The sequence below is a fragment of the Wolbachia endosymbiont of Menacanthus eurysternus genome, assembly GCA_029715105.1.
GTDB lineage: Bacteria > Pseudomonadota > Alphaproteobacteria > Rickettsiales > Anaplasmataceae > Wolbachia.
Genome location: CP085695.1, coordinates 173,015 through 403,700, shown reverse-complemented (window position 1 = coordinate 403,700; position 230,686 = coordinate 173,015). Strand labels below are relative to the sequence as shown.

At 27.4% G+C, this 230,686-nt stretch carries 166 protein-coding genes, 9 tRNA genes, 2 other RNA genes and 1 pseudogene (1 of these 178 only partly in view); 82 read left to right on the top strand and 96 right to left on the bottom strand.

What is annotated here, in order from left to right:
- Nucleotides 1-488, bottom strand: the 5' portion of a protein-coding gene (gatA, locus tag LJI21_01610) for an Asp-tRNA(Asn)/Glu-tRNA(Gln) amidotransferase subunit GatA (GenBank protein ID WFW29476.1). The gene continues 982 nt to the left of window position 1, outside the view; only the first 488 of its 1,470 coding nucleotides appear in the window; it begins with the start codon at nt 486-488; the stop codon falls past the left edge of the window.
- Between the two features lie 407 nt (nt 489-895).
- On the opposite strand from gatA, the gene LJI21_01605 reads away from it, so the two are divergent.
- The 5 genes from LJI21_01605 (at nt 896) to LJI21_01585 (ending at nt 7,454) form a co-directional block, all read left to right on the top strand.
- The gene (locus LJI21_01605) at nt 896-2,011 is read left to right on the top strand and encodes a D-alanyl-D-alanine carboxypeptidase (protein WFW29475.1); all 1,116 of its coding nucleotides are present in this window, start codon (nt 896-898) and stop codon (nt 2,009-2,011) included.
- Between the two features lie 800 nt (nt 2,012-2,811).
- Nucleotides 2,812-4,308, top strand: coding sequence for a cation:proton antiporter (locus LJI21_01600; GenBank protein WFW29958.1), 1,497 nt, complete (start codon nt 2,812-2,814; stop codon nt 4,306-4,308).
- A gap of 325 nt (nt 4,309-4,633) precedes the next feature.
- Nucleotides 4,634-4,992, top strand: an RNA gene (gene rnpB / locus LJI21_01595) — RNase P RNA component class A.
- A gap of 964 nt (nt 4,993-5,956) precedes the next feature.
- Complete coding sequence (locus tag LJI21_01590) at nt 5,957-6,934, top strand: NAD(P)H-dependent glycerol-3-phosphate dehydrogenase (GenBank protein WFW29474.1); 978 nt, start codon at nt 5,957-5,959, stop codon at nt 6,932-6,934.
- A gap of 31 nt (nt 6,935-6,965) precedes the next feature.
- Nucleotides 6,966-7,454 (top strand): phosphatidylglycerophosphatase A, encoded by a 489-nt coding sequence (locus LJI21_01585; protein ID WFW29473.1) that lies wholly within the window; start codon nt 6,966-6,968, stop codon nt 7,452-7,454.
- Between the two features lie 302 nt (nt 7,455-7,756).
- On the opposite strand, the gene LJI21_01580 is transcribed toward LJI21_01585, so the two are convergent.
- The 3 genes from LJI21_01580 to ftsZ form a co-directional block, all read right to left on the bottom strand.
- A complete protein-coding gene (locus LJI21_01580; protein WFW29472.1) occupies nt 7,757-8,548 on the bottom strand; it encodes a succinate dehydrogenase iron-sulfur subunit in 792 nt (263 codons plus the stop codon).
- 101 nt (nt 8,549-8,649) lie between these two features.
- Nucleotides 8,650-9,099 carry an rRNA maturation RNase YbeY gene (ybeY, locus tag LJI21_01575; protein WFW29471.1) on the bottom strand — a complete coding sequence of 150 codons (450 nt, stop codon included), beginning with the start codon at nt 9,097-9,099 and terminating at the stop codon, nt 8,650-8,652.
- Nucleotides 9,100-9,145: 46 nt separating this feature from the next.
- A complete protein-coding gene (gene ftsZ, locus LJI21_01570) occupies nt 9,146-10,330 on the bottom strand; it encodes a cell division protein FtsZ (GenBank protein ID WFW29470.1) in 1,185 nt (394 codons plus the stop codon).
- A 692-nt stretch (nt 10,331-11,022) separates the two neighbouring features.
- Between ftsZ and LJI21_01565 the strand changes: the two genes are divergently transcribed.
- Nucleotides 11,023-12,351 (top strand): alanine:cation symporter family protein, encoded by a 1,329-nt coding sequence (locus tag LJI21_01565; protein WFW29469.1) that lies wholly within the window; start codon nt 11,023-11,025, stop codon nt 12,349-12,351.
- Nucleotides 12,352-12,778: 427 nt separating this feature from the next.
- Here the strand turns inward: LJI21_01565 and LJI21_01560 are convergent, their stop codons facing one another.
- The 7 genes from LJI21_01560 to prfB form a co-directional block, all read right to left on the bottom strand.
- Entirely contained in the window at nt 12,779-13,378 is a 600-nt protein-coding gene (locus LJI21_01560) for a Maf family nucleotide pyrophosphatase (GenBank protein WFW29957.1), read from the bottom strand.
- On the bottom strand, nt 13,356-13,622 hold the full coding sequence (infA, locus tag LJI21_01555; GenBank protein ID WFW29468.1) for a translation initiation factor IF-1: 267 nt from the start codon (nt 13,620-13,622) through the stop codon (nt 13,356-13,358). Before infA ends, LJI21_01560 begins: the two co-directional genes overlap by 23 nt.
- A gap of 145 nt (nt 13,623-13,767) precedes the next feature.
- Complete coding sequence (gene nusB / locus LJI21_01550) at nt 13,768-14,259, bottom strand: transcription antitermination factor NusB (GenBank protein ID WFW29467.1); 492 nt, start codon at nt 14,257-14,259, stop codon at nt 13,768-13,770.
- Nucleotides 14,252-14,689 carry a 6,7-dimethyl-8-ribityllumazine synthase gene (locus tag LJI21_01545; protein WFW29466.1) on the bottom strand — a complete coding sequence of 146 codons (438 nt, stop codon included), beginning with the start codon at nt 14,687-14,689 and terminating at the stop codon, nt 14,252-14,254. Before LJI21_01545 ends, nusB begins: the two co-directional genes overlap by 8 nt.
- A complete protein-coding gene (gene yidC, locus LJI21_01540) occupies nt 14,674-16,386 on the bottom strand; it encodes a membrane protein insertase YidC (GenBank protein ID WFW29465.1) in 1,713 nt (570 codons plus the stop codon). Before yidC ends, LJI21_01545 begins: the two co-directional genes overlap by 16 nt.
- Before the next feature lie 322 nt (nt 16,387-16,708).
- A complete protein-coding gene (gene xth / locus LJI21_01535) occupies nt 16,709-17,497 on the bottom strand; it encodes an exodeoxyribonuclease III (GenBank protein WFW29464.1) in 789 nt (262 codons plus the stop codon).
- A 787-nt stretch (nt 17,498-18,284) separates the two neighbouring features.
- Nucleotides 18,285-19,391 carry a peptide chain release factor 2 gene (gene prfB, locus LJI21_01530; GenBank protein WFW29463.1) on the bottom strand — a complete coding sequence of 369 codons (1,107 nt, stop codon included), beginning with the start codon at nt 19,389-19,391 and terminating at the stop codon, nt 18,285-18,287.
- A gap of 151 nt (nt 19,392-19,542) precedes the next feature.
- Between prfB and mgtE the strand changes: the two genes are divergently transcribed.
- Complete coding sequence (mgtE, locus tag LJI21_01525; protein ID WFW29462.1) at nt 19,543-20,913, top strand: magnesium transporter; 1,371 nt, start codon at nt 19,543-19,545, stop codon at nt 20,911-20,913.
- Here the strand turns inward: mgtE and LJI21_01520 are convergent.
- The 15 genes from LJI21_01520 to LJI21_01450 form a co-directional block, all read right to left on the bottom strand.
- Nucleotides 20,910-21,911, bottom strand: coding sequence for a pyruvate dehydrogenase complex E1 component subunit beta (locus LJI21_01520; GenBank protein WFW29461.1), 1,002 nt, complete (start codon nt 21,909-21,911; stop codon nt 20,910-20,912). The genes mgtE and LJI21_01520 overlap by 4 nt on opposite strands.
- A 522-nt stretch (nt 21,912-22,433) precedes the next feature.
- The gene (gene rplI, locus LJI21_01515) at nt 22,434-22,904 is read right to left on the bottom strand and encodes a 50S ribosomal protein L9 (GenBank protein WFW29460.1); all 471 of its coding nucleotides are present in this window, start codon (nt 22,902-22,904) and stop codon (nt 22,434-22,436) included.
- Between the two features lie 7 nt (nt 22,905-22,911).
- On the bottom strand, nt 22,912-23,187 hold the full coding sequence (gene rpsR / locus LJI21_01510) for a 30S ribosomal protein S18 (GenBank protein ID WFW29459.1): 276 nt from the start codon (nt 23,185-23,187) through the stop codon (nt 22,912-22,914).
- Nucleotides 23,187-23,987, bottom strand: a complete 801-nt coding sequence (rpsF, locus tag LJI21_01505; protein ID WFW29458.1) for a 30S ribosomal protein S6 — start codon at nt 23,985-23,987, stop codon at nt 23,187-23,189. Before rpsF ends, rpsR begins: the two co-directional genes overlap by 1 nt.
- A 45-nt stretch (nt 23,988-24,032) precedes the next feature.
- A complete protein-coding gene (gene dnaE, locus LJI21_01500) occupies nt 24,033-27,371 on the bottom strand; it encodes a DNA polymerase III subunit alpha (GenBank protein ID WFW29457.1) in 3,339 nt (1,112 codons plus the stop codon).
- Between the two features lie 238 nt (nt 27,372-27,609).
- Nucleotides 27,610-28,011 carry a cytochrome c maturation protein CcmE gene (ccmE, locus tag LJI21_01495; GenBank protein WFW29456.1) on the bottom strand — a complete coding sequence of 134 codons (402 nt, stop codon included), beginning with the start codon at nt 28,009-28,011 and terminating at the stop codon, nt 27,610-27,612.
- 117 nt (nt 28,012-28,128) lie between these two features.
- On the bottom strand, nt 28,129-28,932 hold the full coding sequence (locus tag LJI21_01490; protein WFW29455.1) for a biotin--[acetyl-CoA-carboxylase] ligase: 804 nt from the start codon (nt 28,930-28,932) through the stop codon (nt 28,129-28,131).
- A gap of 1 nt (nt 28,933) precedes the next feature.
- Complete coding sequence (locus LJI21_01485; GenBank protein WFW29454.1) at nt 28,934-30,334, bottom strand: NADH-quinone oxidoreductase subunit N; 1,401 nt, start codon at nt 30,332-30,334, stop codon at nt 28,934-28,936.
- On the bottom strand, nt 30,331-31,782 hold the full coding sequence (locus tag LJI21_01480; protein WFW29453.1) for an NADH-quinone oxidoreductase subunit M: 1,452 nt from the start codon (nt 31,780-31,782) through the stop codon (nt 30,331-30,333). The genes LJI21_01485 and LJI21_01480 overlap by 4 nt, the downstream gene beginning before the upstream one ends.
- Nucleotides 31,773-33,653 carry an NADH-quinone oxidoreductase subunit L gene (nuoL, locus tag LJI21_01475; GenBank protein WFW29452.1) on the bottom strand — a complete coding sequence of 627 codons (1,881 nt, stop codon included), beginning with the start codon at nt 33,651-33,653 and terminating at the stop codon, nt 31,773-31,775. Before nuoL ends, LJI21_01480 begins: the two co-directional genes overlap by 10 nt.
- A gap of 3 nt (nt 33,654-33,656) precedes the next feature.
- Nucleotides 33,657-33,965, bottom strand: coding sequence for an NADH-quinone oxidoreductase subunit NuoK (gene nuoK / locus LJI21_01470; protein ID WFW29451.1), 309 nt, complete (start codon nt 33,963-33,965; stop codon nt 33,657-33,659).
- Nucleotides 33,956-34,552, bottom strand: coding sequence for an NADH-quinone oxidoreductase subunit J (locus tag LJI21_01465; protein ID WFW29450.1), 597 nt, complete (start codon nt 34,550-34,552; stop codon nt 33,956-33,958). The genes nuoK and LJI21_01465 overlap by 10 nt, the downstream gene beginning before the upstream one ends.
- A 474-nt stretch (nt 34,553-35,026) precedes the next feature.
- Nucleotides 35,027-37,603: a leucine--tRNA ligase gene (leuS, locus tag LJI21_01460; protein ID WFW29955.1), complete on the bottom strand. Its 2,577-nt coding sequence runs from the start codon at nt 37,601-37,603 to the stop codon at nt 35,027-35,029.
- A 10-nt stretch (nt 37,604-37,613) separates the two neighbouring features.
- Nucleotides 37,614-38,201, bottom strand: coding sequence for a M23 family metallopeptidase (locus LJI21_01455; protein ID WFW29954.1), 588 nt, complete (start codon nt 38,199-38,201; stop codon nt 37,614-37,616).
- Between the two features lie 632 nt (nt 38,202-38,833).
- On the bottom strand, nt 38,834-39,208 hold the full coding sequence (locus LJI21_01450; GenBank protein WFW29953.1) for a ferredoxin family protein: 375 nt from the start codon (nt 39,206-39,208) through the stop codon (nt 38,834-38,836).
- A 331-nt stretch (nt 39,209-39,539) separates the two neighbouring features.
- Here LJI21_01450 and dapE point away from each other — a divergent pair, with 331 nt between their 5' ends.
- Entirely contained in the window at nt 39,540-40,697 is a 1,158-nt protein-coding gene (dapE, locus tag LJI21_01445) for a succinyl-diaminopimelate desuccinylase (GenBank protein ID WFW29952.1), read from the top strand.
- A gap of 759 nt (nt 40,698-41,456) precedes the next feature.
- On the opposite strand, the gene LJI21_01440 is transcribed toward dapE, so the two are convergent.
- Entirely contained in the window at nt 41,457-42,254 is a 798-nt protein-coding gene (locus LJI21_01440) for an NAD kinase (protein ID WFW29951.1), read from the bottom strand.
- A gap of 20 nt (nt 42,255-42,274) precedes the next feature.
- Nucleotides 42,275-42,487 (bottom strand): 50S ribosomal protein L31, encoded by a 213-nt coding sequence (gene rpmE / locus LJI21_01435; GenBank protein ID WFW29950.1) that lies wholly within the window; start codon nt 42,485-42,487, stop codon nt 42,275-42,277.
- A gap of 154 nt (nt 42,488-42,641) precedes the next feature.
- Here rpmE and LJI21_01430 point away from each other — a divergent pair, with 154 nt between their 5' ends.
- Nucleotides 42,642-43,595, top strand: a complete 954-nt coding sequence (locus LJI21_01430) for an ACP S-malonyltransferase (GenBank protein WFW29949.1) — start codon at nt 42,642-42,644, stop codon at nt 43,593-43,595.
- A gap of 71 nt (nt 43,596-43,666) precedes the next feature.
- Here LJI21_01430 and gpmI read toward each other — a convergent pair whose 3' ends face one another.
- From gpmI to LJI21_01395, 7 genes are all read right to left on the bottom strand, one after another.
- Nucleotides 43,667-45,175: a 2,3-bisphosphoglycerate-independent phosphoglycerate mutase gene (gene gpmI / locus LJI21_01425; GenBank protein ID WFW29948.1), complete on the bottom strand. Its 1,509-nt coding sequence runs from the start codon at nt 45,173-45,175 to the stop codon at nt 43,667-43,669.
- Between the two features lie 677 nt (nt 45,176-45,852).
- Entirely contained in the window at nt 45,853-47,220 is a 1,368-nt protein-coding gene (locus tag LJI21_01420; GenBank protein ID WFW29947.1) for a DNA recombination protein RmuC, read from the bottom strand.
- Nucleotides 47,221-48,012: 792 nt separating this feature from the next.
- Nucleotides 48,013-48,531 (bottom strand): NADH-quinone oxidoreductase subunit NuoE, encoded by a 519-nt coding sequence (gene nuoE, locus LJI21_01415; protein ID WFW29946.1) that lies wholly within the window; start codon nt 48,529-48,531, stop codon nt 48,013-48,015.
- 435 nt (nt 48,532-48,966) lie between these two features.
- Nucleotides 48,967-49,221, bottom strand: a complete 255-nt coding sequence (locus tag LJI21_01410) for a cold shock domain-containing protein (protein WFW29945.1) — start codon at nt 49,219-49,221, stop codon at nt 48,967-48,969.
- A gap of 155 nt (nt 49,222-49,376) precedes the next feature.
- Nucleotides 49,377-50,717, bottom strand: a complete 1,341-nt coding sequence (locus tag LJI21_01405; protein WFW29944.1) for a TldD/PmbA family protein — start codon at nt 50,715-50,717, stop codon at nt 49,377-49,379.
- A 19-nt stretch (nt 50,718-50,736) separates the two neighbouring features.
- Nucleotides 50,737-51,606 carry a F0F1 ATP synthase subunit gamma gene (locus tag LJI21_01400; GenBank protein ID WFW29943.1) on the bottom strand — a complete coding sequence of 290 codons (870 nt, stop codon included), beginning with the start codon at nt 51,604-51,606 and terminating at the stop codon, nt 50,737-50,739.
- Nucleotides 51,607-51,995: 389 nt separating this feature from the next.
- Nucleotides 51,996-52,068, bottom strand: a tRNA-Gly gene (locus LJI21_01395).
- 207 nt (nt 52,069-52,275) lie between these two features.
- Here LJI21_01395 and LJI21_01390 point away from each other — a divergent pair.
- The 5 genes from LJI21_01390 to LJI21_01370 all read left to right on the top strand — a co-directional run bounded on the left by LJI21_01390 (nt 52,276) and on the right by LJI21_01370 (nt 57,029).
- A complete protein-coding gene (locus LJI21_01390; GenBank protein ID WFW29942.1) occupies nt 52,276-52,896 on the top strand; it encodes a ribonuclease H-like domain-containing protein in 621 nt (206 codons plus the stop codon).
- A 227-nt stretch (nt 52,897-53,123) separates the two neighbouring features.
- A complete protein-coding gene (gene trxA / locus LJI21_01385; GenBank protein WFW29941.1) occupies nt 53,124-53,450 on the top strand; it encodes a thioredoxin in 327 nt (108 codons plus the stop codon).
- Nucleotides 53,451-53,508: 58 nt separating this feature from the next.
- Nucleotides 53,509-53,582, top strand: a tRNA-Ile gene (locus LJI21_01380).
- 482 nt (nt 53,583-54,064) lie between these two features.
- Nucleotides 54,065-55,300: a 2-C-methyl-D-erythritol 2,4-cyclodiphosphate synthase gene (gene ispF / locus LJI21_01375; protein WFW29956.1), complete on the top strand. Its 1,236-nt coding sequence runs from the start codon at nt 54,065-54,067 to the stop codon at nt 55,298-55,300.
- 628 nt (nt 55,301-55,928) lie between these two features.
- Nucleotides 55,929-57,029: a phosphomannomutase/phosphoglucomutase gene (locus LJI21_01370; GenBank protein WFW29940.1), complete on the top strand. Its 1,101-nt coding sequence runs from the start codon at nt 55,929-55,931 to the stop codon at nt 57,027-57,029.
- Between the two features lie 327 nt (nt 57,030-57,356).
- Here the strand turns inward: LJI21_01370 and LJI21_01365 are convergent, their stop codons facing one another.
- Together LJI21_01365 and tsaD are read right to left on the bottom strand one after the other, a co-directional pair.
- Nucleotides 57,357-59,063, bottom strand: coding sequence for a type I secretion system permease/ATPase (locus tag LJI21_01365; GenBank protein WFW29939.1), 1,707 nt, complete (start codon nt 59,061-59,063; stop codon nt 57,357-57,359).
- 74 nt (nt 59,064-59,137) lie between these two features.
- The gene (gene tsaD / locus LJI21_01360; protein ID WFW29938.1) at nt 59,138-60,163 is read right to left on the bottom strand and encodes a tRNA (adenosine(37)-N6)-threonylcarbamoyltransferase complex transferase subunit TsaD; all 1,026 of its coding nucleotides are present in this window, start codon (nt 60,161-60,163) and stop codon (nt 59,138-59,140) included.
- A gap of 860 nt (nt 60,164-61,023) precedes the next feature.
- Between tsaD and uvrA the strand changes: the two genes are divergently transcribed.
- Complete coding sequence (gene uvrA, locus LJI21_01355; protein WFW29937.1) at nt 61,024-63,825, top strand: excinuclease ABC subunit UvrA; 2,802 nt, start codon at nt 61,024-61,026, stop codon at nt 63,823-63,825.
- 255 nt (nt 63,826-64,080) lie between these two features.
- Here the strand turns inward: uvrA and prmC are convergent, their stop codons facing one another.
- Together prmC and LJI21_01345 are read right to left on the bottom strand one after the other, a co-directional pair.
- Entirely contained in the window at nt 64,081-64,923 is an 843-nt protein-coding gene (prmC, locus tag LJI21_01350) for a peptide chain release factor N(5)-glutamine methyltransferase (protein WFW29936.1), read from the bottom strand.
- Nucleotides 64,924-65,064: 141 nt separating this feature from the next.
- Nucleotides 65,065-65,223, bottom strand: coding sequence for a hypothetical protein (locus tag LJI21_01345; protein ID WFW29935.1), 159 nt, complete (start codon nt 65,221-65,223; stop codon nt 65,065-65,067).
- On the opposite strand from LJI21_01345, the gene LJI21_01340 reads away from it, so the two are divergent.
- Both LJI21_01340 and rho read left to right on the top strand, forming a co-directional pair.
- The gene (locus LJI21_01340) at nt 65,216-67,123 is read left to right on the top strand and encodes a heme lyase CcmF/NrfE family subunit (GenBank protein ID WFW29934.1); all 1,908 of its coding nucleotides are present in this window, start codon (nt 65,216-65,218) and stop codon (nt 67,121-67,123) included. The genes LJI21_01345 and LJI21_01340 overlap by 8 nt on opposite strands.
- 788 nt (nt 67,124-67,911) lie before the next feature.
- Complete coding sequence (rho, locus tag LJI21_01335) at nt 67,912-69,330, top strand: transcription termination factor Rho (protein ID WFW29933.1); 1,419 nt, start codon at nt 67,912-67,914, stop codon at nt 69,328-69,330.
- Between the two features lie 45 nt (nt 69,331-69,375).
- Here the strand turns inward: rho and gatB are convergent, their stop codons facing one another.
- From gatB to LJI21_01305, 6 genes are all read right to left on the bottom strand, one after another.
- Nucleotides 69,376-70,803: an Asp-tRNA(Asn)/Glu-tRNA(Gln) amidotransferase subunit GatB gene (gene gatB / locus LJI21_01330; protein ID WFW29932.1), complete on the bottom strand. Its 1,428-nt coding sequence runs from the start codon at nt 70,801-70,803 to the stop codon at nt 69,376-69,378.
- Nucleotides 70,804-71,356: 553 nt separating this feature from the next.
- Nucleotides 71,357-72,631 carry a flavodoxin-dependent (E)-4-hydroxy-3-methylbut-2-enyl-diphosphate synthase gene (gene ispG / locus LJI21_01325; GenBank protein WFW29931.1) on the bottom strand — a complete coding sequence of 425 codons (1,275 nt, stop codon included), beginning with the start codon at nt 72,629-72,631 and terminating at the stop codon, nt 71,357-71,359.
- 111 nt (nt 72,632-72,742) lie between these two features.
- Nucleotides 72,743-73,222 carry a TRP75-related protein gene (locus LJI21_01320; GenBank protein ID WFW29930.1) on the bottom strand — a complete coding sequence of 160 codons (480 nt, stop codon included), beginning with the start codon at nt 73,220-73,222 and terminating at the stop codon, nt 72,743-72,745.
- 325 nt (nt 73,223-73,547) lie between these two features.
- Nucleotides 73,548-74,432: a UDP-N-acetylmuramate dehydrogenase gene (gene murB, locus LJI21_01315; protein WFW29929.1), complete on the bottom strand. Its 885-nt coding sequence runs from the start codon at nt 74,430-74,432 to the stop codon at nt 73,548-73,550.
- 883 nt (nt 74,433-75,315) lie between these two features.
- Nucleotides 75,316-76,182: an FAD-dependent thymidylate synthase gene (thyX, locus tag LJI21_01310; GenBank protein WFW29928.1), complete on the bottom strand. Its 867-nt coding sequence runs from the start codon at nt 76,180-76,182 to the stop codon at nt 75,316-75,318.
- Between the two features lie 18 nt (nt 76,183-76,200).
- Nucleotides 76,201-77,577, bottom strand: a complete 1,377-nt coding sequence (locus LJI21_01305; protein ID WFW29927.1) for a UDP-N-acetylglucosamine 1-carboxyvinyltransferase — start codon at nt 77,575-77,577, stop codon at nt 76,201-76,203.
- 357 nt (nt 77,578-77,934) lie between these two features.
- Here LJI21_01305 and miaB point away from each other — a divergent pair, with 357 nt between their 5' ends.
- Both miaB and ileS read left to right on the top strand, forming a co-directional pair.
- Nucleotides 77,935-79,260, top strand: a complete 1,326-nt coding sequence (miaB, locus tag LJI21_01300) for a tRNA (N6-isopentenyl adenosine(37)-C2)-methylthiotransferase MiaB (GenBank protein WFW29926.1) — start codon at nt 77,935-77,937, stop codon at nt 79,258-79,260.
- Between the two features lie 64 nt (nt 79,261-79,324).
- Nucleotides 79,325-82,564 (top strand): isoleucine--tRNA ligase, encoded by a 3,240-nt coding sequence (ileS, locus tag LJI21_01295; GenBank protein ID WFW29925.1) that lies wholly within the window; start codon nt 79,325-79,327, stop codon nt 82,562-82,564.
- Nucleotides 82,565-82,800: 236 nt separating this feature from the next.
- Here ileS and alaS read toward each other — a convergent pair whose 3' ends face one another.
- The 6 genes from alaS to LJI21_01265 form a co-directional block, all read right to left on the bottom strand.
- Nucleotides 82,801-85,425: an alanine--tRNA ligase gene (gene alaS / locus LJI21_01290; protein WFW29924.1), complete on the bottom strand. Its 2,625-nt coding sequence runs from the start codon at nt 85,423-85,425 to the stop codon at nt 82,801-82,803.
- A 221-nt stretch (nt 85,426-85,646) separates the two neighbouring features.
- Nucleotides 85,647-87,710 (bottom strand): DNA translocase FtsK 4TM domain-containing protein, encoded by a 2,064-nt coding sequence (locus LJI21_01285; GenBank protein ID WFW29923.1) that lies wholly within the window; start codon nt 87,708-87,710, stop codon nt 85,647-85,649.
- Entirely contained in the window at nt 87,711-87,995 is a 285-nt protein-coding gene (locus LJI21_01280) for a YggT family protein (GenBank protein ID WFW29922.1), read from the bottom strand.
- 124 nt (nt 87,996-88,119) lie between these two features.
- Entirely contained in the window at nt 88,120-88,551 is a 432-nt protein-coding gene (locus tag LJI21_01275) for a ClpXP protease specificity-enhancing factor SspB (protein WFW29921.1), read from the bottom strand.
- A 21-nt stretch (nt 88,552-88,572) separates the two neighbouring features.
- Nucleotides 88,573-88,904: a transfer-messenger RNA gene (gene ssrA, locus LJI21_01270) on the bottom strand.
- 883 nt (nt 88,905-89,787) lie between these two features.
- Nucleotides 89,788-90,126: an outer membrane protein assembly factor BamE gene (locus LJI21_01265; protein WFW29920.1), complete on the bottom strand. Its 339-nt coding sequence runs from the start codon at nt 90,124-90,126 to the stop codon at nt 89,788-89,790.
- 144 nt (nt 90,127-90,270) lie between these two features.
- Between LJI21_01265 and LJI21_01260 the strand changes: the two genes are divergently transcribed.
- From LJI21_01260 to gmk, 7 genes are all read left to right on the top strand, one after another.
- Nucleotides 90,271-91,248, top strand: a complete 978-nt coding sequence (locus LJI21_01260; GenBank protein ID WFW29919.1) for a ribonucleotide-diphosphate reductase subunit beta — start codon at nt 90,271-90,273, stop codon at nt 91,246-91,248.
- 207 nt (nt 91,249-91,455) lie between these two features.
- Complete coding sequence (locus LJI21_01255) at nt 91,456-91,944, top strand: disulfide bond formation protein B (protein ID WFW29918.1); 489 nt, start codon at nt 91,456-91,458, stop codon at nt 91,942-91,944.
- Nucleotides 91,922-92,482 (top strand): demethoxyubiquinone hydroxylase family protein, encoded by a 561-nt coding sequence (locus LJI21_01250; protein WFW29917.1) that lies wholly within the window; start codon nt 91,922-91,924, stop codon nt 92,480-92,482. The genes LJI21_01255 and LJI21_01250 overlap by 23 nt, the downstream gene beginning before the upstream one ends.
- 101 nt (nt 92,483-92,583) lie before the next feature.
- A complete protein-coding gene (ppa, locus tag LJI21_01245; GenBank protein ID WFW29916.1) occupies nt 92,584-93,105 on the top strand; it encodes an inorganic diphosphatase in 522 nt (173 codons plus the stop codon).
- A 195-nt stretch (nt 93,106-93,300) separates the two neighbouring features.
- Nucleotides 93,301-93,393: transfer RNA gene (locus tag LJI21_01240), tRNA-Ser, on the top strand.
- 813 nt (nt 93,394-94,206) lie between these two features.
- Nucleotides 94,207-96,012, top strand: coding sequence for a pentapeptide repeat-containing protein (locus LJI21_01235; GenBank protein WFW29915.1), 1,806 nt, complete (start codon nt 94,207-94,209; stop codon nt 96,010-96,012).
- 34 nt (nt 96,013-96,046) lie between these two features.
- The gene (gene gmk / locus LJI21_01230; protein ID WFW29914.1) at nt 96,047-96,643 is read left to right on the top strand and encodes a guanylate kinase; all 597 of its coding nucleotides are present in this window, start codon (nt 96,047-96,049) and stop codon (nt 96,641-96,643) included.
- A gap of 58 nt (nt 96,644-96,701) precedes the next feature.
- Here gmk and rodA read toward each other — a convergent pair whose 3' ends face one another.
- Nucleotides 96,702-97,832: a rod shape-determining protein RodA gene (gene rodA, locus LJI21_01225; GenBank protein ID WFW29913.1), complete on the bottom strand. Its 1,131-nt coding sequence runs from the start codon at nt 97,830-97,832 to the stop codon at nt 96,702-96,704.
- A 22-nt stretch (nt 97,833-97,854) separates the two neighbouring features.
- Nucleotides 97,855-99,336, bottom strand: a complete 1,482-nt coding sequence (locus tag LJI21_01220; protein ID WFW29912.1) for a cation:proton antiporter — start codon at nt 99,334-99,336, stop codon at nt 97,855-97,857.
- A gap of 82 nt (nt 99,337-99,418) precedes the next feature.
- Between LJI21_01220 and LJI21_01215 the strand changes: the two genes are divergently transcribed.
- The 3 genes from LJI21_01215 to lgt all read left to right on the top strand — a co-directional run bounded on the left by LJI21_01215 (nt 99,419) and on the right by lgt (nt 101,344).
- Entirely contained in the window at nt 99,419-99,736 is a 318-nt protein-coding gene (locus LJI21_01215) for a complex I NDUFA12 subunit family protein (protein ID WFW29911.1), read from the top strand.
- A 353-nt stretch (nt 99,737-100,089) separates the two neighbouring features.
- A complete protein-coding gene (gene smpB / locus LJI21_01210) occupies nt 100,090-100,554 on the top strand; it encodes an SsrA-binding protein SmpB (GenBank protein ID WFW29910.1) in 465 nt (154 codons plus the stop codon).
- Nucleotide 100,555: 1 nt separating this feature from the next.
- Nucleotides 100,556-101,344: a prolipoprotein diacylglyceryl transferase gene (lgt, locus tag LJI21_01205; protein ID WFW29909.1), complete on the top strand. Its 789-nt coding sequence runs from the start codon at nt 100,556-100,558 to the stop codon at nt 101,342-101,344.
- A gap of 358 nt (nt 101,345-101,702) precedes the next feature.
- Here lgt and LJI21_01200 read toward each other — a convergent pair whose 3' ends face one another.
- The gene (locus LJI21_01200) at nt 101,703-103,190 is read right to left on the bottom strand and encodes a leucyl aminopeptidase (protein WFW29908.1); all 1,488 of its coding nucleotides are present in this window, start codon (nt 103,188-103,190) and stop codon (nt 101,703-101,705) included.
- A 284-nt stretch (nt 103,191-103,474) separates the two neighbouring features.
- Nucleotides 103,475-103,603, bottom strand: coding sequence for a 50S ribosomal protein L36 (rpmJ, locus tag LJI21_01195; GenBank protein WFW29907.1), 129 nt, complete (start codon nt 103,601-103,603; stop codon nt 103,475-103,477).
- A gap of 1,158 nt (nt 103,604-104,761) precedes the next feature.
- On the opposite strand from rpmJ, the gene truA reads away from it, so the two are divergent.
- Complete coding sequence (gene truA / locus LJI21_01190) at nt 104,762-105,499, top strand: tRNA pseudouridine(38-40) synthase TruA (GenBank protein ID WFW29906.1); 738 nt, start codon at nt 104,762-104,764, stop codon at nt 105,497-105,499.
- Between the two features lie 5 nt (nt 105,500-105,504).
- Here truA and dnaN read toward each other — a convergent pair whose 3' ends face one another.
- The 10 genes and pseudogenes from dnaN to LJI21_01140 form a co-directional block, all read right to left on the bottom strand.
- Nucleotides 105,505-106,662 (bottom strand): DNA polymerase III subunit beta, encoded by a 1,158-nt coding sequence (gene dnaN, locus LJI21_01185; protein WFW29905.1) that lies wholly within the window; start codon nt 106,660-106,662, stop codon nt 105,505-105,507.
- A 492-nt stretch (nt 106,663-107,154) separates the two neighbouring features.
- Nucleotides 107,155-107,226 (bottom strand) — tRNA-Asn (locus LJI21_01180).
- 126 nt (nt 107,227-107,352) lie between these two features.
- A complete protein-coding gene (gene purH / locus LJI21_01175) occupies nt 107,353-108,882 on the bottom strand; it encodes a bifunctional phosphoribosylaminoimidazolecarboxamide formyltransferase/IMP cyclohydrolase (protein ID WFW30004.1) in 1,530 nt (509 codons plus the stop codon).
- Between the two features lie 138 nt (nt 108,883-109,020).
- Nucleotides 109,021-110,325, bottom strand: a complete 1,305-nt coding sequence (locus LJI21_01170; protein WFW29904.1) for an amino acid permease — start codon at nt 110,323-110,325, stop codon at nt 109,021-109,023.
- Nucleotides 110,326-110,444: 119 nt separating this feature from the next.
- Nucleotides 110,445-110,837, bottom strand: a complete 393-nt coding sequence (locus LJI21_01165) for an amino acid permease (protein ID WFW30003.1) — start codon at nt 110,835-110,837, stop codon at nt 110,445-110,447.
- A gap of 597 nt (nt 110,838-111,434) precedes the next feature.
- On the bottom strand, nt 111,435-113,069 hold the full coding sequence (locus LJI21_01160; protein ID WFW29903.1) for a ribonuclease J: 1,635 nt from the start codon (nt 113,067-113,069) through the stop codon (nt 111,435-111,437).
- A 900-nt stretch (nt 113,070-113,969) separates the two neighbouring features.
- A complete protein-coding gene (locus tag LJI21_01155) occupies nt 113,970-114,389 on the bottom strand; it encodes a DedA family protein (protein WFW29902.1) in 420 nt (139 codons plus the stop codon).
- Between the two features lie 7 nt (nt 114,390-114,396).
- Nucleotides 114,397-115,769 (bottom strand): annotated as a pseudogene (gene cysS, locus LJI21_01150) (cysteine--tRNA ligase).
- Nucleotides 115,762-116,400 (bottom strand): exopolysaccharide biosynthesis protein, encoded by a 639-nt coding sequence (locus tag LJI21_01145; GenBank protein ID WFW30002.1) that lies wholly within the window; start codon nt 116,398-116,400, stop codon nt 115,762-115,764. Before LJI21_01145 ends, cysS begins: the two are co-directional and overlap by 8 nt.
- Before the next feature lie 141 nt (nt 116,401-116,541).
- Entirely contained in the window at nt 116,542-116,709 is a 168-nt protein-coding gene (locus LJI21_01140) for a twin-arginine translocase TatA/TatE family subunit (protein WFW29901.1), read from the bottom strand.
- A 607-nt stretch (nt 116,710-117,316) separates the two neighbouring features.
- Here LJI21_01140 and LJI21_01135 point away from each other — a divergent pair.
- Nucleotides 117,317-117,390, top strand: a tRNA-Arg gene (locus LJI21_01135).
- A gap of 443 nt (nt 117,391-117,833) precedes the next feature.
- On the opposite strand, the gene LJI21_01130 is transcribed toward LJI21_01135, so the two are convergent.
- From LJI21_01130 to LJI21_01120, 3 genes are all read right to left on the bottom strand, one after another.
- Complete coding sequence (locus tag LJI21_01130) at nt 117,834-118,646, bottom strand: 3'-5' exonuclease (protein ID WFW29900.1); 813 nt, start codon at nt 118,644-118,646, stop codon at nt 117,834-117,836.
- Entirely contained in the window at nt 118,639-119,526 is an 888-nt protein-coding gene (gene era, locus LJI21_01125) for a GTPase Era (GenBank protein WFW29899.1), read from the bottom strand. Before era ends, LJI21_01130 begins: the two co-directional genes overlap by 8 nt.
- 496 nt (nt 119,527-120,022) lie before the next feature.
- On the bottom strand, nt 120,023-122,695 hold the full coding sequence (locus LJI21_01120; protein ID WFW29898.1) for a 2-oxoglutarate dehydrogenase E1 component: 2,673 nt from the start codon (nt 122,693-122,695) through the stop codon (nt 120,023-120,025).
- A 634-nt stretch (nt 122,696-123,329) separates the two neighbouring features.
- Between LJI21_01120 and LJI21_01115 the strand changes: the two genes are divergently transcribed.
- From LJI21_01115 to LJI21_01105, 3 genes are all read left to right on the top strand, one after another.
- Nucleotides 123,330-124,901, top strand: a complete 1,572-nt coding sequence (locus tag LJI21_01115) for a penicillin-binding protein (GenBank protein WFW29897.1) — start codon at nt 123,330-123,332, stop codon at nt 124,899-124,901.
- A 107-nt stretch (nt 124,902-125,008) separates the two neighbouring features.
- Nucleotides 125,009-126,286, top strand: coding sequence for a proline--tRNA ligase (locus LJI21_01110; protein ID WFW29896.1), 1,278 nt, complete (start codon nt 125,009-125,011; stop codon nt 126,284-126,286).
- Nucleotides 126,283-126,666, top strand: coding sequence for a holo-[acyl-carrier-protein] synthase (locus LJI21_01105; GenBank protein ID WFW29895.1), 384 nt, complete (start codon nt 126,283-126,285; stop codon nt 126,664-126,666). Before LJI21_01110 ends, LJI21_01105 begins: the two co-directional genes overlap by 4 nt.
- Nucleotides 126,667-127,341: 675 nt before the next feature.
- Here the strand turns inward: LJI21_01105 and pheT are convergent.
- Nucleotides 127,342-129,681: a phenylalanine--tRNA ligase subunit beta gene (pheT, locus tag LJI21_01100; GenBank protein WFW29894.1), complete on the bottom strand. Its 2,340-nt coding sequence runs from the start codon at nt 129,679-129,681 to the stop codon at nt 127,342-127,344.
- 838 nt (nt 129,682-130,519) lie between these two features.
- On the opposite strand from pheT, the gene gap reads away from it, so the two are divergent.
- Both gap and tatC read left to right on the top strand, forming a co-directional pair.
- Complete coding sequence (gap, locus tag LJI21_01095) at nt 130,520-131,512, top strand: type I glyceraldehyde-3-phosphate dehydrogenase (GenBank protein ID WFW29893.1); 993 nt, start codon at nt 130,520-130,522, stop codon at nt 131,510-131,512.
- Nucleotides 131,513-131,519: 7 nt separating this feature from the next.
- Complete coding sequence (gene tatC, locus LJI21_01090) at nt 131,520-132,287, top strand: twin-arginine translocase subunit TatC (protein ID WFW30001.1); 768 nt, start codon at nt 131,520-131,522, stop codon at nt 132,285-132,287.
- 489 nt (nt 132,288-132,776) lie between these two features.
- On the opposite strand, the gene LJI21_01085 is transcribed toward tatC, so the two are convergent.
- Both LJI21_01085 and LJI21_01080 read right to left on the bottom strand, forming a co-directional pair.
- Nucleotides 132,777-133,478: a triosephosphate isomerase gene (locus tag LJI21_01085; protein ID WFW29892.1), complete on the bottom strand. Its 702-nt coding sequence runs from the start codon at nt 133,476-133,478 to the stop codon at nt 132,777-132,779.
- Nucleotides 133,479-133,499: 21 nt separating this feature from the next.
- A tRNA-Thr gene (locus LJI21_01080) sits at nt 133,500-133,572 on the bottom strand.
- A gap of 129 nt (nt 133,573-133,701) precedes the next feature.
- On the opposite strand from LJI21_01080, the gene rsmA reads away from it, so the two are divergent.
- The 6 genes from rsmA (at nt 133,702) to LJI21_01050 (ending at nt 138,562) form a co-directional block, all read left to right on the top strand.
- Nucleotides 133,702-134,544: a 16S rRNA (adenine(1518)-N(6)/adenine(1519)-N(6))-dimethyltransferase RsmA gene (gene rsmA / locus LJI21_01075; GenBank protein ID WFW29891.1), complete on the top strand. Its 843-nt coding sequence runs from the start codon at nt 133,702-133,704 to the stop codon at nt 134,542-134,544.
- Between the two features lie 618 nt (nt 134,545-135,162).
- The gene (locus LJI21_01070; GenBank protein ID WFW29890.1) at nt 135,163-135,894 is read left to right on the top strand and encodes a F0F1 ATP synthase subunit A; all 732 of its coding nucleotides are present in this window, start codon (nt 135,163-135,165) and stop codon (nt 135,892-135,894) included.
- Nucleotides 135,895-135,956: 62 nt separating this feature from the next.
- Nucleotides 135,957-136,184 (top strand): F0F1 ATP synthase subunit C, encoded by a 228-nt coding sequence (locus tag LJI21_01065; GenBank protein ID WFW29889.1) that lies wholly within the window; start codon nt 135,957-135,959, stop codon nt 136,182-136,184.
- Nucleotides 136,185-136,199: 15 nt separating this feature from the next.
- Nucleotides 136,200-136,679 (top strand): hypothetical protein, encoded by a 480-nt coding sequence (locus tag LJI21_01060; protein ID WFW29888.1) that lies wholly within the window; start codon nt 136,200-136,202, stop codon nt 136,677-136,679.
- Between the two features lie 11 nt (nt 136,680-136,690).
- On the top strand, nt 136,691-137,170 hold the full coding sequence (locus tag LJI21_01055; protein WFW29887.1) for a hypothetical protein: 480 nt from the start codon (nt 136,691-136,693) through the stop codon (nt 137,168-137,170).
- 390 nt (nt 137,171-137,560) lie between these two features.
- Complete coding sequence (locus LJI21_01050; GenBank protein ID WFW29886.1) at nt 137,561-138,562, top strand: COX15/CtaA family protein; 1,002 nt, start codon at nt 137,561-137,563, stop codon at nt 138,560-138,562.
- Here LJI21_01050 and LJI21_01045 read toward each other — a convergent pair.
- Nucleotides 138,551-140,545 carry an ATP-grasp domain-containing protein gene (locus LJI21_01045; GenBank protein ID WFW29885.1) on the bottom strand — a complete coding sequence of 665 codons (1,995 nt, stop codon included), beginning with the start codon at nt 140,543-140,545 and terminating at the stop codon, nt 138,551-138,553. The genes LJI21_01050 and LJI21_01045 overlap by 12 nt on opposite strands.
- A gap of 613 nt (nt 140,546-141,158) precedes the next feature.
- Here LJI21_01045 and gltX point away from each other — a divergent pair.
- Complete coding sequence (gene gltX, locus LJI21_01040; GenBank protein ID WFW29884.1) at nt 141,159-142,574, top strand: glutamate--tRNA ligase; 1,416 nt, start codon at nt 141,159-141,161, stop codon at nt 142,572-142,574.
- A 481-nt stretch (nt 142,575-143,055) separates the two neighbouring features.
- On the opposite strand, the gene tmk is transcribed toward gltX, so the two are convergent.
- The gene (gene tmk, locus LJI21_01035; GenBank protein WFW29883.1) at nt 143,056-143,673 is read right to left on the bottom strand and encodes a dTMP kinase; all 618 of its coding nucleotides are present in this window, start codon (nt 143,671-143,673) and stop codon (nt 143,056-143,058) included.
- Between the two features lie 135 nt (nt 143,674-143,808).
- Here tmk and LJI21_01030 point away from each other — a divergent pair, with 135 nt between their 5' ends.
- Nucleotides 143,809-144,393, top strand: a complete 585-nt coding sequence (locus LJI21_01030; protein WFW29882.1) for a thioredoxin family protein — start codon at nt 143,809-143,811, stop codon at nt 144,391-144,393.
- Between the two features lie 2 nt (nt 144,394-144,395).
- Nucleotides 144,396-146,111, top strand: a complete 1,716-nt coding sequence (locus LJI21_01025; GenBank protein ID WFW30000.1) for a cation:proton antiporter — start codon at nt 144,396-144,398, stop codon at nt 146,109-146,111.
- A gap of 64 nt (nt 146,112-146,175) precedes the next feature.
- Here the strand turns inward: LJI21_01025 and LJI21_01020 are convergent, their stop codons facing one another.
- Together LJI21_01020 and bfr are read right to left on the bottom strand one after the other, a co-directional pair.
- Nucleotides 146,176-146,802: an SURF1 family protein gene (locus tag LJI21_01020; GenBank protein WFW29881.1), complete on the bottom strand. Its 627-nt coding sequence runs from the start codon at nt 146,800-146,802 to the stop codon at nt 146,176-146,178.
- 1 nt (nt 146,803) lies between these two features.
- Entirely contained in the window at nt 146,804-147,283 is a 480-nt protein-coding gene (bfr, locus tag LJI21_01015) for a bacterioferritin (GenBank protein ID WFW29880.1), read from the bottom strand.
- Between the two features lie 707 nt (nt 147,284-147,990).
- On the opposite strand from bfr, the gene thrS reads away from it, so the two are divergent.
- Together thrS and infC are read left to right on the top strand one after the other, a co-directional pair.
- Nucleotides 147,991-149,904: a threonine--tRNA ligase gene (thrS, locus tag LJI21_01010; protein WFW29879.1), complete on the top strand. Its 1,914-nt coding sequence runs from the start codon at nt 147,991-147,993 to the stop codon at nt 149,902-149,904.
- A gap of 3 nt (nt 149,905-149,907) precedes the next feature.
- Complete coding sequence (gene infC, locus LJI21_01005) at nt 149,908-150,417, top strand: translation initiation factor IF-3 (GenBank protein ID WFW29878.1); 510 nt, start codon at nt 149,908-149,910, stop codon at nt 150,415-150,417.
- 1,379 nt (nt 150,418-151,796) lie between these two features.
- Here infC and aspS read toward each other — a convergent pair.
- Entirely contained in the window at nt 151,797-153,599 is a 1,803-nt protein-coding gene (gene aspS, locus LJI21_01000; protein ID WFW29877.1) for an aspartate--tRNA ligase, read from the bottom strand.
- Between the two features lie 568 nt (nt 153,600-154,167).
- Here aspS and ccmA point away from each other — a divergent pair.
- The 3 genes from ccmA to LJI21_00985 all read left to right on the top strand — a co-directional run bounded on the left by ccmA (nt 154,168) and on the right by LJI21_00985 (nt 158,655).
- On the top strand, nt 154,168-154,785 hold the full coding sequence (gene ccmA / locus LJI21_00995) for a heme ABC exporter ATP-binding protein CcmA (GenBank protein WFW29876.1): 618 nt from the start codon (nt 154,168-154,170) through the stop codon (nt 154,783-154,785).
- A 537-nt stretch (nt 154,786-155,322) separates the two neighbouring features.
- Nucleotides 155,323-156,528 carry a ribonuclease D gene (locus LJI21_00990; GenBank protein ID WFW29999.1) on the top strand — a complete coding sequence of 402 codons (1,206 nt, stop codon included), beginning with the start codon at nt 155,323-155,325 and terminating at the stop codon, nt 156,526-156,528.
- Between the two features lie 720 nt (nt 156,529-157,248).
- Nucleotides 157,249-158,655: a nitronate monooxygenase gene (locus LJI21_00985; GenBank protein WFW29875.1), complete on the top strand. Its 1,407-nt coding sequence runs from the start codon at nt 157,249-157,251 to the stop codon at nt 158,653-158,655.
- A 1,140-nt stretch (nt 158,656-159,795) separates the two neighbouring features.
- Here the strand turns inward: LJI21_00985 and ffh are convergent.
- Both ffh and LJI21_00975 read right to left on the bottom strand, forming a co-directional pair.
- Complete coding sequence (ffh, locus tag LJI21_00980; protein ID WFW29874.1) at nt 159,796-161,139, bottom strand: signal recognition particle protein; 1,344 nt, start codon at nt 161,137-161,139, stop codon at nt 159,796-159,798.
- The gene (locus tag LJI21_00975; protein WFW29873.1) at nt 161,124-162,710 is read right to left on the bottom strand and encodes a cation:proton antiporter; all 1,587 of its coding nucleotides are present in this window, start codon (nt 162,708-162,710) and stop codon (nt 161,124-161,126) included. The genes ffh and LJI21_00975 overlap by 16 nt, the downstream gene beginning before the upstream one ends.
- A 325-nt stretch (nt 162,711-163,035) precedes the next feature.
- On the opposite strand from LJI21_00975, the gene LJI21_00970 reads away from it, so the two are divergent.
- The 6 genes from LJI21_00970 (at nt 163,036) to ribB (ending at nt 168,165) form a co-directional block, all read left to right on the top strand.
- Nucleotides 163,036-163,110, top strand: a tRNA-Arg gene (locus tag LJI21_00970).
- A gap of 124 nt (nt 163,111-163,234) precedes the next feature.
- Entirely contained in the window at nt 163,235-164,350 is a 1,116-nt protein-coding gene (gene dnaJ / locus LJI21_00965) for a molecular chaperone DnaJ (GenBank protein WFW29872.1), read from the top strand.
- A gap of 527 nt (nt 164,351-164,877) precedes the next feature.
- Nucleotides 164,878-165,435, top strand: coding sequence for an ATP synthase F1 subunit delta (gene atpH / locus LJI21_00960; GenBank protein WFW29871.1), 558 nt, complete (start codon nt 164,878-164,880; stop codon nt 165,433-165,435).
- Entirely contained in the window at nt 165,432-166,976 is a 1,545-nt protein-coding gene (gene atpA, locus LJI21_00955; protein WFW29870.1) for a F0F1 ATP synthase subunit alpha, read from the top strand. The genes atpH and atpA overlap by 4 nt, the downstream gene beginning before the upstream one ends.
- A gap of 10 nt (nt 166,977-166,986) precedes the next feature.
- Complete coding sequence (greA, locus tag LJI21_00950) at nt 166,987-167,481, top strand: transcription elongation factor GreA (GenBank protein WFW29869.1); 495 nt, start codon at nt 166,987-166,989, stop codon at nt 167,479-167,481.
- Nucleotides 167,482-167,499: 18 nt separating this feature from the next.
- Nucleotides 167,500-168,165, top strand: a complete 666-nt coding sequence (gene ribB / locus LJI21_00945; GenBank protein ID WFW29868.1) for a 3,4-dihydroxy-2-butanone-4-phosphate synthase — start codon at nt 167,500-167,502, stop codon at nt 168,163-168,165.
- A 702-nt stretch (nt 168,166-168,867) separates the two neighbouring features.
- Here ribB and LJI21_00940 read toward each other — a convergent pair.
- Nucleotides 168,868-169,206 (bottom strand): TrbC/VirB2 family protein, encoded by a 339-nt coding sequence (locus tag LJI21_00940; protein ID WFW29867.1) that lies wholly within the window; start codon nt 169,204-169,206, stop codon nt 168,868-168,870.
- A gap of 126 nt (nt 169,207-169,332) precedes the next feature.
- The gene (gene fabG, locus LJI21_00935; GenBank protein ID WFW29866.1) at nt 169,333-170,070 is read right to left on the bottom strand and encodes a 3-oxoacyl-[acyl-carrier-protein] reductase; all 738 of its coding nucleotides are present in this window, start codon (nt 170,068-170,070) and stop codon (nt 169,333-169,335) included.
- A gap of 329 nt (nt 170,071-170,399) precedes the next feature.
- Here fabG and LJI21_00930 point away from each other — a divergent pair, with 329 nt between their 5' ends.
- The 6 genes from LJI21_00930 to dcd all read left to right on the top strand — a co-directional run bounded on the left by LJI21_00930 (nt 170,400) and on the right by dcd (nt 176,942).
- Entirely contained in the window at nt 170,400-171,794 is a 1,395-nt protein-coding gene (locus tag LJI21_00930; GenBank protein ID WFW29865.1) for an HlyD family type I secretion periplasmic adaptor subunit, read from the top strand.
- A 546-nt stretch (nt 171,795-172,340) separates the two neighbouring features.
- Nucleotides 172,341-173,108, top strand: a complete 768-nt coding sequence (gene coxB, locus LJI21_00925; GenBank protein WFW29864.1) for a cytochrome c oxidase subunit II — start codon at nt 172,341-172,343, stop codon at nt 173,106-173,108.
- 30 nt (nt 173,109-173,138) lie between these two features.
- Nucleotides 173,139-174,683 (top strand): cytochrome c oxidase subunit I, encoded by a 1,545-nt coding sequence (ctaD, locus tag LJI21_00920; protein ID WFW29998.1) that lies wholly within the window; start codon nt 173,139-173,141, stop codon nt 174,681-174,683.
- A 17-nt stretch (nt 174,684-174,700) separates the two neighbouring features.
- Nucleotides 174,701-175,588 (top strand): heme o synthase, encoded by an 888-nt coding sequence (gene cyoE, locus LJI21_00915; GenBank protein ID WFW29863.1) that lies wholly within the window; start codon nt 174,701-174,703, stop codon nt 175,586-175,588.
- Nucleotides 175,589-175,767: 179 nt separating this feature from the next.
- Entirely contained in the window at nt 175,768-176,223 is a 456-nt protein-coding gene (gene rnhA / locus LJI21_00910) for a ribonuclease HI (GenBank protein WFW29862.1), read from the top strand.
- Nucleotides 176,224-176,384: 161 nt separating this feature from the next.
- Nucleotides 176,385-176,942 (top strand): dCTP deaminase, encoded by a 558-nt coding sequence (dcd, locus tag LJI21_00905; protein ID WFW29861.1) that lies wholly within the window; start codon nt 176,385-176,387, stop codon nt 176,940-176,942.
- 823 nt (nt 176,943-177,765) lie between these two features.
- On the opposite strand, the gene LJI21_00900 is transcribed toward dcd, so the two are convergent.
- The 10 genes from LJI21_00900 to LJI21_00855 form a co-directional block, all read right to left on the bottom strand.
- Nucleotides 177,766-178,434 (bottom strand): conjugal transfer protein TraJ, encoded by a 669-nt coding sequence (locus LJI21_00900; protein WFW29860.1) that lies wholly within the window; start codon nt 178,432-178,434, stop codon nt 177,766-177,768.
- A gap of 445 nt (nt 178,435-178,879) precedes the next feature.
- Entirely contained in the window at nt 178,880-179,701 is an 822-nt protein-coding gene (locus LJI21_00895; GenBank protein ID WFW29859.1) for a DNA polymerase III subunit delta', read from the bottom strand.
- Between the two features lie 3 nt (nt 179,702-179,704).
- On the bottom strand, nt 179,705-180,301 hold the full coding sequence (locus LJI21_00890) for a threonylcarbamoyl-AMP synthase (protein WFW29997.1): 597 nt from the start codon (nt 180,299-180,301) through the stop codon (nt 179,705-179,707).
- A 434-nt stretch (nt 180,302-180,735) separates the two neighbouring features.
- A complete protein-coding gene (gene map, locus LJI21_00885; protein ID WFW29858.1) occupies nt 180,736-181,521 on the bottom strand; it encodes a type I methionyl aminopeptidase in 786 nt (261 codons plus the stop codon).
- Nucleotides 181,522-181,799: 278 nt separating this feature from the next.
- On the bottom strand, nt 181,800-182,657 hold the full coding sequence (ubiA, locus tag LJI21_00880) for a 4-hydroxybenzoate octaprenyltransferase (protein WFW29857.1): 858 nt from the start codon (nt 182,655-182,657) through the stop codon (nt 181,800-181,802).
- A gap of 4 nt (nt 182,658-182,661) precedes the next feature.
- On the bottom strand, nt 182,662-183,006 hold the full coding sequence (locus tag LJI21_00875; protein ID WFW29856.1) for a ribosome-binding factor A: 345 nt from the start codon (nt 183,004-183,006) through the stop codon (nt 182,662-182,664).
- Nucleotides 182,990-185,332 carry a translation initiation factor IF-2 gene (gene infB, locus LJI21_00870; protein ID WFW29855.1) on the bottom strand — a complete coding sequence of 781 codons (2,343 nt, stop codon included), beginning with the start codon at nt 185,330-185,332 and terminating at the stop codon, nt 182,990-182,992. Before infB ends, LJI21_00875 begins: the two co-directional genes overlap by 17 nt.
- Nucleotides 185,333-185,336: 4 nt before the next feature.
- A complete protein-coding gene (nusA, locus tag LJI21_00865) occupies nt 185,337-186,902 on the bottom strand; it encodes a transcription termination factor NusA (GenBank protein WFW29854.1) in 1,566 nt (521 codons plus the stop codon).
- Between the two features lie 386 nt (nt 186,903-187,288).
- Nucleotides 187,289-188,191, bottom strand: a complete 903-nt coding sequence (locus LJI21_00860; GenBank protein ID WFW29853.1) for a cation diffusion facilitator family transporter — start codon at nt 188,189-188,191, stop codon at nt 187,289-187,291.
- Nucleotides 188,192-188,258: 67 nt separating this feature from the next.
- Nucleotides 188,259-188,332 (bottom strand) — tRNA-Val (locus tag LJI21_00855).
- A 571-nt stretch (nt 188,333-188,903) separates the two neighbouring features.
- On the opposite strand from LJI21_00855, the gene elbB reads away from it, so the two are divergent.
- Nucleotides 188,904-189,608 carry an isoprenoid biosynthesis glyoxalase ElbB gene (elbB, locus tag LJI21_00850; protein WFW29852.1) on the top strand — a complete coding sequence of 235 codons (705 nt, stop codon included), beginning with the start codon at nt 188,904-188,906 and terminating at the stop codon, nt 189,606-189,608.
- Between the two features lie 491 nt (nt 189,609-190,099).
- Nucleotides 190,100-190,654 carry a 16S rRNA (guanine(966)-N(2))-methyltransferase RsmD gene (rsmD, locus tag LJI21_00845; GenBank protein ID WFW29851.1) on the top strand — a complete coding sequence of 185 codons (555 nt, stop codon included), beginning with the start codon at nt 190,100-190,102 and terminating at the stop codon, nt 190,652-190,654.
- Nucleotides 190,655-192,014: 1,360 nt separating this feature from the next.
- On the opposite strand, the gene murD is transcribed toward rsmD, so the two are convergent.
- Nucleotides 192,015-193,370 carry a UDP-N-acetylmuramoyl-L-alanine--D-glutamate ligase gene (gene murD, locus LJI21_00840; GenBank protein ID WFW29850.1) on the bottom strand — a complete coding sequence of 452 codons (1,356 nt, stop codon included), beginning with the start codon at nt 193,368-193,370 and terminating at the stop codon, nt 192,015-192,017.
- A 128-nt stretch (nt 193,371-193,498) separates the two neighbouring features.
- Between murD and LJI21_00835 the strand changes: the two genes are divergently transcribed.
- The gene (locus LJI21_00835) at nt 193,499-193,867 is read left to right on the top strand and encodes a 2Fe-2S iron-sulfur cluster binding domain-containing protein (GenBank protein ID WFW29849.1); all 369 of its coding nucleotides are present in this window, start codon (nt 193,499-193,501) and stop codon (nt 193,865-193,867) included.
- Nucleotides 193,860-194,954, top strand: coding sequence for a hypothetical protein (locus LJI21_00830; protein ID WFW29848.1), 1,095 nt, complete (start codon nt 193,860-193,862; stop codon nt 194,952-194,954). The genes LJI21_00835 and LJI21_00830 overlap by 8 nt, the downstream gene beginning before the upstream one ends.
- 291 nt (nt 194,955-195,245) lie before the next feature.
- Here the strand turns inward: LJI21_00830 and LJI21_00825 are convergent.
- Both LJI21_00825 and LJI21_00820 read right to left on the bottom strand, forming a co-directional pair.
- Nucleotides 195,246-195,317 (bottom strand) — tRNA-Glu (locus LJI21_00825).
- A gap of 290 nt (nt 195,318-195,607) precedes the next feature.
- A complete protein-coding gene (locus LJI21_00820; GenBank protein ID WFW29847.1) occupies nt 195,608-197,155 on the bottom strand; it encodes a lysine--tRNA ligase in 1,548 nt (515 codons plus the stop codon).
- A gap of 292 nt (nt 197,156-197,447) precedes the next feature.
- On the opposite strand from LJI21_00820, the gene LJI21_00815 reads away from it, so the two are divergent.
- The 14 genes from LJI21_00815 (at nt 197,448) to odhB (ending at nt 223,637) form a co-directional block, all read left to right on the top strand.
- A complete protein-coding gene (locus LJI21_00815) occupies nt 197,448-197,765 on the top strand; it encodes a VirB3 family type IV secretion system protein (protein WFW29846.1) in 318 nt (105 codons plus the stop codon).
- A 24-nt stretch (nt 197,766-197,789) separates the two neighbouring features.
- A complete protein-coding gene (locus LJI21_00810; protein ID WFW29845.1) occupies nt 197,790-200,189 on the top strand; it encodes a VirB4 family type IV secretion/conjugal transfer ATPase in 2,400 nt (799 codons plus the stop codon).
- Nucleotides 200,182-202,689, top strand: a complete 2,508-nt coding sequence (locus tag LJI21_00805) for a type IV secretion system protein (GenBank protein ID WFW29844.1) — start codon at nt 200,182-200,184, stop codon at nt 202,687-202,689. The genes LJI21_00810 and LJI21_00805 overlap by 8 nt, the downstream gene beginning before the upstream one ends.
- Before the next feature lie 149 nt (nt 202,690-202,838).
- The gene (locus LJI21_00800; protein WFW29843.1) at nt 202,839-205,223 is read left to right on the top strand and encodes a type IV secretion system protein; all 2,385 of its coding nucleotides are present in this window, start codon (nt 202,839-202,841) and stop codon (nt 205,221-205,223) included.
- A gap of 15 nt (nt 205,224-205,238) precedes the next feature.
- Nucleotides 205,239-208,169, top strand: a complete 2,931-nt coding sequence (locus LJI21_00795; protein ID WFW29842.1) for a type IV secretion system protein — start codon at nt 205,239-205,241, stop codon at nt 208,167-208,169.
- A 225-nt stretch (nt 208,170-208,394) separates the two neighbouring features.
- Complete coding sequence (locus LJI21_00790) at nt 208,395-211,526, top strand: type IV secretion system protein (protein WFW29841.1); 3,132 nt, start codon at nt 208,395-208,397, stop codon at nt 211,524-211,526.
- Nucleotides 211,527-211,582: 56 nt separating this feature from the next.
- Entirely contained in the window at nt 211,583-212,119 is a 537-nt protein-coding gene (locus LJI21_00785; protein ID WFW29840.1) for a hypothetical protein, read from the top strand.
- Nucleotides 212,120-213,004: 885 nt separating this feature from the next.
- The gene (gene panB / locus LJI21_00780; GenBank protein ID WFW29839.1) at nt 213,005-213,793 is read left to right on the top strand and encodes a 3-methyl-2-oxobutanoate hydroxymethyltransferase; all 789 of its coding nucleotides are present in this window, start codon (nt 213,005-213,007) and stop codon (nt 213,791-213,793) included.
- Nucleotides 213,794-213,992: 199 nt separating this feature from the next.
- Entirely contained in the window at nt 213,993-214,868 is an 876-nt protein-coding gene (locus LJI21_00775; GenBank protein ID WFW29838.1) for a DUF2520 domain-containing protein, read from the top strand.
- A gap of 69 nt (nt 214,869-214,937) precedes the next feature.
- The gene (panC, locus tag LJI21_00770; GenBank protein WFW29837.1) at nt 214,938-215,702 is read left to right on the top strand and encodes a pantoate--beta-alanine ligase; all 765 of its coding nucleotides are present in this window, start codon (nt 214,938-214,940) and stop codon (nt 215,700-215,702) included.
- Between the two features lie 482 nt (nt 215,703-216,184).
- Nucleotides 216,185-218,554, top strand: coding sequence for a porin (locus tag LJI21_00765; GenBank protein ID WFW29836.1), 2,370 nt, complete (start codon nt 216,185-216,187; stop codon nt 218,552-218,554).
- A gap of 526 nt (nt 218,555-219,080) precedes the next feature.
- A complete protein-coding gene (argS, locus tag LJI21_00760) occupies nt 219,081-220,793 on the top strand; it encodes an arginine--tRNA ligase (protein ID WFW29835.1) in 1,713 nt (570 codons plus the stop codon).
- Nucleotides 220,794-221,255: 462 nt separating this feature from the next.
- A complete protein-coding gene (locus LJI21_00755) occupies nt 221,256-222,206 on the top strand; it encodes an RluA family pseudouridine synthase (GenBank protein ID WFW29834.1) in 951 nt (316 codons plus the stop codon).
- Nucleotides 222,207-222,443: 237 nt separating this feature from the next.
- Nucleotides 222,444-223,637 carry a 2-oxoglutarate dehydrogenase complex dihydrolipoyllysine-residue succinyltransferase gene (odhB, locus tag LJI21_00750; GenBank protein ID WFW29833.1) on the top strand — a complete coding sequence of 398 codons (1,194 nt, stop codon included), beginning with the start codon at nt 222,444-222,446 and terminating at the stop codon, nt 223,635-223,637.
- A 428-nt stretch (nt 223,638-224,065) separates the two neighbouring features.
- On the opposite strand, the gene fumC is transcribed toward odhB, so the two are convergent.
- From fumC to LJI21_00735, 3 genes are all read right to left on the bottom strand, one after another.
- Entirely contained in the window at nt 224,066-225,457 is a 1,392-nt protein-coding gene (gene fumC, locus LJI21_00745; protein WFW29996.1) for a class II fumarate hydratase, read from the bottom strand.
- Nucleotides 225,458-225,689: 232 nt separating this feature from the next.
- Nucleotides 225,690-226,430 carry an alpha/beta hydrolase gene (locus tag LJI21_00740; GenBank protein WFW29995.1) on the bottom strand — a complete coding sequence of 247 codons (741 nt, stop codon included), beginning with the start codon at nt 226,428-226,430 and terminating at the stop codon, nt 225,690-225,692.
- A 23-nt stretch (nt 226,431-226,453) separates the two neighbouring features.
- Entirely contained in the window at nt 226,454-226,984 is a 531-nt protein-coding gene (locus LJI21_00735) for a cytochrome c family protein (protein ID WFW29832.1), read from the bottom strand.
- Between the two features lie 164 nt (nt 226,985-227,148).
- Between LJI21_00735 and recJ the strand changes: the two genes are divergently transcribed.
- Nucleotides 227,149-228,885: a single-stranded-DNA-specific exonuclease RecJ gene (gene recJ, locus LJI21_00730; protein WFW29831.1), complete on the top strand. Its 1,737-nt coding sequence runs from the start codon at nt 227,149-227,151 to the stop codon at nt 228,883-228,885.
- Between the two features lie 577 nt (nt 228,886-229,462).
- Nucleotides 229,463-230,266, top strand: a complete 804-nt coding sequence (locus LJI21_00725; GenBank protein WFW29830.1) for a cytochrome c oxidase subunit 3 — start codon at nt 229,463-229,465, stop codon at nt 230,264-230,266.
- The last annotated feature ends 420 nt before the right edge of the window (nt 230,267-230,686 follow it).

The window sequence follows — 230,686 nt, the reverse complement described above, 5'->3', positions numbered from 1 at the left end:
GCGGATCCACCAGACGATCCGCCAGGTACGACTTTTTTTCCATCACTTTTTCTAATCCATACATTTTCAACAGGACCAAAATAGCTATTTGTATTTGCAGAACCCATAGCAAACTCATCCATATTAAGTTTACCTAATATAGCTGCTCCACTTTTTAGAAGTAACTCAGATACTGTTGATTCATAAGTAGGAATAAAATTCTCCAGCATTTTTGAACATGCAGTTGTTTTTATTCCCTTTGTGCAAAATAAATCTTTTATGCCAAATGGAATACCCATAAATGGCATATTACAATTCTTTTTTAAAAAATACTCATCTGCTGCTTTTGCAGCTTTTATTGCTATTTCTGGAGTTTTTGTTACAAATGCATTTAGCTTTTCATTTTCAACTGCATCAATATGTGCTTTTACAAGTTCAACAGCAGAAAAATCTTTACGTTTAAGTCCGCTGTGCATCTCTGTAATACTTAATTTCCTTAATTCATTCATTTAAAAATTTATATATTAAAATGAGCGTTAATTATAATTAATTATAACAACAAGGAGATAAAGATCTATATCTTTATTTTACTAGATTTTTTAATATTATTATATGTGTGTTTTTTAATTTGTACTTATAACTTGATTCTGTAGTATAGAATTTTTAATTTTAATTAAATATTTTGATATTGATAACATCATAAACTCAATTTAGCATTTCGTTGAGTGTAATATTTTATTATTACATAATAATACTGCTTTATAAGCATTAAAGTAAATCAATAAATTGATAATTTTATTTAATTTTTAGTCTTGTGAGGATCACAATAATAAAAGACATTTATTTGAAACATATTTAATTAAGAGCTATACCATAATTATTTTGTGGTCATTAGTATGGTTATTGGTTATTAAAAATGAATACATTGAAAAAACTTATAATTTTACTGTTAGCTTTTTTAAATTCGTTTTCTTCAAATTCATATCAATTTAAAACTATAGCAAATCAAGCAGTAGTTTTGGATTTACCTTCAGATTCTTTTATCTTTGAACATAATTCAAATGAAAGAATGGCTCCATCTTCAATGAGCAAGTTAATGACTCTATATGTTGCTTTTGATTATATAAAAAATGGTGTAATTAATATGGAAGATAAGTTTAGAGTAAGTAGAAAGGCTTGGGAAAGAAAAGGCTCTTCTATGTTTTTAAAAGAAGGTCAATTTGTTACTGTGAAAGAGCTGTTGGAGGGGATTATAATAGTTTCTGGTAATGATGCTTGTATTGCGTTAGCCGAAGGGATCGCAGGATCAGAGGAGAATTTTGTAATGGAAATGAATGAATTCGCATACAATTTAAATTTAGATAATAGTCATTTTGTTAATTCAAGCGGTTGGCCGGATAGAGATCATTTTATGAGTGCAAAAGATTTAGCAATATTAGCAAAGAGAATTTTTACTGATTTTCCAGAATATTATAACTTGTTTTCTGAACAATACCTGAAATATAATAATATTATACAAAAAAATAAAAATCTTTTACTTTTTTATGATATTGGAGTTGATGGTTTAAAGACTGGATATACAGATGCTGGTGGATATGGTATTGCAGTATCTGCGAAACGAAATGATAGAAGAATCTTTGTTGTTATAAATGGACTGAGTAACGAAATAGAACGAGTAGAAGAAGCAAAAAGATTAATACAATATTCATTAAACAATTTTAATACTAGAAAAATATTTACTAAGGACGATATAGTCGAAGAAATAAATGTTTTGTATGGAAAAGATAGGAAAGTTCCTATTAAGGTTGCAAACGATGTTGTTATAACATATAATCGTCATTTACATAATAAGATTAAGGTATATCTTAAGTATGAAGATATGATACCAGCTCCGATTGAGAAAGGACAAGAGGTAGGCAAGGTTTTTATAGAAATACCTGGTGTTGAGCGACAGACAATACCGCTCTATACAGTGAATGGTGTGCAAGAATTGAATTATGTAAGAAAAGTTTTTAGGATGTTATTAAAATAAACTATAAGAATTTTTAAATATATTTAATATCTAAAATTAGAATTATTGATGATAGCATTCTATATATAATGAAGTTATATTACATCCATAAGGGTTTTCATAAAGAATTAAGAATTGAATTATTCAAATGCTTATTTTACAAATTTATTGCAATAACTTAATAAAAAATTTTACTTTCAATTAAAGTAGGGCAAAAAGATGTTTTAAATTTTAAATTTACTGTTATTTCAACCCGTTATTATTACCGCCTACAACAACCAATCCTTAGAAGGTTGTTTCCCATATTAAAATAAACGGATATTTTCCTTTTATAACCTTATTTAAATAATTGCATATAAAAATAACAGATTTTATTTAGGTGTCTTTGTGTTTTTAACACTAATTTAAATTTATAATAAAACTATAAAATTATAATGAAGTAGATACTTAAAATATAAATATTATTTTAATTATGTAATTCTATATAAGTCAAGAATATAAGATATTAAAAATTCTTATTAAAAAACCTAGACAAGACATAAAAATATTATAGAATAATAAAATTATTGAATATTTTCATATTTTATGAAAGGCTTATATTATGCATATTGTTATCAATAAGCTAATTATAAAAGTTATAAGGATAAGTCTCTATAAGGGTTTCTGTATGCATTAAGAAATACAGACCTCGTTAAGTATATATTTTAAAATATCCAAGAAATATGTCATACCTACTTAAGGCTCATTTGTCAATAAGTAGCGGTTTTTTTATAACCTGAATATAATCCAAATTTTATTCAAGTAAAATGAATTATTTATTAATAGAGTATATTCTAACATTTTTTTCTATGCCATTTTTTATTACCGAAAATTACCTATTAATTACTGCGTTAATTCCAGCTTTTAGCGCTACAATTATTTTTTTTGTTAGAAAATACTCTAGACTGACTAGCATAATAACTATTATTTCTTCTATACTTTTATTTATATATGTTTGTTTCTGCACTTTATGTTGGACATATAGTGACTATTCTCAATTCATCCTTATAGATTTCGGAAATAATTTACATATTAGTTTAAAACTAGAATTTATTGGAGTCATATTTAGTTTATTAATATCGTTTTTATGGACATTAACTAGTATATATACAGTGTTTTACATGAAAAAAAATTATTCGAGTAATAATTATTCAAATTTTCTATGTTTTATTTTAGCAACAATTAGTTGTGTCATATTTATTGCCTTTTCTGGTGATTTATTTACTACGTTTATTTTCTATGAGCTTTTAACTATAACTACCTATCCTCTTGTTACATACAATGCAACAAACGAATCAATGATAGCTGGACGTTATTATTTTGGTACATTATTTTTTTCTTCTTTAACATTATTTTTTCCTCTCCTTGGATTTTTATATAGTGAATTTCATACTCTAGATTTTATAAGTAATGGAATATTTAAATATAATACTTCGCTCATTTTTACTTCGATATGTTTTATTATGTTAATTTATGGAGTAGGTAAGACTGCTTTAATGCCAATACATTTTTGGTTGCCAAAAGTAATGATCGCACCAACTCCAGTAAGTGCTTTATTGCATGCTGTTGCTGTCGTAAAATCTGGGGTTTTTATCATTATAAAAGCTATATTGTATATTTTCGGAACCAATAATTTACAGTGCCTTGTACAGCAAAGTTGGCTTCCTGGAGGATGGCTTCCATATCTTACGGGATTTACTGTCATTATTGCTTCACTTATTGCGCTTGGGCAAAAAGAATTAAAGAAATTGTTAGCTTATTCTACTATTTCTCAATTATCATATATTATACTATTTGCTTCAATTTTTAGTGATCTTAGTATAAAGGTTGCGGTTTTTCAATTGGTCTGTCACTCATTTGAAAAAATAACCTTGTTTTTTGTTGCGGGTAATATAATAACAAAAACAGGTGAAAAATATGTAAATAGAATTCATGGTATAGGACGTAGTATGCCAGTTACTATGTTTGCATTTACCATAGGTGCACTATCCATGATAGGAATCCCACCTGCTCCAACTTTCTGGGGAAAGTTTTTTATTTTTCAAGCTGTTTTTAATACTGGAAATATAATACTTTTCGTATTTATTGCTTTTATATTAATAATAAATACTATATTAAATGCTATGTGTTTTTTGCCAATAATTTATGTTGCTTTTTTTTCGAAACCTTCTAGGAATTTTCCTTTTAATAAGAGGATATCAATTTTCTTAGTTTTACCACTAGTTGTTACTACAATATGTACTTTTATATTATTTTTTTTGGCTATCAAATTATTTTAGTTGTTTGTATCTATTTTGTAATAATAATTACAAGCGAAATCTTAAATAACTTGAAAGTTAAATCTATAATTTTTAATTACTTTATTGGTACTATTTTTAGTTGTCAAAGAAATTTATATTGAACAAAAATTTTATAAACTCAATATCTGAATGTAAGTAAATTAATATAAAACTACTTTAACATATTCATAAATTTGCAATTTGGCTAATTTGATAATTACCGTTTAGTGGTATTAGGATCTAAGATATTTTATTTTAATATTTATAATATTTAATAATTTACTTTTTACAGTTTTTATGTTACAAAGTATAAGGAGGTCTCTCTTAGGTGAAGTAAGTAGCTGCTGTTTAATAAATAAAAAGATTTATAACAGAGGAAAGTCCGGGCTCCAAGGAAAGATAGTGACGGGTAACACCCGCCGAGGGTAACTTTAGTTATAGGGCTACAGAAAATTACCGCCTAAAAGTTTTTAGGTAAGGGTGAAAAGGTGTGGTAAAAGCATACCGTGGCAATGGTAACATTGGCAGTCGAGTAACCAACACTAGGAGCAAGATTGAATAAGAATAGATTTTATGTTTTCCTCATAGTTCTCTATTCGGGTAAATCGCAAGCAGTAAATATGTAATGTTTACTCTAGATAAATAGCTACATAAACAGAACCCGGCTTATACTTCACCTCACAGTGGTTCATAAGACAATCAGATTGTGATTTTATCTTAATTAAATATTTACAAAGTATTTTTATATATATAGGTTTTACACCATTAATGTTAAATTAGAAAATTAAAATATTTTGCTGTGTTTCTTTTCTCTTTAAGAGAGAATCATCTATTCCAACAAGATTTTGTATATGATTATATATATACAAATTTTACATATAAAGGCATTAACTATTTTAGTTTTCCTGTAATTTGAATCGTTATAGTAACGTTTAAAAGAGAGGGGGAGATGATTGGATTATTATTTCTTTTTATCCCTCCTTGGAAGAACTAATAATTATACTTATTAGTATATTTTCTTTCTTGTCTAAGTAGACACATAGTTTATTTTGTAATTCCTCACAATCAATTTTTATTATTTCTAACTATTAGTGCGAATATTTATACTTTTTACTGAAGAAAATAACTTAATATCTTGAACTGATTTAGTTAGTAATCATGTTTAATTTTTTAATTTTGATAATTATTTTGATATGCATTGAAGCATAGTCAAAATTAAGAACTTTTAATTTTATATGCTTTCTAAATTTTTAACAAAAATTATTCTAATAATATGCCTTGATTAAAATCATATTATGATTTGGGAAATTTTTACAGAAGTTATAATATTACGAATCAAAATAGGGATGTTTATTATATTTATTCGATCATGCTCTAAGTTAAAAGCACAAGGTAAAAGTAGCCATGTTGCAACTATATTAATATTATATAATAATGGTATTTTTAAAATTCTAAAATTTATTATAGAAAATAATCATAAAAATATATAAATCTCATATTTGACATTATTTTTATAAATGTTATTTATCATTTTATGAGTATTTTATTAAAATAAATCTTGAAATATATTTAAAATATATATGTTAAATTTTATTTTTATTTATCTTTTTGTTTTAAAGTATAAAAATATTATTTATAGGGATATTTCGTGAATATATCAATATTAGGTGCTGGTGCATGGGGTACAGCAATTGCAATTTCATTAAGCAATAAACAAAATATAGTTTTATGGACTCGTAATAAAACTACTTTTGAATCAATTAACAGAATAAGAGAAAGTGATAAATTACTTGGTTATAAAATTCCAGATAACGTGTTAGTGAAATTAGCCCTTGAAGAAGCAATTAATACTTCTGCAATAATCCTTGCAATTCCTACTCAATCTATAAGGGAGGTATGTTATAAATTACGTAGTTGTAATTTAAAAAAAGAAATTGTAATAATTTTAGCTTGTAAGGGAATAGAGAAATTTACTCTAAAATTACCTAGCGAAATAGTAAACGAAATTTTACCTAATAATCAAGTTGCTATTTTCTCAGGTCCAAGTTTTGCCATAGAAGTTGCAAAAAAGTTACCATATTCGATGCTTCTTGCATGCCAAGATAATATGTTAGGTTTAAGACTTATATCAGAGCTTCAGCAGAAAAATGTTAAATTATATTTAAGTATTGATATTATGATGGTGCAAATTTGTGCAGCATTAAAGAATGTTTTTGCTATAGCATGTGGAATCATTTTAAGTAAAAAACTTGGATGTAGTGCTCATGCAGCGTTAATAGCAAATGGCATGAATGAAATAAAAGCCTTATATTTAGCAAAAACTGGTAACTTCAATATAAATACAGATACACTCCTTGGACCAGCATGTTTGGGTGATCTTGTCATGACATGTACATCTTTGAATTCGAGAAATTTATCTTTTGGATTTAAAATAGGTGATAATAATTCTAATATTGAGCAAATTTTATCAAAAAGTAGATCAGTTACTGAAGGTTTTACTACTACTCAATCCATATTCGCTTTAGCAAAAGAATTAAATATAAAAATGCCTATATGTGAAGCAATGTATAAGTTATTATATAAGCGTGCATCCATAGATGATACTATTTCTTCTCTTATAAATTAAGGATTTATAGTTTTTAGAGTGATAATTTATTATGAAATTTTTATATAAATTAATATCCACATGGTGGGCATTTGGTTTAATAAAAAAAATACCAGGTACTGTAGGTAGTTTAGCTGCTTATCCAATTGTTCCTTTAATATTATATAATAAGGTTTTAGGTGCGATAATTATATTATTTTTACTTTTACTAGGACTTTGGTCTACAAATAATTATATAAAATATTATCAAACTTTGTCCGATCCAAAAGAAGTAGTAATTGACGAAGTCGTTGGCCAATTATTGACAATATTTTTAATATCAGATTTTTTAGGTCAAACAGTAGATTATCCTTTATTAGTATTATGTTTTTTTTCTTTTAGGTTTTTTGATGTAGTTAAAATTTGGCCTGTAAATTTGATCAATAAAAATATCGGTGGTTCTCTTGGTATTATGTTAGATGATATCGTGGCTGCTGTTTTAGCCTGCACATTTATAAGAACGTTTTATTATTTACTATCATCCTCTGTATTCATAAAGTAATAATTATTTATTAATTCAAGTTTGTACCAAATTTTGAATAAGAGGGATAACAATAATTAAATTAATAACGATATTATTCTCATTATATAAAAATTGATTAATACGAAAGTCAATAGGAGATATTTCAAAATAAAAATCTTGAATAAAAATCTATTAATGTCTCGAAAGGCTTACTAATTTAATTAGTATATTAAATTTTACTAGAATCTAGTCTTAATGATAGAGCATAAGTATACATTTTAAGAGTTGGATTTATATTATTGTTACTTTTTATAATTTTTTATAAAAAATTCAGGGATAGTTTAAAAAAAATTCCCTTTACTTATCATAAGTTGCTTTAGTTTTATTATTGCTTTTGCTGGATTGAGTCCTTTAGGACAAGTTTTTGTACAATTCATTATTGAATGACAACGATATAATTTAAATGCATCGTTTAATGCATCAAGTCTTTCATTTGTTTTTTTATCGCGACTATCAACAATCCATCTGTAAACTTGCAGAAGTATTGCTGGTCCTAAAAATTTATCACTATTCCACCAATAACTCGGACAACCAGCCGAACAACAAGCACATAATATACAATCAAAAAGTCCATTTAATTTCTTTCTATCATCACAAGATTGTAAATATTCTCGATTAGGCAAATTAGGTTTATCTGCCTGTAGCCAGGGATTAATTGATTTGTATTGTTCATAAAATTTACTTAGATCTGAAACTAAATCTTTTATCACATACATATGCGGTAATGGATATATTTTTATATTGTCGTTTATATCTGATATAGGTTTAATACAAGCAAGAGTATTGGTTCCATTAATATTCATAGCACAAGATCCACATACTCCTTCTCTACAAGAACGCCTAAAAGTTAGAGTTGAATCTATTTCATCTTTGATTTTTATTAATGCATCAAGTACCATGGGACCACAATTATCTATATCAATAAAAAATATATCTATTCTAGGATTTTTTTTATTATCAATAGACCAACGATAAATTTCAAATCTTTTAATATTTTTTGCTTTAATAGGAGCGGGATAAATCTTGCCTTTCTTATTAACTTTAGAATTTTTTGGTAAAAAAAACTGCACCATTATTACACTCTTATCTTTAATATTACAACGCAATTAAAAGTATTTCTGTATTGGAGATGATTTCCACTTATAATTAACATTTTATTATATTTTATTTATATTTATTGTATAGCATATTCACTAAGTGAAGCTAAAATTTTTATTTCTAAATTTTTCATTATGATCTCTTCTTTTTTGTTCTGATGGTTATAACCAAGTAAATGCAATAATCCGTGCACCAACATGTGCATAACATGAGTTAAGATAGGCAAGTTATACATATTTGACTCTTTTTGTATTGTATCTATCGACACTGCTATATCCCCTAAATCGCATTTGTTTGATAATTGTTCGCACTGAAATGATAATACATTAGTAGGTTTACTTATATTTCTAAATCTTAAATTAAGCCTATATAATAAATCATCATCTGCGAGAGCTATTGATATGTTTGGTTCATAATGTTCTATCTTTAATTCTTTTAGGGCATTATATATAATAGACAATACAAAGCTATTTGGATCCTTTATGATATTAAACCATCTCTTATCTAAAATATTCATTTCTAACATGGAATTCGTTCATTTTATTTTTCGGTTTTAAATAATTAAAATTTTGTTATTTTTTTCTCCTTAAATAGGCTGGTATATCATAAATATTATTGCTGCGCTTAACCATTTTATTCACTTGCTCAATTTGTTTTGTTTCTAATGTAGAAGTTTGCCAATTATAAGGCCACTTAAAATTCTTTTTTAAAGTATCACCTTTAACAGAAGTTTCTGATTTGTTACTACAAATAGTATTACTATCAATACCAGTTGCGAGAACAGAAACCCTGACTTTTCCTTCCATTGCTAAATCAAAGGTGGCACCGAATATTATATTCGCGTTTTCATCTACTTCTTCGCGTACTCTATTAGCTGCAGCATCGACTTCAAATAGAGTCATATCTCCTCCACCCGTAATATTAATTAATATTCCTTGAGCGCCTTTCATCGATACATTATCTAATAATGGATTAGATATTGCACTTTCTGCAGCACTGATTGCCCTGTCTTCTCCTTCTGCTTCTCCAGTACCAATCATTGCTTTACCCATTTCGCTCATTACTGTTTCTATATCAGCAAAATCAAGATTAATAAGTCCAGGCATAACCATTAAATCAGTTACTCCTCTAATGCCTATATACAGAACATTGTCAGCAAGTTTAAATGCATCAGAAAATGTGGTTTTTTCATTTGCAATTCTAAATAAGTTTTGATTTGGAATAACAATAAGGGTATCAACATACTTTTGTAATTCTTCAAGTCCAAGTTCTGCAATGCGCATGCGATGTATGCCTTCAAAAGTAAATGGTTTAGTTACAACTCCAACAGTCAATATTTTTTTTTCTTTTAGAGATTTATCTTTTACTGCAGCTCTTGCTTCTCTTGCTGCCTTTGCAATTACTGGAGCTGCGCCAGTACCAGTTCCACCACCCATTCCCGCCGTGATAAAAAGCATATGACTATTTTTTATATGTTCCATAATTTCATCAATTGATTCTTCTGCCGCACCTTTACCAACATCAGGTAAAGCGCCAGCTCCAAGTCCTCTAGTTAAATTGATACCTAATTGTATTTTTTTATCGCATAAAGATCTTTCTAAAGCCTGAGCATCAGTATTTGCTACAATAAAATCTACTCCTTGCAGATTGGATTGAATCATGTTGTTTACAGCATTTCCACCAGCACCACCTACTCCAATAACTGTAATTTTCGGATGTAATATAGGTAACTCTAATGGACTAGAATCAATCGACATTCAAATTTCAAATTAGTGAATTTACTTGATAATAAGTTACTGCTTTTTTAACAACATGCAAACAATTTTCATTTGTACAAACTTACTTTATAACTTATTACATTTAATAAAAATGTAAATATTTTTGTTTATAAAACAAGATAGAAACTCTGAGTTTATTTCTGTTACGTTTTATGGTGGTATATTCCGTTTGTTTTAGAATATATATGACATATATAATTGTATTTACTTTTATTTTTAAAAAAATTTAAATAAAATTTACACAAATACTTTCACAACAATTAATATATATGTTTAAAAATTTTCAATTTTTTTATATAAAATTTTATATATTTTGTATGGATTTTAAATAGTAAAATTACTATAATACGAATTTATAAAATAGTAATTATAATCGTGATTTATTAATTCTATTAATAAGGCTTTAAATTTTACCTAAAAATAAAATATTAGAAAATCATAATAATGAAAGAAATGTGGAGCTTTTTCTATATATAATTTTCTTGCTTATTGCACTCTTTTCCTTAATGGGGTGTTATGTGCATATTTTAATAATAAACACAAGTTACGTTCTCTTTATAATTATTAGAAAATTTTTCAGTATTTTATTTTAAAAAATTTTAATATAGTAATATAATATTTTATGCATATATAATTATAGTTTTAGATAAGAGTCTTACCTATCATTTTAGATGAGCGCGGTAAAATTTGTTTTGCTATTACCAACAATATTGTTAATATTAATTGTTAGCATTTATTTGTCAATAAAATTGAAATGGTTACAAATATTTAGATTTCCATATGCTATTTCGCTTATTAGAAACAAAAAAAAAGAAAATAAACTTTCTTCTATAACTGCACTATTTATAATTCTAGGTGGAAATTTAGGAGTAGGAAATATTTCTGGAACTGCTGTTGCTCTGAAAGCCGGAGAACCTGGTTCCATTTTATGGATGGCAATAATTGTTATTATTACTTCCATAATAAAATATGTTACTTGTTATCTAAGTATAAAAAATATAAAGAAAAAAAATAAAAAATTCATAGGTGGTCCAATAACTTATATGGCTGATGCATTTAACTCTAGAGGAGCAACAATTATATTTTTAATTATTATGGTAATAGTTTCGATAACTGTTGGTAATCTTGTTCAAATTAATTCACTATCAATACCACTTAATATGATAGATGTTCCTGTGATTATAGGTGGAATCGTAATGTCTATAATATTCTTTGTTGTTGCAGCACTTAGTTTAAAAAAAGTTAAAATCTTTATATCTACTATGATACCCATAATGACGATAAGTTACTTGATACTTTGTAGTATTATATTGCTTAAATATAGTGAAAATATTCTTCCCTCTTTAAAGTTAATAATAGGTAGTTTTATTACAACTGATGGTTTTAATTTTGGTTTATCTCTAGGATCCATTACTGAGATATTGACTATTGTCCAAGTAGGAACATTACGAGGCATATTCGCAACAGATATAGGACTTGGACTTGAAGGTATAGTATATTCTTCAATTTCCTTTAAGAGGAATAATAAATTTGTTATTGAACAAAGTTTAATTACAATTTTATCACCTTTTATAGTTGTATTTGTAGTGTTTATTACAACAATGGTACTACTTGTTACAGATTCATGGATTACTGACTTGGAAAGCACCAATATGTGTATTTTTGCTTTTAGAAAGGGTATAAACTGGCACTATATTGATTATGTAATCATGATTATGATGTTTTGCTTTGCTTTTACTACTATTTTTACTTGGTTTTTTTGTTCGAAACAAACAATACGTTATATATCTATGGATGATAGATATACTAAAATCTGGATTATAGTTTTTACTATGACCATTCCATTTGGTGCAATAGGTAAAATTCAGTTATTATGGGATATCGCTGATATTTCAATTGCTGTTTTATTATTTATTAATATATTCGCTATACTCAAGTTAACTTACCGAAACTCGGAAATTTTTACTATTAGTAGCAAATATTTAAAATTAGGTAATTAATAAATTGTTAAATCAATTGATTTGAATGCAAATTCAACAATATAATATCTGTAATTAAAAAAATTTTCATGAATTTTTACAAGCTTATTTTGTGTTTTATCAAAAATTTTACTATTAAGATGAAACTAAAAGTTTACAGTGCTATAAATTGTAAATTTATATTAAATAGTTTTGAGTGCACAAAATAAAATAAAAAGATTCAAAATACATCATAATTTTTTAAATAAAAGGAAACTCTTCTAAGGTTTTAAAATGATAAGCAATGAAATTGATCTAATAGTCAAATATTTTATAAATAAATTAGATTAAAAAGAGTTGTTCAAATATAAATCTGAAAAATTTTTGTTTTCTTTGATAAATCTATCAAACGCAGAAACGAAGGTCTTAAAAGTTGAATCTCTATAAATAAATAGAGAGAAACAAACATTTATTTAATCAAAATTAAATTGAAATAGTTATTCAATAAACAATGGGTTTCGTGTAATGGCAATCCTATAATGGAGGAATAAGAACCACGTATAAATAGTATAAACATTCCAGCAAGATCTTGTACATTATAACCTCCTACTTTATTTTTCCATTTTTCTGATGCTAAATAATACTTAATTTCCTGTTCACTAAGACGTTTAAATTTTACTATTGTAACTACAGTTCTGATATGTTGTTTTAATCGATTAGGAGTTATTAGATATATACTAGTATATACTCTATGTCTTCTTCCAGATAATAAACGAATATATTTTTCTGCTTGCTCAATATTTGTGGCCTTGAGTAATATTCTTCTACCACAGGCGACAACTGTATCAGCACTAAGAATAAAATAACTATGATAATAATTTTGTATTTTTTCGGCTTTATTTTTTGCCATACGGATTGAATAATCTTTTGGAAGTTCTCCTTCAAAGGGAATTTCATTTATATTTGCAGGTAAAATTAAACCTGGTTTGATATTTATTTGCTTTAATAAGGCTATACGTCTTTCTGATGATGAAGCAAGGATAAGATTATTTAGAGATTGTTGTTCTATCACTTATGTTTTTAAGCCTCCTGATTATTCTACCCCTTTTTACATTCCTATCGTAAATGCTCATTTCCACTAAGACTCTATCTCCGATAACAATACGTATCTTGCTTCTTCTAAGTTTTCCAGACACATGACAAATTATTTCATATTCATTATGTAATCTTACTCTAAATTCTGCTGCTGGCAATAAAGTTGTAACTACTCCTTCCATCTCAAAAATTGTTTTTGACTTTTCATTTTTTATCATATTATTTTAAATAAATTCCACTAATTATACTAATTTGAATAAATACGAAAACACCTCTCTGTGCTAATCCTTTCATTGTTTTTACTTTTCCTTCAATAAGAGTTATAGTTTAGTTATATAACATAGACACCAAATAGAACAACTATCAAGTACTTTTATTTTTATTACTTAATTCAACCGCATCTTTTGCTTTATCTAATAGTCCGTTAATAAAACCAATCTCACTAGATTTGTTAAGTAAATCGGATGCAATATTAGTATACTCGCTAATAACAACTGGAACTGGTGTATCATAATTATCTAATTCACATATTGCAACACGAAAAATTGATAAACTTAGAAGATTCAATCGCGAAATAGACCAATTTGGATGTAAATAACGCTCTATTATTTTGTCATAATTCTCGCTCTTTTTTATAACTTTACATAATAATTCTTCCAAGAAAAGATAATCAAATTCTTTGTATTCAAATATATCTGCTAATTCAGTAACATAACTTTTAAATAACTCATGATTCTTTAGTTCAAAAATGCTTCTATCGTAACTTATAAAAATATTTGAATAAGCAAATTGCACAGTGAGAAATCTTGCTATGCTTCTTTTTACGTACCATACCTTATTAGTAGAATTATTCATTTCTATCAAAGTTTTTGTATAAATTTATCATATGTAAAACAACTGAAGCTGCATGACCACCAACATTTCTTTTATTTTTATCAGCTCTTATTAAAGCTTTACTTTTGCTGTTAGTAGTAATAATGCCCATGCCAACAGGTACTATATAACGTGTAATAATTTTATTTAAACCTTCAATTACTCCCTTACAAACATATTGATAATGATCAGTTTCACCACGAATTATACAACCAAGAGTTAAATAACCATCATAATTGACAGATTTATTTTTAATTGCAAAGAGAATTGCAGCTGGTATTTCAAATGCACCAGGAACTTCAATTACGTCAAAATCTACACTAAATGGTTTCAATTTGTTAATTGCACCATCAAGTAAAAGATTTGCTATTTCGGAATAATAAATCGAATTAACTATTAATATTTTTGGCATTTATTTTCTCTTTTTATTATAAATAATTTTATCAATGATTGTTGAATTAATGTTATAATATTACTAAATATCCAATATATTATCAAACCAGCAGAAAAAGAAGAAAAAACAAAAATAGAAATATAAGGTAAAAATTTCATAATGTTTGCCTGAATATCATCATCTTTATTAATTTGATCTTTCTCGTTCATTTTTTGTTGGATTATCATAGTAATGCCTAAAATTATAGGTAAAACACCTATAGAAATAGGAAACTTGTAATTAAATAATCCAAATAAAGTGAAGATGTTCGTTGGATCAGGAGCTGAAAGATCTTTTATCCATAGATAAAAGGGGGCATATCTCATTTCTATAGTAACAAATAACACTTTATATAAAGCGAAAAATATAGGTATTTGTATTATCATAGGAAGAATACCGGCAACTGGATTTATATTATTTTTTTTGTATAACGCAATTATTTTTTCGTGTTGTTTTAAACTATCATCTTTATATAATTTTTTTATACGCATAACTTCAGGTTGTAAATTTTTTATTTTAAACATCGAAACATATGACCTGTTAGATAAAGGGAGCATTAAAAGTTTAATTACTAAAGTTAATAACAATATTGCTAAACCAAAATTTTTTAAAATAATATCAAAATACTCAAGAAGTAAAAATACTGGTTTAGTTATGAAATAGAGAATACCAAAATCTACAGCTTTGTCAAATAATGGTATATTTAAAGTACTTTTATAGTAATCTAGTAAATTTAACTTTTTTGCTCCAGTAAAAAGATAATTTATGCTAGAAATGCTAGTACCGGAAGGTATTCTCTTATAAGAAGAGATAAAGTCTACCTGAAACTTATCAATATTGCTAATATTAGTATGCTTAACACTTACATTGATTTTATCAGATCTTTCAGGTATAATAGCGGTAAGCCAGTATTTATCAGCAAAACCAAACCAACTTTTTTCGCTTGTATCTATTTTTATTGATTGTTTTTTAGCTACATCTTTATATTTCCATTCCTTTAATTCATTATTAAATACACCTATTACCCCTTCATGAGATATCCAATAAGACTCATTTATATTATCACGTTTGCGATTAATTTTTCCATAAGGAATTAAGGATATATCATCATTTGTATTGTTTTCAACAATTTGTTCGACTTTGAACATATAATTATTATCAAGACTGATTTTTATTTTAAATAGAATTCCACGTTCATTATTCCAAAATAAATTTATCATTTTATGATTAGTAAGCTCAATTTCATTTGTTTCCCATATTGTTTTAGAATTTGGAATTCTAATTTTTCCACTCGGATCCAACCATCCAAATTCTACAAAATACACATCTTCCGATTCTATAGGTGAAAGCAACACAACTTGCGGGGAAGAAGAATTTGGTTTTAAGTAATAATTAGTCAAAATAAGATCGTCAAATCTTGCACCTTTTAAAAAAACTGATCCCTTAACCATATTATTCATTAAATTAATTCTTTGCTTTCTAGTAGAATTAATAATTTCAGAGCGGTTTTGATGTACTATTGGAATAAAATCATTAAAAGACTTTATATGTTCAATATCTTCAATTGTATAATTCTTTTGATTTATGTCAAAATAGTTATCATAAATAATACGCCAAGATAATATGATTAACATGGAAATGAAAACTGCTAAAATCAAATTTTTTGCTTCTGACATAGGAATTCAAGCCAATTCATTTCATTAAAGTATTATAACAAATATTGTGTTAAAATAATACAATTTACTTATTGTTGCAAACTTTTACATTTTGTTTTATATATAAAAGTTACATAGAGACATTATTTTATTAATTGACGATAAATGTGGTAATGTTTTTATTGAAATTTTTGACTGAGTAGAATTAGAGAAATACCTCTAGCATACTTTATGTCCATAAAATTTGATTCTTAAGACCTTTTTGCAAATTCAATGTGAGATAAAAGTTTATTTTGAGTACAAATATTTTAGCTTCCAATATCTTCATATTATCATAAAATTTTTATAAATTTTGATTTATAACACATACAACTGGTGCATGATCAGACGGGTTTTTTGACTTACGGGGTCCACTATCTATATAGCATGTTTTTAACATATTAACAATTTGTGGTGATATCAATATGTGATCTATTCGCATTCCCCGATTCATTTTCAACGAATTGCCCTGATAATTCCACCAAGTAAATTGTTGTAAATCCGAATTAGATATTCTAAACGCATCTTTAAATCCAAGATCCAGAATTGCATTTAGTTTTTTGCGTTCTTTTATATGAAAACATATTTGACCATTTAACAAAATTGGATCAAAGACGTCAATTTCATTTGGTGCAACATTATAATCACCAGCTATAATAACAGTTTTATTTTTTTTTAATAAAAATGCCATTCTTTTATATAGATTATCAAAAAATTTAAGTTTATATTCAAATGCACTGGAATCTGGATTATGACCGTTTGGAATATATATACTTCCCACTATTATCTCTTGATTATTAAATTTTACTTTGCACTCTATGTAGCGAGAGTCTCGATATTCTTCTACAAAATTAATTTTTGATGTTTTAAATATTTGATATCTAGATAAAATACAAACACCATTTCTTGCAATTTGTCCGTAAACAGCACATTCATATTTCAACTTTTTTATTTCTGCATAAGGAAACTGTTCTTCTGTACATCTTATTTCTTGCAGTAGAATTATATCTATTTGGTTATTAATTATAAAACTACAAACTTGTTCAATTCTTTTACGTATAGAGTTAACATTCCAAGTAGCGATTTTTAACATAACAAAAACCATTACTAATTGTATTCTAGTTTAAGATATAGTAGAGAAATTTAAATTAATTCTCATCTATAAAATTTTATAATTTTATATATTTTTCTTTGAACTCCCTTAAAAGGATATGACAATGTCATTTATATAATTTCAAGTTTTTACATTAGAAAAAAATTTCAATATTGACCTTTTTGCATTATATAATATGTTAGCAGAATCATAAAAACTTTATTATACATATTTATTATTTGATAGCTGATCTCAATTAATAATATAATCATATTAATAAAAAGAAAACTTTAAAATCTTTTGATTTTATGCCAAACCCCGAATTTGTATTCGAACAATGTGAAACTAAAATTTGTAATTAAATTACAGGTATCTTTTAATTTTTAAGTTGAGTTTTTCCTAAATTTTATAAATACTTTTAAGTAAATTTAACTAAATGTGCATTAAATGGTCAATATGGGTTAATGGTTTTACTTATGAATACCAATTAGGTAAATACGCGCGCAATTCTTTAATAGTTAAAATTTTAAAATAAAATATTTCAAAAAAAATTGAAAGCACAAAATAAATTTGTACAAAGACAAAACAATTTTGTTTTAAACATTATTCTTTGAATAAGTTAAAATATATTATAATAATTTATTGTTTCTTAATGAATATGTTTATTAGTTTTAAAATAAAACATTCTTTAGAATCTATAAGTTCAAATAAGAATTTACTTTTTTAAAAATAAAGTGTAATTACACATTTATAGTTCCTAACTGTATGCTATAAAATTAATTTATACTTAATTTTTATTATTAATTAAAACGCTGATTATAAAGCAATCTATGTTACCATCAAAAACAGAAGTTACGTTATTTACTTCATATCCTGTTCTTAAATCTTTTACCATTTGATACGGATGCACAACATACGATCTAATTTGATTACCCCAACTCATATTACATTTTTTTCCGTACTCTTCAGCCATTTTTTTTTCTTTTTTTTCTAATTCAATTTGATATAAACGCCCCTTAAGCAATTCTAATGCTTCATGTCTATTTTGGTGCTGAGAGCGACTATTTTGACAACGAACCGTTATATTTGTTGGAATATGCGTGATACTCACTGCACTTTCAGTTTTATTTACATGCTGACCACCTGCACCTGAAGCGCGATAAGTACTGATTTTTAAATCTTTTTCATTTATAATAATGTTAATTGAATTTTTTACTACGGGTATCACAACCACACTTGCAAAAGTAGTATGGCGTTTATTATTTTCATCAAATGGTGATATTCTAACTAATCTATGGATGCCGTTTTCGCTTTTTGCCCATCCATATGCTTTCTTTCCAAAAATTTTTATGGTTACAGATTTTATCCCGACTGATTCTCCATTTAATTTTTCTACAATTTCAATTTTAAAGTTATGATAAATTTCTGCCCATCTCATATACATACGCATAAGTATCTCAGCCCAATCATTACTTTCCGTCCCTCCGGCTCCTGAATGAATCTCTAAAAAGCAATTATTATTATCAGCTTCATCAGTAAATAAGAATTCTTCTTCTTTACGTTTGACTAATTTCTCTAATTTTAATAATTCATTCTTTATTTCATAAAAAAATTTTTCATCATTCTCATCGATAGCTAATTTCATCAAATGAATAGCATCATTATAATCATTTTCTAATCTCAAAAAGAGTTCTATGTCACCTTTAAGTTTAGAACGCTCTTTTAGGATTTCTTGCGCTTTTTGCTTATCTTGCCATATGACGTCGCTCGCAGCTTGTGATTCCAATTCCGCAAGACGAAACTTTAATTTTTGTATGTTAAAAACTTTTTTAACAAGAGAGATATTTTTATTCAAATTTTGAAAACGTTCAAAAACCTCTAAATAAGCTCTCACTATGCCCTAGATTTTAATATATTTATTATCAATAGTAATAACAGTACACAAAATAGAAATTTAACCATATAGTAGTTAACTTAAAACGTTCTTATTGTACTCTAACGTTTAGAGAAAGTCAAATTATATGTATTTTAAAAAAGGTGAAGATATGAATATTGAAATAAATTCTCATTATGGCTTAAATAACAAAATTATTGACGATCTAATTGAATCTCTTGATAAGGAAGAGATAGAGAATGTTCGTAATATTGTAGAAACCATAGATAGCGTTCAATTGGCTTATTTTTTATCTACTTCAATTAGTGATCATAGAGAAAAATTAGTCAATATTCTAGATAAAAATCTGTTAAGTGATGCTTTAATACATGTAATACCAGGCTTACAGATGGAAATTATAGAAATGTTAGGAATAGAAGACACTGCAAAATTACTTACTTCGCTTAAAATAGAAGATACAGCAACAATAGTAAAAGACTTAGATAAAAAATCTATAGAGAGTATACTTCGCTATTTACCAAATACAACTCAGAAGTTAATAGAAGAATTATTATCATATCCAGAAGAAAGTGCAGGAAGACTAATACACAAAAACATGGTTATAGCTCCATATTATTGGACGATAAATCAATTAATAGAATTTTTGCGTAACTATAGAAAAATACCAAAGGTATTTCATCAGATTTTTGTTATTAACTCAAAATTAGAACCTATAGGTAGTATTAGTTTAAATGAAGTAATATTTAGTCCAGGAGAAACAATAATAAAAGAAATAATGAGTCAAGAAATAAAAATTATTAAGACTGGAGTTGATCAAGAAGAAGTTGCTAGAATATTCAAAGATTACTCTTTATTGTCAGCTCCAGTAGTAAATAAACGTGGTAAAATTATTGGTGTTATCCTAATTGAAGATGTAATAAAAGTTGTTCAACAAGAGACGGAAGAAGATGTTTTAAAAATAAGTGGTGTATCATCTAAGGCTGATATAAACGCTCCTATACATAAAACTATAATTCAAAGATTACCTTGGTTATTATTTAATCTTTTAGCTGCAACAATTTGTTCTATAGTAGTTGGTTTATTTGATAATGTAATAGAGAGCTTTATAGTGTTACCGATAGTCATGCCAATAATCACGTCAATGAGTGGAAATGCAGGATCTCAAACAGTAACACTCACAATTAGAGCAATTGCAACAAAATATTTGACCGATCAAAATGTAAACAGAATATTAATAAAAGAATTTTTAATAGGTCTTATAAATGGGATAATTCTATCCATTATTTCACTAATAGTATTAATTATAAGATTTCATAGTTTTAAAGTAGAAATTATTTTTGTAGTTTCTATGATCATGATGTCGATTATTGCAACATTTATTGGAACTTTTATTCCTATAGTATTGCATCGCTTAAAGTCTGATCCTGCAGTTTCTTCTTCAATCCTTACATCAGCAACAACAGATATTTTTTCTGCTTTTATATTTCTGGGCCTAGCCACGCTTTTTCTTCTAGGTAGCTAAGAAATTTTTCTAAAACAAACTAAATTGACAGCTCTAACTATATCTTCTATTTGCGGTAATGCCTCTTTTTCTAAATTTGCAGCATATGGTATAGGAACATCTTTACTTGTTACGCGCGCGACCGGAGCATCAAGATAATCAAACCCTTGCTCCATAACTGCAGCTGAAAGTTCCGCACCTATCCCAGCAAATGGCCACCCTCCTTCTACACTAACTAACCTATTAGTTTTTTTAATAGAATTAATAATAGTTTCAATATCAAGTGGTCTTAATGATTTTAAATCAATAACCTCAGCTTCTATACCATTTTTAGAAAGTAATTCTGCTGCATTTAAAGCATCCATTAATTGCAATGAGAAAGCTGTTATAGTTACGTCATTTCCTTTACGTATAACGGTAGCTTTACCTATTTCAAGTAGATAGTCTTTATCCGATAATTCGGAATCGGAAACTTCGTGTTTATGTCCGTAAGAAATTTCATTTTCTAAAAATATCACTGGATTTGGGTCTCGAATTGCAGCTTTAAGAAGACCTCTACAATCAGAGGCAAAGTATGGAGCTATTACTTTTAATCCTGGTATGTGCGAATACCAAGATGCAAAGCACTGAGAATGCTGCGCAGCAACTCTAGATGCAGCACCGTTTGGTCCCCGAAATACTATAGGACATCCAAGTTGCCCACCAGACATGTAATTTGTTTTTGCTGCAGAGTTCACTATTTGATCAATAGCTTGCATAGAAAAATTAAAAGTCATAAATTCTACAATTGGTTTAAGTCCAGCAAATGCTGCTCCAATAGCAAGGCCGGTAAATCCATGCTCAGTAATAGGAGTATCAATTACTCTATTCTCTCCAAATTCTTTTAATAACCCTTTTGTTACCTTATAGGCACCATTGTATTCTGCAACTTCTTCGCCAATTATAAACACGTTGGGATCACTACGCATTTCTTCCCTAATTGCTATACATAAAGCTTCCCTCACGCTTAAAGTTACCACTATAAAATTTTTAAAAATAATAAAGGTTAGATTATAACAAAATTATGCGTAATTAGTAAAGCAGATATTAGCATAAGTTGAAATTAAAATTTATCCTCGTAGTATATATAATATTTCTCTTGTACCCTTTATTATACTATTACAAAATTTAAATTGTTACCATGTGTAATATTATCAATTAATATCTCAAATTATATTGTAGATACAGATTGTAGAAATGATCTAATAATAGAAGGATGTATAAAATTCCAATTCACTTTTTAAAGTAAAATACTTTCTATTAAAACTTTATTAATACTATAAGCTATGCTTGAATATACCTTAAATTATATATTGTAAATTATTTTGGAATATTTATCATACGACTAAATATCAGCTAGACTACGGTTACCTCAACACTGAAAATTAAAAGTAGAATATACCCTCTCCTAAAGAGAGATAAACCCATACTATGTTTAACTTCTCCTACTTTAGGATTTAAAATTTACTATTATATACTATTTTTATTTTGCAATTTTATAATTATCGATTATGTACATCTGCCTCTGATCTTACAACATAAATTATCATTGGTACAATCACCTCATTATGAAGTTCTATATTTACTCGATATTTACCCAAACTTCTTATTTTTATTCCATTAAAAGATATTTTACGGTGATCAATTTTACAAGCATAAGTTTTTAGTAAAAACTTCGCAATTTCTCTTGTTGTTATAGAGCCAAAAATCTTACCTTCTTCAGAGGCTTGTTTTATAAGTATTATAAACTTATTAATAAGAGAAGCTGCTATTTCCTTTGCTAAATTCAACTTTTTTATATTCTCCTCTTCTAAGGAAAAACGTTGTTTTTCTAATTTTGCCATATTTTCTTTAGTAGCTTTAATAGCTTTTTTCTGTGGAAAAAGAAAATTTCGTGCATAACCAGGTTTTACTTTTACGATTCCACCCAACTTACCAAGAGTTCTTATGTTTTCTTTTAAAATTACTAACATAAATTATTTAAGTTTTTTTGGTGCAGTAAGGGATAAGTGATAGAAAACGAGCTTTTATAATTTCTGAACGCAATTTTCTATGTTTTTTCGCACATACACCAGTCAATCTTCTAGGTAATATTCTACCATAATCAGAAATATATTTAGATAATAAATCTATATTTTTAAAGTTTATTTTTCCATCTTCTAACTCAGCAAGAGGACAAACTCTAGAACGCTTTAAATAAGCTCTGTTATTTGCAGATACATGAAAATTATTTAAATTACCTCGTTTTCTCGTCATTATGCACTTTGTTCACCAATATTCCTATTCATCATGCAAGATTCACCTTCAAAAAATTCTCGGACTCGAATAGACAGATAGCGAATTATATTTTCATTAAGCTTTACTTTACGAATAAACTCGTTCATGATACTGGGAGTAGAACTTATACACATTACACAATAATGACCACTTTTCATCTTATTTATTGGATATGCAAAATCTAACAGACCCCAATATTCATACTTTATGAACCCTGAAGCTGTAATATTGCCTAAAATTTTTTCTAATTCTCTATTTAATTGGTTATCAAAATACACAGTTATTTTTGTTTCATCATGTTTTAAAATTTTAGAAAAAAGTTTTATCAAATGTTTTGAAATATTTTCCATCAAATGATTTGTCATATTGTAAATAAATGTTCTTTTAGAAACTTGTTTACTATCTTTTAAGAATTCGTTTACAAAACTTTGTATTTCTTCTAAACTTCCTAAGTTAATATGCTTTAACTCATCATCAATCCTTGACTTTACTTCTTTTAAATTTAAAAGATCTTTTTTTAATTCAATCCATAAGATCCTCGTAACTACTTCCAAAAAATTAGAATAGATAATTACATTTTCTTGAATTTCTTTAACAAGAACTTTTAACTCTTGCTCCGCAATCTTATCTTTTCTTTCTTTTGTAAAATCTTCAATTTGCTGAAATATGATATCAATCTTTATGTTTTTTAATAAAGCACACAATTCATGTAATATTTCCTCTACTTCTTGTTGCAAGAGGCTTTGTTGCGCTATAAAAACAAACTCATAAAGATTCACTTAAATATTCTCTAATATCAACTAGCTCCAGTATACTTAAATCTTTTATATAAGCAAGCTATTTGTATTAATTTTTATATCTTTAATCCAATTTAAATTAGATATTTTATAAAGAATCTGAGGAGTAATTAAATATGTATCAGGTAATAGTATATTTACTATTTTCCTATTCTCAAGAGAGAGTTCTAGTATGATTTTAGTTGTACCATTACTTTTCAGTATTGAGTGTAGTTCCATAATCGCTATTTGTGAATTTATACGTCCAATTAATAATACTAATTCTTTAATTATAGAAGCAATTTTTTCTGTAAATTCAGATATATTTTTTCCTATTAATCTTGTTATGTTATCTGAAACTTCAAGATCAATTATTACAAATGTCCCTTGCGAAAATAAATTTCTCTTTTTTTCTATAATTTTATTATTGTAAAGTGTTATTTCAAAGATATTATGAGGAGTAGAGAGCGTAAGTATGACAAATCTTCCATGCCCTGAAGTCCTCATACGGACACTTACTATCACACCAGCAATTTTTGTCGTTCCATTTTCTTTAATAAATCCAATGTTCAACTTTTTTAAGATTACCCTAAATTTTTCAAGCGGATGATTTGTCAAATAAAATCCTAAAGAAAATAACTCATGTTCTAATTTTTCTTCTTCATTAAAGTCCTTTTTACTCTCAATTTTAGGCTTGAGATCATAAAAATTATCGAATAAAACAGTTTGATTAGATTCTCTGTAATATCTATTTTTATTTGCAAAATAAATCAACGCATCTACTGATTCATATAACTCTTTCCTATTTTGATATATACTATCAAATATTCCTGACTTAATTAAGCTTTCTAACGCTTTTTTATTTATCAAACCAGAGCTTTGAATAAATTCCCATATATCATTATAGACATTAAGGCGCGTGTTTATTATCTCTTCTGCAACAGAGAAACCAACATTACGTAAAGCAGCAATTCCATAACGGATATGTCCGTTTTCTATTAAAAATTGAGCTTTAGATTTATTTATGTCAGGTGGAAGAATAGAGATTCCATTAGATTTTGCAGCATGATAAAATAAATTTAATTTATCTTTATCATCAATACTTAAGTTCATTAAAGCTGTAAAAAATTCTAGTGGATAATTAGCCTTGAGATAAGCTGTTTGATAAGATAGCACTGCATAAGCTGCTGCATGAGATTTATTAAATCCATAACCAGCAAATTTTGCAACAAGATTAAAAATATGTTTTGCCATATCATAATCAATTCTGTTTTTCATTGCTCCTTGTATGAAAAGTTCACGTTGTTTATCCATTTCTTTTTTAATTTTTTTACCCATAGCACGTCTTAATAAATCTGCTTCAGCTAAACCATATCCAGAAAGAACGCGCGCTATTTCTATTACTTGTTCTTGGTAAATTATTACTCCAAATGTTTCTTTTAATACTTTTTCAAGTAATGGATGAATATAATCTATCTTTTCAAGACCATGTTTTCTTGAAATATAAGTTGAAATATTATCCATGGGTCCTGGACGATAAAGAGAAATTAAAGCGATAATGTCCTCAATACAATCTGGTTTTAATTTTACTAATACCTCTCTCATTCCAGAACTTTCAAGTTGAAATACTCCAATTGAATCACCCATTGAAAGCATTTCATAAGTTTTTTGGTCACTTAATGAAATAGAAGAAATATCAATTTTTTTTTCATTGCGATTAATCAAACTACAAATATGATCTATTAGAGTAAGTGTGCCAAGTCCCAAGAAGTCAAACTTTATTAATCCTACTTTTTCAACATATTTCATATTATATTGAGTAATTGGTAAAGCTGAACTTGAATCGTAATAAATTGGAACAAAATTTTCCAGCTTTTGATCACATATCACAATTCCAGCTGCGTGAGTTGAAATATGACGATATATTCCTTCAAGTCTAAGAGAAATATCTAAAAGTTTTGCAATTATTTCATCGCTGTCTCTTTCTTTTTGCAAATTTTGATCAAATTTTATCGCTTGTGATAAAGTTACAGGGTTCACAGGATTAAACGGAACCATTTTAGATATTTTATCAACACGAGAATAAGGAATCTGTAATACTCTTCCAACATTACGTAACACTGCTCTTGCCTGTAATTTTCCGAAAGTGATTATTTGAGCAACATAACCATATTTTTTTCTAACATAGTCAATAACTAAATCCCTTTTTTTTTGACAAAAGTCTATATCAAAGTCAGGCATTGATATACGATCAGGATTTAAAAACCTTTCAAAAATTAAACCAAATTTTATCGGATTAAGATCTGTAATTTGCAATGCCCAAGCAACAATTGACCCGGCGCCAGAGCCTCTCCCTGGACCGACTGGAATACCATTTGTTTTACTCCAACGAATAAAATCAGAAACTATTAAAAAGTAACCAGCATAGTTCATCGATATTATTATATTTAATTCATGATTTAATCGATCGTAATATCTTTTTATATTTATACTTTTTTCTTTTGTAATACGAAGTTTTAATCCTGCAACTGCTTGTTCTGTAAGTTCTTCATTTTCAGTTTTATTTTTTTGGCAAGGAAACTTAGGTAAAATAGGTTTCCTACTTTTCATTATATAAGAGCATCTTTTTGCTATTACTAAAGTATTATGAATTGCTTCAGGAATATTACTAAATATTTCTTCCATTTCTATTGCAGATTTGAAATAGTGCTCAATAGTTACCTTCTTTCTGCTCTTTTTAAGAACATAGTTTCCATCTGGCATACACGTTAATACATTATAAGCTTCATAATCGGATTTATGAAGAAAAAATACATCGTTAGTAGCAACTAACGGTATATTGTATTGATAAGCGAAATTTATCAAGCTTTCTTCAAGTTCTAGCTCTTTATTAAGGCCATGACGTTGCAGTTCAATATATAAATGATTATTGAATGCTAAAAGCAATTTTTTTATTATTTCTTTATCTTGCATCGATAAGAGTTGAGCTAATATACCATCATAACCTCCAGTTAAGGCTATTAGACCTGAATTTAAATTCACTAATTCGTTAAAGTTAACGTAAGGAATATCGCTATTGTTTTCACGTTTTTTAAATGATTCACTAACTAAAATAACTAGATTATCATATCCTTGCTTATTTTTAGCAAGCAGTAATATAGATAGATACTGCTCCAAGTGTCGAACCATAATATTACATCCTATTATTGGTTGTATTCCCTTGCTCATTATACATTCTGTAAATTCAAATGAACCAAATAAGTTACCTGAATCAGTTATAGCAACTGCTGGCATTTTATTTTGTAGGCAAATATCGCTTAACTCTTCAATTTTAACTGAACTTTCAAGTAATGAATAAATACTATGAACACGTAAATGTACAAACATAAAAATTTAAGATTTTTATATATAAAGATATGTAAAATTTTATTTCTACTTTAATTATTTATCTATAGTTTAATATATAAATTATTCAAAATATAAATGTATTTCTCAAATATATTAATAAAATTAATGAATAAATTAACTGTAAAATGGATGTCAAATTTAATTTTGGAACTTTGTTTAAGTAAAATAAGCGAGAATAAAGTCCAGTATTGTAATTTTAAGTAAAAAACTTATATTACTACTTTTTTTTACGCATATAGTTTTCATCGTGTTTTGCAAGTACTGTATTTGCTAAAAATATACCGTTTTTAAGTATCTGGCCTTGTACAACAACTCCACTTTTTTCCGAAAACATTGGTGGTAATATTCCATAATATTTCACTTTAATACTTTTATTAAAATCTGTTATTTGAAAAATTATTTCGTTATCATTATGTATTACACTATTCTCGATAACCATTCCACCAATACGAATAACAGATTTTTGTTTATTTTGATTATTTAGCAAAATCATCGCTTCACTTACTGTATAAAAAAACGAAATATTCTCTTTAAGAGTTGTTAAAACAAAAAAAATTGCACAATTAAAAAAAAAGAAAATTCCTAAAATCAAAAATAACCTTTTATATTTTTTTTTCATTGTTATTTTTAAGATCTTTCAAAATTTTTTCACTCTTAATATAATAAAAAATAGTAAAAAATAGTTTTCCAATAATTAATAAAAAACAAATAAAGTAAGTAAAAACTACATATATATTCACAATATACCATTAATAAATAACTCTATAGAACCAGAACAAACCAAAACTTTGCCTTTTTGGCGTAACATTAGTTTACCATATTTATCTATGCCAATGAAAATACCTTTATATGATTTTTTATCAGATAATCTGATACTAACTTGTTGATTTATTTTAAATGCTTTTTTCATCCACATTTCTCTTATAATATAAAATCCCTCGCATATCCACTGCTTTCTTAATTTATTAAAGTTTAATATTAACTCTTTTAATAAATTTAAATTAGATATAGATTTACCATAATTACTAATGCATGTTGACCCTAAAAGGGGTGTACAATTGATATTAATCCCGATTCCTATAACTAGCCAATTTGAATTGGATTTTTTTTCAATTAAAATTCCACTTATTTTTTTACCATCTACCAAAATATCATTTGGCCATTTATAACTAATATAACTTGTTTTTATGAACAAAGATAATGTATCGCCAACAGCAATAGCTACAACAAAAACTAATTCTGTTAACTTATGCAAAATTTGTTCATCAGTATTCCACCAACAAGCAATTCCAGAACTAAATACTGAAATTATATTAAAACGATTATTTAATAAGTCTATAATAAAACTTGCATAAAAATTTCCTTTTGGAGAAATCCATTTTTTTTTTATACGACCTCTACCGTTTGTTTGTTCATCAGAAATAATAACCGTTTCATTTGAAATTATTCCTTCGTTGATTAAATCAAGTGCTTTTTTATTAGTACTAGAAACTTTTCTATAGTAATGAATATGAAATCCATCAAATTTTTTAAAAATCATTTTATAATCCCTTAGTTACTAAATGAATTAGTGAATATAAATCCTCTATATATATGAAAAAAGTAATATTAATTAAAGAAATCATTGAAGTAATAATAAATAAAAAATTATCAGGATGAACAATTTTATTGTTACTACTGATTTCATCAAGGTACATAGCTTTTATAATATTTAGATAATAAAAGCATGATATAACACTTGCTATTATGAGGATTATGGATATAGTAATAAAGCCTGAATTTATTAAACTTCTAAATATAAGCAATTTAGTAAAAAAGCCAGCATATGGAGGTATTCCAGCCATAGAAAGCAATAATGTAGAAAGATGAAATGCTAAAACTGGGTATTTTTTTCCTATACCAGATAAATTTATGATTTTACAGTCATCGTCATCTATTTGTATAAAATAAGAAAATAATCCTACATTTGTTAGGATATAAACTATTAAATATATTAAAGAACTATTTGCTCCAATTTTAGTAAAAACAGAAAATGAAACAAATATAAAACCAATATGACTTATTGAACTATAGGCAAATAACCTTTTTAAATTTTTTTGTTGTAAAGCTCCAAAAGCTGAAACAAGTATAGATAATGTTGAAATATATAAAAAAATAGGTTGAATATGGTTTTTAATACTTGCTAATTCAGTATTTATTAACCTAATTAAAAATGTTATGAACGTAGTTTTTGGAGCAATAGCAAAAAATACAGTTACTATAGTAGGAGCACCTTGATAAACATCTGGAGCCCACATATGAAAAGGAACAATGGCAAGCTTGAAATATAAACCAACAAGAATAAATGCAAATCCAAAAATTATTCCATAAGTTATTTGATAATTCTGTACAAAAAAATTCAACTGAGCAAAATTTATTTGTCCTGTATATCCATACAGCAAAGATATTCCATATAACATAATGCATGAAGATAATGCACTAAGCGTAAAATATTTTACTCCAGCTTCACATGAATAAATTGAATTTTTATTAAAGCTTGCAAGAATATATAAAGGTATATTCATTAGTTCAAAAGCTAAATAAAAAGAAATCAAATTATTTACTGAAACTAATGTCATCATACCAAATAATGCAAAAAGAATTAATATTGAAAACTCATATTTATATTTATATTTTGATAAATTTAATAGTAAAAATATTAAAATGCCTACAAGGAGGATTAATCCCTGTGCGAATCTAATGTATAAGTTAAACTTCAATAATGAACTGAATAAAAAAGTTTCATTATTTTCTGTTAAAAAAATCAAAAATATTAAGGTGCTTATTAGGCAACATAACGCCAGTAAATTAATAATACGACGATTAAGCACAATTCCAAGTAATAGCAATGTTAATGAAAAAATAACAAAAAATGTCTCTGGCAGTATTTGCATGTAATTCATATAACTTTATAGTTGTTACTCAATAAATCCATTATACATGGCCTTAAATAATTTATTGCAAGAGTTGGATAAAATCCAAGTAATACAATAAGTATCATAAATAAAATTAAAACATAAAATTCTATATTACTCAGACAACTATCAACTACTAATTTAGAATAATTACATCCCCATATTATTTGTTTACATAAATTCAACATGTAAACAGCATTCAAAATGAAACCAGAGGCAATAAATCCTGTAGTAAAAAATCCTCTTTTAAATACTCCTACCATAGCCAAAAACTCACTTATAAATCCAGAAGTTCCAGGTAATCCGATTGAGGCCAATGAAAACAAAACAAACATAAAACTAAATTTTGGCATAATGTTCACTATTCCAAAACATTCTATAATTTCTAAAGTTCTAGTTCTAGCGTAGAGAATACCAGTACAAAAAAATAAAGCAGCAGAAATGAGACCATGACTAATCATTTGGAATGTAGCACCAATCATACCCTCTTCACAAAATGAAAAGAGTCCAGCAGTCACAATTCCCATATGTGATATTGAGGAATAAGCTATTGATTTTTTTATATCATTTTGAGCAAATGCTACTAATGAAGTATATATTACAGCAATCGCACTTAGTATAACAACGAAATTTGAAAAATAAAAGTTCACTTTAGGTAACATTGGAATAGAAAATCTTAAAAAACCATATCCTCCCATTTTAATAAGCAATCCAGCTAAAATTACCGATCCAGTAGTCGGAGACTGCACATGAGCATCAGGAAGCCATGTATGAAATGGGAACATCGGAATTTTTATTGCAAAAGAAATAAAAAATGCAACCCACAGCAATAATTGCGCAAAAAAATCAAGATTTGGTATTAATATGATTAGTTTTCGTATATCAAATGTTCCAAACATGTTATACATATATATCAATCCAAGTAAAAAAAATAATGAACCTGTAAGTGTATAAAGAAACAACTTAAATGCTGCATATACCCTTTGTTTTCCTCCCCAAATACCGATAATAAAAAATGTAGGTACTAGAGTTGCTTCAAAAAAAATGTAAAAGCTAATAGCATTCAGTGAAATAAAAAAACCTATTATGAAATTTTCGAGTAATAAAAATAATATCATATAAGCTTTAAAAGCTATATAGCTTACTGTATTATTATACAGTACACAAATAAGAAATAGAAAAGTTGTAAGTAAAAGAAAAAGTAACGATATACCATCTATACCTATGCCAATATTTTTAATTGGATAGCTAACTAGCTGGAAATCTGCTTTACTATAATCAAATTTAGTACATACAATAATATTAAACAAAAACGGCAGTATAGTAAAAAACAAAGAGATAAATTTCACTAAATGTATTGACTTATGACTGACCTTAATTTGAGTTAATATTAATGCTCCTATTAATGGAAATAAAAATATACTAATTAGTAACACTTTAATTGTTTAACTCCAATGATATATAAAGTACCAATTATTAAGGTAATAAACATAATAAACGCATAATCAAATACATAACCTGTTTGTAGTTTTGTAGAAAATTTTGAACATTTATTAACTAAATAAACTATACCATTTGGTCCAAATGAATCAATTACCTCAACATCAAATCTCCACAAAAATTTAGATATAAACCTCATCGGTACAACTATGATAAAATCATATATTTCGTCAATATATAATTTATTTTGCAAAAATTTAAATAGAAATTTGCTTTTAATTTGTTGAAATCTTTTATAAAAATAAATTGAGTATGCTAGTATTATTCCACTTAAACTCATTACATTTGGTAATATCTTTATAAGAAGATGCGTTTTATACTGTTCATCAGTAATTACTAAACTTGATTTCCAAAATGTGTTACTAGTTATATATAAAATATTATTCCCCCATATTCCAGAATACATAGACCCAAAAACAAGTATTAATAGAGGTATAATCATAATCTTTGGTACTTCATATATATCAATTTCATTTTGTTTTTGATCATAATTTTGATTATGAAATATAAGTAATAGAAATCTCCAAGAATAAAATGCAGTAAAAAACGCAATAATTAAGCTTATTATAAAAATAAAACCACTAGTATTATAAGCATATTCAATTATTAAGTCTTTTGAATAAAAACCAGCAAATGGAAATATCCCAGAAAGCGCAAGAGATCCAATCCAAATAAAAGTATAGGTACACGGGAGTTTTTTCCAGCAGTTTTTCATTTTCTTAATATTTTGCGAATGCATTGTATGAATTACATTACCTGCACTAAGAAATAACAAAGCCTTATAAAAGGCATGTGTCATTAAGTGAAAAATAGCGATATTGTAAGCAGAAAAGCCACATGCCATAAACATATGACCAAGTTGACTACAAGTCGAATAAGCAATTATTTTTTTTATATCGTTTTGAATAGTTGCAACAACAGCCGCAAAAAATGCAGTAAATGTTCCAATAATTATCATTAATTCTTTCGTTAAACTTGATAATTCAAATAACGGAGAACACCTTGCTATTAAAAATATACCTGCCACTACCATAGTAGCTGCATGAATAAGTGCGGAAGCTGGAGTCGGTCCTTCCATAGCATCTGGAAGCCAAACGTGCAAACCAAACTGAGCAGATTTTCCCATACAACCAATAAAAAGTAATATACACATTATATGAATCATTCTTAACTTATGATACACTGTTTCAGTACACTGTTTAAAATGATTAATTTCATCAAAAATCTCGATAAATTTTAAAGTATGAAATACATGGTAAACTAAAAAAATTCCAATTAATAATGCTAAATCTGCTACCCTGTTTACAATAAATGCTTTAAACGCTGCATTATTTGCAGAGTGTTTTTGAAACCAAAATCCTATAAGTAAGTAAGAGCATAATCCAACCCCTTCCCAGCCAAAAAAAAGTTGTATAAAATTATCGCTCACAACTAATATAATCATACAAAACGTAAACAATGATAAATAAGAAAAAAATCTAGATTTTCCTTTATCATATTTCATATAACCAATAGAATAGATATGAACTACTAAAGAAATAGTAGTAATTACAATTAGCATTAAAGATGAAAGAGTATCAATTTTAATTGCCCAATCGACTTTTAAAACGCTTAAAGAAAACAAAGAAAATAAAATTAAGTGATAATTTTGAGAAAGAGCAAAAAAAACGTACCATGATAAAACAGTAGATATCCCAATTCCTACAATGGCTATTAATTGATTAAGAATATTTTTTCTAGGAAAGAAAGCAGAAGATAATGAACTAAAAAGCGGTAAAAACACTATTAATTTTAATATATCAGCCATATTTTACTTTTTCATTAGGCTAACTTGTTCAATATCTATATTGCTTCGACTCCTATAATACACTACCAATATTGCGAGTCCTGTTGCTGACTCAGCTGCTGCAACAGTCAATACAAACATAACAAAGACTTGTCCAATTATGTTATCGTTAAAAGCAGAAAAAGCAACTAAATTTATATTAACTGCCAACAACAATATTTCTATTGATAATAGAATATTAATTATACTTTTACGATTAATAAAAATGCCACTCACTCCTATAGTAAATAAAATAGCAGCAACTATTAAAAAATGATTTAATCCTATTTCCATTCCAATCCCTTTCTAAATTCGGGTTTAACTAATTTTACGGACGAAGATTGTGTCAATTGTTTTAATACGCTTTGTCTTTTAATTTTATTTTTTTTCTTATCATGTAAGGTGAGAATAATTACACCAATACTCGTAACAAGCAATAAAATGCCAGAAAGATAAAAAGCGTATGCATAATCAGTGTATAAAAAATTACCGATAGATTTCACATTATCAATACGGCTTATAGCAGCATTATTATTATTTATACCAGATTCTGAATTATAGATTGCAAAACTAATAATGAATAAGAATACGACACACAATACGAAACCAATAGTTAAATACTTTACAAAACCCTGATGTAATTTTATATAATCTGTATCAAGCATCATGACCACAAATATAAATAATACTATAACTGCTCCAACATGCACTATTAGTATTATCATAGCAATAAATTCAGCTTTAAGAAGGATAAAAAGAGCTGCAGAATTTATAAAAGTTAAAATTAAAAACAACACTGCATACATAGTGTTGTTAACACTAATCACGCAAATAGCAGATAAAATGTTAAAAATTGCAAAAAGATAAAAGAAAAAGATCACAATAATTAATATTTTATTACAGTAAACTACTACTTTAAGGTAACCATTGTTATAAAGTCAATAAGCTTAGTTCGTATTTTTATGAAAAATCATTTGATAGAGACTCAACAATACCCAATCCTTTAGGGATTTTTATTATTTTCCTCTATATATTTTTATTAATTGGATATTTTGATTATAAAACTTATAATTAGTATTTCTACAGTGTTTTTAATATCAATAGAAAACTAGGTTCAATTATATTGAGATATAAAAACAAATAATCAAATTATTAATTTTACGAATTAAAATACAAGTTAAAATAAATGGACAGTGTCCCGTTTCATGTAAGTAAAATAATACAGATGATGATAAATATGTCATATTACTTTATCAAAAAATCACAATTTAAATATTTAAAATATCTTTTAAGTAGAAAAGTTTATAAAAAAATTGAATAAAATTATTACAAATAAAATGTTGTACTATCTATTTTTAAACAATTATATTTACTATCTTATTTTGTATAAGATATACAGAACGAATTTTGTTTCTGTTAATCCTATTAGAAACTGAATTTATTGCCATTTTTTTTAGTTCTTCTTTATCTAAATTATTAGCTGCTACTCTAATCGTTTTGCGAAATTTTCCATTGATCTGAATTGCTATAGTTAGCATGTCATCAATTAGCAAAGATTTGATAGCTTGTGGCCAAGGTTTTAAACATAGAGTTGTGCTACTATTACCCCCTATTTCTCGCCATAAATTTCCAGCTAGATGGGGAATAAATGGCTCGATTACTCTAATTAGTATACATATACCCTCATCAATAAGAGATCTTCCGTTTTTTACATCTATTTCAGCTATTAAATTTGTCATTTTACGAAATTTTGCTATTACACAATTCAATTTACAGTTTTCTAAGTCATTTGTAAGTTCATATAAAAGCTTATGAATTTTTTTTCTATATTCGAGAAGTTGACCAGTAATATTTTCATTATTAAATTTTATATTAATAGGTTTCAATTGTATTACCATTCGCCACAATTTATTTATATAGCGAAAACAGCTTTCTATACCGTCATCAGACCATTCCATATCTTTTTCAGGTGGAGTATCAGATAATACAAATAAACGAGCGGTATCAGCACCGTATTTTTCTATAATAATATTCGGATCAATTATATTTTTCTTTGACTTACTCATTTTTTCAACTTTTCCAATTTGGACTTTGATACCCTTTATCATTAATTCTTTTGCTTCTTCTGGAAAGAGCCATTTTCCATTTTTATCCTTGTAAGTTACATGACAAACCACTCCTTGAGTAATTAGAGTAGAAAATGGCTCTTCAATATCAAGGTAGCCGCATTTTTTTAAAGCACGACAAAAAAACCTCGAATAAAGTAAATGTAAAACTGCATGTTCTATTCCACCTATATAATAATTTACAGGCATGAAATGATTACATGCATTTTTATTGATAGATTTATTTTCGCTACAAAACGCAGCAAAATACCAAGAGGATTCGAAAAAAGTATCAAATGTATCAGTCTCACGCTCTCCTGGCCTTCCACATTTCGGACAATCAACGAATTTCCAGGTTGGATGCTTGTCTAGAGGATTGCCACTTTTTTTGAAGTCCACATCTATTGGAAGAATTATTGGAAGATCTTTTTCTGGCACTGGTACAGTACCGCAAGCTTTACAATATATAATTGGTATAGGACATCCCCAGTAACGTTGCCTTGAAATTCCCCAGTCATGTAAACGATAACTTATAGTTTTTTTACCTATTCTTTTTTCTTCGAGTTTTTTAATAATCACTTCTTTTGCTATATTAATAGTTAATCCGTTTAAGAATTCAGAATTAATCATTACTTCACTATTAGTAGTAGTGCTTTCTTTTTCTTTTATTATCACGGGATACAAAGTTTCAATATTAACTGAATTTACTGAAGAAATAACGGGAATAATCGGTAGATTGTACTTTTGCGCAAATTCAAAATCACACTTATTATGTGCTGGACATCCAAAAATTGCACCCCCCCCATGTTCCATTAATACAAAATTAACAATATAAAGTGGCAATTCTTTATCAAGAAATGGGTGTTTAGCATTTAATCCAGTGTAAATTCCATATTTTTCATTATCATTTATTATTCTTCTTTTTATTCTTATATCATCTCCGCCATAATACGGCGAAATCAATTTATTTTTTTCTTGAACATAAATATCCCAATATTTGGATGATAAAACTTTAAAAGTATCTAAAGTCATGATATCATGTATAATAGGGTGTTCTACTGCTATCGCTAGAAAAGAAGCTCCAAATAAAGTGTGAGGAGAAGTTGTAAAAACTTTTAGTTTTTTATTTATACCAACTATTTCAAATTCTATAACAACACCTTCAGATTTTCCTATCCAACGCTCCTGCATTACTCTGACTTTTTCTGGCCAATCTTTTAAAGATTGTAAACATTTTAATAAATCTTCAGCAAAATCAGTAATTTTTAAAAACCATTGAAATAATTTACGTTTTTCAATGAGCGCACCTGAACGCCACCCTTTTCCGTTAATTATTTGCTCGTTCGCAAGTACCGTTTTATCAACTGGATCCCAATTAACCCATGACTCTTTTCGATATACAAGTCCAAATTTTAAAAAATCTAGAAAAAACTTTTGTTCGTGTTTGTAATAATATGGCTCGCATGTAGAAAGTTCACGTTCCCAATTATAGGAAAGACCCACAGATTTAAGTTGTGTACGCATACTATTTATATTTTTTTTTGTCCATGTTTCGGGATCAATATTATTATCCCTAGCTGCGTTTTCAGCTGGCAATCCAAACGCATCCCAACCAATTGGATGTAAAACTTCAAATCCACAACCTCTTTTATAACGTGCTATTACATCCCCTATTACATAGTTACGCAAATGCCCCATGTGAATCTTACCAGATGGATATGGAAACATTTCCAACACATAACATTTTTTTTGTTTATTATCTTTTTTTATAGAAAAATTCCACTTATCTTGATAAAACTTCTCAACTTTCTTAAAATCATATTTCATATATTAAAATTTAATCATAGCTTATATATTTTAAAGGATCAACTATTTGACCGCTATGTCGTATCGTAAAACACATTTGTAGATTTTTGTCTTGTATACCTAATTTACCCGCAGATCCGATTACTTGACCTTGCTTTACTTCATCACCAATTTTAACATATATTTTTCTTAAATAAGAATACATAGTTATATAGCTTTCTTTATGTTCTACTATAATTAAATTTCCATACCATCTTATTCCTTCACCTACATATATTACTTTACCATGCGCAGAAGAAATTACACTTGTTTCTTTTTGAGCAATAATTCTTACTCCGTCACTACATATTTCATCAGAAGGAGCAGTCAAAATAATAGTACCTTTAATTGGCATCACAAATTTATAACTTATTTCGTTAATTTCAATATTTTGCATTTTACTATTATTCCTATTAGGATTAAGAAAATTATTTGTAGATCCTCTATTTTTTTCTTTTGTTGAAAGGTCAATATTTTCTCTAAAAAGGTGATATTCTCTTATAGATTCTAAATCTCTTTTACCATAAAATTCTTCACCTTTAAATAATACGGGAGCTGGTTTTTGTAAATTACAACCCATTAATATGTTTAATAGTATTAAAAGTAAAATTATATACATTGTACAAATTTATTTTATGTAATAACTCTAATTTTAACTTTGTAGGAGAAAGCTCTTCCTTTATAAGATGTTTAAATTTTAGTTCTTTTTAGAATCTATATATTTCTATGTAAAAATGGAGATACAATTTGTATATGTATTTTACTGTATCTATTTTACTTCAAAATAAAATTTAAAAGGGTACTGATTTGTAACTTACAAGTTAAAACTTTAAAAAATAGAACAAATAAAGCAAAAATAAATATTAAGTTTTATTCTGTAATAATCACCCGAACTCAGTTTTATATAAAAAAATTAAACGTATGCAAATTATTTATATATTTATATAAAATAATACCAATTACGTACTTCACTTTCAAGGAAAAGGGGGGTTATATCAAAAAATTTATTTTAAAAACTCTAGAAACAGACCACTTACTATTACATTATATATTAGTAATATACAGTTGTACTGTAATAAAATTACAACAACATGACGGAAAATCGATTAAAGCGCAATAACAATACGATTTAAATGTATTATAAATTCCAAAGCTTATAATTAAATAGCTCCCCCCCTCTTTGTATTTTTATATATTTTATCAGTCTATACTCTATTTTAGATTTTCATAAAAAAAACCATGTTTATCTTTTTTTTCTTTGTACTCTTCTGCTTTATCCATGGGCTGCTTTTTAGATGTAATATTTGGCCACTTTTGTGAATACTCAACATTTATATTATAAAACAACTTAAACATTTTTTGTTCATCACTTAATAAGTCTGAATCTAATTCCAAAATATCTTTTATAGAATCATCGGTTACAATCGCATCTACTGGACATTCTGGTATACATACTCCGCAATCAATACACTCATCTGGATTAATTACAAGCATATTTTTGCCCTCATAAAAACAATCAACAGGACATACTTCTACGCAATCTGTATACTTGCATTTAATACATTTATCTGTAATGAAATGCGTCATAAATAATCTCCCCCCATTTTTAATATAATTAAACTATACTTTTCTAATAAAAAATTCAAATTTTATGTAGAAAGGCTTTGTATTATTATGATAATGTATATTATTTTTATAATGAAATTCAACTTATTAAATTAACTACTTCCGTATTATAATTTTTATTACCGTTATACTAACGTATGATTCATTTTTAAGAACTTTTATATTATTTTGTTATTACCTATGAATAAATAAAACTCTAATTTGATTGGAATTCTTGATCTAATAATAGAAATATTTAGTTAGGAATAAAACTATATTAAAATGGCTTAAACATTTATATTTTAAAGATTATATGAAAATTAATCCAGTAGAATTAACTAAGAAATTGATTTCTTTCAAAAGCATAAGTCCAAAAGATGACGGCGCAATAGAATATATTGCTACCCTCCTTAAGGAGAATGGATTTAATTGTAAGATTTTAGAGTTTGGTAATCATAGTAATGAAACCAGAGTTAAAAATCTTTATGCAAAATATATAAATGGAACGCCAAATTTGTGTTTTGCTGGTCATATTGATGTCGTATCACCAGGTCAATTAAAAAATTGGAAATTTAATCCATTTAAACCTGAAATCAGAGATGCAATGTTATACGGAAGAGGAGCATCTGATATGAAAAGTGGAGTAGCCGCATTTATTACTGCCGTAGTAAATTTAATTGAAGAAAAATTTCAATTTGATGGTTCAATAAGTATGTTAATTACAAGTGCCGAAGAGAGTGAAGAAGAACACGGAACAAAAGCAGTTTTAGAATGGATGAAAAATAAAAAAAAGAGAGTAGATTTTTGTATAGTTGCTGAACCTACTAGCAATGAAAAATTAGGCGATACTATAAAAATAGGCAGAAGAGGATCAGTATCATTTAAATTAATTTGTCATGGAAAACAAGGACATGTTGCTTATCCTAATTTGGCTGATAACCCAATATATAAAATGATATCAATATTAAATAAGATTAAAAACACTATCTTTGATAGTGGCAATAGATATTTTCAACCTTCAAATTGTGAAATTACTAATATTGAAACTGGAAATAATATTGACAATCTAATACCAGGCTCGATAACTGCAAATTTTAATATCCGGTATAATAATATGCAAACACCTAAAAATTTATATAAATTAATCAGTGAAATATGTTCGAGTATAACTAGTAATTATAAACTTTTTATGTATAAAAATAGGGATCCTTTTTTTTCCATTCCAGATAAAAACATTGATATTATGCTAAGTGCAATAAATAAAGTTGCCAACATTGATACTATATTAAATACAAGTGGTGGAACATCCGATGCTGCATTTATTAAAGATATTTGTTCAGTAATTGAATTTGGCATGATAAATAAAACTGCACATCAAGTAAATGAATGTATACCAGTAAATGATATATATAAATTAACTTCTATATATAAAGAATTTACAAAGAACTATTTTCTTTCTTTAAAAGAATAGAAAATAATAACGTAACAAAATCAAACTAATAAAACTAAGTTTTTATGATAAAATGAACTAGATTCTGTAATTTTGATTATAAAATTTAAGTTATAAGAACAAAGATTCTTAAAAGTTTCGTTTTCTTGTGATAAAGAAAACTCATACTTTACGCCCCTATAAAACACCCCTATAAAACATACCAAATTCATTCTATATTCATTTCTTAAATAATAAAAAACAAAAGCTATGTGTAAAAAATACTTAACACCTTTTCCTCTATCACTAAGCTCGTAATTATTAAGTATATACGCAACTTTAGCTATATAAAATGTGACAAATTTCGTGTAATTACAAGATTTTTTTATTTTATAAATAAAGCAATAACAATATCTACATCAAGGTAAAAAATCTTTTTTATTATTTTAATATCAAAATACGATTATCATGAAAATTAAAAATTTTAAAACTTATTTTGTACTCTATATTAAGGATTTTTCTATATTGAAAGTATTTACACTTTCTGATATTTTAATATCATCTACAATATTCAAAAATTCACAAATATGATATTAAAAAAATCTTTATTTCTTTTTCCATACCGTCCTACCCAATTATTTCTTCTGTATAGAAGTACATTACTTTTAAAGAAGTTTCATAAAATAATAAATTACAGATTTCTAGTTTCTGATTTTAACTTTATCATTTACGTGACCATTCTTTGTATATTATTCATGTAGTAGATAGCATTTTAAAAGTCCAAACTAGATATAGATAAAATTAATGCAAAAATTGTTTATCAAAAATTCTTTCATCTAAAGATGAATTCCTATCAAAAAGTAAAGTAACTGTATTTTCATAGTCTTTCCGCATTCTTATTTGCAGAATATCGTGGAGTTCCTTATAATCTGAAACTACAAGTGCTGGCCTATTTCTTACATCATTAATATCAATTTGTACCACTGTATCGCTCAAAATTAATGCTCCATTCCAATGCCTAGGATGATAACTATTAATTGAAGTTAATGCAAACAAATTTGAATTTAATGGCAAAATTGGCCCTCCTGCAGAAAAATTATATGCAGCACTTCCGGTAGGAGTGGATAATATCACCCCATCTCCCCTGAATTTTTTTATTTTTGGTTTTCCATTAATGATAATATTCATTTCTACTATTTGATTTGTTTTTCTAAAAACATACACTTCATTTAATGCTATATAATGATGTTTTTTGCCACCTATGTTTATAACTTCTACTTTTAGTAAAGTGAGCTGCGTTGGAGTTGCGCACTCTATACTATCAACTAAATCATTACTACAATTAAAATATTTGTTCATTAAAAATCCAACATTACCAGTATTTACTCCGTATACGTGTATATTTTTGTTTCCTATTACATAATTATGTAATGCACGCAGCATAAAACCATCGCCACCTACAACTATAAGTAAATCAACTTCTGATTTATTTTTTTCTGTTATCTTAATGAAATCAAGTTTCTTCAACAACTTTGGTATTTCTTGCGATTTCGGCGAATCGGAAACAGCATAAGCTATATTTTTATATTTGCTGTACATGATTTTTTAAAAAGTAGAATTTAAAATATTCCTCCATATTTGTCATTAAATCTAGCTATTTTACTGGCTTTTCTTGTTGATCCACTTGTTAAACTCTTAGTCCATGCAGGATGTGTAAGAGGATCTATGTCAAGTTTTATCCTGTCACCATTCTTTCCATATGTGGAACGAGTCTCAAACTCTTGACCATCAGTCATAACTATAATTATCTTATGGTAATCAATTCTTGTCATCTAAATACCTAAATTTATACCTATTCCGATAGGAAATTCTATTCAATCTAATTTATTAAGTCAATTCTTTTTCCAGGGAATTGACAATAATAAATAGATATAAGATAAAGTGTTAGAATGATAAAATGTCAAACTGAAAAATAATATTTATTATATGATTTTTGCTTTTCCAGGTCAAGGCTCTCAATTCGTTGGAATGGGAAAAAACTTATATAGTGAATTTTTTGTTGCAAGACAAGTATTTAACGAAATAGATGATATTTTAAACAAAAAATTATCTAGTTTAATTTTTGATGGCTGTATTGAAGAATTAACCATTACAGAAAATGCTCAACCGGCTATAATGGCAGTATCAATTGCAATTCTACGTGTTATGGAGTATATATATGGTAAATCTCTTTTTTCTAGTTGTAATAATAATATTAAATATGTTTGTGGACATTCAGTTGGTGAATACACAGCATTATGCGCTACAAAAGCTTTAACTCTTAAATCTGCAGTCCAATTATTAAAAATTCGTAGTAAGGCAATGCGTGAAGCTTCTTTGAAATATAAAGGTGGAATGGTCGCATTACTAGGAGCAGATATAAGTGAAGTAGAGAATATATTGAAATCATCTCAAATTAAAGGTATTTGTGAAATTGCAAATGATAATGGAGGATTACAGGTAGTAGTAAGCGGAACTAATGAAACTCTCAAAATGCTACCTAATTTATTTAAGAATTCAAACGTTAAAAAATTAATTAGACTACAAGTTGATGGACCATTTCATTCATCTCTTATGGAATCTTCTAATAAAAAAATTTTAGAGTTTTTAAAAAAAATTACAATAACTCGACCCTTGGTTCCATTTATATCAAACGTTACAGCTATTGAAGAAAATAATCCGATTATAATAAAAAACTTACTTGCTAAACAAATTATAAGTAAAGTAAGATGGAGGGAGATGGTTTTGTATATGAGAAATCACAATGTTAATAAATTTGTAGAAATCGGACCTAATAAAATTTTATCTAATCTAGTTAAAAGAATTGATCAATCTATAAGCACAAAAAATATTAACAATGTCTATGATATAGATAGTTTTTTTAGTGAGTCAACATTATAGACAAAAATTAAAAGTGGTAATAAATATTTTTAATGTATCGCAATAAGAGATACATTTTGCGATAAAATACTTTATACCAATAGACTGTTACCTGTCATTTCATTTGGTTTCTCAATTCCAAGTAGCTGTAGAATGGTAGGGGCAATATCGGATAATTTTCCATTTCTTAGTTTAAAATTATTATAAGAACTAGAATATAAAACGAATGGAACTGCATTTAAAGTGTGCGATGTATGAGGTGTATTATTTTTCTCATCAAATATATACTCAATATTTCCGTGATCTGCAGTAATACTGAGTACAGTATTGCCAACCTTCTTAATAACATTAAGTATCCTTGCAAGACAAATATCTACAATTAATACAGCTTTTTGAGCTGCTCTTATATTACCAGTATGACCTACCATATCAGCATTAGCATAATTTACAACTATCAATGCAAATTCTTGAGAAAAAATTTTCTCTATAAGTTTCTCTGTAATCTTAAAAGCTGACATTTCAGGACACAAATCATAAGTTTTAATTTTGGGAGAAGGGATTAAAATCCTTTCTTCTCTTGGAAAAGGTTCCTCTTTTCCACAATTAAAGAAAAAAGTTACATGAGCATACTTTTCAGTTTCAGCAATGCGCAACTGTCGTAATTTATTATCAGATACTACACATCCTAAAGTATTCGTAAGAGATATAGGAGGAAAAAGGTATGGAATTTTTAAATGTTCATTATATTGCACCATACTTAAAATTGAAGAAAGTTTTACTATTTTAGTGTAGTTGGTTTTACCAAGTAAAATATTTGTTAATTGTAACATACGATCTGCGCGAAAATTAGCTAATAATACCCCATCTTCCCGCTTCATACCATGATAATTACATATTATCGCAGGCTTAATAAATTCATCAGTTATACTATTTTGATAACTATTATCAATTAACGATGTAGCACTGCGATAATAAGGTGCATTTGCAAATGCTATGGCTTTATAAGCTTTAATTGTTCTTTCCCACCTATTATCTCTATCCATAGCATAGTAACGCCCAGAAATAGTAGCAATTTTTATATTATCATTGCCTTTTATACCTTTTTCGAATTCATAAATACATTTTTTTCCAGAATTCGGTAACGTATCTCTTCCATCTAAAAATGCATGTATCATTACCCTAATTCCATATTGTGATATTTTATTTGCTAGAAATAAAATGTGTTTTTGATGCGAATGAACACCACCATTTGATACTAATCCAAGTATATGACAAACACCACCGCTACCTTTCAATACATTAATAAAATTTTGTAAATTTACATTATTTTCTATTGTTTCTATTTCTTGATTAATGCGTTGTAAATTTTGCATTATTATTCTTCCACTTCCGATATTCATGTGTCCAACTTCTGAACTTCCTACTTGATCATCTGGTAACCCAACGTCGACCCCACAGGCTGATAAATTACATCTTGGATAATTAGAACTAATATATTTCCAACATGGTGGATCAGCGCTACTAATAGCATTATACCTACTATTTTCTATTCCGTTTCCCCAACCATCCAATATACACAAAACAACTGATTTAAAATTCATATAATATTAAAATTCAATAACAAATAAAAAATATTAACTCTATTATATGCCATATATATAATATAGCACAAAACAAACCCTTCCATTATTTTGTAATTATGTTACATGTATATGAAATTTTATAAAATTGTTATATAAATGTAAATTTAATGTGAACTATATTTTTTTATTTTTTGGTGTATCTCTTTATTAATCCTGCAATTTTTAAGCTATTTAAAGTACATTATTTTGCACCTAGTGAAAGTCGATTTTAATATAAGTTTGTAATTATAAAACTTTATTACAACTTCATCAAAAAATTCATAAATACGAAACTGATGTTCCTTAAATCAAGAGATTCTTTAATTGAAAATTCTTGAAACTAATTTCGAAATTTTATTCTTCTTTAATTTTAATAAAATTTTTTAACACTATAGAAAATTAAAATTATGTATATTTTATATATATATATCATATATACTCCCTAGTCAATTTTTAATAAAATTTTTAATAAATCTACAAATTTCATCAAAAATAATAGCTCTTCTTTGCAGACTTAATATTTTAAATAAACTAAAAACTGTTTATGTTCTTATAGTTAGAATAAGATTAAGGAATCAAAATTTATAGATGGAAATTTAAATAAAAATAACAGAATACGCAAAACATTTAATATTCTTTTTACTAAATTATAAAACTTAATCTGTTTTGAACTCTTTAACATGTAAATTACGTGGTAAAGACTCTAATTTTTTAGCAGAATTTAACTCTTTACTCTTTGTGTGTATACCAAGTTTATTAAATTTTCGTGCAGCTGGAAATACTCTTGCTTCAAAAGAAGCTATAGTATCGTTGTAGTGACGGACAGTACTCTTTAAACTTTTATGTAAATTGTCAAAATTTTTGCTAATTATACATATACGATTATATAAAATACTACCAAGTTCACTAATTTTTTTTGCGTTTTCAGTTATTATCTCCTGTTTCCATCCATATGCTACCGTTCTGAGCAGGGCTATCAAAGTAATTGGTGTTGCAATAATCACTTTTTTTTTTACTCCTATCTCTATTAAAGACGGTTCGTATTCTAATGCTGCACTAAAAACTCCTTCTCCAGTGAGGAAAAGTACTACAAATTCTGGAGTGTTTTCAAATTGACTCCAATACTCTTTTTTGCTCAAATCATTTATATGTTTCTTTATTATTAAAGAATGATTTTTTAATTTTTCTTTTTGTATTTGTAAATCATTTTGCGATATAGCATCAAGATAAGAATCAAGAGGTACTTTAGCATCTATTATTATTTGTTTTCCGGATGGCATTTTAATTATCAAATCAGGACGCAGTAAATTATCTTCACTTTTATTAACTGCTGAAGGTTGAACAAAAAAATCACAATATTCAACCATACCTGCTATTTCTACTACTCTTTTTAACTGCATCTCTCCCCATCTTCCTTTTACATGAGGTTTCCTTAAGGCGTTTGCAAGGCTAGAAGTTTGGTTCATCAACATATTAATTTGTTCTTTTAGACCTTCATAAGCTCCTACTCTTTCTTTTTCTAATTTACGTATTTCATTATCAAATTTCTCTAATTTTTCTTTAATTGGAGTTATGATTCCATCAATAGTTGCCTCTCTTTTCTGAAAACTATTTTCTGTTTCTTTTAATTTACTATCAATTACTTCTCTCGCAAGATTTAAAAAATTATTGTTATTTACATGCAAAGCGTCAAGAGAAAGTATCTTAAATGCACTTATAAGTCTTTTTTCAGCTTTTGTTAATAATTCTATTTCCTTTTTCTTTTCTTCGCGTTCTTTTTGTAGAGTTACTATTACCTCTGTATTTTTAACTTTTAAGTTTGTTATTTCTTGCTCTTTTTTAATTAAAGTCTGCCTTGCTTCCTGAAGATTATGTTCTAATTTGCGTAAGTTATCTCTAAAATTTACAGACCTTATTATTTCTTCGTTTAATTTTTTATTTTTTATAAAAATATAAAAAAAAAATAATAAGAAAAAAGAATATAATCCAAAAAAACCAAGAAAAAATGTAAATTTCAAAAGCATTAAACTCAAAATTAATTTCTTAATTTATAGAATAAAATTAGGTTTATTTTTAATAAATATTAAAAATTAATTTTGTAATTACATTGTTAACACAGCCTCGCTTCGCGTAACTCTAACTCACATTATGTAATTATTATATAATCCCTCTAAAAATTTTTATTCCGTTTCTTTTATTAGAAGATAATTTCAATTATATATGTATTTAATTTAATAACAAACTAATTTTATCACGTAGAATAAGAATATATAACGAGTTATATAACTCTCAAGACACACATCTTATTATATTTTGTTTAAAACTTCAACCTTTAAGAATTCACTAATACATTAGTGTAATCAACTATAAAAGTTAAACTTTAACTAATTATGTAATTTTTAATTTTTTATACCTTATTAATAGCGCAAGTTTTGTTTAAATATTTTTAGAAAAATTCTTTTTAAAAGATATATTAAAATCTTGACTAGGAATTTATACATTAAAAAAACTTTTTTTAAAGTTAACAATTAGCTTTTTTACAAGCCTTTAAGGTACATATATAACAGATAATATGTAAAATTATATATTTTTCTAATGATAGAAAACGTTTAAAATTAAATTTATCATTGAGTTTTTGTAAAAAATCCAACACTTTCAAAGTGAAAAACTAAAAAGTGCCCAGGTCTTTGTGATAGAGATCAACTATTCTATATGTAAAAATGTAAATAAGGCAAATACCTTTATATAAGGCCTATGAATCGCATTCCTTAAAAAAAAGTATTTGAAGTAATTTGACACTCTTTAATTAAAAGAAATTATAAAAATTTCTTTTCTTTGCTATCCATTTTCTGTAACCTTACTAAAATATCTCCTACTCTTTCGGAAGTAAGATTTTCATAATAACTATCATTAATTTGTACAACTGGAGCATTAACGCATGCACCAAGACATTCAACTTCTTTTAGAGAAAACATATTATCTTTAGTAGATTCACCTATATTAATTCCAAGCTTTTTTTTAAAAGCGTTTAATACATCTTCGCTATTACATAACCAACATGGGGTTGTTCTACAAACCTGTATAAGATACTTACCAACTGGTTTTAAATTATACATTGTATAAAAGCTTGCTACTTCATACACATAAATATGTGGAATATGTAGCATATCGGCAACATATTGCATAGCAGATTCAGAAACCCATCCACATTGTTCTTGAACCAAATATAATAAAGGCATAATGGCACTTTTACCATTTGGATACATTTTTATAAATTTCTTTACTTTCTTAAGATTTTCTAACGTAAAACTAAATTTCTTCCTTTTTGCTTTCATTTTAAAAAACTTTATATAAAAATACTTTTAATAAATAATAGATATTTAATATAATTAGCATATTTTTAATACGTTTTATATAAAAATTAATAATTTCAATAATTAGAACTCTCATAGTTTTATGAATATACTTAGAATGCTAATCAAAAAGTAAAAGTTTTAAAACATTGATATAATGTAATTAAACACATTCAAATATTGAGACAATAAACGCGAGATTTTATATAAAATATAACTTTTTATTTTATTAAATCTTTTTGAGATGCCTTAGGGTATCACAGTATAATTACTGTTTAAAACTAAAACGTTTACAGGAATATTTTGATAACAATACTAGACCAACTAACCATTACTTAAATAAGACAAAATCTCCAACTTCATACAATGGTCATACTACACAAACTGAAATCACAAAATCTTTTGTTAGGTACAGTGTTAATCTTCAAGTAATTTCAAATTTACTGCAAACTTTTTCTCCTTTCCATTCCTATCTCGTTCTTCTTTGAGCTCATAACTCACCCTTTCACCTTTCATTCCCTTCTCTCTATTTTCCCCCTTAAGAAGATCTGGTTTTATTCCAGAGCGCTCTAAAGTACTAATATGTACAAAAACATCACTTCCTTCAGTTTCAGGTTTGATAAAGCCATAACCCTTCTCAGTATTAAACCATTTTATATTACCAAATTCCATTTAAACAACCTCTAAACTATTAGCCAACTTTACCAAAGAAGATGAAATCTCCAAGCCAAACCGAATATCCAGAATATCGGATAAATCTCATATCAATGGTTTCTCTCGATTATATGAATATTATAATATTGTTATTATATAAATGCAATAAGTTTCTAACTTCCGAGCGAACCTGAGACTGTCATTTCATTAACTTTAATTGTTGGTGAATTAAATTGTCCACAAAAAGTTAAGTCATTTGCAACAATTAAATCACAAAACATATTTCTCAAGTTATTAGCAACAGTAATTTCATGTATTGGATACGTTATCTTTCCGTTTTCTATAAAAAATCCTGATGCACCCTGGCTATAATTACCGTTAACCAAATTAATACCAAAACCAAATAAATCTGTTATATATATTCCTTCTTTCACTTCACCAATAAGTTCCTCAAATGAAACACTACCATTTTCAATATAAAAATTACTAGCCATTGGATAAATTGACGCATTATGTGCACGAATAGCATTTCCTGTAGTTTTTAAATTCAATTTTTTAGAAGAATATAAGTCCAAAATCCAATTTTGTAACACTCCATCTTCTACAAGTATATTTTTTTTACTAATTATCCCCTCTCCATCAAACGGTCTTGATTCTATTCCCTTTAACAACGAAGGATCATCAATAATATTAATTTTATTATTAAAAATTTTAGTATTTAAATACTTTCCTAAAAAAGAGCTATTACTTATGATATTAGTGCCATTTATAGCAGAAGCAAAACTCTTAACTATTTCTTTTGCTGCCCTTTTCTCAAAAATAACAGGAAATTTACCAGTTTTAATTGTACGAGAATTTAATTGATTAATTGCCTTTCTCGCTGCTTCTCCTCCTGTTAATTCCGGTGATTTTAAATCATTAAAATTACACGCTAAATCATAATCATAACCAACCTTCATTTCATTTTTTTCTCTAGCAACAACAGAAACTTGGTTAATAAAAATTGATTTACTAAACGAACCAATAAAGCCAGAAACAGTAGATAATGCTGTATTCATTAAAATATATGAAGAAGAAGCCCCTTCAGAGTTAACAATATATTTATATGAAAGAGCGGAATTTTCTGTAGCTTTAGCGATATCTTTTAAATTATCAACAGTTATAATGCTTTTGTCCAAAATACCTAAACTTTCTGAAAAAACAGAATCATCTTTTTCATTTATTGCAAAATTAATGTAAGGATCTTCTGGAGCAGATTTTGCCATTTCTATTACCATTTTAACTAGCTCACTAAGATTATTTAAATTATTTGTAGAAACATATGCGACCTTAGTTTTATTCACTATAATTCTAATTCCTAAAGTACAATTTTTAGATTGCAATACTTGTTCAATTTTTGATAATCGTTGAGAAACCAAAACTTTAATAGTTTCATATACTATAACTTCTGCATCATCTTGACACTGGCTCTTTATTAATTTGATAACATCTATTACTATGTTTAGTATATTCACTTTTATACTTCCTCAAATTTTACAAAGATTCAGCAGCACTTACTATCTCAATTAAGTCAGTAGTAATCCTCGCTTGACGAGAACAATTATAAAGAAGTGTTAATTTATCTAGTATTTCTCCAGAATTTTTATTTGCTAACTCCATTACAATCATTCTAGCTCCATTCTCACTTGTTATACTTTCATGTAAAGCAGAATAAATAGAAGCTATAACATAATTATTAATCAAAAATCGTAAAATAAACTTAATATTTTGTGGTTCATACTCGTAGCTATTTATTACTAAATTAACTAATGAGCTACAAATTAAAGATGAATCTTTATTCCATGGCTTTACCAATTCTAAAGTTGGTTTGCGTATAAAAGTATTACAAAATTTGTTATAAACAATTTCTATTCTACTATACTTATCGATATTGATATCATCAATTAGTGATTCTATGCGTTCTAACATAACTCCATTGCTATTTTCAATTTTTAAGATTCTTTTAGAAAGAAATTCATCTCTTTCCATATCAAAAGCTTTTTTGCCATAAAATACAATATCTACCTTTTTGCCATCTGTAGCTAACCTATTTACATGTCTCTTACTAAATTTCATAATAGAAGAATTGAAATTACCACATAAGCCGCGATCAGATACAATGATAAATACAAGACAAAGATCATCTTCACCAGTGTTTAAAATTTTCACCAATGCACCTTGATCAATCGTAGATATCAATGAAAAAATGATACCATATAATTCGGATATATATAATCTTGAATTTAATAATCTTTTTTGACTCTGTAATAATTTTACTGCAGAAACCATATGCATTATCTTCGTGGTCTTTTGTATAGATCTAATATTATTAATCCTTAAGGATAACTCCTTTAAATTTTTCATCTATATAAACATCTAACTTATCAAAATAATATAACTAAATTATATTAAAAATGCAAGTTTAATGAAATCACAAATAATAATTTGTAGTTTTTACCTAAAGTTAAAATAAAAATCATTGCGAATCTTTACTCTCTTTAATTTTAAAACACAATTAAATTTCTCTTTGTTTTATACTATGAGTAAACAATAAAACCAATTGGAACAACACATTTGCAATATATAGCCTTTAAATAAAACTCAAATACTATCTAAATATTCTGTTACAATCTCTTCATAAAATGAACAAACAGTATAATACTTTTACTTTTTGAATTCTTTTAAGTTTATAAATTGTATTTTTAACTATATAACAAAACCCACCCTCCTAGAGGGAAACATAATTTTGAAAGAGCGGAAGAAGGGATTCGAACCCTCGACTTCAACCTTGGCAAGGTTGCGTTCTACCAACTGAACTACTCCCGCATAACATTTTGTTTCCTAGGAACATATAAAAATATGCCGACTTTGATAGATACAAAATATCACTAACCGTTATATTTAAAAATTAAAATACTCAAACTTTTATCATTTTATAAAGATTAATTGTGTACTAAATGTATACTTAAAGCTTATTTTTAGTTATTAATATTTATTATATCGTATAAGTTGATATTGTGCAAAATTTTTACTATGAAAATATTCGTATATAAAGATGATTTACCAAACGATTTGGTACCAAATAACATAGCGTCTATAGCTGTTGATACAGAAGCTATGGGACTATTCCACTCCAGAGATAGATTATGTCTCATACAGCTCTCTTTTAGAGAAGGAGAAGCTCATTTAGTTCAATTAAAAAATTATCATGTAGCTAAAAACTTGAGAAAAATATTGAAAAATAAAAATATAATTAAAATATATCATTTTGCACGATTTGATGTTAGTATAATACGATATTATTTAAAAATTTGGGCACTTCCATGCTATTGTACAAAAATAGCCTCACGTTTAGTTCGCACTTACACAGCTAATCATAGTTTAAAAGAGTTATGTTCAGAATTACTTAATACTAAATTAAACAAACAGTATCAGTCTTCTGACTGGGGAAATGAAAATTTAACAGATAAACAAAAAAAATATGCTGCATCTGATGTTTTATATCTTCATAAAATAAAAGAAAAACTAGATTCTATGCTAGAACGTGAAAAAAGAAAAGAATTAGCTCAAAAATGTTTTAAATTTCTCCCTATTCGTGTTAAATTAGATTTAATGGGATGGGAAAGTGTAGATATTTTTAGTCATCATATATAAAGTTTTTGTATATCCTTATAAGTAAAATATAGGAGCATAGTATAAATGTGATAACGTCTACTTTAGTATATAAATATAAAATGATAGGTAAACATCTGCTTCAATCATAAATGTTATATGAATTTCTCATAGGATACTTTATATGATGCAATTAAAAAATTATTAATTGATTATATCAATGCATGCATTAATATATTATCAATGTATATTTATAGGTTGGTGATTCTATGACAGACAATATTATACTCGTGAACGACTTTAATTTTAAATCTGAAGTTACTGACTATCAAGGATTTACATTAGTGGATTTTTGGGCTGAATGGTGTAAACCATGTAAAAGCTTAATACCATATATTGAACAGTTAGCTAGAGATAAGAAAAATAAAATCAAGGTATGCAAGTTTAACATAGATGAAGGATCTGAGATGTTGAGCAAATATGGAATACAATCCATACCAACTTTAATTATATTTCAAAATGGTAAAGAAATTGCACGTAAAATTGGTATAATAAATGATCTATCAAATTGGATTGATAGTAAAATAAATCAATGATAGGTTTTTGTGTTTTCACATGTTTCATATACTATAATGGTCTTTATATTAAAAAGGGGGGATTGTAGCTCAGTAGGTTAGAGCAGTTCGCTCATAACGAATTGGTCGTAGGTTCGAGTCCTACCAATCCCATATCTAAACAACACTTTACATAGAATGTTAATGTTGCTGTGGAATTTAGAAAATAATGTTAATCTAGCTAAATTTTGAAGACGGACTAAATAAAACCTTATCATATTTATTTCTTTCATTTTACTTATTAACTTATCATATCACTTCTTTCATTCTACATTATTAAAATAAATGTGTCTCTATAAGTTTAATTAACATTAAATATTATACATAACAATAATCTCTTTAATTTTAATTATGAAGATTACTAATATGTATCATAAAAAATTATGATAACTTTTATTAATAATCTTCTTTTTTTTAATAAAAACCCATAAGGAAACAAACACTTTTATAAAAATCCTCATTTTATTTTGGCATCTAATATTTAAATAAATTTCATTCAAGTAGTTATAATTAATATTAGTTTTATTATCTTTTAAAAAAAAAAATGCATGCTATAATAAGGCTTTTATTAGGTGATAACAAAAAATAAAAGAAAAGTGTACGCTAATGAATCTAAACAACACAAAATAGCAGCTTTAATAGCTGCTGCGGGAATAGGAAGTAGATTTAATAATAATGCATTTCCAAAGCAATATATAAAATTAGCAGGTAAGCCTGTTCTATTTTATACAATCAAAAAGCTTTTAATAAATCAATATATAGATTGCATAAGAGTAATAATTAATAAAAATCACGAAAATTTTTATAAATCAGTATTAAATACATTATGGATAACAAAAAAGAACATAGACAACAAATTGTTAAATCCAGTTTATGGAGGAAAAAGTAGACAAAATTCAATCAAATTAGGACTCGAAAGTTTACAAAAAATTAATCCGGATTTTGTAATCATACATGATGGCTGTAGGCCCTTCGTATCAAATGCTTTAATAAATAATTTAATTAATAAAATTGGAGTTAATTTTCAATACACAGGAGTGATACCAATAATAGAAATCGAAGATACCATATTACTACTAAATGACAATAATTCAATCAAATCTATAATTTCAAGAAAAAAACTTAAAGCTATACAAACTCCCCAAATCTTTAATTTTAAAGAATTATTGTTATGTCATCAATCAAATAAAGAGTTCACTGACGATTCATCGTTGATGATTGAAAACAAAAAATGTATTTCAACTATTAGAGGTGAGAAGAGTAATTTCAAATTAACTACAAAAGAGGATATCAGTATGACAAAAATTCTTTTCGAAGAACCAAAATATCGTGTTGGTACAGGTTATGACATACACAAATTCATTAAGATTCAAAATAATGTTGAAAATTTTATAAGAATTTGTGGTGTGAAAATTAAGCACAATATGGCAATAGAAGCACACTCCGATGGGGATGTTGCGATACATGCGATTGTTGATGCTATACTTGGAGCACTTGGATACGGAGATATAGGGGAGCATTTCCCATCTAATCTTTCTAAATGGAAAAATCAAGATTCATTTTACTTTTTAAATTTTGCTAACAATAAAGCAAAGAAAGAAGGATATCGTGTGTCTAATCTAGATGTTACTATAATCTGTGAAAAACCCAAAATATCGCCCTATAAAACAAAAATGGAAGAGTCCATATCGAAAACATTAGAAATTGATAGCAAATTTGTAAATATTAAAGCAACAACTGTAAAAAAAATAGGCCCTATTGGGAGAAATGAAGGAATAGCAGCATATGCCTCTATATTACTGCATAGGTATCAAATACCAGATTTTTGCTAGACTTTACAATCTGTTTTAGATGTCATCAATCCTATAAGATTGATTTAAAAATATCTTACGAAAAATAAAAATTTACTAATAGCAATTATTAAAGTTCCTATATTTTCTCCTCTAAGTTTATGAAAAATTTTCATCCCTAAATGGCGATACTACAAACTTTAATAAAATTGAACTTTATAATAAAATTAGTCTCTCTATAATACTAGGGATTTTATTTCTTTATATTTTTAATACTTCAACAAATATTTTGTAATTAATTTACAACTTTTTAACAGTGTAAATATTAATGATTTTATACCATATATAATCCTGAATTCTCTCAAAGAGTTATTTCAATAAACTTATCAATAGATATTTCTACTATGTAGAACTTAATAACCCAGCAATTATAATGAAATATAATTAAAAGAGTGTAGAGCTCCCCTTATTAACCCTTTCCGACTTAATTTTTTCCTTGATCACCATTTGTTTTAATCATTTAAAAGTAATCTTCAAAAATTTCTAAAAATTTAATTTTAATTAGTTAAAATACTATTTTAACTATTTTTATGAACGTATTTTCTTTTCTCATATTATCTTTATAATTATAAATTTAACCATATAAAATATCAATTCCCAAAAGAATATAATGGATAATACAATTATAAAAAAATACGATATTAAGGGCATAGTAGGTAAAGATTTACAAATTAGAGATGGATATGAAATAGGCAGAAAGTTTGGCCAAATTATAAATAATGTTTGTGTAGGATACGATAACAGAATAACTTCACCAAAAATAGAAAAAGAATTGATCAAAGGTTTAACCTTATCTGGAGCGAACGTTACGCGAATAGGACTATGTTCTTTACCCATGCTATACATCGCAACACAAATTGTAAATGCAGATCTTGGTATTATGATTACTGCCTTACATAATCCAAATGAATACAACGGTTTTAATTTTTTTTTTAATTGCAAAAAAACTTATTCAAATCAAAAAATAAAAGAAATTATAAATACACCTATTAAAATAGGTACGAAAATTGGTAATACTATTAACATTAATATATATAGTGAATATATTAATGTATTAAAAAGTGCACTTAAAAACAACTCTACACGTAAATTAAAAATAGCTTGGGATTCTAAAAATAGTTCAGTAAATGGAATTATGAGATATCTAGAGAAGATTTTACCAGATCACATACATATTGTAATTAACAATAATTCTATAGATAGAACATTTCCATGCAATGAGCCAAATTCAATAAAGGAAAAAAATTTAACTCAACTAATCAACATCATAAAAAAAAATAAATGTGACTTTGGTATCGCTTTTAATGGTGATGGTAATAAAATATGTTTAATTGATAATAAAGGTAATATTATTTCTAACGACCATCTATTTATGATTTTTGTACGTGAAATACTAGAGGAATATCCTGGATGCAAAATCATCGCTAATATAAAAATGAATATAAAAGTATATAACTTTGTTAAAAAATTAGGAGGAAAAATAATTACATCTTCTACTGAAGATTCGCTAATTATGAAAAAAATAATAGAAGAAAATGCAAAATTTGCTGGTGAGCCGAACGGACACTTTTTTTTTCTTGAACTAGGCTTTGATGACGGATTATATTCCGCTATCAAATTTGTTGATATTTTACTTAAAAAAAATCTAAGTTTATCTGAAATAATTAAAGATTTACCAAAATTAAGTACTGCTGCTAACTATAAAGTGTGAAGTTATAATTAAAACAAATTACCAAATAAATAAGAACAAAACATAAATAATTTTAAAAGTATATTTTCCAATAAATTACAAAACTACCAGTAAAAATTTTATGAGTAGTTCAATATGTTTAAAAACAAATAAAACTATTCTAGTAAAACTACCACGCAAATATACAAAAATTCAAACTTGATTAAAGAGGTTTTTATTAACATTTTAATATCATACTCATATAATTCTATTATTTTCATCTTATGAAGATATAATGAGTAAAATAACAAATTTCTTATCTTTGATAAATTATTGATACAACAAAAATATCATTTTTCATAATTAGTCTCAATGAAAACAACCAACCAATTTATTTAAGATTTCATCTTTTGAACCTATAGAACGAACAATTCCATCCGATACAAGAATCACTTTATCAACTATAGATAACAACGATAACTTATGAGTTATAATAAGTGTCGTTATACTTTGTTCCTTTGCAATACTAATTGAATTAATTAAACATGTTTCTCCATTATTATCCAAACTAGCATTTGGCTCATCAAGTACTAAAAGCTTTATATTTCCATAAAAAGCTCTTGCAAGTCCAAGAAGTTGCTTCTGTCCACCAGAAAGTATCACTCCATCTCCTCCTATTATAGTATCATAACCATTTGGTAAATTTAATATTAACTCATGTATTCCTACAATCTTTGCTGCTTTTATTATTTCCTTGGGATCTGGATTTGGACTCATACGAGAAATATTTGCTTTAACACTAGTATTGAATAATTCAATATCCTGAGGTAAATAACCAATATATTTACCAAAATCTCTCCTATTCCAGGTATATACATCAGCACCATCCAATCTAACTACTCCAGATACTGGTTTCCATATACCAACAGATAACTTTGCAATAGTTGATTTACCAGAAGAACTTGCACCAATAATACCTACTATATCTCCCGGCTCTATAACAAATGATATCCCCCTTACTGTTGATTTACTACTTCTATAGGGAGTAAAAAATACTCTATCAAATTCTAGCTTCCCCTTGGGTTCTGGTAAGGTCATAGTTTGTTTTCTTTTTGGAGACATAAGTATAAGCTTTTGTAACCTTCTATACGACATTCTAGCGTGGTTTAAAAATTTCCAAGTATGAATTGCGGCATCAAAAGGCGCTAATGCCCTCCCCATTAAGATTGAGGCAGCAATAATACTACCAGCAGTTTTATGAGATGTAATCGCAAGTAATGCACCAGTTCCAATTACAGATATTTGTAGTGTTAAACGTAGAAATTTAGTAATTCCAATAATTATACTAGAGCGATTTTGTGCCTTAATTTGCATTGCACGGTTTTCATCGTTTTGTTTACACCAATCAGAAATAATAAATTCCGACATACCCATAGCTTCAACTACTTCTGCATTTCTTGTTGCAATATCTATTGCATTAATATTTCGTGTAATTTCTTCATTTACTTCTTGTAAAATATGTTTAGTAGCGAATTCATTCCATATTGCAATAGATACCAACATAATAACTCCAATCATAGCTATAAACCATGTAAATATATGTATTGTAAAAATCACAAAAAGATAAATTAGTGACCATGGAGTATCAAATAATGAAAAAATACTGTTTCCAGTAATAAAATTTTTTATTACTCTAAGATCGCGTAACGCTTCACCGCTAGAAGTTGAACTCTGTACTGATATTAATCTGATAGATCTTATTATCAAATCTGGAGTTACAGTTTTATCTATCCAATCACCAATCTTTGCCATAGCAATATATCTACAAGTTTCTAATATCGCAGAACATCCAAAAGCAGACAAAGTAATAATCGTTAACATAATCAATGTTGATATACTTCCACTCGATATTACCCTATCTAGCACCTGAGAAGTATAAAGTGGTAAAAACAGCATTAAAAAATTAATTCCCGAACTAAACCAGAAAATAAACCAAAATGCACTCTTACACTTCTTTAAGCATGCATATAGTATGCTCTGCTTTAACTCCTTTTTTATTGATGATGCTATTTCCACGTTATCTAAAATTCAATTCACTACACATTAAAAATATCAATATATCAATAACAACTATTAACCATAAATAACATTCAATACAATTCTTTTTTTACACAAATACCTAACTCCCATTTTGGTTTAGGCATAAAATTTAACGGATCTATATGACCTTTCTGTAATTTTTCAATGCCTGTCCATCCAACCATTATTGCATTATCTGTACATAAATTTTTTGGAGGAAAAAATACGTTTAAATTTATATGTCTTTTTAAACTTTTTCTTAAATACTTATTTGCTGCAACTCCACCAGTAACTACAAAATCATTAATCTTAATATTTAAAGATGTGGCAATAATAATTGCATTTTTCACTCTATCAAGTAGTATATCACTAATACATTTTTGAAATGAAGCACACATATCTTGTATATCTTGTTCATTCATTTTAAAACTCTGTACCAAAGTTTTTACTGCTGTTTTTATTCCAGAGAATGAAAAATTACATCCAAGGTGATTTTTCATTGCTCTTGGAAGTTTAAACTTTGTATCATCACCTCTCTTAGCTAATTTTTCGATTATTGGCCCCCCAGGATAACCCAAACCAAGCATTCTGGCAATTTTATCAAATGTCTCACCAAGAGAATCATCCAATGATTCTCCAATTTTAATATGTTTACCAACATCTTGTGTAATTAAAAATTGACAATGACCCCCTGATATTAGTAAAACCAAGAATGGAAATTTAATTTTATATATTAACCTAATAACTAATATATGTGCTTCTAAATGATTGATTGCAATAAACGGTTTTTGTATTACATGTGCAATTGCTTTTGCCGTCATCGTTCCAACTATTAGTCCACCTATAAGTCCTGGTCCTGATGTTGATGCGATCGCGTCCATGTCGCAAAAATCAAGATTAGACTTCCTCATAGAGCTTTTTATTAAATTACTTAAATATTCCATATGAGCACGTGATGCTATTTCAGGAACTACTCCACCATACTTTTTATGTTCTACTTGAGAAATAACTTCATGAGCAAGGATCTGCTTATTGCTATTTACAATAGCTGTAGCAGTTTCATCGCAACTTGTTTCAATAGCTAAAACAGTTTTCACTGTACGAAAACGTATAATTATTTACTCTAATTATTATTAGAGAGTTTTTATATAAAAGCAAATATTTACTCAATAATATATTTGCTTTATTTATTTTAATATTTAACTTAATACCCAAAATTTTTCTAAAAGTTATATAGAAAAGAAGATATCAAACTACATTAAAATTTCTTATTTAGTTTTTATTATTTATCATTTATGTTCTTTCCTATTTTATCATTTAAATGATATATTCTCTTCTCTACTTATATTGTTTGCATACTACATCTATTAACCTAAATAAAAATTTTCTCATATATAAAGTATATTTTTATGAATTTAAATGAATTAGAAGCCTTTGTTTTCTTTGAAATATTTTTCTATTTGATTTATCTCATTTGACATCTAAAGTTTACTCTTTCTAAATACTGACAGATATATAATAGTACTAACACCTACTATTTATTTCACTTCTTCACATATAAATACATATAAATAATATAATGAAATAATTATATTTGTAGAACTCGTTAATTCTCTAAAATAATTAACCTTTATTTTTGCGTTATTATTATCATTTTTGTAAATTACAACTCATTTTAATTTTTTATATCCATTTTCGATTTGTTTAATCGAAATCTCTCACATTTTCTTTTACACTAAATCATGCTTTATAAAGCATTCTTATTTTTCAGTACTTACTGTATTTCTCTAATTTCATATTTAAGATTTTTTTTAATAAATTCATATTGCTGAATGTACTAATTATTGAATATTAATATAATTTATTTAATTAATTAGAATTCTTCTTCTCATAGCAAAATTACTATGAATTAATATAGTTATGGGCTATAATTTTAATGTCTAAAATGCCGTGATATATGGATAATTTTATTGGAATTAAGGGCGCAAGAGAGAATAATTTAAAAAACATAAATATCAACATACCCAAAAATAAGCTAGTTATCATAACTGGACTTAGCGGTTCTGGTAAATCTAGTCTTGCATTTAATACGATTTATGCAGAAGGTCAACGTAGGTATGTAGAAAGTCTTTCTGCCTATGCACGTCAATTTCTCAATATTCAAGATAAACCAGATGTAGATTCTATTACTGGTCTTTCTCCCGCAATATCTATTGATCAAAAATCTATTTCAAAAAATCCAAGATCCACAGTTGGAACTATTACTGAAATTTATGACTATCTACGCTTGATATATGCACGTATAGGAATTCCATATTCACCTGTCACTAAACTACCAATAACAAAACAAACTGTATCTCAAATTGTAGATATTGTAATGTCACTACCGCCAAAAACTAAAATATATATACTTGCTCCAATAATTCGTGGCAAGAAAGGTGAACATATTAAAGAAATAATAGAAATTAAAAAACAAGGTTATATAAGATTAAAGATAAATGATAGAGTATATGATGTAAATACTTTACCTAAATTAGATAAAAATAAAAAGCATGATATTTTTGTAATTATAGATAGAATGTCGATATCAAATAATATAGGAAATAGATTACCAAGTAGCATAGAATTAGCACTAAAATTGAGTCAAGGATTAGTATATGTAGATATAATAGACTTACCTAGTGATCATAATTCTAGATACAAAAGAGATCAAACTTTGGTTTTTTCAGAAAATTTTGCATGTCCAAAGTCTGGTTTTACTATTGAAAAAATAGAACCAAGATTCTTCTCTTTTAACAGTCCATACGGGGCGTGTCGTTCATGTAACGGACTTGGAAAGAAATTAACTATTAATATAAATTTAATAATACCTAACGAAACACTCTCAATATCTAATGGTGCTTTAAAAAAGGTGGAATCAATACTCTACCAAATAGATATAAATTATGAACTTCTAAAGAGAATAATTTTTTCACTGACTAAAAGTTATAAACTTAATCTTGATATTCCATGGAAAAATATAAATCAAGAAATAAAAGATATAATACTTTTTGGTTCTAAAGAAATGAAATTTAATGGTCTAGTCAATATACTAGAAAGTCAAATTAACAACTATAATAAAACATTTATCGATCAATATTGTTCTATTATTAATTGTAAAGAATGCAGTGGCTATAGACTAAAAAAAGAAGTACTCACGGTAAAAATCGATAGTAAACATATAGGTGAAGTATCTGAACTCAGTATCGATGAATCTCTTGAATGGTTTAAAACATTACCGAAAAAACTTACAGAACAACAAAAACAAATTTCAAATAAAATATTAAGTGAAATAATTAAAAGATTAACATTTTTGAAAAATGTAGGATTAAATTACTTAACACTAGGACGTGAGTCAAGCACCCTCTCTGGTGGTGAAAGTCAAAGAATCAGACTTGCTTCACAAATTGGCTCTGGTTTAACAGGAGTGCTGTACGTACTTGATGAACCCTCAATAGGTCTTCATCAATGTGATAACGAGCGATTAATTGCTACTCTCATGGATCTAAGAAATATAGGAAATACTGTAATTGTTATTGAGCATGATGAAGATACAATAATGTCTGCTGATTATGTAATCGATATTGGACCTGGAGCTGGTATAAATGGTGGTAGAATAATTTCCGAAGGAACACCAAGTCAAATACAAAAAGACTTAAAAAGTATAACAGGACAATATTTAAGTAAAAAGAAAATAATTTCAATTCCTAAAAAAAGAAAACAAGCAACTCAATTTATAAAAGTAATTAATGCATATGAAAATAATTTAAAAAATATAAATGTTGAATTTCCAATAGGTAATTTTATTTGTGTTACTGGAATATCTGGAGGAGGAAAATCAAGTTTAGTCATAGAAACATTATACAAATATTCAGCACACAAAATGTATCATTCATCTATAAAATATGGCAAATGTGATAAAGTAGACGGTCTTGAGTATATAGATAAAATTATAGAAATAGATCAGTCGCCGATTGGCAGAACTCCTGCCTCAAATCCTGCAACATATGTTGGTGTATTTACTCATATAAGAAATTGGTTTGCATGTCTTCCAGAATCAAAAGCACGAGGTTACAATGTAAGTAGATTTTCATTTAATACTAAGGGTGGAAGATGTGAAGCATGCAAAGGCGATGGATATCTAAAAATAGAAATGCATTTTCTACCTGATGTCTATGTTAAATGTGAAGAATGTAAAGGTAAACGATATAATCGAGAAACTTTAGAAATTACCTTTAACAATAAATCAATCTCCGATGTGCTTGATATGACAATAGATCAAGCTTGTATTTTTTTTAAAAATCTTCCGATAATAAGAGAAAAGTTAATTTCTTTACAAAAAATAGGACTTGGTTATATAACACTTGGACAATCCTCAGTAACGTTATCTGGAGGAGAGGCGCAACGAATAAAATTATCTAGAGAATTATCAAAACGATTTACTGGAAAAACGTTGTACATTCTTGATGAACCAACAACAGGGTTACATTTTGAAGATGTGAATAATTTGTTAAAAATTCTTCATAAATTAGTTGATTTAGGAAATACAGTTATAGTTATAGAACATAATCTACATGTTATAAAAACTGCAGATTATATAATAGATATTGGCCCAGAAGGCGGAATGAAAGGCGGAGAAATAGTGGCTATAGGAACCCCAGAAGAAGTAGCAAACACTTCGAAAAGTATTACAGGTAAATATCTTAAGCAATATTTATAAAATACGATGAAACTACACTAGTCATCAAATATTTAAATAATGTAGCTCTATATTTCGAATTCTATGTTAATTAATAACACATTAATAATACAAATGACAAGCAATTCTATTTTAAAAACTTATATTATAAGAAACTCACCTATCTCAAACAAGTCTACAACAAAACTATATGAGAAGAACTTATTTTTAATAAAAAAAACCATCAATAATCTTATTGTAATTGTAATAATAAATCCAAAAGAAGAACTAAATTATTTAATTAACTTGTTTAAGAACGATACATCTTTTCATTCCAGCGAAATCATATATATATTCTTGAAAAAATAATCCATATGAAGAAACTATTTTATCAATATCATTTTGATCCTCTCCCACCTCAAGGAAAGCTGCTCCATTTTTTTTTAGGCATTTTTTCAAAATTGGAAAAATACTTAAATAACAGTTTAACCCAGTAATACCACCGTCAAGAGCCATTTTAGGTTCTTTTTGTACCTCTATTTGTAAATTTTTTAACCTACTACTTTTAATATATGGAGGATTGCTAATTATGAGGTCAAATAAACCCCTACAATTTGTCCATGAACTTAAAAGTATTTTAGCCCTTTTAGACATATTATGTCTTTTTACATTCTGACAAGCAACTCTATATGCTTCTAAACTTTTTTCAAAGCCAACACCAACAGCATATTTATACTCATCAAGTATAGATATCAATAAACAACCTGTACCTGTACCCAAATCTGCAATTTTTAATTTTTGCCTCTTGTCTTGATAATACTTTAGTACTGCTAAAATTAGTGTTTCACTATCTGGTCTTGGATCTAAAACATGATTATTAACTATGAAATTTCCATTCCAGAATTCACGATTGCCTATTAATTGTGATATCGGATACCTTTTTGCTCTCTTTTTTATCAATTTCCAAAATAACTTTTCCCTTTCCATAGGTACTTGATTAGTATAGTTCATAACTATAAATGCTCTTTCTACGCCAAAAACATATTGCATAATAATCTCACAATCCAAACGTGGCGATTGCACTTTATAGCGCAATAACAATTCCGATCCTTCCTGAATTAAATCTCTAATAGTTTTCATATTTTCAAAATAACTTTTTGCAAAATATAAATTTCTATCTTTATACCCTTTTAACTATTATAAAATACCATAAGTAGAAAATTACAAAACATTTACTACTTTTTTATTAAAACTTTAATTCCTATCTTATTAAGAATAGTGTTATTCTAAATAACTTATATAAAATTTTATGCTCGAACCTGGAAACATACTATTACTAATAGCTTGTTTATTATCTATAATACATCTACTATTTCCAGATAATTTCCATAAATTTACTACCGTTGGTATATTTTTTTGTACATTAGCTTCAATGTGCATTTTGATATATTATCATATTACAGATAATTTTACATTTAAAAATGTATATTTTTATTCTCATACAACAAAACCTTTAATCTATAAAATCTGCAGTGTCTGGGGAAATGAAGAAGGGTCTATGTTACTTTGGACACTAGTGCTTACATTTTACTTATTTTTAATGAATATCTTTATTAATAACAACGAATTAAAAAAAATATCCTTGATTATTCAAAATTTGATTTGCTTCTGTTTTTTACTATTTACTTTATTTGAATCTAATCCTTTTATTAGAATGCCAAAAATTGAAACAGATGGTCTTGGTTTTAATCCAATATTACAAGATATTGCTCTTATTATTCATCCACCAATATTATATTTAGGATACCTAGGATCTAGTATTCCTTTTTCACTATCTATAACTAAACTTATTACAGGTACTAATGAAAAAATTTGGATTAAAACTATTAAATCTTGGATACTTATTTCTTGGTCACTACTCACCTTAGGAATTAGCCTTGGAAGTTGGTGGGCATATCGAGAATTAGGCTGGGGTGGATTTTGGTTTTGGGATCCAGTAGAAAATATTTCTCTCATGCCATGGCTACTTGAGGCCATACTTGTACATCTATTACCTATAGTGCATAATTTCAATGTTTTAAAAAACTTCGCTATTTTTCTTATACTCATAACTTTTATACTAAGCATAACTGGAACATTTCTAATTCGTTCCGGAATAATTATCTCGGTACATGCATTTGCCGATAATCCAAAATATGGATTATATATACTAATTTTACTTGGTATAATTTTAATTAGTAGTCTATTTATATTTATAGTAACTATAAAAAAGAAATGTTTATCTTTGATAAAGATTCGGTTTTTACTATCATTAGTATTAAAGTATAAAAAAAAAACAAACAACCAAAATATACAACAAATAGTAAAAAACAGAAAATTCCTTCCGCATTTTACATTAATTTTAATAAACAATTTACTATTTATAACTGCTTTTTTTATTGTACTTATTGGTACCTCATACCCCCTAATAGTTAAATATTTAACTGGTGAAATAGTATCAGTTGAAGCAACATATTATAATACTTTATTTAATCCTATTGCGCTAACTATCTTAGTTTTTGCAATAATCGGCCAATATTATTGGCATGAAAACAGTACTAATAACTCATTATTAATATTCTATAAATATAAACTGTCATTTTGTAGTGCTATAGCTATTTTACCATTCATACTTCATATGAATCTGATGATTATATTATCAATTATCATTTCAACTACACTACTGATCTCTCTTTTAGAGGGATTTTGTAAAAAAATTCTCTTATCAAATATAAAATTTAATAAATCAATTTCATTAGCAAAAAAAAAATCAAAATCTTATTATGCAATGATATTAGCTCATGCTGGAATAGCAATTTTAACACTTGGTATAGCAATTTTAACTGGTTGGCAAGAAGAAAAAGAAAATTATCTAAAAATAGGTGATAGTATTATAATTAACAAATTCAAAGTCACTTTACGAAACGTTGAATTAATAAAAAAGAAAAACTTCCACGCAATAAGAGGAACAATGGATATTAAAAATATATCGAAAAATAAAATTCTTGATATAGTAACTCCTGAATATAGATTTTATTTTGTAGAAGGCCAAAAAAACACTGAATGTAGTATTTATCACAATTTATTTTATGATATCTATGTTATAATAGGTGAAATAGATAAAAGCAAAAACAAAATTTTTGTTAAAATATACTATAAACCAGGAATGCCGATAATTTGGCTTGGATCGTTCTTTATCTTTTTTGGCATTCTGCTTGCTGCCTTACCTATATCGCAAAAAAATTTGACAAAATACTATTTTATATTTACTGTATATTTACATTATTTTGTGATAATTTAATAACTTGTATACTACATTAAATCATTTATATTCCGTAATGAAGATGAAAGTTTATATTTAGTTCTTCTAGAATTTTATCTATTAATTAAAAATAGTTTCTATAAAATAATTTAACTTTTCGTCGTTTCATTTTACTATTTTAAGTACTACCGGATCTCTTAACTTATAAAAAATTATTTAAAATTAAAATAGTAACAAAACAATACAAGATGAAGCTATTTTAATGTTTGGAAACCTAACACGAAAGATTACCTATAAATAATGAAATTTCAAAACTAGAAAGGTTTAAATAAAAAATAACAAAAGATTAAGCTAACAAAACCTTTTTATTTGTAAAAAATTGAAACAAAATATTCTAAATGGATAGAAGTACTGAATACAATTTACTTTTTAATTAATGATTTTGTTTAACCAAAATTTATTACTATAACTAATCAATACATTAGCAATAAAACGAATAGCAGAAAATAAAATGGCTCAGCAATAAAATTGCTATATCAGAAATTAAAACCTTTTACTAATGCTGATTATATAGTTAGAAATTTCTAAATAGGAAAACAAAACCCATGTAGCTGTTACGCTCTACGCTATCCATTTTAGCTCGTTTATCATCTTACTTTTATATATATATTATATAAATTAACTTGACTCGTCAACTATTATACTGATATAATAGCGCATAAAGTGTTTTAGCTTAAATTGATTTAATACTCCGAAGATCTGGGTTTCGGTTATTGTCTTTTGGACACATTTTATCTTATAAGTATCATTTAAAATGATGGAGGATTATGATAACAATCAACGAAGATATCTTAGTAAAAGAAAAAGAGAAGGTTACAACCACTAGATTGGAATTAGAAAAAACAAGTGAACAAATTAATAGTATTGCTAAACAAACAGTGAATGAGCGTGTAAAAGAAAATAGAAAGACGCTGGATTTAAGTGAACTAAGAAAGAAAACAGCAGATGAGTTGTTAGACTTAGCTGAAGAAAAAAAAATTTTAACAAACGGTAGGGGTAATGGCAGAATGCTAAAGCAGGAAATGATATTTAGTTTAATGAAAAAAATGAGCGAAGAAGGTGGAATTACTACAGGAAGCGGAGTAGTGGAAATATTACCTGACGGTTTTGGTTTTTTACGCTCAGCAAGTGCTAATTATGCACCTAGCACTGATGATGTATATATTTCTAATGGACAAATAAAGAAATTCAATTTACGTACTGGAGATATGGTATGCGGAGAAATTAGACCGCCTAGTGATAAAGAAAGATATTTTACTTTAACTAAAGCTCAAAGTATAAATTCTACTGAAGTTGGTGAGCTAAGAAAATACGTTCACTTTGATAATTTACTACCTCTCTATCCGGAAGAAAGATTAATTCTTGAAAAAAGCAACTGTTTAGACAATAAGAAAGATATAAGTATGCGAGCTACTGATATAGTTGCACCACTCGGAAAGGGACAAAGAGCATTGATAGTTGCTCCACCTCGCACGGGAAAAACAATGCTATTGCAACAAATGGCTCATTCCATAGCTGTAAATCATCCAGAAATAGAATTAATGGTATTACTTATAGATGAAAGACCTGAAGAAGTTACAGATATGATTCGTTCTGTAAAAGGTGAGGTAGTTAGTTCTACATTTGATGAACCAGCTTATCGTCATGTACAGCTTGCTGAAATAGTAATAGAAAAGGCTAAAAGAATGGTTGAACATAAAAAAGATGTTGTAATTTTACTGGATTCTATAACCCGTCTTGCACGCGCTTATAATGCTGTTATCCCTTCATCTGGAAAAGTTCTGACTGGTGGTGTAGACTCAAATGCGTTACAAAGACCAAAACGCTTCTTTGGAGCAGCACGTAACATTGAAAATGGCGGCTCTTTAACAATAATTGCCACTGCTCTTATAGAAACTGGTTCTAAAATGGATGAAGTTATTTTTGAAGAGTTTAAAGGCACCGGGAATGCTGAAGTAATTCTTGATAGAAAACTTGCTGATAAGCGAATATTTCCAGCTATTGATATTACTAAATCTGGAACTAGGAAAGAGGAGTTATTGATTAATAAAGCTATCTTGAATAAGATATGGGTGTTACGTAGAGTTCTTAATCACATGGGGTCTATTGAAGCGATGGAATTTCTACGTGATAAATTGCTTTTGACAAAAAATAACGCTGATTTTTTTAACTCTATGAATAACTAGATATCAACTTAAAATTTTCACAGTATCATTTTATACCCGTGAAAGTTAGGAATTCGCCATTAACTTTTTGCTTAAAATTTGATCCATAATGCTGGGACTAATTCTTCCTCCTGTAAGTTTCATAATTTTACCGACAAAGAATCTATACAATTTCACTTTACCATTTCTATATTCTTGAACCTTATCTTGATTTTCATAAATAATTTTATCTATGATTTTAGATATTTCCTCTACATTAGTTATTTGTTTTAAATTACTTTCTCTTATAATAGAGGACGCTGATTTATTAGTTTCAAACATAATATCAAAAACTTGCTTACCAAGTTTAGTAGAAATCGTTCCATCAGAAATAAAATCTAAAAGCTCAGATAAGGCATTTGCCTTAACTGGAGAATTCTCGATATCAAGACCTGCTTTATTTAAGCGACCAAAAAGTTCTACAGTAATCCAGGTAACAGCAAGTCTTGAATCATGTCTTTTTATCAATTCTTCAAAATAATCAGCAATCGCTTTATCAGAAGTAATTATATCTGCATCGTATTCACTAATACCTAACTCTTTAATATATCGCAATTTTTTTTGATCTGGTAACTCAGGTAAAGATGATTTAATAAAATTAATCTTATCCTGACTTACTTCGACAGGTAGTAAATCAGGTTCAGGAAAATATCTATAATCATTTGCATTTTCTTTATTTCTCACTATTTTTGTTTCCCCTAAAACAACATCAAATAGTAAAGTATCCCGACTTACTTTTCTTCCACTTTCTAAAATTTTAATCTGTCTTTGTATTTCATAATCTATAGCCTGTGCTATATAACGCATTGAATTTAAATTTTTTATTTCGCATCGAGTACCAAATGTAACACTACCCTTTTGATGCACAGAAACATTTGCATCACAACGAAGTGATCCCATCTCCATATTACCATCACAAGAACCAATATAACGTAAAATTTGTCTAAGTTTCTTTACAAATTCTACAGCTTCTGCTGATGAACAAAGGTCAGGCTTAGAAACAATCTCCATTAAAGCAATTCCTGCACGGTTCAGATCTACATAAGTTTTATTCTCCCCATGAATACTCTTCCCCGCGTCCTGTTCTAAGTGGATTCTAGCAATTCTTATTTCTTTTTTATTTTTAATAAAAATCCTACCATTTTTAACTATAGGATTAAAATATTGAGTTATTTGATAGCCTTGTGGCAAATCAGGATAAAAATAATTTTTTCTATCGAAATGAGAACACTTATTAATTTCCGCAGAAAGAGCAAGGCCTGTACGTACTACTTGTTCTACTAAATAATAATTTAATATTGGTAATGTACCCGGCATCGCTGCATCAATTAAAGAAACCTGAGTATTATGTTCAGCACCAAACTCAGTTGATGAGTCAGAAAATAATTTTGCCTTAGAAGAAATTTGAGCATGCACCTCAAGTCCAATTACCGCCTCCCAATTTTCTTTTATCACACTTGCAATCCAAAAACTAATTTATTCCAATAATTTGTAAATTAACATAAAAGTTAAAATAAAACTCGTATTTTATAATTTATACACATATAATATACTATAATTCCACATATAAAATTAGCAAAGATAAGTCTATGACAAAATTATCTGTATTTGAATTCTCTTTTAATTTATCTACCCTTAAGGGCTGTTATAAGGTTTATAATTTTAAATTTGTAATAAAAGTCAAATAATAAATCTATAAAATAAACAACTAACTTTTCATTCATTTCTCTACTTATCATATAAAGTAATTTAGTATTTTTTAAAACTTTTATTTCAAAATAAACAACTTATAAGGTTAACTTATAAATTAAAAATAATGTTACAAAATTGTAGTTTAACATCCACAAACACCAAAATGAGTAACAAAATAAAAATCCTAATGCAAATTTTAATAAAGGTAAAGCGATTAGACCCTCTAATAAAAATTTTTTTTACTATAAGAATCTAAAATAATTTAGATAGCAATTTGTTTCCTTGCTTTAACAATAGCAATATTTTTAAAATTAAACTAAGTAAAATTTTCCTCTACATAATTATCAATTATTGTTTTAAATTCTCCAAAAATGTCACTAGTTCGCAAAGTTTTAAAAAATTTACCATCCTTATAAACTGCTGAAACTGATTTTTCTCCATACCCTGACAAGCTAATTCCTAAATTTGCATGTTTACTTTCTCCTGGACCATTTACTATACAACCCATAACAGCAATACTCATACGTTCAACACCTGGATTTTGTTTCCTCCAAGTTAACATGCGAACTTTTATATAATCATTTATTTTCTCTGTTAATATCCGAAAGCGATCACTATTTGTGCGTCCACATCCTGGACAGGAATTAACCTGAGGATTAAAATAACGTAAACCTATAGATTGTAATATTTCCTGACATACTATTACTTCATTAATTCTTGACTCATTAGAGTGTTGAGTTAAAGAAGCACGTATAGTATTTCCAATGCCATTTTGTAATAAATAAGTAAGCCCTGCAGTAGTATTTATCACACCTTTATTACCCATGCCAGCTTCAGTTAAACCTAAATGCAAAGCATAATTAGAATGTCTCGCAAGCATTGTATAAACTGAAATCAAGTCTTTTACTCTACTAACTTTACATGAAATAACTATTTTGTTTGCGCTAAGACCAATTTTTTCTGCCTTTTGTGCACTATTTAATGCCGACATTACAAGAACTTTCCGCAATAAAACGTCAGAAGATTTCAAATGATCGAACAAGAAATTTCTATCCATAATTTTTTGTAAAAGATATTTATCAAGACTTCCCCAATTTACTCCGATTCTAATTGGAATATCATATTTTATTGCATATTCTATAACTCTTTCAAATTTTTTATCACGTTCCTCACCAAAACCTATATTACCTGGATTTACTCTAATTTTGCCAAGCATGCTAATATTATTTGGATAACTTCTAACTAATCTATCTAATTCATATTGTCCACAACCTACTAACATTTTAGCGTCAAAACCCTTTTTATTTATTTCTTCTACTATAAAAGGTATCGCTTTCACTACTTCTTCTGAATTTAAAGCTATTCTTACTAACTCAGAACCTGCACATGCAAGCTCTATTATTTCTTTTGCATACCGTTTAGCACCACCCTTTATATCATTAGCATCTATATATGTACCAAGTGCCATAGATTGAACAACTACAGGATTATTTCCTCCTATTTTCACATGTCCAACGTTTACAGTATGAGTATCATGTCTAGAAATAGATTCATCATTAAAACAATAATCTGCAAAATCTCCATCTAACACAAATAACTCCTCAAACCTAGAACCTTCCTGACTTATATTTTAGGCAATTTAAACCATTTTATAAATCAATAATAGTAAATCACGTACTCTCAAAAATCCTTAAAATACCTTCTAAGACACCTCCTCTATCATTGGATTAACTCTCTCTTCTATTTTGTCTTCAAATTTTTCGCTCTCATGCTGAATCTGATGGTCTATAAATACTGCTCCTTTCAAGCACGCAATATTAATACCATATTGGTTTATCATTACATTATTATCATTACCATTTTCACTTGCACAAACTACCACATTATCTAATTTGTCAAGAATAGTAACTTTTCTCTTCTTTAATTCTTTGATCAAGTTCTCTCTATTTATGCTAGCATTAATAACTTTAGCTTGCAATTTCTTTTTCTTCATAAGTTCTCTACGTTTCTCATACAATATATATGACTTGACAAAGTCTTCATCTTCATAAAAATGTGCACCACCAGGATTGCCTTGTGGTATATATTTTTTACTAAATCCCACTTTAGATTTAGCTCCAACACTATATGAAATAAAAATACTAAAACAAAAAATCAATATACAAAAATTCTGAACATACATATGAAATGTATCAAACACTCTCATTTAAAATATATAAAACGACAAACAAATTTTAAATAGATTAAGGCCCTTACCAGACAACTTTATAAAAAGACTCCCCTTAATTTTCTTTTATTTTATCCCTATCCTATTTCTATTCTAGAATACTTAGTACAAAATAACAATAAATAACAACAAAATAATAAATCAAAAACTAAATATGGATTAGCATTATAAGCTAAATTAATAAATCTGCAAACACTTTCAGAAACTAAAAAGATTTTAACTTTCAAAATCTCGAAAAATCTCGAAAACTATAAATATATATATTTCTAAAATAGAAACTTTATAAGTTACCCAAAACTCTTATTTCCCACTCAAGTTCAATATTAAACTTATCTCTTACTATATTTCTTACATTATTACCAAGACTCTCTAAATCACACGCAGTTGCATTACAATAATTCAGTAAAAAATTACAATGTTTACTAGAAACCTTAGCTTTTCCATTATTTAATCCACGACAACCAGATTTATCAATTAACCTCCATGCTTTCTCACTCTTTGGATTTTTAAACATACAACCTGCAGTCTTTTCTCTTATCGGCTGACTTTTATTTTTCTTATCAAGAATATCTTTAATCTTGTGAAATATAATTTCATACTCCGAATTTACTCCCGTAAATTCGGCTTCAATAAAAATCCACCGCCCCGTCAAATTATGTCCGCGATAAAAATAACCCATTTCACTACTAGAAAATTCATATAAATTACCATCCTCTAGACTCACAGCTTTTATAGATTTTACAATACCTGCAATATCACCTCCATATGAGCCTGCATTCATTTCCAATCCACCACCAACTGTACCTGGAATTCCAACTAAAAACTCAAATCCACTAATTTGTTGCTCCATTGCAGAATAAGCTAGATTAGTAAGCAAAGCTCCACCGCCAGCAATAATAGAATTATTATTCTTATATTTAATATATGCAAATTCCTTACCTAATTTTACAGTTATACCTCGAATCCCGTTATCTCGTACTATTATATTAGACGTTGCACCAATAATATTAATTGTCAGCTCAGTACTTTTAATTAAATACATTAAACTTTGAATATCACGTGGTTTGAACAAAACATCGACCTTTCCTCCAACTCTTAACCACGTTACATTAGACATCAAAACATTATAGCGACAAATGCCAGATACTTTAGGTAAATTTAACATCTTAAATTGTATTTTATTGAAACAATTATTTTGTTGACTATCTTGTTTAATACCTCAATAAGGTTTCATTATTAAACCATACTTTATAATCTAAATATTATCAATAATTTAAATTTCAGTTTATCTAACATAAACAAAACCCGTTATTTAACTTAATTAAGTTTAAAAGAAAATTAATAAATATCTTAAACACACTAACAGAAATTATACTTTTAAACTATGCTTTAAAAAATGGCTCAGATTAATTTCCTCCATTAAATTTATTACACTACTTTTCTTTTTCTCTCATATCTAAACTTGATAAATGTATTTGATTGTGGATATTACAAATTATATATTCATAATACCCTTTCATAAAACCAATATTAATCCATATTTTCAAAATTCAAAATAACCAAACATTTATAAATTAATCTAGATAGAAATCATATAAGCATAATGTTGTAAAATTTCCCAACTGTAATATTACAATATTTATAAATAATACAACAATAAAAGCATACTTAATTAGTATTAATAATCTATTGAATTAAAAAATTCAACGATCAATCTAAATTGGAGCGAAGCTGCTATTTTACTGTTAACACTATATAATAGTGATCAAAAACCAAATAAAAACTTTAAATATCTTCAATTATCATATCAAATTCCCCATTAAAAAGAATAAAGAGAGCGATAATATAAATCTATTAAGATTAAATTCACAATCTATTAGTTCTAATTTAGAATTTTTCAACATAACTTTACTAGAAAGTATCACTAAAAACATATCTTATACAAATATTTTACATAAAACAAACCAAATAAAACTTAAAATTACCTTATACATAAATGTTTTGGTAAAATTTGAATTACCCTCTATATAAATAACACACATATATTTTTAAAATTTTTTATCAAGTATTGACATCAATTCATCCCATTCTCTATCACTAACAACTCCATCTTCTTTAGTAACATTTTCTCGTCTGATTAATTTTCGTATTATACCTAAACCAGCTTTTGAAATATGAATAGATTCCAAGCAATATTCAACAAAGGCTTTATACGTTATTGGAACCCATTTTTTTACTATATCTAACATAACTTCTGCATATACTCTAATCTCATACTGAGCATGCTTATTAACTCTAAGCTTTAAAAAATGAAGAAGATTATGTAAATCTATTTTCCAATAAAATTGGGTATAATAATTAAGCATTAGATTAGTTCTTGAAATTTCTTTTGCAAGTTTTTGCTGAATAAATCTTTTGTAATGAGAATACACTAAATTAGAGTCTTTTATTAATGAATTTATTATTTCTTTTGAAAAAGATAAGTCAAAAACTTCGCCGCTACCCTGTTTATTACTATCAGACTGCTTTGCAATGCGCTCTGGCTTTGGTATATAAAACTCGTTATCCAGTATTGAATATCTTGTTGAATATTCATTTACATTTGCAGTTCTATGCCTTATCCATTGTCTTGCAATAAAAATAGGAAGTTTTACATGAAATTTAATTTCACACATCTCAAATGGAGTTGTATGATTGTGTCTCATTAAATACCTTATAAGTGCTTCATCTTGACTAATTTGTTTTGTACCTTTTCCATAGGAAACACGAGCAGCTTGAACTATAGCGTTATCAGATCCCATATAATCTATTATTCGAATAAATCCATGATCTAATACTTTATATTTCTCATAAAGAATTTTATCTATTTCTTTTACTGTAGTTCTCTTGGTTAAATAACTCTTTCCATCGCCCATAAAATACTACCTTATCCTTTAAGATAAAATAGAGATATCAGCTCCACATGAATTCAATTTTTCACACATTGCTTCGTATCCCCTACATAAATGATACGAATTACTTATTGTAGTTTCTCCATTTGCTACTAAAGAAGCAAGTATTAAAGCTGCATTTGATCTTAAGTCTGTAGCATATAAATTAGCTCCATATAAACTTCTCACTCCATTTATAATGGCTTTACTTTTCTTAATACTAATATTAGCACCTAATTTTTTTAATTCACCCACGTGCATAAACCTTTTTTCAAAAATATTTTCTTCTATCACAGATACTCCATTAGCAATACACATCGTAGATATCAATTGTGGTTGCATATCGCTAGGAAAATCAGGATACGAGCCTGTTGAAACATTAATAGACTTAATAAAATTATTTTTTCTAGAAACAAAAATACCATTATCATTTAATTCAATTGATGCTCCTATAGATCTTAATTCGTTTATAATACATTCTATATTAGATATTCCTTCTAACATTAATTTACCACCAGTTATTACAGCAGCTAATGCATATGTACCCGCCTCTATACGATCTGACATTATCTTATAAGAACATCCATTTAATACCTTAACTCCCCTTATTGTTATAACCCCTTTTATAATTTTTCTTGTCGCTATATGACCACCCAAAAGAGATTTATTGTAACTCCTCTTATAATTGCGCGCTGAAATAATATTAGAAAAATCTACTTCATCACTATTAATACTAATATCAGCACCCATTTTTTTTAATAACCCTATCAAATCCAAAACTTCTGGTTCTATTGCAGCATTGTTTATTACCGTTATCCCTTCCGCAAGCGTTGCTGCCATTATTATATTCTCCGTTGCACCAACACTTATTTTTTCAAAAGTAATTTTTTTTCCTTGTAATTTTCCTCTTACAGTTGCAATTATATTGCAACCATCAATCTCAATTTTAGCACCCATTTTTTCTAATGCTCTAACATGCATATCAATTGGACGTTTTCCAATATTACATCCACCAGGAAATACCGTTCTTACTTTCCCAAACCTACTAAGCATCGGACCCATTATCAAAAATGATGCTCTAAATTTATTTGCAGTCTCACAAGGTATTACGTAATTTCTAATATTACTACAATCAATTTCTAAAATATGATTTGCTTTATAAAATTTGTTATATATAAAATTTACTTTTGCTCCAAGAGCTCTTAATAACTTAGACATTAAATGTATATCAATTAAATTAGGTACATTATATATAGTTATTGAAAAATTACTCAGCAAACTTGCCGCTACTATTGGTAATACAGCATTTTTTGACCCATTAATTTTAATTTTTCCAACTAAAGGTCTTAGGTTATTCCTTATTAATATTTTACTATACATTCATTTAAATAAAATAATAGATTTAACAATCTCTTAAAAAGATTTATTAAATAAAACATTGGCAACTTTCATACAAATTTAAACATAAAATTTTCTTTTATAATTTATTGTTCTCACATATTTATAATTTTAAATAATTTTTTATAAAATGCAATTTTATCAAAATATCAAAAACTCCTTTAACTTGTTCACAACTGATCAAACAGTTGATATTTATAATAAAATAACATAAAATACTAATAACTATTATCATAAATAATACTAAATTTTAGTTTAATAGTTATCTTAAATGATAGAATATAACTTCTAGCTTTAATTAGTTGTACCGAATTAATTTTATATAATTTTTAATAGAAAATGAAAAATTTATACATCAAAACTTACGGATGTCAGATGAATATTTATGAGTCTGTTTTGATAGAAAATATAATTAAACCTCTTGGATTTAATGTTGTTAATAATATAAAAGAAGCTGATTTAGTAATATTAAATACTTGTCACATTAGAGAAAAAGCAGTAGAGAAGCTCTATTCAGAACTTGGAAAGATTCACCTATTAAAAAAAGATAAAGAAATCACTATAGTAGTAGCTGGATGCGTGGCACAGGCAGAAGGTAATGAAGTATTTAAAAGAGCTCCGTTTGTAGATATTGTTATTGGTACTCAGAGTATCGCAACTTTACCAGAATTAATAATAAAAATAAACAGAAACAAGGGTCGCATAATAAACATAGATTTTCCAGAAGTTCCAAAATTCGATAAATTACCAAACGAATGCTATGGCAATAATCAAGGATCTTCTGCATTTCTTTCTATACAAGAAGGTTGTAACAAATTTTGTACGTTTTGCGTTGTACCTTATACTCGTGGAACTGAATATTCACGTCCAGTAAATGAAATATTTTATGAAGCAATGAAATTAGTTGAAAATGGAGCAAAAGAAATTAATTTACTCGGTCAAAATGTTAATGCTTATCATGGAGAATATAAAGGAAAAATATGGGATTTAGGTAAATTAATCAATCATATCGCTAAAATTGAAAAATTAGAAAGAATTCGTTATACAACTTCTCATCCACGAGACATGCATGAATCTTTATACTTAGCACATGCAAAAGAACCTAAACTCATGCCATTTATTCATCTACCGGTACAATCAGGTTCTGATAAAATATTATATCTAATGAATAGAAAACATACTATAAAAGAATATTTAGAAATAATAGATAGACTACACAAATTAAAACCTGAAATTGAATTTTCTTCTGATTTTATCGTTGGTTTTCCAGGAGAAACTGAAGAAGATTTTAAGGAAACTATAAAATTAATAAAAAAAGTAAAATATATTCACGCTTATAGTTTTAAATATAGTCCAAGGCCAGGAACACCAGGAGCTGAAAGGAAAGATCAAATACCAGAAGAAATTAAAACAGAACGTCTTATTCGTTTACAAAAACTTATTAACACACAACAAGTTAAATTTAATCAAAATACAATAGGTAAAATTATTCCTGTTCTATTTGACAAAAAAAAGAGCAAATATCAAAATCAAATTATTGGTAAAAGCCCGTATATGCAATCAGTTTGCATTGATGATCCTGAAAATAAATATAAAAATAAAATAACAAACGTTAAAATATTACAAGCTAGAAAAAATAGTTTATCAGGAGTAGTAATACCTTGATTTGCAATTTTTTAAAAAAAGGTGTATATATTATCTCTTTTAAAAAGTAAAACATAAATATAAAATGAAATACTATTCTGATACAACAAATAACCCCGATTTTGTATCGTTAGAAGATGAAATTATAAAGTATTGGCAAAAAAATAAAATTTTTGAACGTTCACTTGAAAAGTGTTCTAAATTTAATTGTTTTGTTTTTTATGATGGTCCACCATTTGCAAATGGATTACCACATTATGGACACTTACTCACTGGATTCATCAAAGATACATTTGCAAGATACCAAACTATGCTACAGAAAAGAGTTAAACGTGGATTTGGTTGGGATTGTCATGGACTTCCAGCTGAAATGAGCGCAGAAAAAGAACTTGGAATATCTGGGAAGATTGAAATAGAAAAATTCGGTATCAAAAAGTTCAATGATTATTGTCGTGCTTCTGTAATGAAATTTACTTCAGAATGGGAAAAATATATAAATAGACAAGCAAGATGGGTAGATTTTCATAACAACTATAAAACTATGGATAAATCATTTATGGAATCAGTTATGTGGGCGTTTAAACAACTTTATGATAAAGGTCTAGTATATGAATCAATTCGTGTAGTTCCTTATAGTTGGGCATGTGAAACACCGATATCTAACTTTGAAACAAAACTAGATAATGCATATAGAAAAAGAACCAGTAAAACTGTAACTGTCGCATTTGAGCTCTTAGAAAACCCAAAAAAATTAAAACAAAAATGTAATCTACTAGCTTGGACTACAACTCCATGGACGCTACCTAGCAATTTAGCGTTGGCAATAGGAAAAGATATCGATTATTGTGTAGTGCTAATAAATAACGAAATCTATATTTTTTCCGAAAACTATTTAGAAAAATTTATGGGTTACTGTAAACAAAGCAACATCTTATATGAGAATTATGATATACAACTTAAAGCAAATGATCTTGTAAACCTTACGTATAAACCATTATTTTCTTATTTCCAAAATGTAAGAAATGCATTCCGTGTTTTCATCGCGGATTATGTTACAGCGGAATGTGGTACTGGTATCGTACATACTGCTCCTGGATTTGGTGAAGAAGATTTTTATCTTTGCAAGAATCATAATATTCCTGCTATTTGTCCAATCGATAATAGAGGTAAGTTTACCAGTGAAGTTTTAGACTTAGCTGGAGTTCATGTTTTTGATGCTAACGATATAATAATAAAAAAGTTAAAAGAACGAGGTATTTGGATTAAAGCTGAACAATATGTTCATAACTATCCACACTGTTGGAGAACTGATACTCCATTGATTTACCGTACTATGTCTTCTTGGTATATCGCTGTAACAAAATTTAAAAATAGGATGATAGAGTTAAATAAAAAAGTCAATTGGATACCAGATCATATAAAGGATGGTCAATTCGGAAAATGGCTTGAAGGAGTGCATGATTGGTCAATTTCGCGTAATCGCTTTTGGGGCACACCTATTCCAATATGGAAGTCAGATGACATAAGATATCCTAGAATAGATGTATATGGCTCTATAGCAGAGCTGGAGAAAGATTTTAATGTTAAAATAAATGACTTACATAGACCGTTTATTGATGCCTTGACAAGGCCAAATCCCAATGACCCAACAGGAAAGTCAATTATGCGTCGTATACCTGATATATTCGACTGTTGGTTTGAGTCCGGTTCAGTTCCATTTGCCCAAGTTCACTATCCTTTTAAAAATAAAGAATGGTTTGAAAACAATTTTCCTGCAGATTTTATTACTGAGTATATAGCTCAAACTAGAGGATGGTTTTATACACTTTTTGTATTGTCTACTGCTTTATTTGATAGCGAGCCATTTAAGAATTGTGTATGCCATGGCGTTATTCTCGATACAAATGGACAAAAACTATCTAAACGTTTAAATAACTATTCAGATCCAATGATAATTTTCAATAAATATGGTTCTGATGCATTACGTTTTCTTATGCTTTCTGGATCTATCACTCAAGGCGGTAACTTGATGCTTGATAAAAACGGAAACTTAATACGAGATGTTTTAAAAAATGTAATAAAACCTATTTGGAATAGCTATCATTTTTTTACTATGTATGCAAATGCGGATGGAATTAAGGCTAAGATCTGTAAATCGCCTTATCAAAATATTATTGATCGTTATATGGTTTCTAAATGCTTCGAATCTATAAAAAATATCCAAATCTCTATGAATAACTATAATTCTCAAATGGCTTGCAAAATTTTAGTAGATTTTTTCGAAATATTAAATAATTGGTATATTCGGCGTAACCGCGAACGCTTTTGGAAAAATGATCTAGATCAAGATAAAACTGATGCTTATAATGTGCTATATATAATTTTTTATTATATATTACGGGCTGCAGCTCCATTATTACCGTTTATAACAGAAACTATATGGCAAGGATTAAAATACAAAAAAACATCTGTTCATTTGACCAGCTTTCCACAAATAGAAAAGTTTGATAGCAAACTTATTACTAGGATGGATTTAGTAAGAAAAATATGTAATTCTGCACTTTCTATAAGAAATACTTTTAATATACGCATTAGACAACCACTTCATAAAATGATAATTTATCATCAATCTTTCTGTGATAATTTTTCTAATAAGCTTTCTACCAATTCAAAATCACATACTACTCAGCAAACAAATAATACCGAAAATTGTCACACTACAAATTTAAATGAATATCAAGAAATAATTAAAAATGAAGTGAATGTAAAAAAAATAGAATTAGTAAACGATTTTAAAGATATCGCATCATTAGAATTAAAACTAAACCTTTTTATTTTAGGAAGAAAAATTCCAAATAAAATCAAAAAATTAGTTCAATACACCAAAGAAGGAAAATGGAAGCAAACTAAAGACAAACAAATATTTTTAGGGGATAATATAGAAGGTTATCTTATAAATGAAGGTGAATATGAAATTTTATTAAAAGCAAATAGCAAATATTCCTCTGTGTTTGATAATAATAAAGGAATCGTTATCCTTAATACTGAACTAAACAACGAATTAATTTTAGAAGGACTTGCAAGGGATATTGTAAGATTTATTCAAGAAACTAGAAAACAAGTTAATTTTCATATATCTGATAAAATCAATATTATAATTAGAACAAAAGATAATAAAATTAAAGAAGCGGTAAATTTATGGACTGAATACATAAAAAAACAAACTCTTGCATTATCTTTAAAGACAAATGTAGAAGTTGGAGAAAATTTTTATTTTAAAAAATACCAAAACTTAATTATTGGTATTAATAAACCAAACCATTAAAATTTTTCACCATTATCAAAAATTTCAATTAAACTCATAAATTTTTCAAAAATTATAAAGAAAAATAAAAATCCAAAACTTAAAATAAAATACAAAAGATAACTTATTACTTCAAAGATTTTTCAATTAAAAATCTTTGAAGTGAGCTCAAAATGAATATGTTTTAAACATGTTAAATAAAATCACTTTATATAGGCAAAAACATAAAAGTTATATAATAAATTATACATTTTTAATTAAAAAGAAGATGTTATCTTTTTAAATAAAAAACTGTAAATAGATGCAATAACATTACCATTGCTACTGCAGCAACTCATTTGAGCAAGTTCAACACTTCCAGCGTTTTTCCCATCATCTACAACAACAGATACTAATTCTTTTGCACTGATCTTATCAGTTAAATCTTTACTCACTTTAACAATTAATACTGTTTTATTTTTTTTTACTGTTGTAAAAGCTATCACAGTTTTCAATTTTTCTTGTTGAGTAACAAATTCTCTTATTATATTAACTGGAATATCATTAAAAGCATGACTTATAAAAGTCACTTGATTTATTTTAATATTTCTTACGTTTTCAATATTTATAAGCCTTTTATAAAGATTTTTCATTTTGTATTCGGACTCTCTGCGCTCTTTGTATAAAATATTGAGCTGGTTTATTATTTTATTTGATGGTACCTTTATAGATTCTGCAATTTCTTTTAAATAAATTTCATTATTACGTATGTAATTAATTGCTTTCTGACCTGTCAAAGCTTCTACTCTTTTTATTCCAGATGCAATAGAACATTTTGTTACTATTTTAAAAAAACCAATTTCTCCAGTACACTCTACATGAGTACCAATACATAACTCTTTTGAATCTCCAATTTTCACCACTCTTACTTGATTACCATATTTTTCATTAAATAATGCTATAGCACCTTCATCTATTGCTTGATTTAAATTCTGAATTTTTACTGATGTGAGAAAATTCCTTCTAATTAAAGAATTTACTATATCTTCTATCATAAACACATGATTTTGAGTAATTTGAATATTACAATTAAAATCAAATCTCAACTTATCTGGTGTAACTAAAGAACCTTTTTGGCTAACATGATTACCTAAAACCTTTCTCAACGCAAAATGTAAAAGATGCGCAGCTGAATGATTTCTTCTTATTTCTTTTCTTCTCTTTTTATTAACGCTAGCTATAACTATATCATTTTCATAAAGAGAACCTGATTTAATCACGCACCTATGCAAATAAATATCATTAATTTTATTTGTATCTTCTACTATAACTACACTCTTTTGAATTTCATTATTCAATTCTTGAAAAATAGAAGAAACAATAAAACTTCCAATATCTCCAACTTGCCCACCTGATTCACCATAAAAAGGAGTTTTGTCTAAAATAACATTTACTCTTTCTCCTTCTTTAGCGAAATTAATTATTTCGTTTTCAAGAGAAATTATGGCTACCACCCTTGCATCTCTTATCTCACTAAACTCATAACCTACAAATTCTGTTTTAAATTTATCAACAAAATCAGACCATACTTGTTTAATAAAAGCAGACTTTCCGCTATATCCAGATCTTTTAATGCGCGCTCTTTTCTTTTGCTCTTCCATCGCATTATCAAATCCTATTTTATCAAAAATAATTCCTCTTTCTTTTAAAATATCAAGTGTGATTTCTAAAGGAAACCCATAAGTATCATGTAATTTAAAAGCTAATTCTCCTAATAAAGTATCACCTGGATTTAAATCTTCAATAAATTTTTCAAAAAATTTTGTACCCCTTATTAAAACATCTTTAAAATTTTCTTCTTCTGATTTTAACACCATTTCTATTGAATTCTTAGCCATAACAAGTTCAGGATAAACATCTCCCATATAAGCCGAACTCGAACTATCTATCAAAGTTGGAAAGATACGATAAAGTAAAGAATCATTATATCCAAGTAGATGAACATAACGTGCAGCTCTTCTTATTAATCTCCGTAATACATAATTCCTACCTTCATTTCCAGGAAGTATTCCCTCTGCAATTAAAAATGAAGCTGCACGAAGATGATCTGAAATAATTTTATGAGCTACTTTATTAGCTACATTTCCACAAATTTCTTGTGATTTTTTTATTAAAGCAGAAAATAAATCAATATCATAATTATCATAAACATTTTGCATGATAGCCGTTATTCTCTCAAGACCCATCCCAGTATCAATGCATTCTTTCGGCAATTTCTGCAAATTGCCTCCTTCATCTTTCTTAAACTCTATAAATACTAAATTCCAAATTTCAACAATTCTATCACTATCTTGCAGATTAGGATTTGCATGATCATAAAAAATTTCAGAGCATGGACCACATGGACCAGCGCTACCCATATTCCAAAAATTATCATCTGTTGCAATCCTGATAATTTTATCATCTGAAAAACCACTTATTTTACGCCATATCTTATATGACTCATCATCAGTATGATAAACAGTTACCAATAACCTGTTTTTATCAAGAAACAATTCTTCAGTAATAAATTTCCATGCAAATTCTATTGCAGTTTCTTTAAAATAATCACCAAAGCTAAAGTTTCCAAGCATCTCAAAAAACGTATGATGTCTAGTTGTATAACCAACCTTTTCAAGGTCATTATGCTTACCGCCTACTCTTAAACATTTTTGACTTGAAACAACACGTTTCATTCCAGTTTTTTGTAAACCAGTAAAAATATTTTTAAATTGAACCATACCAGCATTTGTAAACATAAGCGTTAAATCATTATCTGGAACCAATGGAGAAGAAAAAACCCTTTCATGCCTATTTTTTATAAAAAATTTTATAAATCTTTCTCTAATTTCATTTAATTTCATTTATTCTTATTTTAAACTATCTACAATATAGACTGTAATAATAATAAAATCAATTTACCTTGATTTAATATTTCAACTTAAAAACAATTAAAATAGATATTAGTATTAATGAACAAAATGAAATCTGATGTTAATTATCTACCTCAAAACAAAAATACCTCTAAAATTTTCTATACAAAATAAATAAAAACTCATCTCGCTGTACAAAATCATCAAAATTTTTATTTTATTAATATCTCCCTTTTTCCAGAAAGATTTGGAGTACTGACAATACCTTCTTTTTCCATTCTTTCAATAATATTTGCAGCTTTATTATATCCTATTCTAAGCCGTCGTTGAATATAACTAATTGAAACTTTTTTATTACTTTGAATAATAGCTACTGCTTGTTTGTATAAATCATTTTTCTCTTCGTTTTCAGTACTACCTGCAGAAAAACTTTCTCTAGTGATTTCTTCAATATAGTCCGGATTACCTTGCATCTTCAAATGATAAACTATATCTCGCACTTCAATATCACTCACAAAAGAACCATGAACTCTAGTAATTTTACTACCAGGTGTCACGTACAACATATCACCCATACCAAGTAATTGCTCAGCTCCATGTTCACCTAATATTATTCTACTATCTATTTTAGAAGCTACAGCAAAACTAATTCTCGTTGGAAAATTCGCCTTTATTACACCTGTTATTATATCAACAGATGGACGCTGCGTTGCCATTATAATATGTATTCCTGCAGCCCTAGCCATTTGCGTCAAACGCTGAATAACATGTTCTATTTCCCTACCAGCAATAAGCATTAAATCTGCTATTTCATCTATAACTACTACAATATACGGAAGCGTTTTCATTTTAATCGATAACCCTTCAGATAAACATCTATTTGATATCAAATCAGAACCAATTTGTACAACGTGTTTCAATCTCTTCCCACTTTTCTCTATAACTTTTTGATTATAGCTAATTATATTTCGTACATTTAAACACGACATTATTCGATAACGATTTTCCATCTCTTTTACCATCCATTTAAGCACAATAACAGCTCTCTTTGATTCAGTTACTACTGGTGTTATAAGATGTGGTATCTTATCATATATCGAAAGCTCAAGCATCTTTGGATCAATCATTACCATTTTACATTTATCAGGATTCAAGCGATAAACAAGTGAGAGAATCATAGTATTGATTGCAACTGATTTACCAGATCCAGTAGTTCCAGCAATAAGCAAATGTGGCATTTTAGCTAAATCAACAATAAATGATTTACCATTTATTTCCCTACCAAGTGCAATCGGAAGATCTAAACTTAAATCTTGATACTCTGGTGACTCAAATAAATCTCGCAGCATAACAATCTCTCTTTCTTTATTTGGCAACTCTATTCCTATAGCATTTTGTCCACGTATTATTGAAATACGTGCAGAAAATACGCTCATCGAGCGCGCAATATCATCTGAAAGGCAAATTACTTTCGCAGATTTCATGCCAGCTTGTAACTTAAGTTTATATAAAGTTACAACTGGTCCATAACATACATTAATAATTTCCCCTCGTACATCAAAATCGTTCAAAACTTGTTTCAGTAAAGATAAATTCTTATTATTTTCAATATTATTTAATTGCTTTATCAGCAAAGATTTTTTCGCTTTAGAAAGTAAACAAATACTTGGAAACTCAAAACTATTAGAAGACTTAAAGGTCCTTTCAGTCTTTTCTATTTTTTCTAATTGCTGTTTATAAATTTCATCCCCAAAATTTTTATTGGTTCTATTATAAAATTCAAAAAATAAAATACTCGCAAAAAAACTTGTTGTTTTTTTACATAAAAAAAATATAAAACATATTACTTTATTCCACCCAACTAATCCGTTAATACCTATTAATGTTAATGCAAAAATAAACTGGTAATTATTAATTAATGCATCTCCTATTATTCCGCCATGCATATATCTTGCAGTAATATTAAGCAAAAGCTCAGCTAATATAGCGCACAATCCTAAATTAATTAATACTAAATAAAAAATTTTTAATAACAGTTTTGGTGGTCTAATAATTAGAAAATAAATTATAGTTGTAACTATTGTAACACTAGCTAATCCAAAAAACTGGATTAGTATATCAGCTAAATACGAACCAACTATTCCACCTAAATTTGTTACTTCCTCATTTGTAATTGTGTTTAAAGATGGATCTTTGTAATTATAACTAAAAACTGATATATACACGTATATTAAAAACAGCAAGTATATCGCTGATTTTAAATGTGTTTTGAACATCTATACTCTAAAGTAGTAATTTATCGTATATTTTATAAAATGAATTGCTGCTAATAGCAGCGCTACAGACAAATCTATTCCGTTAAACGATGATTTTATATACCTTTTAATAATTTTTAATGGTGGATGAACGAATTGATTCAAAGTATACATTATATTACTCATAATCTCATTATACATGTTTACTATATTAAATTTAAATAACAAATTCAAAATAACCCAAGACACCAAAACAAAACTATAAAGATCGAATAAAATATTGAACAAATATATCACAGGATGCATGTGAATCTAAAAGTTAATACTCATTATTTAAAATTCCCCCCTATCTGAAAAAACTCGTATTACTGCCGCCTTTTCTTTTTTTTTGGGTATGCACACAATAACTATAAACATATTGAAATTTAATTCAATCACGCAATTGATCTATAGATATAATACTTCTGTTTTGAAAATCTTTAATATATTTCTCACTACTATATTTTTTATCAAAATCAATACACTTATCAAATATTAAAATGTCTCCCGAGGTTTTATCATGAAACTCACTAATAGCAAAAAACGGTACAGAAATTTTTTCTTGCTTTCCCCTAAAACTTAAACTTACATTAAACTTACTTTCAAAAACTTTTAAATCGCAAAATCTATGTTGCAATATGATAAGTATTTGAGTAGGATAAGATCTTCTCAAATAATCTGGCACAATAACATCATTAAAATAAGTGAAGAACAATATTTCTAAATGAGGCGTAAAACCATTTTCTGATATAATACTCAAGGCCTTCTTGATAACTTGAAGCTTAACTGAACTTAGCAATTTTTTGTAATTTGTTTTATCCATACAACCCTGTACATATAAATTTCTGGGAACCCTTCTGTTACCCGGCGGTCCCCTGGCCGTGCTTATAATTATGAAGCCATAGTGCTAAACTTAAGCAGCTAATGCTACATTATTGTCAGCAGCAAAATTATCATTTGCACTTAAGTCACTCTTAACGGCAGTGTAACCGAGCAAATATTTACTATTTTACTGTGTATGTCGATCCTTATTCGCCCCCCATTTTAAACGAGAACAAGGTGGAGGCGCCGAGTACTGCCCTCGGGTCCAATACACCTATTTAGATAAATTTTATTGCCATAGTGCTAAACCGCACATAATCGTATGTAATAATATTAAACATAAATGTCAAGGTTATTAATTTAGGTTATCAATATTCTATAATAATTCCTTATAAACATACATAAATGTACAAACTTAGTCTGCACTTTATTCAGGTGTCTTGTAAAAGATTCTATCATTTACTCTTCAATTTATATCATTATAACTATAACGTAATCACATATAAAACCTTTCTTTAGTAGAGAAATTTATACAAAAGATGTCACAAAACTTATACGCAAACAAATTAATCTCTAAAATTTAAAAGTTAAATCTGATAAAAATTAAAAACACACTTCAACTTATGCGAAGAACTATAACAAAACAAAAGCTATAACTGTCCTTTTATACAAAAATATATTTTTAAATAAATAAAAACCTATTTGTTAAAATATTACAAACTTCATGCATGCTAATTTATCTCACAACACAAGAGCAAAATTCTCTTCTATTAATCAAGATATATTACATTTATATATTAAGTAAAATCAACTCATGGAATTTATACTCCTTAAAATAACTTCTCTTACACTTAAAATCTCTTTATAAAATAAAAAAGTTAAATACATCAAAAATACAATTAAATAATAAACTACCCCTCACTACTTAAGTGAGCACCCCTAAAAAGTAATTTAACATAAATGAGACTTTTAATAAATAAAAATTTTTCTTAATCTCAATACTTAAAATAATAGTTCATAGTAAACTTCATAAATAAAAACCGCCAACCTACACCAACTTTAGCCTAATAAAACCTAATAAAATGTAAAAACTAACATAATATATAATACAAGGAAAATACTCTTAGGGCAAAAGAAGAAATATAATTCTTTATACACTTCATCATTAAAATAGAAGCAAATATAAAATAAGTTATTATGTTATTCTTTTTTCAGGCCTACAAACTGAATTACTAATTTAATTAAAAACGTCTAAAAATTTTTCTGGAACATCAATTCTTTTAATATCTGCAATTCTATCGTCTTGATTAAATAAAATCTGCATAGACTTACTACTATATTTTCTTTTCTCTAAAAAATTAGGTTGTTTAATTTTATATGAAATATAATACCAAATATTCTTATTAAATTTAGATACTAACGTTGGAAATCCTAGGAATCGAACCACCTTCTCTTTATCATCACCTATCTTTATTTTACTCCATAATTCAACATCAACGTCTAAAATCCCATGATTATAAACAGTACGTACACAACCAATTGTAAATAATAAAATAAAAAATATCAATGCTCGCATTCTCATTGAAAATGATACGAAATAACAATATACCAATAAGTATTATTGTCAACTTTTACAAAAGTTAAATTGACTGATTTTAAAAAATATCATTTAATAAAAGTTTTTATTACTTATATATACAAGAATAATTAGGTATTTTTTGTGTCACTATTACAAGCAAATCCAATATATAAACCTTTTAACTATCCTTGGGCATATGATGCATGGTTACAACAACAAAGAATACACTGGATACCGGAAGAAGTTCCGCTTGCTGATGATGTAAAAGACTGGAAAACTAAACTTTCTAATGTAGAAAAAAATTTACTAACTCAAATTTTCAGATTTTTTACCCAAGCTGATATTGAAGTAAATAATTGTTATATGAAACATTATTCAAACATATTCAAGCCAACAGAAATATGTATGATGCTCGCTAGTTTTTCCAATATGGAAACTATACATATTGCAGCCTATTCATATCTTTTAGACACAATTGGCATGCCAGAAAGTGAATATCAAGCATTCTTGAATTATAACGCTATGAGAAAAAAATATGAATACATGTTAGAATTCGAGGAAAGTAAAAAACACGATAAAAAACACATAGCTAAAACTCTAGCAGTATTTGGCGCTTTTACTGAAGGAGTACAGTTATTTGCGTCATTCGCAATTTTACTTAATTTTCAACGATTTGGAAAAATGAAAGGTATGGGACAAATAATCTCTTGGTCAGTACGTGATGAAACTCTACATACTAACTCAATCATTAATTTATTCAATACCTTTATTAAGGAAAATAATGAAATTTGGAACGACGGATTTAAAGAAGAATTATATTCTGCGTGCTGTACTATTATTGCACTCGAAGACGAATTTATAAAACTTGCTTTTGATTTGGGAGATGTTGAGGGATTATCTATAGAGGAAGTAAAAAATTACATACGCTACATAGCAAATAGACGACTAATACAATTAGGCTTAAAGGCTATATATAATATTAACTATAATCCGCTCCCTTGGCTTGATGAAATATTAAATGGTGTAGAACACACAAATTTCTTTGAAAACAGAGTAACAGAATACAGTCGTGCAGCAACTCAAGGTACATGGGAAGAAGCATTTACAGAAAAAATATAAATTTATATGTTCTCTAGAAATATAATTTCTTTTCTGTTTTCAAAAGGTTTTCTAGTAAACACTCTTGTTCACCTAATAAATCTTTTCATTTAAATTTGAAATTTAAATGAAATTTATTATACTAGAACTAGTAACAGTAGACGCACAAAATAATATTTTATTAAGCAATAGTTGACTTTTTATAACTATTATAGTAACTCAGTGTTTATGTCAAACTCTACGAATAACAATTCCAAGTTTATAATTTTTCTATTCTCAAGTATCATTGCTTTAGTTTCCGCATACGCACTTGAATATTTCTTTAATATACTGCCATGTAAGTTATGCATATATGAACGAATAATCTATTATATTACTGGATTATCTGCAATAATATATATGATTAAAAACAGCAAAATTTTAATTTATACAATGTTCTGTAGCTATTTCATAGGCATAATAATATCTTTTTATCATGTGGGTCTTGAATTCAATTTATTTAATGATATTTTAGGATGTACAGAACAAATAAATAATAACGCTAGCATAGAAAAATTAAAAAATGATCTTTTAAACCCCAATAACTATCCTCCTTCCTGTAATAGACCGTATTATATTTTAGGTATTTCCTTAGCAATGTGGAATTTAATTTATCTTACAATAGCTTTATTCATTGCATCGTATAAAATGTATTATGAAAAAGAAAAAAAATTCTAACTTATTAAGTTTAAGAAACAATAACAAATTTTTGCAACGGATAATTAGAGTTAATCATGCCGGAGAATATGGAGCTATTTATATATATTCAGGCCAAGAATTCATTTTTAAAAATTCCCCTATTAAAAATTTTCTCATTCTCAGAGAAATAACCGAAATGAAAAAACAAGAAGAAAAACATTTTCATTATTTTAATAAAAAAATCAAAGAACAAAAAATTCGTCCTACTGTTTTACTACCAATTTGGCGTATTTTTGGGATGTTTCTTGGTGTTGGAACTGCAATTATAAGTAAAAAAGCTGCCATGGCATGTACTATTGCAGTTGAAGAAGTGATTGAAAAACATTATAAAGAGCAATTCCTACATCTAAAAAATGGAGAACTAAAAGAAACTATAGGTAAATTTCGCGATGAAGAATTAAAACATAAAAATATTGCAATTAAATATAATCCTAAAAATACATTTGGTTATAAAATTTTGTCTTTATTCATAAAAACTTGCTGTAAATCTGCTATTTATTTATCCAGATTAATTTAATCTGTAATTTTATTAAAATAAAAACACAAACTAAAATTATATAAATATAGCAACTAAATAATGCATATTGTATAATATTTCTTTTAAGGTAAAGACAATCTATGAATCTCAATAAAATAACTTCAGTATTTTTTAAAGACACAATAAACGTATTAATTGAAATAAGCGCAAATGCTAAACCTATAAAATATGAATTTAATAAAGAGTTAGGACTACTAGAAGTTGATAGGTTTTTATCTACATCAATGATTTATCCATGCAATTATGGATTCATACCAAATACTTGTGCAAATGATGGTGATCCAGTAGACACTCTAGTATTAACCCAATTTCCAGTAGCACCTGGTGTTTTAATACCTGTACGTCCAATAGGTGCCCTATTAACTAAGGATGAAAAAGGAAAAGATGAAAAAGTATTAGCTGTACCCATTTCTAGAGTTGATAATTATTACGAAAATATAAAAGACTATTCTGACTTACCTAAGAATTTACTTGATAAAATTACTCACTTCTTCTCACACTATAAAAGTTTGGAGAAAGGAAAAATGGTAATAATGGGAGAATGGGTTGGTGTTAAAAAAGCCAAAAATATTATTGAGAACGCCATCAAAAAAAAAGAATAATTCTTATGATATTATTATTTTCTTATAATAAAATTAAATTTTAGTATAATAACAATATTATTATATACTTCTCTTTTAAGAAATTTTACTATCTATTATTAATTTTTAATACTAAAGATCTATTACTATCATTTTAAAATTAGACAAATTTTATAGGTTTTGATATATATAGAAAACTGTTTTAGGTTAAAGATTGGAAGGGTGGCCGAGTGGCTGAAGGCGACGGTTTGCTAAACCGTTATACGATCATCTAATACCGTATCAAGGGTTCGAATCCCTTTCCTTCCGGGTTCTAATATCTAACAAAAATTTAAAATCAACAAAATAATTTCCACAAAATTCTATTGATCAAAATTACTAATCATATAATTTCAATATTACAGAAATATAAAAATATAACTTATGTTAATTAAAATCACACAAATAAAAACAGAAAGATATTTTCCACAATATATTTATATTTCCAACAATTAGGAATTAAAAGTAAGTTGTGTTTTTTAAAACAAATCTAATCTATAAAATAGAGTAAAGATCAAATTAAAATTAAAAATTAAATAAAGCAATTAATTTTATTAAAATAAGATTCTTATAAAGAGCTATAAATAAAATAAATTTTTATAATAAAAAAAAGAAAGATAGATTTTAAATCTAAACGGAAACGCTATAAAATAGTACAAAATAACATACGAAAAAATTCGATAGAGGTATAAAAATATACTTTTCATTTATATAAAATGACGAAGCGATATAAATATAAACAAAATAAAACCAATTCAATAAAATTGATATTTAAAAAGCTTAGATTCTAATTTACTAATCTAATTTAACTGTTCACCCTAAAACACAACATAATATATATAAAACATGTAATCTTTTTTCATAGAATTATAACTATTTTTTATTAAAATCATATCTCTAAACAAACATCAAGAACTCTTTTAAAACATCACCTTATATCTCTAAAATGAATAAATAAAAAGGTATCTTTACCATATTGCGGAATTAATTTCACATTCTAAAATAGTAGAATATAGAAATAACACATATAAAATTTAAAATTTAAAATCATAAAATAACAAATTTATAGTTAATATCAAAAATATGATCAAAACTTTAATAATATTAATTATAACTAGCAATTTCTGTTATGGAAGTGAAGAGGCATATAAAAAGAACTTAATTAACGACTTTATAAATATCTTACGTAAAACAAATTATGTGTCTTATAGCAAAAAAGATTTTGCTGAATTCCTATTACAATGCTATAAAAAGGCTATACCTGAAGATTTCAGAAAAGGCTTTGGAACAAATTTAAATGGAGCTGATTTTAGTAAATTATATCTAAATGGATCTATTTTTAACGGAGTTAGTCTAATTGGTGCCGATTTTTCTCATACAGACCTATCTGAAGTATCTTTCATTAATGCCGATTTACGTGGAGCTAATTTTTCTAATGCTAATTTACAGGGTTTGAAAATAAAAAATACAAAACTAACTTTTGCAAAATTTATTTCTACAAATTTAATAGACATTACATTTGATCAATCTGATATTAGCTATACTAAATTTATCAACTCCGATCTTAAAAGAATAAAAATGCACAACATCACTGGATTACATACCATATTTTCAAATATAAAAATGAGTTTTTCTAGCTTGTTAAACTCGAATGTCAGTTATATAACTATTAATGATAGCGAAATAAACAACACTATTATGCAAAATAATAATTTTGATAATGCAATTTTTTTCGGAATAGATTCTTATGAATTAAGAATTCAATTCTCTTCATTGGAAAATGCTAATATATATTGCTCAGAAATGAAAAAATCAGATTTTACGGGTAGCAATTTTTCTAATGCACATCTTAATTCTTCTACTATTATTGAAAATAATTTCAATAAAGCTAATTTAAGTAACATACAAATTTCTTATATAAGCGATGATAATTCAAGTTTTACTCAATCCATATTAAATGACTCTAAAATAACATATTCATATATTTCTGAAAGCAATTTTCAAAATGCCAATTTAACTAACATTGATTTTAGTTTTAGTGAACTTTACCGAGTTAATATTTCTAATTCTAATATTAGAAACGGAAAATTCTATAACACCAAAGCTATATATTCTAATATAAATGATTCCATTTTTGACCACTCACTATTCATTTCCACAAAAATAGAAAACACGGATCTTTCTTCTAGCTCAATGTATAACGTAAAAATAGAAAATTCACAATTTTATAATAATAAACTTTCTTATCATAATATGATCTCCAGTGAGGTAGAATATTCGATATTTTTTAATACAAAATTAAACAGCTCAAACTTACTTAATTCAAAAATAACTAATTCTAATTTTATTGAAAGTGATTTCAGTTTCTCTTCAATTCAAAATAGTCTTTTTAAAAAAACAGGTTTTTTTCTTAGCAATTTTAATAATTCAATAATTAATAATGCAATTTTCGATTCCTCAAGCTTATATGCAGGTTCGTTTATTGGTGCTTATCTAACAAAAGATTGTAAATTTGATCATTCAATTTTTATTAAAAATGAAGGACAAGAAAAACTTATAAACCTAAATGGAGCAATAGTTTCAATTGAAGATTTACAAAAAAAAATATCACATGGTGAAAAATTTGATGTAAATTACGCTTATTTCGAATTTAGAAATATGAATCTAGAAAATGCAGACTTCTCTAATTCAATACTAAGCAGAGCAAAATTTATAAATGTTAATCTAAACAAGGCAAATCTTAAAAAAACTGATTTACGACATACTATTTTTAATAATTCTTCTCTTATTGATACTAATTTATTAGATTCTGATTTAAGCAATTCTAAATTTTTGAAGTCTAATTTAAAAAGCTATATTAAAAACCTAAAATCAATAAATAGAATATGAATATTTTTAATTAATACGCTTTCTCTAAAAGAAAATGATTATTAAGGGTTTATTATTAATAATATCTTCCCCTTCTGGAACAGGCAAAACTACTATATTAAAAAGATTACTTGAGCAATCAACTAATAATAACCATCTAATCAGATCTATTTCCATGACAACACGTAAACCACGTCCTAATGAAATAAACGGAAAAGACTATTTTTTTGTCAATAAAAAAAAGTTTTTTGAACTATGTAATACTGGCCAGATGCTTGAATATACTAAGATTTTTAAGAACTTTTATGGTACACCAAAAAAATTTATAAAACAAAATCTAAATAATGGAACAAATATTTTACTAAATATAGACTGGCGAGGAGCATTTCATTTATTCAAACTTATGAAAAAAAATATTGTAAGTATTTTTATACTTCCTCCTTCAATGGAAGAGCTTAGACTACGTTTACAAAAACGTAATACTGAAAGTATTAACGAAATAGAATACAGATTAGCAGAAGCTCAAAAAGAAATAAGCAAATGCTATAAATACGACTACATAGTAATTAATAATGATATTAATAAAAGTGTAAAAGAAATAAGCTCTATCTTAGATAGAGAAAGATCTAAAAGAAACTACAAAATAATTTAATATAAACTTTAATTAAACTTATAAAAAGTATTGAACATATATCTTTTCTAATTTTAAATCAAAAATTTTCCATACGAATAAAATTAGAGATTTGTTCAATTCTTAAATTTTCCACACTTATCCTGAGTAATAAACCCACACATATCAAACTCGCAGCAATTGCACTTCCTCCATAGGATAGAAATGGCAAAGGATCACCTATTATTGGTAAAAGACCAACTGTCATTCCTATATTTATAGTAAAATGAATACTAAAAAACGCAAAAATTCCGATAGATACCAACTTAGAAAAATAATTTCTTGATCTATAAGCAATGAAGATTATTACAAGAAGTAATGTATTATACAAAAAAATTAAAAACATAACCCCTAAAAATCCCCATTCTTCACCAAGTACTGCAAAAGCAAAATCTGTGCGTTTTTCCGGTAAAAATCCAAGCTGAGTTTGGCTCCCATTAATAAAACCCTTACCAAAAAAACCTCCCGAACCTATAGCTATTTGAGATTGTTGCGCATTGTAACCTATCCCAAGAGGATCAATTGATGAATCCAAAAATGATAATATTCTTTGCTTGTGATAAGGTCGTAGAAAAAACCAAGCAACCGGCATCATAAAAATGCCAATTAATCCTAAAATTACCAAATGAAATTTTTTAATTATTGCTATAAATATAATTGATACTCCTATAAATAGCATTATAATAGCTGTACCTAAATTAGGTTGTCCTAATACTAATAGTATTGGTATAAAAGCAATTACAAGTGCTTTAAATAAACTTTGAAATCTTATTATCTTGTACATGTTTTGCTTACTAAAATAACGAGAAAGCGCAAGTATCAACCCTACTTTTACAAATTCTGAAGGCTGTAAATTAATTATCCAAATTTTTATCCATCTTTTTGCACCCATTACATATGATCCAAAAAAAAACACTAGTAGTAGTAAAACTATTCCTAGTATATAAAAATGATAAGAATATTTTAAATAAAAACCCATTCTCACAAATGACATAGCTATAGCTAATAAAAAAAAGAAAAAAAATATAATTAATTGATGAATTGCAAACGGCATCCATCTTCCTCCGGAAGAAGAATATTGAACGATAATACCAATACAAAATAGCAATATTACATTAACAACTAATAATAAATAGATTTTTCTTGACCTACACACAGCAAATCTATTCATATATACATTTAAAATGATTAAATCAAATTAAAAAGTCAATTTTTTCAATTATTAACCAAATTGGAGTACTGCACATTCCAATCACTATTGTTAAAATTGCCATAAACGAAAGAGAAATAATCATAAGCAAAGGTATTTTTTCAGTCAACTTATCATGATGTGATATCTCAATATCATGTAATATCGCATGACCCCCAAAATACATTTTTTCTACTATTTTCCACATATATATTAAAGTAAAAAAAGAACTAATAATAAAAACTATAAAAGAAATCCAAGCATGAGATTCAATAATTGCTCTCATCATATACCATTTACTCATAAAGCCACTTGTCAAAGGTACACCAACTAATGCCAAGCTAAGTAAGGTAAATATAAATGCTATATATGGCATCGATTTTTTTAATCCTGATAAATCTTCTATTTTCGTTGAATCAAATCTATAAGAAATATATCCTATAACCATAAATAATGATGTTTTTATTATACTATGATTTAGTATATGAAAAATTGCAGCAAATAAACCAGCCTTTGAATTTAAGCTAAACATCAAAACTATATAACCAATCTGACTAATACTAGAGTTAGCAAGCAACCTTTTCGTATCTTTTGCAAAAATTGCAAATATTGATCCGAACGTAATAGCACAAAATGCAAAAATAATAATTATATTATTTAATGGTGGTTTAAATAAAAAAGAATTTTGATGAAAAATATAATAAAAAATTTTGATAAAAATATATAACATTACTTTAGTTACTGAACCTGAAAAAAACATACTAATAAAACTTGGCGCCTCGCTATATGAATTAACTAACCATCTACCCAATGGAAATAATGCTATTTTGATTGAAAGTCCGGTAAAAATAAACAATGTACCAAGTTTTATAATATTATTATTACACATTGGTCCAATCCTGTTAGCCATATCGGATATATTAAGTGTTCCAGTCATAGAGTATAAAAGCCCAATACCAAACAAATAAAACGTCGCACCTACTGTTCCACTAATTAGATATTCAAATGCCGCAATAAGACTTTTTTTATTTTTTCCAACTGAAACCAATATATAAGAAGAAAGAGATGAAATTTCTAAAAAAACATAAAGGTTAAATATATCATTCGTTATTAAAATTCCAAACAACCCACTTAAACATAACAAAAATAAAGAATAAAGACCAGTAATTTTACCTTTACAAATCTCTTTTTTATTAATCTGAAAACTACAAAGTACAGTCACTAATGCTATAAAACTTACAAGAACTAAAATCAAAGAACTTAACACATCAATTTTTAATTCAATTCCATATGGCGGAATCCAATCTCCAATATAGTAAGTTACAATCTCACCATTGTAAGTTTTCATAAGTAATATTAACGAAATAAAAAAAACAATTGTTGTTGTAGTAAACGAAATAAACCAAGAAATTTCATGCTTTTTAGTGAAAAAACAAAACACAGATGCAATTATTGGTGTAATAACTTGTAAAATTGGTAATTGCATTGAAATAAATTGTAAAACATTAAAATATAGTATAACATAAATAATATTACTCTTATTTTATCTTAATACTACATTATATTATATGTTACATAAGATGTTATATGAATATGTTCTTTTCTTACAAAGAAAAAATAATAAACTTATAGGAAAAGATGAAAATGGAAACTTTTACTATCAATCAAATCAGGGAAAAAGATGGGTAATTTATAATAAAAAGAGCAGTCTAGCAAAAACAACAGTACCACCAAGATGGCATATATGGCTTCATTATACTGATAATGAAGTACCAACTAGCAATAAGGAAATAAAACGCACCCCTAATTTAACCAACATAAAAAATTCCCACCATCAAAATAAAAAAATAAAAAGTTTTTATAAAAGTTGGAATCCTAACAGCTAAAATTTTTGTAACGTTATTTTATTTTATTAAATTCTATTTTAATAGAAACCAATAGATCATAACAGAAATTATCCCATATATAAGTGTGATAAACCATTATTTTCAACAAAACTAATTTTCTAAGGAATAATTATATTCTAGATATTAAAAATTAAAAATAATAAAATAAAATAATATACTTCTTAAAAAGTATATATATAATTCTATTATATTTTATATAAAAATATATATATAATAAAATATTACTCCACGGAAACTTACTTTTATGATATAGTTTATAAGTTCCTAAGGAAGAATATAATAATGTTTAAAACAAAATTATCTTTGATCTTCAATTAAATATATTTTCATATATGGAAATCATTACGGAAAATAAAAGAGCAAAATTTGAATATTTTATTCTAGATGAATTTAAAGCAGGTATAGTCTTATTAAGCAGCGAAGTTAAATCTCTAAGAGAAAAAAAGGTAAACATTTCCAATGCTTATGTTACCAAAAAAAATGGTGAAATATGGTTACATAACATGTATATTGCAGAATATAAAGCTGCAAACAAAAAAAATCATAAACCAAAAAGAGAACGTAAATTACTTTTACACAAAAAGGAAATAAGTACGTTATCTAACAAGATTAGAACCTCTGGAATGACTATCATACCACTTTCAATTTATTTTAATGATAAGGGATTAGTAAAAACTAAGATTTCTGTTGTAAAAGGAAAAAAGCTCTATGATAAAAGAATAACTATAAAACAAAGAGAATTAGATCGTGAAAAAAATAGAGGCTTACATTATCTCTCAAGAGAACCCAACAAATAAAATGTCTTTAAATCCAATAATCTTTAGCGTAGGTCCTGTTTCTATACATTGGTATTCTCTAGCATATATTTTGGGCATAATATTTGCATATTGGTATTTACATAAATTAGATAATCGAAAAATTCTTACTAAGAATTTTTATGATTCATTACTCACATCTACTATAATAGGTATTATTCTTGGAGGCAGATTTGGTTACATACTAATATATGATCTAATTTTTTATCTAAAAAATCCCATAGAGATATTAAAAACTTGGAAAGGAGGGATGTCGTTCCACGGCGGCGTTATAGGAGTCTTATGTGCTATAATAATTACATGTAAAAAATACAATATATCTGTATATTATACACTGGATCTGATTTCCTGTGGAGTTCCTATAGGTTTATTTTTGGGTCGTATAGCAAATTTTATAAATGGAGAACTATTTGGTAGAGTTACAACTATGCCATGGGGTTTGGTTTTTTTAAAAAGTGGTGATAATTTGTCACGTCATCCAAGTCAGCTTTATGAAGCATTTTTAGAAGGACTACTATTTTTTATAGCTATAAATCTATTATTTTTCTTAACTAGAATAAAATTCTACCGTGGTGCAACAACTAGTATCGCAATTATATGGTATGGAATAGCACGCTTTGCAGTTGAATTTTTCCGTGAGCCAGACTACCAAATTGGTTATTTATGGCTTAATTTAACTATTGGACAATTACTTTCAATACCTATGGTCTTATTAGGCATAATAATATGCCTAAAAACAATAAATGTAAAACATATAAAAAAGTTACAGTAGCTTATTTTATACGTATTGATGATCAAAACACCTATTTTTAATAATTTTTTATTATTAATAAAACCAACATTTATATGAAACATATTGAACAAACAAATACCCCACTTCTTTTAAAAATTATTACGAATTATATAAAAATTATAATATCAATGAGTTGTATCACAAATAAAATTTTTTAAATCATAAAATGATGATCACAAATTTTTGTAAGTTAAAAATTTCCTACAAAATATATCCATGCATTGTTTATAACAACCTACAAAAGCTCAATGAAAAATTTTAAACCTCATCTCCTAGAAGGAGATCAAAAATCAAACAGATAAAAATCCTAAACTTATAAATCTCTTTTACTGAAAAACTATTCCAAATATTCTTCATAGTATTTCTCAATTAATCTATTAAGCAACCTTACACCAAAACCTACAGCTCCTTTCGGAGAAATATCAGTACCCTTTTCATGCCAAACTGTCCCTGCAATATCTAAATGCGCCCAACAAGTTTCGTTTACAAAACGTTGTAAAAATTGCGCAGCTATTATACTATCCCCACCAAAGCCTGTAGGAGCAATATTTTGAACATCAGCTATTGATGAATCAATGATTTCATCATAAGCTTTATTCATAGGAAATCTCCACAACTTCTCATTTACCTCATTTCCTACATCAATAAGACGATTTGCTAATTCATCATTATTAGAAAAAAGGCCAGCATACTCATGCTGACCAAGCGCAACAACTATAGCGCCAGTTAAAGTTGCTAAATCAATCATAAACTTAGGTAAAAACCTATTTTGCGTATACCATAAAGCATCCGCAAGCATAAGTCTTCCTTCTGCATCGGTATTTAATACTTCTATTGTCTGCCCAGACATCGAAGTTACTACATCACCCGGCCTTTGGGCATTACCGCCAACTGCATTTTCAGCAAGTACAATAACACCAACTGCATTTATCTTTGCTTTTCGTCCAGCCAAAACACGCATCACCCCAACTACAACAGCAGAACCTGCCATATCATATTTCATTAACTCCATGCCACGCGAAGGTTTTAATGACACTCCTCCTGTATCAAATGTTACACCTTTACCAACAAAGGCTACAGACTTTTGTTCTTTACAACCTCCATTCCATTTAATCACTATTAATCTCGGTTCTTTACTGCTTCCTTGTGCCACACCAAGTAATGCCCCCATTTTTCTCTTCTCAATCTGCTCCTTATCAAGTACCTCGACCTCAAGACCAAATTTAGTAAGCTCAGTTTTTATATAATTAGAATAAAATTCTGGGTATAAAACATTAGGTGGCTCAGTAACAAGAGTACGAACAAGAAATACACCCTCACCTTCCTGTTTTAAAAGCTCAAATGCCTTCTTAGCGTTACTCAATTGATCATCAGTTTCCGTTAGAACTACAATTTGTTCTACTTCCGTAACTTTTTCATTTTTTCTAGTTTTATATTTACCAAACTTAAAACTACGTAAAAATATACCATATGCAATATTTGCTACATTTCCCTCAATTAATACTGCTGCTCTTATAATTTTTAATTCGCTTAACTTACAATATATTTTTCCACCAATACTCAATTCCTTATTTTTATTCCACTCATCTCTTCTGCCAAGTCCTACAATCATAATACTACCACCACATAATGAAGAGGTAATAATGGGAAAGAATTCACCAAAACTTCCGTTAAAATTACTAAGTCTATTAATGATATCAATAACCTTTTTATCTCTAAAAATTCGATTATTATTTACAAATCTATTATTTTCAAACAAACCTACCACCATTAATCCTTTTAGACTAGACGGCACTCTAGAAATTGTTATTTTTAATGTAGACATCTTTTTTTTTTAACAACTTTAATTTTGCACATATATAGATATTATCTATTTAATTTCTATAAAATATATAAAGATCTACTACTATAACTTCAACATCTCAATGTTCAACACAAAGCAAGATATAAAATCGCACTAGCGCACAGCCATAATACTTCCTAAAAATGTCACCCTGATAAGAACTACATATAAACTGAATACCTTAATTTTATATAAAAACAAACCAACCCTCTCAAAAAAAAAGGCTCTCCTCTTCCCCATAAATGGATAAATTATAACCTCCCTGTTTAAGAACCCTGACGTACCTTATATCTTGGCCTTATTTTGTTTATAACAAAAACTTTACCACACCTCCTTATAACTTTACAGTTTTTATCCCTATTACGATGAGACTTTAATGAGCTCTTCACTTTCATAATTTTAAAATATATAAAAATTTTTAATAATTTTTACATTATGGTTATACTTACGAAAATAGTCAATTAACAAAATTAATCACACCCTTGTTAAATATTATACAATTGTTGCTGATACTTCTTCGATTGATTTTCGTGTTATATCAATAATTAGCCAATTATTTTTGTTTAAAAATTTTTTCTGTTATCTTAATTCCATTTTCAACTTTTTTTTTTGGAATTGCATATATATTATTATTTTCGTTCTTAATTGAAAGAGGTCTATTTTCACATATTTCTACTTATAATCTATTCACATCTATTGCGTCTTATCGTTAAAACTCGTTTTCTAACTTTATTAAGTCAATACAAAAAGTATCTCGTTAATAAATGATTAAGAGATATTTTTATTACAACTTTATAGCTCCCCTTGATAATAAGCTAATACATGCTAAGTTGGAAATTTCGATGTACGTGACCCCAGTTAAAATTATATCTACTATATTAATATCCTGAATATTTTTGACAATTATCATGATTAATAATACAACCCAATCGTCTCAATTTGCTGAAAATATTTATTTTTATTTCAATATACAAATTAAATTTATTGTCTTTTTCAATTTCGAGATAAGAAGAAATTTCCTCACAATAATATATGATAATATTGCTGATAAGAAATTTCTAATTAATTACCTTTCAAATATTTTCTTAATTTATCATCAATAATAGTATATATACCACAAAATAATTCTCATCACTTCTTATTAATTTCTCTAAATATTATTCAATCTGCTTTTTATCTTTACAAACAACTAAAACGTATTCAATTGTCTCTACAGAACTAAAAATGCTTTAATACAAACCTCAACAACTGATATAATAATCTCACCACTTGAATCTGATACCAAAATATTATAAGATTAAGTTTTCTAGAACTCATACTTTAAATAAAGTCATAGAATCATATATCAATCTCTTAGTATAATTATCATTATTAAAATAATTACGTAAAACTAATCCAAATATTAATATAGAAAACTAAATCGACTAGCGAAATAAAATTTAACTTTATTATTAATATTTTTATTTAATAAAATTCTATAAAATATTAATAATTAATTTTACTGAAAATAAAATTTATATAATAAAATTATAAAATATAGGCAAAATTTTGTAATGCGATATAAAATAATAATAGAATACAATGGTAGTAGCTTTTCTGGTTGGCAAAAACAGCAACATTCTATTAATTCAGTTCAAGAAACTATAGAGAATGCTATATTCAATTTTAGTAAAGAAAAAGTCACTTTATATTGTGGCAGTAGAACAGACGCAGGAGTTCACGCTTTAGGACAAGTTGCTCATTTTAATATAAAAAAAGAACTTGAACTTTATAAAATAAGAAACGCAATAAATTTTTACTTAAAATCAATTCCTATAACTATACTTAGTGTAGAAATTGTAAATAATGAATTTCATGCTAGATTTTCGGCAAAAAAAAAACACTATGAATATAAAATATTTATCAGATGCACTCCAACAGTTTTAAATTCTGGTTATGTATGGCAAATATTTAATCCGCTTGATGTTAACATCATGCGCGAAGCGGCAAAATACCTTCTCGGAAAACATAACCTCTCAAGTTTTCGTTCAAAAAACTGTCAAGCTATAAGCCCCATAAAAACAATCGATAACATCGAAATAGTACAAAACGAAAATTTTATATATATTAAAATATCTGCTATTTCCTTTTTACATAATCAAGTAAGAATTATTGTAGGCACTTTAGTTAAATTTGGGAAAAATAAAACCAACCCACAGGAGATGCTAAATATATTAAAACAACGCAGAAGAAGTGCTGCCGGAGTAACTGCGCCACCTTACGGCTTATATTTGGTAAAAATAGACTACTAAACTATCTAAACTCTCATTGGCATTACTATATATAATGCATTTGGATCATCTTCATCAATAATAATTACGGCACCATTACTATCTTCTAATAAATTAAATCTACATTTGTTTTTTATGCAAGATAAAATGTCAAGTAAATAACGCGAATTAAATCCTATTTTCATAGAAATCCCATTATAATCTACCTCTATAGACTCAGTTGCATAATTATTACTATCATGAGAATTTGAATTCAAAGTTAATAATTTCTCTTGCAATAAAAACTTTACAGATTTTATTTTATTAAAAATGACAACAGAAACCCTATCTATAGCATCAGCTAACTTAACGCTCTCAACAGTCATATAATATTTATTTCTAGTTACTGGAATAACAGACCTATAATCTGGAAAAGTTCCATCTATTAATTTTGATATTAAAACATATTCACCACACGTAAATTTAATCTTTCTTTGTGAGAGCTTTATACCAACTTCATTACAATCACATAATACTTTTAATAGTTCTACTACAGTTTTACGTGGAATTATTACACTAAATTCATCATCAATACCTTTGGGTTTAGGTCTCTTTATACAAGACAATCGATGTCCATCAGTAGCAACACAATATAAAAACAAATCATCTGTATGCAAACAAATTCCATTTAAATTATATCTTGTATCATCTAATGACATAGCAAATTTAGCTTTAGTTAATAAATCTACTAAATCCCAACTCATCAAAATAAAATCATATCTATAATCTATCTTTTCAAAAAGAGGAAAATCACCTAAAATTATCTCAGGTATTAAAAATTTTGTATTTTTACAAGATATCGATAATTTTCCATGATTATCCATTTTAAAATTAATATTAGAATCAGTCGGTAATTTTTTCACTATATCATATATAATATGTGCTGAAATTTTTACTTCTCCATGTACTAATACATTTGCAGGAAGAGAAGCAAACATCAAAATATTAAGATCAGTAACCATTAACTCTATACTAGAATGTTGTGCCTTAATACTCATACATGATAAAATATCAACTACATTCCGTCTCTCAACTATTCCACTTATTTTTGATAATGTATAAAAAAGACTTGTGCGATTCACATTGAAACATATTTTTCCACATGCAACTCGCTCTTCTTTTTTTAAATTTACAATCTCCGACATACTAATTTTAAAATTACTCGAATACTATTTAAATTTTATACATAAAATATTACTTATGGAACAATAAATAAGAATTACATATATTATTAAATATAAACTTAAAACAATTTAAATTTAATAAATATTAAACAGGCATATATTATAAATATAATTTATAATCTAATGTAAGGATTACTTTCTATTTAAATAACTAAAACCCCATAGCTTAAAAAGCTAATAAAATCGTTTTGATTTCTCATATCAAAATATGAATTTTAATCACAACTTAATGTTTTTATTATGAAAATTTTAATTCTTATCGTTTTACATATAATTTTTGATTCATTTAGACAAGAATACTTAAATAGAATTCTTCTATCTTAAAGAAGGGACGAAATCAGTTTCTACTATAAAATCCAAAAATCAATAAATTTGAATACTAAGTTATATATATAATTTTACCAAAACTATATAATAATATACCATACCATTTCATTATATTCATAAATAGAGCTCCTCGGGCCGGATTCGAACCAGCGACCAATTGGTTAACAGCCAACTGCTCTACCACTGAGCTACCAAGGAATAAAAGATAAAATCCAACTCAGTTTTTATTAATATCATATTAAAAACCAACTGTAAACTACTTCGTGTTATCTAAATATAAATAAGCAAATATATAAAATATATTCTTCTCATAAAAACATAAAATTAATGGACGAAACTACGAATACCTGTAAAAAACATAGCAATTCCATTTTCATTTGCAACCGCTATTATATCTTGGTCATTTATAGAACCACCAGGCTGAATTATGGCTGTAATTCCATGCCTTACACTTTTTATTATACTATCTGAAAACGGAAAAAATGCATCTGAAGCGAGCACCGCATCCTTGCACCTATTACCAGCTTTTTTAACTGCGATATTTACGCTATCTATCCTGCTTGTTTGTCCTGCACCAATACCAACAGTACAACCATCTCTTGCTATCACTATCGCATTAGATTTTACATGCATACATATTTTCCAAGCAAAAATAAGATTTTCTTTTTCTCTTTCTGTTGCAGTACGTTTTGTTACTTGAGCTATTTTTTCTAATTTTAAAACATCGCTACTATTATCCTGCAATAAAAAACCACCAGTGACATTCCTGATCTGGTATTTTGAATTTTTCTGAAAAAAATAATTATAAATAACTATTCTTAAACTTTTCTTTTTTTGCAAGACTTTTAGAGCTTCATCGCTTATCGATGGTGATATTATTACCTCTAAGAAAATCTTAATTAATTTTTCAGCTAACTCTAAGTCTATTTCTCGGTTTAATGCAACTATACCACCAAAATTACTTATTTTATCACACGATAAAGCTTTTTCACATGCCTCTAGAACACTATTACCAACTGCTGCTCCGCATGGATTATTATGCTTTACTATAACTGTTGCAGGTTCATGAAATTTAAGAATTAAACTAAGTGCAGACTCTATATCTATTATATTATTATAACTTAATTCTTTTCCATGTATTTTTTCCAATGGATATTTTGTAAACTGATTACTATAAAAGGCAGCTTTTTGATGTGGATTTTCTCCATATCTAAGTTTTTGTGTTTTACATCCATATAAAGCAAAAAATTCTGGTAATTCTTCACTATTTTCACTTCTATTTTTTTTAGAAAAAAACCAATTATAAATATTAAAATCATAATACGAGGTAAGAGCAAATGCTTTAGTTGCTAGGTGTTTTCTGTATTCAAGTGTTATTTTATTACGATTTTTAATCATCTCAGCTTTTAAGATTTCATAATCTTGAATGCTAGAAATAACCGAAATAAAATGAAAATTTTTTGCTGCGGCTCTAATTAAAGCTACTCCACCAATATCAATTTGTTCTATAATTTCGCTTTCATCCAAATTACTATTTATTGCTTCTAAAAATGGATATAAATTAACTATAAGCAAGTCTATTGGTTTAATCCCTAAATCTCGTATTTCTTTTTTATTTTGATTATACAATAATCCTCCATAAATCTTAGGATGCAGGGTCTTTACTCTGCCGCCTAATATTTCTGGAAATTGTAGATAGTCCGAAACTTCCTGCGTTTTTATTCCTGCATTAAATAATACTTTATAGGTATTTCCAGTTGAGAGAATTTCTATTTGTTGTTTCATTAAAAATGAAGCAAGATCAACTATATTAGTTTTATCATAAACCGATATTAAAGCTCTTCTCATACTTATTATAAACTACAGTTACAAATAACATAGTAAATTATTGCAATTCTATTTATTGAAGAATATTCAAAATTTTAACAAAGTAAAGAACAATAATTTCTTCTAATACGAGAAAACCCATTCTCACCATGATTAAGAAAGATTCTATGAAACCTTAAAAAGATGCTTCGAAATAATATAAAACAAATAAAAGGGTATTCCACTTATTGTAAATAAGCTTGTAGTTAACAGGGTACTCACAGGGATTTCAAATATTATCCAGCAACAAAAAATTATTGCTATACCGCTAATCAAAAACCTATAACAATTTCCTTCCTTTCTGATAATTTTTAAAAAAGCAAAACTACATATAAGATAAATAAATAAAAATGAAACTACAGAAAAATCAATAATTAAAGTAATTTGTTGAACAAAATTTTTGCTTGATGTAAAAATCAATAAAATTGCAGTTCCAATCGAACTAACTATTATTCCTAAAAAGGGAGAATCGTATCTATTTTTTTTAGCAAAAAATTGCGGTATAAATTTATCCTCAGCAAGACCAACAGCAATTTGTCCATTAAACAATATCCAGGCATTTAAACTACTAATACAAAAAATAGATGCAACGATAGAGATAATTAAGTGCCAATCACCAGAAAACATAATTTTTACTGCATCAACATATGGCGCTCTTGAATTTACTAAAGCATTTCCGCTTATTAACCCCATAATCGCGAAATTATTAATAAAATATATAACTACAACACAGATTGTACCTAGTACTATAGCTTTTGGTATAGTTCTTTTTGAATTATCAATCAATCCAGCAGGTACCGTCACAGACTCAAGTCCTATAAAACACCACATAGTAAGAAGTACAGAACGAGCAAGAACCTGCGATACCGTAAGATTTGAAATTTCCTCACTTATAATAAAATTATTTTTATCAAAAAAAAATAACGCTGCAACAGATATTACAAGCAATACAGTAATTTTTATAATTGTAAACAAAAACTCAATACGTCCAGTAATGGCTATTCCTCTTAAACTTGTTAATGTAATGATCACAAGCAACAATAATTCCAAAAGTAAACGCGTATTTTGAATATTTTCATGAAAAAATGGTGTAAGATAACCAATTCCTATAACTATTAATGCTGTTGTACTAACCCATGAACTTACCCAATATGTCCAACCAACAAAAAAAGCTACAGTAGAACCAAAAGTATGTTTCACATAAATATATGGACCTCCAGTTTCTGGAAACTTAGCACATAACATAGCAAATACTAACGCAAGAGATATAGCACCAGCTCCTGATATTATCCAACCTACAAGACTATAAATTCCATAAGGTGCAAGACTATTTGGCAACATAAAAATTCCAGAACCAATTTGACTATTAATCACTAACGCTAAAGTAGTTAAAAAGCCTATCTTGTTTGTGTAAAACTCTCTACTTTTCATAAAAGTCAAACAAACCCAACTTATGAAGTTAATAAATAAAATTTATGTTTTAGATTAAGCTTTTAAAATTGCATTTGCAATATCAAAATAAGAAATATACTTTCTAAAAAAAAGATAAACTATAAATTACTTTCTATAATATTTCCATATATAATTATAACTGTTATTTTAATAATTTGTTGAACAAAATTTTTGCTTGATGTAAAAATCAATAAAATTGCAGTTCCAATCGAACTAACTATTATTCCTAAAAAGGGAGAATCGTATCTATTTTTTTTAGCAAAAAATTGCGGTATAAATTTATCCTCAGCAAGACCAACAGCAATTTGTCCATTAAACAATATCCAGGCATTTAAACTACTAATACAAAAAATAGATGCAACGATAGAGATAATTAAGTGCCAATCACCAGAAAACATAATTTTTACTGCATCAACATATGGCGCTCTTGAATTTACTAAAGCATTTCCGCTTATTAACCCCATAATCGCGAAATTATTAATAAAATATATAACTACAACACACAGATTATCTAGTAATTAAAATCAGGAAATTTTAATAAAATGCATCAAATTCATTTTGATAAATAAAAACAAACTCATCACTATAAAACTTTAGCGGAAAACTATAAAGCATAATATTTATTCTATCTCTCTTTAAGAGAACCTTTTTTAATTTACTTATACAATAACAGTAAAACTTTATCAGAGATAAGATAAATTGTAAAGTAATCTTACACATTTTCATAACTCTAAATTATTTATTTAAAATAAATTGATGCAGTAATATATACTTCAATTTACAATAAAAACAAAAATTATAACATGATGAACCAAAAATTAAGATTATACAAACTAAAATATCTCAAAATAATTATTCTCCACCATAGCATGAAATATATAAATTTATCTCAATGTTCTCCGTAAATTTAATGATTTTATAATCATATTTTTATTACATTACTTTCTTATACTTTTATTTTAAAAAATTCTCTAATAAAAGGAGAAAATGATTTTATTTAAAATAAATAAGCAAATTTGATGACAAAATGGCAAAATAATAAAATAAATAATATAAACATAAACTAAAAAATACACACTTTCACTCACTTATATTTGTTCTATCTGAACTTTAATTACAGGTCTTTTTAATAAATACTCTCTTAAAATGCTAAATATTGAGCTTTCAATTTTATCCCTTATTTTTTTTGTTGATTGTAGTCCAAACGCTAACTCGACAGTTTTTACAATCCTCTGTATGATAGCCGCATCTTTTGAGATCTCAAAAACACCAGGAGCAAACACTTTCGGCTTAGCAAGCAATTTATTTTTCTTATTTACAACCGCTGTCACTACAACAGCGCCAGCATCCCTCATCCTTCTACGCATCTTTATAACACTACTTTCTGGACAACGCAACAACATACCGTCAATACCAAAATATTCAACATCAATCGAATCAACTTTTTCCCCACTCTCTAAATTAACAATATCACCTGACATAACCATTATTGCTTTTTCTACACCACATTCTCTAGCAAATTTTACATGAGCATGTGTATGAATATATTCACCATGAACTGGAATAGACATTCTAGGTTTTATCAAAGAATACATTTCTTTTAATTCTGCTTTTACTGGATGCCCAGAAGCATGAATATACTCCATTTCATCAATAAAAACTTCTACACCCATTTCAATAAAAGCATTAAACATATTATGTGTACGAGTTTCATTACCAGGAATAATTTTTGATGAAAAAATTAATGTATCACCTCGCTGCATTCTAAATATACAATGATTATTATTTGCTAATTTTGAAGTTGCAGCCATTGGTTCTCCTTGACAACCTGTACAAATTAATAACAATCTGTCTCTTGGAAAATTTTTTATATCTCTTGCTTTGCAAAATTCAATAGAATTAATTAAATATCCACTGTCTTGTGCAACCTTTACTATTCTCCATAAAGATTTTCCGAGCAAAACTACTTTTCTATCAAGTGCCTTTGCAATTCGTCTTATTGTTTCAATTCGTGCTACATTTGAAGCAAAAAGTGACACAGCAACCAATTTTTTGGATTTCCTTATTATATTATAAATATTATTATAAATTTCACCTTCTGACTCAGGATTATGCTTACTCAATATATTAGTTGAATCACAAATTGCTGCAAGCAAATTACCTTTATCTCCGGCTTCTTTTAAACGATTTATATTAGAAACTAAACCAACAACAGGTTTTGGATCAAATTTCCAGTCACCAGTATGAAGAACGCTACCTACATCGGTACTAATTAATATTGAATGCGCTTCAGGAATTGAATGAGTTACATTTATAAACTCAATAATAAAAGGGTCTAAATTTATTTTACCATTTATATCCACTTCTTTTACTGGTACTATACTTTCTAGTTGAAACTCCTTTAATTTCTCTTTAAGAAAATTAACTGTAAATTTTGTTGTATATACTGGACACCGCAATTCTTCCCATAAATAAGGTATTGCGCCACAATGATCTTCATGTGCATGTGTGATTATTATACCAAGTAAATCCTTTTTCCTTTGAGAAATAAAATTTACATCTACAACTAATAACTCAATACCCGGCATAGTTTCATCTGCAAAACCAATACCAAGATCAACCATAATCCACTTACCTTGATAATGATACAGACTTACGTTCATCCCAATCCTACCTACCCCTCCTAGTGGAAGAAACAAAAATTTACTTTTATTTATACCCATCAATTCTATATTGCTATAAAATGCGAGGATAACAAAACTTTGTTCCTAGATAAAGGAATTTATTTATTCTTAACAATCCAAAACCTATTTATAATTTGACTCTTCTTTTAAAAATAAAATTTAAATAAAATCAATATCAGAAATGTAACGCAAAGTTATCATAATATAACAGCACAAAATATTAAAAAATTACTTAATTTTTATATTAAAACCTAACAACATTTTATCCTAATACAAAACTAAATTCTATATCCTAAAATTTTCACATAACCTTACAATCTTCATATTTAATAAAACTTTCTTCAGACTTCTTCTTTACTACAAATACAATAAATATTTTAACACTGATCCTTCAAAACTATATTTTTATAATTTTATAAAGCATTTGCATCCACTTCTCTCCTTCTACACATATTTTTATTAAATTCTCTACTAAATCCTTTAAATATCATGATATATAAAACTATAAAGCATAAATTTTTTAAAAATTAATAATTTTCAAAATTTTCAATTTCGATACAACCTTAATATATTCATAACAATTAATAAGTAAAATTTTACACTTATGATATTTGTTTAAATGTATTTTTAATATAAAACTACAAAAATATAAACAACTACAAACTTATAAAATAAAACACAAAAATTAAGGAATCTAATTAAAATTTTACCACATTATTTAAATATTTTTAAATACCATAATAAAACATCTGTATAACCTTTAATTTTATTGCAAAAATTAAAACTCGAATAACTTTCACAAGCTGATAATTATATCATACAAAATATTGTAAAATGTAAATCAAAAGAAAATTCTCAAAATATTAATCAATTACAAATCAATCACATTGAAGCATCTCTAGACAAAAATTTTAATAAAATTCGTTAAAAACAAATCTCTTAACAAATAGTAATAATAAGATACAATAAATGAAAAAAATTAGATAAAATAGTTAGCAAAGCGAAAACTCTAAAATTTGATCTAAAATAACCTGATAGTATTTGAATTACACTTCCAAACACTGGTACCCATGAAAAAAACAATACAACTGCACAAATTAATAAATTTGTAACAATTTTAGGTGTTTTATATTCGTTACTCATTTTATGAAATAATTTTCTAACAAAAATCGTCATTTTACCTAAATACCAATTTATTACCCCACCAAGACTTGATCCAAATATTCCAAAAAATAATATAAGCAATGGATTATAATACAGCCTAAAATACAACATAGTACGAAACACAAAACCCTGATACACAGGTAAAATAAGCGATGACATCAAACTATCCGTAAATAATAAAAAATAATTTTCCATATATAAATTAACAAATTGTCGTATCATCTTTACTATCAGAAATAGAAATTCCCATTCGTTTTAACTGTTCTCTTATTTTATCAGCAATATCATAATCTTTATTTTGTCTTGCTATTCTTCTTAAATTTATTAAATTTTCTATTTTTTGATAACTTATATTAGAAATAAACCAATCTTGATAATTCGATTCTAAAAAACCAATAAGTCTCGCACTCTTAATAAAACTCTTAATTAACTTAAGTTTATCATTTTTATTACCTGTCCCATTAATTTTTGTTACCATTTCATGTAACACAATTGAAGCTTCAGGAATATTTAAATCGTTTTTCAAAGCATCTATAAAATCTTTTAAAACTTCCACATCGCTTCTTTCAATATTCACTGTATCAACATCACGTAATAATCGATAAAACTTATTTAAAGTTTCTCGCGATTCAGAGATAATACTCCTAGTCCAATCAAGTGGTTTTCTGTAATGAGTTTTGAGCAATGCATAACGTATCACTTCACCTTTAATTCCACCATGAAGTAAATCTCTTACTCTAACTACATTTAATAAAGATTTACTCATTTTTTCTTTATTCATCATAAGAAAACCATTATGTACCCAATATTTTGCAAACATTGATCCAACGAATGCAGATCTACTTTGTGCAATTTCATTCTCATGATGTGGAAATTGCAAATCTACGCCACCACCATGAATATCAAATTCCTGACCAAGATAAGCATATGACATCGCTGAACATTCTATATGCCATCCTGGTCTTCCTTTTCCCCATGGGCTATCCCAATAACTTAAAAGTTTATAATCAATATCATTTGCAGGCTTCCATAATATAAAATCCCCTGGATGTCTTTTATTTTCATCGATTTTAACTCTTTTACCATAATCCAATTCACTAACTTTTTTTCCAGATAATATACCATATTCAGAATAAGATTCTATACTAAAATATATATGTTTATTAGATTCATAAGCATGACCAGATTGTAACAAATATCCAATTAACTCAATAATATAATTTATATTTTCAGTCGCCTTTGGTTCATAAGTTGGCTCTATACAATTTATACTTTTCATATCTTCATGAAAGATTTTAGTATAAAAAGCACTAATACTCTCTACGCTAATATTCCTCTCATTCGCTACATTAATTATCTTATCATCAATATCAGTTATATTACGCACATAAGTAACATTACTATAACAAAATCTAAGTAACCGAAATAATACATCATAAATAACAACAGAACGTGCATTACCCATATGCACCATATCGTATACCGTTGGTCCGCAAACATACATTCTTACATGATTTTTATCAAACGGTATAAAAAACTCTTTTTTTTTGTTAAAGTATTATAGAGCTTAACCATATATAAAACTTTTTAAAAAAGAAAACGCTCCAAACAAAAGTTGTGGTCCCTTGACAATTACAATAACAGTAAGTAATAACCCGCATAAAGATATCAAAACCCCTAGTATAGAAAGGAATCCATCCCTATTCACAATGCCAAGTGAAATAAGAATCGTACCTATAGCCGGAATAAAATTAGTTAATGGTAAGGGAATTGCTATCGATAATGCACAAAGTAACATTATAAATGCTAAAATTTTTTCACCTAACCTACAGAAAATAAAAAACATCCTTGGTTTCATAAAACTTTCTATCCTTTTAAAAGAAGAAAAAGTTTTTTCTACAACAAAAGCCAACGTTGAACGTTGAAAAGATCTTTTTTCTAACCAACAAGGCATCCAAGGAGAATTAAACCCAAGAAGAAATTGCAATGAAAGCAAGATCAGAGGTATAGAAAATATAGTTGTATAACCTGGCGGAACAGGTATAGGTACTGACAACGGTAAAGAAAAAATAATTATTAAAATACCAAAACCACGCTCATGCAAAGCTGCTTTTATATCAAATAACGTTATCTTCTCATCACCGTAACTCTCAGTATGTGCGATCTCCTTCAAAAGGTCAGAAGTCAACTTCTCACTTTCTTGCATCACTCTCCCAATAAACAATCCCCCCCTTATTAGCACAATTATCGAAATATTTCAATATTCTTTATTAATTTCTCTCTTTTCTATCTTAAAAAAAGCCAAGCGATACGCAAAACGTGTACCGCAAAGCTAAACAAATACACATTAACGATCAGGTTCATTAGATGATAATTTTTCTGAATCCTTAAGTTCTTGTTTGAGATTTCTTATACCCTTTCCCAAATCACTCATAACTTGAGGTAACCTGCCTGCACCAAACAAAACAAGTATTATTATCAAAACTAGAAATAACTGCCACGGCCCTAAACTCATTTTCACCTCCATTAAACATTAAAACTTAGAAAGTAGACTTGATTTAATCAAGTAATTAATATACAAATTATATCATCTTGTCCAAAAGAAGATAAAAATTTTTAATTTTTCCAAACATAATTAAATAAATCAAATTTAAAACACACTATTAAATTGACTAGCCAATTTCTCATAAATAAAAATAAAACTTACTAAAATCTCACTAATGTCACTAATTTAAAATTAGACCCAGAATTTTTCTGACTTCCTATATACATAAAATAAATCTACACTACAAAATGGTAAACATTCACTTTTAAAAGTTTTACATTATATTACTATCTATTTCGTAAATCACAATTTCATTTAACATTTATAAAAATAATCCAGAATAAACACATGAAACTTTCCTTTTTGTATTTTAAAAATCATTATTACTTTTAAATTTATTATTATAATAAATTATAATAACTACGGATTAATAAGATATCTTGTCTTTTTTTAATATATATAAAAACTTTAATTATTACCTTGTAATATTACAATAAATCAATAAAACGTGAAATTAGAAAAGTATAAAATTCTTTGTTATATTATTTACACAATTGTAATTAACAAAATATAAAATGGGACTATAGCTCAGTAGGATAGAGCATTGGATTCCTAATCCAGGGGTCGTGCGTTCGAATCGCACTAGTCCCACTAATTATGTTACTTACATTCTTAATTTATAAAATAAAAAACAACACTTTACCTTTCATCATACAAAAACACTACATTTCAAAATATATTTTATCTTGTTTGTATACTTCTACATTTCTAGACGAGAGTTGATCATTTTTAAAATAATATAAAATAACACACAAACTATCTCGTCGAAAAATTCTATAAAACAAATTGATCAAAATTCTTTTAATTAATCTATCTTAAAAATTAACAAAAATATTTAAAATATGCAAATCCCAAACAAACTTTGTTTTATAAAACAAAGTTAAAAAATAAATCATGTTATTAAAACATAACAAAACCTTATATCTTTACATAAAAATTTTTAACCTTAAACTTTTTACTTTATTATATAATCCAGCTCAGGCGCCTTAAACTCTAGCAAATTAATCTTCTTTTTTAGATTACCATTTAATATCTTAAATGTAAAACTTTCCTCCACAAATTATTTTCCATTCTTCTTTAAACTTTTTTAAATATGTTTTTTTTTCGCATTTTAAAAGCAACTCCTCTATATTTTTATTATAACTTTCAGTTGAAATTTTTCCCTGAAAATGGACAAGCTTTAAATAGATCAAATAAGTGTTAACTACATCTATTTCACAATATTCTCTAATCTCCCGTACTCTACCACTATTATATAGATCTATAACTTGCGATCCATCAACATCGATTTTGCCGGGAAGATCAAATACCGCACAAACCTCATTCATTTTTACTCTCGTAGAAGCACCAAAATCAGAAAGAGATTCAAGTAAATCACAATGCCAATCACTACTATATCTTTGATTATAATTATTCCATTTATCACCAGCTTTGTAAAAATGCTCTCCCCGAACACCATAAATTATAGCACGGTATTTTAGTACTGGTATATCAAAAGCTCGTCCATTGAATGAAACTAACCTCGGTCTTTTTTTTGATATACAATCGAAAAATCCTTTTACTAATTCTTTTTCATTAATGTCCAATATACTGTCAGACTTAATTTCCTGTAATGTAAATACCTCATATCCATTTTTACAACTTATATCACAAAACAAAAAACCTATAACTATAATTTTATGAAAAAGTTGACGGAGAAAAAGATTTTGCCCATTTGTTATACCAAAACTACATTTCAATGCATCTTTTTTATTTTCCGAAATATTACCATAAACATTGAGTAAATCTTTACCAGATTTTAAATCTGGTATAGTTTCGATATCAAATACTAATAAAGAATTAAACATTGCCTATATACCTTTCCGGATAATCAACCCAATTTCTCACTTTTACGAATAAAAACAAATGAACTTTACATTTAAATAACTTTCCTAATTCTACACGTGCATCAATACCAACCTTTTTAATATTATTGCCATCTTTTCCCAACACTATTTTTTTATGATTTTCCCTTAGAACAAAGATAATCTGTTTTATAATTAAACTCCCATCTTTATCCTTTTGAATTCTCTCAGTCGCAACAGTTATAGAATATGGTAATTCTTCACGTAAATTAAAAAATAATTTTTCCCTAGTAATCTCAGATGATAAAAAATTCTTCGAAGAATCAGTTATTTGATCTTTGTCAAAAAACCAAGAATTTACCGGAGCAACCCTACATAAGTAATTTATTAAATCAGAAAGTCCATCATTTCTTAGTGCTGATATCGCAAAAATCTTTTTAAACTTATAAATAATATCTAAATGCTTATACGCGATTTTTAATTCAATTTTCCCTATAAGATCAATTTTGTTAATAACTAAAATGCATTTTTGCCTTATGTATCGCAATCTTGTAAACAAGATTTTAATTTTCTCTATATTTATTAAATAATTACTAACATCAATTAGCAATAAAGTAATATCACCACTATTAATTGCTGACCATGCAGATTTAACTAAAATTTTTTCTAGTTTTGTTTTTGTAGAAGGTAATATACCGGGAGAATCAAGAAAAACAATTTGTGTATTACCACGTACTATAATACCATTTATTTTTGTCCTAGTTGTATGCATTTTAGAAGTAACAATCGCAATCTTTTCACCTACAATACTATTGATCAAAGTAGATTTTCCAGCATTTGGTAAACCAGTTATTGTAACAAATAAGCACCTTTGTTCTTCCACGAGCAAAATTGTATAATTCTATTTATAAAAATCCCTTTCAAATAAAACTATATAAAAATTTTCCTAAAATATTATACATTATTTATATCAGACCTTAAAATAAATTATTCCGTATCACTACTATTAACTTCACAAAACAAACTACTGTAAATACATAATTATAATATTTTATATTATCAAGGCAAATTAGTTGATACTAATATATATAAAACTATTATAATAATTTTATTAAATTAAAAAATAAAATAATTTAAAAAATTTTTTAATAAATCCCTTAATAATACAAACCATAAGATGAATATTACCTGAATAAGAGAAAAAGAATATTTAAAATTACTAAGGCTAATAGGTTTTTAGTATTCCCCCCTATTAAAAATAAACTTATTGTTCTAATAAGTTTTTTAAATTAACAATAGTGCATAATACTAATATATTTTATAAGATAAAATCTTTATATAAAATAAATGAAAGTTATCAAAAGCAAATAATATTATTTTTAAATATACTGTATAACCTGCTTTAAAATTTCTTCTTGCTGTTGATTATGAATACTAGTATATCCACATGCAGGAGATGCAGCAGCAGGCCTTGCAATACATCCATAATCTCTTTTCATCTGAATATCAAAATTAGATAATATATCACCTATCAATGGATTAACGAAAAACCACCCCCCCATATTTTTTGGTTCTTCCTGGCACCATATAACCCTAGCATTTTTATACTTTTTAAGCTCAGTACTTAATTTGTCAGTAGGAAATGGATAAAACTGCTCTAAACGTATTACTGCTATATCGTTTATTTTTTTTTGTTCACATGCTTCGATTATATCGAAATAAATTTTACCGCTACATATTATTACTTTACGTATTTTATCATCTGAAACTAAATCTATTCTATGTTCTGGAATTAATGCGAGAAATTCCCCATTAAAATCAGATAAATTAGAAATTACTTTCTTATGACGTAACAATGATTTAGGTGTAAATACTATTAAGGGTTTACGAAAATCACGATGAATTTGCCGACGTAAAACATGAAAATAATTTGCTGGAGTAGAACAGTTAACTACTTGAATATTGTCTTCTGCGCAAAGTTGTAAAAACCTTTCTATACGTGCAGAACTGTGTTCTGGTCCTTGTCCCTCGTAACCATGAGGTAATAATAAAACCAAACCGCTTGACCGCAGCCACTTTGTTTCTGAAGATACAATAAATTGATCAATCACTATTTGCGCACCATTTGCAAAATCACCAAATTGTCCTTCCCATAATATAAGTGAGTGCGGAGAGTCAAGACTATATCCATACTCAAAGCCCATCGCAGCATATTCAGATAAAGCACTATCTATGATATCAAAACGAGCCTGATTTTCATCTATATTATTCAATGGAACAAATATTTCTTCTGTCATTTGATCAACAATCTTTAAATGACGATGCGAAAAAGTACCACGTCCAGAATCTTGTCCAGATAAACGGACTCTCACTCCTTCCATAAGTAAGGATGCAAATGCAAGACTTTCAGCTGTAGCCCAATCTATATTGTGACCAGAACTTATACTGCACATTCTTCTATCAAGAATTTTTTTAACTTTATGATTAATATTAAAATTATTAGGAATATTACTATTTATTTGTATACCAAGTCTTTTTAACTTATCTAATTCAACACCAGAATACGTGTAATATTCACTTAAATCATTCAATTTTGCTCTTCTAAACTTCGACCAAACACCATAAAACCAATCTGGTTTTTTAACGATATAAGCTACTGATTTAATAAAACTTTCATTTAATTTTATCTTAAATTCACTACGTAACTTATTTACTTCATCAATACTCAACACTTTTTCTAAAACTAATTTCATCTCATACAACTCCCCTAAAGTTCTATGTTTCGATATTGTTTTATACATAATCGGCTGAGTAAAACTTGGTTCGTCTCCTTCGTTATGACCATATCTACGATAACATATTATATCAATCATCACGTCTTTTTGAAATTTTTGCCTATATTCCATCGCCAAACTTGCGACAAAACTCACAGCTTCAGGATCATCACCATTAACGTGAAATACTGGAGATTCTATAGATTTAATTATATCAGTACAATAAAAAGATGATCGTGTACGATGTGATGCTGTAGTAAAACCAATTTGGTTATTAATAACAATATGTATAACCCCATTCACCTTATAACCATCAATGTTACCTAACATCAGAGTTTCAGCAAATACACCTTGACCAGTTAGAGCTGCATCACCATGAATCGATATTCCAAGTACAGATTTTGTATTTTGCTTTGCTCTTACTCTTCCAAGTAAAACTGGTGTTATAGCTTCAAGATGAGACGGATTATAACACAAACTCAAATGTATTTTCTTACCATTAGTAAGTACTCTATCAGAAGAATAACCGAGATGATATTTAACATCGCCAGATATCCCAAGATCTCTTGAATATACAATATTATCCTGAAATTCAGATAATATTTCTGCATATTCTTTTCCCATAACCTTAGCTAAAACACTAAGTCGTCCACGATGAGTCATACCAAGAACCACTTCTTCAACGCCAAAAACTACAGAGTCACTAATAATTTTTTCAATTGCAATAATAACTGACTCACTTCCTTCAATAGAAAAACGTTTATATCCAGGAAACTTTATATGAAGAAACTGCTCAAACATCTCAGATTCAATTAAACATTCAAATATTTCCTTTTTGCGCTGAGAACTTAAAGTATAAGCTTGATTTTCAATTTTTTCCTGTAACCACTCTCTCTCTTCATAGGAAGAAATATGCATAAATTCAAAACCAATATCCTTACAATAAATATTCCTATATATCCCAGTGTCACACTTTGAAGAAAAACCAGAATACTTCTGAAAATTTATTTCTTCGTTCACATAAGACGACAATGGATTAAGATTTGCAAAAAAATGACCATAAAGTCTAAAAAGACTTACTAGTTTAGTAGAATCTAAATTTCTATCCTTAATTACGTCCCGTATGTTATTATAACATTTCATCTGACTCACTTCTAAATTTTCTGAAAATATTCTATGCCAATCTCTTCCAATTGACTTATCGTTTTGTAAATAACGATTATACATTTCCTCTATAAACTCAGCATTATCGCTATAAAAACAATCTAAACTCAGCATAATCATTAAGTGAAAGTTAACTATATAAAAAATTCTATATATTATACTCTAACTTTTTAAAAAAAATACTCTAGCTTTTAAAAAATTCTTTATTACCTATCAACATATTGTAAAATATCAGCATATTAAGCAATGTGCTGTTTTAAATTTCTTAGATTTTCGTCAATAAAGATCATTAACTAAATTACTAAATTAGAGAGACGTTTTGTTTAGTCAAAAAAAAATATAGCACTACCTACTGTAATTAATAATTAAAAATAAATATAAAAGTACTCCTTGTCTTATAAAATCAAAAAGCAATACAAAACTTGGTTGTTAACTTTTAAATTAGTTTTATAAAAACCCTCTCACTTAATTTATTAACACTAAATCAATAAAATTTTCTGTAGTACTTAATTATAAACAAATTGTGTAAAAAGTAAAAACCTTATTCTATCACGTTCAATTTAATAAATAATGCACACAACTAAATGTGAATTATAATATTATGAATTTACGTTTATACTACTATTGTATAGTTAAATTTATTTATATATATACTAACCTTTACAGTCTATGTTTCATTGTATGAGAATATCCTCATATCTAGTCGCAAAATCAAAAATTATTATCTGAGATCATCGTTATGTATTATATGTTTACATTAATAAAAAATAAAGTTTTTAACCGAAGAACATTTATATTGGGCAGTATTCAAATTATCATCTCTGCAATTTTTAGTTATAGATTATACAATTTACAAATAAAAAATAGACAAAAATACGAAATGTTATCCAATAACAATAGAATACAAATTGCTTGTATTTTACCTAAACGAGGAAGAATTTTAGATAGAAATGGTATTGAACTTGCGACAAATCAAATTTTGTTTGAGAAACAAAAAGTTTTTAATGAAAAAAATAACCTACAAGTATTAACGACGATTAAATCTAATTTGATAAAATCCTCAAGATCAGAAATAAATTCTCTTTACAAACGTTACTATCCATTTGGTCCAATATGTTCTCACATACTTGGATATACAAAAAAACATCAAAAAACGATAGAAGTAGGGATAAGTGGCATCGAGTATACTTATGATTACATATTAAAAGGTAAACCAGGAAAATCTAAACAAGAAATAAATTCCAAAAGACACCCTATAAGAGAATTATTAAATATACCGCAACAAGATGGACAAGACATTCAACTAACGATTGATATCAATTTACAAAAAAAAACTGCAGAAATATTTCAAGATCATAAAGGCTCCATAGTAGTTATGGATGTAAACAATGGAGAAATTTTAACATTATACAATTCTCCTTCATATGATAATAATCTCTTTACTAATAAATTATCTAATAAAACTTGGAAAAGTCTAAACACTTCTTCATTACCACTTGTGAATAGGGCATTATCTTATCAGATTCCTCCAGGCTCAATATTTAAAGTAATAGTTGCACTTGCAGCCTTAAGAGATGGTATATTTATACCGGAAGAAAAATTTTTCTGTGAAGGGCACATGATAATAGGAGATCGAAAATTTCGTTGTCTAAAAAGTAAGGCGCACGGATATGTATCCTTAAACGAAGCAATGGCCCTTTCGTGTAATACTTATTTTTACAACATAGGAAAGAAAATAAATATAGATTCTCTAATAGAAATAGCTAAAAAATTCGGTATCGGTAATGGACCACTGGTTGGAACATTTAGAGAAGAAGCTTCAGGATTATTACCAGATAAAGAATGGCGTGCGCAAAAATTATACTCACAGTGGTATTTAGGTGATACCATTAATTTAGTTATAGGACAAGGATACTTACTTACAACGCCTTTACAGCTTGCTGTTCTTGCAACAAGAATCGCAACAGGAAAAAAAGTAATTCCTCATGTTGTTGAGATGGATAAAATTACACAAAATTTTTCCGATATTGATATAAGTCAAAAACATCTTAATATAATTCGAAAGGCTATATTTCACGTCATGAATCATAAAGCTAAAATAAATTCAAGAAATTTCTATGAAAAAAAGAAATTTATACAAATTGCTGGTAAAACCGGTACTCCAGAAATAAATTCTAAAGGTGAAAGTCATAAATTGTTTATAGCTTATGGTCCATATTATAATCCTCGCTATGCGATCTCCGTGTTTATAGAATATGGTAAAGTTCCACGCCAAGATATTACTATAGCAAATGAAATATTTAGATATGTGCTTTGCTAATGAAAATTCTTATGGACAATGACATTCCTTTCTTCTTACTTTCGAAAAAAATTTGCTTATAAAAAAATTTAATTATACTAAATTATTTAATAAAATTAAGTTCATAAATGTATCTGTCTGAATACTATTTACCAACTTTAAAAGAAATACCAGCAAGTGCTGAAATCATATCTCATCAATATATGCTGCGCGCTGGCTTAATCAAGCAAACAGCATCTGGTATTTATTCTTGGTTATCACTCGGTCTGCGCGTACTTAGAAATATAGAAAACATTGTAAGAGATGAAATGAATAAGGCTGGTGCAATTGAAATACTGATGCCTTGTTTGCAACCAGCAAGTCTTTGGCAAGAATCAGGACGTTACAATAATTATGGTAAAGAAATGCTCCGCATTAAAGACAGATATAAAAGCGATATGCTTTTTAGTCCAACGCACGAAGAGATGGTAACTGACTTAATTAGAAATACTATAAAAAGCTACAAAGATTTACCACTTTGTTTATATCAGATTCAATGGAAATTTAGAGACGAAATTAGACCTCGTTACGGCGTTATAAGAAGTAGAGAATTTTTAATGAAAGACGCCTATAACTTTGATATAGATTATCAAAGCGCTATAAATTCATATAATTCAATGTATAAAACTTACCTAAAAATTTTTAGACGTATAGGACTTACTCCAATTGGAGTAAGGGCGGATACAGGATTAATGGGAGGAAGTCTAAGTCATGAATTTCATATTTTAACAAGCACTGGTGAAAGTACTTTATACTACGATAATAAATTCTTCGAATTACTAAAAAATGATGATATCGAAAATCTAAGAAATATATATGCAGTTACAAGTGATATGTATCACCCTGATACATGTCCTATAATACAAGAACAATTAAATATCAGTAAAGGCATTGAAATAGGACAAATTTTTTATTTTAGTGATAAATATTCAGGTCCAATGAATGTAAAGGTTACATCTCATAATAAAAAAAATATTAATATACATATGGGTTCGTCAGGTATTGGAATTTCAAGAATTATTGGTGCAATAATAGAAACTTTTCACGATGAAAAAGGCATCATTTGGCCAGAAGCAATAGCTCCCTTTAAGATTGGTTTAATTAACTTACAAACAAAAACAAGTGAATGTATAAGAATTGCAGAAAAAATATATAGAGCTCTAAAAAGCGATAAAGTACTTTACGATGATACTGAAGTAAGTGTAGGAGTAAAATTTTCTAGAATGGATTTAATAGGTTTGCCATGGCAAATAATTGTCGGAAAAAAAACAGCAAATAAAAATATAGTCGAAGTAAAAAATAGAATAAACGGAGAAATTAAAGAAATGCAGATTGAAGAAGTAATAAACCGTTTCAACACAAAATGATACTCGGTATAGGAGTTGACATAGTGTACATACCAAAGATATCGAGAATGCTGCAAAAATACAGAAAGAAATTCCTCAATAAAGTCTATACCGATTACGAAATAAAGATAAGTAAAAAATATAATAGCCAGGAAATAAGGGCAAAATATTTTGCCAAACGCTTTGCAGCAAAGGAAGCCTTCGTTAAGGCGCTTGGTATTGGATTCAGCTTAGGTATTACAATGAAAGATATAGAAATATATAATGATATAAAGGGAAAACCATATTTAACCATTAACAATAAAAATTACATTCTTGAAAATCACATAATAATTCACCTTTCGTTAAGTGATGATAGAGATTATGCTACTGCATTTGTCGTAATTTACAAAAAAATTTGAAATACAAAAAACTTCAGCACTAAATAATCTAACTAAAAATTTTTATTTCATCAACTAACTAAAATAAAATAGAAACTATATTCTCATTTTAAATTTTTAAATGAATAAAAATAGATGTAGTATAAAAATATATCTTCTATAGAATGTATATTCTTATAAAGAAGAAATCTTAAATAGACAAATAGTCTGTAATTACAAGATAATTTACATCTATCACATACAAATTTTGCTTTTGTAAATCTCACCAAATAAACACATAAATACCGATAATTAATTTTAACTATATAACAACCTCATATTTAATAATGTTTAATAAACAACGACAATATATTCACCCCTATATAAAGGGAATAAAAATATTTACTGTTAAAAATAAAAAGCTTTTATAAGCTATTAAATTTCTCTTTATCAAATTTGATAAAATGCTAAATTTTTACTAAACCTATAAAAACCAATCAAACATTCTATACCTTTTTACCATTTAAATTCTCAATCAATTCAACAAAAATCTAATTTATTACAGTATCATAGATTTAAAAAATCTACAGAAATCTCTATCAAAACAAATTCTATATTTAGAATATGTTATTCTTTATGTTAATGTTTAAAACTTCTAATAAAATTCCTGTAAAATCACTGTATCAAATTTTGATAACAAAACTTATTAATCAAAACCTAATATCTTAAAATTCCTCCTACACTCTTATGCATTAAATTAATAATAGCATTTGATTCTCTACGAATTTCTTCTTCAGTTAAAGTATGAGTTGGAGAGCGAAAAATAACTGATAATGCTATAGAAATTTTATCAGATCCTAAATCATCTCCATGATATATATCAAATACTAAAACTTCAGTAATGAGATCTGAACTTTCTTTTATCGTATTAATAATATTGCCCGCTGCTATATTCTTGTTTACAATAAAGGCAAAATCCCGCTTTACACCTCGATATTTATAATTAATAAATTTTTTTCTATTTATTGGTAAGTCTATGATATTTTCTAATATTATCTCAAAACTTACAACTTTTTGCTTGATATCAAAAATATCTAATATACTTGAATCTAACTCACCAAAATGACCAATTGTTATTTTGTTTTTAAAAGAAAGGGTACCTGATTTTCCTGGATGATAATATTTTTTTTTTGCTCTCTCTATTGTTAAAATATCACAATCAATATTAAGAAATTCTAAAGCTATTAGAATATCAGCCTTTACATCAAAAATATCTGATATTCTATTAGAATTATAATGATTTCTTGGTAAATTATTTCCTGATCTAATTCCACTCAAAATATATTTAGGATGATCAATACTATTATACACTGGCCCAATTTCAAAAATTGCAAGATCAGATATTCCATGTGAAATATTATTTGTAGCAATCTGCAATAAACTTGGTATGACACTTGGTCTCATTATATTTAAATTTTTTTTAAATGGATTATCAATGATAAATAACTTATCCGAATAACCAAATTTTTCAGCTATGAATTCACTTGTAAAAGACCAAGTAAATACCTCGTGAAATCCTCTACTTGTCATTAAAATACGTAAATCATCGTATAAACTTGTTTCTATTTCAATATTACCTATTAATGGCTCCTCCTTTATTTTATCAAAACCATATATCCTTACTACTTCTTCAATTAAATCTGCCGGTATTGCTATATCTGGCCTCCAGCTTGGTACTTGTACACTCCAATTATTTTCAATTTTCCTATCAATCTTAAACCCAAGTTTTGATAAAATATTAAATGATTCATCAGGTGATATAGATATACTACCAAATCTATTTATATCTTTATAATTAAAATTTACTTTAACATTGTTAACTGTATCTAAACTTCCAGAAGAAATTATACTTGATACTTCTCCACCACATAATTCTAAAATCATACAAGTTGCAAGATTAAGCCCATCAATAATAAATCCAGGATCAACTGAACGTGAAAATCTACGACTTGAATTTGTAGAAATACCAAGTTGCTTTGAAGATTTAGTAATAGAAATAGAATTAAACCAAGCAGATTCTAAAAAAATATCAGTAGTTTCAGCAGTACATTCACTAAATTTTCCTCCTATGATTCCAGCAATTGCATGGATATTTCTCTTATCAGAAACAACATTTATATCATTGTTTAGTAAGTGCTCTTTATTATTTAAATCAATAAATTTTTCTCCACTATTTGCTTTACGTACTATAAGCTCTCCTTCTATTTTTTTTGCATCATATATATGTAATGGACGCCCAAAAGATATCATAATATAATTAATAATATCAACTATTGTAGAAATGCATTGTAATCCTATCAACTGAAGTCTATCCTTTAACCATTTCGGACTTTTTGTATTTTTTAAATTAGTGATATATATTCCACTAATAAAACTTTCTTTATCAAGAACTTTGACATTAATTGGCGAATTTACACTATGTACAAGCTTTGGAATATTTAAAACTTTTAATCTTCCAATTCCTGTCGCTGATAAGTCACGTGCTATTCCCCAAACACTTAAACAGTCTCCACGATTTGGAGTGATATTTATATCAATTACATAATCATGACTAAAAAATCTGTCTCCCACTTGATAATCATCAAAGAGCTCAATTATTTCTTCACTTTCTTCTTGTAAGAATGCTGTTTCAGAAGTAGAACAAAACATTCCCTCACTTAATATTCCTTGTATACTTTTTGATTCAATCAAAAAGTTACTTTCTGGAAATCTACTACCGATAGGTGCAAGCACAGTTTTCATATTTCTTTTAATATTACTTGCACTACAGACTACTTGTAGAAGTCTACTCCCATTATCTACTTGACATAGTTTTAATCTATCAGAACCAGGGTGAGACATGATATCCAATATCCTTACTACAAGGAATCCACCTAGTTTAGTATTATCAACTACATTTTCCACTTCCAACCCTATATGAGTTAGCTTATCAATAATTTCTTCTAAACTAGCATTGGTTTCCAAGTATTCTAGTAACCAAGACAACGTAAACTTCATTGATAAAAGGCTATTTCATATACAAAACACAGTACTTCTCAAATTTCACAACAGAAACACTTACTCAGTTACCTTCATTTATTTTATATCTTAACCTTAATGTAGTCTTAATCATACACCTAATCATACACAAAAGTTCTCATATATTAACTAACTAACTTCTATTTCACTATCTCATATTAAAAATTGTCAAAACTCTAACCCATTAAACTTTAACTTCATTAAAATCTATAGTTTAAATGGGGGACAATTTTATATGCTAAAACACTACATTTAATATCTATTTCCATAAAATGGACCAAAACGCAACAACATTTAACATAAGCTAACTTATCAATTTACTGCATTGTTATGCATCGTTATTTTAATATAATAAGTACTATAAAATAGTCCCATTTTCAATAACTTCCACATATATACACCAATTTATATAATAAAACAAAATCAAAATCACCACTATAACAATACACGTATTATCGTTATTGTATGTATTTTGATATGAATAGATTCATCATTAAAATGAATCACACCACACATATATTACTTATAATATACTTATAATAAATAAAATTACAATAAAAGGTTGTTTATAAAACAAATTGCTCTTTTCCTAAGGGGAAAAGATTGTAACCAACGTTTATCCCTTCCTATACCTTTTATCACTCCTATTGACAAAATAATAGATTATAAAATAATGTAAGGTCAACCTGTTAAATAAAATTATAGTTTTATTGTAATATAAATCCATTAAAACTCTTTTGATTCTTATTTTATATTCTTTATAATTAAATTAATAGATATTAAATATTAGATCACTTTTAAGTAACAAAATTTTCAAATGAGTGATAAAATTCGTATAGGAATTAATGGTCTTGGTAGAATAGGTAGAAGTTTACTACGTGCTATTTTTGAAATAGAAAAATACAATAAACGTATAGAAATTATATCAGTAAACGGATCGCTAAATGCTAGACAACACGCACACTTAATTAAATATGATTCTACTCATGGAAAATTTAATGGTAATATTGATTTTGACGAATACCAAAACTGGATCTCTATAAACGGTAAAAAATTTTTTTTATACAAAAAACAAAAACCAGAAGATATTCCTTGGAACGTCGATGTAGTATTCGAATGCACCGGTAAACTTAACAGTTATGCAGAAGCAATAATGCACAATGCAAAAAAAATAATTGTCTCTGCTCCAGTTTTAGATGCAGATGTAACAATAATCTATGGTGTGAATAATAATATGCTAAAAAAAGAAAACAAAGTAATATCAGCCGGCTCTTGTACTACAAATTGTTTAGCCCCTATTGTGCAAGTTCTACACACTAACTTAAAAATAAAAAGTGGCTTTATGACTACCATACATTCGTATACAAATGATCAAAACATTCTTGATAGCAATCACACAGATCTACGTAGAGCAAGAGCTTGTGGATTATCCATTATACCAACAACAACCGGAGCAGCAAAAACAATCGGTTTTATTATTCCTAAACTAAAAGGAAAACTAGATGGTATAGCCATCAGAGTTCCCACTAGCAATGTTTCTATGATTGACTTTAAATTTATAGCTGAAAAGAAAACAACAGTTGAAAAAATAAATGAAATATTTAAAAATTCAGTAAACGACATACTTTCCGTATGCGAAGAACCTTTAGTTTCAGTAGACTTTATACATAACCCTTATAGTGCAATTATAGATTTAGCAAGTACATATGTGACTGGTGATATTTATAGAATCGCAGCATGGTATGACAACGAATGGGCATTCTCTCTAAGAATGTTGGACATAGTATTATTGTGCTATAATAACACATAAAAACAAAATAAATATGAATAAAGATAAACACATTTCATTTTATGAACACTTTGCAGAACTTAGGGGAAGAATTATTTTTAGCTTTTTATTTTTTTGTATTACTTTTGGTTTTTGTTATTTCTTTAAAGAAAGTATATATCGCTTTCTACTTGCACCCTTAATAGAAGTTATGAAAAATAATAATGATTTTTCTTTGATATACACAGATTTAACAGAAGCATTTTTTGTATATCTTCGAGTTGCACTAATGAGCGCACTTTTATTCTCTTTCCCTGTATTCGCATGGCAATTTTATATGTTTTTAGCACCTGGCTTATATAAAAGCGAAAAAACAGTGTTGCTACCATGCTTAATTATAACACCAATTTTATTCATAACTGGAGCTGCGGTAGTTTATTACTATATATTTCCTTTAGCATGGAAATTTTTTATCGCTTTCGAGCATAGCGGTAAATCCTTCGGCATACCAATAGAATTTATGCCATCAGTCAGTGAATACCTAGATTTAGTTCTTCAATTTATGTTTGCTTTTGGTATTGCATTTCAAATTCCAGTTATACTTATATTAATGGTTAGGGTCAAACTACTTGCCGTAAAAAACCTATCAGATAAACGTAGAATCGCGATAGTAGCAATTTTTATCATTGCCGCAATCCTAACTCCACCTGATGTACTAAGTCAAATAGGACTCGCTATACCAATGCTAATTTTATATGAATTATCTATTTTAGCTTGCAAGTATATTGAAAAAAAAAAAACAAGAAACAACATCTAAATTTACATCTTTATATGCTAATTTTATACGAGTATCCACAATATCTCCCCCCTCTTTTAAGCTTTAAACTTAAGTAATAACTTAATCCAATGAAGATTTTTCCATAAAACTCAATATTTTATAAGCCACACCCTATATTAAAATGTTATATTAAAAATACCCCGTATTAAAATATCAACAAAAACTTCATAGTTACAAAATAAAATTAACACACTATTTCAAGCTATGAAGATTCTATTCTCACAATCCTCCCCCGTTCATATAAACTATTTTAATCATACAAAATGATATAAAAATCAATTTCTTACATCTTAAAAGTACAATTAGAATCAATAAAATTGGTAACTTAACGCGCATTCTCTATTCATAGAAGAAAACTTATCAAATAATCGCACAAATTTCAACATAACCTCCACTAAACTCCGTTCTCTTAAGGGGATTATACTTTTTCACTAAAATTATTTTTGTAAACTACAAATTACATAAAAATTAATATACCCTTTCGACTTGCTGAATTATTTTATAGAATTGATCAAAGTTTAAGCTCAAACTTCCTATTAAAAGACCTGATATACCTGATATACTTAATAAATTTTCTACATTTTTTGAACTAACTGAACCACCATAAATACAACGTTTTTTACTAACACAAGATTCTATTACTTCTACTACCTCTGCAATCGTATCACTACTTGGTATACGTCCAGTACCTATTGCCCATACTGGCTCATATGCTATAATGTATTCGCCATGCGTTGGTAAACGAATTTTACACTGATGTTCTATTATCATCATTATCTTATTGTTCTCGTAATCTCTTATATTATCACCAACACAAATTATCGGACATAAACCGTATTCTATTGCTATTTCCGATTTTAACTTTATTTGGTTATCAGTTTCATTAACTCTTTCAGAGTGTCCCAATATTACATAAGTACATCCTAATTCCTTTAACATTTTTACACTAATTTCTCCAGTATAAGAACCAAATTTTTTATAATGACAATTCTGAGCTCCTATGCTAATATTGCTACTTAACTCTAAATTATCTGGAAATGATGTAAAAGGCGGACAAATTACTAGTTTAGATGAAAACTCATCACTCTTACTGTTAAGCTTACTTATAAAATCAACAAATAAGGAACGCGTTCCATTCATTTTCCAATTTGCTACTATTAAAAAAGACATCCTCGGTTTCACCCATAAAAGTGCCGGCTGTCGGAGTCGAACTGACAACCTACTGATTACAAGTCAGTTGCTCTACCAATTGAGCTAAACCGGCATCATTACATGTTTATGTTATGATACAATTTCTCATTGTATTATGATATTAAACGAATCTTCGTCAACTGATTTTCAAATTTAAAATTTTACATAATTTAAAATTTCATATAACATGGATATAGTAAGTATGAAAAACTTTTTTTTATTAAAACCGCAAAAAAACCTAGGACAAAACTTTATTTTATCGAATAAAATAACAAAAAAAATGGTAGTTTTAGCCGGTAACCTAAGAAACTTCAACGTTATTGAAATTGGTCCTGGACATGGTTTACTAACAAATGAAATTTTAACACATAATCCAAAATCTTTACTTGCTATAGAAAAAGATGGTAGTTTAGTAAAATATTGTAATAACTTATTAAAAAACAAACAATATAAACAACACAAAAACTTCAAAATTATAAAAGCAGATGCATTATCTGTTATGGAAGAAAAATTAATAAAACGTCCAGTCAAAATTATCGCTAATCTACCTTATAACATTTCAGTGGCTTTATTTTTAAAATGGTTAAATAATATAAAATATTTTACAAATTTAACATTAATGTTTCAAAGAGAAGTGGCAGATCGCATCGTAGCAAAACCTAATTCCAAAAACTATGGTTCTCTATCAATATTAAGCCAATTATTATGCAATATAAAAAAAGAATTTGATGTTGAACCTGATAAATTTTATCCAATACCAAAAGTATATTCTTCAGTAATTACAGTGAAACCTTTACCTATTCAAAGGTTTACAGTAAATCTAAAAACCTTAGCTGAAATAACCCACATTATTTTTTCTCAAAGAAGAAAAATGATAAGAAATATCTTGCGAAAGCTAACAGATCATACTGAAACTGTTCTCGAAAAAATCAAACTAAGTGGAAATGAACGCCCAGAAAATCTAACTATTGAACAATTTTGCTTGTTAGCAAACATTTTACAAAACTCTCAAAACAGTTTTATAAAAAAAGCTAACCCAAATTAAATTGGAATATAAAATATTATATATAATTAAAAACAATAATAAACCATAACAAATCATGAAAGTTAAATAGAGGTTTAGTCCAGACTTAGATACTTCATATTTCAAATAATCGCTCATAAATTTACACATTTTATTGATACTAATTTACTCCCCCACTACTACTAAACTTAGTACATACGTTAGTATGTATGAAAATCTATCTCATGCAAAAAATTATGAAAATTTGTGCATATTTATTGCTCACTATACTATATTGTTTAAGTAACCACAAACAATAAAAAATGATCGAAACAAATCCTTATTCTAACGTAGAAACCATACAAAATAATAACAACAAAGTTTCCGCATCTTTTATATTCAAAATACTTCTATTTATCTATTAGGAATTATTTATTAAAATAAATTCTCTCAAAATTAAGTAATAATTTAACACGAAATTTTCAATAAAACAAGAATTTATCTTATAACATCATATAAACTTAACCTTTAAACAAATGAAATAATTATGTTCAAAAAGAAATCTTGTATCAAAATCTATATTATCATAATTATCAGCTTTATTTTATATAAAACTTTGATTACTATTAAATTCTGAATTCTTAGTTAAGATATACCAATATGATATTAAATCCATTAGAACAATTCAAAATATATACATTGATAGAACTACCAAAACTACTAGGATACAATATAAATTTCACTAACTCATCTCTTTTTATGATGATTTCAATATTATCATCTGTGTTTTTTTTATTATTTGGAATAAAGAAAAAATCAGTAATACTGGAAGAGTATTTACAGGCTGCAGTTGAATACTTATATGACTTTATTATTTCAATAATAGAAAATAATGTTGGAAGCAAAGGCTTAAAACACATTTCCTTAATATTTACAATATTTGTTTTTATTTTATCATGTAACTTAATAGGAATTTTCCCTTATAGTTTTTCAGTTACAAGTCATATAATAGTTACTTTTACTCTATCAATAATAGTCTTTGTTTATATAACAATTATTGGATTTAAAGAAAAGGGAACGAAATTTTTGTGTACAATATTATTACCAGAGCACACTCCATTATGGCTTGCACCTATGATGATTCTTATTAAGTTATTTGCCTATCTAGCAAGACCTATAAGTTTATCGATAAGACTTACAGCAAATATGATCGCTGGTCACACAATCATTAAAGTGATAGCTGGATTTATTATGAATATACATATAGTTTTAACGCCTATACCGTTTCTATTTATAATCACTCTAATAGGATTTGAAATATTTATTGCAATCCTACAGGCTTACATATTTACTTCTCTAACATGTGTATACTTATCGGATGCAGTAAAATGATTGACTTTGTGTTTACAAATTACTATATATTTTTTATAGGAACGTAAAGATAAGGTAAATATATGGACTTAGCAGCTTTAAAATTTATAGCAATTGGCTTAAGTGTGCTTGGGATGCTAGGAGCAGGTCTTGGTGTAGCTAATATATTCTCTACTATGTTAAATGGACTTGCAAGAAATCCAGAATCAGATGATAAAATGAAAAAATATGTTTATACTGGAGCAGCTTTGGTAGAGGCAATGGGATTGTTTGCATTTCTACTAGCGTTGTTATTAATATTTGTTGTCTAGTTTGTTGTTTAAAATATGCCACAACTTGATATTTCGACTTTTTTTTCCCAAGTTTTTTGGTTATTAATCTTCTTCTCATTGCTTTACTTTGTAATAAGTTATCTTTTTATGCCAAAGTTAGATGAAATAATAAGTATTAGAAGCAAGAAGATGCTTTTCACTTTTAACAGCGCAGTTTACCTTTTAAAGATTATAGAAGATCAAACTGTCAGATATAATAAAGTCCTAAATGAAACTAGAACTCAAACAAAAGATATTATAAATAATGCGCTCGTTCAAATAAAAGAAATGGAAATAGATGTGAAAAACATATTAAAAAAAAAAGATAAAGAAACAGATAAACTTATTAAAAATGAAATAAAAAAATTTAAATCCAAATTTGCCAATGAACTAGAACAAATGTCTACTGATATTGCTTTAATTTACTATAATAAATTAACCAATTGTGAAATTAAGAGAGAATTTGTTTCTGATTTGATATCTAAAAAAATTTAGGAGGGAATTTTATGTCTGCATCCTTGATTGTCAGTGCTGCCTTCTTTATGTGCTTCATCTTCTCATTTAAGTTATTAAATAAAATAATAAAAGTTGCTCTCGACAATAAATGTAATAAAAATAAAACTATGAATGAAGAGGTTGAAAAATTCAGAATGGATGTATTAAAATATTACATAAAATTTTCTGAAAAATATAAAAAATTAGACATAGAGGTTAATAAAATAGTAAGTGAAGCTATCGATAAGGCAAATGACATCGTTGAACATAGTAAGCAGCAGCTTGCTCAAACACTAGACAACAGTAATCATTTTCATTTGAAAAATGTTACTGATCAAGTTAAAAAAGCTATTGTAGCCTTACAAGCTGATACTGCAAATATAGCAGCTGATGCTATAAAAAAAATAGTGCAGAAACATAAAAGTTATAAATATAACAGCAAAATTATATCTTCACTTTCGCATAACTTAGATAAAAGATTCCATAAATGAACTATATTTATTAAAACTTTGGAATTAACAACATTAAAATCAAGTTAATTTAACTTAAAATAAAAGTTTTAATAGAACTCCAATCTTTCTATATTTTTATATAAACTTAATCTATAAATATTTAATAAGTTGCTATTTTACCACATCTTCATTTGATAACAAAATCAACTCAAATTGGATGTCATTATTCCCAATAACACTCCCTTATAAAGGGGGGGGGCACTTTCACTTACTTTTTTTATTTTACCCCATCTATCTCTAGTTTACTTTATGGACTTCCAATCACCTAATATGATAATTAATATAATTTAACTTTATAAAATAAAACTCTTTATTAAAATTTATTTATTATATCATCATATATTTAAGGTATTAATTTTAATATAATCTATGAAACAAAAGCAATCAAAATACATATCTATTTGGCTTTTTCTCTGCTCCATCATGGTAATCTTTACAGTGGGAATTGGCGGGTTTACCAGACTTTCAAAAGCTGGATTATCTATCACAGAATGGAATCCAATTACTGGAATATTACCCCCATTGAATGAACAAAACTGGTTACAAGAAAAGCTTAAATATGAAGCTACTCCTGAACATAAAATATTCAATTACGGAATGAACATGAAAGAGTTCAAAACTCTATATCTAATAGAATATATGCACAGACTAATTGCAAGACTAACAGGCTTAGTATTTATTGTACCGTTTATATATTTTATATTAAAAAGAAAAATATTTAAAAATACGATTATAAAATTATCTATTACACTATTAATAGGATTATTACAAAGCATTACTGGTTGGTATATGGTAAAAAGTGGTTTAATAATTGAACCTCACGTTAGTCACTATAAACTTGCACTTCACTTACTATTAGCATTCACCATCTTTACATTATTATTAACCCAATTTTTTGATTATGAACTTAAAAAAACTGAGTTTTCTATTAAAAGTAATAAAAGTACCATAAATCTTGTAAGAACAATCTTAGTTTTAATTGTGATACAAACAATTTTTGGAGCATTTGTTGCAGGGTTAAATGCTGGTTCAATTTACAATACTTTCCCGCTGATGAATGGACATATTATCCCAAGTGACTTGTTTTTTTTAGAACCTGTATTTTTAAATATCTTTGAAAACAGAACAACAATACAATTCATACATCGAATGCTTGCATTATTAATATTAATCTTAATAGTAATACTTACAATAAAAAATATAAACGTAAAAACAACATACGTTGTGCTATTCTGCACGTTAACTCAAATAACCTTAGGAATAACCACCTTATTATTACACATACCAGTAACTATTGCTGTAGTTCACCAAGTGTTTTCATTTATCTTATTTGGGTCAGTTTTATACTTTCTATACTGTTTAAAAATTTAAACTTAGTATTACATCACCAACTTGTACATTTTTTCCTTCTTGAACTAAAATATTTTTTATAATCATTTCTGACTCAGCACATATAATATTCTCCATTTTCATCGCCTCTATAACAAACAAGGGTTGTCCTATTTTTATCCGATCTCCAACTTTTATATGTAATTTAACCAATAAACCAGACATTGGAGATCTTACTACATCCACTGAAATTACATCTGTTTCATTATTTAACATCAACTCGCTTAATCTAGCTACATAAGGTTTAAATACAAAACACTCTGCTTGCATTCCAGCATGCCTTATAAAATATTTACTACCTTGTTTTTCTACCTTAAGTGTTACATCAATATCATTATTGATCATAATACAAAGCAAACCATAATACGATTTCCATATACCTGATATAAAGTACGTATCGTGATTATATATTGTTACTAACATATTATCCTCATATTTTGCATTGACATAATACTTATTATCATTTATTTTTACTATAAGTATTTCGTCTATTAGTAATTTACTATAATATTTTTCTTTGTTTTCTAAATGAACATATAATGCAGTAAAAATAAATATCTTAATGTACTCTTCTGTAAGAAAATCACCATGAAACCCATTTGGATAATAATCCGGAATGAATCTCGTATTGAGTTTTGCCGCAACAAAATTTGGATGATAAAAAATAGATTCTAAAAAGTCTATATTATTTATTACTCCAACTATATAACATTCAGATAAAGCTTTTTGCATTCTACTTATTGCCTCTATTCTATCTTTCCCATATGTTATCACTTTTACTATCATAGAATCGTATAACACACTGATCTCAGAGCCTGAAATGATTCCATCATCTATTCTGACAAAGTCATTTTCATTCGGTTTACTATAATATTTTATCCTTCCCGCAGAAGGATAAAATTTCTTTGAAGGATCTTCAGCACAAATTCTGCTTTCTATTGCAGAGCCAGAAAGACTAATATCAGTTTGATCAAATCTTAATTTCTCTCCACAAGATGTTCTAATCATTTCTTCTACTATATCTATTCCAGTTACAAACTCTGTTACTGCATGCTCAACTTGCAATCTAGTATTTATCTCTATAAAATAAAAATTTTGATTCTGATCTACAATAAACTCAATAGTTCCTGCTGAAAAGTAACCAACTAATTTTGCTAATGAAACACATTGTGTATACATTTCTTGCCTTATATCTTTACTGATAAACGGACTTGGTGCTTCTTCTATTATCTTCTGATTATTCCTTTGTATTGAACATTCTCTCTCTCCAAGACAAACTACATTACCATATTTATCTGCTATAATTTGTATTTCAATATGTCTAGGTAACTCTATATATCTTTCCATAAAGATACTACCGTCTTTAAAATTTTTCTCTGCTTCATTTATTGCCGATATAAATCCTAGTTCAATTTCTCTTTTAGAATTTATAATTCGCATCCCTCTACCACCGCCACCTGATACTGCTTTCAGTATAACAGGAAAACCAATCTCTTCGGCAATATTAGAAGCATGAACTACATCTTTTATTTTCCCCATATATCCTGGTACTACATTTACTCCAGCCTTTTTTGCAAATTCTTTTGCCATTACTTTATTAGCTGTAACCTCTATCGTCTCTGCACTTGGACCAATAAAATCTATATTATATTTTTGCAAGGTGCGAGGAAAGCCAGGATTTTCTGCTAAGAAACCATAACCAGGATGAACTGCATCCACACCAGTTTCAACTGCTACTTCGCATATTTTTTCAATATTCAAATAACTAAGATTAGCTGATGAAGAACCAATATATCTTGATTCATCCGATTCTCTCACATGCACAGAATTTACATCTACATCTGAATATATACCTACACAAGATATGCCCATTTTATGGGCAGTTCTAATAATTCTACAAGCAATCTCCCCCCTATTTGCTATTAAAATCTTACTGTATTTTTTTTCTTTATTTTTATCACACAAAATGAACTTCCTCTAAAGAAACCTTTTAACGAATATAGAAAGAATATTTCTATATTATATTTATTATTATCTACAAAAATTCCTACTTTATACACATATAACACATACTATATAATTAAAAAGTAAACTTCCCAAAGAAAAATTTTAAAAAAATTTTAACAAAATCCTCTTTTTACAACACAAAGATACTACATTAAAATAAATACAAATAAATAAAATATATAAAGAAAATTATAAAAAGTAGATTTTCCGTCTCTCTACCTTTTTCTACGCTGTATACTTTCTATTTTAGCTTATTGTAATCCTCCCTGAAGAAAACAATCTCTCCCCACTCCTTTAGAAGAAACTACAAAATTCTATCCACGTTACATATTCCAAATACTTCTGAAATAAAACAGAATAAGATTTTACATTTTTTACATAAAGCTTATAAAGCCATTCTCTTTGTAATATAAATTTATCATCTTTACCTTTTCTTTTAATTGATTAAAATCTCCCATTGAGAAATCCTATATTTTCTTAACTAACAATTTGTATATATAACAATGAAGAAATCTTTTACTGGTAATTAACCTTTAAATATTGTAAGTAATACATATATGATCTCGACATTATGTCATCGAATGCTGTTGTAACTACCAGGTTTGCACCGTCACCAACTGGTCCACTACATATCGGTGGAGCTCGTACTGCCTTATTTAATTGGTTGTATGCAAAACACTATTGTGGAAAATTCTTATTAAGGATCGAAGATACAGATAAAAAACGTTCAACACAAAAAGCAATTAACGCAATAATAAAGGGACTAAAATGGCTTGGCATAAATCATGACGGAGAAATAATATATCAATCAAAAAGAATAAAAAGACATATTGAAATTATAAACCTTCTAATCGAAAAGGGCAAAGCATATTACTGTTATTGTCATAAAGATATGGTTCTAATAGAAAAAATAAAGGCAAGAGAAAATAGAAAAATATACAAACATAAATGTACTACTACTAATATTAATAGTACTACAGCACTAGATATAAAACCAGTTGTTCGCTTTAAAACACCAGATTCACAAAATATCACTGTTAATGATAGAATATACGGCAAAATTAAAACAAACAGTGAACAATTTGACGATATGATAATTTTACGTTCTGATAGAACTCCAATACATATATTTGCTACAGTAGTTGATGACCATGACGATAAAATAACTGACATAATACGCGGTTCTGATCACCTTACAAATACCTTTAAACAATTATTAATATATCAAGCTCTTGGTTTCAATATCCCTCGTTTTGCACATATACCTCTAATCCATGGAGAAGATGGAAACAAACTATCCAAAAGAAACAATGTTACAAACATTTGTGATTATGAAAATATAGGAATATTACCCCAAGCTATACGCAATTATCTACTTAGACTTGGATGGAGCCATGGTAACAACGAAATTATTAAAGATGAACAAGCAATAAAATGGTTTAACTTGAAAAATATTGGTCGTTCACCTGCTCGTCTTGATTTTAAAAAGCTAAGACACTTAAATAACTACTATATCAATAATATGAGCAATATAGATATTTTACGTCTAATACTTCTCAAAAATAATTCTTTAAAAGATATTTTAACTGAAAAAAAAAAGAATTACCTCCTACAGGGATTAACAGAATTAAAAAAAAGAGCTAACTATCTAACTGAACTACTAAATTTAGCACAGTTCTATATTAAAGATCCACCATTTTACCTAAATGAAAAAGCCAAACAAATCATAAAATCTAATCTTAATATAATTAGACTTCTTATATTGTCTCTCTCGGATATCAATGATAAAAACTGGAATAAGAATTTTCTATTATCACAACTTAAAAAGTTTACGATATTAAATAATATAAAAATAAGCGATACTTATGAATCATTACGTGCTCCAATAACTGGCACAATGGATGCCCCTGGAATCATTGACATAATAGTAATCCTTGGCAAGGATGAGTGCATAAAAAGATTACAAGAAGCTATCCATTTAAAATAAAACTTTAAAAGTTTTCATCTATTTTTACCCATCGCACTCAACTCTCTATACTCTTAAATATATATTATTTTCAACAGATATTTTCGCCATATTACTTCATTTGATAACCGGCTCGCAGTAAAAGTTTTTATATCTTACTAAAAATTAGCTCTAAACCCATAAAATCCAGGAATATATATAATAAATACTTCCCTTTGTTATCCACAACATAATATTGCTATATCAGATTTTAAAATAAAATAATATAAAACTTCTTAACCTCTTAAGGGCTTTAATCTTACTAAATATAATAAAAGGAGTAAGATATGTGGTCCAAAATAAAACAATCTCTTTATTACTTGTGTAAAATGATTCAATAATCAAATTCTTTCTATATTCTTATAGAATATATATAATTTCCTTTATCAATTAACTAAAATATAACAAAACACCTTAAATACTCACAAATTTTTATATCCTTTTACCTTAAAAGCAAACAATTTCATCTTACAACATTAATAATATCAGCGACTCTATTAACAATCTTACTATATACTTGATTGCTATCCTTAGTTTCAATTTCAGCAATAATATTGCACCTATAACGCTCCCTTACCGCTATTTCTTGAAACCCTCTTCGAACTTTATTAAAAAAATTTATATTCATCTTCTCATATTTATTTCTATTTTTTACTCTACCTAATCCAATTTGAACATCAATATCTAAAATAAACGTAATATCTGGATATCTAATTTTTACTAATTTATGAAGATTTTCTATTAACCATAAATCAACTCCAAGTCCATATCCTTGATATGCGATAGTTGAATCAATAAATCGATCACAAACCACTATTTTCCCTTCTTTTAAAGCTGGCAATATTACTTTTTTTACATGTTCATATCTCACTGAAATAAACAACAAAAGTTCAGAGATAGAATCAATATCATCATCTCCTCTAAGCAATATCTGTCTCACTCTCTCCGCAAGAGGAGTACCACCAGGCTCTCGTGTCAATATTACACTATTTTCACCTCGAATTTTCTTAAAATAGTTCACAAGCAATTCGGATTGCGTTGTCTTACCAGAACCGTCTACTCCTTCAAAGGTAATAAACACAAATTTCCTAATCGAAATCCTAAAAATAATATAAAACTAAAATAGCAATATAAAAATATATTTTAAGAAATATTTGACATTTGTATACTACAATAGTACTATGCGTTAGCATGATATGCAATTCTCTGTGGAAATATGGTTGCACTAAACACTCCAAAAGGAGATTTTGGCTTTATTGCTAAAGATTTTAATCTCTTATGTGTAGATAATAAGTTTTATACATTGGATAACTGTCGCGAAAAAAATGGACTCATTGTAATGTTTATATGTAATCACTGCCCTTATGTTCAATCAATCATTGAAGATTTAGTAAACGATATTAATTTATTGAAAATAAATTATCAAATAGGTGCTGTTGCAATAATGCCTAATGATACAAATGAATACCCAGAAGATTCTTTCCAAGAAATGATTATCTTTGCAAAAAGGTATAAATTCACATTTCCATATTTAATTGATAGTACACAAAAAATAGCAAAAGAGTACGGCGCTGTCTGCACCCCTGATTTCTTTGGCTTTAATTCTGATTTAAAACTCCGCTATCGTGGACGGTTCAACGAAATAAAAAAAGAAAAAACTCAAAAATATAAAAGTGGAAGTAGTGATTTATTTCAAGCTGTAAAATATATTGCAAAAACTGGCAATTCTCCGACTAATCAAAAACCAAGTATTGGTTGTTCGATTAAATGGTCCTCCTATTGGGATCACCACACAAATTAACAATGCACGGAAGTTCTCAGTATTTATTTGACATAATAATTTTGCTTTCAGCTGCCGTATTTGTGGTTATAGTATTTTGGAAAATGAATATTAGCCCTGTACTTGGTTACTTCGTTGCAGGAGCATTAATTGGTTCTCATGGATTTAATCTAATACATTCAGCTAATGTGATGGACAATTTTGCAGAATTTGGTGTAGTTTTCCTATTATTTATTATAGGGCTTGAGCTAACATTTGAGCGCCTTATTGCTATGCGTATACACGTGTTTGGATTTGGCTCTCTTCAAGTTATAGTTACTATGATAGCAATATGGTGTATCGCTATTACTTTTAGAGTAAATGCTAATATAGCAGCAGTTATCGGTGGTGGGCTAGCGTTATCCTCAACTGCAATTGTATTACAAGTTCTACAGGAAAAAGGATTCCAAGCAAGTCAAGTCGGTAGACTATCAATAGCGGTACTATTAATGCAGGATTTTGCTGTAGTGCCACTAATAGTATTAGTACCTTTACTCACTGGTAATTCTGATAACCTATTAAATTCATTAGCAGGCTCGCTAGTACAAGCGGCTATTTCATTAGTATTAATATTCATAACTGGCAGATTATTGCTTAGACCATTATTTTCAATAATCGCCAAAATGGAAAGTAATGAAGTTTTTGTATCAACAACACTTTTAATAATATTAAGTGCAGCATTTATTACTGAACAATTTCATTTATCAATGGCATTAGGTGCATTTGTTGCAGGATTATTAGTTGCAGAAACAGAACATAGACACTCCGTTGAGCATGCTGTATTACCATTTAAAGATTTATTTCTCGGTTTATTTTTTATGACAGTTGGAATGTCAATTGACATTGATCTTTTACTCAATAAATTACCATTAATTACTCTATTATCAATAATCCTTATTCTTTTAAAAACATCCATAATATATATATTATGCAGATTTTTTGGTTTCAAAAGCACACCTGCTATACAGGCTGGACTGTTGCTAGCACAAGGTGGTGAATTTGCATTTATTCTATTTCGCTTAGCAGACGAGTTAAATGTACTACCAAGTGAAATCGCTCAAGTGCTTATGATGGTAACTACAGTAACTATGGCCTTTACCCCTCTTTTATCTGGATTAGGAGAGTGGATAGCGAATTCGTTTAGTATTGAGAAAATAATATTAGATAGTAAAGCAATTGAAACAGACACGCAAGATCTTTATAACCATGTAATAGTTGCAGGATTTGGTAGTGTAGGATATATGGTAACAAAAATGCTTACCGCAGAACATTTAAGTTATGTCGTCATAGATATTCAATCAAAAATAGTTAAAAGGGGAAAAAATGATAGTTTTCCTATATATCTTGGAGATGCTACAAGATATGAAATCTTAAAATCAATAGGAATTGAAAGAGCACAAGCCATCGTAATTTCAATAAAGAACGAAATTACCATAAAAAAAATAGTTTCTTTAGTTACAGCAAACTTTTCACATGTGAATATTATAATACGTTTACCAAACCTGAATAATGTGGAAACTTATAAAGCTCTAGGAGTCAGTAAAATCATCCCTGAAACATCTGAAGTTGGATTACAGCTTGGTGGAGCAGCACTTGTTCTAAGTGGCATTAGCGAAAGTGGAGTTGAATCCCTAAAAAGCAGATTCAGAAAAGGCAATTACAGCATGATAAAAGATATCAGCACTGATATAGATGAATGAATTGGAAAACTACCCCAACCAAGCTGCCAAAACTCCTTTTAGCTGTGCTATCTTAATTTTTATTTTATCTAATCCTTTTAGAATTATGAACTTCCTCTTTTGTCGTAAAACAAACTATACACCAAATTAAAGAAAGCGCAAACCAAGTTATTGCATATTCTAAATGCTTAATTGGCTGTAAACTGCTATTACCGAAATCTTTTTCCCATAACATACATTGCTCTAATTTAATACCAAGCTCATTAGAAATCTTTTTTGTACTTAATGTAAACCATGTGTTCGAAACAATATCATTTTTAACTAACCAATCTTTATTATTACTGCCATCACAATATAAAACCCCACTTATAATTACTCTCTTAACTTTTGTTTTATTCTCCTCCTCTTTATCTTTTACTATTCCCTTATTTACTAATATGTAATGTCCATTAGTAAGCAACATTGGGAGTAATACATAATAACCTCGACTTGACGCAAAAACATACAATTGTATATTACTTAATATTCCATCAATTTTAATATTTCTATAATTAAATTCCATGAGATCATTATTATCAGAAAACAGATAAATACCTGGAAGATTCATATTTTTAATAATACTATTTTTCCAATTTAATCTAAATATTTGCCATAATCCTAGTAAAAAAAGAAGACAAGGTATGACCAAAACAAACACTATTTTTTTAAACACCTTACATCTGCGTTTTTAAATAATTTTCAACACCTATAAGATCAATAAAAGCAATCTGTTCTTCAATCCAATGATAGTGTTCTTCTTCATTTTTTAATAACTCTTCTAATAAAATAACACTTACAAAGTCTCCCTCCTTTCTAGCTACTAAAATCGCTTCTCTATAATCCTTCACTCCCTCCTCTTCTAACTCTAAATCATTCTCTAATATTCTTAATATTGAACTTTTTACAAATTTCCCATCATATTTTGAAATTTCGTTCGTATCCTGAAAATTCGGTATACCCTTAAGAAATAAAATTCTTTCCGCTAATTTATTCGCATGTTTAAATTCTTCATCAAGGTCATTTTTCATCTTCTCTGCAAGTTTACTGATTCCATTATCTTTAAAAATTATAGAATGCAAAAAATACTGGCGCATAGAAGTTAACTCATCAGTCAGTGACTTATTTAAATGCTTTACTATTAATTCTTTATTCATAATATAATTCTGTCTATCTATAATATATAATAGTCTATATAACAATAAACATCGTAGCAACAGAGATTCTTTTCATTATTTATATTTTATACGTCTCAAATAGAATGTTAAAATTCAAGAAAATACTTGAATTTATTTTTGTATTATTTATTATAGTAATAAAATCTTAGAAAGATTTTGTAAAACAAAATTTGTTGTAATATATTTGTAGCATAAAGACGGTAATTATATTAAATATATTAAAATTAAATAGTAATACTTACAAAGTTAATTGTAGAATGCGGGATCTCGATATCTCAATAAAGAAAATTAAAGGTCACGTTTACTCATTACATAAGTAAACAATAATTATAATACTAAAAGAACATAAAATTCAATTTCTCTCCCTTCGAAAAGGGGATCGGTTTTCTTCCTATTTTTATCTCCAAATAACGTCAAATTTATGTTTTTTTACTCCACTTCTTTACTTTTTAGGTATTACATATTATATCTATAACCACTTGTATATGCATATATATTTTTAATATGCGTTAAAAATATGTTCACATATTAAAAATATTTATAATACTTATTTATGATAATACCTATAAAAAGATTTGTACTATTACAACATAAACAATACATACGTACTAATTTAGAATTACAAAGATATTTTAATGCATATAAAATCTTTGTCCCATTTGCTATATTATATATTTCGGTTTCCAATGATTAAAGTTACTACTCCTCTGGATAATAAACAAAAAAAGAAATGCCCCAGTAAAATTACTGGCTTTAATGTATTAAAACCTAGTCTTTTAGAAAAAGCTATTGCCTTAAAAATAAATGGTAAATTATATGATCTCTCATGTGAGATTGAACCCAATGCAGAAATAGAAATAATACAACTTAATGATGAAATAGGTTTAGACATCATAAGACATGACGCTGCCCACATAATGGCTCAGGCTGTAAAAGAACTTTTTCCAGAAGCTAAAATTGCTATAGGCCCAACCATTCAAGATGGTTTTTACTACGATTTTGCTATAAATCATACTCTCACTACTAATGATCTTATCGCAATAGAAAAAAAAATGAAAAAAATCATAAAAAACAATTATAAATTTATTAAAGAAACTTGGACACATAAACAAGCAATAGATTTCTTTAATAACAGAGGTGAAAAATATAAAGTTGATATTATCTCCTCAATACCAAAAGATGAAAGTCTAACTATTTATAGACAAGGAGATTTTGTTGACTTATGTCGTGGTCCACACTCATTATCAACAGGTAAAGTAAAAATATTTAAATTAATAAAAGTAGTAGGAGGCATATACTGGCGTAATAATATTAATAGCCCGCTACAACGAATATATGGTACTGCTTGGCGAAATAATGAAGAACTAAACGCTTATCTTGAACGTTTAAAAGAAATAGAAAAACGTGATCATCGTAAAATTGCGAAAAGTATGAAATTATTTCATATTCAAGAAGAGGCTGTTGGACAAATCTTTTGGCATGAACAGGGTTATATTTTGTATAACATCCTTGAATCTTATATAAGAAAAAAATTAGTAAATAATGGTTACACTGAAGTGAAGACTCCTATTCTAATAAGCAAAGAATTATGGGAAAAATCAGGACATTGGGATAAATTTCGCAAAAACATGTTTACTTTTGATAAATTTGGAAGCAGCAAATTAGCAATAAAACCTATGAATTGCCCTTGTCATGTACAAATTTTTAATTCCTACACTAGAAGCTATCGCAATTTACCAATACGTATGGCAGAATTTGGTACATGTCACAGAAATGAAAGCTCAGGTTCATTATATGGATTGATGAGAGTACGTAGTTTTACACAAGATGATGCACACATTTTTTGTACAGAAGAACAAATTAATTCCGAAACTATAAAATTTTGTAATCTCTTAAAAGAAGTATATTCAGAACTTGGATTCAATGAAGTCTTTATAAAATTTTCAAACCGCCCAAATATTAGAGATGGAAGCGATGAAATTTGGGATAAAGCTGAAAAAGCTCTTCTTAGAGCAGTGAGAGAAACAGGTTTAAACTATGATCTTAATCCAGGTGAAGGTGCATTTTACGGCCCAAAACTAGAATTTATTTTAAAAGATGCAATAGGTAGAGATTGGCAATGTGGAACATTGCAAGTTGATTTTATTTTACCAAATCGTTTAAAAGCTTTTTATATAGGAGCAGATGGACAAAAATACCATCCAGTTATGCTACATAGAGCAATTCTTGGAACTTTTGAGCGTTTTATTGGAATTTTAATAGAACATTATGCAGGAAAATTTCCACTTTGGTTAGCTCCGACACAACTTGCTATTTTAACAATTACAAGTGAAGCTAATTGTTATGCTACAGAAATTTACAACACCTTAAAAAAACAAGGTGTTAGAGTTAAAATAGATTTAACTAATGAAAAAATTGGCTATAAAGTACGCTTGCATAGTTTGAATAAGATCCCTATATTATGGATTGTAGGTAACAATGAAGTTGTAAATAGAACTGTCTCAATGAGAAACTTAGAATCGAAAAAACAGGAATCTTCTCCTTACAAAGAAGCTACTGAAATTTTGTTAAAAAGTATTAATTTTAACAGGAGGAATTAAAACTTGCAAATTAAAAAGTATAGAATTAATGAATTCATCATAACTGAAACAGTACGTTTGGTTGATCAAAATGGTAAAATGATCGGAATCATGACAACAGAACAAGCTCTAAAAATTTCTCAAAAAGCAGGTTTAGACTTAGTAGAAATTTCACCCAACTCAGTTCCACCCGTATGTAAAATATTAGATTATAGTAAACAAAAATATAACGCAAAAAAGAAAGCAAGCGAAGCAAAAAAAAAGCAAAAAATACTAGCAATAAAAGAAGTCAAAATAGGCCCCAATATTGGTAATCATGATTACCAAACAAAATTACGCCATATAAGAGATTTTATCGTACATGGACATAAAATTAAGATTACAATGAAATTTAAAGGTAGAGAACTAATAAGCGCTGAAATAGGAATGGAGAAACTAGAACAGTTAATTAAAGATACAAAAGATATTGCAAAAGTAGAATTAGAACCCAAACTAGAAGGGAACCAATATTTTTTAACTTTAATTTCTAAATAAAAGTTTTTACTTGTAAAAATACCGCTTATTTTATAAAAAAAAACATATTGATTTAATCAATGATAACAATAACATAAAATTATCATTCTAAATTTACCAATCAATTTTAATATCTTCCGTTTTAATTTGTACACAGATATTATAAACTAATTAACACACAAATAGTAATAAGAGATAATGCCTGCCGTAAATTTTGTTTCAATCTTTTCTATCAACTACTACATAACATATGAATAGGGGAGAACCCCACCAAAAATTTCTGCAGAAACATTCTGCGCTAAACTAAAAAACAAGTACATCTAATTTTTGTAAAAATAATTCACAAACAAGAGAATTATGTATATTTCAAAAGCACACTTATTGATATATTAATAATCAAATAAAAAGTTAATACTACTACAGAATAATTACTACATGAAAATAGAAAAACATAGAAAACTAACACAAGTTAAAATAACCAATATAGAAATCTTTTTTCTTTCTACATTTTATCAGATAACATCGCAAGTGATACTGCCAGATATTCCAAATATAACTTCGACAACAATTCTTACCATATTCTTAATATTAACTCCTAAAAGGATAAGTTCTTTCAAAGACATATTATAAAATGTAATCACAATAAATAATTGTGTTCTATGCAAAAATACCAAGTCCTACTGCTAAAGCAATTATCTCTTTATAATCTCTCAGTAGCTTTAAATGAAGAATCAAACAAATTTTTATTTTGAAGATTATAAATTTCTTTCTTATACACTAAAAATTCTCTTTTGTTAACTTCGTAAAAACCTATCACATCTCATGATAAAACAAAAATAAAGACAGTCTCTACCCCAAATTTCATAATTCTTTCTATAAATTTCTTACAAATAACTTTCATTATAAAATACACAATAGAACCAAGAGCACCACTAAAAACTTTCATGACTCCTCAGAAACTAAATCTCTTTTATTAATTAATGCTCTACTTAAAAAGATAAACTAACACTAGTTTCCCCGCCAGGCTATACCTTGCTGTACTATTTTCTACACATAATAAAAGTAGGTAAGGAGAAAATATTCCAATTTCCTTAAAACCTGGTACAACTGCAATTGTAGTAGATGCTATCGAAGCTATAAAAATTAATAAAATTTATTACCATACTATTCTAGTATAATCAAAAATAATTGCACCAACAGTCTAAATCCAAACTCAATTGCAAAACTACCAAAAAATTTAATCGTATTTAAATGAGAGCTTTTAAAAAGAAAACATGCCCATTATATAAGCTAAAACTTCGAACAAAGTTAACTCGTACCTATATTACAAATTATACAAACACTATAGCTTTTTGAACATTATTCATATCAATTTAAAATACAACCGATAATATATAAAATTAATGACTTACTTGTAAAGATAACTCACATAAATGTTTATTATCTACTTCAGAAGGAGCATCAACTAAAAGATCTCTACCTTGCTGATTCATAGAGAAACATACTACCTCACGAATATTTGGTTCATCAGCAAGTAACATTACTATTCTATCAATTCCTGGCGCTATTCCACCATGAGGTGGCACCCCAAATCTAAACGCGCGTACAAGTGCGCCAAACTTTTTGTCAACTTCTTCTTTGCTATAACCTGCAATAGCAAAGGCTTTATACATGATATTTAATTTATTATTACGTATTGCTCCACTCGATAATTCTACTCCGTTGCAAACAAGATCATATTGATAGGCAAGAATATCCAAGGGATTTTTTACTTCTAAATCCTTTAAGCCACCATGAGGCATAGAGAATGGATTATGAAAAAAATCAATTTTCTTACTTTCATTATTAAAAACAAAATAAGGAAAATCAACAACCCAACAAAATTTAAAAACATTATCGTCTATTAGGCCCAACTCTGATCCTAAAAGAGTTCGCATTTTACCAGCAATTATCGCTGCTTCATTTTCTGTGTCAGAAATAAAAAACACACTATCTCCAGGTTCTACATTCATCACTCCCTTTATACGATTCAATCTATTATTATCAAGGAACTTAACAAATGATCCTTTTACAGAATTATTTTTATCAAACGTTATATATCCAAGACCTCTCGCGCCAAATTCACTCTGTGCTCGTTCTACCTTCTCGCGAAAAAAACTACGCGATTCCTCTGATGTTTTAGGAGCAGGAATAGCTCTCACCACCATATCTTTCTCAATATTTTTTTCAAAAACATCAAATCCAGAACCACGAAAAATCTCAGTAACATCACTAATTAATAAAGGATTACGCAAATCTGGTTTATCAGATCCATACTTAAGTATAGCTTCTTTATACGTAATGCGCGAAAAATTTTTGTCAACAAATTTATGAGAAAATTTCTCAAATACTTTATATAAAACAGATTCAATAACATTAAATATATCATCTTGAGTTACAAAAGACATTTCAAGATCTAATTGATAAAACTCTCCAGGAGAACGATCAGCTCTCGCATCTTCGTCACGAAAACATGGTGCAACCTGAAAATACTTATCAAATCCTGAAATCATAAGCAATTGTTTAAAAATCTGTGGAGCTTGTGGTAACGCATAAAATTTACCAGGATTTAACCTACTAGGTACTAGATAATCACGAGCTCCCTCAGGGGAAGAAGCAGTAAGTATTGGAGTTTGAATTTCGAGAAATCCATGCTTTATCATAAGCTTACGTAACTCTGCAATAACTTGTGAGCGTAAAATAATATTACTGAGTACTTTTCTACGTCTTAAATCAAGAAAACGATATTTAAATCTCATATTTTCTGGATATTCTTGTTCAATAGCAATACTTGCCAACATACTTTTTTCTTCTTTTGCTATTTCCTCATCTTGATGAAATTCAACTTTTGATTGAATATATAAATCATTAACTATAACCTCTATCTCTCCTGTTGAAATAGATCTATTTATAGTAGCTTCAGTTCTAGTTTCAACTATTCCGGTAACAGTAATTACACTTTCTGAGTTTAAACTTGATATCTCACTAAAAAAATCCTTATCCTTACGAAATACCAACTGAGTAATTCCATAAAAATCTCTTAAATCAACAAAAATGAGACTACCATGATCTCGTTTACGGTATATCCATCCAGATAAAATAACTTCTTTCTTTATATCTCTTTTTCTTAATTCATTACATGTATGAGTTTTATAACAGTTCATATTTTATACTAATTTATAACCCTATAGAAAAATAAAAATTTATCAACATAATGTAGATTAAAATTAATATACATTAATTATTACCTACATGGTTTCTCATATGTGTTGTATAAAATCTTACAAATTCCCACGATTATGACCACAAAGAACAATTTCTTGAAACTTTTGAACAAAACACCCCGTTTCCAATTAGAAACGGGATCTCCATAACTCATATCATATTTATTATATAAATAATATATTCTTCTCTTTCAAGAAAGAAATTTCAAGTAGAACATTTTCTTTACTTTAAAAAAAGAATTTAACAAATTAAACCAAGAAAATAAACAAAAAGTAGTTAACAAACAATAAGAAAGTATATTATCGCATAACAACAAAATGCACAGATTTAACAGTAGAAATATATAAGTAATTCGTATTGCATAAGAAGACAATATAACAATATAATTAATAAATCTAATACAGTGTGTTTACTCAATTATCAGCTAATAAGAAAAATAATAATGAAAAGAAATTTTAGAATTCATTACGAACACAGTTTAGTTAATAAAAACGAAAACAATAAATTATGATCGAATGTAAAAATTTATCCTGTGCACGCAATAATAAAGTTTTGTTTAAGAATCTCAATTTTCATGCTAAGCCTAAATCTAAAATATTGATCACTGGTCCAAATGGTAGCGGTAAAACTACCTTAATTAAAAGTTTATCTGTACTGCTTCCACCGATAACAGGTAATATAAAATATTGTGGAAAAGATATATACGATAATCCAAAGCACTATATACAATCTATGATTTATATAGGACACAAAAATGCATATAAAAATAGGCTTACTGTTGCTGAAAATATAGAATTTTGGGCAGAAATAAGAAATACCAAAGAATTAATCATGGCATCTGTTTATTGTTTACAATTACAACCAGTACTCAATATTAGATATAATGAACTTTCTGCTGGATGGAAAAGAAGAGCTGCACTTGCTCGTCTTTTAATTTCTAATGCGAATATTTGGTTAATAGATGAACCATTTTGTAATCTTGATGATGCAACTCGCAAATTAGTATTGAATTTAATTTCAATACGCTATAAACAAAATGGAATAATAATCATTACAGAACACAACCCCTATGCAAAGGAATTATATGATTTCACTGTTATTGATCTTACACTTTTTAACAACTGAATTCTACTAATACTATGCAGAAAATCATTTAACACTATTTTATAATCCCTTCACAATTTATTTGTAAAATTACAAAAATAGTAGGTTATTACAAATACTTCTTCTTTCTATGTTAATATCACATTCTCTATTTAAATTAATGTTATAATTACTTATCTCATAATTCATAAAACTTTAAAAAGCTTATATTCACATAAACCGAGAGTTAATGAATTTAATCTAGAATATCACATATAAATATAAAATTAATTTCCAGATCAATTATCTTTGTTCTATCGTTTATATTTTATTCAATTAAAAATCATATTAATATTTATTCATTTCCAAAATGAGGTAAATTTCACCCCTATTGAAAATAATTGATACCTTCCTCGTTATTTCTTCTTATAAAAATTTTTAAACCTATTATACAAATTTTCAAATTCTATATTGCCATTTATAAAAGACACAGTAAAGTGTAGTAGGGGTTTTATAAAACATTATCTAAGTTTAATTAAAACTTAAAATTTTAAAAGTATGACTACTGATAAAGTATATATGTTAATTAATACAACATCAGATTTAGAAAATATATTCGAAGAACTAATAGCAGAAAAACCGAAATATATAGCAATTGACACGGAATTTCTTAGAAATAATTTAACTTATTACCCAAAACTATCATTAATTCAAATTTCTTATGAAAGAAAAAATTTTATTATAGACGCGCTAGTACCAGAAATTGATTTATCTCTCATTAAAAGAATAATCCTAAATCAAGAAATAACCAAAGTATTTCATAGCTGTAGACAAGATATCGAATCTTTATTTACAGTATTCAAATGCATCCCAACTCCTATTTTTGATACTCAAATTGCTGCTATGTTTTGTCATTACTATCATGACTTTGTTGGTTATTCAAAAATAGTAGAACAATATCAAGGAATAGTGTTAAATAAAATTAAAGCTAAAAATTCAAATTGGTTAAAACGCCCACTTTCTGAAGATCAATTAGATTATGCAATAAGCGATGTAGTTTATTTATATGATTTGCACCAAATATTGTATAATAAACTTGAAGAAAAAAATAGAATAGATTGGTTTCAAGAAGAAATGGAAGCAACTGTTGATATAAATCAATATACCCGTAGTCCAAAAGATGCATGGAAGAGAATTAAATTTGATTACAAATCAAATCCAAAACTTATGTTAACTATCAAAGCAGTTAGTGAATGGCAAGAAATTATAGCGCAACGCTATAATGTAAATCGTAGTAAAATAATTGATAATGCTGTAATAACTAAATTTATTGAAAATAATATTGAATGTGTTGACGAAATTTTAGAGGATCTTAGAAAGAATACAAAAAATATAAAAGAAGAAGATCTATTAGAATTTATAGACATCTTCAACGAAAATGAAAAAGACCTTACGCAGCACAATAACAACAGCATCATACTAAACAGTTATGATAAGTCTGTACTTGATATTCTTTTAATCATACTAGAAAACGAATGTAAAAAAAATTGTATATCAAAAAAATTAGTTTCATCAAAAGATGAGTTAGCTGAATCAATATCAAGAAAAACAAATAAACTATTCAAGGGGTGGAGATATGATTTTTTTGGGAAATCAATTGAATCATTCCTAAATGAAAGCTTAAACATTGAAATTTCAGTAATGAAATCTACAAATAATATTATTAATATTCAAAGCAATTTAGTTATTACGAACCCTAAATCAAAACCGAATGCTAGAAACTAAAATGAAAATTTACAATAATCATATCTAATCAACAATAATCAAACAGGAGGGTAATCAAATAATTATGACCCCCATTAACGCTAAAAGATTCTATGCGAAACAAATTCTAAATTACCAAAGATAATGTTTTCTTGTTTACTACTTTTACATTAACCTTCACTGTATTATCTCTACACACAGAATATTGTTTTATAATAAAAACATAAATTAAAACGGTAAATATCGAACTGACCCCTCCTCTATCTGGGAGAGCAACATCTAAAAATCAAAAGCCTTCTCAATAAAGTATATCACAAGATAAGGAATTAAAGATTAAATCAAGATTCCTTTAAAAACTTAAACAACTTAAATTTTAACAATACTTAATTAGTACTATATTTACCAATTATTTACCATTTATCTCCAGAAAAATTTCTTTATCTAAAATAATAGATATACATTATTCCGATTAATCTTAAATTAGCACTTATCAAATAAACCTTTAAAAAAATTTTTATAAAATTCTTCCTACTTAATATAAATTTTGTTAATAATCCTTATAAACTTTAAATACAAATAAAATATATAACTTATTATTCTATCTTAGTAATAAAAACTAAAATATTTTCTTATCATTTATTAATACACAAATTCATATAAAACTTCTATTCTAAAAGAAATAAATATGACTACTATTTTTTTAATAATTAAGTAAAATAGAAAAAAGATCATGAGGAAACTTTGAAAAATAAAATAAAAAAAATAATGATCTCAGGAAAAATAGTGTGGCCAATTATTGAAGGCGGTAAGGGAATTGCAATTAGTGATGGAAAATCAAGTGGAGCATTTGCTGCAGCAGATGCTGTAGGCACGTTTTCTGGCGTAAATACTAAACTTATTGATAATAATGGTGAGTTAGTGCCACTGATTTATAAAGGCAAAACTAGAAATGAAAAACATGAAGAACTGATCCGGTATAGTATCAAAGCCGGAATTAGTCAAGCAAAAATAGCGAATGAAGTATCACAAGGCCGTGGAAGAGTGCATATGAACGTACTTTGGGAAATGGGAGCAGCAGAATTTGTACTTCACAGTATATTAGAAAAAGCAAAAGGCTTGATCCATGGTATTACTTGTGGTGCTGGAATGCCATATAAGCTTGGAGAGATTGCAGCCAAACATCAAATTTATTATTACCCTATTATTTCATCAGTACGTGCTTTCAAAGCATTATGGAAACGTGCTTACCGAAAAGTGTCTTCTTTTTTACTTGGCGGAGTAGTGTATGAAGATCCATGGCTTGCTGGGGGACATAATGGTCTTAGTAGCAACGAAGAACCAAAATTTCCTCAAGCTCCATTTAATAGAGTTTCAGAACTTAGATCATTTATGAATGAGATTGGTCTTTCAGAAACTCCAATTATTATGGCAGGCGGAGTATGGCACCTAAAAGATTGGGAATATTGGTTTAATAATCCACAAATTGGACCAATAGTTTTTCAGTTTGGAACTCGTCCACTCTTAACTAAAGAAAGTCCAATCTCTACAGAATGGAAAAAGAAACTACTTACCTCAAAAAAGGGCGATGTATTTTTAAATAAATTTAGTCCTACTGGGTTTTATTCATCTGCAGTAAAAAATAACTTTATACGTGAATTACAGGAGCGAAGTTCACGTCAAGTGAAATTTTCCGAAAGCATAAATAAAGAATTTAATAATGAATTTAAGATAGGTTCTGGAGGTAGAAAAAAAATTTTTTTAACCACAAAAGATAAAGAACTTACAAATATATGGACTAAAGAGGGATACACAGAGGCAATAAAAACTCCAGATAAAACTGTGATTTTTGTAACACCAGACAAGTTTGCGGAAATAAAGCAAGATCAAATCAATTGTATGGGATGTTTAAGTCATTGTCTATTTAGCAATTGGAAAGATCATGGTAATCATTCAACAGGACGAAAGCCAGATCCAAGAAGTTTCTGTATACAGAAAACATTACAAAACATTATTCACAATGGAGACATCGAAAATGAACTTATGTTCTCGGGACACAATGTATATAAATTTAAACAAGATCCATTTTACAACAACGGTCATATACCAACAGTAAAAGAATTAGTAGAAAGGATACTAACTGGACATTAAATAATACAGAATCTTTAAAACTTTTAAATTAGTATTTACATATTATATACTATTCAACTAGACAACATCTCTTAATTAAATTATAAAATCCAACCCTAATAAAGAAAAGAAATTAAACAGTAAAACCTACCATTGTAGCAAGAAAATCCGTAACTTTTTAATAAATTTTATTTACAAGGTCTCAACTTCATTTAAAATTCACAAATAATAATTAGAATTTTATAACTAAATTATATAAACAAGTGGTACTGTGGTACACAGTAGTATATAACCTTTATCCTAGAGATGTATGGATAAAACATATATGAAAAGATAATCTTGTATCTTATAAATTTTGTTATTACCCCCATAAATTATACACGCGTGCTAATATTTTTACAAAAACTGCATAATTTAACCTTTATTAAAAAAATTAATCCATCTACTCCTACTTTGTCTTCGCTACTATTAGTACACAGATTTATAATTCGATATTCACATAATTAAAGCTTTCTTGAAAATTAGTTTCATTTCATCATTTTCTACATAAATAAACAATGCATCATCTCAGAAATAAAAGTCCAACTTCAATATTTATGATTTTATCAACAACTTATCAAAATATCTTTCTGTGGTTACCTACTCATAATATTTGAAAAAAATACTTCTCTCTATTAGAATAGAATTAAAACTTAAAATAAGATTTTACAATAAAATACTAATCACCTTATATAAAAATATAACTTAAAATCTACTGATATCGTAAATTAAATTTTTATATATAACTAAATTAATTCTATAATTTTCAAAAAAAACTAAAAACTAAAAGGAAATATACAAAATAAGTTTGTAAAATTAAAAACTCTTCAAAATTTCAAAGTCATAAAGGAAATTCGAATTATAATAAATCCTAAAATGAAAAAGATGAAGCCATAGAAATAAATAAAACACAATCAAATTCAAAATTTGACAAAATTGCTGTAATTAGATAAGTGGTAATATAGTATTATAAAGGATAAATTATTAACAATATACGAGAAATTGCTTTTATATCAGGTTCAATTCCCCCCACTCTCTGATTTAGAAGGTATACAATAACAATATTCATATTTATAAATACCAAAATAAAGGATAATATAGAAAACTTATAAATAAATCCATTCATTTTCTATTCAATATATCTATTAGATCAGATTCTTTTAATTTACCATGATCAACTTTACTAAATTTATTTACCATCATACTCATTTGAGTATATTGTTTAATTAAAAGATTAACATCCGGTACACCAGTCCCAGAGCCTTTTGCGATCCTAAGCCTCCTCTTACCATTTAAAATAGATGGACATGATCTTTCTTCCTTAGTCATAGAATTTATAATAGCTATGTATTTTCTTACTTTACTATCATCTGGTATTCCGCCACTTAATTTTTTTGTAAACGAACTTGGAATAAACTTCATTATATTACTTATACCATCCATTTTGTTTAAAGTTTTTAGCATTCGAACCAAATCATCTAAATCAAATCTACCTTTTTTTATTTTCTTTTGAAGTTTATTAATTTCTTCTTGACCAACTATTTTGGCTGCTTTTTCAACTAAGGAAACAACATCACCCATATCTAATATTCTCTTTGCTATTCTATCTGAATGAAAATCATCAAGATCACTTAACTTTTCACCACAAGCAATAAACTTAATTGGACAATTGGCTACCATTTTCATAGAGAGTGCAGCACCACCACGTGTATCGCCATCAACACGAGTAAGAATGATACCAGTTACACCTATAATCTCATTAAATGACTTAGCAATATTTACTGCATCTTGTCCAATCATTGCATCTACCACTAAAATAATCTCCGTAGGTAAAGTTATCCTTTTTATCTCTTTTAATTCATTCATCATATTCGTATCAATATGAGATCTACCAGCAGTATCTAATATTAGCACATCATAACTATCGCTCTTTGCTATTTCCATTGCTCTTTTTGTAATTAAAATAGGCTTCTCATTAGGAATTATAGGTAAAGTTTGCACATCTATTTGTTTACCTAGTATCTCAAGCTGTTTTTGTGCAGCAGGTCTATAAATATCTAAAGAGGCAAGCATTACTTTCTTATTGTGCTTTTTTAATCTTAATGCAAGTTTTCCTGAAGTCGTAGTTTTGCCAGAACCTTGTAAACCAACCATAATAATTATGGCAGGAGGCTTGACTGCGAGATTCAATTCACTTTTTTCTGATCCAAGAATTGTAACCAAATTATCCTGAACAATCTTAATTATCATTTGTACAGGAGAAACGCTTTTTATTACCTTCTCTCCTATAACCTTCTCTTTAAGAGAACTAATAAATTTTTTTATAACCTCAAGTGAAACATCAGCCTCAATAAGAGCTATGCGTATTTCACGCATAGCAAAATCAAAGTCATCTTCTGAAATAACCGATTTCTCCATAAGTTTGTTAAATACAGAATTTAAACCATCAGTTAACAATTTAAACATAGCAATATTAGTAATATGTTAATCAAAAAAAGAGAAGAAGCTGACACAAAGCTCACAGAGCTATAGCACAACACATCTTTAAACTTAGAAATATTATTTAAGTATAAATTAATAAGGAAGTTAGTCAAGCTTCGCAGTGCAGTAATAAATGTTGTTTTCAACTTAAAAATCAACTCGCTAAATAACAAAACTACATATGGTATTAAAGCTCTAAAAATCCAATCAACGTCCATTTTGAAATTTATTCTTAGTAAAAATAGATTTCGTAACGAAATAAATAATAAAGTGATACATAGTAATAAAATAAATTGTGAGTAAATATTTTGTATATTATATACAAAATCAAAAATTACAGACTTGTTGTAGATTGGTAAATAGGGATTTCCAATAATTATACATATAAACGTTAAAATAAATATAATTGTTGCGTTCTCTGGAATTTTTAATTTACTACCACTAGTATTAATAGGAAATAAATAATAAAAAAACTTAAGCCCTATACCTAAATAAAGCAATAAACTTAATATTTTATGCAAATTTTCATATATCTTTAGACCTGTACTATCCATTTTAATTCTGACTCCAATATATGATTTACTTATAAATCCAGCAGTACCAGGAAATGCGGCCATTGCAAGTATAGCAACTAAAACACATGCCCCCTCTACCAACATAAACTTATTTACTCTGTTAAAGTTCATTACTTTTGTTCGTAAAATAACCCCATTAATGACAACAATAAATAATACCTGATAAACAATAGAGAAAATTATATTAAAAATAAGCAATGGCAAAGCATCTTCAGAGCGACTAAGCAAACTTCCTGTAATAATTAATATACCCATTTGTCCTACTGCATTATAAGCAAAAAACCTACGAATATTCTGTTCGAAAAAAGCAAATATAATACCATAAATGGCTGTAATAGTACCTAAAAATGCTAATATTTTATCATAATCTTGCCAAAAATTGTAGGTATGTAAAAGCGCTATTAAAAAAGAAATTTTAGTAGTAAATGTAGAAAGATACAATGCACTATGTAATGATGCAGAAGGATATGCATCAACAACCCAAAATGAAAAAGGAAAACAAGCACTATTTATTAATAAACCTATAATGATTATAGGTTCAGAAAATCTATGATTTGCTAATCCCATTATTAATATAACTCCAGCAAAAAAATGTACACAAGCATATCTTACTGGTGGTCCACTATCTTTACTTCCCGCTGCAATAATAAAAAATGAACTAATACTCATTAATTCATAAAATATTACAGCAAATAATATCCTCTTGGAGAGGATTACACATAGTAAGTTTATAGTATAAATAAAAATAAATAACATTTCTGAAAAGCATAAACTTTTTGTTGATAAAATAATTAAGAATGCAATTAATAAAAAAAATATTGTTACAATTCGAAAAGATAAATCGAAATTCAGAATAGGATAATGAGACCAATTCAATACAATATCCAAATTTTCAGGTAACTTGAATATCAAAGCTACTAGTGTAAATAACAGAAACAATAACGAAAACTTATAAAGTTGTACTTCCGATCTACTTAACACGGGTTTATATCATCACTAATAATAACGATACTTTAAACTCTAATACTAATATATAATAAAATTAATTTACAAATAAACATTAAATGTCAAATCAAGTTTTTATTAATTTTTAAAATGACACGGTAATTTTTAAAACACAAAGTTCTTTTTTTTTTTTATAATTGTAGAAATTATCAGCTATATTTAAACATTTATGAATACCGCAATAACTCTTTGAAATAAAAATTGCATAATTCTATACCTATTTTTGTTTAACAAATAAACATTTTAAAGTTTGAATTGGTTGAATCAAACTTTAAAAATTGCTAAAGTTAACTAAATAGATGCACCCTTAGCTCAGTTGGATTAGAGCATTTGACTACGGATCAAAAGGTCGGGCGTTCGAGTCGTTCAGGGTGCATAGAAATATTTTATCTTAGTAAAATAAACACCCTTCTTTATCTTAAATAAGAAATAAACTACACTTGAAATTAATATATAAAGTACCTACCTTTAGTGATGTTGGAACAAATTTATATTTTATAATGAGCACAAAAGATTACTATGGATTACTAGGAGTAAATAAAAACGCCAGTATTGATGAAATAAAAAAAGCATATAAAAAATTAGCCTTAAAATATCATCCAGATAGAAACCCTAACAACAAAGAAGCAGAAGAAAAATTTAAAGAAATAACAGCCGCTTATGAAATTCTTTCCGATCCTGAAAAAAAAGCAAGTTATGACCATTACGGACACGAAAACATTGGAGGTGGTTTTAGTGGATTTGATTTTAGCCAAGCTGCAGGGGATTTTAGCGATATATTCAACGGTTTTTTTGGTAGAGGATTTAGTGGATCAAATATGGGAAAAAAAAGTACAACAAAAATGCCTGGATCAGATTTACGTTACGATCTTGAAATTACCTTGGAAGACGCATTTAACGGGATACGAGCACCTATACATTACGTTACAAATGTAAAATGTAGTACCTGTGATGGTACAGGTAGCGAAGAATCAACCAAACCAGCCCAATGTCATATATGTCACGGAAGTGGTAGAACTAGAACTCAACAGGGTTTTTTCACTATTGAAAGAACATGTTCCACATGTTATGGAGAAGGAGAAATAATACAAAATAAATGCAAAAAATGTAGTGGAAATGGAAGAAAAAGAGATGAAGTAAACATATCGGTTTCAATTCCAAGGGGTATAGAAAAGGGATCTAAAGTAAGAATAAGTGGCAAGGGGGAAGCTGGGATAAGGGGTGGAAAAAGCGGAGATTTATATGTATATATTAAAATTGCTCCACACAAAATTTTCACTCGAGACAAAGCAGATCTGCACTGTAAAATACCCATAAAAATGACTTTAGCAATACTTGGTGGCGAAATTGATGTTCAATTAATTGACGGATTTAAAATAAGAATGAAAATTCCTGAAGGAACTCAAACTGGTACTAAACTGCGCTGTAAAGAAAAAGGTATGCCGTATGTAAATTCAAATATGCGTGGTGATTTATACGTTCAAGTAATAGTTGAGACCTTAAATCCAAAAAATTTAACTCAAAAACAAATTGAACTACTAAAGGCGTTTGAAGAAGAAAAAGCAAATATACAACAAAAACCTGAAGGACTATTTAATAAAATAAAAAAAAAATAGTAAATTTATTTGGTGATATTATAAATAATTAACTACTCTTACATAAAACATACAAGAGGTCTTTCTTTAATAAGAAGATTGATATGTATTTTGAGTACTTATTTAAGGGTTGTTTTTATATTTTTAGGGAATAACAAATAGTTATTTGCTGCTACTCTTTTATACTACCTCTCTTCTAGGAGGAGGAATTTTACCTAGAAATGGATCAAACTTTCATATAGTATTTTAATATTAATAATTTAAAACTTAAATAAGCTAAATAAATCTTTCTATAAAATCTTTTTTTAATATTCAATTTGACTTATGTTTAATAGTTAACTTTATTATTTGTCTTATCTTAAATTTTTTATAATCAAAAATTATTGCTTTTATTTCTAAGAAAAATCCATTATAATGAAATATTAGCTTTTGTTATTTATTACTTAATAAATGTCCTCTGGTCTTGTAATAAAATTTAGTAGCTGCATTATTACAACCAATGATAGGATCTCCGTTTATAGTCAAGTTATACATTATAGATGATATAAATGAGAAAAATTCAATATAACAACTTAATTTCGTCTTATGCTAAAGCACTATTTTTTCTTTCAGAAAAGAAAATAGATATTATAAAAAAAGAGGTAGAATTTTTATTGAATCTTTTCAAAAATTATGATGATGTTTTTATGTGTCTATTTCATCCGGTAATTTCTTACGAACATAAAAAAGAAATTGTAATATCTATAAGTGAAAGTTTAAATTTAAATAAGAACTTAGTAAAATTTATTATGATCGTATTAAGCAAACGTTCCAATTTACTAGTTCTCATATTAGAAAAATTCCTAAACCTTGCTAAAGCAGGTGAATTAGAAATCATTATAAAATCAGCAGAACCGTTAAAAGAAGATGATATAAAAACAATTATAGGATCTATAAAATTTCTTGGCAAGCCAACAAAGGTAGACAATTCAATTGATCCCTCTATACTCGGAGGCTTTATCATAAAGTATGGTTTCAATTTAATTGATGTTTCATTGAAAAACTATTTAGATAAATTAGTTAGTTTAAGTAAAATTGAGATATTGAAAATAGGGAATTACATATGAAAAATAATATAAACACCTCTGAAATAGTAAATATAATAAAAGAAAAGGTCAAAACATTCGATTATCCTATAAAAAAAGAAAGTATAGGTGAAGTAATTTCAGTAACTGATGGCATTGCATTGGTTTATGGACTCGAAAAAGCAAAATTTAACGAAAAAGTACTTTTTGTAAATGATGTGGAGGGAATAGTTTTTGATCTAGATCATGATAACATAGCTAAAGTAGTAATACTCGATAGTAATTATAATATTAAAGAGGGAGATATCGTAAAATGTAGCGGGAACGTTGTGCAGATTCCTGTAGGGCGTGAATTACTAGGAAGGGTTATAAACCCATTAGGTTTTCCTATAGATAGTAAGGGAAAAATTATAACTGAAAATAGAATGAATGTAGAATCTGAAGCTCCTGGCATCATTGATCGTAAATCCATACATGAACCTCTGCAGACCGGTATTAAAATCATAGACTTGTTAATTCCAATAGGTAGAGGACAACGTGAATTAATTATTGGGGATAGACAAGTTGGTAAGACTACTATTGCACTTGATACAATCATTAATCAAAAAAAAATTAACGATAAAGTAAATGAGAATCAAAAAGTTCACTGTGTTTATGTCGCTATTGGACAGAAGATTTCATCAGTAGCAAAAGTAGTAAATAAATTAATAGAAAGTAGAGCATTAGAATACACAACTGTAGTTGTGGCTAGTGCATCTGACTCTGCTCCTATGCAATTCTTAGCGCCTTACTCTGGTTGTGCTATTGGAGAATTCTTTCGCGATAATGGAATGCATTGCTTAATAGTTTATGATGATTTATCTAAGCATGCTGTAGCATATAGACAAATGTCTTTATTGTTAAGACGTCCTCCTGGACGTGAAGCTTACCCTGGAGATATATTCTACGTGCATTCTCGTTTGCTTGAAAGATCCGCTAAAATGTCTGATAAAAGGGGACAAGGATCTTTAACCGCATTACCAATCATTGAAACTCAAGCTGGTAATGTATCTGCATATATTCCAACTAACGTAATTTCAATTACTGATGGACAAATCTTTCTAGAATCCGAGTTATTTCATAAAGGATTTCGTCCTGCAGTAAATATAGGTTTATCAGTTTCTCGAGTCGGCTCTGCTGCGCAATTAGAATCTGTAAAAGATATTGTAAGCTTTATAAAATTAAACTTAGCTCAATACAGAGAATTAGAAGATTTTGCAAAATTTAGTTCTGATCTCGATACTGATATTCAGTTATCCTTAAACAAAGGTAAATATCTTCTAGAACTATTAAAACAAAAGCAGCACTCACCTATGCAAATAGAAGAACAGGTACTCTTAATGTATATCTTTTTTAATTTATACAGCCAGTTAAGCAAAATCCAAGTAAAAGATATTAGTAGATTTGAATGCGATCTTATTAATTATTTTCGTACTGTATATCCTAAAATTTTAAAAAAATTGTCAAGTGGCATAAATGCTGATATAAAAAGGGATGTTTTTAACATTGTAAATAATTTTATTACTCAATTCGATCGCACTTAGGTAGATAACCATGATTTCTTCAGTCGTTAAAAAATTTCCTATAACAAAAGAAGGTTTTAAACATATGCAAACCGAACTTAAAAAGTTAAAAGAAGAAAAACCATCAGTTATACAAGCCATTTCTGATGCACGTGATCAAGGTGATTTGTCTGAAAATGCAGAGTATCATTCTGCGCGAGAAAAATTATGTTTTATTGAAGGTCGCATAATAGAATTAGAAAATAAAATTTCGCACGCTGAAATAATAGAAGTAAAAAATTTATCTGGCAACTCGATAACATTCGGTGCAACGGTAACATTAAATATGATTAATAATGACGGTAGCGAAACAGAGTATATCTATAAAATAGTAAGCGAATATGAAGCTGATGTCTCAAAACAATTGATATCTACTAGTTCACCTTTAGGTAGTACGTTAATTGGTAAAAAAGTCGGCGAATATGCAGAAGTAGTAGCACCCAATGGGGAAAGATTATATAAAATAATTAAAATCGAATTTAAGTGAATTTTTGATAAAATAAATATGATACAAATTGATTGTACATCAACAAATCTATCTGATATCTCTAGCGTGGAAGATGTATTAGAAGATGCATATTCTGGTAAATTGTTTATTTTAGTTGATGATGAAAATAGAGAAAATGAAGGCGATCTTGTTGTTTTAGCTGAAAAATTGAAACCAAAACATGTAACTTCCATGGTTAGATATGGTACTGGAATTGTATTTTTAGCTATGACAGCGCCACATATGAGTAGACTGGGCCTTGAATTTATGAAAAAGAGTAATGTAAATGAGAAACTTATCCCTCATACCGCATTTACTACATCAATCGATGCACGTTACGGTATCACAACAGGTGTTTCCTCCTATGATAGAACGCATACCATACTTACTGCTATTAACGAAAAGAGTACTCAAAATGATATCATTACTCCTGGTCATGTTTTCCCAATTATTGCAAATGATGGAGGAGTTTTAGCACGCAACGGTCATACTGAAGCAAGTGTTGAAATAGCAAAGTTAGTTGGATTCAGTCACACTGCTGTGGGGTGTGAATTAGTAAATGATGATGGATCCATGATGCGATTACCTCAGTTACTTAAATTTGCTAAACAACATAAAATTAAATTAACTACTATAGATAGGCTTATTAAATATGTCAAAAAGTTACAATCTTATACATCTTAAAAACGATTTTAAAAAGTTTTTTAATTAGTGTCATAAAATAATAACACAATTTTCAAAATAAAACACCTTCTTTTCATTAAATAACTTTTCTCCACTTCCTCTCTCCTCCACTTTTTTTAATATGATAAAAACTATAGTAAATTTATATAAACAAATAAAAAGGAATTAGAAACTTTTATTAATCTATTTATTACCTTAAACTAGTTATCCATATATTTTAGATCATTACAACTATTCGCGTATAACGTAAACATTCTGTACAATTTTTGTTGTAAAAAATAAATCATATAATCTCACCCCCTTATAAAACTACAAATTCCATAAAGTACATATAATTTAATCTTCATAAGAAATACCAAATTAGGATAACGCATATAGAGGTACCCGCAGAAATAAAGCTAAAGTAAACTCCCTTCTTTAATATTTTAAAAATATAATCTCTAAAACGAAAAACCTTATAAAATCTATCAAAAAACCCTACTAAAAATAGATATAAATTTTATTACAAATCGTACAAATAAATTTATTCTATAAGGATTCATTCCCCATAACAAATCCCACATCACCCTTCTATTTAACGTCAATAAAATCCTCTGATTAAAAGAAACAATTATGAGAATTAGACAAAACTCTAACAACAAATAATCGGCTAACACTCTCTTTTGTAAAAGAATACAAAATATGAATCTTTTAACTTTTCATTTATCTTCCACAGCTATCTAACGTACTCTTTACATCACTAGGTATAACTTGCTTTATAATCGTCTTAGCACCAAAAAACACACCACAAAACATACCTAATGCAAAAAGAGCTGGCCAAGGCATTCTACCAAATATTGCAAGCAAAGACGCACCAATTATTATCACTGTCATAAGAGGACCACCTATCCTCCAAATATAAGCAATAATGTTACATATCACTTGAGCAGTTACATCATTGTTATCACCACCACTATCATTAGCACCAGTACTCATTGTATCCGCATTGCTTGACAAAAATAATACTAAGCACAAAATACTAAAAAATTTTATTAAGCTCATTCTATGCCTCTAAATATCAAACTAGCAAAATTAATTTATTGTTCCAACAATATTCCTATTCTAAATTATAATTCATAATTTGTCCACAAAATTAAGATAATGTTTTACTGCACATAAAATAATAAACTACATAAATAAACCACCATTAATATTTAACACATGTCCTGTAATATACTTCGTTTCATCACTTGCTAAAAACAGAATTCCCGCTGCTATCTCTTCTCCAGTACCCATTCTTTTCATCGGAATATTACTTAATATCTTTCTCTTTTGTTCTTCAGTTAAAACTTTAGTCATTTTAGTATCTATAAATCCAGGAGCAACACAATTCACTGTTATATTTCTATTTGCAACTTCCTTTGCTATAGATTTACTCATGGCTATTATCCCAGCTTTCGACGCAGCATAATTAGCCTGTCCTGCATTTCCCGTCAATCCAACTACTGAAGAAATATTTATAATTCTTCCCCAACTATTATTCTTAATTAATTTTTTGCATGCTTCCCTATTTAGTTTAAACGTAGAATTCAAATTAACATCAATTACTTTTCGCCATGCTTCATCTGTCATTCTTAATAATAAACTATCTTGTGTAATACCAGCATTACATATTAACCCTTCAAAGCCTTCCATCAACTCACTTGCTCTATTTACTAACTGATCTATTTCTCCTATGTCTAATAAATTACAAGGAAGTGTATAAATATTTTTTTTATATAATTTAGCAATCTCTTCTAAAGACTCTTTTTTTGTACTAGATATACATAAAACAGCTCCGGCTTTATGCATAATTCTTACAATTGCTTGTCCTATTTCACCTGATGCACCAGTAATTAAAAATTTCTTACCTTCTAATCTGAACACAACAATTCCACTTTTATTCGGTTACTAACAAAGTAATACCCATAATTACTCAATCGATAATATTTTTCAATCATCAAAAACTTAAACTAAAATCTAAAACTTAGATATTATTGTATGTATATAAATACAAATTATATTAATATCTCTACCTAAATTAAGCGTAATGAAAACACAAACCATATTAAATAAAATAATGGTAAATTAATAAAATTAGCTTTAAATTTTCTTTAAGATATAGAGTCTACTTAAAAATATTAAACATAATTTGATAATAATCAACGTTCAACGTGCAAAATAAAAAGTGAATCTAAATTCTTCGAATAATTAAAATGTTCAAACTGATTGACGCAACAATAAATTTTATTTTGAAACGTAAAAATAATAACATAAATGAGCTTTTACAGGAAACATGGGGACCGCTATTATTTGGTCTAACAGTAATACTAATCTTTTTTGGAATAGGTGGTATTTGGTCAGCCACAGCACCAATTGATGGTGCTGTACATGCAAGTGGAGAAGTTACTGTATCTTCAAATAAAAAAGTAATTCAACATCCAAATGGAGGAATAATAAATAAAATTTTAGTTAAAGACGGTCAAACAGTTAAAAAAGATGAGCCTCTAATTCTACTATGCGACACAGATGAAAAAGCCAATCTAAATATAATTAAAAAAAAACTATTATTGCTTTTAGCAACCGAAGCAAGACTTGTTGCTGTTACTCAAGGAGTGGAAACAATTGAATTCTCTAATGAAATAAAAAAGCTATCCGACGAGGATTTTACAAATAAAATAATAAAAAATCAAATAAAATTGTTTAATTCTCAGCATAAAAGTATTTTAGGAAAAATTCATATACTAGAACAACGTATAAAACAATTGTATAGTGAATTAATTGGATTAAATTCCAAACTTAATGCATCTCTTAAACAAGAGAGCTTAATAATCGAAGAACTAGAAATAAAAAAACAACTCCTTCTAAGGGGATATATGAGTAAACTACATATTTTAACCCTAGAAAAACAACTCGCAGAAATTGAAGGTAAAGTTAATCATTACCGCGCTGTAATAACTCAAGTGCAACAAAAAATTGAAGAGTATAGACTAGAAATTGTAAATACAAGAAATAACTCTCAAGAAAAAGCAAACATTGAACTTAAAGAAACTATTACCTCTATAGCTGATTTAAAAGAAAGATTAATAATTGCGGAAAACAAATTAGCAAGTACAATTATCAAATCGCCTCAAGATGGAATTGTTACAGACATGAAATACCATACAAAAGGTGGTGTTATTCAATCTGGTATTCCTATCATGAAGATAGTACCATACAATGATAACCTAGTAATAGACGCTAAAGTTCAAACTAAAAATATAGAAGAGATATTGTCTGCACAAAATAAAAACAGCAATATAATCTCTGTTGATAAATTAAGGGGATTAAAGGCGAAAGTAAGACTAAGCGCTTATAACGCGCGTCGTTTAAGTTTAATCAATGGTATAGTAAGTTATATTTCACCTGATGCTCTTGATGATCCAAGATTAGGGCGTTATTATTCAATACGTGTAACAATACCAAAATCAGAACTTGATCGATTTAAAGCTGTATACCTATATCCAGGTATGCCAGTAGATATATACATAGTTACCCAATCTCGCACTCTTTTATCATTCTTATTTACTCCTATAATTACAACATTTGATAAGTCTTTCATAGAAAGATAGTTATTTTATACATTTAAAAACCAAATTACATTATTTTATATACATTTCAGTAAATGAAATTTGATCTCCAAACTTCACCACTTTCCTTTCTTCAATCAAATTGAAACTTAATAATATTTCTTATTCTATTTATTCCATTATTCCATAAAATACAAATCCCATCTAGACTAAGATGAAATATCAAATATCACATATTATATATTTAATATACTATTTTAAATATATATTTAATCTCGTTTTTATACTCTTACCGCCTGTTACTGCAAGTGTGAGGCTAGAGGGTTGTTAGCAGTAACAGACGTATTAATAAACTTAATACAGTATTTAATCAAAGTAAATACACAATACTATAAATACGTTACATATATTTTATTAACTTCAATAAATATTTATCTTGCTTCATCTTTATCTAATCTATAAATTAACTACTGAGGCCAAATTAGTAAGAAACTGAAACTAAAAACATTAAATTTTTATTGACTATATTGTCTATACATTTGCTTTACATAACAAGTTTCGTTATACTATCATATGTAATTTAAAATTATGACAAAACTGTTCACATTACTAATAACATTTTATCCTAATGTATTAATCGCTTCTGCTCCTGTTCCTTGGCAATTTGGATTTCCCTCTCCAGCAACTGAGATAATGGAAGCTGTAACTAATTCACACTCATTTGTAATAAGTATAATGATTGCAATAATGTTTTTCGTATGGATATTACTTGCCTATACAATATTTCGCTTTCATAAAAGTAAAGTAAAAGATGCAAGAAATATAAGCAAAATAAGTCACAATGTTTTTTTAGAAATTATTTGGTTTACTATACCAACAGTTATAGCCGGAATGTTAGCTTTTAAAAACGCTGAGTTAATCAGGTTACAAGAAAAAGTACCGAAAGCTGACATAACACTAAAAGTTATCGGACATCAATGGTACTGGAGCTATCAATACCCAGAATATTTGAATGTTTCCTTTGATAGCTATATCAAAGGAAAAAATCATTTTAGCGAAAAAGATTTAAAATTATTTTCTGTCGATAATAATATTGTTTTACCTATTAATGCTAATATTCGTTTACAAGTAACATCAAAAGATGTAATACATAGCTGGGGAGTGCCAGCTTTCGGTATAAAAATTGATGCAATACCTGGTAGATTAAATGAAGCATGGTTTAATATTAAAAAACCTGGTATCTATTATGGGCAATGTTACGAATTATGTGGTCAAGGTCATGGATTTATGCCAATCGTTGTTGAGGCTGTAAATAAAGAAGATTTCGATAAATGGGTAAAAAGTAAAAGTTTATAAATAAAAGTTAAAATTAAAATAAATATGAATATAAATAATATATCAAAAAACATGAAACGTTGGCTATTTTCTACTAATCATAAAGATATAGGAACACTATACATCATTTTTTCTATATTAACCGGAATTGTTGGTGGACTGTTATCGTTAATTATCCGTACTCAATTAATGCATATTAATATACTCAATAATAATTATCAATTATACAATGTGATAATCACAGGTCATGCAATAATAATGGTATTCTTTATGATAATGCCTGCATTAATCGGAGGGTTTGGTAATTGGTTTGTACCTCTTATGATTGGTGCACAAGATATGGCATTTCCTCGTATGAATAATTTAAGTTTTTGGCTACTAATATCATCCTTTATTTTACTTGTCTTTTCTATGTTTATTGATGAAGGTCTTGGAACTGGTTGGACTTTATACCCACCTTTATCGCAGATTACATTTCATCCAGGGATCGGGGCTGATATTGCTATATTTGCACTTCATATTGCTGGTATTTCATCAATTATAGGTGCAATCAATTTTATTGTTACTATATTCAACATGCGAATAAAAGATATGTCATTAACTAAAATGCCACTATTTGTTTGGTCTATCCTATTAACATCATTTATGTTAATTGTTGCATTACCAGTACTTGCCGGTGCAATAACTATGTTACTCACTGATCGCAATATTGGTACTTCATTTTTTGATCCAGCTGGAGGTGGTGATCCTGTATTATTTCAACATCTATTTTGGTTTTTTGGTCATCCTGAAGTTTACATAATTATTTTTCCTGGATTTGGAATCGTAAGTCATGTTGTATCAACTTTTTCTCACAGGCCGATATTTGGTTATATGGGGATGATTTATGCTATGCTTGGAATAGCGATACTTGGATTTATAGTTTGGGCGCATCATATGTTTACTATTGGACTTAACAAAAACACTGCCATATTCTTTAGTACAAGTACAATTTTTATCGGTGTTATAACTGGAGTCAAAGTCTTTAGCTGGATTGCAACTATGTGGGGCGGGGCGATTGAACTTAAAACCCCTATGTTATTCGCATTAGGTTTCATTTTCATGTTTGTAGGCGGTGGTATAACAGGAATAATTTTATCTCAAGGTGGAATAGATAAACTTTTACACGATACCTATTACGTTGTTGCTCACTTCCACTACATCATGTCATTAGCTGCAGTATTTGGAGCTTTTGCTGGTTTTTACTACTGGATAAGTAAAATGTCAGGTAAACAATATAATGAATACCTAGGGAAAATACACTTTTGGCTTACTTTCATTAGTGCTAATATCACCTTTTTACCTCAGCATTTTTTAGGATTAGCGGGCATGCCAAGACGTATACCTGACTATCCAGATGCATTTATTCCTTGGAATTATATATCTTCCATTGGCTCGTATATGTCGTTTATTTCGGTTATTTTTTTTATACTTGTAATAATACACCACTTTAAATGGGGTAAAGTAGCTGAAAATAATCCTTGGGGAAGTAATACCTTAGAATGGACAACACCACCTTCACCACCATTTCATGCTTCTTCTAACAAAGAAAATTAATTAATAATAAAGTAAAGATGTGTACTAATGTGTTGTTAAATATTGAATCAACAATATTAGACTTTTGGCTTCTACTAAAACCAAAAATAATGTACTTCGTAGCATTCACTGCAATTGCTGGTATAGTTGCTGCACCAGGTAGTATTCATCCATTTCTTGGAATAATATCTATTATATGCATTGCACTTGGTTCTGGATCTGCATGTGCTATAAATATGTGGTATGATAGAGATATAGATCTCCTTATGGAAAGAACAAAAAACCGCCCTATACCTTCAGGTAAAATTTCTGCAGAAAGCGCACTTGAATTTGGTATAATCCTTGGAATATTATCAGTATTTATTATAGCAATAGTCGCAAACTACACTTCCGCTATTTTACTTGCAATTAGCATATTATTTTACATTTTTATATATACAATTTGGCTAAAAAGACGTACCCCACAAAATATCGTTATTGGCGGTGCATCAGGCGCTTTTTCTCCAATGATTGGTTGGGCAGTTATAACTAATTCTATAACTTTAGAAAGTTTTATTTTATTCCTAATAATTTTTATGTGGACTCCACCGCACTTCTGGTCTTTATCTTTAGATAAATCTAAGGACTATATAAGGGCATCAATCCCAACTTTCAATACTGTTTACGGACAAGAGAAAACAAGAAAATATATATTGATTTATAGTATATTATTAATGATCACCAGCTTATTTCCAACCTTCTTTCTAAGAAGTAACCACATATATTATCTAGGTACTGCAATTCTTGAAGGATGTATTTTTGTTTGGCACGCTATATCTATTATAAGATATAAAAATCACAACTCACAAAAAAGAATGTTTTCTTATTCAATCTCCTATTTATTTATTCTATTTAGCAGTATTATTTTTTGTTCTATTAATTTATAATTAAGTCATGAAAAAACAAAAAAAATATAAAAATTACTTTTTGTTTTTTCTTTTAGTAATACTTACTATCGTGTTTTTCTTTGTTTCTTTAATAAGATTTAGAAGCACAACCTAATAAATTATCTTATACATTTTCTATATATTTTGGTAAAATTGTAATTTTACAAAGTATATAGTAAGTGAGTAAAAAAGAAGTAACAATATATACAGATGGATCTTGTCTTGGTAACCCAGGAATAGGAGGATGGGCTGCAATTATACTATTCCAAAATTATAGAAAAGATGTTTATGGCAGAGAAGAAAATACGACAAATAATAAAATGGAATTAACAGCAATAATAAATGGATTAAAAGTATTAAAATTTTCTTGCAATATCATTAATTTGTACACAGATAGTCTTTATATTAAATATGGCATGACAGAATGGATAAATAAATGGAAAACGAATGGTTGGAAAACAAGCAATAAAAGACCAGTAAAAAATATAAAATTATGGAAAGAATTAGACAATATATCTTCGCAACACAAAGTCAATTGGAAATGGGTTAAGGCTCATAGCGGCAACAAATATAACGAAGAAGTCGATAATTTAGCAAAAAAAGCAGTAACTAACACCTTAACAATATTATATTAATTCCCCCCCCCTTGTTGTAATTTTAAAAAATTAATTCATTAACTCTTATCTTCTTTATAAAGACATAAATCTTTTTTACAAAACCGTAAACATACAAATGCAGCAGTTTACATTTTAATTTTTATTTTATACTATTAAACATCTACTTTTACTTAATAAGTATGACAGTTATGCCGGATAAATGGATAAAAAAAAAAGTTAAAAACTCTAGAATGATAGAGCCTTTTGTGGACCGTAAAAATTGTAAAGGTGTTATTTCTTTTGGACTATCATCTTATGGATATGATGCAAGAGTTGGAAATAAATTCAAGATCTTTACTAATATTAATTCCTCCATAATAGATCCTAAAGATTTTTCAGAAAATAGTTTTGTAGACAGAGAAACGGATATATGTATAATTCCTCCAAATAGTTTTACACTCGCAAGTACAATTGAATATTTTCGCATACCTAAGGATGTACTAGTTATTTGTGTAGGTAAATCAACTTATGCAAGGTGCGGTATTATAATAAATGTAACCCCATTAGAACCTGGATGGGAAGGTCACGTTACACTCGAATTTTCAAATACAACTCCGCTTCCTGCAAAAATTTACTCCAATGAAGGAGCATGTCAATTTATATTTTTAAGCGGTAAAAGTAAATGTAAGAAATCATATGACAAAATGAAAGGAAAATATATGAAACAATATGGCATTACCTTGCCTCTAGTAAAATAACCTTACTATAGAGAAAAAATACATACTACCTATTTATTATAAAGATTATTAAGCAACTAAATTTAATTATTTATTTTAGCTCTCTCTATACACAATGAAGAGAAAATGTCTTTAATATCCCCTCTCTTTCTTTACATCAAACGAAACATCCTATCTTTAGCATATCAAACTTTTTTGTTTTAATTATTTATTTTTCTAAATTTATTTTATGTCCCCACAATATTATTTATCTATATCTATTATTACAATAAGAACTTAAGAATAAAATTCTTTCTCCATTACATACTATTTCTATAATTAGAAAATAACTCATTAATTAAAATTAATAATACTCCTCTTAATTTACAAAATTCTCTCTTGGGTTGATAAATTCTCCAAAATATTATTAAAATAATAACTACTACAAAATTTCTATAAAAGCTTTTTAATTATATCATCTATTCATTGATAAAATATATATTTTATCTTAAAAATTTTTAATACCAACTTTATACATTCAACATAATTTCAATTTCTATTAAACCTATATATTCTTTAAATTTTAAAAACCTCCTATTACAATAAAATAAAAAATATTATTTTATTATAATAAAATTTATACTATAATTCATATCACTTTAATTCAAAATTTATATTCTAGTAAAATTCCAAAATATTAAATTAAAAATTATCATTCATTATACAATACTACACAGTAGTAAATCATAAACTTATCTATACTTTCCACTATTAAAAATAGTAAACAAAAGAACGAACTTATCATTTAAGTATATTTCATAAAATGAAATAACAATCACAAATTTAATTGTAAAGTAACATGAATTTATCTATACTCATAACTATCAATAATAAATTTAAATGGTATTATATTACTCAAAGCTGCTTGAATATTAGATAATGTAAAACTAATATCAACGGTTCTATTATTCTCTATTTCTTTATTATTACGATCAACTTTAAAAATTACAACAGCTCTTCCAGAGAAGGTAATTAATTTCTTAACTGATTGATCAACAGATAACTTCATTATTTTTATATTAGAAATATTTGTATTAGATAAATTACTAATTTCTTTATTAATTTTTTCTTGAAAATCTTGATATACTTTATATATAGAATTTTTTTGTATGAAACTTCTTCGAAATTCTAACTCAAAAGCTCTACTTGATTCATATATTTCAACATATTTACTTATTAGATATTTAGATATAGAAGTATATTCGTCATCATCTTTATTAAGATGAAGTTTATGTATCATAGAAAATTCATCTTCTCCATGATCTACATACTTTATAAAATTTAGATCTTTCTTAATAGGAAATAGTAAGTATATATTTAATAATAACAAAAATAGACACACTAAAAGAAATACCATCATTAACATCATCCAAGATCTTTCTACTATACAAAACATATACTTGTAATAGTACCACTCAATTGCTTTATCAAAATAACTTCTATCTCTTACTGACTTAAACAAGTCATTTTTCACAAAACGCCCCCCCTATTTATCCTCTATAAATTATTAAAGTAAAACTTTTTCTTTACTTCTTTTTATTAATATCTATTACTTCGGTTATTTATAATTTTTAATATCTCTGTAATAATTACAGCACAACCCCCCTATTGTAAAATATTAATCAATAATTCATAAACAAAAAAATATTTCTTATCTACAAGTTATCTCTCATCTATTACGTAGAAATAAAACAATACCACTATATTCTCTACTTTTGCCCACAACCATAATCTTTATATCTTTCAATATTATTAACAAGTTATAACTTATAACTACTACACTATACTTTTACACTTAGTAAGTTATATATACATATAAATTTAAACTATAAAAACTTTAAACAAAAATCATAATATCCCCTTCCTTCCCATTTAAACAATCTCCACCTCATATTTTGAATATAAAATGAACATTAAAACTAAACTGATGTAATAATATTAATTGCATTAGCTAAAATATGCTTTTTATCTAAATCAAGTTGTTTGGCAGCAATAAAAAGTTCATGTATCTTTTTCCACTTATCTAATAAAATTTCAACGCTACTTATCTCACTTTTTATTTTATTTAAAATAAAAAGTTGAATTAAACGTGATGCAAATTCCAATTCTATTTCACTACTTATTATTCTACTAATTATTTCTGGTTTATTCAGATTTTGAGGAAACGTATGAAAAAATTCACATACATCATTATTATTCATTATATTTATAATTACACCTGGTCTCCCGGGAAATACAGTAATAATCTTACTAAGTACCTGATCATCAAACTTATACTTAGATAAAATAACTCGTCTCGTCTCTACATAACCTAGTGGAAATAAATTTAATTGAAAACACCTGCATTTGATAGTAGATTTTATATTATACGGCTCATGACTAATTATAAATATTTTAGAATTTTTTGGTGGTTCTTCGAGAATTTTTAACATCGCATTTTGAGAATTATTTGTCATTGCTTCTAAACTATCTATAATAACTATCTTATATTTTGATTGAATAGAACTTAGATACAAAAAATTTTTTATTTCTCTCACTTTTTCTATCCCTATAGTACCATTATCAACAAAATATAAATCCATTACTACTTCATTACCTCTCTTTACAAGAAGCCAATCAGAAAAAGATCTTACAAATGTTGCCTTTCCTATTCCCCTTTTACCACAAATTAACCAAGTTTGAATAGATAAATTCTCTATTAACTTTTTTTTGGCATAATCATGACCTATTATATTTTCCATCCTTCATTTAATATTAAACTTAGCATAAAAACACATCACTTGAAACGCAACTTTACCATATCTTAATATTTTAATATTATCTCCAGTCAAATCAATAACAGTAGATTCCATACCAGAAACTAATTTATCATCTTCAAATATCACAGATAAATACTGCTTAAAAGGTTTAGGTATATCATTTGCCTTACATACACTTTTCTCTCCTGAAATATTAATACTAGTCATAACTATCGGAGTTTTTAGTTCATTTAATATTGAAATTGCAATAGGATGATCAGGTATTCTTACACCTACAGTATCTTTAAAAAATTTCCTTGGAAGAACACTATTATCTCTAAGAGGTAAAACATAAGTAACTGGTCCTGGAGAAAAATAATTTACTAAATCAAAATATTTGAACTTTAACCCTATTATCTTCATTAAACTATAAATATTATTAACAGATATAGACAGCGGTTTATCTTTAGGACGATTCTTTATTCGATATATTTTCTTTATAGCCTCACAACTTAATGCATTACAGGCAAGAGCATAAACAGTCTCTGTTGGAAAACAGACTAATAAATTACTCCGTATTGCGTTTATTACTTTTAATATCATAAAATTATAAATCATTATCATTTATATGATAAGCAACACTTCTTATTACCTCAATAACAATTCTCAATGAAACCCTTTACTCTTCCTTTATAAGGTGCCACTAAACAAATATTCCTCCACATGAAAGTGGAATCTCCCCTCATTAAGACTGATTTTAATCTTTTTTTTTAACACGTCCATTAGAATCGCATTTACTCTACATATAAGAGAAACTTTACATTCAATAATTAACAAAACCCTATTTTAAAATAAAAACTTGTATGTAATAAGAGAGATTTTTAAGAAACATTTAAAATATTCTATAAAATCAGAAACTATCATTATAAACAATCTTTTAGACATAATCATATGAACATCTAGCTTTTAGAACAAAATTCTAAAAAACTTCAAAAGAACCAAAATTAAAATATCAGATATCTAAATAAATAATCTTTTTAAAAATTAAAAGGAGGAAAATGCCAATTTTTAGGTGATAATGTAAATATTTCAACCCCATCCTTCGTTACTCCAAGGGTATGTTCAAATTGCGCAGAAAGTGAAAAATCACGTGTCGTTACAGTCCAACCATCTAGTTGGCTAAGCAAAGTTTCATGTTGTCCAATATTAATCATTGGTTCTATCGTAAAAAACATACCCTCTTCTAAAATAAGAGTCTCATTTTTATCATAAAAATGCATCACATTTGGTGGAGCATGAAAGTCTTTTCCTATGCCATGTCCACAATAATTACGTACAATAGAATAACCAAAATCTTTAATATATTTTTCTATAGCAAACCCAATCTTATTTAACTTATTACCAGGCTTAACTTGTTTTATTGCTTCTATTAATGCACCATAAGTAGCATCACATAAACGCTTTGCTTTCATCGATGGCTCACCAACCCAAAACATACGACTTGTATCACCATACCAACCATTTAAAATCACTGTAACATCGATATTTATAATATCTCCGTTCTTAAGTGGCTCATCATCTGGAATTCCATGACATACAACAGCATTTTTTGATGTACAAATTGATTTTGGAAATCCTTTATAATTTAAAGGTGCTGGAATTGCGCCTGCTCTAATTATAAAATTATGACATAAATAATTTAATTCATTAGTTGTTATTCCTATTTCTACGTATGGTACAATGAAATCTAAAGTTTCAGCTGCTAGACGACCAGCTCTACGCATGAACTCAAAATCTTTCCGTGAATGTATAATTACGCTCATATATTTATTCATTTTAAATATACAATAGCTTTTCTTTTATCTCTAAAAACCCAATAAACAAAAATAATCAATCAGTTAAATAATATTATTCTCTATTCTTAACTTTACACTTATCAAACACCACCCTAAAATAGGTAATCAATATAATCTTTTATTAAATCTAATAAACTTCTTAGATACAAAATGTCCCAACTTCGACATTATAATATACGTTCAAATAACTCTAAGGTTGAAACAACTATAACGAACTCTTATAACAATATCTTATAATTTAAACTTTAATTTACAACTCTATCCAAAAGAATACCAAAAAAAAGCAGTAATCCTATATAAGAATTTTTTTTAAATATAAGCATACACTGACTAGAATCATCCAAATTAAGATTTTCATATTGATAATAAAACATAGCACCAATAATAAATAAAGCAACATAGAAAATATTATTCAACGATGATAAAATACCCGCATATAGCCACATCATAAGAGATATTAAATGAAATCTTTTCAACCAACATTTCGTTGTATTGCCAAAATACAATGCCATCGATCTGATTCCCAATCTTTCATCATCTATCTTATCTTGATGAGCATATATGATATCATAACATAGTGTCCAAAAAACACACCCTAAATAAAAAAACACAGGTTCTATACTAATTCCATCTCTCACTGATGCCCAACCTAAAAGCGATCCCATATTAAAAGTAAATCCTAAAAACAATTGAGTCCACCAAACATAACGTTTTAATAATGGATAAATAACTATCATACACATTGAAACTGCTCCAAGTATAAAAGTAGTTTTATTTGTAAAAAATAAAATTATTAACGCAATAGAAAGCAAAAAAAAAAGCAAAATTAAAGCTTGCTTTACACTTAATGTGCTGCTTGCGAGCGGTCTATATCTTGTTCGTTCTACACGCGCATCTATTTCTCTATCAATAATATCGTTAATTATACAACCAGCAGATCTCATTAAAAATGCACCTACACTAAATACACTAAAGAGAAAAAAAATCTTCCAAGATAAAAAAAACGAAGCTAAAACAATTCCACTTAAACTAGGAAACAATAAAAGCCATAAACCTGCTAAACTGTGTAACCTCATTAATAAAAGATAACTACTAAAACACATAATTTTATGTACGATTATTTAATATCTTGCTTACCTTAATAAAATTACTAAATCCCAAATCGGTTTTAAAAAATAACTCCGGAATAAATCGCAAATCAACATAACACAACACAAATCTTCGTATCAACCATGCAGACCTATTAATCTCATTGATAATGACATCATCATGACCCCTTTTTCTCAATGAAGACAAAACTACATATACATCTGCTTTTTTAAGGTCTTTACTCAACCTTACTTTAGATATTATCACATCTTTATCTAATAAAACCTTACCCTCCATCAAAACTCTTGATATCGCCTTATGCAATACAGACGCTATTTTTAAATTCCTAATTTCTTTTTTCATTATAAAATTCCTTTCCTTCTTGTAACAATTGATAAACTTCTAAAATATCCCCAATCTTAACATCTGTATAACATTCTATAGACATTCCACATTCAAAACTTTCACCTACTTCTTTAACATCATCTTTAAATCTACGTAAAGCTTTCAATCTTCCCTTATGTACCAACTTACCATTACGTATTATTCTAATTAAAGAATCTTTCTTTACTATTCCGTTACTTACATAACACCCAACAATACTACCAAAAGATTTAGATACATTAAATATCTGCTTCACGTAAGCAGTGCCGATACGTACTTCTTGTACTACAGGTTTTAATGTTTTTAACAAATACATTTTCATATTATTAATAAGTTCATATATTACGCTATAAGTATATATTTCTACACCTTTTCGTTTTGCCAAATCCTTTATTTTGGAATCAACCTTAATATTAAACGCTAAAATTATTGCTTTAGAAGCCTCTGCAAGCAATATATCTGAATCTATTACTCTACCAACTCCCTTATATAAAATATTCAACTTTACCTGACTATTACCAAGTTGATCAATTGAATTTGATATCGCCTCAATAGAACCAGTTACATCGCATTTTAAAACTACATGCAATTCTTTTATCCTATCGTCACAATTAAATATATCCAAATTACTATCAATTAAATTTTTATCTTTTTCTTTCTTTATTAATTCCAATCTATATTTAGAAATTTCACGTGCATTCTTTTCAGAATTTACAACAATAAACTTATCTCCGACATCAGGTATACTGTTCAAACCAAATACCTCAATTGGAGTAGAAGGCAAAGCAATCTTTTCACCCCGACCAAGATAATTAATCATATTACGTACTTTTCCATATATCGTACCAACTATTAATACATCACCAATCTTTAACGTTCCTTCCTCAATCATTAACATAGCAGATATACCTCTGGCCTTATCTATTTTAGATTCCATCACCCATCCACATGCTCGACAATCCTCTACTACCTCAAGATTCATTAAATCAGCAATAAATAAAATCGCTTCTTCTAACTTATCCAAATTGATTTTCTTCTTTGCTGACACTGGTACAACTATAACATCACCACCAAGCTCCTCAGGAATGAGATCATATTGAGGTAAACTACTAATTATTCTTTCTATATCACTAGGTTGCGATCTATCGATTTTGTTAATAGCAACTATAATAGAAACACCCGCCGCCTTAGCATGATTTATTGCTTCAATCGTTTGCTTCATCACTCCATCATCAGCTGCAATAACTATTACAACTATATCAGTAACATTAGCACCACGTGCACGCATTGCAGTAAATGCCTCATGTCCTGGTGTATCAATAAAAGTAATTTTTTGATCAGTTTTCGTAACTACTTGATAAGCACTCATATGTTGAGTTATTCCACCTGACTCCATCTCTACAAGATTAGACTCACGGAACACATCGAGTAACGAAGTTTTACCATGATCAACATGTCCCATAAAAGTAACAACTGGCGGTCTAATTTTTTTAGATAAACTTTCCTTATTTTTTACAATAAACAAATCCCTCTCTTTATTGAGATTACCACCTACTTGTTTAACTATATGGTTAAACCTTTTCACTATTTTACATGCTATATCATGATCTATTAAATCGTTCACTTCATAATCTTTACTAACCTCTTCTTCTAACATTTTTAATACATTTTTACTATCCTCTGCCATACGAATTGATAATTCCTTAACCGTAATTTCATCTGGTACAACCACTTCCCTTGGTATATTCTTACCCTTTATATTTGATTTTCTATTCCTTATACCAAATCTCTGCTTAAACATAGGAGGTTCAATTTTACTATCTATTGATTGTGTAATTATCAATTTAGAATGCTTAGAATACATATCTTTATTAACCTTCAAAGGTTTTTTACTATCATCTTCATCATAAACTACTCCCATCAACCTAGTTGAATCAACTTTATTTAAAGTCTTTTTCTCAATTTCTCTGAATAAAGTATTCGGAATACTATCTGAATTAACTTTTTTAACATTAACATTATTGCACTCTTTTGTTACTATTTCTTTTTTTTCTTCGGAAGAGCTACTTGCTTTTAATAAAGTAGCTCTCTGTAGAGCATTAATACGAAAAATCTGCTCTTTCTCTGTCAAGGAATCAAATTTATCCCGACTTTGCTCTTCCGAATCATAAGACTTTCTTTTTCTTTTTTTTACTATCGTAGTTCCTAAATTCAAATCTGTTGAGGGACTCAAATCAAAGCTCAGTCTAAGCTTACTGACACTCTGAAGAGTTAATTTTTTACTATTAATATTCCCGCTATTCATTTTATTATATCACACCAAGTTTTTTACGAGCTTCCATAATTATAGAATCTATTGTATCTCTCAAATCTTCTTTACTAATCGATGAAACAGAGAGCATATTGTAAAGTTCATGACTAGACAAGTCTGCTACATCTCCTAGAGTTTTAATGCCATATTTACTAAGAATAATTTTATCATCTATTGATAAAGAAGGTAAATTAATTACATCATCCCTCATACCTAAATTTCTCAATTCTTCTATTTTTTTATCATTCTTCATTTTCAAATATTTTTTTGCTCTATCATGCAACTCATTTGCAATATCTTCGTTAAAACCCTCTATCGAAGCAAGTTCTTTAATTGAGGCATTAGATATATCTTCCACACTTGAAAAACCCTCTGTAACTAATAACTTTCCCATGATTTCTTCTAAATTTAGAGCCTCAGCAAATAAAGCTGAACACTGAGCAAGTTCTCTACTACGCCTTTCTGATTCCTGTTGAGTACTTAATATTTCAATTTTCCATCCAACAAGTTCTGACGCTAACCTTACATTCTGGCCTCTTTTCCCTATAGCCAAACTCAATTGATCCTCAGAAACTATCAACTCTACATAATTTTCATTCTCATCAATAATAACCTTCGACACTTCTGCTGGAGTAATCGCCTTAATAACAAATTGACCAATATCTGAAGAATAATGTATTACATCAATTTTTTCTCCATTTAACTCATGTATAATAGCTTTTATTCTATCTCCTCTAATTCCAACACAAGCACCAACCGGATCAATATTTTTATCAGGAGAAAAAACAGCTACCTTAGATCTTGAACCAGCATCTCTAGCTATACCTTTAATTATTACTAATCCATCAGCAATCTCTGGTATTTCTTGACTTAAAAGCGCCTCTAGAAAACCTTTATGAGCTCTAGAGAGGATAATCTGACGCCCATCATCAGAACGCCTAACAGCTTGTATATAAGCCTTAATTTTATCGCCTTCGCGAAAAGATTCACTACCAATTAAATTTCGCAACGGAAGATATGAATTAACACCATTTATATCTACAATTAGATCTGAATACTCCACTTGTTTAACAAAACCATATCTTATTTCTCCTACTTTATCTTTAAATTCTTCATATTGCTTTTTTGATTCCTCACACCTAATTACCTGAGCAATTTTCTGTTGCGCAATTCTTGCTGAGGCAAGATCAGTACTGAGTGAAAGTAATTCATTAACAGTATCCCCAACTTTTACATCTTCTTTTATCAACTTAGCTTTCGTAAGAGCAATTGATTTATATTCTTCTTCCTTATTTGATTTTGATTCGTCGCTAACAACATTCAGTTCTCTATACGCAGAAACATTACCTGTATTTCTATCTATGGAAACCATAATCTTACTTTTACTGCCATATTTTTGAAGAGCTACTGCTTCTATTGCACTTTCTAATGCCCTCATTACTACTTCAAAGTCTAAACCCTTTTGAAGTGAAAGTTCCCCAGCCGTTTTGATTATATCGATACTCCCGATCAAATTATTCTTGCTATTTTTCTGCTTAGCGCCGCTTTTTCGATTAACAATCATACAACATGTCCTAACAAAAAAAATAAAATTTCAAAGCTTCAACAGACGAAAAATGCCCCAAATACCCAAATAATTATATATTTACTAATTTAAGTCAAGTTTTTTATATCTTTCCTACGCCATACTACAACATACAAATAAATAACAGAACAAAAATTTTTAATCAAAATAACCAAGTAAATGTATCCCTATTAAACTACGATACCTACATATCATACATATCATAATATTATAAAAGTAAAAAAACACCTACTTTCTTATCAAGCACATTTTCAAATGTATCAAACAATAAAAGTACAAAGAACGAAACCCTATTCAACTACCTTTTTAACTACTCATTTTATAAAATGAATGGAAAATATGGTATCATCTTCAAATAAATACAATCAAATTTTAACATTCAGTACTTTATTATCTACACACTCACCATATTCAATCTCAACAGTAGAATGCGATATTCTAAATTTATCCAACAATATTTTCTTTATTCCAAATAAAATATCAGTATGTTGTACGCTTTGTCTAATCCTAGCATGCATAGTTATTATAAAATAATTATCAGATAACGACCATACATGTACATGATGTACATCCATTACTTCTGGTAGCTTAAATATAATCTCGTTTTTTATCTTATCAACAGAGATACCTTTAGGTGTACCTTCAAGAAGTATATGACATGAATTCTTGAGAATTTTATAAACACTATTTAATAGTATTAAATTAACAAATATTGATAACAACGGATCTACTATTTGCCATCCAGTAAACATAATAACTACAGATGCAAATATAGCAACTAAAGAACTCAAAATATCCCCAGTAACATGCAATATTACACTTCTTATATTTATATTACTTCTACATTTACTGTGTAACAAAAAAAAAATTATGACATTAGCAATCAATCCAAAAATAGCAACTATTAACATTATTTGCCATTCAATGTTGATTTTTGGAAAAACAAATCTCTTTATTGATTCAATCATAATGATTGCCACTATAAAAAATAGAATCAAACCATTGACAAATGCTGCAATTATTTGTAATCTGTGATACCCGTATGATCTTTGTAAATCAGATTTCTTACTTGAAAAAGTATGTGCTATTAAACTTAAAAGCAATACAAAAAAATCAGTTAACATGTGTCCTGCATCTAATAACAGAGTGAGCGAATGCGAAACTATTCCTCCTATCACTTCCGTGAGCATTGTGACTATAACTATTATTATAGAATAAATTAAGTATTTAGACTCTGCCATCACTAAATACTTTTTATTACGTACCATAAATACCCATATTACTACAATATATACTTTACATATTACAACATATAAAATCCATTTAATGTAAAAATGGGTAATACTGGAATTGAACCAATGACCTCTTGCACGTCAGACAAGTGCTCTAACCAACTGAGCTAATTACCCAACACCCATTTAACTTGTATTATTAATAAGTATCTAAACCAATGAAGTCAATTCAGCTACAACAAATAGCCTTCACTAACTTTACAAATTAAACTTCTTTTAACAAATTCAAACAAATTTAACTTTTCTTTTGAAGAAAAATATAAATCTTCACAATAAACTAAAATTTAACATAGTACTTAATTTTTTATCAATAAATCTCTATATGAAAGTTAATATGAAAGTTATAACTCCACAATATTTTACATAACTCTCGTAACTGTTTATTAATTTAAACTCATACTTTTCTATAAATATCCGCTTATCGTCGTACATACTGTATATGTTTTGCGTAAATAATAATATATATACATCTCTCCATCTCTCCATACCTTATGAGAAATAATAAAAATTATTTTTACTCTTCCATTATCTCAACTCTTCCTTTCGTTTAATAGTACCTTAATAAATAAAAACTAGAGCTTTATTAAAAACAAACAAATAATAAAAATAACAAATTAATAGATAATCACTCTTTTCAAAAATAAAATATATACTACAATATCTGAGATATAAAATTAAAGGTTATTTTATGGGTATTGGTGAAAAAAAAAAAATAAGAGCTGTTATAGTTTTATCTGGGTGCGGTCACTTAGACGGTACAGAAATAAAAGAAGCAGTTTTAAGTATGCTAGCACTTGATCAACACGAGGTAGAAATTAGATGCTTTGCACCTGATATGAATATTGCACAAGTTATAAATCATAAAACAAAAAAAGTAACAGAAGAAAAGAGAAATACGCTCATAGAAGCGGCAAGAATTACAAGAGGCGAAATATACGACTTAAAAGAAGCTAGAGCTGAAGACTTTGACATGTTAATTGTACCAGGAGGATATGGAGTTATAAAAAATTTGTCTAATTTAGCTGATAGCAAAGAAGTAATAACAGTAATACGTGAATTTGAAAGATTAGTTTTAGAATTTTTTACTGCAAAAAAACCAATAGGAGCAATATGTATATCTCCAGCGATAATTGTCTTCATTTTAAGTAATAAAGTAAACAAAAATGGAAACAAAATTAAAGTAACTATAGGAGATGACAGAGAAAAGTTAATAGAAAGACTCGGTGGCGAACACATAAAATGTGATACAGAATTATCAATAGAAGATGAAGAACACAATGTATTCTCCTGTTCCGCCTATATGCGGAGCGATGAAAGTATCTGCTCTATATATCAGGGAATAAAACACATGATCGATAGTATAGTAAAAAAAATTAATAAAATTAATAAATAAATGTGAATAAAACTTGAAATTTATATGATCATTTCATTAATTGAAATAAAAACTTAGAACTTCTCTACTACTGTTCTCTCATCACCTTACCACATTTCATTATCGCACAAGATTATTTTCACCTTGATAACATATAATTTATAAATTTTTAATTACAAAACGTGAATTTTTTACACAACTGTAAAATATTTAAATTTATAATAAAACAACTCACTCTATAACACATATGTTCATTCATTACAAAGCAAAATGAATGTATGTCTTATCTATATATATTTTATATTTACAGCTTTTTCTTAATTCATGTTACTCAAATTCTCTATAAAATAAAAAATATAATTAAAGATATGAGCGCGAAACAATCTAATAACTTGTATAAATAAATGCTCTCTTTATACTTCAGATTTACTATTAATAAATTAGCTAATATATTGTAGTGTATTTTATTTTTTTATACTTAACCAAAAACAAATTATTTATATAACTTTAATATGCTACGTATTATCGCAGGAAAACATCGTGGAAAAAAAATATCTACAAATAGAAATTTATCAGTACGTCCTACCATGAGTATAGTAAGAGAAGCAATATTTAATATACTTTCTTTAAAAAAAACTATTTATAATTCAAATATACTTGATTTATTCTGCGGAAGTGGTTCTTTTTCTTTTGAAGCACTTTCCCGGGGTGCTAAACACGCGTTTATGATAGATTCAAATTACCACAATCTACAGTTTCCTAAAAAAACTGCAAAAAATCTTAAAGTTGATAATAATATTACACTGATCTGCTGTAGTGCTTATAAATTACCAAAGCCAATAACACAATGCGATATAGCTTTTATAGATCCACCTTATAACAGCAATCTAGTCTATACGACTTTAAAAAAATTAGCTAATTCAAATTGGCTAAATAAAAATGCTATAATAATTATAGAAACTAATAATAAAAACAAAAACTTTCATTGTAACGGAAACTTTAACGTATTTTTAGAGCGCACTTATGGTACAACAAAAATAGTATTTTTATCTTCTTCCACTACCTAAGCCCCCACCCATTTTACTTAAGAGATAAAAGTACAAATACTTAATTATACAATATTTTAAAACAAAATTTAGATCATGCTTGCATCCAATCTTTACAGAAATCACTATTTTACATAAAAACTTAATATTCTCATAACTTTCAAAAATTACCCTTCTACTTAATTTTGTAGTGTTCAAAATAAAATTCAAAAATTTATGAAAACCTACTTTCATGAAAATTCATACACTACTCCATAAATAAAATCATGCTAGATAGAATATATTCTCTTTATACTACACAAAACCTCTCATTTAACATCACAATATTATCTATCTTCTTTAAGGAAACCAAACCATCATTTTTGTAAAAGCTGAAAGTACACACCATTCCTTTTTAACATCGTTACCTCTTTCTCTTAATTTTTATATAGTCTAGTCTATATACTTATAATTATAACATCTCCAAGAACACCTCTTCTTTTAGAAATCTTAAAAATCTTCTTTATTATCTTAAGATATTCATATCTTATTTCTTTAATCTGTCATAATTTTATTATGAATCTTTTAAGCAAAATCATATAAAAGCTCATCATCAATATTACTTCTACTTTTTTCTAATATCCCTTTTTGATTATTTAAATCGAAAGGTACATCAAAACAACATTATTAAGTTCTTTCTTTCATCATTCCAATACCTTATTTTAACGTGAATAAAATAATTTAGAAAAAAAATACAAAAGCTATATAAAAACCCCTTAAAAAAAATCCTACCTTAAATTTCTTAAATATCATAAAATTATTAATACATCCTATTAAGAACAATAATAAAGTATCTGTAAAGTCTTCTGAGTAATCAGAATATTAATAAAAACTAATATTGTACTTATATATATAGAAATATAGTAAGACCAATGCTTATACGTTTTGTATAATCATTAAAATCCATTGGATCGTTTAACAATACCAAAAACTATGTTAATGTTTTATACAAAAGTTTACTAAAAATATTATATATTATTTGGCAACATAGAAATTACAAAACATTTCTAAAAAGTTCTCTATAACCTGTGGCAACTAGCGTAATCCGAAAGAAATATTGTTTGAATAGATAATTCTTCTATCCGTTCATGCATCTTCATACTTTCTAATTAAAGTTTTTCAACTTAATTTTCATTACCATTTAAATTTTTTTTCTATACTTATATACTCCAAAGCATCACAACCCCATTCTGGAATTTATGAAAACCATTAGTAACCAAGTTCAACACATATCTTAAACAAAACTATATTACTCACTGCTTCTTTAAGCGAATAACCATAATTAATTTATCAATTATCGAAACCTATTTCATCTTGCTTCATATCATTAACATAATACCTATTAAACAATACGTATATTATTATAATCACGCTTTAAATTTTCAAATGCATTACAAAAGGCATTGCCACGTTCTTCGAAACTCTTCCATTGATCAAAAGAAGAACATGCAGGAGAAAACAATATAAATATCTCTTCTTTGCTTCTTATAGCTTCCTTAAAAGCTATTCTAAATGCATTCTCTAAATTAAAACATCTTACATAATCTATTCTATTTCTCTTCATAATACTTGCAAATATCTTCGTTGATTCCCCAATTAAAAAAGCTTTCTTAATTCTCGTAAAATACTTACTACATAATGACCCTATATTACCACCCCTTTTACTTCTTCCACCAAGTATCCAATATATATTTTTATAAGATAAAATCGCTTTTTTGGTAGATTCAACATTAGTTGCTTTGCTGTCGTTAACAAAGAACACATTTTTTATCTTACCAAGCATCTCATTTCTATGCCTCAGGCCCTGAAAAGATTTAATTCCATTTACAATAATAACATTATCTATTTTAAATAGCTTATATAACACAATATATGCAGCTACTATATTTTCCGCATTAGATACTAAATTTATTTTTATATCACATACATGATATAATTGAATCTCAGCTTTAGAACACTGAAATAACAAAGAATATAGCATCGAAGCTGAAATCGAAATTTTATTTCCTGTAAATTTATTAAAAATATTAGCAGTAATCTCACTATCACATCCTATCACAGCAATTTTGCTGCCTTTTATTAATTTTAATTTAGTTGCTATATAATTCTCTACGCTTCCATGTCTATCTATATGATCTAGTGTTATATTGAGTAATATAGCAATATCTACGTTGACTTTATCAATCAATTCTAATTGAAAAGATGAAAACTCAATTATATAAATCTCTACATCTTCTTCTAAATCTAAAACAGGAATACCCAAATTTCCTCCAATGGCTACCTTTTTTCCTGCAGATTTTAATATATGTCCTATTAGCGACACAGTAGTTGATTTACCATTCGTTCCAGTAACACCTATTACTTTCTGATTAACGGTTTTAACCTCAAAGAATAACTCGATATCTGACTTTATTTTGCAACCATAACTTTTCGCAAGCTTTACTATCCAATGTTCTGGATATGAAACTCGAATTCCAGGACTTAAAACTAGCATTCTCATCTCTGACCAATAATACCTACCTGGGTGAATAAAACTACACATTCGATATATTTTTTTAAAACTTATTATTTTTTCAATACTATCATCCCAAACATACACCCTCGCACCACTATTAATCAGAACATTAATAACGGATAAACCAGTTTTACCAAGACCAAAAACTGCAATATTTTGATTCTTATATTTATTCAACTGCATTTTCTCTAATGTTATTTACACATCACTATATAAAGTTATGGATGTCTATTATAAAAAATTTGCAATATCCATGCATTCAAATTATATTGCATATCAATTAAAATTGATATCTTAATATATAATTAAATATGCCACTAGTTTTTTTTACTTTTCCTAATGGAAATAAAAAAAGTTATGAAGCTATAGAGGGAGAAACTCTTCTCAATTTAGCCTGTAGAAATAATCCAGACATACTTGAAGGTGCATGCAATGGTTCCCTTGCGTGTTCCACGTGTCATGTGATTGTCGATCCAAAATTTTACGATAATGTAGAAATGCATAATCCTATATCTGACGAAGAAAATGATATGTTAGACCTAGCTTTTAATTTAACGGAAACGTCAAGACTTGGATGTCAGATAAAAATTACAAAAGATATTGATGGTTTGCACGTAATAGTACCAAGATGTACAAGAAATATTTCGCTTAACAAGCGAAATAATCATTACGGTGCGTAAAACCTATACTTATATTTTGTACTATATCGCAATTTTTTTGGTTTCATTCTTATTAATCTATAGTGGTTTTTGGTATTTCTCTGCATACAAAATAAAGAATCTTTTAAAAGAAATAATACATGTTAACGACAAAAAATTTAGCATTCTGCATGACTTTAGTGGATTTCCTTTCAACTTAATTTTTCACATAAAAAACCCAAAATTTTCTGATAAACAACTAACTATCTCACTAGAAACTTTAACAATAAAAAATAAATTATTTAATAAATCGATATATGTTAGTATACCAAACAACGAAATTGATATTGCAATTCATTATAACAACAAAAAAAAAGATGTAAAATGCTATACAAATAATAATAATCACTTTATTTTTAAACTAAATATCTCACCCTTCTTAATAAATTTTAACAAAAATAACGATGTAATAATGATACACCATATTATAAATACATTTCGCTACGAAGATTATGGCTTGAAATGCATTTCTAATTCAAAAGATCAGCATTATATTGTAACTGAAACAAACGATAAAAGTAGTAATAACTATATTGAATTCTATATCAATGAAAAACTAAATAAAACTAAACTAGGATTTAATTTACTTATTTATAAATATAAAGATACTTTAAATCTTAAAAATCACTTAAACATCGATATCAAGTTTAATTATGATTTCATGAATCACATCTCAGCTTCTAAAGCCCATTTCAATATAGAAAAATTTTTAATTCAAGGTAATAATTTTTCTCTTATCGCAAATGGTAAAATAAGAAACTATAATCTAGTTACATCTTCATTTGAAGACGAGATTAAATTGATCATATTAAATTATGAAGAACTAATTTCATTTATAATAAACAAAGAAAAATATCCAAAAATTTCAAATATACTTAAAAAATTAATATTTTCTTTATCAGAAAAAATAACTAATAAAAACGTTCAATTTTCAATAAAATATAACAATAACATAAGATCAAGTTTTATAGGAAAGCTATCTGCTACTGATTTTATGAATCAACTAAATCAAATCACTGAACTAATAAAAACTAATAATAAAACGAATAAACAAATTTCTACATCTTAAATCAAATGCTTAAAGATCGTAAGATGCTTTTATTCGAATGAATAAGATAGTATTATAGAAACAAATCTAAAAATTCAGAATAAACACAACCCACAAGCCCCCCCTTTTTTTTGTAATCATATAATCAAATATTATCCCTCATTAAATAAAATGAGCATCAACACTTGTAATCTTTATAACAAAAATGGTCCTTATCAAGGATTACAATTACCTGAAACATTACAAATGAAATAAAACCTTCATTTATTACAAATAAACCACTCATATTGAAAATAATATAAAAGTATAATGTGACTCTTACGGGATTTGAACCCGTGTTACCACCGTGAAAGGGTGGTGTCCTAACCACTAGACGAAAGAGTCAATGCTACTTTACCCAGCTATATCTCATTAATTATTTTATATAAAGTATATAAAGTCAACTTAATGTGTACCCTTGCTCTAATATATACAAGTACCCTAATAATAATTTAAATCAGAATACTAATATCTCATTTTTATACATATAATATATACATATTAAAGTATCATTAAAACATCAATTAAAATTAATAATTAACATTATTACAAAATGATGTTAAAATTGCATTATATTTAGATATGAACTCTAACAAATGACAAAAATATGTTAATTATAATTATCTTCAAGATACTCAAATACAAGAATAAAGTGTACGTTTAATAGCTCCCTCTATAAGAGAAATAGTATTATCTATTCCATAAAACTTTATAAAAGATCCAATTCTTGGACCAGTCTTTTGACCAAGTAATACTTCATACAGCAACTGAAACCAATCACGTAAATTATAATTATATTTTTTTCCGATAGAAAAAAATAAAGATTGAATTTCTTCAGCAGTGGTAGCAACAGGTAGAGAATTTAAAATTTCCCTTAAATCTAACAATATCTCTTTCTCATTTTCATTCGGAGACCTATATATCTTAGTTGGTTTAATAAAATTAATATAATACTTAACTGCAAAACCTAGAAGCATATCAATAATCTTATTATTCTCTGGCGTAATATTCGATAAATAAGTAGATACAAAACTCCAAAGAATTTCTTTATTTTCGGCATTACAAACTGTTGCTAAATTTAAAAGCAAAGAAAAACTCATACCAGAAATTTCAATATTAGGAACACTACCATGATGAATATACCAGACAGGATTATTTAAATCTTCTTTTCCACTTTCGTTATAGCGCCTAACAAGATGCAAATATTCATCAATTGATTTTGGTATAACACTAAAACACAAACGTTTAGCTTTTTTAGGACTCTGAAAAATATACAAAGCCAAACTTTCTGCTGGTGCATAAGTAAGCCACTCTTCAATTGAAATACCATTTCCTCTTGATTTTGATATCTTCTTTTTTTCCTTATCAAGAAAAAACTCATAACAAAATAAAAGGGGTGGTTTTCCTCCAAGGATATTACATATTTGACTTGAAAGTATAGAAGATGGAACTAAATCTTTTCCATGAGCTTCATAATTAACACCAAATGCAGCCCATCTCATTCCCCAATCAGATTTCCATTGCAATTTGCATCTCCCTTTTGTCACTGGAACTTCTACCTTTTCTCCATTTACATCTTTATATGTAATTGTTCCTTTATCTATATTCCTTTCAATTACTGGAACCTGTAAAAGTTGAGAAGTTCTCGGACATATCGGTAAAAATGGACTATAAGTTCTCCGTCTTTTTTCTCGAAACGAAGGCAGCATTACGTGCATCACTTTATCATAATTTTTTAACAAAAGCAAGAGCTTTTCATCGTAAACACCAGATCTATAGCACTCCGTAGCACTTCTAAATTCATACTCAAATTTAAATAAATCAAGAAATTTACATAACAACGAATTCATATGATGACCATAACTCTCATGAGAATCAAAGGGATCAGGTATCATAGTCAGTGGTTTATTTAAATGCTTTTTTAGCATCTCCTGATTTGGAATATTATTAGGTATTTTTCGCAAACCATCCATATCATCAGATACTACAATAATTTTAATTTTTATACCAGGAGATATCTTTTTTAATGCATCTGCGACAGCAGTTGTACGAAAAACTTCTCCAAAAGTACCTATATGTGGCAAACCTGAAGGTCCATATCCAGTTCCAAATATTATCTCTTTTTTATCAGGAAACCTTTGCAATATTTTTTCAGCTTCTTGAAGCGGCCAACTTTTGTTCATTTTAATCGTTACATAAACACCAAATCACTTGCTTTAAGCGATACTCTATCAAATAATTTGCTCTTTAAATACAGTAAATACAAATAAATATTGTAACAGACAGCAGTAAATGTAGCAACCTTGTTATATTTAAATAAACTATTAACTAAACTTATAAAGTTTCTGCTTTTAACAAATACTTTTTATTTAAACGGGCCCCGTATTTACTTATACATACATATAATATATTCTCTAATTAGTTAGAAACTATTTTTAATTTTACAAAATTAAATCTTAACAGCTATATATACATATGAAGTCTTTTAATGCAGGAGGTTTACTTATGGGTAATATACAAACAGATCAACTATTTAAAGGCCTCACAAGACCTGCTATGCTTTTTGGTGTAAGCTATATGTTCGCAATACTAAACGTTTTAATTTGCATGCTAATCTTCATCAATTTGAATGATTTTAGAACTTTTCTAGTGTTATTTGGGATACATGGATTTGGTTATGTAGCCTCTACAAAAGAACCATTATTTATTGAGCTATTTATAATAAAATTAGGAAAATGTTCTAAGTGTTTAAATCGTTTTTACCACAAAGCCAATTCTTATGACATTTCTTAAAAATTACATATTATATATTATCTCATGTTGAAATTTAAAGCTATTCAATCAAAAAATAAATCTATCCTAGGTAGAGAAATTCATGCTGCAGAATTTATACCTTATTCTTACTACTGGAATAATACAACTTTAATAACAAAACAAAATTGGTTAATGAAATTTATAAAGTTAAGTGGTTTTGCATTTGAAACAGCTGATGATGAGGACTTAATTATACAAAATAAGATCAAAAATCAAATGCTGAGAAGCATCTCTTCTCCAACATTTGGTTTATATTTTCATACTATTAGGCACAAAAAAAATATTTTTTCTGATGAATTTGCAAGTCAAAATTTCCCAAATTTTTTTGCTAATCACATAAATTTAAAATGGAGAAAAAAACACGAAACAAGACAATCATTTATTAATGATTTATATATTACAATTATTCGTAGAACAGATACAAAAGGAGTAGAATTTCTATCACATCTACTAAAAAAATTTGGACATGTAAAACATGCTTGGGAGAGCGACATGCGTGCTATTTACGAAGATTTGGAAGAAACAACAATCCGTGTGATAACTAGTCTTAGAAATTATTCACCAAAAATCCTAGAAGTAAAAGAAACTACAAATGGTTTGTTTTGTGAAATAATGGAATTTCTATCAAGAATAATAAATTGTGGTTTTGTTACAAACATATTATTTCCACTGAAAACTAGAATATCAAGATATTTACCAATACACAGACTATTCTTCGGTCATAAAATGATACAAGTCGTAACTCACAATGAAAACAAATATGCTGGAATAGTTAGTATAAAAGAATATGGAAATAATACCTTTGCAGGTATGTTAGACTCCTTTTTACAACTTCCGTATGAATTTATCATTACACAATCTTTTCAATTTACAAATAGACAAACAGCAATCGCAAAAATGCAAATACAACAAAATAGGATGATACAATCTGCAGATAAAGCTATCTCTCAAATAGCAGAAATCTCTCATGCACTTGATGATGCAATGAGCGGCAAAATTACATTTGGCGATCATCATTTAACTATCCTATGTATAGAAAAAAATCCTAAATCACTAGATAACGCTCTATCATCAATAGAATCAGAACTTTCTAATTGTGGTGTTTATCCAATTCGTGAAAAAGTTAATCTTGAACCGGCATTCTGGGCACAACTCCCAGGTAATTTTGATTATATAGTAAGAAAGGGTACAATAAGTAGTCTCAATTTATCAGGTTTTGCATCTCAACATAATTATCCTACTGGTAAAAAGTTCAATAATCACTGGGGAGATGCCGTTACAGTTTTTGACACAACATCTGGAACCCCATTCTTTTTTAACTTCCATATAAGAGATGTTGGACACACGATGATAATCGGCCCAACTGGTTCAGGTAAAACTGTTTTAATGAATTTTTTATGTGCTCAAGCAATGAAATTTTCTCCAAGAATATTCTTTTTTGATAAAGACCGAGGTGCGGAAATTTTTTTAAGAGCACTCGGTGGTACTTACACTATAATAGAACCAAGAACAAGAACAAACTTCAATCCGCTACAACTTGAAGATACTCCCAATAATAGAACGTTTTTAGTAGAATGGATAAAATCTTTAATTTCTGTATACAACGATAAATTCACTCCCGAAGATATTATGCGAATTAATGACGCAATTGAAGGAAATTTTAAATTAAAAAAAGAAGATAGATTTTTAGGAAATCTCGTCCCATTTTTGGGACTTGCAGGTCCTGATACTATAGCTGGAGCAATATCTATGTGGAATGGCAACGGTTCTCATGCTGCAATATTCGATAATAGAGAAGACTTATTAGATTTTACAAAAGCAAGGATATTTGGATTTGAAATGGCTAATTTACTCAAGGACCCCATTACTCTCATACCTGTCTTAATCTATCTATTCCATAGAATTAGTTTATCTTTAGATGGTACTCCATCCATTATTATTCTTGATGAAGCATGGGCATTAATAGATAACCCCATTTTTGCACCAAAAATAAAGGATTGGCTAAAAGTATTAAGAAAATTAAATGCTTTTATAATTTTTGCTACTCAAAGCGTTGAAGATGCAAGTAAAAGTTCTATCAGTGATACACTTATACAACAAACAGCAACACAAATTTTTTTACCGAATTTAAAAGCCACTAACGTTTATCGCGACGTCTTTATGTTAACTGAACGTGAATACGCACTAATTAAACATACAGACCCAAGCACTAGATTTTTTTTAGTAAAACAAGGGATCAATGCTGTTGTAGCTAGAATAGATTTAAAAGGTTTGGATGATATAATCAGCGTATTATCTGGACGTACAGAAAGCATCCTACTGCTACATGATATCCTAAAAGAAGTTGGAAATAATCCGAAGGTGTGGTTACCTATATTTTATCAAAAAGTAAAAAATGTTTAAAACAAAACTAACATTTCTATTAACTGCAATAATTTTATTAAATATAGATTTTTTATCCTTATATCCAGTATTTGCAAGTGATATCATAAAAAATGATACTGAAAAAATAAAATTTACTAGCAGATTTAATTCTGCTGGAAGCTTTAACCTTGCATCAAACCCTAACTGTGAAACATTCAAAACAACTGCAGCACTTGCAGGAATAACAATTGCTATTAGCGCAATATTTACTGGCATTATTTTAATAGTTTCCTCTACTGGCTTATTTTCTGCTCTTGTTATTGTCGGAATGATAACTGCAATCATTGGGGTGTGGAAAACTATAGGAGGACTTGTTGTTTGTCAACATAGTTTTGTTAAACATCCAGTTGCGCGCGACCGTTATGGAAAATATAAAGATTTCAAATTAAAAAATGAATATGTAGATTATAGTACTCTTACAAATAAAAACTATCAAACCGAAGATGAATATTTTTCTACGCTACAAAAAAAATCAGGAAAAGATGGAAAACAAACAGAAAAAGAAATTCTCGACCTTACTGATTGGAAAATTATCGATCTCAATAGGGAAAACTATTTCTGGCCTAAGAATAGTGTCCAATATAGTGAATATATAGAAGTATGCTATCGAAACCCTTTAACGTTTAATAACCTTTTTAAAATAAATAATTTTGACCTTAGAGAAAAACCTGGATATATAGATTTTGATGTTAGAGAGAAAAATACTGGATATGTAGATGGATTATGGTCGCCAAAAGTCGATGGCGAATTAAAATGTGAAATCCTAAAAGCTGGACAAAACAAAACTATAAACGGATCAACATTTAAAGCAGTAAGAAAAACTGGCAGATTATGTGTAGAATTAGAAGATATTGATATATTTGGCATAAAAACAACTCCTTGGCCACAAGGAGTTGATATAGGATGTACAGAATTACCACCTGATCCAATTTCTCCTATGTGCAAAGAATCTAAAATGAAATTTAGAACAACAAATGGTGTTATTATCACTGATAATGATCCTTTCAATGATCTTCTCAAAGGGAGTGAAAATAAAGATTATAAATCCCTGATAAAAGAAAGAGAAAAGGAAGGAGAAATTTTCATAGGTTATGATAATACCAATTGCTTTGAAAGATATATATCTGAATCTTGCTATAATCAAACTGGAAGTAAATCATTAGCACCTATTCCAATAACCTCTATGATAGTACAGTGCATCAAAGAATCGTTAGATAACTTAGTTGCAGGTATTGATTCAAGTGGAAACTTACTAATTAATATTGACGGAAGTAAGAAGGGTAGCTTCTTGTCCTCAATACAAAAAAAAATGAAAAATACTATAACCACTATTTTAATTTTAGCATTAATGCTATTTTCCATAAAAGCTATGTCTGGTGGAATACGTAGTATACAAGAAATGTATATATTAATCATTAAATTTGCTTTGGTAATTTATTTTACTACAGGCAATACTATGTCTCACTATTATGAAGAATTAACAAAATTATCAAATGGTTTATCAGAAATAGTACTCAAAGCATCATCTGAAAGTAAAAATATATGTAATTATGAAACAGGTAAAGATTACGAATATTTACATAATGGAAAAAGAGTATCTTACAATTATCTTGCACCTTGGGATAGACTCGATTGCAGAATTCTATTTTACTTAGGAGCACCTTTAGACGGAATCAGTAATAAAATTGGTAATATAGGAAGTATGGGAGTATTAACTATTCTACTCGGTGCTGCTCCAACTTTATTAGTAGCAGGCTCCATAATTGGCATCATCTTTGCCGGGGGTCAAATCCTAGTAGCTCTTACTTGCATATTTATGGCTGTTATGATGATGATGGTTATCTTATGGATATGCTACATATTTATTCTATCATTAATTGCTCTAAGTGTGATAATCATTTTATCACCTTTATTTATTCCTATGATTTTATTTCAACATACCAAAGGATACTTTGATGGATGGTTAAAAGAATTAATTACTTATAGTTTATACCCTGTTATGCTTTTCGCATTTCTATCCTTTATGTTTGTAGCATGCGATAAGATCTACTTTAAAAAATTAACATTTGAAAAAGAAAAAATTAAAATATTAGGTAATGAAAAACAATGGTTTAAATTAAAAAACGATAAATGTGATAATAATGAAAATACTCTTGCATGTATGATGCAAAATTACAATTTTAAAAAAAGTACTATACTTGGTATATTAGACTTTACATATATAGAATTTAATAACTCTCTAATTGGAGAGTTATTAAAATTAACTTTAATACTATTCCTATTTTATCATTTTTTAAGTATTTTACCAGGAATGGCCGCAGAACTTTCTGGTAATTATAGAGCGTCACTCAGTCATGATAATACAACAGCAAAAATGATATCAAAATTCTTTTCTACAGGAAAATCTATTACTGAAGCTATTGGTAAAGCTAAACTTGAATATGCCACCAGAACAACTAGTAAAAATGACATTACTTAGAGTTTTTAATAAATCTCATTTTATCAAAGTAAAATAAAAAGAAATTCTTAATTTATATTTTATATATTAAAACAAAGTTTAATAAATTGCATAAATTTAATTACAATCATTTCTAATTTTATATGTATAAATTCACCCTATTAGGAATAGTGTTCTTTATACTATCTAGCTGTGAACATCACTGTGTTAAACCTGAAAATTTAAATCTACACGAAAAATCAGATGTAGTATCAACAGAACAAAAATGGGTCGATTCTGGCATTCATATTTCAGATACTATAAAAATAGTAGAAATTAATATCTTACCCAATAAAGCTGACCTTTATTCTAAACAATACGAAGATTTTACAATCCAACCCGGAAAAAATTCTTTCATACTGTCAAAATTTTCCCTTAGAATAGGTGACAAAATAAGTTTCAGCATCGTTGGAAACAAAATATGTAAGAAAATAAATGATATAAAAAAAATTAGATATATAAAAATCGATGAAAAATGTGAAGATGAAGAAGATCAATATTTTGCACATATTTTAAATCAAAGCGAATGTCAAGAAATATGGCAAAATGAAGAATACAAATATACAATTTGTCCTAATAAACTCACGATAGGTAATACAAAATGGATATCTGGACAGGAATATTGGAATTCAACTTTTCTAAAACATAACAAAAAAGAAATAAAAAAAGAAATTGAAAACATCATATCTACAATGCAAAAAGAAAATATAAGTTGTAACAAGCTTTTAAATAATCAAAAAAGCAAAATAGATACACATATTTTAAATTTTGCATGTCAAAACACATGCTATTATCATGGCCGAGATTGTGTCGAAATTGAATCCAATACTATAGATAATGGCAATATAGCTAAGAATTTTGGTAATACTTTAATTTATTCTAAAGATAGAATAAGCGAAATTATTAGATTCGCCGAAGAAATAAAAAAAAGAGAGATAAAAACTTATATCCCATCACTAATGGTATCAATGAAGGGAGAAAAGTTTGAATATGGAAAAGAGAGCATACGCACTAATTACGATTACGAAATAAAAAACAACCATTCACAAGGTGAAAAATTAACTTTTATATTAACTTGCAAAAAACAATGTAACGGAGGCTATAACGTAAGAGTAACAAAAACTCTAAACTCTACTGACTCAAAAAATAGTCTCTATATACATATATCTAACACATTTCCTAATCATGACCCAGACGAATCTCAGGGAGACATATCAATTAATACTAATAAAATTCACGATACAGAATATATGAAAAACTTAAAAGAAAAATTAAAAAATAAAAAAGGCACTGTATATTACAGAATAATGAAAGACAATGGATACAACGAAAACAAAAGTCAATTCAACATTAGATTAATTACCGAAGAACCACGTATAAAAACATTTAGTATAATATATGATTTCTTTGATAAAAGAATCAAAACTATATTTTTTGGTTCTAACAACATAAATTCAATCCATTCAGAATTAAGTGTAACACAATCTATTTATCAAAATCTCATATCATCAAATAGAACAAAAACTATTAGATCCACAATAATATCACTATTAGTATTATACATAATATTATATGCTCTCTATTATTTTTTTGGTTTAACTCACGTTTCTATATATGAGTTCTCGATTATATGTATAAAAATAGGAGTTATCACCCAACTGTTACAAGATAACAGTTGGAATTTGTTTTATAACAATGCCTTTTCTATTTTTATAGAAACTCTAAAACAACTAATAAATACAGTAAACTTTAAAAATACAACATCAAACGTTTTTGAATTTCTAGATTTACCATTAAGTAGACTTCTATCATTACACTCAATCTTATTAACGATATCCCTTATATTTTCCGGCTATCTTGGTATTATATCCTTTTGTTTAGTGATTTGGGGATTATTGACGATAACATTATCCATTTTTAACGTCTTATTTTCTTTTATTACATCTATAGTGATAGTTGCACTACTACTCTCTCTAACACCTATCTTCATCATATGTCTCCTATTTGCATACACCAGACAGTTATTTTATAACTGGATTAAAAATTTAGCAAGATTTACAATTCATCCAATAATACTTCTAGTTTTTGTATCATTAGTAGGCCAAACTTTAGATTATATCATATATTCAATATTTAATTTTGAAGTTTGTACTACATGCATACTGAATGTTGATCTTAAAATTTTCGAATTTTGTATCTTATACGGATATATTTCAAAATATACACCTAATATTACTACTATAATAATTTTTGTTATATTAGGTCATATTATGAAAGCTTTAGTTGAAGCCTCTTCAAAAATATCTGACTCGTTATTTAACTCTTATACACATAATGAACCAGGAAAACAATACCAACAAAACCTAATGAGTTTAATAGGAATAGATAAACAAAGCATCTATAGAAGAAAACAAGCTAGAAAAATAAATATTTCTCAATTATTAGATGTATCAAATAAAAAACTCGAATTACCAAGAAGTCTCCCTCTAAGCACTAAAATGAATAGAAGAATTTAAGAAAATATCACAAACATGATAAATAAAAAATCACTATTATTGGTAATGTATCTTATAATTACTAACTGTAATATGGACTGTATAGAAGCAGGAATCCAAAAAGGAAATATCAGTGTTAACATAAACATTCCTGTTCATAAATCCGACGAAAAAATCAAAATTCATTGGGTCGATTCTGGTCAAACAATTAATAAAAATGAAAAAATAAAATTTAATCTCAATGGGTCAATAAATTTTTGCCCCAACAAAAATAAAAATATAAAAAAAGTACTTGTTCCTGCTACATTTTGTACTGATGGCTCAATTCCAAACTATAGTAGAGCTGCAAATATTGATGATGTACCTGATAATTATGGTATCGATGAAAAAAAAATAAATGAAAACGAATTATGTGGTAGTAAGGGGTTTGGTAGTAATAGACGTTACGTAAATACAGGAATTAAAGTAAATCCTGGCGATAAATTAAACTTTAACTTAGTTCCTAGAGAAATAGAAATCAATCCTAATAATCTAGGGAAAAAAATCAGTATTGACGATAACTGTTACAAAACTAGAATAGGAAATGAAAAAGTATTAGCAAATGAAATACTTAATATTAATGATAAAAAGGGAAAGGTATTTTATTGCGAAAATAAAAGCGGAAAAAGAAATAAAACAGAATTTTTTCCTCTTCTTGATAAGAAAAGAAAAGTATTAGTTGGCAATGGATACACTCCGTACGATAACAAGATCCATTTTAATAAATATTTCGTTCAGGATGATGAACCATGGATAAATGGTGCACTATTGGACTTACGACAAACAAAAATAGGTTTAAACGAATTATGCGATAAAAAAAACTGCGATTTTAATAAAATAAAACAGTATAACTCTACTCTAATTGGATTAGAACAACTATATAACAAAAAAAACTATCATAATATTATCAACGAAATAAAGAAGTATGATTCTTATGAACTCAATTGTTACTACCAGAATATATGTTTTACTAAAGAAGGTATATTCAATGAACACTTACATAAAAAAGGAATTCGAAATTGTATCTCCTCTATAAGATATAAAAAATATGACAAAAAAAATTTTGAAAGATGTGATATGTATTCACATCTTAAAACAGTTGAAAATAAACTCAAAAAAATTAAAGAAAATGAAAATAATTCTAACACCATATTAATGGATGAAAAAAATACCGATATCATTTGGGCTGAAGCTCTTGTCGCAAAAATAGGTAATTCAGACCTGATAAAAAACCTTGAATTTGACACAAAAAACGATAACATTAAAAGTGTTCAATGTCTTCCAAAAGAAAAAAACACCACAGGTAGTTACGAACAAAAGAAGTATGATTCTTCTATGCTTAAATGTTCAAAACCCAGCAATAATTTTGAAGATTTTTCCTTAAGATTAAATCATAGCTATAAAGTAAATGAAAATGTATTACCTAATAGTGATGTAATGTTAGCTATCGCAAATCACGGTTTTTATGAATTTAATAAAAGAGGCGGGTATCACGTTGAAGTAAGTAGATCTTGTGAATACATCAACGGTCAAAAATTATACATATATATAGGTGATAATGCACCTAAAGATTTAAATAACATTGAAGCCAATGCTAGTTTTAAACCAATAAGGATAAATGAAAAAGATAAATCTACTAATATAATAAGCGGAGAACATCTTCAAGATGGAGAATCTAAAAAGATATATTTTGGTATCGACGTAAGCAATATAAAAAAAGAAGATATAACAGACGAAAAAGGTAAATATTACAAAAACAATGGATATAATATAACCTTATTTATTAATAAAAAAATTAATAATTTTGTTTCATCAAATATAAACATGATATTCGACTTTACAAAAAAAAAGATAATCGAAGATAATATTAAAGAATTACATAAAGGATATGCTAAAGGTCTTCTTAAGAGTATAAGAGTCTTACTTACATTATATATCATACATACTATCGTTAGTTATATGCTTGGAACAATACAATTAAGTAAACTAGATTTTATCATAAGAATAATGAAAGTAACATTTATAACTTTCTCTTTTAGTAATAAGAGCTGGGAATTCCTTGGAGAAACTTTATCAAAACTTTTTATAAATAGCAGCATTCATTTAGTAGATAGCTTTTCTGGTTATATAGGAGAAGAAAACAAAAAATTTGCATTTCTGGATTTAACAGCAGGAACGTTATTTACAGGAGAAACATGGTTAAAATTTTTGTCTTTAATATTTGCTGGTCCTTTTGGTTTTATCGCCTTTTTAATAATATCTCATGCTAGTTTCGTATTCTTAAAATGCATTATCAGTGCTATATTTAAATATATGATATCTACTATTTTAGTAGCATTTTTATTATCATTAACACCTTTATTTACTATATTTATTTTATTTCAACAAACTAAATTCTTATTTGATGGATGGATAAAAGCGCTCGCTCATATAGCTGTACAACCAATAATTTTATTATCATTCTTATCAATATTAAATCAATTGATGTATTCAGTCTTATACAATTTAACAAACTTTTCCGTATGCTACCAGTGCATAATTAGTGTAAACTTTTTGTCACATGATTTTTGTTTTATGAAATCTATGCTCCCACTTGGATATAGCCCCAACACTGATGTTAGTACGGTATTAAACAGCAATAAAACTATTGGATACTTTGCAGAATTACCAATAGATTTAATTCAAGCAATTATATATCTTATTATAACTAAAGCGATAAGAGTCTTCGTTTTTACATCAGAAACTATAACTCAAACAATATTTAATGTTGGTTTCGCCGTTGCTAATAGTATTAGTCAAGTTACTTACAATGCGTCACAAGCCCTACTCTCAACCGTAGGACTTGATGATATGACTCAAGGAAACAAAAGAAGTGGAATTAAAGGTATAATACCACACGTTAGAAACATAACTAACAACAAAAATTAAACAAAAATACCAAAATTATAAAATCCTGAAAAATTTTATTGATCTAAATAAAAAATTTAGAATTAATACTAAATATAGTAAAATAATATAGAAGCTACTACAAAAGTAAAAATATCAAATTCTAAAATTAGAAAAATACAAAATAAGTAATATCATATAAAATATTCTTAAAGCATAGAATTTTATTCTAACTAATAAACTTTATTTCTCATTTTAGAAATAAATATGCAACTACACTTCTATACATTTTGGTTTAAATTATTGATTTTTACAATTTATATATTGATAACAAGTTGCAACAAAAATGATATGCCTTTTCCGAGATGTATATCTGCTGACTATTTCGGTCCTGAACCAATTACAATTAGTGCTCATTTTCCAATAGGTCATAATGCATTTTTTCCCGAAAGCGAAAATAAAAAACAAATTAATCCAGAAACAAATGAAATTGATTATAGTTTTCACCATGACCAAGTGGTAAAGTGGAAGGATACAGAATTTGAAACTAATGGAAACGACCTAATAGTACGAATTAATGGTGCCTGGACATCTTGGAATGATAAAAAAACAAAATCTGAAAATTATAGCTTACAAAGCTTAGAGCAAATAAAATATACAGCTAAATTTGAAAATAAACAAAACAACAACTTACCTGATCCTCATTTGATATGTAATAGTTACAAACTCAATAATATACAAAAACCCTCAAACAATCTTAACACAAATTGTGCAGGTTATAACTACTCTGATGAAGGTAACAATATCAAAAACACAATATCACATAGAACATGCTGGTTCACTAATGGTTATGGTGCCTACTTCCTATTTAAGAGACCTGGTGATAAAAATCCCAATGAAAGTTTAAAATCTATGCATAATCCAGACTCTCCTACCATACATTTGGATTACAACACAACAACAGAAAATGAAAACGGACTTTTTATTTTAAGAAAAGGAGATAAAACTAAACTAAGAGACAAAAGTTGTAATTCACTAGAACTAGAAAAAGGATGGAAAATATATGTAAAAATACTAGACAAACATTACTTAAATAATGTAGGAGGCTATTCTTTCGAATTTTTAAGCGGAGTTCAAAAACCTAGTAATTTTAATTTTTTTGATTATATCTATAACTACCTAAAATGTGTATTGTTAATTAATAACAAAAATTGTAAAAAATATTTTCTTACTAATAAGCCTGCAGCTGCACAAACAATATTTCAAAATATCGTTGAAAAAAGTGTAAGCTTCCACAATTTTGTTCTTTCTTCACTTATTTTATTCATAATAATCACATCTCTTCTTTATCTTTTTGGTATGATACAAGAAATTAAGCATGATATTCTTATTAGAATGATGAAAATTACTCTAATAATAGTCCTTATATCCCCAGGAAGCTTTAAATTTTTCTATAACCATTTTCTTGTCTTATTTGTTGAAGGACTTGAATACATATTAAATTTAATCACTAACTTTAATTCTAATATAAATACAGATAATAGTTTATTACCCAATGAAAATTATGAAGAAACTCACATTGAACTATTTAACTTTATGAATATTATGTTTAATAAATTCTTTTCCTACTCTGTTTGGAGAAAATTTGCAGCTCTCTTAAGCTATCAAATGTGGACAAGTGTGCTCATAATACCAGCTATCTTAGGAGGAATTATTTTATATTTTCTACTATGTGTATATGCCTACATAATATTCCTTTCTGGCTTTATTGGTATAGCTTTTCTTATAGCGATAATGCCAATTTTCTTAATTTCTATTCTATTTTCACCTCTAAAGAGTCTATTCGAAGGTTGGATAAAGTTTTGTATTAGTTTTTGTCTACAATCAATCATGATATTTACTCTACTCTCGTTATTAGCTGAAATGATAATGGATACCTTTTATAGAAATCTAGGCTTCACGGTATGTTATAATAAATGGCTTGATATAAAACTTTGTACTCCAGAAATACTTGGTGGTTCTTGTTTTTTTGAAAAACAACTTTTTCACTGGACTCCGGGACAAATTTTAATACCCTACTCTATAGGAAAATCTTCTTCATTAAAAATAGATGAAGACTTCATGTTAAAAGCTGGCACAGTAAAGTTTACTGGTGGAGTCAAATATATCTATATTCCACCAAATTACCATAATAAAGGTTTTCGTTATGTAGATTATCCCTTTTTCAATCCAATTCCTGGAATTAAAAATAATCCAGCAGATCATTACATAACAGAAAACGATATAGTGGTTAATACTAATTGTAATGAAAATACAAAAAATTTAGTACGTCTAATAAACAGTCTGTCCCATGCATCAGAAAAATCCGATATCCTATCGCTAATAGAAAATATTAATAACAAAATAGATGGTAATGATGTTAATCATATATTAAAACTCTACTGTCAAGATATAAATATATGCAGCAAACATAAAGATATAATAGTAAGCAAAATAAAAACTTTAATAAAAAATAAAATTAAACGAGATGTAGATTGTCAATTACAAAATTTTCATATGTTAAATGATAAATATCAGGAAAATAATGACTATCAAAGAGTACAAGATATACAAAGAGGTTACCTAATTAATATCAGTGAAGTTTTCATATTATTTCTGCTCTCATTCTTAATGTTCTCCTTACGAGAATTTGTACAACAAATGGGCACAAATCTCATAGATGTCGGTTATAGCGTTTATACTATATCTAGTATTTATGAAAAAAGCAATATAATTAGTTTACCATTTAAAGTGAATGGACAAAACATTAACCTAAAAGATATTATTTATACACTTAAATCACATTGGCAAGATACAATTGGTAATAAACTGGAATCTTTAGAAAATTGGACTACTCGCCTACCGAATAAATTAACCAAAGGTACTGCCAACTTATTTAGTAGAATACCACAAGTTGGGAATATATTAAAATATACTATTGATGTACCACGAAAATTTATAAATACTTCTATAGAAACAACGAAATTTATAACAACTACTGAAAACAATGTTGATAGACTTGAAGAAAAGATTTATAAAGCGTTTGGAATTGATAAAGAAAATATTACACATAGAAAAATTAGCAGATATATAAATTACTATAAAGGATATATGGGATCACATTTAGGCTACACAATAGAAGATATCATGAAATTTACATGGAAACATAGTATTGATTCTATACGTAACAAATATAATGATAACTTGCTCTATAGAATTAAGTCGCATAGACGAGAATTTCTAGATAAACTTCATGAGTATCTCATAGGACGTAAAAAAGACCCAGAAAAATATGAAAACAAAAAAGATAGCAATCAAGTACATATCAGATTTAAAACAAAAAATAATAGGGAATATTAAATAATAAAGATACATCATCAAAATATGTTGATAAAATCAATAAAATTGAAATAACAATGAAAACGAAAAACTTTAAAGGTTTTAATTATTATCGATTATATTTAGACAAAAACGGTAATTTAAAATTAAACAACTATAATGATATCATAAACGCACGTAGAGCAAAAGTAAACTTATTACTTGATAGTGTTGAACAAGATGATATTAATCTTTTAAAAATTAATAAAGCTCTTAAGAAGAAATTTGCAAATAACAAAAAATTATTGTCTAAACTCGATAAAGAAGATCAAAAGATTGCTCATGAAGAATTCAAAGTATTCGATATATTAAACAATCTTGATAATCTTACAAAGATTAAAAGCAATGATTTACTAGAAGTTAGTTTACTGCTATCAGATCTTAGTTTTGTAGAAAAAAATATTGTACTAAGTACACATCAAAATACTGATATAAAAAAACTTAAAAAGTTCTTTATTGAAAAAAAGGCGTCTGGCAAAAAATATAGTAATAAAGAATGCAAAGATTTTCTTAATAACATCGATAGAATCAATACTCTAATTAAATTAGAGTTGGAAAGTAGAATTAAAAATTAAATTACAAATTAAAAAAACACTCACATTCATCATACAGTAAAATTAATTAAACAATTGATAACAACTTCTATATCTTTACACATACAATACATACGACTCCATAGGGGAACACCTACGGATAAAACTACCATCCTACTAAGAGATAGAAGAAAACTCCTATCACCCTCAAACTAAAATAATGAAAACTATTAAAATATAACTTTTCACCTATTCAATAACTACTAAAACACATAGAATCTAAATTCTATTAAAAATCATTATCAGATATCACTTTAATTATTAAATTTTATCATTATTCTCGTAAATATATTACATACAAAATAAAATAAAACAAAACAAATATAATTTAAAATTCCTATAACAACACTATAAAATGTCAAAACTCTTTCTACTTATTAATAACTACCCCCCCTTAAAACAAAATTAATATAAACAAAAGAAAGAAATCTCATTATTATTTTAAATTATATTTACAAATTTTTAATTTACTCTCCTATTAATTAATTATAAATTTAAGCACAAATTTTCAAACTTGATTTTGTAGAAAGTTATAAAAACTTTTATAAAAATTATATAATAATTACAAATAAATAAAAACGACAATCCTAATCAAATAAAATTATTACAAAATAAAATCAACTTTATCATATAACAAACATAAAACGAACTCTCTTAGAAGAAAATACCACTCTTATTTGGGTAAAATATTTGGGTAAAATAAAATTTTGTAGTGAAATAAAATTTCATCTAGAGAAATCCAAAATTACGGTCGTCATTTTATAATACTTAACAAAACTAAATAACGAATTTTATCTTGACATGCTATAACCAATTAATTTCATTATGTAAAGTTTATTCTTAAAATATATAAGATTTGGTACAAATATGACAAATATTCTAAAGTTTCAAAATATGAAAAATACATCACAAAAAATTAGTATGATTACTTGTTATGATTATTGGTTAGCAAAAATTATCGATACAACAAATATAGATGCTATTTTAGTTGGAGATAGTTTGGCCATGATAATGCATGGTTATAAAAATACTACGTTTACAACTATAGATTTAATGTGCACTCATATAAATGCAGTTTCAAAAGGAGCGGAAAGCAAAATTATCATTGGGGATATGCCATTTTTATCATTTAGAAAAAGTTTAAGAGATACTGTTGAATATGCATTACAAATTATACAAAGCGGTGCTCACGCGATTAAAATAGAAGGTGCAAAGGGAAATTTAAAATTAATCTCCCATATAGTTGAGTCAGGTATTCCAGTAATGGGACATTTGGGATTAATGCCTCAACATATCAACCATTTTGGAAAATTTAAAGTACAAGGTAAACTAGAAAATGAAGCTAAAGAAATTATTCAATCAGCTATCGAATTAGAAAAATCTGGTTGCTTTTCAATAGTACTCGAATGCATCCCGATGAAATTGGCTGAAACAATAACAGAAAAGCTGCAAATTCCCACGATTGGTATCGGAGCTGGATCTAGTGTATCTGGACAAATATTAGTGTTACAAGATATGCTGGGTATGAATCATAATTTTCACCCCAAATTTCTCAAAACTTATTTAAATGGGTATCAATTAATAAGAAATGCTTTAAATAACTTCGATAACGAAATTAAAACTGGAATATTTCCACAAGACAATCATTCTTATTAAGAAAAATAAAATGCTTTTTAACATACAAACTTACACCTTATTAAATAGCAAAAATATAAAATAAAATAAAAATATAAGATTCTTATTTTACATAGAAAACTATATACAATCACTTTGTCTACTTTTTTAATTGAATAATAATTTTTAAACACTATAAGATTAGTAATCTTTTAAAATAGATATATATAATATAAAATGTATGAAAAAAGTTTCTATTATAGGATGTGGAAAAGTAGGAAAGACAATTGGATATCTTTTAGCAAAAAAAGCTAATTGCGACATCAAAGGAATATTAAATAAAAGTTTTTCTTCTTCTAAGAGTGCTATTAAGTTTATAGGTATGGGTTATGCTTGTAAAAATTACAAAGAATTAATAAGGTCTAATTTATGGTTAATATCAACACAAGATTCACTAATCTCTAACGTCTGTCAAACGCTAGTAAACCATGAAAAACTTTCAAGAGGAGATATTGTAATTCATTTTAGTGGTACTTTAAACTCAGGGGCTTTATATTCCGCAAAAGAGATGGGGTGTTTTATTGGATCATTACACCCCATAAAATCTTTTGCAGATCCTAAAATAAGCGTTAGTACGTTCAAGGGAACTTATTGTGCCTACGAAGGTGACAAACAAGCTTTTTCAGTCATAAAACGTCTCTGCAAAAAAATTGGAGCAAAAATTTTTAAAATTAACCGGAAAACAAAAAGTTCATATCACATAGGAAACATTTTTGCTTCAAATTATCTAATCTCATTATTAAAGATATCATATAATCTTTATTATAGATCAGGCGTAAAGAAAGAATACATCCTAGATATTATTCACAGTTTATCTTCGAGCACCCTAACAAATATCAAAAAATGCCGATCCCTCGACATGTCTATTACCGGCCCAATACAGAGAGGCGATATAAATATAATAAAAAATCACATTAATTTTTTAAAATCCACTCCATCATTACTAGTCTTGTATAGGATACTAGGTTTAAAGTTGATTTCTAACCAATATAATAAAAATATAGAAAAACTTCTTTCTTTTAACAAAAACCTTCTCAAAACTTTTGATATAAAATAAAATTTCTAAATATTTATTTGCGTGTTATACATTTTAATATAAAAATACTACAAATTATCAAAAATACACATGTTAAAAATTTTTAACTTGATAGAAGAATGGAAAACTTTTAAAAACTCTCTACTTAATAACACTACCATAGGTTTTATTCCAACAATGGGTTGTTTACACGAAGGTCATTGCAGCTTAATTGCAAGATCAGTCTTAGAAAACGATTTTTCTATTTTGAGCATCTTTATTAATAAAACCCAATTTTCTGAAAAATCTGACTATGAAAATTATCCAAAAACAATATCAGAAGATCTAAAAATAGCTGAGCGTGAAAAAGTAAACGCAGTCATCATTCCAACACATAATGATATATATCCTGACGGATTTCGTTATAAAGTGATAGAAAATAACACTAGTTTAGTAAGAGAAGGAATATATCGTCCGGGTCATTTTACTGGGATGCTAACTGTGGTATTAAAACTTCTTACTATTATAGGAGCAAATAAAGCTTATTTTGGTGAAAAAGATTATCAACAGTATGAATTAATTAAAGGAATGAAAGAAGCTTTTTTTATTAACACGGAAATTATTCCGTGTCCTACCATTAGAGATAAAAACGGAATTGCATTAAGTTCTAGAAATAGAAATCTTAACAAAAAACAAATAAACTTAGCAAAGAATTTTCCATTATTATTATCATCTAAGCAACTTTCATCTAATCAAATAAAAATCGAACTTGAGAAGTTAGGCTTTAAAGTTAACTACATAGAAGAAATAAACGGAAGAAGATATGGCTCAATCCGAATAGGAAAAACTACATTAATAGATAATTTTCTAATTTAATTCATAACATTAATTTAATTAATCTGCAATTAATGCACATATTTTATTGAATACTTCCTAATTTTTACATATACAAAATAGGTCTTTTCTTATATCATTATTTCTTCTACTCTTAACTTTGAATGTTATAAAATAAAATTATATTAACCTTATTTAATAAAATTTGTTTAAATAATTCCCAATACCTTTAAAGGTAAAGAAAATTTATTCATTAAAATGAGATTTTTAACAAATCAATAATAGTATTGAAACCTTTATTAAAAGATTCATTATCAAAATATTACACTAGATTATTTAAATAATTTTATTTTGATACTTGCAAAGTACAAGCCCTTATACTACACTAAAACAGTATTAGGCACAAATTTATTCTTAAAATGTTGAATTCTACTTTTATTTAATTAGGCAAACCGCCTTAAGTTGAATCTTAGCATTTTTGTGCTATTATACAAAATATAACGTTTGATTTTGGGGGATATTTCATGAAACAATCTACCTATACTAAAACTGCTCTAGCTTCTTTGCTAGCTTTATGTTCTTTCAGTGGCTTTACTGCTGATTTTTATGAAAAACAAGATAACGCAGCAATTTCTAAAAGAATAGAAGTTTTAAAAACACAAAATAGAAAACTAAAAGACAAAATAAAAAGAGTATGTAATACAAATTTAAAACTAGATCCTGTTATGGAACAACTTGATAAAAAAAAAGAAACAATAAAATTAATAAAAAAAGCAAAAGTTCTTAAAAATAAAAATTCTAACGTAGAAACTTTAAAAACTGAAAATTATAAAATTAAAAAATCTGGAATCAAAACTAAAATTATCAATAATAGAATTAACGAAAAAAATAAAACCAATCCAATTGTTCCAATTACTAATAGTGTTAATATTGCTGGCATTAATCAAAAGACAAGTGACTTAAAAATTACTTTTAGTGGTGTTATCGACACCCAAAGTTATAATAAATTAAAATTAAGTAATAAAAATCATAAATCACATGATGTCAAATTGAATAATGATAATACCTCTGTAAAAATAAGTCCATTATCGTTTCTAGAAAAAGTAAGAAGTGTTGATGATTATAAAAACATGGGCATGATTACAGATACAGTATTACATTTGAGAGCTGAAAATAAAAATGAAAGCATTGGTATTCTTTATGGCGCTGATATACAATTCCACGTTCCTGTTACTGAAAATATGGGAACTTTGCAAGATATAAACGCGGGAAAAAGTAAAAATGCACATATATTTTTGGATTCAAAATATGGTAGTTTAAGATTTGGTTATCAATTTGGTCCTGAAGCTTTAATGAGACTTGATGCAACAAAAATCGCAACTATTGATGGGGCTGCAGATAGCAACTGGTTTAGAAAAGCAAATTTAAAAGAAAAAGCTTTAACATTTCCATTTTATGTAACTCCACGTCTTTATACCGAAAGTTTCTCGAATGGAGGTAAAAAGCTTTCTTTTAGCATAGCAGAAAAATATAACAAAAGCACTATAACTACGCTCCCATTTAGAATTGCTTACTACTCACCGAACTACATGGGTGCAAAATTTGGTATCAGTTATTCACCTCGCTATGAAAATAGCCTATCCTATATTAATAATACTAATGTTAATAACGGTATAATAAATACTAACCCTTCTGAAGAAGAAATTGACATTATTACTACTAAACTCATTAACGCTAGTAAATTTAGATTCAATAATAAAGTCGAGATTGATGGTAAAAAATATAAGTCAGCAGACGAAGCAATTGACGACCTAGTCAAAAATGTAAAATTTACTGGTAATTCCGCTACCCAAACTGAAAAAAATGAAGCTCTTGTCGGAATAATCGACAAAATCTTACCCGCAATTGATGTAACTACTGTAATTCTTCCTACCAAATACAATGAAACCCACAAAACAAACACTGTTCCTGCTGTAGATGTTACAGATATAACAGTTCTTGAAAGTAAGAATACAATGAAAGACGAACTCATAAATAAAATACCATCTCTTAATGAAACAGGTGGTAGCAAAGATAAATTTGTTAAAGATCTAAAAGAAGCAGTGAGTAAACTTTTAAACACAAGACTTTCAGCTGTAGATATTAAATCAAAAATAAAAGAAATATTTCTCGAAAAGGCCATAAATACAATGATATATGAAAAAAGTATAACAGACTTAGCAAGACATATTGGTCCAGATTATGAACATATAATAAGTGCGGGTGCATCATATGAGTATGATTTCAATCAAAATAATATAAAAATTAAAACTTCTATAGTCGGGGAATATGGTAAGGCAAAAACACTAGATACCGAACATTCTTACAAAGAATTTGAACACAATGATTTAATAGGAACTAATCTTGGTGTTAGCGCTGACTATATGATAAATAAAGATCATAACATAAGGTTCGCTGCTTCTTTTGCATATTTAGGTAAGTCTGGTCAATCAAAAATTGCCGAAGAACATCTAAGAGAAGCTGATCATGATAATTTTCATAAGCCTGATAAGAAAACTAATATACTGGATCAACTTGTGATTAATAGTGAAAATATTACCTATTGGACTGCTGGTGCTGGTTACCAGTATGAGAATTTTTATACAAGTTTAACATATTTTAGTAGTAAGATGAACGATGGAGATAAACTTCATGATATTGCACTTGGCATTCAATATGATCTCTCTCCAGCTTATAGTAAAAGTAAATTCATTCCGTATGCAGTCTTTCATTACTTTACAAGTAAAGAAAAACGAGATAACAATCATGTAGAAAAATATAACCAAGAGGTAAACCTCTCTTCTAATAAAGAAGAAGGAGGTCTTTTTCTGACCGGTGTAAAATTTTCTTTCTAATTAAAATAGAACACCTAAAACCACATACACCATGACTTGTGGTGTATGTTGTGTTGGGGCCCTATAAAGAGTTTTAGCAACTACTATGCAATGGTAGAATAAAACTTACTATATATTAGCCCCATAATTTTTCTTTATAAAAATCTAGTTAATGAAAATTATATTTAAATATATGCTCTATACTTAGCGTGAAAAGTTTAAATCTTAAAAATTTAAAAAACAGAATTATAGCAATTTTATTAAAGTCTACTTATACAAAGCTCAAATATATAAATTCATAAAATAATCCTTGAACTAATACTAGCTTCCTTTTGCAATATAAAATCATCTCAGTAAAGATAATTTTTATAACTTTTCTCCCCTCCTCTTCTCTAGAGCCCCTTTTCCTTTTTTATTTATTTTATTATTACTCTACTTTTCTCTTATTTATAGAAAACCATTTATTAATTTTTAATTAAAAATTGAAATAAATCTTCAATTAACTCTATTTATCCATTATAACTGCATATAATTTGCATTTTGATTAATGAATATTTTTAAAAAAATTTTCTTGTTAATTCTTGACAAATTAAATGAATTAAAACAAAGAGGTATTATAAATACGATTACAAAAAATTTTGTTGTAGAACCTCCAAGTAATAAATTGTATGGAGATATTTATACAAATGTTGCAATGGTACTTGCAAAATACGAAAACAAAAAATTGGTTGAAATTGTAGAAATATTAGCAAATGAATTTGCGCTGTTCAATGAAGTTGAAAAAGTAAAAGTTGTAAATCCAGGTTTTATCAATATCTACTTAAAAATAGAAATATGGCATGAAATCCTCAAACAAATAAACGAATTAAAAATAGAATTTGGTGCTTTAAATATTGGAAATAATCGAGCAATCAATATTGAATTCGTATCAGCAAACCCAACTGGTCCATTACATATTGGTCATGCAAGAGGAGCAGTATTCGGTGATGTTTTGGCAAATTTACTTAAAAAAGTTGGCTATAAAGTTACTAAAGAATACTATATCAATGATACTGGAGCTCAAATAGATACTTTAATTGAGTCAGTATACCTTCAATATAAAGAAACTCTAGGAGAAAAAATTAATACTAAAAATAGTAGTAACCTATACTTTAATAAGTATTCAAAACTAATAGGCAAAAAACTAGCCAAGGAATATGGCTCAAAACTTATAAATAAACAAGATAATCAAATAATAAAAAAATATACCTTAAATTTTATTTTAAAACTTATAAAAAAAGATATGAATTTACTTGGAGTAAACCACGACGTTTTTACTTCGGAAGATAAATTACAAAAAGAAGGTAAAATAGAAGAAAGTATAAAAATTTTATCAAAAAAAGGTTTAATATACGAAGGATACTTAGAAAAACCAAAAAGTAAAAAAGGTAAAAATTGGACTTCTAAAAAAAAGATATTATTTCGTTCTACAAAATTTGGCGATGATGTTGATCGCGTACTAAAAAAAGAAAATGGTAATTGGACTTACTTTGCCTCTGATATTGCATACCATCTTGATAAGATATCACGTGGTTTCAATAATATGATTGTAGAGTTAGGTAGTGATCATGGTAGTTACGCTAAAAGACTTAAAGCAGTTGTCTCTGCGCTAAGTGATAACAAAGCAAAAATAGAAATAAAATTGCATAATATTGTAAATTTTTTCAAAAATGGTAAACCTGTTAAAATGTCAAAAAGATCAGGAAATTTCCTTACTATAAAAGATGTAATAAAAGAAATTGGTAAAGATATAACACGTTTTGTAATGCTAACACGAAAAAATGATATGATCTTAAATTTTGATTTAATTAAAGTTAAAGAACAATCTAAAGATAATCCTATTTTTTATATACAATATGCATATGCGCGCGCTCATTCATTAATGCGCAATGCACCAAAAAAACTCCCAAACATAAACCTTTCACTTTTAAAAACAAATGAAGAATTATTTCTCATAAAAACCCTAGCAAGATGGCCTGCTGTAGTAGAAACAGCAGCTAAACTATATGAACCACATAGAATCACTTTTTACTTACTAGAAGCTGCAGAAGCATTTCATGCTTTATGGGGATATGGTAAAAACGATTCAAATATGCGATTTATATTAAAAAATAACTTAAACCTCACCTCTGCAAGAATATTCCTCGTTCAAGCCTTAGCACACGTGATAGCTTCTGGACTTTTTATTTTTAATATAAAACCTTTAGAAGAAATGAAATAAATACATAATATAGAATTATCTTTAGATCAATTTTAACTTAATAATTTATAACATGAAATTCACAAAAGTTTTAAAATAAAAAGAGCACACTCTTTATGTCTTTAAAACGACTCTCTAATATAAAATAAAGGAATGAAAATTATATTCTTTTTAACCCTAACATTAAAATTAAAATAAACACATCATATATAATAGTAATACTATCTTACCTCTTTTTATATTTTTACAAATTAATAATAAATAAACTTATCCCCTTAGGGGACTATTATTATTATAAAATAACTATTACTCTTCTTTCCTACTCTCTACCTTACATATTTAACAATAGTAAATTCTATATTTTCTATGCTTTAAATAATAAAAATTAAATATTTTAATAAATATTAAATTTCGAACTCATATAAAAATTTACAAAATATGTTTTATATTATATTCTTTTATCGGTAGCTTTTAACGAAATTAGTGAAGGATATAAAAAATATACCTATAAAGAATGATAATGTTAGATTAGATAGATATATTAGAAAAATCTTCCCTAATTTAAGGCAATCTATAATTGAAAAATCCCTAAGAAAAAAACTAATCAAAGTAGACGGTCATAAGGCAAAATCTAATAATAGAGTGAGCTCCCAACAAACCATAACAATAAAACATCCAAACTATATTATTAATAATAATTTAGAATACAAACATAAAGAAAAACTATTAAATCTGTTAAGAAATAATATTCTATATGAAGATGAATACATATTAGCTATAAATAAGCCTGCAGGAATAATAGTTCAAGGTGGTACAAAAACAAAAACCAGCATTAATGATTTACTCGATCAAATTAAAGATGGAGAAACATTTAAAATTGTCCATAGACTAGATAAAGACACAAGTGGAGCAATAATATTTGCGCGTAATACAAATGTCGCTAAATATCTTATGCAAGAATTCAAAGCACACAGAATAAAAAAAATTTACCTAGCACTAACTTCTGGTATACCAAAAAAAAATAAAGGAATAATAGAACGTCCATTAATAAAGAAATATATTTCAGGTCAAGAAAAAGTAATAGTTGATGTAAATTCATCTAAAAATGCTACCACACACTTCTCAATTATAGCAAAATTAAAACACGATGTTGCTTACTTAAAATTACAACCAATTACCGGTAGAACTCACCAACTAAGAGCGCATTTAGCCTATATAAAATGTCCTATTCTAGGTGATGGTAAATATGGTGGTAAAAAAGCTTTTATAAATGGCATAATAAACAAAATACATCTCCATTCACATTCCTTATCCTTAAAACTTCCAAATGGAAAAATAAATACTATCTTAGCTATTCTTCCTGAACATTTTAAAAACTCCCTTAAAATGTTACCACCTATATTTAAGTATATACCCTCTTTTTACCAAGAATAATAATTTTAATTTATTTACTTGATGCCTAAAAATTTACCACTTAACAACAAATCAACTCAATTTTTTTAATTTTGTTTAAACAAGACGATAAAATTGTAAAATAATTCTAAAATGTTTTGATATTTTAAAAAAATTTTTCTAATCTATAATAGATAACTAATTTTATTAGTTTATTATATATTTTTTTAGAGTATAAAATAGTTTATAACAAAGCTTGTGTAATATATTAAATTAATTATGAGCAAAATTATAGAAATTAGAGCACCAAAAACTCTAGGAGGCGAATCAATTACAGAGGGAATAATTAAAATAAAAAAAAATATTGGCGAACCAATAAAAACCGATGATTCAATTTTTGAAATTGAAACTGATAAAACAGCACTTGAATTAACTGCAGAAGTCTCAGGTCAAATAACCGAATTTTTCGTAAAGGAAAATGATATAATAAGTCCAAACCAATTACTAGCAAAAATTTCTACAGAAGATATAGAAAGCTCTATAGAAGATATAGAAAAAGAAGAAATAAAAAAAGAAAAAAATAAAGACGACAAGATTACTACTAAAAAAAATGCTCCTTCAGCATATAGAATAATGAAAGAAAATGAAATTACTACAGAAAATATTGACGGAACCGGCATTGGAGGCCGAATAACCAAAGCAGATGTAATCAACTATATAAATAACACAAATGTTGAACGCGCAGAAGTCAAAACAGTTGAAAATACAGTAAACAAAAAAGAAAAACGAGTGAAAATGAGTAAAATAAGACAAATAATTGCTACACGCTTAAAAGAATCACAAAATACTGCAGCAATATTAACAACATTTAATGAAGTTGATATGAAAAACATTGTAGATATTAGAATGAAATATAAAGAGGTTTTTGAAAAAAAATACGGAATAAAATTGGGTATTATGTCTTTTTTTATAAAAGCAACAGTACAAGCCTTAAAAGAAATTCTTGAGATTAATGCCGAAATTTCTGGCAATGAAATTATATATAAATATTACTATGACATAGGCGTTGCTGTTAGTACCGATAAGGGCCTTGTTGTACCAGTTATTCGAAATGCAGATCAAATATCACTTGCTAAAATCGAATTAATTCTTACCACTCTTAGTAAAAAAGCGCGGGAAAACAAGTTACAAGTATCAGAAATGGAAGGTGCAACATTTACCATTTCAAATGGAGGAGTGTATGGCTCACTCCTATCTACTCCAATAATAAATCCTCCGCAATCTGGAATACTAGGTATGCATTCAATACAAAATAGACCTGTTGTCGTAGGCAATTCAATTGAGATTAGACCAATGATGTATATTGCACTTTCCTATGATCATAGAATAGTTGATGGTAAGGGAGCAATAGCCTTCTTAATTAGAATAAAAAACTTCATAGAGGATCCAAGTAGACTAATCTTGGAAATATAATATTTTTAAACTACTGCAACTTACTTAACATATTGCCCCTACACTTTTTATATCATTAATTTTATCAATAATTATCTCTTTCAATAAAAGGAAAACGATAATAAAATGACTTCATTTCACAATTCGTTTAAATAAGATATTTAATTTCACAGAAATTAAAAAGTCATTTAACTATCATATTTAGGAAAATTTTATAAACTTAATCTTCTTTTCTTGAAATAAAATTATATATATATAATATAAAATTAACGAAAATTAACTTAAAAGCTAGAACCTCTCCTTTATGAATTGAGAGGAGAAACTACATAAAACATATCATCAATTTTATTATACTAAACCCACAAAAATCAAATTAAAAATTAACAAAACACCACATTAACTAATTAAAACTAACATTACCCAATGCGAAATGCGAAACCACAATAATATCACAAACCTACCATCTCTTCTGGTTTTACTATCTTTTCAAATTCCTTTTCAGTAAATAACTCAAGTTTTACTGCCGCTTCCTTCAAAGAAATATTTTCTTTATAAGCAAGTTTAACTATTTTTGCAACATTATCATATCCTATATATGGATTTAATATTGAAGCCAACATTAATGATCGATTTAACAAATCTTTTATTCTCCTTTCGTTTGCTTTAATGTCAATTAAACATCTTTTCGTAAAATTTGAACTTACATCAGTTAAAAGTCTTATAGACTGCAAAACATTATAAATTATCACTGGTTTAAATACATTTAATTCAAAATGACCATTTGAACCACTTATACTTACAGTAACATGATTCCCCATAATTTGAGCACATACCATAGTCACTGCTTCACATTGAGTTGGATTCACTTTACCTGGCATAATCGAAGAGCCAGGTTCATTTTCTGGTAATATTATTTCTCCAATTCCACACCTTGGACCGGAGCTAAGTAACCTTAAGTCATTTGCAATTTTCATTAAACTAACCGCTACTGTGTTAAGTGCACCACTCATTTCGACCAAAGCGTCGTTTGCTGCTAATGCTTCAAATTTATTTTCTGCAAGAATAAATGGAAGATTTGTAATCTTTACTACTTCATTAACAAAATTTTCAGCAAATCCCTTTTTAGTATTAAGACCAGTACCAACTGCAGTACCACCTTGTGCAAGCTCATATAAATTCTTCAAAGCAGATTTTATTCTTTCTATTCCCTTTTTAACTTGAATTGCATATCCAGAAAATTCTTGTCCTAATGTTAGAGGAACTGCATCTTGCAAATGAGTACGTCCTACTTTTATTATTCTTCCAAATTCTTGAACCTTATCATTCAATGCATTATATAATTCTTCAAGAGTTGGAATAAGAGAATAATTTATCTGTTTTGCTACTGCTATATGCATTGCAGTTGGAAAAGTATCATTAGATGATTGACCAAAATTCACATGATCATTTGGATGTACTGGAAATTTAGTACCTAAATTGCCGTTTAAAATTTTTATTGCACGGTTACTAATAACCTCATTCATATTCATATTAGTTTGAGTTCCAGATCCAGTTTGCCATACAACAAGAGGAAACTCATCCTTAAATTTGCCATCTATTATCTCTTGCGCAGCTATGCAAATAGCACTCCCAATTTCTTCATTTATAGCATTAGATTTTATATTCACACGTGCTGCTGCAAGCTTTACTATTGCTAGCGCTTCAATTATAGATTCTGGCATCCTTTCCGTACCAATCCTAAAATTTTCTAAAGAACGTTGTGTTTGTGCTCCCCAATAACGTTCATTTGATACTCTCACCTCTCCTAAACTATCATATTCTATTCTACTTCCCTTATACATAAAACTCTCCATAAATATATTAACTAAACCAACTATAATCTCCTCATTACATACAAATACAAAATATTAACAAACAAAACTTTCAAACTAAAAATAAACTACTCTTCACTATAACAATTTCTTTAACATATTACTAAACTGCCAAGAAGCATTTAACAAAATCTAAACTGATTGTTTAATTGAACTTGTATGTAAAACTTACAACTTTTTGCTTCTACTTTGTACAATATAATCAGGATATCAGTTCCCTAATCGTACGAAACAAAACTCTCAATGAACAACCATCAGACATGTTATGCTCTGCTGACTTTATTAAATGCACTTCGACATCAGTTGATTTAATTTTTTCGGCTAAACTCAATGAAACTTGATAAGGAACTTTTTCATCACTAAAACTATGTAACAAACGTACAGGAAGATTTATTTCTATAATCTCTTTATTTAATAAAAGATTTTTTCTACCATCTTCTATCAAATTTTTAGTTATTGTATAAGTACAATTTCCTGAAATAAAATCTACTGTACCATGCGAATTAAGTTCTTCTTTTTCCTTATTTGATAACTGCTTGAAAATTAAATTTTCAGTGAAATCAGGAGCAGATGATATACCGATTAATGCTGCAATTTTTCTTGGAAATTGAAGAGCAACAAGCAACATCAGCCATCCTCCCATACTAGAACCTATAATTATCTGTTTACCACTAGTTAACTCATTGAGTACTTTAACGCAATTCTTTTGCCAATCACTTATTGTATAGTGAACAAAATCACCACTTGAATAACCATGACCAAAATAATCGAATAATACAAGCGCTATATCATTTTCTCTACAAAATTTATAAATAGCAGATGCTTTAACTCCATTCATATTTGATGCAAATCCACCAAAAAAAACTACGGAAGCTTTTTTTCCACATAATTTTCGATATGATATATAATCACCATCTTTAACAAATAATTTACAATAATCCATACCTATATTCATAATTTATATATTTATTTTGGTAAATCAACAGGATTATCACTTAATTGACGTAAATAACTAATTAAATCAGCAATTTCTTGTGGATTGGATATTCCTACAAATGCCATACGTGTACCTCTTATATAATCTTTTGGATTTCTTAAGAAAGCAAATAATTCTTCGTATCCCCATTCTCCACCCTTTTCTAATATTGCCTTTGAGTAATTAAATGAGCTACTAAAACGTGCCTTTTTACTTTTAACTATGTTCCATAAATTTGGTCCTACCTTATTTGTTCCACTTTTTTCAAAACTATGACAAGCTACACATTTTTTTGCCCCTAATTTGCCTTTCTCAAAATTAGCATTCTGCATAAGAGTCACGATATCAAACGCTATTTGTTCAATTTTCTGCTGTAATTTACTATCATCATGCACAACATTACTATTTTGATATTGAATTGCATCTCTCTCTGGATTATAAAATATATCAACTAAATTGCTAACTATCACAATAATTAACCCAGAAAACAAAATCGACGCTGCAACCTTATTAAGATCCATAAAATTCTTCACCAATAATTTTAACTAAATTATGCAATATTTTTTATAAACAACAAATGATAATTAAATTAAATTGAATATTTCAAGCTTAGTTTTTATAGATCTAAATTAAATAGATATAAATTAAAAATCCTGATAAAGTAATTTTGTTTCAATATTAAAATATGTTACTTGACAATAAAAAATACAGTGTAATAAATGCAATATGGAAATTATACGAAGTAGATGAAAAAAAAGTTTTAAATATTGTTCAAAAACTAAAAATACCAAAAATTCTAGCTAAAATACTCACTGCTCGAAGCATTGATATAAAAAATATAAATAATTTTTTACACCCGACAATTAAATCATCATTACCAAATCCATTCCACCTTCTTGACATGAAAAAAGCTATTTGTCGAATAATATTAGCAATAAATAACAGCCAAAATATAGCAATATTCGGTGACTATGATGTTGATGGTGCAACGTCATCAGCACTAATTAATAAATATCTAAAAACAATTGGTATACAATCTACAATCTATATCCCGAATCGTATCAATGAAGGATATGGATTAAATACAGACGCTTTACTACAACTTAAAAAAAAAGGAACCGATTTATGTATCTCAGTTGATTGCGGTACACTTGCATACCAACCTATAGAAAACGCCAAAAATTTCGGTCTTGATATTATAGTTATCGATCATCATCTTTGTACAGAAAAACTACCAAATGCTGTTGCGATTATCAATCCAAATCGCCTAGATGAAAATTCACCTTGTACTAATCTTGCAGCGGTTGGAGTAACATTTCTACTAATTATTGCCCTCAACAGCAGCTTACGTAAACAAGGATTCTTTATTGATAAAGAAGAGCCAAATTTATTTAATCTATTAGATTTAGTTGCTCTAGGTACTATTTGTGATGTTATGCAAATCACTGGTCTTAATAGAGCATTTGTTTCACAAGGATTAAAAATTATATCAGAAAAAAAAAACATCGGATTACGTGTTTTACTTAATTCTTTAAAAATTTTCAAGAAACTAAATGTTTCTCAACTAAGTTTTAATATTGGACCATGCATAAATGCTGGAGGAAGAATCGGAGAAGCATCTCTTGGCGCAAAACTACTCTCTACAGAAAGTGAAAAAGAAGCACATTCTATTACACTAGAATTAATAAATCTAAACAATAGAAGAAAAAAAATGGAAAATAAGGCTGTTTTAGAAGCTATAACACAAACAAAAAAGCTTATTAAATTAGGTACAAATTTTATAATGGTAAGCGGTAAATGGCACCAAGGCATTATCGGCATAATTGCTTCAAAACTAAAAGATAAATTTTATTTGCCAACAATAGTAATATCTTTAAACTATAATGAAATAGGAAAAGCAAGTTGTAGATCTATTCCTGGAGTCAATATTGGAGCTACAATTCATTCAGCAAAACTTATAGATCTAATTATTGAAGGTGGTGGACATAGTGCTGCAGCAGGATTTATAATTAAAAAAAACAAGATAAATGATTTATATAATTTTTTTACTAAAAAATTTAAGCATTTTACATATAACAAAACTTTAAAAGTTGATGACATAATAACTACTAAAACTGTAAATCTATCTTTCTGGAATCAACTGCAGCGCTTAGAGCCATTTGGCGTTGGTAATCCTGAACCAAGATTTGTTATTAAAAACGTAAAAATTAAAAATCCTAAAATCATAGCAATTAATCATATAAAGTGTTTCATTTCTGACGGGCATGCTATAATTAAAGCTATTGCATTTCACTCTGTAAATACACATCTTGGTTTCGCTATTATGAATAATAATATCAAGGCTGTTCTAGGTAAAATATCTATGGATTATTTAAATAACAATATACAGTTTTTAATAGAAGATGCATTAACTATTGATTAATTTTACTTTAAACTTCGACAAATACCAACAATATCAAAACTCAAACTAAAAAATCTTTATTTTATGTACTTTCATATAGTTTATATCCTCTTCTTCAAGAGAACACAAAATAAAATATAAAAAGTTCAAACTCTCTAAAAATATATATATCCTTTAAAAGAAAATAATATGTAGATATCTAACTTTTCCTATAACTTATATAAGTAATATAAAACTTAAAATACAAAAAAAATACTTTTAAAATTTAAAATTTAATAATACATTAAAACATAAAAAACTTTTTAATTACAATTCTCCAAATAATTTTTATAAATTAACCTTACATATTAACTTTATAATATGCACCCCATTATTAGAAAGCACCATAAAATAAAGAAAAATAAACTTTTAGTTACTTTAAAGTCAATTTAACTTTTTAAAAAAACTTTAAAAGTCTATACAAAAATACTACTAAATTTAATTTTATTATTACTTTATTAGTATAAAACTTATCATAAACTATTAACAGTATAGAATTGACAGTTTTAAAATAACTTATACGCTATAATACACATATGTTTTTATAAACAAATTTTTTATGAAATTAATAGATCCAAGTCCTTGGCCAATTTTCCTATCAAAAGCAACTCTTATTTTTGTCTTTGGATTAATTGGTGCGTTTCGTAAACAAACTTTCGGAATAATTAGTCTAATTCTAGGAACGTTCATAATATTAGGAGTATTATTTCATTGGTGGAAAGATATAATAAAAGAAGCCATATATGAACCATACACCAAAGCAACAAAAAAAGGATTTAGAATTGCAATGTATTTATTTATTCTCTCAGAGGTTATATTTTTTGCGACATTCTTTTGTTCATTTTTTAATGCCTGGCTCGATTCAACTTTTTTATTTGAAATATCATCCCATATAAAAAAAATTGATTGGCCTCCCAATGGGATTCCACCACATGATCCATGGTCATTACCATTTATAAATACATTAATATTATTACTTTCCGGAACAACTATTAACTGGACACATCGCTGTCTATTGGAAAATGACAAAAAAAATATGATTAAAATGCTACTGATAACTATATTGCTTGGATTATTATTCATAATAATACAAGCTATAGAGTACTATAAAACTAATTTTTCCTTAAGAGAGATGGGAGAAAAAATAATTTATATATCTAATTTTTACATAATTACAGGATTTCATTGTGCACACCTCATGATAGGGATGCTATTTTTATTAATATGCTTATTCAGGGCTCATAGAAATCAATTTACACCTCAAAATCATTTATGTCTTGAATTTGCTTCATTATATTGGCACTTCATAGACATAGTTTGGATATTTTTGTTTATATTTATTTATTGGCTAGGTGGTTCTTAGAACCTAAAATCAAGATTTTACTAAATAGAAAAATAAAACCATTTAATTTTAAAAACAAAATCTAGATTTATATACTCTATCTCTATAAATTAGTTTGTATAAAAATTTTTTATAAATAAGTGCCAATTTAACAAAAATAACAACTTTTATATTTTCTATTAAAATATTAATTAAGATTTTAATACGCAAAAACTTCTCTGATAAAATTAAAGATCCTAAACTAAAATCTAAACATATAAAGAGTTACTAGTTAAAATAAGTAAAACATAAAAACAACTATAAACTTTTATAAATCTTCCTATAAAGTACATCAATAATAAATTGATTAAAATAAATTATATTTTGCAATACAAATGAACAATTATTAAATTTAAAATTACCAAAATATGTAAATTATTTTGATGTTCTCATACCAAACTA

Bases quoted from the DNA above. Each gene is read 5' to 3' on its own strand.
- LJI21_01605 (WFW29475.1), top strand. From the start codon at position 896: ATGAATACATTGAAAAAACTTATAATTTTACTGTTAGCTTTTTTAAAT.
- LJI21_01585 (WFW29473.1), top strand. From the start codon at position 6,966: ATGAAATTTTTATATAAATTAATATCCACATGGTGGGCATTTGGTTTA.
- LJI21_01580 (WFW29472.1), bottom strand. From the start codon at position 8,548: ATGGTGCAGTTTTTTTTACCAAAAAATTCTAAAGTTAATAAGAAAGGC.
- ybeY (WFW29471.1), bottom strand. From the start codon at position 9,099: ATGTTAGAAATGAATATTTTAGATAAGAGATGGTTTAATATCATAAAG.
- ftsZ (WFW29470.1), bottom strand. From the start codon at position 10,330: ATGTCGATTGATTCTAGTCCATTAGAGTTACCTATATTACATCCGAAA.
- LJI21_01565 (WFW29469.1), top strand. From the start codon at position 11,023: ATGAGCGCGGTAAAATTTGTTTTGCTATTACCAACAATATTGTTAATA.
- infA (WFW29468.1), bottom strand. From the start codon at position 13,622: ATGATAAAAAATGAAAAGTCAAAAACAATTTTTGAGATGGAAGGAGTA.
- nusB (WFW29467.1), bottom strand. From the start codon at position 14,259: ATGAATAATTCTACTAATAAGGTATGGTACGTAAAAAGAAGCATAGCA.
- LJI21_01545 (WFW29466.1), bottom strand. From the start codon at position 14,689: ATGCCAAAAATATTAATAGTTAATTCGATTTATTATTCCGAAATAGCA.
- yidC (WFW29465.1), bottom strand. From the start codon at position 16,386: ATGTCAGAAGCAAAAAATTTGATTTTAGCAGTTTTCATTTCCATGTTA.
- xth (WFW29464.1), bottom strand. From the start codon at position 17,497: ATGTTAAAAATCGCTACTTGGAATGTTAACTCTATACGTAAAAGAATT.
- mgtE (WFW29462.1), top strand. From the start codon at position 19,543: ATGAATATTGAAATAAATTCTCATTATGGCTTAAATAACAAAATTATT.
- rplI (WFW29460.1), bottom strand. From the start codon at position 22,904: ATGTTAGTAATTTTAAAAGAAAACATAAGAACTCTTGGTAAGTTGGGT.
- rpsR (WFW29459.1), bottom strand. From the start codon at position 23,187: ATGACGAGAAAACGAGGTAATTTAAATAATTTTCATGTATCTGCAAAT.
- dnaE (WFW29457.1), bottom strand. From the start codon at position 27,371: ATGTTTGTACATTTACGTGTTCATAGTATTTATTCATTACTTGAAAGT.
- ccmE (WFW29456.1), bottom strand. From the start codon at position 28,011: ATGAAAAAAAAATATAAAAGGTTATTTTTGATTTTAGGAATTTTCTTT.
- LJI21_01490 (WFW29455.1), bottom strand. From the start codon at position 28,932: ATGATTTTTAAAAAATTTGATGGATTTCATATTCATTACTATAGAAAA.
- LJI21_01485 (WFW29454.1), bottom strand. From the start codon at position 30,334: ATGAATTACATGCAAATACTGCCAGAGACATTTTTTGTTATTTTTTCA.
- nuoL (WFW29452.1), bottom strand. From the start codon at position 33,653: ATGGCTGATATATTAAAATTAATAGTGTTTTTACCGCTTTTTAGTTCA.
- nuoK (WFW29451.1), bottom strand. From the start codon at position 33,965: ATGGAAATAGGATTAAATCATTTTTTAATAGTTGCTGCTATTTTATTT.
- leuS (WFW29955.1), bottom strand. From the start codon at position 37,603: ATGAAATATGATTTTAAGAAAGTTGAGAAGTTTTATCAAGATAAGTGG.
- LJI21_01455 (WFW29954.1), bottom strand. From the start codon at position 38,201: ATGGGTTGTAATTTACAAAAACCAGCTCCCGTATTATTTAAAGGTGAA.
- LJI21_01450 (WFW29953.1), bottom strand. From the start codon at position 39,208: ATGACGCATTTCATTACAGATAAATGTATTAAATGCAAGTATACAGAT.
- dapE (WFW29952.1), top strand. From the start codon at position 39,540: ATGAAAATTAATCCAGTAGAATTAACTAAGAAATTGATTTCTTTCAAA.
- LJI21_01440 (WFW29951.1), bottom strand. From the start codon at position 42,254: ATGTACAGCAAATATAAAAATATAGCTTATGCTGTTTCCGATTCGCCG.
- rpmE (WFW29950.1), bottom strand. From the start codon at position 42,487: ATGACAAGAATTGATTACCATAAGATAATTATAGTTATGACTGATGGT.
- LJI21_01430 (WFW29949.1), top strand. From the start codon at position 42,642: ATGATTTTTGCTTTTCCAGGTCAAGGCTCTCAATTCGTTGGAATGGGA.
- gpmI (WFW29948.1), bottom strand. From the start codon at position 45,175: ATGAATTTTAAATCAGTTGTTTTGTGTATATTGGATGGTTGGGGAAAC.
- LJI21_01420 (WFW29947.1), bottom strand. From the start codon at position 47,220: ATGCTTTTGAAATTTACATTTTTTCTTGGTTTTTTTGGATTATATTCT.
- nuoE (WFW29946.1), bottom strand. From the start codon at position 48,531: ATGAAAGCAAAAAGGAAGAAATTTAGTTTTACGTTAGAAAATCTTAAG.
- LJI21_01410 (WFW29945.1), bottom strand. From the start codon at position 49,221: ATGGAATTTGGTAATATAAAATGGTTTAATACTGAGAAGGGTTATGGC.
- LJI21_01400 (WFW29943.1), bottom strand. From the start codon at position 51,606: ATGAAAAATTTAAAGGAGTTATCCTTAAGGATTAATAATATTAGATCT.
- LJI21_01390 (WFW29942.1), top strand. From the start codon at position 52,276: ATGAAAATATTCGTATATAAAGATGATTTACCAAACGATTTGGTACCA.
- trxA (WFW29941.1), top strand. From the start codon at position 53,124: ATGACAGACAATATTATACTCGTGAACGACTTTAATTTTAAATCTGAA.
- LJI21_01370 (WFW29940.1), top strand. From the start codon at position 55,929: ATGGATAATACAATTATAAAAAAATACGATATTAAGGGCATAGTAGGT.
- uvrA (WFW29937.1), top strand. From the start codon at position 61,024: ATGGATAATTTTATTGGAATTAAGGGCGCAAGAGAGAATAATTTAAAA.
- prmC (WFW29936.1), bottom strand. From the start codon at position 64,923: ATGAAAACTATTAGAGATTTAATTCAGGAAGGATCGGAATTGTTATTG.
- LJI21_01340 (WFW29934.1), top strand. From the start codon at position 65,216: ATGTGCATTTTGATATATTATCATATTACAGATAATTTTACATTTAAA.
- LJI21_01345 (WFW29935.1), bottom strand. From the start codon at position 65,223: ATGCACATTGAAGCTAATGTACAAAAAAATATACCAACGGTAGTAAAT.
- rho (WFW29933.1), top strand. From the start codon at position 67,912: ATGATAACAATCAACGAAGATATCTTAGTAAAAGAAAAAGAGAAGGTT.
- LJI21_01320 (WFW29930.1), bottom strand. From the start codon at position 73,222: ATGTATGTTCAGAATTTTTGTATATTGATTTTTTGTTTTAGTATTTTT.
- murB (WFW29929.1), bottom strand. From the start codon at position 74,432: ATGTTAAATTTACCTAAAGTATCTGGCATTTGTCGCTATAATGTTTTG.
- thyX (WFW29928.1), bottom strand. From the start codon at position 76,182: ATGGGCGATGGAAAGAGTTATTTAACCAAGAGAACTACAGTAAAAGAA.
- LJI21_01305 (WFW29927.1), bottom strand. From the start codon at position 77,577: ATGTATAGTAAAATATTAATAAGGAATAACCTAAGACCTTTAGTTGGA.
- miaB (WFW29926.1), top strand. From the start codon at position 77,935: ATGAAAAATTTATACATCAAAACTTACGGATGTCAGATGAATATTTAT.
- ileS (WFW29925.1), top strand. From the start codon at position 79,325: ATGAAATACTATTCTGATACAACAAATAACCCCGATTTTGTATCGTTA.
- alaS (WFW29924.1), bottom strand. From the start codon at position 85,425: ATGAAATTAAATGAAATTAGAGAAAGATTTATAAAATTTTTTATAAAA.
- LJI21_01285 (WFW29923.1), bottom strand. From the start codon at position 87,710: ATGTTCAAAACACATTTAAAATCAGCGATATACTTGCTGTTTTTAATA.
- LJI21_01280 (WFW29922.1), bottom strand. From the start codon at position 87,995: ATGCATCCTGTGATATATTTGTTCAATATTTTATTCGATCTTTATAGT.
- LJI21_01275 (WFW29921.1), bottom strand. From the start codon at position 88,551: ATGGATAAAACAAATTACAAAAAATTGCTAAGTTCAGTTAAGCTTCAA.
- LJI21_01265 (WFW29920.1), bottom strand. From the start codon at position 90,126: ATGCGAGCATTGATATTTTTTATTTTATTATTTACAATTGGTTGTGTA.
- LJI21_01255 (WFW29918.1), top strand. From the start codon at position 91,456: ATGTCAAACTCTACGAATAACAATTCCAAGTTTATAATTTTTCTATTC.
- LJI21_01250 (WFW29917.1), top strand. From the start codon at position 91,922: ATGAAAAAGAAAAAAAATTCTAACTTATTAAGTTTAAGAAACAATAAC.
- ppa (WFW29916.1), top strand. From the start codon at position 92,584: ATGAATCTCAATAAAATAACTTCAGTATTTTTTAAAGACACAATAAAC.
- LJI21_01235 (WFW29915.1), top strand. From the start codon at position 94,207: ATGATCAAAACTTTAATAATATTAATTATAACTAGCAATTTCTGTTAT.
- gmk (WFW29914.1), top strand. From the start codon at position 96,047: ATGATTATTAAGGGTTTATTATTAATAATATCTTCCCCTTCTGGAACA.
- rodA (WFW29913.1), bottom strand. From the start codon at position 97,832: ATGAATAGATTTGCTGTGTGTAGGTCAAGAAAAATCTATTTATTATTA.
- LJI21_01220 (WFW29912.1), bottom strand. From the start codon at position 99,336: ATGCAATTACCAATTTTACAAGTTATTACACCAATAATTGCATCTGTG.
- LJI21_01215 (WFW29911.1), top strand. From the start codon at position 99,419: ATGTTACATAAGATGTTATATGAATATGTTCTTTTCTTACAAAGAAAA.
- smpB (WFW29910.1), top strand. From the start codon at position 100,090: ATGGAAATCATTACGGAAAATAAAAGAGCAAAATTTGAATATTTTATT.
- lgt (WFW29909.1), top strand. From the start codon at position 100,556: ATGTCTTTAAATCCAATAATCTTTAGCGTAGGTCCTGTTTCTATACAT.
- LJI21_01200 (WFW29908.1), bottom strand. From the start codon at position 103,190: ATGTCTACATTAAAAATAACAATTTCTAGAGTGCCGTCTAGTCTAAAA.
- rpmJ (WFW29907.1), bottom strand. From the start codon at position 103,603: ATGAAAGTGAAGAGCTCATTAAAGTCTCATCGTAATAGGGATAAAAAC.
- truA (WFW29906.1), top strand. From the start codon at position 104,762: ATGCGATATAAAATAATAATAGAATACAATGGTAGTAGCTTTTCTGGT.
- dnaN (WFW29905.1), bottom strand. From the start codon at position 106,662: ATGTCGGAGATTGTAAATTTAAAAAAAGAAGAGCGAGTTGCATGTGGA.
- LJI21_01170 (WFW29904.1), bottom strand. From the start codon at position 110,325: ATGAAAAGTAGAGAGTTTTACACAAACAAGATAGGCTTTTTAACTACT.
- LJI21_01160 (WFW29903.1), bottom strand. From the start codon at position 113,069: ATGGGTATAAATAAAAGTAAATTTTTGTTTCTTCCACTAGGAGGGGTA.
- LJI21_01155 (WFW29902.1), bottom strand. From the start codon at position 114,389: ATGGAAAATTATTTTTTATTATTTACGGATAGTTTGATGTCATCGCTT.
- LJI21_01145 (WFW30002.1), bottom strand. From the start codon at position 116,400: ATGCAAGAAAGTGAGAAGTTGACTTCTGACCTTTTGAAGGAGATCGCA.
- LJI21_01140 (WFW29901.1), bottom strand. From the start codon at position 116,709: ATGAGTTTAGGGCCGTGGCAGTTATTTCTAGTTTTGATAATAATACTT.
- LJI21_01130 (WFW29900.1), bottom strand. From the start codon at position 118,646: ATGTTTAATTCTTTATTAGTATTTGATATCGAAACTATACCAGATTTA.
- LJI21_01120 (WFW29898.1), bottom strand. From the start codon at position 122,695: ATGCTGAGTTTAGATTGTTTTTATAGCGATAATGCTGAGTTTATAGAG.
- LJI21_01115 (WFW29897.1), top strand. From the start codon at position 123,330: ATGTTTACATTAATAAAAAATAAAGTTTTTAACCGAAGAACATTTATA.
- LJI21_01110 (WFW29896.1), top strand. From the start codon at position 125,009: ATGTATCTGTCTGAATACTATTTACCAACTTTAAAAGAAATACCAGCA.
- LJI21_01105 (WFW29895.1), top strand. From the start codon at position 126,283: ATGATACTCGGTATAGGAGTTGACATAGTGTACATACCAAAGATATCG.
- pheT (WFW29894.1), bottom strand. From the start codon at position 129,681: ATGAAGTTTACGTTGTCTTGGTTACTAGAATACTTGGAAACCAATGCT.
- gap (WFW29893.1), top strand. From the start codon at position 130,520: ATGAGTGATAAAATTCGTATAGGAATTAATGGTCTTGGTAGAATAGGT.
- LJI21_01085 (WFW29892.1), bottom strand. From the start codon at position 133,478: ATGTCTTTTTTAATAGTAGCAAATTGGAAAATGAATGGAACGCGTTCC.
- rsmA (WFW29891.1), top strand. From the start codon at position 133,702: ATGAAAAACTTTTTTTTATTAAAACCGCAAAAAAACCTAGGACAAAAC.
- LJI21_01070 (WFW29890.1), top strand. From the start codon at position 135,163: ATGATATTAAATCCATTAGAACAATTCAAAATATATACATTGATAGAA.
- LJI21_01065 (WFW29889.1), top strand. From the start codon at position 135,957: ATGGACTTAGCAGCTTTAAAATTTATAGCAATTGGCTTAAGTGTGCTT.
- LJI21_01060 (WFW29888.1), top strand. From the start codon at position 136,200: ATGCCACAACTTGATATTTCGACTTTTTTTTCCCAAGTTTTTTGGTTA.
- LJI21_01055 (WFW29887.1), top strand. From the start codon at position 136,691: ATGTCTGCATCCTTGATTGTCAGTGCTGCCTTCTTTATGTGCTTCATC.
- LJI21_01050 (WFW29886.1), top strand. From the start codon at position 137,561: ATGAAACAAAAGCAATCAAAATACATATCTATTTGGCTTTTTCTCTGC.
- gltX (WFW29884.1), top strand. From the start codon at position 141,159: ATGTCATCGAATGCTGTTGTAACTACCAGGTTTGCACCGTCACCAACT.
- LJI21_01030 (WFW29882.1), top strand. From the start codon at position 143,809: ATGGTTGCACTAAACACTCCAAAAGGAGATTTTGGCTTTATTGCTAAA.
- LJI21_01025 (WFW30000.1), top strand. From the start codon at position 144,396: ATGCACGGAAGTTCTCAGTATTTATTTGACATAATAATTTTGCTTTCA.
- bfr (WFW29880.1), bottom strand. From the start codon at position 147,283: ATGAATAAAGAATTAATAGTAAAGCATTTAAATAAGTCACTGACTGAT.
- thrS (WFW29879.1), top strand. From the start codon at position 147,991: ATGATTAAAGTTACTACTCCTCTGGATAATAAACAAAAAAAGAAATGC.
- aspS (WFW29877.1), bottom strand. From the start codon at position 153,599: ATGAACTGTTATAAAACTCATACATGTAATGAATTAAGAAAAAGAGAT.
- ccmA (WFW29876.1), top strand. From the start codon at position 154,168: ATGATCGAATGTAAAAATTTATCCTGTGCACGCAATAATAAAGTTTTG.
- LJI21_00990 (WFW29999.1), top strand. From the start codon at position 155,323: ATGTTAATTAATACAACATCAGATTTAGAAAATATATTCGAAGAACTA.
- ffh (WFW29874.1), bottom strand. From the start codon at position 161,139: ATGTTTAAATTGTTAACTGATGGTTTAAATTCTGTATTTAACAAACTT.
- dnaJ (WFW29872.1), top strand. From the start codon at position 163,235: ATGAGCACAAAAGATTACTATGGATTACTAGGAGTAAATAAAAACGCC.
- atpH (WFW29871.1), top strand. From the start codon at position 164,878: ATGAGAAAAATTCAATATAACAACTTAATTTCGTCTTATGCTAAAGCA.
- atpA (WFW29870.1), top strand. From the start codon at position 165,432: ATGAAAAATAATATAAACACCTCTGAAATAGTAAATATAATAAAAGAA.
- greA (WFW29869.1), top strand. From the start codon at position 166,987: ATGATTTCTTCAGTCGTTAAAAAATTTCCTATAACAAAAGAAGGTTTT.
- ribB (WFW29868.1), top strand. From the start codon at position 167,500: ATGATACAAATTGATTGTACATCAACAAATCTATCTGATATCTCTAGC.
- LJI21_00940 (WFW29867.1), bottom strand. From the start codon at position 169,206: ATGAGCTTAATAAAATTTTTTAGTATTTTGTGCTTAGTATTATTTTTG.
- LJI21_00930 (WFW29865.1), top strand. From the start codon at position 170,400: ATGTTCAAACTGATTGACGCAACAATAAATTTTATTTTGAAACGTAAA.
- coxB (WFW29864.1), top strand. From the start codon at position 172,341: ATGACAAAACTGTTCACATTACTAATAACATTTTATCCTAATGTATTA.
- cyoE (WFW29863.1), top strand. From the start codon at position 174,701: ATGTGTACTAATGTGTTGTTAAATATTGAATCAACAATATTAGACTTT.
- dcd (WFW29861.1), top strand. From the start codon at position 176,385: ATGACAGTTATGCCGGATAAATGGATAAAAAAAAAAGTTAAAAACTCT.
- LJI21_00895 (WFW29859.1), bottom strand. From the start codon at position 179,701: ATGGAAAATATAATAGGTCATGATTATGCCAAAAAAAAGTTAATAGAG.
- LJI21_00890 (WFW29997.1), bottom strand. From the start codon at position 180,301: ATGATATTAAAAGTAATAAACGCAATACGGAGTAATTTATTAGTCTGT.
- map (WFW29858.1), bottom strand. From the start codon at position 181,521: ATGAGCGTAATTATACATTCACGGAAAGATTTTGAGTTCATGCGTAGA.
- ubiA (WFW29857.1), bottom strand. From the start codon at position 182,657: ATGTGTTTTAGTAGTTATCTTTTATTAATGAGGTTACACAGTTTAGCA.
- LJI21_00875 (WFW29856.1), bottom strand. From the start codon at position 183,006: ATGAAAAAAGAAATTAGGAATTTAAAAATAGCGTCTGTATTGCATAAG.
- infB (WFW29855.1), bottom strand. From the start codon at position 185,332: ATGAATAGCGGGAATATTAATAGTAAAAAATTAACTCTTCAGAGTGTC.
- nusA (WFW29854.1), bottom strand. From the start codon at position 186,902: ATGATTGTTAATCGAAAAAGCGGCGCTAAGCAGAAAAATAGCAAGAAT.
- LJI21_00860 (WFW29853.1), bottom strand. From the start codon at position 188,191: ATGGTACGTAATAAAAAGTATTTAGTGATGGCAGAGTCTAAATACTTA.
- elbB (WFW29852.1), top strand. From the start codon at position 188,904: ATGGGTATTGGTGAAAAAAAAAAAATAAGAGCTGTTATAGTTTTATCT.
- rsmD (WFW29851.1), top strand. From the start codon at position 190,100: ATGCTACGTATTATCGCAGGAAAACATCGTGGAAAAAAAATATCTACA.
- murD (WFW29850.1), bottom strand. From the start codon at position 193,370: ATGCAGTTGAATAAATATAAGAATCAAAATATTGCAGTTTTTGGTCTT.
- LJI21_00835 (WFW29849.1), top strand. From the start codon at position 193,499: ATGCCACTAGTTTTTTTTACTTTTCCTAATGGAAATAAAAAAAGTTAT.
- LJI21_00820 (WFW29847.1), bottom strand. From the start codon at position 197,155: ATGAACAAAAGTTGGCCGCTTCAAGAAGCTGAAAAAATATTGCAAAGG.
- LJI21_00815 (WFW29846.1), top strand. From the start codon at position 197,448: ATGAAGTCTTTTAATGCAGGAGGTTTACTTATGGGTAATATACAAACA.
- LJI21_00810 (WFW29845.1), top strand. From the start codon at position 197,790: ATGTTGAAATTTAAAGCTATTCAATCAAAAAATAAATCTATCCTAGGT.
- LJI21_00805 (WFW29844.1), top strand. From the start codon at position 200,182: ATGTTTAAAACAAAACTAACATTTCTATTAACTGCAATAATTTTATTA.
- LJI21_00795 (WFW29842.1), top strand. From the start codon at position 205,239: ATGATAAATAAAAAATCACTATTATTGGTAATGTATCTTATAATTACT.
- LJI21_00790 (WFW29841.1), top strand. From the start codon at position 208,395: ATGCAACTACACTTCTATACATTTTGGTTTAAATTATTGATTTTTACA.
- LJI21_00785 (WFW29840.1), top strand. From the start codon at position 211,583: ATGAAAACGAAAAACTTTAAAGGTTTTAATTATTATCGATTATATTTA.
- panB (WFW29839.1), top strand. From the start codon at position 213,005: ATGACAAATATTCTAAAGTTTCAAAATATGAAAAATACATCACAAAAA.
- LJI21_00775 (WFW29838.1), top strand. From the start codon at position 213,993: ATGAAAAAAGTTTCTATTATAGGATGTGGAAAAGTAGGAAAGACAATT.
- panC (WFW29837.1), top strand. From the start codon at position 214,938: ATGTTAAAAATTTTTAACTTGATAGAAGAATGGAAAACTTTTAAAAAC.
- LJI21_00765 (WFW29836.1), top strand. From the start codon at position 216,185: ATGAAACAATCTACCTATACTAAAACTGCTCTAGCTTCTTTGCTAGCT.
- argS (WFW29835.1), top strand. From the start codon at position 219,081: ATGAATATTTTTAAAAAAATTTTCTTGTTAATTCTTGACAAATTAAAT.
- odhB (WFW29833.1), top strand. From the start codon at position 222,444: ATGAGCAAAATTATAGAAATTAGAGCACCAAAAACTCTAGGAGGCGAA.
- fumC (WFW29996.1), bottom strand. From the start codon at position 225,457: ATGTATAAGGGAAGTAGAATAGAATATGATAGTTTAGGAGAGGTGAGA.
- LJI21_00740 (WFW29995.1), bottom strand. From the start codon at position 226,430: ATGGATTATTGTAAATTATTTGTTAAAGATGGTGATTATATATCATAT.
- LJI21_00735 (WFW29832.1), bottom strand. From the start codon at position 226,984: ATGGATCTTAATAAGGTTGCAGCGTCGATTTTGTTTTCTGGGTTAATT.
- recJ (WFW29831.1), top strand. From the start codon at position 227,149: ATGTTACTTGACAATAAAAAATACAGTGTAATAAATGCAATATGGAAA.
- LJI21_00725 (WFW29830.1), top strand. From the start codon at position 229,463: ATGAAATTAATAGATCCAAGTCCTTGGCCAATTTTCCTATCAAAAGCA.